Annotated in this window: 205 protein-coding genes, 1 other RNA gene, 1 pseudogene and 1 riboswitch (2 of these 208 only partly in view); of the genes and pseudogenes, 71 read left to right on the top strand and 136 right to left on the bottom strand. The window is 68.0% G+C overall.

The window, feature by feature from the left end:
- The 5 genes from VF651_11665 to VF651_11685 all read right to left on the bottom strand — a co-directional run.
- On the bottom strand, positions 1–801 hold the 5' portion of the coding sequence (locus VF651_11665) for a GGDEF domain-containing protein (GenBank protein HEX7966358.1). 354 nt of this gene lie to the left of the window's left edge; only the first 801 of its 1155 coding nucleotides appear in the window; its start codon is at positions 799–801; its stop codon lies beyond the left edge, outside the window.
- Between the two features lie 86 nt (positions 802–887).
- Entirely contained in the window at positions 888–1481 is a 594-nt protein-coding gene (locus VF651_11670) for a YdeI/OmpD-associated family protein (GenBank protein HEX7966359.1), read from the bottom strand.
- 3 nt (positions 1482–1484) lie between these two features.
- On the bottom strand, positions 1485–1871 hold the full coding sequence (locus tag VF651_11675; protein ID HEX7966360.1) for a cupin domain-containing protein: 387 nt from the start codon (positions 1869–1871) through the stop codon (positions 1485–1487).
- A gap of 145 nt (positions 1872–2016) precedes the next feature.
- The gene (locus VF651_11680; protein HEX7966361.1) at positions 2017–2406 is read right to left on the bottom strand and encodes a hypothetical protein; all 390 of its coding nucleotides are present in this window, start codon (positions 2404–2406) and stop codon (positions 2017–2019) included.
- A gap of 55 nt (positions 2407–2461) precedes the next feature.
- Positions 2462–3406: a YafY family protein gene (locus VF651_11685; GenBank protein ID HEX7966362.1), complete on the bottom strand. Its 945-nt coding sequence runs from the start codon at positions 3404–3406 to the stop codon at positions 2462–2464.
- Positions 3407–3522: 116 nt separating this feature from the next.
- Here VF651_11685 and VF651_11690 point away from each other — a divergent pair, with 116 nt between their 5' ends.
- The 3 genes from VF651_11690 to VF651_11700 are packed head-to-tail and all read left to right on the top strand — an operon-like array spanning position 3523 to position 5451.
- Positions 3523–4119, top strand: a complete 597-nt coding sequence (locus VF651_11690) for a hypothetical protein (GenBank protein ID HEX7966363.1) — start codon at positions 3523–3525, stop codon at positions 4117–4119.
- Between the two features lie 48 nt (positions 4120–4167).
- Positions 4168–4803: a LysE family translocator gene (locus VF651_11695; GenBank protein ID HEX7966364.1), complete on the top strand. Its 636-nt coding sequence runs from the start codon at positions 4168–4170 to the stop codon at positions 4801–4803.
- A gap of 12 nt (positions 4804–4815) precedes the next feature.
- Complete coding sequence (locus VF651_11700; GenBank protein ID HEX7966365.1) at positions 4816–5451, top strand: LysE family translocator; 636 nt, start codon at positions 4816–4818, stop codon at positions 5449–5451.
- A 33-nt stretch (positions 5452–5484) separates the two neighbouring features.
- Here the strand turns inward: VF651_11700 and clpB are convergent, their stop codons facing one another.
- Complete coding sequence (clpB, locus tag VF651_11705; GenBank protein HEX7966366.1) at positions 5485–8091, bottom strand: ATP-dependent chaperone ClpB; 2607 nt, start codon at positions 8089–8091, stop codon at positions 5485–5487.
- Positions 8092–8177: 86 nt separating this feature from the next.
- Positions 8178–8960, bottom strand: coding sequence for a ZIP family metal transporter (locus VF651_11710; protein ID HEX7966367.1), 783 nt, complete (start codon positions 8958–8960; stop codon positions 8178–8180).
- Between the two features lie 92 nt (positions 8961–9052).
- On the opposite strand from VF651_11710, the gene VF651_11715 reads away from it, so the two are divergent.
- A complete protein-coding gene (locus tag VF651_11715) occupies positions 9053–10969 on the top strand; it encodes an ATP-binding cassette domain-containing protein (GenBank protein HEX7966368.1) in 1917 nt (638 codons plus the stop codon).
- Here VF651_11715 and pgeF read toward each other — a convergent pair whose 3' ends face one another.
- Together pgeF and rluD are read right to left on the bottom strand one after the other, a co-directional pair.
- The gene (gene pgeF / locus VF651_11720; GenBank protein ID HEX7966369.1) at positions 10970–11707 is read right to left on the bottom strand and encodes a peptidoglycan editing factor PgeF; all 738 of its coding nucleotides are present in this window, start codon (positions 11705–11707) and stop codon (positions 10970–10972) included. It lies immediately after the preceding gene.
- Positions 11697–12680, bottom strand: a complete 984-nt coding sequence (rluD, locus tag VF651_11725; protein HEX7966370.1) for a 23S rRNA pseudouridine(1911/1915/1917) synthase RluD — start codon at positions 12678–12680, stop codon at positions 11697–11699. The genes pgeF and rluD overlap by 11 nt, the downstream gene beginning before the upstream one ends.
- Before the next feature lie 213 nt (positions 12681–12893).
- On the opposite strand from rluD, the gene VF651_11730 reads away from it, so the two are divergent.
- On the top strand, positions 12894–13664 hold the full coding sequence (locus tag VF651_11730) for an outer membrane protein assembly factor BamD (GenBank protein HEX7966371.1): 771 nt from the start codon (positions 12894–12896) through the stop codon (positions 13662–13664).
- 27 nt (positions 13665–13691) lie between these two features.
- Here the strand turns inward: VF651_11730 and VF651_11735 are convergent, their stop codons facing one another.
- From VF651_11735 to sucC, 3 genes are read right to left on the bottom strand one after another with little or no spacing between them, the layout of a single operon-like run.
- Positions 13692–15314 carry an NAD+ synthase gene (locus tag VF651_11735; protein HEX7966372.1) on the bottom strand — a complete coding sequence of 541 codons (1623 nt, stop codon included), beginning with the start codon at positions 15312–15314 and terminating at the stop codon, positions 13692–13694.
- Positions 15315–15343: 29 nt separating this feature from the next.
- On the bottom strand, positions 15344–16312 hold the full coding sequence (gene sucD, locus VF651_11740) for a succinate--CoA ligase subunit alpha (protein ID HEX7966373.1): 969 nt from the start codon (positions 16310–16312) through the stop codon (positions 15344–15346).
- Positions 16313–16317: 5 nt separating this feature from the next.
- A complete protein-coding gene (sucC, locus tag VF651_11745) occupies positions 16318–17487 on the bottom strand; it encodes an ADP-forming succinate--CoA ligase subunit beta (protein HEX7966374.1) in 1170 nt (389 codons plus the stop codon).
- A gap of 85 nt (positions 17488–17572) precedes the next feature.
- Here sucC and VF651_11750 point away from each other — a divergent pair, with 85 nt between their 5' ends.
- From VF651_11750 to VF651_11780, 7 genes are all read left to right on the top strand, one after another.
- Entirely contained in the window at positions 17573–19207 is a 1635-nt protein-coding gene (locus VF651_11750) for a HAMP domain-containing sensor histidine kinase (GenBank protein ID HEX7966375.1), read from the top strand.
- A 1-nt stretch (position 19208) separates the two neighbouring features.
- Entirely contained in the window at positions 19209–20552 is a 1344-nt protein-coding gene (locus tag VF651_11755) for a sigma-54 dependent transcriptional regulator (protein HEX7966376.1), read from the top strand.
- Between the two features lie 190 nt (positions 20553–20742).
- On the top strand, positions 20743–21249 hold the full coding sequence (locus VF651_11760) for a pilin (GenBank protein HEX7966377.1): 507 nt from the start codon (positions 20743–20745) through the stop codon (positions 21247–21249).
- An 88-nt stretch (positions 21250–21337) separates the two neighbouring features.
- Positions 21338–23287 carry a hypothetical protein gene (locus VF651_11765; GenBank protein HEX7966378.1) on the top strand — a complete coding sequence of 650 codons (1950 nt, stop codon included), beginning with the start codon at positions 21338–21340 and terminating at the stop codon, positions 23285–23287.
- Positions 23288–23349: 62 nt separating this feature from the next.
- Positions 23350–25305 (top strand): hypothetical protein, encoded by a 1956-nt coding sequence (locus VF651_11770; protein ID HEX7966379.1) that lies wholly within the window; start codon positions 23350–23352, stop codon positions 25303–25305.
- Between the two features lie 46 nt (positions 25306–25351).
- Positions 25352–26221 (top strand): glycosyltransferase family 2 protein, encoded by an 870-nt coding sequence (locus VF651_11775; GenBank protein ID HEX7966380.1) that lies wholly within the window; start codon positions 25352–25354, stop codon positions 26219–26221.
- Between the two features lies 1 nt (position 26222).
- On the top strand, positions 26223–27440 hold the full coding sequence (locus tag VF651_11780; GenBank protein ID HEX7966381.1) for a glycosyltransferase: 1218 nt from the start codon (positions 26223–26225) through the stop codon (positions 27438–27440).
- Here the strand turns inward: VF651_11780 and VF651_11785 are convergent.
- Entirely contained in the window at positions 27433–28401 is a 969-nt protein-coding gene (locus VF651_11785; GenBank protein ID HEX7966382.1) for a glycosyltransferase family 9 protein, read from the bottom strand. The two genes, VF651_11780 and VF651_11785, sit on opposite strands and share 8 nt — an antisense overlap.
- On the bottom strand, positions 28398–29657 hold the full coding sequence (locus VF651_11790; protein ID HEX7966383.1) for an oligosaccharide flippase family protein: 1260 nt from the start codon (positions 29655–29657) through the stop codon (positions 28398–28400). Before VF651_11790 ends, VF651_11785 begins: the two co-directional genes overlap by 4 nt.
- A 222-nt stretch (positions 29658–29879) precedes the next feature.
- On the opposite strand from VF651_11790, the gene pilB reads away from it, so the two are divergent.
- The 6 genes from pilB to yacG are packed head-to-tail and all read left to right on the top strand — an operon-like array spanning position 29880 to position 35389.
- On the top strand, positions 29880–31601 hold the full coding sequence (gene pilB / locus VF651_11795) for a type IV-A pilus assembly ATPase PilB (protein ID HEX7966384.1): 1722 nt from the start codon (positions 29880–29882) through the stop codon (positions 31599–31601).
- Positions 31602–31619: 18 nt separating this feature from the next.
- A complete protein-coding gene (locus VF651_11800; GenBank protein ID HEX7966385.1) occupies positions 31620–32834 on the top strand; it encodes a type II secretion system F family protein in 1215 nt (404 codons plus the stop codon).
- A 54-nt stretch (positions 32835–32888) separates the two neighbouring features.
- Entirely contained in the window at positions 32889–33743 is an 855-nt protein-coding gene (locus tag VF651_11805) for an A24 family peptidase (protein HEX7966386.1), read from the top strand.
- Between the two features lie 3 nt (positions 33744–33746).
- Positions 33747–34379, top strand: a complete 633-nt coding sequence (gene coaE, locus VF651_11810) for a dephospho-CoA kinase (protein HEX7966387.1) — start codon at positions 33747–33749, stop codon at positions 34377–34379.
- 22 nt (positions 34380–34401) lie between these two features.
- On the top strand, positions 34402–35199 hold the full coding sequence (zapD, locus tag VF651_11815; GenBank protein ID HEX7966388.1) for a cell division protein ZapD: 798 nt from the start codon (positions 34402–34404) through the stop codon (positions 35197–35199).
- A 4-nt stretch (positions 35200–35203) separates the two neighbouring features.
- Entirely contained in the window at positions 35204–35389 is a 186-nt protein-coding gene (gene yacG, locus VF651_11820; protein ID HEX7966389.1) for a DNA gyrase inhibitor YacG, read from the top strand.
- On the opposite strand, the gene VF651_11825 is transcribed toward yacG, so the two are convergent.
- From VF651_11825 to VF651_11835, 3 genes are all read right to left on the bottom strand, one after another.
- On the bottom strand, positions 35368–36333 hold the full coding sequence (locus tag VF651_11825) for a Nudix family hydrolase (GenBank protein ID HEX7966390.1): 966 nt from the start codon (positions 36331–36333) through the stop codon (positions 35368–35370). The two genes, yacG and VF651_11825, sit on opposite strands and share 22 nt — an antisense overlap.
- A 135-nt stretch (positions 36334–36468) precedes the next feature.
- Positions 36469–39222 carry a preprotein translocase subunit SecA gene (gene secA, locus VF651_11830; GenBank protein HEX7966391.1) on the bottom strand — a complete coding sequence of 918 codons (2754 nt, stop codon included), beginning with the start codon at positions 39220–39222 and terminating at the stop codon, positions 36469–36471.
- 149 nt (positions 39223–39371) lie between these two features.
- Positions 39372–40328: a M23 family metallopeptidase gene (locus VF651_11835; protein HEX7966392.1), complete on the bottom strand. Its 957-nt coding sequence runs from the start codon at positions 40326–40328 to the stop codon at positions 39372–39374.
- Between the two features lie 52 nt (positions 40329–40380).
- On the opposite strand from VF651_11835, the gene VF651_11840 reads away from it, so the two are divergent.
- Positions 40381–40833: a DciA family protein gene (locus VF651_11840; protein HEX7966393.1), complete on the top strand. Its 453-nt coding sequence runs from the start codon at positions 40381–40383 to the stop codon at positions 40831–40833.
- 36 nt (positions 40834–40869) lie between these two features.
- On the opposite strand, the gene lpxC is transcribed toward VF651_11840, so the two are convergent.
- The 17 genes from lpxC to rsmI form a co-directional block, all read right to left on the bottom strand.
- Positions 40870–41781, bottom strand: coding sequence for a UDP-3-O-acyl-N-acetylglucosamine deacetylase (lpxC, locus tag VF651_11845; protein HEX7966394.1), 912 nt, complete (start codon positions 41779–41781; stop codon positions 40870–40872).
- Between the two features lie 151 nt (positions 41782–41932).
- Positions 41933–43147, bottom strand: a complete 1215-nt coding sequence (gene ftsZ / locus VF651_11850; GenBank protein HEX7966395.1) for a cell division protein FtsZ — start codon at positions 43145–43147, stop codon at positions 41933–41935.
- A 206-nt stretch (positions 43148–43353) separates the two neighbouring features.
- Positions 43354–44589 carry a cell division protein FtsA gene (gene ftsA, locus VF651_11855; GenBank protein ID HEX7966396.1) on the bottom strand — a complete coding sequence of 412 codons (1236 nt, stop codon included), beginning with the start codon at positions 44587–44589 and terminating at the stop codon, positions 43354–43356.
- Between the two features lie 5 nt (positions 44590–44594).
- Positions 44595–45347, bottom strand: a complete 753-nt coding sequence (locus VF651_11860) for a cell division protein FtsQ/DivIB (GenBank protein HEX7966397.1) — start codon at positions 45345–45347, stop codon at positions 44595–44597.
- On the bottom strand, positions 45344–46765 hold the full coding sequence (gene murC, locus VF651_11865; GenBank protein ID HEX7966398.1) for a UDP-N-acetylmuramate--L-alanine ligase: 1422 nt from the start codon (positions 46763–46765) through the stop codon (positions 45344–45346). Before murC ends, VF651_11860 begins: the two co-directional genes overlap by 4 nt.
- On the bottom strand, positions 46762–47850 hold the full coding sequence (gene murG, locus VF651_11870) for an undecaprenyldiphospho-muramoylpentapeptide beta-N-acetylglucosaminyltransferase (protein HEX7966399.1): 1089 nt from the start codon (positions 47848–47850) through the stop codon (positions 46762–46764). Before murG ends, murC begins: the two co-directional genes overlap by 4 nt.
- Positions 47847–48974: a putative lipid II flippase FtsW gene (gene ftsW / locus VF651_11875; protein HEX7966400.1), complete on the bottom strand. Its 1128-nt coding sequence runs from the start codon at positions 48972–48974 to the stop codon at positions 47847–47849. Before ftsW ends, murG begins: the two co-directional genes overlap by 4 nt.
- 37 nt (positions 48975–49011) lie before the next feature.
- On the bottom strand, positions 49012–50361 hold the full coding sequence (gene murD / locus VF651_11880) for a UDP-N-acetylmuramoyl-L-alanine--D-glutamate ligase (GenBank protein HEX7966401.1): 1350 nt from the start codon (positions 50359–50361) through the stop codon (positions 49012–49014).
- On the bottom strand, positions 50362–51444 hold the full coding sequence (mraY, locus tag VF651_11885) for a phospho-N-acetylmuramoyl-pentapeptide-transferase (GenBank protein HEX7966402.1): 1083 nt from the start codon (positions 51442–51444) through the stop codon (positions 50362–50364). It lies immediately after the preceding gene.
- A gap of 1 nt (position 51445) precedes the next feature.
- Complete coding sequence (gene murF / locus VF651_11890) at positions 51446–52825, bottom strand: UDP-N-acetylmuramoyl-tripeptide--D-alanyl-D-alanine ligase (protein HEX7966403.1); 1380 nt, start codon at positions 52823–52825, stop codon at positions 51446–51448.
- Positions 52822–54321, bottom strand: a complete 1500-nt coding sequence (locus VF651_11895; GenBank protein ID HEX7966404.1) for a UDP-N-acetylmuramoyl-L-alanyl-D-glutamate--2,6-diaminopimelate ligase — start codon at positions 54319–54321, stop codon at positions 52822–52824. The genes murF and VF651_11895 overlap by 4 nt, the downstream gene beginning before the upstream one ends.
- A complete protein-coding gene (locus tag VF651_11900; protein HEX7966405.1) occupies positions 54318–56051 on the bottom strand; it encodes a penicillin-binding transpeptidase domain-containing protein in 1734 nt (577 codons plus the stop codon). Before VF651_11900 ends, VF651_11895 begins: the two co-directional genes overlap by 4 nt.
- Complete coding sequence (gene ftsL, locus VF651_11905; protein HEX7966406.1) at positions 56048–56323, bottom strand: cell division protein FtsL; 276 nt, start codon at positions 56321–56323, stop codon at positions 56048–56050. Before ftsL ends, VF651_11900 begins: the two co-directional genes overlap by 4 nt.
- Positions 56320–57255, bottom strand: a complete 936-nt coding sequence (gene rsmH, locus VF651_11910) for a 16S rRNA (cytosine(1402)-N(4))-methyltransferase RsmH (GenBank protein HEX7966407.1) — start codon at positions 57253–57255, stop codon at positions 56320–56322. The genes ftsL and rsmH overlap by 4 nt, the downstream gene beginning before the upstream one ends.
- Positions 57252–57707: a division/cell wall cluster transcriptional repressor MraZ gene (gene mraZ / locus VF651_11915; protein ID HEX7966408.1), complete on the bottom strand. Its 456-nt coding sequence runs from the start codon at positions 57705–57707 to the stop codon at positions 57252–57254. Before mraZ ends, rsmH begins: the two co-directional genes overlap by 4 nt.
- 316 nt (positions 57708–58023) lie before the next feature.
- An RNA gene (gene rnpB, locus VF651_11920) (RNase P RNA component class A) lies at positions 58024–58385 on the bottom strand.
- A gap of 26 nt (positions 58386–58411) precedes the next feature.
- A complete protein-coding gene (rsmI, locus tag VF651_11925) occupies positions 58412–59257 on the bottom strand; it encodes a 16S rRNA (cytidine(1402)-2'-O)-methyltransferase (protein HEX7966409.1) in 846 nt (281 codons plus the stop codon).
- Positions 59258–59353: 96 nt separating this feature from the next.
- Between rsmI and VF651_11930 the strand changes: the two genes are divergently transcribed.
- The 4 genes from VF651_11930 to VF651_11945 are packed head-to-tail and all read left to right on the top strand — an operon-like array spanning position 59354 to position 63626.
- Entirely contained in the window at positions 59354–61261 is a 1908-nt protein-coding gene (locus tag VF651_11930; GenBank protein HEX7966410.1) for a penicillin-binding protein activator, read from the top strand.
- The gene (locus VF651_11935) at positions 61258–61632 is read left to right on the top strand and encodes a YraN family protein (protein ID HEX7966411.1); all 375 of its coding nucleotides are present in this window, start codon (positions 61258–61260) and stop codon (positions 61630–61632) included. Before VF651_11930 ends, VF651_11935 begins: the two co-directional genes overlap by 4 nt.
- A 7-nt stretch (positions 61633–61639) precedes the next feature.
- Entirely contained in the window at positions 61640–62230 is a 591-nt protein-coding gene (locus tag VF651_11940) for a phosphoheptose isomerase (protein HEX7966412.1), read from the top strand.
- A 4-nt stretch (positions 62231–62234) separates the two neighbouring features.
- Entirely contained in the window at positions 62235–63626 is a 1392-nt protein-coding gene (locus VF651_11945) for an FAD-linked oxidase C-terminal domain-containing protein (GenBank protein ID HEX7966413.1), read from the top strand.
- On the opposite strand, the gene VF651_11950 is transcribed toward VF651_11945, so the two are convergent.
- The 10 genes from VF651_11950 to petA form a co-directional block, all read right to left on the bottom strand.
- Positions 63598–64206, bottom strand: a complete 609-nt coding sequence (locus VF651_11950) for a hemerythrin domain-containing protein (GenBank protein ID HEX7966414.1) — start codon at positions 64204–64206, stop codon at positions 63598–63600. The genes VF651_11945 and VF651_11950 overlap by 29 nt on opposite strands.
- Before the next feature lie 195 nt (positions 64207–64401).
- Entirely contained in the window at positions 64402–64971 is a 570-nt protein-coding gene (locus VF651_11955; protein ID HEX7966415.1) for a hemerythrin domain-containing protein, read from the bottom strand.
- A gap of 161 nt (positions 64972–65132) precedes the next feature.
- On the bottom strand, positions 65133–65858 hold the full coding sequence (locus tag VF651_11960; GenBank protein ID HEX7966416.1) for a cyclic nucleotide-binding domain-containing protein: 726 nt from the start codon (positions 65856–65858) through the stop codon (positions 65133–65135).
- Between the two features lie 103 nt (positions 65859–65961).
- Complete coding sequence (locus VF651_11965) at positions 65962–66453, bottom strand: O-acetyl-ADP-ribose deacetylase (GenBank protein ID HEX7966417.1); 492 nt, start codon at positions 66451–66453, stop codon at positions 65962–65964.
- Positions 66450–66941, bottom strand: coding sequence for a DUF4442 domain-containing protein (locus VF651_11970; protein HEX7966418.1), 492 nt, complete (start codon positions 66939–66941; stop codon positions 66450–66452). The genes VF651_11965 and VF651_11970 overlap by 4 nt, the downstream gene beginning before the upstream one ends.
- A 40-nt stretch (positions 66942–66981) precedes the next feature.
- Positions 66982–67389 (bottom strand): ClpXP protease specificity-enhancing factor, encoded by a 408-nt coding sequence (locus VF651_11975; protein ID HEX7966419.1) that lies wholly within the window; start codon positions 67387–67389, stop codon positions 66982–66984.
- Positions 67390–67447: 58 nt separating this feature from the next.
- A complete protein-coding gene (locus tag VF651_11980; GenBank protein ID HEX7966420.1) occupies positions 67448–68050 on the bottom strand; it encodes a glutathione S-transferase N-terminal domain-containing protein in 603 nt (200 codons plus the stop codon).
- A gap of 55 nt (positions 68051–68105) precedes the next feature.
- A complete protein-coding gene (locus VF651_11985) occupies positions 68106–68831 on the bottom strand; it encodes a cytochrome c1 (GenBank protein ID HEX7966421.1) in 726 nt (241 codons plus the stop codon).
- Positions 68831–70174 (bottom strand): cytochrome b N-terminal domain-containing protein, encoded by a 1344-nt coding sequence (locus VF651_11990; GenBank protein ID HEX7966422.1) that lies wholly within the window; start codon positions 70172–70174, stop codon positions 68831–68833. The genes VF651_11985 and VF651_11990 overlap by 1 nt, the downstream gene beginning before the upstream one ends.
- 98 nt (positions 70175–70272) lie before the next feature.
- The gene (gene petA / locus VF651_11995) at positions 70273–70863 is read right to left on the bottom strand and encodes a ubiquinol-cytochrome c reductase iron-sulfur subunit (protein ID HEX7966423.1); all 591 of its coding nucleotides are present in this window, start codon (positions 70861–70863) and stop codon (positions 70273–70275) included.
- Positions 70864–71031: 168 nt separating this feature from the next.
- On the opposite strand from petA, the gene VF651_12000 reads away from it, so the two are divergent.
- A complete protein-coding gene (locus tag VF651_12000; GenBank protein HEX7966424.1) occupies positions 71032–72141 on the top strand; it encodes a trypsin-like peptidase domain-containing protein in 1110 nt (369 codons plus the stop codon).
- Positions 72142–72285: 144 nt separating this feature from the next.
- On the opposite strand, the gene murA is transcribed toward VF651_12000, so the two are convergent.
- The gene (gene murA / locus VF651_12005) at positions 72286–73545 is read right to left on the bottom strand and encodes a UDP-N-acetylglucosamine 1-carboxyvinyltransferase (protein HEX7966425.1); all 1260 of its coding nucleotides are present in this window, start codon (positions 73543–73545) and stop codon (positions 72286–72288) included.
- Positions 73546–73568: 23 nt separating this feature from the next.
- A complete protein-coding gene (locus tag VF651_12010; protein HEX7966426.1) occupies positions 73569–73775 on the bottom strand; it encodes a BolA/IbaG family iron-sulfur metabolism protein in 207 nt (68 codons plus the stop codon).
- A 185-nt stretch (positions 73776–73960) separates the two neighbouring features.
- On the opposite strand from VF651_12010, the gene VF651_12015 reads away from it, so the two are divergent.
- The 8 genes from VF651_12015 to rapZ all read left to right on the top strand — a co-directional run bounded on the left by VF651_12015 (position 73961) and on the right by rapZ (position 80186).
- On the top strand, positions 73961–74938 hold the full coding sequence (locus VF651_12015) for a KpsF/GutQ family sugar-phosphate isomerase (protein ID HEX7966427.1): 978 nt from the start codon (positions 73961–73963) through the stop codon (positions 74936–74938).
- A complete protein-coding gene (locus tag VF651_12020) occupies positions 74939–75433 on the top strand; it encodes an HAD hydrolase family protein (GenBank protein HEX7966428.1) in 495 nt (164 codons plus the stop codon).
- On the top strand, positions 75430–75999 hold the full coding sequence (gene lptC / locus VF651_12025) for an LPS export ABC transporter periplasmic protein LptC (protein ID HEX7966429.1): 570 nt from the start codon (positions 75430–75432) through the stop codon (positions 75997–75999). The genes VF651_12020 and lptC overlap by 4 nt, the downstream gene beginning before the upstream one ends.
- Positions 75980–76633 (top strand): lipopolysaccharide transport periplasmic protein LptA, encoded by a 654-nt coding sequence (lptA, locus tag VF651_12030; protein HEX7966430.1) that lies wholly within the window; start codon positions 75980–75982, stop codon positions 76631–76633. The genes lptC and lptA overlap by 20 nt, the downstream gene beginning before the upstream one ends.
- A complete protein-coding gene (gene lptB / locus VF651_12035; GenBank protein HEX7966431.1) occupies positions 76630–77355 on the top strand; it encodes an LPS export ABC transporter ATP-binding protein in 726 nt (241 codons plus the stop codon). The genes lptA and lptB overlap by 4 nt, the downstream gene beginning before the upstream one ends.
- 132 nt (positions 77356–77487) lie before the next feature.
- Positions 77488–78867 (top strand): RNA polymerase factor sigma-54, encoded by a 1380-nt coding sequence (locus tag VF651_12040; GenBank protein HEX7966432.1) that lies wholly within the window; start codon positions 77488–77490, stop codon positions 78865–78867.
- A gap of 30 nt (positions 78868–78897) precedes the next feature.
- On the top strand, positions 78898–79221 hold the full coding sequence (raiA, locus tag VF651_12045; GenBank protein ID HEX7966433.1) for a ribosome-associated translation inhibitor RaiA: 324 nt from the start codon (positions 78898–78900) through the stop codon (positions 79219–79221).
- Between the two features lie 107 nt (positions 79222–79328).
- Positions 79329–80186 carry an RNase adapter RapZ gene (gene rapZ / locus VF651_12050; GenBank protein HEX7966434.1) on the top strand — a complete coding sequence of 286 codons (858 nt, stop codon included), beginning with the start codon at positions 79329–79331 and terminating at the stop codon, positions 80184–80186.
- 27 nt (positions 80187–80213) lie between these two features.
- Here the strand turns inward: rapZ and VF651_12055 are convergent, their stop codons facing one another.
- The gene (locus VF651_12055; GenBank protein HEX7966435.1) at positions 80214–81419 is read right to left on the bottom strand and encodes a patatin-like phospholipase family protein; all 1206 of its coding nucleotides are present in this window, start codon (positions 81417–81419) and stop codon (positions 80214–80216) included.
- Positions 81420–81657: 238 nt separating this feature from the next.
- Here VF651_12055 and VF651_12060 point away from each other — a divergent pair, with 238 nt between their 5' ends.
- Positions 81658–82437: a ParA family protein gene (locus VF651_12060; GenBank protein HEX7966436.1), complete on the top strand. Its 780-nt coding sequence runs from the start codon at positions 81658–81660 to the stop codon at positions 82435–82437.
- Here VF651_12060 and VF651_12065 read toward each other — a convergent pair whose 3' ends face one another.
- Positions 82438–84828, bottom strand: a complete 2391-nt coding sequence (locus tag VF651_12065; protein ID HEX7966437.1) for a penicillin acylase family protein — start codon at positions 84826–84828, stop codon at positions 82438–82440.
- 179 nt (positions 84829–85007) lie between these two features.
- Between VF651_12065 and VF651_12070 the strand changes: the two genes are divergently transcribed.
- Complete coding sequence (locus tag VF651_12070) at positions 85008–86213, top strand: sensor histidine kinase (GenBank protein ID HEX7966438.1); 1206 nt, start codon at positions 85008–85010, stop codon at positions 86211–86213.
- A complete protein-coding gene (locus VF651_12075) occupies positions 86210–86812 on the top strand; it encodes a response regulator transcription factor (GenBank protein HEX7966439.1) in 603 nt (200 codons plus the stop codon). The genes VF651_12070 and VF651_12075 overlap by 4 nt, the downstream gene beginning before the upstream one ends.
- A 26-nt stretch (positions 86813–86838) precedes the next feature.
- Here VF651_12075 and VF651_12080 read toward each other — a convergent pair whose 3' ends face one another.
- The 5 genes from VF651_12080 to tkt form a co-directional block, all read right to left on the bottom strand.
- A complete protein-coding gene (locus VF651_12080; GenBank protein HEX7966440.1) occupies positions 86839–89664 on the bottom strand; it encodes a S8 family serine peptidase in 2826 nt (941 codons plus the stop codon).
- A gap of 389 nt (positions 89665–90053) precedes the next feature.
- On the bottom strand, positions 90054–91481 hold the full coding sequence (gene pyk, locus VF651_12085) for a pyruvate kinase (GenBank protein ID HEX7966441.1): 1428 nt from the start codon (positions 91479–91481) through the stop codon (positions 90054–90056).
- A 38-nt stretch (positions 91482–91519) separates the two neighbouring features.
- Positions 91520–92713: a phosphoglycerate kinase gene (locus VF651_12090; GenBank protein HEX7966442.1), complete on the bottom strand. Its 1194-nt coding sequence runs from the start codon at positions 92711–92713 to the stop codon at positions 91520–91522.
- A gap of 159 nt (positions 92714–92872) precedes the next feature.
- Entirely contained in the window at positions 92873–93880 is a 1008-nt protein-coding gene (gene gap / locus VF651_12095; protein HEX7966443.1) for a type I glyceraldehyde-3-phosphate dehydrogenase, read from the bottom strand.
- A gap of 33 nt (positions 93881–93913) precedes the next feature.
- Entirely contained in the window at positions 93914–95911 is a 1998-nt protein-coding gene (tkt, locus tag VF651_12100) for a transketolase (protein HEX7966444.1), read from the bottom strand.
- 127 nt (positions 95912–96038) lie between these two features.
- Here tkt and VF651_12105 point away from each other — a divergent pair, with 127 nt between their 5' ends.
- Positions 96039–96494 (top strand): acyl-CoA thioesterase, encoded by a 456-nt coding sequence (locus VF651_12105; GenBank protein ID HEX7966445.1) that lies wholly within the window; start codon positions 96039–96041, stop codon positions 96492–96494.
- On the opposite strand, the gene dapB is transcribed toward VF651_12105, so the two are convergent.
- Positions 96491–97261, bottom strand: coding sequence for a 4-hydroxy-tetrahydrodipicolinate reductase (gene dapB / locus VF651_12110; GenBank protein HEX7966446.1), 771 nt, complete (start codon positions 97259–97261; stop codon positions 96491–96493). The genes VF651_12105 and dapB overlap by 4 nt on opposite strands.
- A gap of 158 nt (positions 97262–97419) precedes the next feature.
- Here dapB and VF651_12115 point away from each other — a divergent pair, with 158 nt between their 5' ends.
- The gene (locus VF651_12115; GenBank protein HEX7966447.1) at positions 97420–98310 is read left to right on the top strand and encodes a DUF4382 domain-containing protein; all 891 of its coding nucleotides are present in this window, start codon (positions 97420–97422) and stop codon (positions 98308–98310) included.
- A 59-nt stretch (positions 98311–98369) separates the two neighbouring features.
- Here VF651_12115 and VF651_12120 read toward each other — a convergent pair whose 3' ends face one another.
- Genes VF651_12120 through VF651_12140 form a run of 5 tightly spaced genes read right to left on the bottom strand, consistent with a single transcriptional unit; the run spans position 98370 to position 101537 of the window.
- Positions 98370–99044: a hemolysin III family protein gene (locus tag VF651_12120; GenBank protein ID HEX7966448.1), complete on the bottom strand. Its 675-nt coding sequence runs from the start codon at positions 99042–99044 to the stop codon at positions 98370–98372.
- A 56-nt stretch (positions 99045–99100) separates the two neighbouring features.
- Positions 99101–99742, bottom strand: coding sequence for a 2-hydroxychromene-2-carboxylate isomerase (locus VF651_12125; GenBank protein HEX7966449.1), 642 nt, complete (start codon positions 99740–99742; stop codon positions 99101–99103).
- A 23-nt stretch (positions 99743–99765) separates the two neighbouring features.
- On the bottom strand, positions 99766–100404 hold the full coding sequence (locus VF651_12130; GenBank protein ID HEX7966450.1) for an energy transducer TonB: 639 nt from the start codon (positions 100402–100404) through the stop codon (positions 99766–99768).
- Positions 100397–100828, bottom strand: coding sequence for a biopolymer transporter ExbD (locus VF651_12135; GenBank protein HEX7966451.1), 432 nt, complete (start codon positions 100826–100828; stop codon positions 100397–100399). Before VF651_12135 ends, VF651_12130 begins: the two co-directional genes overlap by 8 nt.
- Positions 100829–100835: 7 nt before the next feature.
- Positions 100836–101537 carry a MotA/TolQ/ExbB proton channel family protein gene (locus tag VF651_12140; protein HEX7966452.1) on the bottom strand — a complete coding sequence of 234 codons (702 nt, stop codon included), beginning with the start codon at positions 101535–101537 and terminating at the stop codon, positions 100836–100838.
- Between the two features lie 315 nt (positions 101538–101852).
- On the opposite strand from VF651_12140, the gene metK reads away from it, so the two are divergent.
- The 4 genes from metK (at position 101853) to cysK (ending at position 106670) form a co-directional block, all read left to right on the top strand.
- Positions 101853–103061, top strand: coding sequence for a methionine adenosyltransferase (gene metK, locus VF651_12145; GenBank protein ID HEX7966453.1), 1209 nt, complete (start codon positions 101853–101855; stop codon positions 103059–103061).
- Between the two features lie 12 nt (positions 103062–103073).
- Positions 103074–103152, top strand: a riboswitch (S-adenosyl-L-homocysteine riboswitch).
- Between the two features lie 14 nt (positions 103153–103166).
- Positions 103167–104582, top strand: coding sequence for an adenosylhomocysteinase (ahcY, locus tag VF651_12150; GenBank protein HEX7966454.1), 1416 nt, complete (start codon positions 103167–103169; stop codon positions 104580–104582).
- A 60-nt stretch (positions 104583–104642) separates the two neighbouring features.
- On the top strand, positions 104643–105566 hold the full coding sequence (locus tag VF651_12155; GenBank protein ID HEX7966455.1) for a branched-chain amino acid transaminase: 924 nt from the start codon (positions 104643–104645) through the stop codon (positions 105564–105566).
- A gap of 150 nt (positions 105567–105716) precedes the next feature.
- The gene (cysK, locus tag VF651_12160; GenBank protein ID HEX7966456.1) at positions 105717–106670 is read left to right on the top strand and encodes a cysteine synthase A; all 954 of its coding nucleotides are present in this window, start codon (positions 105717–105719) and stop codon (positions 106668–106670) included.
- Here cysK and VF651_12165 read toward each other — a convergent pair whose 3' ends face one another.
- A complete protein-coding gene (locus tag VF651_12165) occupies positions 106671–107333 on the bottom strand; it encodes a class I SAM-dependent methyltransferase (protein ID HEX7966457.1) in 663 nt (220 codons plus the stop codon).
- A 24-nt stretch (positions 107334–107357) separates the two neighbouring features.
- Here VF651_12165 and VF651_12170 point away from each other — a divergent pair, with 24 nt between their 5' ends.
- Positions 107358–108266 (top strand): TraB/GumN family protein, encoded by a 909-nt coding sequence (locus tag VF651_12170; protein HEX7966458.1) that lies wholly within the window; start codon positions 107358–107360, stop codon positions 108264–108266.
- Between the two features lie 18 nt (positions 108267–108284).
- On the opposite strand, the gene VF651_12175 is transcribed toward VF651_12170, so the two are convergent.
- Positions 108285–108449 (bottom strand): rubredoxin, encoded by a 165-nt coding sequence (locus VF651_12175; protein HEX7966459.1) that lies wholly within the window; start codon positions 108447–108449, stop codon positions 108285–108287.
- Between the two features lie 136 nt (positions 108450–108585).
- On the opposite strand from VF651_12175, the gene VF651_12180 reads away from it, so the two are divergent.
- Both VF651_12180 and thiE read left to right on the top strand, forming a co-directional pair.
- Positions 108586–109374 (top strand): hydroxymethylpyrimidine/phosphomethylpyrimidine kinase, encoded by a 789-nt coding sequence (locus VF651_12180; GenBank protein ID HEX7966460.1) that lies wholly within the window; start codon positions 108586–108588, stop codon positions 109372–109374.
- A complete protein-coding gene (gene thiE / locus VF651_12185) occupies positions 109371–109982 on the top strand; it encodes a thiamine phosphate synthase (GenBank protein ID HEX7966461.1) in 612 nt (203 codons plus the stop codon). Before VF651_12180 ends, thiE begins: the two co-directional genes overlap by 4 nt.
- A 236-nt stretch (positions 109983–110218) precedes the next feature.
- Here thiE and VF651_12190 read toward each other — a convergent pair whose 3' ends face one another.
- Together VF651_12190 and VF651_12195 are read right to left on the bottom strand one after the other, a co-directional pair.
- Positions 110219–111025, bottom strand: a complete 807-nt coding sequence (locus tag VF651_12190) for a protein phosphatase 2C domain-containing protein (GenBank protein HEX7966462.1) — start codon at positions 111023–111025, stop codon at positions 110219–110221.
- Positions 111022–113067 carry a TonB family protein gene (locus VF651_12195; GenBank protein HEX7966463.1) on the bottom strand — a complete coding sequence of 682 codons (2046 nt, stop codon included), beginning with the start codon at positions 113065–113067 and terminating at the stop codon, positions 111022–111024. Before VF651_12195 ends, VF651_12190 begins: the two co-directional genes overlap by 4 nt.
- 179 nt (positions 113068–113246) lie before the next feature.
- Between VF651_12195 and hemL the strand changes: the two genes are divergently transcribed.
- Both hemL and VF651_12205 read left to right on the top strand, forming a co-directional pair.
- Positions 113247–114530 carry a glutamate-1-semialdehyde 2,1-aminomutase gene (gene hemL, locus VF651_12200; protein HEX7966464.1) on the top strand — a complete coding sequence of 428 codons (1284 nt, stop codon included), beginning with the start codon at positions 113247–113249 and terminating at the stop codon, positions 114528–114530.
- Positions 114531–114610: 80 nt separating this feature from the next.
- Positions 114611–115057 (top strand): cyclic nucleotide-binding domain-containing protein, encoded by a 447-nt coding sequence (locus VF651_12205; GenBank protein HEX7966465.1) that lies wholly within the window; start codon positions 114611–114613, stop codon positions 115055–115057.
- Between the two features lie 163 nt (positions 115058–115220).
- Here the strand turns inward: VF651_12205 and VF651_12210 are convergent, their stop codons facing one another.
- Both VF651_12210 and mpl read right to left on the bottom strand, forming a co-directional pair.
- Positions 115221–115793 carry an LON peptidase substrate-binding domain-containing protein gene (locus tag VF651_12210; protein HEX7966466.1) on the bottom strand — a complete coding sequence of 191 codons (573 nt, stop codon included), beginning with the start codon at positions 115791–115793 and terminating at the stop codon, positions 115221–115223.
- Position 115794: 1 nt separating this feature from the next.
- Positions 115795–117168 carry a UDP-N-acetylmuramate:L-alanyl-gamma-D-glutamyl-meso-diaminopimelate ligase gene (gene mpl / locus VF651_12215; GenBank protein HEX7966467.1) on the bottom strand — a complete coding sequence of 458 codons (1374 nt, stop codon included), beginning with the start codon at positions 117166–117168 and terminating at the stop codon, positions 115795–115797.
- A 59-nt stretch (positions 117169–117227) separates the two neighbouring features.
- Here mpl and rnd point away from each other — a divergent pair, with 59 nt between their 5' ends.
- Positions 117228–118373 (top strand): ribonuclease D, encoded by a 1146-nt coding sequence (rnd, locus tag VF651_12220; GenBank protein ID HEX7966468.1) that lies wholly within the window; start codon positions 117228–117230, stop codon positions 118371–118373.
- A gap of 300 nt (positions 118374–118673) precedes the next feature.
- On the opposite strand, the pseudogene VF651_12225 reads toward rnd, so the two are convergent.
- The 4 genes and pseudogenes from VF651_12225 to VF651_12240 form a co-directional block, all read right to left on the bottom strand.
- Positions 118674–119312, bottom strand: a pseudogene (locus VF651_12225) (adenylate kinase).
- Between the two features lie 203 nt (positions 119313–119515).
- Positions 119516–120223 (bottom strand): FecR domain-containing protein, encoded by a 708-nt coding sequence (locus tag VF651_12230; GenBank protein HEX7966469.1) that lies wholly within the window; start codon positions 120221–120223, stop codon positions 119516–119518.
- 8 nt (positions 120224–120231) lie between these two features.
- Positions 120232–125043 carry a filamentous hemagglutinin N-terminal domain-containing protein gene (locus VF651_12235; protein ID HEX7966470.1) on the bottom strand — a complete coding sequence of 1604 codons (4812 nt, stop codon included), beginning with the start codon at positions 125041–125043 and terminating at the stop codon, positions 120232–120234.
- A gap of 39 nt (positions 125044–125082) precedes the next feature.
- Complete coding sequence (locus tag VF651_12240) at positions 125083–126777, bottom strand: ShlB/FhaC/HecB family hemolysin secretion/activation protein (GenBank protein ID HEX7966471.1); 1695 nt, start codon at positions 126775–126777, stop codon at positions 125083–125085.
- Positions 126778–127054: 277 nt separating this feature from the next.
- Between VF651_12240 and VF651_12245 the strand changes: the two genes are divergently transcribed.
- Complete coding sequence (locus VF651_12245) at positions 127055–128320, top strand: 6-phosphofructokinase (protein ID HEX7966472.1); 1266 nt, start codon at positions 127055–127057, stop codon at positions 128318–128320.
- 40 nt (positions 128321–128360) lie between these two features.
- Entirely contained in the window at positions 128361–130394 is a 2034-nt protein-coding gene (locus VF651_12250) for a sodium-translocating pyrophosphatase (GenBank protein ID HEX7966473.1), read from the top strand.
- Between the two features lie 210 nt (positions 130395–130604).
- On the opposite strand, the gene VF651_12255 is transcribed toward VF651_12250, so the two are convergent.
- The 5 genes from VF651_12255 to VF651_12275 form a co-directional block, all read right to left on the bottom strand.
- Complete coding sequence (locus VF651_12255; protein HEX7966474.1) at positions 130605–131882, bottom strand: FAD-dependent oxidoreductase; 1278 nt, start codon at positions 131880–131882, stop codon at positions 130605–130607.
- Between the two features lie 65 nt (positions 131883–131947).
- Positions 131948–135274: an efflux RND transporter permease subunit gene (locus VF651_12260; GenBank protein HEX7966475.1), complete on the bottom strand. Its 3327-nt coding sequence runs from the start codon at positions 135272–135274 to the stop codon at positions 131948–131950.
- Positions 135271–136284 (bottom strand): efflux RND transporter periplasmic adaptor subunit, encoded by a 1014-nt coding sequence (locus VF651_12265; protein ID HEX7966476.1) that lies wholly within the window; start codon positions 136282–136284, stop codon positions 135271–135273. The genes VF651_12260 and VF651_12265 overlap by 4 nt, the downstream gene beginning before the upstream one ends.
- Before the next feature lie 58 nt (positions 136285–136342).
- On the bottom strand, positions 136343–136549 hold the full coding sequence (locus VF651_12270) for a DUF2892 domain-containing protein (protein HEX7966477.1): 207 nt from the start codon (positions 136547–136549) through the stop codon (positions 136343–136345).
- 99 nt (positions 136550–136648) lie between these two features.
- Positions 136649–137536, bottom strand: coding sequence for an MBL fold metallo-hydrolase (locus VF651_12275; protein HEX7966478.1), 888 nt, complete (start codon positions 137534–137536; stop codon positions 136649–136651).
- Between the two features lie 13 nt (positions 137537–137549).
- Here VF651_12275 and VF651_12280 point away from each other — a divergent pair, with 13 nt between their 5' ends.
- On the top strand, positions 137550–138455 hold the full coding sequence (locus tag VF651_12280; GenBank protein HEX7966479.1) for a cation diffusion facilitator family transporter: 906 nt from the start codon (positions 137550–137552) through the stop codon (positions 138453–138455).
- Here VF651_12280 and VF651_12285 read toward each other — a convergent pair.
- From VF651_12285 to VF651_12295, 3 genes are all read right to left on the bottom strand, one after another.
- Positions 138452–138844, bottom strand: a complete 393-nt coding sequence (locus tag VF651_12285) for a hypothetical protein (protein ID HEX7966480.1) — start codon at positions 138842–138844, stop codon at positions 138452–138454. The two genes, VF651_12280 and VF651_12285, sit on opposite strands and share 4 nt — an antisense overlap.
- A 25-nt stretch (positions 138845–138869) precedes the next feature.
- Entirely contained in the window at positions 138870–139289 is a 420-nt protein-coding gene (locus VF651_12290; protein HEX7966481.1) for an MAPEG family protein, read from the bottom strand.
- A gap of 118 nt (positions 139290–139407) precedes the next feature.
- Positions 139408–140043 carry an outer membrane beta-barrel protein gene (locus VF651_12295; GenBank protein HEX7966482.1) on the bottom strand — a complete coding sequence of 212 codons (636 nt, stop codon included), beginning with the start codon at positions 140041–140043 and terminating at the stop codon, positions 139408–139410.
- 271 nt (positions 140044–140314) lie between these two features.
- Here VF651_12295 and VF651_12300 point away from each other — a divergent pair, with 271 nt between their 5' ends.
- Positions 140315–140671 carry a DUF6763 family protein gene (locus VF651_12300; protein ID HEX7966483.1) on the top strand — a complete coding sequence of 119 codons (357 nt, stop codon included), beginning with the start codon at positions 140315–140317 and terminating at the stop codon, positions 140669–140671.
- On the opposite strand, the gene VF651_12305 is transcribed toward VF651_12300, so the two are convergent.
- From VF651_12305 to thiC, 3 genes are all read right to left on the bottom strand, one after another.
- Positions 140672–141049, bottom strand: coding sequence for a RidA family protein (locus VF651_12305; protein HEX7966484.1), 378 nt, complete (start codon positions 141047–141049; stop codon positions 140672–140674). It lies immediately after the preceding gene.
- 11 nt (positions 141050–141060) lie between these two features.
- Positions 141061–141705 carry a cyclase family protein gene (locus VF651_12310; protein HEX7966485.1) on the bottom strand — a complete coding sequence of 215 codons (645 nt, stop codon included), beginning with the start codon at positions 141703–141705 and terminating at the stop codon, positions 141061–141063.
- A gap of 102 nt (positions 141706–141807) precedes the next feature.
- Entirely contained in the window at positions 141808–143652 is a 1845-nt protein-coding gene (gene thiC / locus VF651_12315) for a phosphomethylpyrimidine synthase ThiC (GenBank protein HEX7966486.1), read from the bottom strand.
- 341 nt (positions 143653–143993) lie between these two features.
- Between thiC and VF651_12320 the strand changes: the two genes are divergently transcribed.
- The 3 genes from VF651_12320 to VF651_12330 all read left to right on the top strand — a co-directional run bounded on the left by VF651_12320 (position 143994) and on the right by VF651_12330 (position 146593).
- Entirely contained in the window at positions 143994–144647 is a 654-nt protein-coding gene (locus tag VF651_12320; protein ID HEX7966487.1) for a protein-L-isoaspartate O-methyltransferase, read from the top strand.
- A complete protein-coding gene (locus VF651_12325; protein HEX7966488.1) occupies positions 144648–144971 on the top strand; it encodes a rhodanese-like domain-containing protein in 324 nt (107 codons plus the stop codon).
- Between the two features lie 110 nt (positions 144972–145081).
- Entirely contained in the window at positions 145082–146593 is a 1512-nt protein-coding gene (locus VF651_12330) for a TolC family outer membrane protein (GenBank protein HEX7966489.1), read from the top strand.
- A gap of 58 nt (positions 146594–146651) precedes the next feature.
- Here VF651_12330 and VF651_12335 read toward each other — a convergent pair whose 3' ends face one another.
- Positions 146652–147926: a 3-deoxy-D-manno-octulosonic acid transferase gene (locus VF651_12335; GenBank protein HEX7966490.1), complete on the bottom strand. Its 1275-nt coding sequence runs from the start codon at positions 147924–147926 to the stop codon at positions 146652–146654.
- Positions 147927–147934: 8 nt separating this feature from the next.
- Positions 147935–149353, bottom strand: a complete 1419-nt coding sequence (gene hldE, locus VF651_12340) for a bifunctional D-glycero-beta-D-manno-heptose-7-phosphate kinase/D-glycero-beta-D-manno-heptose 1-phosphate adenylyltransferase HldE (protein ID HEX7966491.1) — start codon at positions 149351–149353, stop codon at positions 147935–147937.
- A 68-nt stretch (positions 149354–149421) separates the two neighbouring features.
- Between hldE and lpxL the strand changes: the two genes are divergently transcribed.
- The gene (lpxL, locus tag VF651_12345; protein ID HEX7966492.1) at positions 149422–150306 is read left to right on the top strand and encodes an LpxL/LpxP family Kdo(2)-lipid IV(A) lauroyl/palmitoleoyl acyltransferase; all 885 of its coding nucleotides are present in this window, start codon (positions 149422–149424) and stop codon (positions 150304–150306) included.
- A gap of 187 nt (positions 150307–150493) precedes the next feature.
- A complete protein-coding gene (locus VF651_12350; protein ID HEX7966493.1) occupies positions 150494–151693 on the top strand; it encodes a nucleotide disphospho-sugar-binding domain-containing protein in 1200 nt (399 codons plus the stop codon).
- A gap of 1 nt (position 151694) precedes the next feature.
- Here VF651_12350 and VF651_12355 read toward each other — a convergent pair whose 3' ends face one another.
- Positions 151695–152378 (bottom strand): 3-deoxy-D-manno-octulosonic acid kinase, encoded by a 684-nt coding sequence (locus tag VF651_12355; GenBank protein ID HEX7966494.1) that lies wholly within the window; start codon positions 152376–152378, stop codon positions 151695–151697.
- 21 nt (positions 152379–152399) lie between these two features.
- Here VF651_12355 and VF651_12360 point away from each other — a divergent pair, with 21 nt between their 5' ends.
- The gene (locus VF651_12360) at positions 152400–153470 is read left to right on the top strand and encodes a glycosyltransferase family 9 protein (protein HEX7966495.1); all 1071 of its coding nucleotides are present in this window, start codon (positions 152400–152402) and stop codon (positions 153468–153470) included.
- 99 nt (positions 153471–153569) lie between these two features.
- On the opposite strand, the gene VF651_12365 is transcribed toward VF651_12360, so the two are convergent.
- Both VF651_12365 and VF651_12370 read right to left on the bottom strand, forming a co-directional pair.
- Positions 153570–154925 carry an ATP-binding protein gene (locus VF651_12365; protein HEX7966496.1) on the bottom strand — a complete coding sequence of 452 codons (1356 nt, stop codon included), beginning with the start codon at positions 154923–154925 and terminating at the stop codon, positions 153570–153572.
- Positions 154922–155647: a response regulator gene (locus VF651_12370; protein HEX7966497.1), complete on the bottom strand. Its 726-nt coding sequence runs from the start codon at positions 155645–155647 to the stop codon at positions 154922–154924. Before VF651_12370 ends, VF651_12365 begins: the two co-directional genes overlap by 4 nt.
- Positions 155648–155904: 257 nt before the next feature.
- Here VF651_12370 and VF651_12375 point away from each other — a divergent pair, with 257 nt between their 5' ends.
- From VF651_12375 to VF651_12385, 3 genes are read left to right on the top strand one after another with little or no spacing between them, the layout of a single operon-like run.
- The gene (locus VF651_12375) at positions 155905–157035 is read left to right on the top strand and encodes an efflux RND transporter periplasmic adaptor subunit (GenBank protein HEX7966498.1); all 1131 of its coding nucleotides are present in this window, start codon (positions 155905–155907) and stop codon (positions 157033–157035) included.
- Positions 157032–160160, top strand: coding sequence for an efflux RND transporter permease subunit (locus VF651_12380; protein ID HEX7966499.1), 3129 nt, complete (start codon positions 157032–157034; stop codon positions 160158–160160). Before VF651_12375 ends, VF651_12380 begins: the two co-directional genes overlap by 4 nt.
- Complete coding sequence (locus VF651_12385; GenBank protein ID HEX7966500.1) at positions 160160–160879, top strand: dienelactone hydrolase family protein; 720 nt, start codon at positions 160160–160162, stop codon at positions 160877–160879. Before VF651_12380 ends, VF651_12385 begins: the two co-directional genes overlap by 1 nt.
- Positions 160880–160892: 13 nt before the next feature.
- Here VF651_12385 and VF651_12390 read toward each other — a convergent pair whose 3' ends face one another.
- From VF651_12390 to pmbA, 5 genes are all read right to left on the bottom strand, one after another.
- Complete coding sequence (locus VF651_12390; protein HEX7966501.1) at positions 160893–161765, bottom strand: hypothetical protein; 873 nt, start codon at positions 161763–161765, stop codon at positions 160893–160895.
- A 165-nt stretch (positions 161766–161930) separates the two neighbouring features.
- A complete protein-coding gene (locus tag VF651_12395) occupies positions 161931–162350 on the bottom strand; it encodes a DUF1761 domain-containing protein (protein HEX7966502.1) in 420 nt (139 codons plus the stop codon).
- A gap of 36 nt (positions 162351–162386) precedes the next feature.
- On the bottom strand, positions 162387–163424 hold the full coding sequence (locus VF651_12400; protein ID HEX7966503.1) for an isoaspartyl peptidase/L-asparaginase: 1038 nt from the start codon (positions 163422–163424) through the stop codon (positions 162387–162389).
- A gap of 10 nt (positions 163425–163434) precedes the next feature.
- The gene (locus tag VF651_12405; protein ID HEX7966504.1) at positions 163435–163839 is read right to left on the bottom strand and encodes a hypothetical protein; all 405 of its coding nucleotides are present in this window, start codon (positions 163837–163839) and stop codon (positions 163435–163437) included.
- Positions 163839–165188, bottom strand: a complete 1350-nt coding sequence (gene pmbA, locus VF651_12410; GenBank protein HEX7966505.1) for a metalloprotease PmbA — start codon at positions 165186–165188, stop codon at positions 163839–163841. Before pmbA ends, VF651_12405 begins: the two co-directional genes overlap by 1 nt.
- Positions 165189–165233: 45 nt before the next feature.
- On the opposite strand from pmbA, the gene yjgA reads away from it, so the two are divergent.
- The 3 genes from yjgA to VF651_12425 all read left to right on the top strand — a co-directional run bounded on the left by yjgA (position 165234) and on the right by VF651_12425 (position 167409).
- Entirely contained in the window at positions 165234–165743 is a 510-nt protein-coding gene (gene yjgA / locus VF651_12415) for a ribosome biogenesis factor YjgA (GenBank protein ID HEX7966506.1), read from the top strand.
- A gap of 70 nt (positions 165744–165813) precedes the next feature.
- Positions 165814–166305, top strand: coding sequence for a 5-(carboxyamino)imidazole ribonucleotide mutase (gene purE, locus VF651_12420; protein HEX7966507.1), 492 nt, complete (start codon positions 165814–165816; stop codon positions 166303–166305).
- 6 nt (positions 166306–166311) lie between these two features.
- Entirely contained in the window at positions 166312–167409 is a 1098-nt protein-coding gene (locus tag VF651_12425) for a 5-(carboxyamino)imidazole ribonucleotide synthase (protein HEX7966508.1), read from the top strand.
- On the opposite strand, the gene tldD is transcribed toward VF651_12425, so the two are convergent.
- The 43 genes from tldD to ssb all read right to left on the bottom strand — a co-directional run bounded on the left by tldD (position 167410) and on the right by ssb (position 218758).
- Complete coding sequence (gene tldD / locus VF651_12430) at positions 167410–168849, bottom strand: metalloprotease TldD (GenBank protein ID HEX7966509.1); 1440 nt, start codon at positions 168847–168849, stop codon at positions 167410–167412. It abuts the gene before it with no gap.
- Between the two features lie 59 nt (positions 168850–168908).
- Positions 168909–169715: a carbon-nitrogen hydrolase family protein gene (locus VF651_12435; protein HEX7966510.1), complete on the bottom strand. Its 807-nt coding sequence runs from the start codon at positions 169713–169715 to the stop codon at positions 168909–168911.
- On the bottom strand, positions 169715–170047 hold the full coding sequence (locus VF651_12440) for a hypothetical protein (protein ID HEX7966511.1): 333 nt from the start codon (positions 170045–170047) through the stop codon (positions 169715–169717). The genes VF651_12435 and VF651_12440 overlap by 1 nt, the downstream gene beginning before the upstream one ends.
- Positions 170044–173943, bottom strand: coding sequence for a YhdP family protein (locus tag VF651_12445; GenBank protein ID HEX7966512.1), 3900 nt, complete (start codon positions 173941–173943; stop codon positions 170044–170046). The genes VF651_12440 and VF651_12445 overlap by 4 nt, the downstream gene beginning before the upstream one ends.
- The gene (rng, locus tag VF651_12450) at positions 173943–175415 is read right to left on the bottom strand and encodes a ribonuclease G (protein ID HEX7966513.1); all 1473 of its coding nucleotides are present in this window, start codon (positions 175413–175415) and stop codon (positions 173943–173945) included. Before rng ends, VF651_12445 begins: the two co-directional genes overlap by 1 nt.
- Positions 175416–175481: 66 nt before the next feature.
- The gene (locus VF651_12455) at positions 175482–176063 is read right to left on the bottom strand and encodes a Maf family protein (GenBank protein ID HEX7966514.1); all 582 of its coding nucleotides are present in this window, start codon (positions 176061–176063) and stop codon (positions 175482–175484) included.
- The gene (gene rlmH / locus VF651_12460) at positions 176060–176530 is read right to left on the bottom strand and encodes a 23S rRNA (pseudouridine(1915)-N(3))-methyltransferase RlmH (GenBank protein ID HEX7966515.1); all 471 of its coding nucleotides are present in this window, start codon (positions 176528–176530) and stop codon (positions 176060–176062) included. Before rlmH ends, VF651_12455 begins: the two co-directional genes overlap by 4 nt.
- A gap of 4 nt (positions 176531–176534) precedes the next feature.
- Positions 176535–176879, bottom strand: a complete 345-nt coding sequence (gene rsfS / locus VF651_12465; GenBank protein ID HEX7966516.1) for a ribosome silencing factor — start codon at positions 176877–176879, stop codon at positions 176535–176537.
- A gap of 9 nt (positions 176880–176888) precedes the next feature.
- Positions 176889–177509: a nicotinate-nucleotide adenylyltransferase gene (gene nadD, locus VF651_12470; protein ID HEX7966517.1), complete on the bottom strand. Its 621-nt coding sequence runs from the start codon at positions 177507–177509 to the stop codon at positions 176889–176891.
- Positions 177510–177547: 38 nt separating this feature from the next.
- Positions 177548–178546 (bottom strand): DNA polymerase III subunit delta, encoded by a 999-nt coding sequence (holA, locus tag VF651_12475; protein HEX7966518.1) that lies wholly within the window; start codon positions 178544–178546, stop codon positions 177548–177550.
- Positions 178530–179306, bottom strand: a complete 777-nt coding sequence (locus VF651_12480) for a metal ABC transporter permease (GenBank protein HEX7966519.1) — start codon at positions 179304–179306, stop codon at positions 178530–178532. Before VF651_12480 ends, holA begins: the two co-directional genes overlap by 17 nt.
- A complete protein-coding gene (locus VF651_12485) occupies positions 179303–180211 on the bottom strand; it encodes a zinc ABC transporter substrate-binding protein (GenBank protein HEX7966520.1) in 909 nt (302 codons plus the stop codon). The genes VF651_12480 and VF651_12485 overlap by 4 nt, the downstream gene beginning before the upstream one ends.
- 17 nt (positions 180212–180228) lie before the next feature.
- On the bottom strand, positions 180229–181464 hold the full coding sequence (locus tag VF651_12490; protein HEX7966521.1) for a hypothetical protein: 1236 nt from the start codon (positions 181462–181464) through the stop codon (positions 180229–180231).
- A gap of 80 nt (positions 181465–181544) precedes the next feature.
- The gene (locus tag VF651_12495) at positions 181545–181853 is read right to left on the bottom strand and encodes a hypothetical protein (protein ID HEX7966522.1); all 309 of its coding nucleotides are present in this window, start codon (positions 181851–181853) and stop codon (positions 181545–181547) included.
- A 10-nt stretch (positions 181854–181863) separates the two neighbouring features.
- The gene (gene lptE, locus VF651_12500; protein ID HEX7966523.1) at positions 181864–182457 is read right to left on the bottom strand and encodes an LPS assembly lipoprotein LptE; all 594 of its coding nucleotides are present in this window, start codon (positions 182455–182457) and stop codon (positions 181864–181866) included.
- A complete protein-coding gene (gene leuS / locus VF651_12505) occupies positions 182454–185036 on the bottom strand; it encodes a leucine--tRNA ligase (GenBank protein ID HEX7966524.1) in 2583 nt (860 codons plus the stop codon). Before leuS ends, lptE begins: the two co-directional genes overlap by 4 nt.
- Before the next feature lie 8 nt (positions 185037–185044).
- Positions 185045–186820, bottom strand: a complete 1776-nt coding sequence (locus VF651_12510; GenBank protein ID HEX7966525.1) for an O-antigen ligase family protein — start codon at positions 186818–186820, stop codon at positions 185045–185047.
- Complete coding sequence (gene lnt / locus VF651_12515) at positions 186817–188358, bottom strand: apolipoprotein N-acyltransferase (protein HEX7966526.1); 1542 nt, start codon at positions 188356–188358, stop codon at positions 186817–186819. Before lnt ends, VF651_12510 begins: the two co-directional genes overlap by 4 nt.
- Positions 188355–189224 (bottom strand): transporter associated domain-containing protein, encoded by an 870-nt coding sequence (locus VF651_12520; GenBank protein HEX7966527.1) that lies wholly within the window; start codon positions 189222–189224, stop codon positions 188355–188357. Before VF651_12520 ends, lnt begins: the two co-directional genes overlap by 4 nt.
- Positions 189225–189287: 63 nt before the next feature.
- Positions 189288–189752 carry an rRNA maturation RNase YbeY gene (ybeY, locus tag VF651_12525; protein ID HEX7966528.1) on the bottom strand — a complete coding sequence of 155 codons (465 nt, stop codon included), beginning with the start codon at positions 189750–189752 and terminating at the stop codon, positions 189288–189290.
- Complete coding sequence (locus tag VF651_12530; protein HEX7966529.1) at positions 189749–190729, bottom strand: PhoH family protein; 981 nt, start codon at positions 190727–190729, stop codon at positions 189749–189751. The genes ybeY and VF651_12530 overlap by 4 nt, the downstream gene beginning before the upstream one ends.
- Position 190730: 1 nt before the next feature.
- Complete coding sequence (gene miaB, locus VF651_12535; protein ID HEX7966530.1) at positions 190731–192092, bottom strand: tRNA (N6-isopentenyl adenosine(37)-C2)-methylthiotransferase MiaB; 1362 nt, start codon at positions 192090–192092, stop codon at positions 190731–190733.
- A gap of 1 nt (position 192093) precedes the next feature.
- Positions 192094–193527 carry a mannose-1-phosphate guanylyltransferase/mannose-6-phosphate isomerase gene (locus VF651_12540; protein HEX7966531.1) on the bottom strand — a complete coding sequence of 478 codons (1434 nt, stop codon included), beginning with the start codon at positions 193525–193527 and terminating at the stop codon, positions 192094–192096.
- Positions 193524–194927 (bottom strand): phosphomannomutase, encoded by a 1404-nt coding sequence (locus tag VF651_12545; GenBank protein ID HEX7966532.1) that lies wholly within the window; start codon positions 194925–194927, stop codon positions 193524–193526. Before VF651_12545 ends, VF651_12540 begins: the two co-directional genes overlap by 4 nt.
- Before the next feature lie 80 nt (positions 194928–195007).
- Positions 195008–196852, bottom strand: coding sequence for a nucleoside-diphosphate sugar epimerase/dehydratase (locus tag VF651_12550; GenBank protein ID HEX7966533.1), 1845 nt, complete (start codon positions 196850–196852; stop codon positions 195008–195010).
- 64 nt (positions 196853–196916) lie between these two features.
- Positions 196917–197939 (bottom strand): glycosyltransferase family 4 protein, encoded by a 1023-nt coding sequence (locus VF651_12555; GenBank protein ID HEX7966534.1) that lies wholly within the window; start codon positions 197937–197939, stop codon positions 196917–196919.
- A complete protein-coding gene (locus tag VF651_12560) occupies positions 197939–198778 on the bottom strand; it encodes an NAD-dependent epimerase/dehydratase family protein (GenBank protein HEX7966535.1) in 840 nt (279 codons plus the stop codon). Before VF651_12560 ends, VF651_12555 begins: the two co-directional genes overlap by 1 nt.
- Positions 198779–198782: 4 nt before the next feature.
- Positions 198783–199652, bottom strand: a complete 870-nt coding sequence (locus VF651_12565; protein ID HEX7966536.1) for a glycosyltransferase family 2 protein — start codon at positions 199650–199652, stop codon at positions 198783–198785.
- A 1-nt stretch (position 199653) separates the two neighbouring features.
- On the bottom strand, positions 199654–200715 hold the full coding sequence (locus tag VF651_12570; protein ID HEX7966537.1) for a GSCFA domain-containing protein: 1062 nt from the start codon (positions 200713–200715) through the stop codon (positions 199654–199656).
- Between the two features lie 25 nt (positions 200716–200740).
- Positions 200741–203983, bottom strand: a complete 3243-nt coding sequence (locus VF651_12575; GenBank protein ID HEX7966538.1) for a glycosyltransferase — start codon at positions 203981–203983, stop codon at positions 200741–200743.
- A complete protein-coding gene (locus tag VF651_12580) occupies positions 203980–204927 on the bottom strand; it encodes a sulfotransferase (GenBank protein ID HEX7966539.1) in 948 nt (315 codons plus the stop codon). The genes VF651_12575 and VF651_12580 overlap by 4 nt, the downstream gene beginning before the upstream one ends.
- A gap of 89 nt (positions 204928–205016) precedes the next feature.
- Positions 205017–206177 carry a sulfotransferase domain-containing protein gene (locus tag VF651_12585; GenBank protein HEX7966540.1) on the bottom strand — a complete coding sequence of 387 codons (1161 nt, stop codon included), beginning with the start codon at positions 206175–206177 and terminating at the stop codon, positions 205017–205019.
- Positions 206174–206887 (bottom strand): ABC transporter ATP-binding protein, encoded by a 714-nt coding sequence (locus VF651_12590; GenBank protein HEX7966541.1) that lies wholly within the window; start codon positions 206885–206887, stop codon positions 206174–206176. Before VF651_12590 ends, VF651_12585 begins: the two co-directional genes overlap by 4 nt.
- 7 nt (positions 206888–206894) lie before the next feature.
- Positions 206895–207659 (bottom strand): ABC transporter permease, encoded by a 765-nt coding sequence (locus tag VF651_12595; GenBank protein ID HEX7966542.1) that lies wholly within the window; start codon positions 207657–207659, stop codon positions 206895–206897.
- Positions 207660–207713: 54 nt separating this feature from the next.
- Positions 207714–209888, bottom strand: a complete 2175-nt coding sequence (locus VF651_12600) for an LTA synthase family protein (GenBank protein HEX7966543.1) — start codon at positions 209886–209888, stop codon at positions 207714–207716.
- A complete protein-coding gene (locus VF651_12605) occupies positions 209872–212016 on the bottom strand; it encodes an LTA synthase family protein (GenBank protein HEX7966544.1) in 2145 nt (714 codons plus the stop codon). Before VF651_12605 ends, VF651_12600 begins: the two co-directional genes overlap by 17 nt.
- Entirely contained in the window at positions 212013–213074 is a 1062-nt protein-coding gene (gene rfbB / locus VF651_12610) for a dTDP-glucose 4,6-dehydratase (GenBank protein ID HEX7966545.1), read from the bottom strand. The genes VF651_12605 and rfbB overlap by 4 nt, the downstream gene beginning before the upstream one ends.
- Positions 213067–213933, bottom strand: a complete 867-nt coding sequence (rfbD, locus tag VF651_12615) for a dTDP-4-dehydrorhamnose reductase (GenBank protein ID HEX7966546.1) — start codon at positions 213931–213933, stop codon at positions 213067–213069. The genes rfbB and rfbD overlap by 8 nt, the downstream gene beginning before the upstream one ends.
- Positions 213930–214472: a dTDP-4-dehydrorhamnose 3,5-epimerase gene (gene rfbC, locus VF651_12620; protein HEX7966547.1), complete on the bottom strand. Its 543-nt coding sequence runs from the start codon at positions 214470–214472 to the stop codon at positions 213930–213932. The genes rfbD and rfbC overlap by 4 nt, the downstream gene beginning before the upstream one ends.
- Positions 214472–215353, bottom strand: coding sequence for a glucose-1-phosphate thymidylyltransferase RfbA (gene rfbA, locus VF651_12625; GenBank protein HEX7966548.1), 882 nt, complete (start codon positions 215351–215353; stop codon positions 214472–214474). Before rfbA ends, rfbC begins: the two co-directional genes overlap by 1 nt.
- A gap of 32 nt (positions 215354–215385) precedes the next feature.
- Positions 215386–217308: a sulfate adenylyltransferase subunit CysN gene (cysN, locus tag VF651_12630; protein ID HEX7966549.1), complete on the bottom strand. Its 1923-nt coding sequence runs from the start codon at positions 217306–217308 to the stop codon at positions 215386–215388.
- On the bottom strand, positions 217308–218216 hold the full coding sequence (gene cysD / locus VF651_12635) for a sulfate adenylyltransferase subunit CysD (protein ID HEX7966550.1): 909 nt from the start codon (positions 218214–218216) through the stop codon (positions 217308–217310). Before cysD ends, cysN begins: the two co-directional genes overlap by 1 nt.
- A gap of 83 nt (positions 218217–218299) precedes the next feature.
- Complete coding sequence (gene ssb / locus VF651_12640) at positions 218300–218758, bottom strand: single-stranded DNA-binding protein (GenBank protein HEX7966551.1); 459 nt, start codon at positions 218756–218758, stop codon at positions 218300–218302.
- A 254-nt stretch (positions 218759–219012) separates the two neighbouring features.
- Here ssb and uvrA point away from each other — a divergent pair, with 254 nt between their 5' ends.
- From uvrA to VF651_12675, 7 genes are all read left to right on the top strand, one after another.
- The gene (gene uvrA / locus VF651_12645) at positions 219013–221883 is read left to right on the top strand and encodes an excinuclease ABC subunit UvrA (protein HEX7966552.1); all 2871 of its coding nucleotides are present in this window, start codon (positions 219013–219015) and stop codon (positions 221881–221883) included.
- A complete protein-coding gene (locus VF651_12650) occupies positions 221883–222614 on the top strand; it encodes a sulfotransferase (protein HEX7966553.1) in 732 nt (243 codons plus the stop codon). Before uvrA ends, VF651_12650 begins: the two co-directional genes overlap by 1 nt.
- Positions 222615–222619: 5 nt before the next feature.
- Positions 222620–223369: a sulfotransferase domain-containing protein gene (locus VF651_12655; protein HEX7966554.1), complete on the top strand. Its 750-nt coding sequence runs from the start codon at positions 222620–222622 to the stop codon at positions 223367–223369.
- A gap of 177 nt (positions 223370–223546) precedes the next feature.
- The gene (locus VF651_12660) at positions 223547–224053 is read left to right on the top strand and encodes an acyltransferase (protein ID HEX7966555.1); all 507 of its coding nucleotides are present in this window, start codon (positions 223547–223549) and stop codon (positions 224051–224053) included.
- A 51-nt stretch (positions 224054–224104) separates the two neighbouring features.
- The gene (locus tag VF651_12665; GenBank protein ID HEX7966556.1) at positions 224105–224857 is read left to right on the top strand and encodes a glycosyltransferase family A protein; all 753 of its coding nucleotides are present in this window, start codon (positions 224105–224107) and stop codon (positions 224855–224857) included.
- The gene (locus tag VF651_12670; GenBank protein HEX7966557.1) at positions 224844–225947 is read left to right on the top strand and encodes a DegT/DnrJ/EryC1/StrS family aminotransferase; all 1104 of its coding nucleotides are present in this window, start codon (positions 224844–224846) and stop codon (positions 225945–225947) included. Before VF651_12665 ends, VF651_12670 begins: the two co-directional genes overlap by 14 nt.
- A 1-nt stretch (position 225948) precedes the next feature.
- Complete coding sequence (locus VF651_12675) at positions 225949–226860, top strand: sulfotransferase domain-containing protein (GenBank protein HEX7966558.1); 912 nt, start codon at positions 225949–225951, stop codon at positions 226858–226860.
- Here VF651_12675 and VF651_12680 read toward each other — a convergent pair.
- Positions 226857–227528, bottom strand: coding sequence for a hypothetical protein (locus VF651_12680; GenBank protein HEX7966559.1), 672 nt, complete (start codon positions 227526–227528; stop codon positions 226857–226859). The genes VF651_12675 and VF651_12680 overlap by 4 nt on opposite strands.
- Positions 227529–227633: 105 nt before the next feature.
- Between VF651_12680 and VF651_12685 the strand changes: the two genes are divergently transcribed.
- A complete protein-coding gene (locus VF651_12685) occupies positions 227634–228356 on the top strand; it encodes a hypothetical protein (GenBank protein ID HEX7966560.1) in 723 nt (240 codons plus the stop codon).
- Here VF651_12685 and VF651_12690 read toward each other — a convergent pair.
- Both VF651_12690 and VF651_12695 read right to left on the bottom strand, forming a co-directional pair.
- On the bottom strand, positions 228353–229657 hold the full coding sequence (locus VF651_12690) for a nucleotide sugar dehydrogenase (GenBank protein ID HEX7966561.1): 1305 nt from the start codon (positions 229655–229657) through the stop codon (positions 228353–228355). The genes VF651_12685 and VF651_12690 overlap by 4 nt on opposite strands.
- A gap of 61 nt (positions 229658–229718) precedes the next feature.
- Positions 229719–230686: the 3' portion of a sulfotransferase domain-containing protein gene (locus tag VF651_12695; protein HEX7966562.1), read on the bottom strand. It continues 121 nt past the right edge of the window; 968 of the gene's 1089 nt are visible here — the last part of the coding sequence; its start codon lies beyond the right edge, outside the window; its stop codon occupies positions 229719–229721.

Genomic DNA, 230686 nt, shown 5'->3' on the forward strand with positions numbered 1-230686 from the left:
GATCTGCTTGAAGAGGTCGATGTCGAACAGCACCAGGCCGAAGCTCTGCCGCTGGCGGCGGCAGCGGGCCACCTCCTCGTCGAAGCGCTCATGCATGGCGCGCCGGTTCGGCAGCCCGGTGAGCAGGTCGGTGTAGGCCGAGCGCCGGAGATCGTGCTCCATCAGCCGCACCTCCACCCACATGAGGCCGAGGGTGGAGGACACCACCAGCAAGAGCTGGAACGCGGAGAACGCCGCCTGCAGGGTGTCCACCCGCGCGAGGTCGGAGCTGCCGCCGATGGCGATCCAGATGAGTGCCAGGCGCGCGTTCCACACCATCAGCGTCAGCAGGATGGTCCCTACCAGGAAGTTGGCCGCGGCGCGCGCGGCGGCCGGCGGATGATGCAGGAGCTGCCAGGACACCACCACGTACTGCAGGCTGGCGTAGAAGGTCGGCGCGGCGAAGTAGACGATGAGCGGGCCGTGCAGGAAGTAGTTGAGGACCAGTATCCCCACCACCACCGCGAAGCCGCTGCCGGTGAGCACCAGCGCAGGCCGCAGCGGCACGTGCATGAACACGGCGCGGGCGGTGAGTAGGGCCGAGAGGGAGATCAGGCTGTCGCCCAGCATCCGCCCCAGGTCGCCGGCCATGCTGCCCGTGGCGAAGATCACCAGCATGCCCAGGGCGTAGGCGATGAGGCCCCAGCCCCACAGGCGCAACGCCAGGGACTTGCGCTCGCCGCGCGCCACCACCAGCACCAGCACGCCCATGAGCATGCTCATCATGAGCAGGCACAGCAGCAGCACAGCCGAGAGCTTCACGCCGGCGATCTCCCCCTAAACCATCCGCCCGGCCCCGGAGGACCGGGGTCTTGCGTCCGGTATTCTACCTTCGGGGCAGCGGCAGTTCAGGCGCGCCGCTCGTACTTCCAGTTGTAGTTCTTCCCCTCGCTGAGCCACTTCAGCGCGGTGGCGAGGCGGCGGGCGCGGGTCGCTTCCTGCTTCGCACCGGTGATCCATTCCACGTATTCGTTACGGTGGCTGGCGCTCAGGGCCTTGAAGGTGGCGGCGGCTTTGGGCTGGCCCTTGAGCGCCCGGGCGAAGTCCGCCGGCACCCGCAGCGGCGCGGCCTTGCGCCGGGCGCGCCCCGGCACCTTCACGTCCTCGAGGTTGAGCCGTACCGCCTTCTTTATATAGGCGGCGAGCTTGCGGTCGGAAGGCAGGTCCTTGAGGCTCGTGACCCGGCCGAAGCTGCCCATGGCGCCATCCTTCCCGTCCAGCACCAGCTTGCTCTTCCAGAAGCCGAAGGCGCAGTGCCGCTTGAACGCCGCCATGTTGCAGACGATGCCGGCGTGGACGAAGCTCGGCATGCCCCACTTGAGCGTCTCCTCGATGTCCGGATCCGCCTGGTGCATCAGCTTGCGGAGGTGCCTGAGGATGGGCTTGGCGAAGTCCGCGGACTTCGCGATGTAGGCATCCACGCGTGGGTCTTTCTTACCCATGGCTCAGTCTCCGGTGGGTATGATCCCGGCGTTCTCGATCATCAATATGATAGAGCGTTCCGGCGCGCGGGTGCGGTGCACCACCCCCTTGGGCACCGTGAAGCCCTGGCGCGGCCTGAGCTCGACAACGCGATCCTCGAGGTCCACGCAGAACAGGCCCTCGATGCAATAGAAGAACTCGTCGTCCTCCTCGTGCTTGTGCCAGTGGTACTCGCCCTGCATCACGCCGAGGCGCACCACCGAGCCGTTCACCTTGGCCAGGGTCTGGTTGAACCAGGGGTGGGTGACGGCGTCGATGACGGGCTGCAGGTCCACCTTCTCCAGCGGCTTGAACAGCACGTCGAGGCGCGTGTCGTAGGGGAAGTCGGCGGGATCAGTCTTGTTGGCCATGGCCGGGGCCTCGCGTGAGCGGGACGCAGGCCAAGGATGCTAAATCAATCCAGGCGGGAAAGCTGTTGTAATTTCACGGATTCATTGTTGTAAATCCACGGCAAGCCGCGGCCGGAAGGCGCCGGAGCGCCTCCCGGCCTGGACATCACGGGTTGGGCAAGCTCGAGCACTTGTAGTAAGCGACCTCGGCGTCCTTGAAGGCATTGACGTTGAAGCCGCCGATGCTGGTCTCGCTGGGGATGATCACGAAGGCGTAGTTCGCGCCCTTGGAAGGCGCCTTGTCCACCGCGCCCTGGGTGATGCGCTCGATCGCAGCGGCCTTGTCCATGTTGCCGGAGAGGCCGAAGTCCTCCTTCTCGCGCACCACCTGGGTGCAGCCGTAGTCGGACTTGGGTTCCGCCTGGCCGGCCATGACCCGCTGGCCGGTCTTGGCGGTGTAGTTCTTCACCGTCAGGCCGCCCATCATGTTCGAGATGGACGAGCAGCCGGTCACGGCCGCCAGTGCGAGGATGAATACGGGAAGCTGCTTGGACATGGTCATCTCCTTCTTATGAATGGGATAGCCAACCCTGGCACAAGTATCGCACAGGCTAGGCCAAGGCCTTAAGCCCGGCGGCGTGGTGCTGCAACGCCTCGCGCAAGGACATGGGCGCGCGGATCTCGAACCGGAACGACAGCCGCGCGAGCTGCCGCGCCATCCACTCGATGCCATCGGTGCGGGTCTTGAACAGTAGGCCGCCTCGCTGCGGCTCGAACAGTCCGATGTTCTCCCCCAGCTCGAGCATGGCGGTCTCGAGGTCGGTCTCGAGCCACACCTCCACCGATATCGCGCGCGGCAGCGTGGCGATGCTGAAGTCCAGGTGCGCGCCCGCGTCGAAGTCCTCCGGACGCGTGAACCTGGTCTCGAGCATCTGCACTTCCTCCACCCGGTCGAGGCGGAAGGAGCGCAGCCCCTGGCGCAGATGGCAATGGCCCCCCACGTACCAGCAGCCCTTGCGGTAGAGCAGGCCGTAGGCGTCGAAGTCCCGCTCGCTGCCCTCGCCCTTGGAGGAGCGGTAGCGCATGTGCACGCGCCGCCCCTGCTGCGCCGCCGCGCTCAACACCGCCAGCGCCTGGTTGTCGCCGGGCGGAGGCGCGGAGCTCAAGTCGAGGCTCACGGTCTCGTCCACCGCGCGCACCCGCTGCTTGAGGTTCGCCGGCATCACCCGCTCGAGCTTGGCCTGGGCGCTGGCGACGGCGGAGTTCGCCTCCGCGAGTCCCAGGCTGCGCGCCGCCAGGAGGCCCACCGACAGCGCCAGCGCTTCGTCCTCGTTGAACATCATGGGCGGCAGCTTGAAGCCGGCCACCAGGAGGTAGGCGCCGTGGCGGCCGCGCTCGCTGGTGATGGGTATCCCGAGGTCCTCCAGCGCGGCGATGTAGCGGCGCAACGTGCGCCCGTCCACCTCCAGGCGGCGCGCGAGCTCGGCCCCGCTCATGCGCCCATGGGTCTGCAGGAGCTCGAGGACAGCCAGTACGCGGGTGGTGGGACGGGACATGATCCACAGTTTAACTTCAATTAGGACTTAAAACGCCCTAATTACCCCCTACCGTGCGTCCCGAACCCCATCGGCCCCTTGGGCCGCTGGGTCCCCCAACCGAAGGAGGAACGGACATGCACAAGACTTACCACCCCTATGGCCTCATCGCCGCCGCCATGGTGCTCACTGCCTTCGGCGGTGTCGCCTATGCCGAGACCCCTGCCGCCACCGCCGGCCCGGCGGTGCGGGACGGCTCCCACGACTTCGACTTCGAGATGGGCAAGTGGAATATGCACAATCGCAGGCTGGTCAAGAAGTTCGTGGATTCCCATGACTGGGCGGAGTTCGAATCACACAGCGAGGGGAGCTTGCTTCCCGGCGGCATGGGCAACCAGGATGTGTACCGCACGGACTTCTTCAAGCCGGGCTTCGTGGGCCTCACCTACCGTCTCTACGATCCGCGCACCGGACTGTGGAGCATCTACTGGATCGACAACCTGAGCATGCAGGGCACCTTCCTGCCGCCGGTGGTGGGCAAGTTCACCGGCAACGTGGGAGTGTTCGAGGGACCCGATACCTACGACGGCAAGCCCATCGTGGTGCGCTACACCTGGACGGTGAACCCCAAGGGCTCGCCCATCACCGCGCACTTCGAGCAGGCCTTCTCCGCGGACGGCGGCAAGACCTGGGAGACCAACTTCGTGAACGACATCACGCCGGCAGGCCGCTGACTCCCGGCTTGTGAGAGACTGCCCGCCGGGCGCCGACGAGGGGAACCCATGACTGACTACGGCCATCTCTGGCTCTTCTTCGTGTTCGTGCTCGGCATCATGCTGCTGCCGGGCCTGGACATGGCCTACATCCTCGGCAGCGCCCTGGCGGGCGGCCGCAAGTCCGGCGTCATGGCGCTCCTGGGCGTGGCGGCCGGCGGCACCTGCCACGTGGTCGCGGGCGTGCTGGGCATCAGCGTGCTCCTGAAGCTCTATCCCGCCGCGTTCCAGTTCATGCTGCTGGCGGGCGCGCTCTACATCGCCTGGATCGGCTTCAGCATCCTCAGGAGCGCCTCCGCGTTCCACCTGCACCCGGACGGCCGCAAGCGCACGCCGGCCGCCACCTTCCGCCAGGGTATGGTGACCTGCCTGCTCAATCCCAAGGCCTATCTCTTCATGCTGGCGGTGTTCCCGCAGTTCCTGCGACCGGAGTACGGCGCGCTATGGCTGCAGGGCGTGGTGATGTGGCTCATCATCCTCACCGGCATGGCGGGGGTGTACGGGCCACTCGCCTACGCAGCCGGCAGCGTGCGCACCTGGCTGGAGGGCAATCCCGCCTCCGCCGTGACCGTGAGCCGGGTGGTGGGCGCGATGCTGATGGCAGTGGCGGTGTTCACTGCGGTGGACGGCTGGCGCGGGGTCTGACCACAATAGGGCATGACCCACACCGCCCAGCTTTGGCTCTACTTCCTTCTGGTCTTCGGCGTCATCCTGCTGCCGGGGATGGACATGGCCTACGTGCTCGCCAGCGCCCTCACCGGCGGAAGGCGCGGAGGCCTGGCCGCGGTGGCCGGCATCGTATCCGGCGCAGTGTTCCACATGGCGGCGGCGGTGCTGGGCGTGAGCGTGCTGCTCAAGCTCTACCCCGCCGCGTTCCAGGCGCTGCTGCTGGCGGGTGCTTTCTACCTGGCCTGGGTCGGCTATTCCATCCTGCGGCGCGCCTCGGTGATACGGCTGCACCCGGACAGCGTGGTGCGCTCACCGAAGACAGCGTTCCGCCAGGGCATGGTGAACAACCTGCTCAACGCCAACGCCTACGTGTTCACGCTGGCGGTGATCCCGCAGTTCCTGCGCCCGGAATACGGCCCGTTGTGGCTGCAGGGCACGGTGCTGTGGGGCATCGGCGCGGTATGCCAGGTGGTGGTGTACGGTTCGGTGGCGCTGCTCGCGGCCAAGATGCGCAGCTGGCTCGAGCGCGATCCCGCCGCCGCGGCCCGGGTCGCGCGGGTGGTGGGCGTGATGCTGGTCCTGATGGCGGCGCTCACCGCCGTGAACGGCTGGCGCGGCGTGTAGCAAAGAAAAAGCCCGCCGAAGCGGGCTTTTCCATCAGCCATTGGCGGCCTTGGGCTTGGGTGGCTTGGCCTTGCTGAAGCCGAAGCCGATGTCCCGCGCGTCCACGGTGATGGTGTCGCCGGGGCCGAACTCGCCCGCCAGGAGCTTCTGAGCCAACGGGTTCTCCAGCTGCTGCTGGATGGCACGCTTCAGGGGCCGCGCGCCGTATACCGGGTCGAAGCCGGCCTTGCCGAGCTTGTCCAGCGCCGCGTCCGTGACCTCGAGACCCATGTCCCGGTCCGCGAGGCGCTTGAGCAGGTGCGCGATCTGGATGCGCGCGATGGAGCGGATCTGGGCCTGGCCCAGCGGGTGGAACACCACCGTCTCGTCCACACGGTTGATGAACTCGGGGCGGAAGTGGCCGCCCACGATCTCCATCACCTTGTCCTTCATCTTCTCGTAGTTCTCCTCGCCGCTCATGTCCTGGATCACCTGGGAGCCCAGGTTCGAGGTCATGACCACCACGGTGTTCTTGAAGTTCACGGTGCGGCCCTGGCCGTCCGTGAGGCGGCCGTCGTCCAGCACCTGCAGCAGCACGCCGAACACGTCGGGGTGCGCCTTCTCGACTTCATCGAGCAGGATCACGGAGTATGGTTTGCGGCGCACGGCTTCGGTCAGGTAGCCGCCTTCTTCGTAACCCACATAGCCCGGCGGCGCGCCGATGAGCCGGGCCACGGAGTGCTTCTCCATGAACTCGCTCATGTCGATGCGCACCATGGCCTCGTCGGTGTCGAACAGGAACCAGGCGAGCGCCTTGGTGAGCTCGGTCTTGCCGACGCCCGTGGGCCCCAGGAACAGGAACGAGCCCAGCGGCCGGTTCGGGTCGGCGAGGCCGGCGCGGGAACGGCGGATGGCGTTCGCCACCGCGCGCACCGCCTCGTCCTGCCCGACCACGCGGGCCTTGAGGGCGTCCTCCATGCGCAGCAGCTTCTCCTTCTCCCCCTCCAGCATCTTGGACACGGGGATGCCGGTCCAGCGGGACACTACCTCGGCGATCTCCTCGGCGGTGACCTTGTTGCGCAGGAGTTGGGTGGGCTGGTTCTCGGTAGCGCTGGCCTGGGCCAGCTTCTTCTCCAGTTCGGGGATGCGGCCGTACTGGATCTCGGACATGCGCGAGAGGTCGCCGGCGCGGCGCGCCGTCTCCAGTTCCGCCTTGGCCTTCTCCAGCGCCTCCTTGATCTGGGTCGCGCCCTGCACCTGGGCCTTCTCGGCCTTCCACACCTCCTCGAAGTCGGAGTACTCCCGCTCGAGCTTCTTGATCTCCTCCTCCAGGGTATCGAGGCGGCGCTTGGAGGCCTCGTCCTTCTCCTTCTTGAGGGCCTCGCGCTCGATCTTGAGCTGGATCAGGCGGCGGTCCAGCTTGTCCATGGCCTCGGGCTTGGAGTCGAGCTCCATGCGGATGCGGCTGGCGGCCTCGTCGATGAGGTCGATGGCCTTGTCGGGCAGCTGCCGGTCCGTGATGTAGCGCTGGGAGAGCGTCGCCGCCGCCACGATGGCGGGATCGGTGATCTCGACGCCGTGGTGCACCTCGTAGCGCTCGTTGAGGCCGCGCAGGATGGCGATGGTGTCCTCGAGGGTGGGCTCGTCCACCAGCACCTTCTGGAAGCGCCGCTCCAGGGCCGCGTCCTTCTCGACGTACTTTCTGTACTCGTCCAGCGTGGTGGCGCCCACGCAGTGCAGTTCGCCGCGCGCCAGGGCGGGCTTGAGCATGTTGCCGGCATCCATGGAGCCCTCGGCTTTGCCGGCGCCGACCATGGTGTGTATCTCGTCGATGAAAAGGATCACCCGTCCCTCGTTCTTGGCGATGTCGTTCAGCACGCCCTTGAGGCGTTCCTCGAACTCGCCGCGGAACTTGGTGCCGGCCAGCAGCGCGCCCATGTCGAGCGTGAGCACGCGCTTGTCCTTGAGCCCCTCCGGCACCTCGCCGTTGACGATGCGCTGGGCGAGGCCCTCCACGATGGCGGTCTTGCCCACGCCCGGCTCGCCGATGAGCACCGGGTTGTTCTTGGTGCGGCGCTGCAGCACCTGCACGGTACGGCGGATCTCGTCATCGCGGCCGATGACGGGGTCCAGCTTGCCGGACTCGGCGCGGGCGGTGAGGTCGATGGTGTACTTCTCCAGCGCCTGGCGCTGGTCCTCGGCGGAGGCGTCGTTCACCTGCTGGCCGCCGCGCAGCTCGTCCACCGCGGACTCGAGGGCCGCCTTGGTGGCGCCGGCCTCCTTGAGCGCATCGCCCAGCGGGCCTTTCGCGTCCAGGGCCGCGAGCACGAAGAGCTCGGAGGAGATGAATTGGTCCTGGCGCTTCTGCGCCAGCTTGTCCGTGAGGTTGAGCAGACGGTTGAGGTCCTGGGACACCTGCACGTCGCCGCTGTGGCCCTGCACCGTGGGCAGCCGGTCGAGCTGGGTGTCGAGGGCGTTGCGCAGCAGGTTGAGGTTCGCCCCCACCTTGGCCAGCAGCGGACGGGTGCTGCCGCCTTCCTGGTCCAGGAGCGCGAGCATGAGGTGGACCGGCTCTATATAGGCATGGTCCTGCCCCACGGCCAGCGACTGGGCGTCGGCCAGGGCCATCTGGAACTTGCTGGTGAGTTTGTCGATTCGCATGGCTTTATTGCTCTTCGGATGAGTGTAAGCCCCTGAAAAGGCGGGGCAAACCGAATGAACAATAAATGGGGCTCAGGACGGGGTTTTCAACCGCCCAACAGGGCCTGGGTGAGGTAGATGAGACCGATGCCGGCCGCGATGAGCAGCACTGTCAGGGCCGAGAACTGGGCCCCTTCGTGGCGGTGCAGGCCGGGGATGAGGTCCGCCACCGCCACATAGATGAGGCTGGCGGCGGCGATGGCGAGCACGTAGGGCAGATAACCCTCCACCGTGCCCAGCAGGAAGAAGGCGGCGACGCCGCCCACCACCATGGTGGCCGCGGACAGGGCCGAGAGCATGAAGGCGCGGCCGCGGGCCACACCGGACGAGAGCAGCACCGAGATGTCGCCCACCTGCTGCGGGATCTGGTGCGCGATGACGGCGATGGCGAGCACCACGCCCATGTGCACGCTGCTGAGGAAGGTGGCGCCCAACAGCACCCCGTCCAGGAGGTTATGCAGGCCGGTGCCCACCAGGATCATGGTGCCCGCCGCCTGCTGGCGCAGCTCATCGTGGTCCGCGTGGCCCTCGTGCTCGTGGCCATGGTGCCAGAACGCGAGCTTCTCAAGGAGGAAGAACCCCAGCACCCCCAGCGCGATGGCGAGACCCACGCCCTGCACCCGCGCGGGACCCGCGCCCCGCAGCGCCTCCGGCAAGAGGTCCAGGAACGCCGCGCCCAGGAGCGCGCCGATGGCGAAGCTCACGAGGGAGGGCACCAGCAGTTTGCGGGTGCGGGCGCCGAACAGGAGCAGCACCGAGGCCAGGAGCGCGCTCAGCACCGCGCCCACCAGCGTCGCCGGGATGATCCAGAGCAGGAGTGAGGGTTGCATGGATGCGACGGATTTTACCCTGCTCCAGGCATCTCTGGAACGGCGCCTCCGGTACAATGCGCGCCCGGCCCGCCATCCCTACAGTTATTCCCGTGATCCGCATCGAGTCCCTCACCCTGCAGCGCGGCACCAAGCCGCTGTTCGAGAACGCCAGCGCCGTGGTGCACCCCGGCGAGAAGGCGGGCTTGGTGGGTGCGAACGGCTCCGGCAAGTCCACCTTGTTCTCGCTGCTGCGCGGCAAGCTGCACGCCGACGCGGGCGAACTCTACATCCCGTCTTCCTGGCGCGTGGCCCACGTGGCCCAGGAGACGCCGCCCTCCGAGAAGACCGCCCTCGACTACGCCCTGGACGGCGACACGCGCCTCAGGGAGATCGAGGCCAAGCTCGCGAAGGCCCAGGCCGCCCACGACGGCCATGCCGAGGCGGAGGCCCACATCGCCTACGCGGACGCGGACGGCTACACGGCCGCTTCCCGTGCCAGCGCCCTGCTCATGGGACTGGGCTTCACGTTGGCGGAGATCGAGCAGCCGGTGGCGAGCTTCTCCGGCGGCTGGCGCATGCGCCTCAACCTCGCCCAGGCGCTGATGTGCCCGTCCGACCTTCTGCTGTTGGACGAGCCCACCAACCACCTGGACCTCGATGCCATCGTCTGGCTCGAGGACTGGCTCAAGCGCTACGCCGGCACGCTGTTCATCATCTCCCACGACCGGGAGTTCCTGGACGGCATCTGCGACGTGACGCTGCACCTCGAGAACAAGCAGATCAAGCGCTACACCGGCAACTACAGCGCCTTCGAGACGCGCCGTGCCGAGCAACTGGTGCTGCAGCAGGCCTCCTACGAGCGCCAGCAGCGGGAAGTGGCGCACCTGCAGAGCTTCGTGGACCGCTTCCGCTACAAGGCCAGCAAGGCGCGCCAGGCCCAGAGCCGCATCAAGATGCTGGAGAAGATGGAGAAGCTCGCGCCGGTGCACGTCACCTCGCCTTTCAGCTTCGAGTTCCGCGAACCCCTGGCCTCGCCGAGCCCCATGCTCACGCTGGAGCACGTGGATTGCGGCTACAAGACGGAGCACGGCGACAAGAAGGTGGTGGGCGGCCTCGACTTCTCGCTGTTGAACGGCCAGCGCATCGGACTGTTAGGCGCAAACGGACAAGGTAAATCCACCCTGGTGAAGACCCTGGCCGGCACCCTCGAGCCGCTCAAGGGCCGGGTCGGCCAGGGCAAGGGGCTCGCCATCGGCTACTTCGCCCAGCACCAGTTGGAGACGCTGCGCGAGGACCGTTCGCCCCTGCAGCAGCTCGCGGCCATCGCACCCGGCGTGCGCGACCAGGACCTGCGCGACTTCCTCGGCTCCTTCAACTTCCGCGGTGAGATGGCGCTCGCGCCGGTGGGCCCCTTCTCGGGCGGGGAGAAGGCGCGGCTCGCACTCGCGCTCATCATCTGGAAGCGGCCGAACCTGCTGCTGCTGGACGAGCCCACCAACCACCTGGACCTGGACATGCGCGAGGCCCTGACCGTGGCGCTGGCGCAGTTCGAGGGCACGCTGATCCTGGTATCCCACGACCGGCACCTGCTGCGGGCCTGCGCCGACGAGTTCATGCTGGTGGGCAACGGCAGGCTCACGCCCTTCGACGGCGACCTGGACGAATACCGCACCTGGCTCTTGCAGAACGCGGCGGCGCGCCGCGCCGGCCTCACGGGCCAGCCGGCGAAAGAATCCGGCGGCGACCGCAAGGAGCAGCGCCGCGTGGAGGCTCAGGAACGCCAGCGCTTGGCGGAACTGCGCAAACCGCTGCAGAAGGAGATCGCAGCGCTGGAGAAGCGCATGGAGAAGCTGAACGCGGAGAAGCGCCGGCTGGATGCGCTCCTTGCCGCCGAGGACACCTATAAGGAGAGCAGCAAGACCTTGCTCACGGACAGCCTGCGCCAGCAGACCGAAGTGAAGAAGGAACTGGAGAAGGTCGAGGCGGAGTGGCTGGAGAAGCAATCTGCCCTGGAAGCCGTGGGCTGATCACTCCATATAGATGAGCGTCGCCATCCGGCCTGTCTGTGCCGCGTCGCGCCGGAACGAGAAGAACCGGTCCGCGTCCCCCGCGGTGCTCAAGCCGCCGCCATGGATCGCCGTCACGCCCGCTGCCTGCAGACGCTGGCGCGCCAGCAGGTAGAGATCACACCACCACTTGCCCGATGCCCTGCCTGGCTTGAATGCCTGGGCCGCCTGCGGCGCGTGGGCGACGAAAGCCTGGCGCACCTCGTCGCCGACCTCATAGTCGTCCGCGCCGATGGCAGGCCCCATCCAGGCCATCAGGTCCTCGGGTACCACGCCCATGGCCTGCACCGTCGCTTCCAACACGCCCCCACAGAGGCCGCGCCAGCCGGCATGGGCCGCGCCCACCCGCGTGCCCTCCCGGTCGCAGAAGATCACCGGCAGGCAGTCGGCGGTCATGATGAGGCAGGCTTCGCCTGCCCGCTGGGTGACGGCGGCATCGGCCGGCTCAACCACAGTCGTGCCTTCGAGTCTCGCCACGCGCGTGCCGTGTACCTGCTTCAGCCAACGCGGCTTCGCGGCGCCGATCTCCTGTTGCAGGCGGCGGCGGTTCTCGGCCACTGCCTCAGGCTGGTCGCCCACATGCTCGCCCAGGTTCAGGGAGGCGAAGCCGCCGCCGCTCACGCCGCCCTGACGCGTGGTGCTCAGGGCGTGCACGCGTGCCGGCGCGGGCCAGTCGGGCGTGATCCAGTCAGCGCGCATGGACGAGGTCGTCCTCCAGCGCCGTCAGGAGTCCCTGGAAGTCCGCCGGCGGCGGCACTTCCCAGTTCAGCGCTTCGCCAGTCACCGGATGTATGAGTCCGAGCTTCGCCGCGTGCAGGGCCTGGCGATGGAAAGCGCGCAGGGTCTCCTGCAGCCTGGGGCTGGCATTGCGCGGCGGGCCGAGACGCCGGCCATAGACCTGGTCGCCCACCAGCGGGTACTTGATGTGGGCCAGGTGCACGCGGATCTGATGGGTGCGGCCCGTCTCCAGCTCGACGCTTATATAGGTATGGGCACGGAAGCGCTTCAGCACGCGGTAGTGGGTCACGGATTCGCGGCCGCCTTCCCGCACGCTCATGCGCAGCCGGTCCGTGGGGTGGCGCTTGATGGGCGCATCCACCGTGCCGCCGCCTGTCATCACGCCCAGCGTCACCGCGAGATAACCCCGCTCGAACTCCCGCGCCTGCAGCGCCGCCACCAGCGTGGTGTGTGCCTCCAGGGTGCGCGCCACCACCAGGAGGCCCGAGGTGTCCTTGTCGATGCGGTGCACCAGCCCCGCGCGCGGTACCTGGGCCAGCTCCGGCGCATGGTGCAGGAGCGCGTTCTGCAAGGTACCGCTGTGGTTGCCGGCGCCCGGGTGCACCACCAGGCCCGCGGGCTTGTTCACCACGATGAGCGCCTCGTCCTCGTAGACGATCTCCAGGGGCAGCGCTTCCGGCGCCATGTCCGAGAGCGGCTCCTCGGGGACCCGCAGCCGCACCTTCTGGCCCCCCATCACCGCATCGCGCGGGCGCGCGGCGCGCCCGTCCAGGAGCACGCGGCCGTCCTTCACCCACTGGCTGAGACGGCTGCGGGAATACTCAGGGAAGAGCTGGGCCAGGGCCTGGTCGAAGCGTTGCCCCGAAAGCGCCGGGGAGATCTCGGCCTCTTGCACGTGTTCGGCGGGTTTTTCGGCTGCGGGACGGGGCGTCATTTCCACAGTTTATCAGTTGAAGCTGGGGCGGCCTTCCATGGCCTTCCCCAGCTCGCCAAGCAAAAGCACGGCTTTTGCTTGGCTCCATTTTCCAGGCGCAAGACGCCTGGAAAAATGCGCGCCCTTCCTTGGGCGCCCACAGGACGCTGAAAGGCCTTTCAGCGTCCTGTATACTGGCCGCCGCTGCCGCCCCACCCAGACCGATATCCCCGCATGAAAAGCCAAATCCGCCTGATCGCGACCCTGTCCCTGTGCGTGATGCTGCTCGCCGGCTGTGCCTCGGAGAAAGCCAAGGACGAGACGCTGGCGGCAGCGGACCTTTATACCCAGATCCAGGCCAACCTGCAGGCGGGCAACTACAAGACCGCGGTGGAGCGCCTCAACACCCTGCAGGCGCGCTTCCCCTTCGACAACTTCGGCACCCAGGCGCAGCTCGACATCATCTACGCCGACTACATGAACCGCGACTACGACCTCGCGGTGGACGCCGCCGACCGCTTCATCCGCGAGCATCCGCGCCACGCGAACGTGGACTACGCCTACTACATGAAGGGCGTGGCGGCCTTCGATGCCGAGGTGGACTTCCTGCAGCGCTGGTTCGGCCACGACAACTACCAGCGCGACCCGACCAGCTCGCAGAAGTCCTTCGAGGCCTTCACCCTGCTGATCGAGAAGTACCCGGACAGCCGCTATGTGGGCGACGCGCGCCAGCGCATGGTGTTCCTGCGCGAGCGCCTGGCGGACTTCGACTGGGTGGTGGCGGACTGGTACATGCGCCGCGGCGCCTGGGTCTCGGCCCTGCAGCGCTCCTACAGCATCGTTCAGCACTACCCGCAGACGCCGCGGGCGCAGGACGCGCTGCAGATCATGTATAGCTGCTACAGGAAGCTGGGGCTCGACGACCTCGCGGCCGACACGCAGAAGGTGCTGGAGACGAACTTCCCGGGAGCGCCGCTCGAGTACACGCCTCGCGGACCCGTATGAACCGCGGCGCCTGTGCGCCGCTTCAATTCAATCCCGCTTGAAACCCGACGTGATCGGGTAGCGCCGGTCGTTGCCGAAGGAATGCCGGCTGACCCGCACGCCCGGTGCCGCCTGGCGCCGCTTGTACTCCGCCGCCTGCACCGCCGCCGCCACGCGCCGCACCGTCGCCGCGTCGAAGCCTTTCGCGACTACCGCCTCGATGGATCTCTCCTCCAGCAGCAGCGTGAGGATGGGATCCAGCACGCCGTAGGGCGGGAGGGTGTCGGAGTCCTTCTGTCCCGGCGCGAGCTCCGCCGTCGGCTCCCGTCCGATCACCGCCTCCGGGATCACTGCGCTCAAGGAGTTGCGGTAGCGGCTCAAGGCATACACCTGGGTCTTCAGCACGTCGGAGAGAGGCGCGAAACCGCCGGCCATGTCGCCATAGAGCGTCGCGTAACCCATCGCCGCCTCGCTCTTGTTGGAGGTGCAGAGAAGGAGCTTGCCGGTGCGGTTGGAGATGGCCATGAGCATCACGCCGCGGGCACGGGCCTGCAGGTTCTGGAGGGTGATGTCGGCCACGTCCGGCAGCACGCCCTGCAAAGAGGCCTGCAGCGTCTCCACCGAAGCCTCGATGGGGATCATGTGGTAGGCCACGCCGAGCTTGCGCGCCTGTTCCGCCGCACCCTCGAGGCTGAGATCCGAGGTGTAGCGCGACGGCAGCATCACCGCCATGACGTTCTGGGCGCCCAGCGCGTCCACCGCGATGGCGAGCGTCAGCGCCGAGTCGATGCCGCCGGACAGGCCGAGTAGCGCGCCCTTGAAGCGGTTCTTGCGGGCATAGTCCTTGAGGCCCAGCACCAGCGCCTTGTAGATGCACTCCTCGTCGCAGCTGTCCACGTGCACCTGGGCCTGCAGCGCCCGCGCCTTGCCGCCGTCCAGGATGAAATCCACCGGATACAGGCCGGTCTCGAAGTTCGGGGCCCGCGCCGCCACCTTGCCGTCGGCGTTCATCACCAGCGAGCCGCCGTCGAACACCAGGTCGTCCTGGCCGCAGGCGTGGTTCACGTAGACGATCGGCACGCCGGCCTCCGCCACGCGGCGGCGCAGTTCCTCCTCGCGCTCCAGCTGCTTGCCGGCGTTGAAGGGTGAGGCATTGGGCACCATCAGCAGCTTCGCGCCCGCCTGGGCGGCGCGGCGCGCCGGTTCCGCGTGCCACACGTCCTCGCAGACGTTGAGGCCCACGGCGAAGCCCGCCACGTCCACCACCGCGGTGGCGTCGCCGGCGCTGAAGTAGCGCTTCTCGTCGAAGACCTCGTAGTTGGGGAGTTCGCTCTTGCGGTAGACCGCCTTGACCTTGCCCTCCCCCAGCATCGCGCCCACGTTGTAGATGCGGCTGTCCGCATGGAGCGGGTAGCCCACCAGCGCGTGGATGCCCTGGATGCCGGCGGCGAGCCGTGCGACGCCCTCCTCCACCTGGCGGCGGAAGTCGGCGTTGAACAGGAGGTCTTCCGGCGGATAGCCGGTGACGGCGAGTTCGGGGAAGACCATGAGCCGGGCCTTGAGCCGGTCGCGGCCCTCGGCACAGGCGTCCAGGATGCGCTGCACGTTGCCCGCCACGTCTCCCACCGGGAGATCGAGCTGGGCCATGACGATGCGCAGCGACGCGCTCATGGTGTGATCAGCCGCCCGGGGTCAGGAGATCAGCGGCGCCCACGGCCCTTCTTCTTGGCGGGTCTCTTGGCCTTGGCGGCCTTCTTCTTGGGAGCTTTCTTGGCGGAGGCTCTCTTGCTCTTGCCGCCCTTGCCCATGAGCTTGGCCATGGTGGTGCCGAGCTCCGCCGGCGAGCGGGTGGTCTTCACGCCGGCCTTCTCCAGGGCCTTGAACTTGGCCTGGGCGGTGCCGGCGCCGCCGGAGACGATGGCGCCCGCGTGGCCCATGCGCTTGCCCGGGGGCGCGGTGACGCCGGCGATGTAGGCAACCACCGGCTTGGTGACGTGCTTCTTGATGTACTCGGCGGCGGCCTCCTCGTCGGTGCCGCCGATCTCGCCCACCATGATGATGCCTTCGGTCTGCGGATCCTGCTCGAAGAGCTTGATCACGTCGATGAAGTTCATGCCGTGCACCGGGTCGCCGCCGATGCCCACGCAGGTGGACTGGCCGAGCTTGAGGTTGGTGGTCTGGAACACGGCCTCGTAGGTCAGCGTGCCCGAGCGGGACACGATGCCGATCTTGCCCTTGCGGTGGATGTGGCCGGGCATGATGCCGATCTTGCACTCGCCCGGCGTGATGATGCCCGGGCAGTTGGGACCGATGAGCACGCAGTCCTTGTCCTTGATCGCGGCCCTGACCTTGATCATGTCGGTGACCGGGATGCCCTCGGTGATGCACACGATCACCTTGATGCCGGCATCCGCCGCCTCCAGGATCGCGTCGGCGGCGAAGGCCGCCGGCACGTAGATCATGCTGGCTTCGGCGCCGGTGGCCTTGACCGCGTCGTGCACGGTGTTGAACACCGGCAGGCCCAGGTGCTTCTCGCCGCCGCGGCCCGGGGTGACGCCGCCCACCAGCCTGGTGCCGTAGGCCAGCGCCTGCTCGGAATGGAAGGTTCCCTGCTTGCCAGTGAAACCCTGGCAGATGACGCGCGTCTTCTTGTTGACGAGGATGCTCATGATGCTTACTTCTTCTTGATCGAGGCGACCACTTTCTTGGCCGCGTCGGTGAGGTCGTTGGCGGGGATGATGGCGAGGCCGCTCTTGGCGAGCAGCGCCTTGCCCTGCTCCACGTTGGTGCCTTCCAGGCGCACCACCACCGGCACCTGCACGCCCACGCCCTTGACCGCGTTGATGATGCCTTCCGCGATGAGGTCGCAGCGCACGATGCCGCCGAAGATGTTGACCAGGATGGCCTTCACCGCCTTGTTGGACAGGATCAGGTTGAAGGCCGCGGTCACGCGCTCGGTGGTGGCGCCGCCGCCCACGTCCAGGAAGTTCGCCGGCGTGCCGCCGTGCAGCTTGATGATGTCCATGGTGGCCATGGCCAGGCCCGCGCCGTTCACCATGCAGGCGATGTCGCCGTCCAGCGACACGTAGTTGAGGTCGTGCTGGCGGGCCTGGGCCTCGCGCTCGTCCTCCTGGCTGGCGTCGCGCATGGCCGCGAGCTGCGGCTGGCGGTAGAGCGCGTTGTCGTCCAGGTTGAGCTTGGCGTCCAGCGCCACCACGCGGCCGTCCTTGGTGACGATCAGCGGGTTGATCTCGACGAGACTCGCATCGCGCTCCATGAAGATGCGGTACAGGCCCTCGGCGATCTTGCCGAAGGCGGCCATGTGCTCCTTGCTGCTGAGGCCGAGGCCGAACGCCAGCTCGCGCACCTGGTTGGGCTGCACGCCCGCGGCGGGATGCACCCACACGCGGAAGATCTTCTCGGGCGTCTTGGCCGCCACCTCCTCGATGTCCATGCCGCCCGCGGCGGAAGCCATGAACACCAGCTGCTCGCGGGCGCGGTCCACCAGCACCGAGAGGTACAGCTCGCGCTCGATGTCGGAGCCGGCCTCCACGATCACGGAGTTGATGGGCAGGCCCTCGGGGCCGGTCTGGTGGGTATGCAGGCGCTTGCCCAGCATGCCCTCGGCCGCGGCGCGCACTTCATCCGTGCTGCGGCACAGCTTCACGCCGCCCGCCTTGCCGCGCCCGCCGGCGTGCACCTGGGCCTTCACCACCCACAGGCTGCCGCCCAGGGACTGGGCCGCGCTGGCCGCCTCGGCGCCGCTCTTGGCGGGCATTCCGCGCGGCACCGGGATGCCGTATTCTGCAAACAGTTGTTTTGCCTGATATTCGTGCAGGTTCATGGGGCTCGGGGAGTATCGGGATGGTGGGGAGGCGGTATTTTGAAGCAAAGCCCCCGCATACGCAAAGGCGCACCGTGAAGGCGGCATGAACACCCAAAACATGGTCTTCCAGGCGGACGACGCGGTGGCGCCGGGCGAAGCGCTCGCTTGGCGCCTGCTCAACATCGTCAACCTGTTCCGCATGGTGGTCGGCGGGCTCGTGGTGGCGCTGTTCTTCAGCGACAGCAACCCGCGTCTCCTGGGCGACGTCTATCCCGGCCTGTTCCTGTGGACCGGGATCATGTACTTCAGCTTCGGCGGCCTCGCCACGTTCACGGTGCGCTCGCGCCGGCCCGGACTGGAACTGCAGACGTACGCCCAGCTCGCCGCCGACATCATGGCGGTCACGCTGCTGATGCACTCCAGCGGCGGCGGCGCCGCCAGCGGCCTCGGCAGCCTCATGTTCATCACCGTATCCATCAACAGCGTGCTGTTGTCGGCGCGCATGAGCATCGCTTTCGCCGCGCTTGCCACCATCGCCATCCTGGGCGAGCAGGGCCTCGCCATCCTGTACGGCACCGGCGACGCTGGCGGCTATACCCAGGCCGGCATCATCGGCATCATCATGTTCGCCGCCTCGTGGGGCGGCCAGTTCGTGGGCCACCGCCTGCGCGAGAGCGAGGCGCTCGCGGAGCGGCGCGGCCTCGACCTGGCCGACCTCTCGGAGATCAACGAGTACGTGCTGCAGCACATGCGCACCGGGGTACTGGTGGTGGATGAGCAGGACCGCATCCGCATGCTCAACAGCGCCGCCGCCGAGAGCCTGCGCACGCCCCCCGACAGCCGCGACGCGCTGCAGGACGCGGCGCCGCGCCTGCAGGGGGAACTGCAGGCCTGGCGGCGCGGCGACCTCACCCGCCCCGCCACGGTGGTGAGCCCACAGGGCCGGCCGCTGATCCCGCACTTCGCCAGCATCGGCCGCAACCGCGCCGGCGGCGTGCTCATATTCCTGGAGGACGCGAGCGCGGTGGCCGAGCAGGTGCGGCAGATGAAGCTCGCGACCCTGGGCCGCCTCACCGCCAGCATCGCCCACGAGATCCGCAATCCCCTGGCGGCGGTGAGCCACGCCAACCAGCTCCTGGCCGAGTCGCCGCAGATCAAGGGCGAGGACCAGCGGCTCATCGAGATCATCGAGGAGCACTCGGAGCGCATGGAGCGCATCGTCGAGAACATCCTGCAGCTCTCGCGCCGCGAGAACACCCGCGCCGAGGAGCTGGACGTGACCGCTTGGCTCAAGGATTTCATCGTCGAGTTCCGCGACCGCCACGGACTGCCGCCGGAGGCGGTGCTGCTGGACGCGGAATACCGGCAACTGCCCCGCATGCGCGTGGATCCGACCCACCTGCACCAGATCGTGTGGAACCTATCGGAGAACGCGCTCCACCACGGCCGCCGCGGCCACGACGGCGGCGCCCGCGTCGAGTTCCGCATCGGCCCGCTGCCCGCGCCCGCCTCCGGGTTCCTGGAGGTGCTGGACCGGGGCCCCGGCGTGCCGGCCGACATCGCCGAGCACATCTTCGAACCCTTCTACACCTCCGACCCGCGGGGCACCGGCCTGGGGCTTTTCATAGCCCGCGAACTCTGCGAATGTAACCGCGCCCGCCTGTCCTACGCGCCGCGTCCCCAGGGGGGTAGCTGTTTCCGCATCGAGTTCGGCGCCTCCGAAGGCTGGTTGACCTGACATGCGCAGACCCCTGGCACTGGTGGTTGACGACGAACCCGCCATCCGCGAACTCCTGGAGCTCACGCTCACGCGCATGGACGTGGACTGCGTGCTGGCCGGAGACCTCAAGGAGGCGCGCGCGCAGATCCAGTCCCAGGCCGTGGACCTCTGCCTCACCGACATGAAGCTCCCGGACGGCGACGGCCTCGAGCTCGTGAGCTACATCCAGGCCCACGCCGCCCAGGTGCCGGTGGCGGTGATCACCGCCCACGGCAACGTCGAGTCCGCGGTGCAGGCGCTCAAGAACGGAGCCTTCGACTTCGTCTCCAAGCCCGTGGACCTCTCCGCACTGCGCAGCCTGGTCAGCACCGCGCTCAGGCTGCGCGAGCGGCGCCTCAGCGGCGAGGGACGCGGCGCGACCCGCCTGCTCGGCGCATCGCCCGCCATCGAGCAGGTGCGGGCCATGATCGCGAAGGTGTCCCGCAGCCAGGCGCCGGTGCATATCAGCGGCGAGTCCGGCACCGGCAAGGAACTGGTGGCGCGGCTCATCCACGAGAACGGCGCCCGCGCCGATGCGCCCTTCGTCGCAGTGAACTGCGGCGCCATCCCCAGCGAGCTCATGGAGAGCGAGTTCTTCGGCTACAAGAAAGGCAGCTTCACCGGCGCCATCGCCGACAAGGACGGCCTGTTCCAGGCGGCGCAGGGCGGCACCCTGTTCCTGGACGAGGTGGCGGAGCTGCCGCTGCCGATGCAGGTGAAGCTCCTGCGCGTGATCCAGGAGAAGGCGATCCGCGCGGTGGGCGCGCCACGCGAGACGCCGATCGACGTGCGCATCCTCTCCGCCACCCACCGCCACCTGGGCGAGCTGGTGCGGACCGGCCGCTTCCGCGAGGACCTCTTCTACCGCATCAACGTGATCGAACTCAGGGTCCCACCGCTGCGCGAGCGCGTCGAGGACATACCGCTGCTCGCCCAGCACATCCTGGCGCGGCTCGCCTCCGACCTCGGCCGTAAATCCGTGAGGCTCGCGCCCGATGCCGTGGAACTGCTGGCGGGCTATCCCTTCCCCGGCAACGTGCGGGAGCTCGAGAACATCCTGGAGCGGGCCATGACCCTGGCCGAGGGCGCGGTCATCCACGCCGCCGACATCCAGCTGCACGCGCCGACGGCGGAACCGGTGTCCGAAGGCGAAACCGCGGGTGGAGGCGCCCAGCCCCTTGGCAAGCACTTGGGGGACGTCGAGAAGGAAGCCATCCGCAAGGCGCTGGAGCAGACCCGTTACAACAAGACCGCCGCCGCCAAGCTCCTGGGCATGAGCTTCCGCCAGCTACGCTATCGTATTAAGAAACTTGGACTCGAATGATTCCGGACCAGAACTGACAAAGTTTGTCAGTTCCTGACAAATTTGTCTCGCGAAAGCCTCCCCTCGACCTGCAATCTCCCATATCTACCGCGCCAAACAAGTTGGCACGCAAGTTGCATACTCTTCATACAGGAGTGTACATTCGTCGCTCCAGACCTAGGGTTCCTCCACACCTCGAGGAGTGAAGACAATGAAGACGTTGCAGAAGGGCTTTACCCTGATCGAATTGATGATCGTGATCGCGATCATCGGCATCCTGGCGGCCATCGCCATCCCGGCGTACCAGGACTACATCGCGCGTTCGCAGATGTCGGAAGGCATCCAGCTCGCGGGCGGCGGCGAAGTCGGCATGTCCGAGTTCTACCAGAACAACAGCCGCTGGCCGACCGGCGCGGGTGCCACCGCGGGCCTCGAGTCCGTGTATAGCACCGCCAGCGACACGCCGACCATCGGTGCCGGCCGTTACGTGACCACCCTGATGGCGACCGGCATCTCCGGAGCCACGGTGGGCATCCTCGCCACCATGAAGGGCACCGGCGTGAACGCCCATATCGCCAACACCAGCGTGGAGATCTGGACGACCGACGGCGGCAACACCTGGCACTGCGGTCCTTCGAACACCACCGACGCCGGCAGCGGCGGCCCGGTGGACCAGAAGTACCTGCCGGCTTCCTGCCGCGACTCCGGCGCGCCCTGATAGCAGGTCCGCGTTTTCCCAAGTTTGGGAACCTATGCCCCGCGCGAGCGGGGCATAGTTTTATGCGGAACCGGAAAGCCCCGCCTACATGCTGAAACTCCTGCGCAGATACGCTTTCCCGCTGGCCTGCCTGGCCGCGCTCGCGCTCGCCCTGCTGATATACCTGCCTGGCTTGCCCGGAAGTTTCGTGTTCGACGACGTGGGCAGCATCGTCCGGAACCCCGCGATACGCATCCGCGACCTGGGTTTCGAGAGCCTGCTGCAAGCCGCACTCTCCTCCCCCGGGGGCGGACTGATGCGGCCGCTCAGCATGTTGAGCTTCGCTCTCGACGCCTACTTCTTCGGCCTCTCGCCCTTCGCCTTCAAGCTCACCAACATACTCATCCACATCGCGAACGGCCTGCTGCTGGGGCTGGTGGCGCGCGAGCTGCTGCGCACGGTGCAGGAACGCTTCGCACTGTCGCGCCGGGAGATCGAGTGGCTGAGCCTGGGGATCGCGTTGCTCTGGTGCGTGCATCCGTTGGACCTCACCGCCGTGCTATACGCGGTGCAACGCGAGACCGCGCTGGCGGCCTTCTTCAGCGCCCTCGCGCTGCTCTCCTACACCGTGGCGCGGCGGCACCAACGCAGCCGCGGGACCGGCCGGTGGCTGCTGTGGCTGTGCACCCCGCTGGCGGTGGGGGCCGCCGTGTTCAGCAAGGAGAACGCGGCGATCGTGCCGCTCCTGTTCCTGGTCATCGAGTTCACGCTTCTTCGGTTCCGCGGCCGTGACGGTGCCCCCAGCCGCGAGCTATGGCTGTTCCACGGGCTGTTCCTGCTGCTGCCGGGCCTGGGCCTCGCGGCGCTGATCCTGCTGCATCCCGCCACCCTGTTCGCGAGCTACGTGGGCCGCGACTACACCATGTGGGAGCGGCTCCTCAGCGAATCGCGGATCCTGCTGGACTACCTGCGCTGGGCCCTGCTCCCCGACTTGAAGCAGCTCGCGCTGTTCCACGACGACATCGCGCCCTCGCGCGGACTCTTACAGCCGGCTACCACGCTGCCGAGCTGCCTCGCGGTGATCGTCCTGCTGGCCGCGGCGTTCGGCTTGCGCCGGCGTGCGCCGCTGCTGAGCTTCGGGCTGCTGTGGTTCTTCGCAGGCCACCTGATCGAGTCCACGGTGCTGCCGCTGGAACTCGCCTTCGAGCACCGCAACTACCTGCCGCTGTTCGGGCTCATGCTTGGCACCCTGGGCAGCCTCTACCTGTTCGCCCGGTCCCGGGGTGAGGCGCGCCTGGTGGCGGCGCTGTTCGTCATCGGCGTCAGCGCGATGGCGGCCGCCACCGCGGTGCGGGCCTCCGAGTGGGGCAACGAGCTGGACTTCGCCCTGTCCGAGTCGAAGCACCATCCGGGCTCGCCGCGGGCGCTATCCGAGCTGGAGTGGGCCTACCTCAACTACATCGTGGTCACCCATGACGCCACCCTGGTGCCCCTCGCCGAGGACGCAGCCCGGCGCTCCAAGGCGGCCGATCCCTACAGCATCAATCAGGACGTAAGCCTGGCCTACATGTACTCCAAGCTGCAGGACGTTCCCAACGCGCGCCGGCACCTGGCCGCCGCCGCCAAAGGCGCCGACACCGCCCATATCAGCGCCACCCTCCAGTTCAGCCTGCAGACCCTTCTGGACATGGCGGTACCCGAGAACCAGGCGCTTTTCCCGGACATGCGCGCCGTGTTCGATCGTGCGCTGGCGAGCCCCCAGCTCACCACCGATGCCTGCTATACGGCGAACCTGATGAACAGCTACGCCCTGTTCCTGGACCGTATCCAGGACATCCCGGCGGCAGTGACGTCACTGCACAAGTCGGTGATGCTGTGCCCCTCGAACGGCCAGCTGCGCGCCAACTTCGCACGGCTCCTCCTGCGCTACGGTGATCTCAAGGATGCCCGGACCGAGCTGGATGCCCTGCGTGCACTGGGTGATCCGCGCCGGAGCAGCGAGCTCGCCGAGCTGGAAGCCGACTACAAGGCACAGCAGCGTCTCAAACACGGAGGTTGAGCCTGCCCGGACGCCCGCTTCCGTATAGAATCACGCACCTCCAAATCCCGCTGCAGGCGACCATGCGGCCCAAGCTCGACGACAACCTCATGCGCCTGCTGTTCGTCTTCGCAGCCGGCCTGCTCGCGGTGCTGGCCTACTGGCCCGGTCTCTCCGGCGGTTTCGCGCTGGATGACTACACCAACGTGGTCCTGAACCCGGCCATCGCGATCCGCGACCTCTCCTGGGATTCCCTGAGCCACGCTGCCTTCTCCTTCCAGGCCGGACCCGCCATGCGCCCCCTGAGCATGGTGAGCTTCGCCCTCAATGCCTATTTCACCGGCCCGAACGGCGCCATGGCCTTCAAGGCCACCAACCTCGCCATCCACCTGCTGAATGGGCTGTTGGTGTGGTCGCTGCTGAAGCGGATGCTGGCCGCCTGGGGGGCGCGCGAGGACGGCGTCACCGGGAAGTCCGCCGGCTGGCTGGCCGCCGTGACCGCCGCATTCTGGCTGCTGCATCCCTTGAACGCCATGCCTGTGCTCTACGTGGTGCAGCGCGAGACCGCCCTCTCCAGCCTGTTCGTGCTGCTCGGCCTGTACCTATATGTGGAAGCCCGTACGCGCCGCGATCGCGCCGGTACCTTCATGGTCTGGCTCGGGATACCCGTGCTCACCCTGCTCGCGGTGCTGTGCAAGGAATCCGGCGCACTGCTGCCGGTGTATGCCCTCGCCGTGGAACTCTTCATCTTCCATTTCCGCCGCAGCGGCGGCGGTTTCGATCGCGGCCTGGCGCTGCTCTACGGCCTGTTCCTGCTGTTGCCCGCCGGCCTCGGTCTCGGTTGGGCGCTCTTCTCGCACGGTGGCGGCGTGCTCAACTACGCAGGGCGCGACTTCGGCTTGCGGGAGCGGCTGCTGTCCGAGACGCGGGTGCTGTGGGACTACATCCGCTGGACCTTGCTGCCCTGGCCCGCTTCGCTGGGCCTCTACCACGACGACATCGCCGTCTCACGCAGCCTACTGCAGCCCGTCACCACCTTGTTCGCGCTGTTCGGCCTCCTGGGCCTCGCCGTTGCCAGCCTGCTGCTGCGCCGCCGCTGGCCGCTGGTGGCGCTTGGCATCGCCTGGTTCCTGGGCGGGCAGCTCATGGAATCCAGCATCTTCCCGCTGGAGCTGGCCTACGAGCACCGCTGCTACCTGCCGGACCTGGGGCTCATTCTGGCGGTGGTCTCGCTGCTCTACCCTCTGACCGCCGCGTCCCGCTGGCCGCAGGCGCGGCTCGTCCTGCTGGCGGCACTGCTCGTGGCCTGCACTGCCGTCACTGCGAGCCGCGCCTATGACTGGCGTGACAACCTGTCCTTCGCCGCGGCCGAAGCACGCCATCATCCCGAGTCGCCCTACGCCACCTACATGCTGGGCCAGACTTACGCCAATCTCGCGCTGATGACCGACCGGACCCAGTACGAGAACGCGGTCACGTCACTGCGTGCCGCCTCGGCGGTGAAGAACTCCACCATCATCCCCGATGTCTCGCTGGTGCTGGTGCAGGCACAGATCCGCCACCGGGTGGACCCGGATGTGCTGCCGCGCATCGCCGCCAAGATGGGCGAGCGCAAGATCGCCGCTTCCGACATCCAGGGGCTGGCGGCGCTGGGCGAGTGCGTGGACAAGCGCAACTGCGTGGTGCCCGCCCGCGACATGCAGGCGGTGTTCGACTCGGCGCTGGCGAACCCGCACCTCGCCGAGCTCAGGGACACTCATGCCAACATCCTGGTGATCTACGGCAACTACACCGCCATCACCGGCGCCGACCCGCGCAAGGCGCGCGAGCTCATGGGGCAGGCGGCTGAGCTGGTGCCGGCGGAGCCCCAGTACCGCGAGAACATGGTGACCATGGACATCAGCCTCGGGGACCGGGAGCGGGCGCTCGCGGACCTCGAGGGCCTGCGCAGCCTGAACTACCTCGGCCACCTGGATCCCGTGATCGCCGAGTTGCAGCGGCAGATCGACGACCTGCCGGCGGGCCGGGCGCGCCCCTGAGGATGATATATTGGCGGCCCGACAGGCCCCGCCCGCCGCGAGCCCCATGAGCGAAACCCAGCCGCCCCTCTCCATCGTCATCCCCGCCAAGGACGAGGCCGCGAGCCTGCCCGGCGTGCTGCAGGAGCTGAAGCGCCTGCACCCTGACGCCGAGCTCATCGTGGTGGACGACGGCTCCTCCGACGGCACCGGCGAGGCAGCCCGCGCCGCCGGCGCACGGGTGATACGCAACCCCTATTCCCTCGGCAACGGCGCCGCGGTCAAGGCCGGCGCGCGCGCCGCGCGCGGTCGCCTGCTGGTGTGCATGGACGCGGACGGCCAGCACGCGCCGGCTGACGTGGCGCGGCTCCTGGCGATGCAGGCCGAGGGCTACGACATGGTGGTGGGTGCGCGCAGCGGCGGCCGCTCCCAGGCTTCCCCCTGGCGCCATCTCGCCAACACCATCTACAACCTGCTGGCGACCTGGATGGTGGGACACCGCATCCTGGACCTCACCTCGGGCTTCCGGGTGTCGGAGACGGCGCGCTTCCGCGAGTTCCTGCACCTCCTGCCGAACGGCTTCTCCTATCCCACCACCAGCACCATGGCGTTCTTCCGCGCCGGCTACCGGGTGGGCTACCTGCCCATCGAAGCCGCCCGGCGCCAGGGCAAGAGCCACATCAAGCCGCTGCGCGACGGCGTGCGCTTCCTGCTCATCATCTTCAAGATCGCGACGCTATACTCTCCGCTCAAGATATTCCTGCCCATCAGCGCACTGTTCTTCTTCACCGGCACGGGCTATTACCTCTACAGCTTCGCCGTCTACCACCGCTTCACCAACATGACGGCGCTGCTCATCATCACCTCGGTGCTGGTGTTCCTGATCGGGCTCGTCTCCGAGCAGATCACCACCCTGATGTTCAGCCGCCATTCCTGACATGGCGGCCGCGGCGGGACAGCCGGCGACGCGCATCCTGGTGCTCGCCTCCACCTACCCGCGCTGGCCGGACGACACCCTGCCCCCCTTCGTGCACGAGCTGGCGCGCCGCCTGACGGATGGACGCGAGGTGCACGTGCTCGCGCCCCATGCGCGAGGCTGCAAGACGCATGAGGTGATGGACGGCGTCCACGTGCACCGCTTCCGCTACCTGCCGGAACGCTTCGAGACGCTCGCCTACGCCAGCGGCATGCTGCCGGGCCTGCGCCGCCGCCCCTGGCGGCTCCTGGCGCTGCCGTTCTTCCTGGGCGCCGAGTGGCTGGCGGCGCTGCGCCTGCTGCGCGCGCAGCGCTTCCACGCCATCCACGCCCACTGGCTGCTGCCCCACGGGCTGACTGCGCTGCTGGCGCGCGCGTTCTGCGGCTACCGGCCCGCGGTGCTCTGCACCTCCCACGGCGCCGACCTCTACGGCCTCAAGGGCGCCCTCGCGCGCGCCCTCAAGCGCTACACGGTGCGGCACTCGGAGCACGTGACGGTGGTGAGCCAGGCCATGCTGGAGACGCTGCAGGAGGAAGCCGGCGATGGTGGCCACTGCAGCGTGCTGCCCATGGGCGTGGACACCCAGGGGCGCTTCACGCCCTCCGCCTCGCCCATCAGCCGCGGCAGCCTGCTGTTCGTGGGACGCCTCGCCGACAAGAAGGGCGTGGACGTGCTGCTGGACGCGCTGGCGCGCCTCAAGGACATGCCGGACCTGAGCCTACACATCATCGGCAGCGGCCCGGAGGAAGCACGGCTGAAACAACGGGCCGGCGCGCTCAGGCTCGGCAAGATCGTGGACTTCGTGGGCCCGGTGCCGAACCGCGACCTGCCGCTCTGGTACCAGCGCTGCTCGGTGCTGGTGTTCCCTTCGGTGGTCACGGCCTACGGCGACCAGGAGGGCCTGGGGCTGGTGCCGGTGGAGGCGCTGGCCTGCGGCTGCGCGGTGGTGGCGAGCGACCTGCCGGCCATCCGCGACGTGATCCGCGACCGGGAGACCGGCCTCCTGGTGCCGGCCGGCGACCCCAAGCAGTTGGCGGAAGCATTGCACGTGCTGCTCTGGGACAAGTCCCTGAGCGAAGCGCTGGCGGCGCGGGGCCGCGCCTACGTGCGGGAACACTTCGACTGGAGCCGCATCGCCGCATCCTACGGCGCGCTGCTGGACCGGCTGGCGTCTAGCTGAGCAGGCGCGCTCGCGCCGCCTCCAGCACCGTCTCCACTTCCAGCTCACGGATGCAGCGGGCCCGGTAGAACGGCACCGGGCAGCGGTATTGGTCGCAGGCGAGGCCGCAGCGACCCGAATCCAGGTTCAGCACGTGTGCATAGGGTGGCCGCCACCGATGGGGCGAGGAGCCCGTCAGCACCAGCGTCGGCTTGCCGAGCATCGCCGCCAGGTGCATGACGCCGGAGTTGTGGCAGATGACGCCGCGGCTGCCTTCGATGCTGGCCGCGAGGCCTGCCAGGGAAAGATCGGTGCGGACCTCCACGCGACCGGCATCCATCCCCTCCGCCAACCTGTTCAAGGTGTCTGCCTCGGAGGGCGTGCCCACCAGCACGAGCCGCAGACCTGGTGTCTCCAATAACCTGTCCATGAGCCCGCGCCACTTCTCACCCGGCCACTGCTTCGTCTCCCAGCGTCCCTTGGCGCCGGCATGCAGCACGAGATAGCCACCCTTTTCGGGTCTCGCGCCGGTGTCCCAACGGCCACCGTAGGGCAGCAGGGCCTCGCCCGGCTCGGCGAGCCCCAGCATGCGGATGTCGGCGAGCACCTGCTCACCCAGGAACGCCGGCACCCCGGCATGCTGCACGCTCCAGATGCGCTCGGCACCCACCACCGTGGCCAGGAGGCAGGTCTTGAGGCGCGGCTGGGGGCCCAGGTAGATCCAGTCGAAGCGCACGCCGAGCTCGCGGAACACCCGCAAGGCTTCGCGCGGCGAGGAAGGCAGGCGCCGCAGGTCCACCCTGAGGTCCAGCGCCTCGAACACGCCTTCCAGGTGGCTCGCGGTGGTGAAGAAATACGGCGGATGTTCGAGCCGGCGTGCGAGTGCCGTGAGCAGCGGCCGGGCCACCAGGATGTCCCCGAGGCCGCCGCCCCAGAAGACGGCGAACCGGTCGCCTGGCTGGACCACGGCTTGCGCGTTCATGCCCGTGCGTCCCCTGCCCGGTCACCTTGGGCGGAGCGGACGATGCCCCACAGCGCCAATCCCAGCGCCACGATCAGCAGCACTTCCGTGGCGAGGGTGACCCAGGCGGTGCCCCGCCAGGACCAGTACGGCACCAGTGCGAGGTTGAGCGCCACGTTGAGGGCCGCGGCGCCGAACTCGATGTGGGTGCGCCGCGCCTGCCAGCCGGCGCCGGTGAGGGAGTCGGCGGCGAAGCGGTGCAGCGTCATGAGCACCGGCACCGCAGCGAGCCAGCGCACCGCGCCCACCGATTCAGCGAACTCGTCACCGAGCAGCCACGGCAGCAGCGGCGCGGCGAGGTAGAGGCCTATGCCGGCGCAGGCGGAGTAAGCGAGCGCATAGGGCAGCAGCCGGCGGGAGAGCGCGAGGGTGCCGCGCACGCCCTGTTGGCCCGAGGTGAAGAAGCGTGCATAGGCCGCCGCCAGCAGCGAGTACACCGGGATGAACGCCACCTCGACGATGCGCGCGCCGGCGGTGTAGATGCCGGCCGCCTCCAGGGAACCCAGGCGCGTCAAGAGCGCCTTGTCGCTGTCCATGTAGATGCGCTGGGCGCTGAAGCTGGAGGCGAAGTAGAAGCCCTCGCCGAACTCGCGCCGCCAGCCCGCCATGTCCCAGCGCGGCAGGCCGAGCTCCAGCGACACCCAGGCGCAGCCGATCACCGCCGCCAGCGCGCTGCCGGCGAGGTAGAGCAGTGCCCAGGTCATGAGCCGGTCGCCGCCGTCCAGCCACAGCAACAGCAGCGCGCCGGCGAGCTTCACCAGCGAGAACAGCACGCTGAGGAGCGCGGTCTTGAGGAGCTTGTGCACCGCCTGGAAGGCCAGCGCGGCGGTGTCCAGCAGGCGCGTGAAGAGCAGATCCGAGACCGCCACCCACAATACCAACATGAGCGGTACCGGCAGGATCAGCCAGGCCAGCGCCAGCGCCAGCAGCGTCAGCAGGCCCGCGCTCAGGATGGTGACCGTGAGCGCGCGGCCCCAGTAGCGCGGGAAGCTTGAGGGGTCGCGTGCGACGTTCTTCACCAGCAGGTTGCCGCTGCCCCAGCCGGCGAAGGGCGAAAGCACCGCCACCAGCGCCACTGCGCCTGAGAACGCGCCGTAGCCCTCCCGGTGCAGGAGGCGGGCGATGAGCACGAAGTAGGCGAACTGCACCAGGAGGCGCACGCCCTGCCCCAGGATCATCCACAAGGTGTTGCGGGCCAGGGCCCCGAAGCTGAACAAATCCGCTCCTGTCGCGACGTGTCGTGAGGGGCCGGGCCGCCCCCACCGGGCCGGGCCGTGGGTTCCCCAGGCAAGGGCCGTTGCTCGGAGATTTTAGCCGCCAAAGGCCTCCTAGGCCCCTGTCCTAATTGGACAATTTAACCCCGTCCGCACTACTATCTTAGGCCTGGGGACCGCTCCATCTCGGGCGTCCGGACCACATCTTCTTTAAGGGTAGGGGACATGGCCACGACCACCGTCAAGACGAACTTGACCGGCCTGCCACGGCGGTTGGTGGCGGCCGGCCTGCTGTCGGAGGCCGACGCCGCCGACGCCCAGCGCGACGCCGCCGCCGAGAAGCTGCTGCTCGTCAGCCACCTGGTCCGCAACAAGAAGCTGAACGCCCGCCTGGTCGCCGGCGCCGCCTCCGAGGAGTTCGGGGTGCCGATCGTGGACCTGGACTCGGTGGACCTCTCCCAGGCGCCGCTCAAGGAAGTGGAAGCCCAGCTCATCGAGAAGCACCACGCGCTGCCGCTGTTCAAGCGCGGCCGCAAGCTGTTCGTGGCGGTCTCCGACCCCACCAACCTGCAGGCGCTGGACGAGATCAAGTTCAAGACCGGCATGACCGTGGACGCGGTCATCGCCGAGGAAGACAAGCTCGCCAAGGCCATCGAGAAAGCCATCCAGTCCATGGATACCTCGATGAAGGACCTGGCGGACGGCGACGTCGGCGACCTCGAGATCTCCGCGGGCGAGGACGACGTGGCGCAGGCCGACGAGGGCAGCGCCGACATCGACGACGCGCCGGTAGTGAAGTTCATCAACAAGGTGCTGCTGGACGCCATCAACAAGGGCGCCTCGGACATCCACTGGGAACCCTACGAGAAGGAATACCGGGTCCGGTTCCGCCAGGACGGCATGCTGCGCGAGGTGGTGAAGCCGCCCATGGTGCTCGGCCCCAAGATCGCCGCGCGCCTCAAGGTCATGGCCAAGCTCGACATCTCCGAGCGCCGCATACCCCAGGACGGCCGCATCAAGCTCAAGCTCTCGGCCACCCGCGCCATCGACTTCCGCGTCGCCACCTGCCCCACGCTCTTCGGCGAGAAGATCGTGATGCGTATCCTGGACCCTTCCAGCGCCAAGCTCGGCATCGACGCGCTCGGCTACGAGGACTTCCAGAAGAAGATCTACCTCGACAACCTGGACAAGCCCTATGGCATGATCCTGATCACGGGGCCCACGGGCTCCGGCAAGACCGTGTCGCTCTACACCGGCATCAACATCCTCAACACCGAGGACCGCAACATCTGCACCGCCGAGGACCCGGCGGAAATCCAGCTGCCCGGCGTGAACCAGGTGAACGTGAACCCCAAGGTGGGCCTCACCTTCGGTGCGGCGCTCAAGTCCTTCCTGCGACTCGACCCGGACATCATCCTGGTGGGCGAGATCCGCGACCTGGAGACCGCCGAGATCGCCATCAAGGCGGCCCAGACCGGCCACATGGTGCTGGCGACCCTGCACACCAACGACGCGCCCAAGACCCTGACCCGTCTCGCAGACATCGGCGTGGCGCCCTACTCCATCGCCACCGCGGTGAACCTCATCATCGCGCAACGCCTGGCCCGCAAGCTGTGCAAGAACTGCAAGCGCCCGGTGGACGTCCCGCGCGAGGCCCTGCTCAAGGAGGGCTTCACCGACGCCGAGATCGACGCCGGCCTCACCATCTACGAGCCGGTCGGCTGCGACCAGTGCAACGAGGGCTACAAGGGCCGTACCGGCGTGTACCAGGTGATGCCGGTCTCGGAGGAGATGGGCAAGATCATCATGGCCCAGGGCAACGCCATCCAGATCGCCGCCCAGGCCGAGAAGGAGGGCGTGCCTGACCTGCGCCGCTCGGCGCTCACCAAGGTCAAGCGCGGCGACTTCGGCCTGGCCGAACTCAACCGCGTCACCGTCGCCGACTAACCGGATACCGAGTACCTCATGGCCGAAGCAGCCGCAGCAGCAAAGAACCTGAACTTCGTCTGGGAAGGCACGGACAAGAAGGGCAACCGCGTCAAGGGCAAGACCATGGCGCCCAACGAGGCCGCGGTCAAAGCCGACCTGCGCCGCCAGGGCATCGCCCCCGTCAAGATCAGCAAGGCGCGCCGCAAGTCCGGCAAGAAGATCGAGACCTCCGACATCGCCTTCTTCAGCCGCCAGATGGCCACCATGATGAGCTCGGGCGTGCCGCTGGTGCAGTCCATGGACATCATCGGCAAGGGCCATGCCAACCCGAACATGCAGGACATGGTGATGAGCATCAAGGCCGACGTGGAGGCCGGCAACAACCTGGCCGACGCGCTGGCCAAGCACCCGCTCTACTTCGACGACCTGTTCGTGAGCCTGGTGCGGGCCGGCGAGCAGGCCGGCGCGCTCGAGACCCTGCTGGACAAGATCGCGACCTACAAGGAGAAGACCGAGCGCATCAAGAAGAAGATCAAGAAGGCGCTCTCCTACCCCATCGCGGTGCTGGTGGTGGCGTTCGTGGTGACCGGCATCCTGCTGGTGTTCGTGATCCCGCAGTTCGAGGAGCTGTTCAAGGGCTTCGGCGCGGACCTGCCGGCCTTCACCCAGTTCGTGGTGAACATGTCGCGGTCGGTGCGCAGCTCGGGTTACATCTACGTGATCATCATCGGCGGCGCCTTCGCCGCGTTCACCTTCTTCAAGAAGCGTTCGCGCAAGTTCCGGGAGAACCTGGACCGCATCTCGCTCAAGATCCCGGTGGTGGGCGACATCCTCACCAAGTCGTCCCTGGCCCGCTTCGCACGCACCCTCTCCACCATGTTCGCGGCCGGCGTGAACCTGGTGGACGCGCTGACTTCCGTGTCCGGCGCCACCGGCAACATCATCTACGAACAGGCCACCATCAAGATCCGCGACCAGGTGTCCACCGGCCAGCAGCTCAACCTGTGCATGATGCAGACAGGCCTGTTCCCGCACGTGATGATCCAGATGATCGCCATCGGCGAAGAGGCGGGCTCCATCGACGCCATGGCCGCCAAGGTCGCCGACTTCTACGAGGAAGAGGTGGACAACGCGGTGGACAACCTTACCAGCCTCATGGAGCCCCTGATCATGGCGATCCTGGGCGTGCTGGTGGGCGGCCTGGTGGTCGCCATGTACCTGCCGATCTTCAAGCTCGGTTCCGTCGTCTAGGACCAACGCATCAGGCGGGCCTCCTCGGAGGCCCGCTGCCTTTTCGGGGTACGCATGTCCATCACGCTCTTGCTGGAGCAAAGCCCGCTCGCCTTCACCTTCCTCTGCGTGCTGCTCGGCCTCCTGGTAGGCAGCTTCCTCAACGTGGTGATCCACCGCCTGCCGATCATGCTGGAGCGCGAGTGGCGCGCCGAGTTCGCGCCCGAGACCGCGCCCCAGGAGCGCTTCGATCTCGTGATGCCCCGCTCCCGCTGCCCGCACTGCGGGCACGGCATCACCGCTCTCGAGAACGTACCCATCATCAGCTATGTGATGCTGCGCGGCCGCTGCAGCGCCTGCCGGTCGCCCATCTCGCCGCGCTACGCGGTGGTGGAGGCGTTCACCGGCATCGCCTCGGGCTGGTTAGCCTGGCACTTCGGCTTCGGCGCCGCGGCCTTCGGCGCGCTGTTCTTCACCTGGGGGCTGATCGCGCTCTCCGGCATCGACCTCGAGACCCAACTCCTGCCCGACCGCATCACTCTGCCGCTGCTCTGGCTCGGGCTCCTGTTCAACACCCGCGGCATATACACCGACCTGCGCTCCGCCGTGATCGGTGCCGCTGCCGGCTATCTCACGCTGTGGAGCATCTATCACCTGTTCCGGCTCGTCACCGGCAAAGAAGGCATGGGCTACGGCGACTTCAAGCTGCTGGCGGCGATCGGCGCCTGGCTGGGCTGGCAGGTGCTGCCCATCGTGGTGTTCCTCTCCGCCGCCGTGGGTGCCGTCGTCGGCATCGCCCTGCTCAGCTTCAAGCGCCTGCGGCGCGACATGCCCATGCCCTATGGGCCCTACCTCGCCGCCGCCGGCTGGATCGCCTTCCTCTGGGGCGCGCCCATCACCGCCGCCTACCTCGGCCTCGGCCCCCACTGAACCATGCTCAAGGTGGGCCTCACCGGCGGCATCGCCAGCGGCAAGTCCCTGGCCGCCGCCGGTTTCGCGCGCCTGGGTGCGCCGGTGCTGGACGCGGATGAGCTCAGCCACGCCCTGACCGCCCGCGGCCAGCCGGGCCTCGCGGCCCTCACCGGGGAGCTCGGCAGCGGCATCCTGACACCCCGGGGCGAGCTGGACCGGCGTGCCCTGCGGGGGCGCATATTCGCCGACTCAGGCCTGCGCCGCCGGGTGGAGGCCCTGCTGCACCCCCTGGTGCTGGCGGCCCTCGAGGCCCGTCTCGCGGTCCTCACGGCCCCTTATGCCGTGGTGGTCATCCCGCTCCTCACGGAGACGCCTGCGGCCCGAGCCCTGGTGGACCGCGTGCTGGTGGTGGATTGCCCCGAGGAACTGCAGTTGTCCCGTCTTATGTCACGCGACGGGGAGACTCAGGCCTCCGCGCGTGCCATCCTCGACGCCCAGGCGCCCCGCGCCGCGCGGCTCGCCGCCGCGGATGATATTCTGTTGAACGCTAGCGACACGGCAGCCCTCGAAGGCGCCGTGGGACGACTGCATGGGTTCTACCTCGAACTGGCCGCGTGCGGCGACTACGGACGCCGGGGAATCACGCTCCCATGACCCGGGGATCCGGATGCTGAACGTGGAACAACACGCCGAAGACCAGGCGTCGGCCGAGTGGCTCATCTACGAGCAGCCACTCAGCGAGCGCGTGCGCACCTTCCTCAGGCTCGAGTTCCTGCTGGAGCAGGCTTCCCATCACAGCGCCCTCTCCTCCATGTGGGACAGCCGCGCCGCCGTCGGCTCCATCCTCGAGATCGTCTCGCTGCTCACGCGCGGCGACGTGCGCACCGAGGTACTGAAGGAACTGGAGCGCTGCGGCATGCTGTTGCAGCGCCTCAAGGGCAGTCCCGAGGTGGACAACGCGCGCCTGCAGACGGTGCTCGCGGACCTGGAGCGCCTGCGGGTCGAGATGGACGGCGACGGCCGCCCGCTCGGCGCCTGCCTGCGCGAGAGCGAGTTCCTGAACTCCATCAAGAACCGGCTCGCCATCCCCGGCGGCACCTGCCAGTTCGACCTGCCCTCCTACCATGCCTGGCTCACCCATCCCTATCCGCGCCGCGCCCGCGACCTGCAGGGCTGGCTGGCGGAGCTCAAGCCGCTCAAGGACACCATCGCGCTGCTCATGGCGCTCACCCGGGAGAGCGCGCTGCCGACCCGGGAGGTGGCCGAGCAGGGCGTGTTCCAGCGCAACCTCGCCACCAACGTGCTCGCTCCCATGGTACGGGTGATGGTGCCTGCCCCCGCCGGCGTGTTCCCGGAGATCAGCGCCGGCAAGCACCGCATGACCATCCGCTTCCTGGAGCGGCACGACGCCAACGCCCGTCCCCAGCAGACCAAGCGAGACATCGGTTTCAAACTGGTCTGCTGCCAACTGTAGCCCCATGAGCGAAGTACAGATTGTCGAATGCCCGCACTGCGGCAAGCCGGTGCCGTGGACGGAAGCCTCGAAGTGGAAGCCGTTCTGCAGCGAGCGCTGCCGGCTGATCGACCTTGGGGATTGGCTCTCGGAGAAGAACGCCATCCCGACCCAAGAGTCACCCGCGGATCAGGACGATCCGGACAAGTGATCCAGGTCCCATAAGCCGCGGATAGCGGCGACGCCGTGGGCGCCGTGGTCGCGCGCCGTCTGCAGGTCCCTTTGACCCAGGCCGCCGATGGCGTACACCGGCACGGGGCTTGAGGATGCGAGTTCCGCGAAGGCCTGCCAGCCCAGCGGCGGCTTGCCCGGGTGGGTGGCGCTCGCCTGCACGGGACCTATGCAGAGATAGTCCGGCGAGTGCTCCAGCGCGGCCTGTATCTCCGCGGCGGTATGGCAGGAGATGCCGAGCCTGAGGCTCCCGTCCCAGGCCCTGGGGTCCAGGCGGCGCGACATGGCCTGGCTCAGGTGCAGGCCGTCCGCATGCAGCATGCGGGCCTGCTCGGGCGTGGTGTTGAGGAACACCCGCGCGCCATGGCCGCGGCACAGTTCCAGCACCGCCAGGGCCAGGTTGTCGAAGCGCTCCGCCTCCATGCCGGGTGCCCTGAGCTGCACCAGGTCCACTCCCGCCTTGAGCGAGCGTTGCAGCTTCTCCAGGAAGGCAGGCTCACGGCCGGGATCCGGCGTCACCAGCATCAGCAAGGGCAGCTTGAGCGCGGCCACGATGGGCTCATCGGCGGGCAGCAGCTGCCAGTCCTTCAGTTCCTCCGGCAGCACCCAGGCCATGTTCTGGCCCTCGTGGGCGGCGGGCTTCCCGTCCCAGGCGGTGACGCGCCACACGTCCAGCTCCACTTCCTTGTCGGGATAGCGGTGCGAGAAGCGCAGCAGACGGTACGCGCTCTTCACCCGGATGCCGAGCTCCTCGCGGAGCTCGCGCTTGAGCGCGGCCTGGGGTTCCTCGCTTGCTTCCAGCTTGCCGCCGGGGAACTCCCACCAGCCCGCCATGGGCTTGCCGGCGGGCCGGTCGGCGATGAGCACGCGGCCCTGCCGGTCACGCAGCACCGCGGCGACGACTTGGATGCGGGGATGGGACAGAGTGACGCCCTCTCTGTTAGGACCGCATCACGGTGCATGGGTTCGTCGCACAGCGACGAAAGGGCAGGCAGGAGCCTGCCCTGGACTTTGCAGCGGAGCCGGACGCGTAGCTGCAAAGCACCGTGCGAGATCAACTCAACTTAGCTTGCCGTGGCACTGCTTGTACTTGAGGCCCGAGCCGCAGGGACAGGGATCGTTGCGCCCGACCTTGGGTGTCTCGCGCACGAACGGCGCGGCCGCCGCAGCGGCGGCGGGTGCCGCCGGACGCGCCGGAGCCGCGGGGGAAGCGGCCTGGGCCGCCGCCGGCGCCATCTGCGCGGTGGCATCCGGCGCCTCGGCGTGCTGGAACTGCATGGCGCGCACCCGGCGCCGCTCTTCCTCCATGGCCGCCACGTCCTGCTCGGTGCGCACCTGCACCTTGGCCAGGATCCCGGCCACGTCGAACTTCAGGCGGTCGAGCATGCGCGAGAACATCTCGAAGGCGTCGCGCTTGTACTCGCGGCGCGGGTCCACCTGGGCATAGCCGCGCAGGTGGATGCCCTGGCGCAGGTAGTCCATGTTGGCGAGGTGCTCGCGCCAGAGGTTGTCGAGGGTGCGCAGCATCACTTCCTTCTCGAAGTGGCGCATCACCTCGGGACCCACCTGCTGGGCCTTGGCCTCGTAGCCGTCCAGCAGCGCCTTCTGGATGCGCTCGCGCAGCGGTTCCTCGTGCAGCTCAGGCTCCTTCTCCAGCCAGCCCTTCACGTCGAGGCGCAGCAGGAACTCGCGCTCGAGGGCCGCCATCAGGCCCGGGATGTTCCACTGCTCCTCCACGCTCTGGGGCGGGATGTACTCGTCGATCAGGCCGTTGAGCACGTCCGCCATCACCGCCCGCACGGTGTCATGGATGTCGGAGGCCTGCAGGAGCTCGTTGCGCTGCTCGTAGATGACCTTGCGCTGGTCGTTGGCGACGTCGTCGTACTCCAGCAGCGACTTGCGGATGTCGAAGTTGTGGGCCTCGACCTTGCGCTGGGCGTTCTCCACGCCCTTGCTGACCCAGGGATGCTCGATCGGCTCGTCTTCCTGCATGCCGAAGCGCTGCATCATGCCCTTGATCTTGTCGCCGGCGAAGATGCGCATCAGGTTGTCTTCCAGCGACAGGTAGAACCGGCTGGAGCCCGGGTCGCCCTGGCGGCCGGAACGGCCGCGCAACTGGTTGTCGATGCGGCGGGACTCGTGCCGCTCGCTGCCGACGATGTGCAGGCCGCCGGCGGCCAGCACCTGGTCGTGGCGCGCCTGCCAGTCGGCCCGGACCCGCGCCTTGTCGGCCTCGTCGGCCTCCGGCGGCAGGCTGCGCAGCTCGACCTCCAGGCTGCCACCGAGCACGATGTCGGTGCCGCGGCCGGCCATGTTGGTGGCGATGGTGACGGTGCCGGGGCGGCCGGCCTGGGCGATGATCTGCGCCTCCTGGGCGTGCTGCTTGGCGTTCAGCACCTGGTGCGCGATGCCCTCCTTCTTCAGCAGCCCCGAGAGGTGCTCGGAGGCCTCGATGGAGGCGGTGCCCACCAGCACCGGCTGGCCGCGCTGCATGCAGTCCTTGATGTCGGTGATCACCGCCCGGAACTTGCCCCTGGGCGAGAGGTACACGAGGTCGCCGCTGTCCTGGCGGATCATGGGCCGGTTGGTGGGGATCACCACCACCTCGAGGGCGTAGATCTCGTGGAACTCGCGCGCCTCGGTGTCGGCGGTGCCGGTCATGCCGGACAGCTTCTTGTAGATGCGGAAGTAGTTCTGGAAGGTGATGGAGGCCAGCGTCTGGTTCTCGGCCTGGATCTTGACGCCCTCCTTGGCCTCGATGGCCTGGTGCAGGCCGTCGGACCAGCGCCGGCCCGGCATGGTGCGGCCGGTGAACTCATCGACGATCACCACCTCGCCGTCCTTGATGATGTAGTCCACCTCGCGCTTGAACAGCGCGTGGGCACGCAGGCCGGCGTTGATGTGGTGCATCAGGCCGATGTTGGCGGAGTCATAGAGCGAGCCGCCCTCGGCGATCAGGCCCTCGCGCGCCAGCATGTCCTCGACGTGCTGGTGGCCATCCTCGGTGAGGTACACCTGCTTGGCCTTCTCGTCGACGCTGTAGTCGCCCGGGCCGTCCTCCTCCTTCTGGCGGGTGAGGCGCGGGATGATGGCGTCGATCTTCCTGTACAGCTCGGTGGTGTCGTCCACCGAGCCCGAGATGATGAGCGGCGTGCGCGCCTCGTCGATGAGGATCGAATCCACCTCGTCCACGATGGCGTAGAACAGGGTGCGCTGTACCTTGCCTTCCCAGCGGAAGGCCATGTTGTCGCGCAGGTAGTCGAAGCCGAACTCGTTGTTGGTCCCGTAGGTGATGTCGGCGGCATAGGCGGCGCGCTTGGTCTCTGGCTCCTGGCCCGCCAGGATCACGCCCACCGTCATGTCCAGTGCCTCGAACACCGGGCGCATCCAGTTCGCGTCGCGCTGCGCCAGGTAGTCGTTCACGGTGATGACGTGCACGCCCTGGCCGGGGATGGCGTTCAGGTAGGCCGCCAGCGTCGCCACCAGGGTCTTGCCCTCGCCGGTGCGCATCTCGGCGATCTTGCCGCGGTGCAGCACCATGCCGCCGATCAGCTGCACGTCGAAATGGCGCATGCCGAGCCGGCGGCGCGCCGCCTCGCGCACGCAGGCGAAGGCCTCCGGCAGCAGCCGGTCCAGGCTCTCGCCGTCCTGGTAGCGCTTGCGGAACTCGCCGGTCTTGGCCTTGAGCGCCTCGTCGCTGAGCGACTGCACCGCGGGCTCCAGCGCGTTGACCTTATGCGCCTCGCGACGCATGCCGCGCACCAGCCGGTCGTTGCGGCTGCCGAAGATCGCCTTGAGGATGTTGAGTTCCATATGCCTTTTTCTTCGTGGGCGCCCGCAGGCGCGCGACATCTTATATACGCATGCGGCGGGCTCGAGAGCCCGCCGCTGCCGAATGGGGTCTTCCGGGGAGTCGCCCGGCCCGGCGCCTGGCCGGTGCGCGGGCAGGAGACGGAGGGGAGCTAGTCCTGGCCTTGGGACGACAGCACGGCCACCTGCGGCCCCCCGAGGCTCTTCACGAAGCGCGCCGGGTTCACCGCCACGCCATTGTAAAGGACTTCGAAATGCACGTGGGGACCGGTGGATCGTCCGGTGGAACCCATCAGCGAGATCTGCTCTCCTTTCTTCACGATCTGGCCCACATGCACCAGGATCGTCTCGTTATGTCCGTAACGGGTGGCGTAACCGTTGCCGTGGTCTATCTCCACCAGGTTGCCGTAGCCGGAGCGCTCCCCGGCCCAGGTCACCACCCCGGCGGCCACCGCCTCCACCGCCTCGCCCTCGGTGCCGGCGAAGTCCATGCCGCTGTGCATCGAGAGCTCCCCGTCGAAGGGGTCGATGCGCATGCCGAACAGGGACGACACGTAGCCGTCGGCCACCGGCGGGCCGTTGGGCTGGGCCGCCAGTTGTACGTTGCGGCTGAGCAGCAGGTTTTCAAGGACCCCGAGCTTCTGCTCCCGGTCCTGGACGTGGGTAGCCAGCTTGTCGAGCTGGTCCATGAACGCCTGGGGGGTCGTGTGCAGCACCGGACCGGCGCTCTCGGGACCGCCCTCGGCCGGGGCCTTGCTGAAGTCGAACTCGCCGCGCTTCAGGCCCGCGAGGCTGGTGAGCTGGGCACCCATGGCGTCCAGGCGCATCACCCGCGCCTGCAATTCCGCCACCTTGCCGGAGAGCGCATCCAGGTTCGCCTGGGCGTCGCGCTTGGTGCGCGCGATCTCGTCGGCCTGGGCCTTGAGCTCGACCCGCACCGGGTCGGAGGCCTCGCGCGCCAGGGCGGCGCGATCAGCGGTGTAGTAGCCCAGCGAGAAGATGCCCGCACACAGCGCCAGGACGGTGAGTGCAAGGGTGCCTCCCACCAAGGGATGGGCCAGGTTCAGGTGCCGCGACGCGCCGTACCGGTTGAATACGATCAATTTCATCTGGGCTGATCCCCGCTCAAGAAACCCCGTGCCATCTGGCTTAAGATGCCTCATGGCTCCCAAGAAACCCGCTTCCCTGTCGGGCCTCCTCACCGCGCCGGGGGCTCATCTGCAGGCCCTCACCGCGGAAGCGCAGAAGCTCGAAGCCCTGCGCCAGTGCGTCCTGCGGGTCTTGAGCCCGGAAGCCGCACCTCACTGCCTGGGCGCCGACCTCAAGGACGGCGTCCTGACCTTGTTCCTCGACAGCGGTGCCTGGACCACCGCCCTGCGCTACCAGCACCAGCCGCTGCTGGCGGTGGTGCAGGCGGAAGCGAGGCAGCCCTGCCACACGCTGCGCCTCAAAGTACTGCCTGATCCCAAGCCCGGCGTGCCACCGAAGCCCGCACCGCGCAGCCTCTCCGCCGAGACCCGGCAGCTGCTCGAGAGCACCGCCGGCGGCGTGGACGACCCGGCCCTCGCCGGATCGCTGAAACGTCTTGCCCGCGGCCACAAGCCGCGTCCTTAAAAACCGAAGGCCTAGAACGGTATTTTTCTTAAGAAGTCAGAACGCGTGCGCCGGCGCCAGATAGGAGATGGGCGCCGTCGCCGGATCGTCGTAGGTCACCTCTTCCCAGGTCGCCGGCTGCGCCAGGAGCGCGCGCAGCAGCGCGTTGTTGAGGCCGTGGCCCGACTTGTAGGCGCTGAACGCGCCGATCAGGCTGTGGCCGAGCAGGTACAGGTCGCCGATGGAATCGAGAATCTTGTGCTTGACGAACTCGTCCTCGTAGCGCAATCCGTCCTCGTTGAGGATGCGGTAGTCGTCCAGCGCGATCGCGTTGTCCAGCGAGGCGCCGAGCGTCAGGTGCTTCTGGCGCAGCATCTCGATGTCGCGCATGAAACCGAAGGTGCGCGCGCGGCTCACTTCCTTCACGAAGGAGGTGGCGGAGAAGTCCACCGTAGCGGTCTGGGTGTGCTTCTTGAAGACGGGGTGGTCGAAGTCGATCTCGAAGGTGATCTTGAACCCGTCGAAGGGCTCGAAGCGCGCCCACTTGTCGCCGTCGCGGACCTCCACGGGGCTCTTGATGCGGATGAAGCGCTTGTGCGCGTTCTGCTCCTCGATACCCGCCGACTGCAGCAGGAACACGAAGGGGCCGGCGCTGCCGTCCATGATCGGCACCTCGGGCGCCGACAGGTCCACGTAGGCGTTGTCGATGCCGAGGCCGGCGAACGCGGACAGGAGATGCTCGATGGTGGCGACGCGCACGTCGCCGTTCATGATGGTGGTGCCGAGCATGGTCTCGCCGACGTTGAGCGCCTGGGCGCGCACCTCGGTGGGCTGCTCGAGATCGACGCGGCGGAAGATGATGCCGGTGTTGGGCACCGCCGGACGCAGGGTCATGTAGACCTTCTCGCCCGTATGCAGGCCGACGCCGGTGGCGCGGATGCTGTTCTTGAGCGTCCGTTGTTTGAGCATGGGTTCCCGGCCTGCGTGAAGAGGTCCGCAGGTCCCTGCGGCCAAAGGCTTTTTCAGCCAAAGGCCGCCCCTGCGGCGACTGGCTAAATTATAACACCCCCCTGCGCCCGAACAAGGTTCGGGCGCCGACCTGATGCCTGTCCCACGCCGCTCAGTCCGCCTGGCGCCGCAGGAACGCCGGGATGTCCAGATAGTCCTGGTCCGACAGGTCCGGGCCCTCGTCGCGCTGGCGCCGCTCGTAGGTCGGGCGCTCCAGGCGCTTCCAGTCCGGGTGTCCGCCGTCCGTGCCGGTGGCCTTCACCACCTGGATCATGGGGGCTTGCTGCACTTCGGGCTGCGGAGGCTGCACCGCCTGGGGCGGCTGGGGCGCCGCGGCCTTCGGCCGCTGCACCGGCTGCAGGGTCTGGGCCGCACGGCCGAGACCCGTGGCCACCACCGTGACCCGCACCTCGCCGCTCATGGAGGGATCGAGCACCGTGCCCACCACCACCGTGGCGTTGTCGTCGGCGAAGGACTCCACCGCCGCGCCCACTTCCTCGAGCTCGCCGATGGTGAGGTCCATGCCGGCGGTGATGTTCACCAGCACGCCCTTGGCGCCGGCGAAGTTCACGTCCTCCAGCAAGGGGCTCGAGAGCGCCGCCTCGGCCGCGCGCCGCGCGCGGTTCTCGCCCACCGCCACGCCGGTGCCCATCATCGCCATGCCCATCTCCGACATGACCGTGCGCACGTCGGCGAAGTCCACGTTGATGAGGCCGGGACGGGTGATGATGTCTGCGATGCCCTGCACCGCGCCCAGCAGCACCTCGTTGGCGGACTGGAAGGCGTTGAGCAGGGTGATCTCGCGGCCCAGCACCGAGGCCAGCTTGTCGTTCGGGATCACGATCAGCGAGTCCACGTACTGGCTGAGCTCGGCGATGCCCTTCTCCGCCGCCAGCATGCGCTTGTTGCGCTCGAAGCCGAAAGGCTTGGTGACCACCGCCACCACCAGGATGTCCAGTTCCTTGGCCACCTGCGCCACCACCGGCGAGGCGCCGGTGCCGGTGCCGCCGCCCATGCCGGCGGTGATGAACACCATGTCGGCGCCCTTCAGCACCTCCTCGATGCGGTCGCGATCCTCGAGCGCCGCCTGGCGGCCCACGTCCGGGTTGGCGCCGGCGCCCAGGCCCTTGGTGAAGCTGCCGCCGATCTGCAGCGTGGTCTTGGCGTTGGCCTTGCGCAGCACCTGGGCATCGGTGTTGATGGCGACGAAGTCGACGCCTTCGATGCCGCGGGACACCATGTACTGGATGGCATTGCCGCCACCGCCGCCGACGCCGACCACCTTGATCACCGCGTTCTGGCTCATGTCGTCCATTAGTTCGAACATAACCGGTCTCCTCTATATAAGTCCTGAAGCCTTAAACCCTCTTGCCGCCGCCGCCCTCCCGGAGCGGCGCTTGGCCCTTAAACACCGGCACATGGACGTGCCGCAATCCGATAAAACTCAACCTTCCTTGAGCGCCGGCGAGTCCGGACAGGTGCCGGACTCGCCGGGTTCGCAGCCGTCCATGGATGGAGGGCTGCGAACGTCATCTAAAAGGAACCTTGGAACCATTGCTTCATCCGTTCCCACATGTCCTGCACGCCGCCCGGCGCGCGCTGCGAGCCGCCGCCCGCGGGCAGGCTCTGGGCGCCGAACAGCAAGAGGCCCACGCCGGTGGAGTGGATCGGGTTGCGCACCACGTCCACGAGCCCCGAGACGTGCTGCGGCGCGCCCAGGCGCACCGGCGCGTGGAACACCTCTTCCGCCAGGTCCACCGCGCCCTCCATCTTCGAGCTGCCGCCGGTGAGCACGATGCCCGCCGGGATCTGGTCCTCGAAGCCGCTGCGGCGCAGCTCCGCCTGGATCAGGCTGAACAGCTCCTCGTAGCGCGGTTCCACCACCTCGGCCAGCGTCTGGCGCGCCAGTCGCCGCGAGGGGCGCTCGCCCACGCTCGGCACCTCGATGGTCTCGTCGGCGCTGGCGAGCTGCGGCAGCGCGCAGGCGTACTTGATCTTGATCTCTTCGGCGTGGTGCGTAGGGGTGCGCAGCGCCACCGCGATGTCGTTGGTCACCTGGTCGCCGGCGATGGGGATCACCGCGGTGTGGCGGATCGCGCCGTCGGTGAACACCGCGATGTCGGTGGTGCCGCCGCCGATGTCGACGAGGCACACGCCCAGGTCCTTCTCGTCCTCGTTCAGCACCGCGTAGCTGGAGGCGAGCTGCTCCAGGATCACGTCGTCCACCTTGAGGCCGCAGCGCTCCACGCAACGCACGATGTTCTGGGCCGCGCTGGCGGCGCCGGTGACGATATGCACGCGCGCCTCCAGGCGCACGCCGGACATGCCGATGGGCTCGCGGATGCCGTCCTGGCCGTCGATGATGAAGTCCTGGGGCAGCACGTGCAGGATCTTCTGGTCGGCCGGGATGCTGACCGCGCGGGCCGCGTCGATGACGCGCTCCACGTCTCCCGCGGTGCATTCCTTGTCGCGGATCGCCACCACGCCGTGCGAGTTGAGGCTCCGCACGTGGCTGCCGGCGATGCCGGTGAACACCGAGTGGATCTGGCAGCCAGCCATGAGCTCGGCCTCCGCCACCGCGCGCTGGATGCTCTGCACCGTGGACTCGATGTTCACCACCACGCCCTTCTTCAGGCCGCGCGAGGGGTGCGAGCCGATGCCGACGATCTCCACGCCGCCCTCCGGCAGGATCTCGCCGACGATGGCCACCACCTTGGAGGTGCCCACGTCGAGGCCCACGATCAGGTGCTTGTCGGGTCGTTTCGCCATCAGCATCAGGCCCCCTGCTTGGTCGATGCGGCCGGGCCCTTCCAGCCCACCGCGAAACCGTTGGTGTAACGCATGTCCACGTAAGCCACCGCCGCGAGCTTGGCAGCCAGCGTCGGCAGCGCCAGCGCGCCGAAGCGCGCGAGCCGCGCCGCCGTATCCTCGCGGCCGAGCCGCACCTCGATGCCGTCATCCAGCACCACGGTGGCCGCGCCGCGCGCGTCCACGTCGAGCGCGCTGATGGCGAGCCCGCGCGGCGTGAGCATGCCGGCGAGCGTGTCGTACTGGGCCAGCACGTCCTGCTCGGCGCCGTCGCGTCCTGAGAGCGCGGGCAGCGAGGCATAAGCCGGATCGCCGGAGCGCGCGAACACCTTGCCGCGCGCGTCCATCAGCCCATCGCCGTTCCAGCGCGCCACCGGTACCTCCTCCACCACGTCCACGTGCAGGGTGTGGGGCCACTCGCGCCGCACGCTCGCTTCCGCCACCCAGGGCAGCGCCTCCACCGCGCTGCCGATGTCGTCCACGCGGGTATCGAAGAAGCCGTCGCCGAGCTCCGGCAGCACGGCGCGCTGCACCGCCGCCGGATCCACGTGCTGCAGGCGCCCGCTCACGGTCAGGGAGGTGAGCCTCGGGCCCGCCAGCAGCGGCGCCGCGAGCCAAGCCAGCACGCCCACGCCGGCCGCGAGCACCAGGAGTGTCGCGCCGCCCAGCACCACCACGCGCCTGCGCCAGAATTTCACCGGTTGGTCCCGACCGCTCATGGCTTGTCTCCCCGCTGGCTTTGGGTGAGGCGGTTCGGCAGCTCCGCCGCCACCGCGCCGATGTCGCCGGCTCCCAGGGTCAGCACCAGGTCGCCGTCCTTGAGCACGTCCAGGAGCGCCTCCGGCAGCTCCTGGGCCTTCTGCACGAACACCGGCTCCACGCGGCCGCGGTTGCGGATGGCACGCGCCAGGGCGCGGCCGTCGGCGCCGGCGATGGGCGCCTCGCCCGCGGCATAGACCTCGGTGAGCAGCAGCACGTCCGCCTGGGAGAGCACTTCGGCGAAGTCCTCGAACAGGTCGCGGGTGCGGCTGTAGCGGTGCGGCTGGAACGCCACCACCAGGCGCCGCTGCGGCCAGCCCTCGCGGGCCGCCTGCAAGGTCGCCATGAGCTCGCGCGGGTGGTGGCCGTAGTCGTCCACCAGCAGCACGCGCCCCTGGCGGGTCTCTACCTCGCCGTGGATCTGGAAGCGGCGGCCCACGCCCTGGAACTCCGCCAGGGCCTTGAGGATCGCCTCGTCCGACACACCCAGGTCATGGGCGATGGCGAGGGCCGCGAGCGAGTTCAGCACGTTGTGGCGGCCGGCCAGGTTCAGGCGCACGTCCAGCGGCTTGGCACGCTTGGGCAGCCAGGCCTGGTAGTGGGTGACGTGGCCCTCGCGCCGCACGTCGCTGGCGCGGAAGTCCGCGTCCTCCGAGAGGCCGTAGGTGACCACCGGCCGGCCGATGTCCGGCAGGAGGCGCCTGAGTTCCGCGTCGTCCACGCACAGCACTGCCAGGCCGTAGAACGGCAGGTGCTGCAGGAACTCCACGAAGGTGGCGGAGAGGCGCGCGAAGTCGCCGCCGTAGGTGCCGAGGTGGTCGGCATCGATGTTCGTCACCACCGCGATGAGCGGCTGCAGGTGCAGGAACGAGGCGTCGCTCTCGTCCGCCTCCGCCACGAGGTAGCTGCCCTGTCCCAGGCGCGCGTGGGTGCCGGAACTCACCAGCTTGCCGCCGATGACGAAGGTGGGATCGAGCCCGCCTTCCGTGAGCACGCTCGCCACCAGGCTGGTGGTGGTGGTCTTGCCGTGGGTGCCGGCGACCGCGATGCCGAAGCGGAAGCGCATGAGCTCGGCCAGCATCTCGGCGCGGCGCACCACCGGGATACGGCGCGCGCGGGCCTCCACCACTTCGGGGTTATCCGCCGACACGGCGCTGGAGATCACCACCACGTCCGCGTCCGCCACGTGGCCGGGCTCGTGGCCGAACACCACCCGCGCACCCAGGCCCTGCAGGCGCTGGGTCACGGCGTTGGCCTTGAGATCGGAGCCGCGCACCTGGTAGCCAAGGTTGATGAGCACCTCGGCGATGCCGCCCATGCCGGCGCCGCCGATGCCGACGAAGTGGATGTTGCGGATGCGGCGCATGAGGTTGCTCATGCGAGGCCTCCCGCACGCAGGCAGCGTTCCGCCACGCGCTCCGCGGAATCGGTACGGGCCGCGGCCCGCGCCTGCTTCGCCATCTCCAGCAGCCGCTTGCGGTCGCGGGTGAGGTCGTCGAGCTGCGCCGCCAGCGCCGCCGGCGTGGCGCTGGCCTGCGGCACCAACCGCGCCGCGCCACTGCCCACGAGGTAGGCTGCGTTCTTGGTCTGGTGGTCGTCCACCGCCGCGGCGAACGGCACTAGCACCGCGCCCAGGCCCGCGGCGGCGAGCTCCGCCACCGTGAGCGCGCCGGAGCGGCACACCGCGAGGTCGGCCCAGGCGTAGGCCGCCGCCATGTCCTCGATGAAGGGCGCGACCCGCGCCTCCACGCCCAATTCCTGGTAGCGCGCCATCACCGCCTGGGCATCCTTCGCGCCGGTCTGGTGCAGCACCTCGGGGCGGCGGCGCTTGTCGATCTGCGCGATGGCCGCCGGCAGGTTCTCGTTGAGCGGGCGCGCGCCCTGACTGCCGCCGATCACCAGCACGCGCACCGGGCCGCTGCGCCGGGCGAAGCGCTGCTCCGGCGGCGGCAGCGCGGCGATGGCCGCGCGCACCGGATTGCCCACCATCTCGGCGCGGCGCCCCGGCGCGAAACTGTGGGGGAAACCCTCCAGCACGTCGCGCGTGAAGTGGCTCAGCACCCGGTTGGTGAAGCCCGGCACCGCGTTCTGCTCATGCAATATCAACGGGCATCCCGTCAGTCGCGCCGCGATGCCGCCCGGGCCGCTGGCGAAGCCGCCCATGCCGAGCGCGGCGGCGGGCCTGAGGCTGCGGAAGATGGCAAGGGACTGCAGCAGCGCGCCGCCCAGCACGAACGGCGACTTGAGCAGCGTGCCGAGGCCCTTGCCCCGCACGCCGCCCACGTCCACCCACTCCATGGGGAAACCGGCGGCAGGAACCACCCGCGCCTCCAAGCCTTGACGCGTACCGATCCAGGTCACGGCGTGACCCTTGGAACGCAAGACATCTGCGACTGCCAAGGCGGGGAATACATGTCCGCCAGTTCCACCCGCCATGATCACGATACCGGGCCCGCGGGTCATGCTTCTGCCTCCGCGGCCTCGGACTTCCACCTGCCGCTCTCGCGGGCTTCCCGGTCCACGCGCATCAGCAGGCCGATGGCCGCGCAGCTCACGATCAGGCTGCTGCCGCCGTAGCTCATGAGCGGCAGGGTCAGGCCCTTGGTGGGCAGCACGCCCATGTTCACGCCCACGTTGATGAAGGCCTGCATGCCGATCCAGATGCCGATGCCGAAGGCCAGGTAGGCGCCGAACAGCTGCTCGCGCTTGGCGGCGCGGCGCGCCAGCAGCACCGCGCGCCAGGTGAGCGCCAGGTACAGGCCGATCACCAGCAGCGAACCGAACAGGCCGAACTCCTCGGCGGTGACGGCGAACACGAAGTCGGTGTGGGCCTCCGGCAGGTAGAACAGCTTCTGCACGCTCTCCCCCAGCCCCACACCGAAGAACTGGCCGCGGCCGATGGCGATGAGGGATTGGGTGAGCTGGAAGCCGCTGTCGAAAGGATCCTGCCAGGGATTGAGGAAGCCGGTGAGCCGCGCCAGGCGGTAGGGCGAAGTGAACACCAGCAGCACGAACGCCAGCGCGCCGATGCCGGCGAACAGCGCGAAGTCCTTGAGGCGCGCACCGCCCAGGAACAGCATGGCCATGGCGGTGGTGGTGAGCACCAGGGTGGCGCCGAAGTCAGGCTCCAGCAGCAACAGCAGCCCGGCGGCGCCGATGAGCAGCATGGGCTTCACGAAACCCTTGAGCCCGGAACTCAACTCCTCGCCGCGGCGCACGATGTAGCCCGCCAGGTAGACGAAGATCAGGAGGCGAGCCACCTCGGATACCTGCAGGTGGAAGGAGCCCAGCGCCACCCAGCGGATGCTGCCGTTGATGCGCCTGCCGATGCCCGGGACCAGCACCATCACCAGCAGGGCGAACGCCAGCATCAGCAGGAGGTAGCCGGAGCGCTGCCACCAGGACAGCGGCAGGAGGTACATGGTCACGCCGGCGGCGGTGCCCAGCGCGAAGAACATCAGCTGCCGCGTGAGGTAGTAGAACGGGTTGCCGGTGACCTTGTCCGCCAGCGAGATCGACGCGGACGCGACCATGACCAGGCCGATCGCCAGGATCAGGCCCGCGATGACCAACAGCGCGGTGTCCATGCCACGCACGTCCTGGTCGCCGGCGATGCGCTTCGCGTCACTCACCGGCGAGCCTCCGCACCGCCGCCGCGAAGACGCGGCCGCGATGCTCGAAGTTGTCGAACATGTCCAGGCTCGAGCAGGCAGGCGACAGCAGCACCAGGTCGCCCGGCTGCGCGAGCCCGGCGGCGGCCTGCACCGCCGCGTCCATGTCCTTCACGCGCCGCGACGGCACGCGTCCGGCCAGCGCCTTCTCGATCTCGTCCGCGTCCTTGCCCAGCAGCACCACCGCGCGGGCCTTGTCCGCGAGCGCGGCCGCGAGCGGCGCGAAGTCCTGGCCTTTGCCGTCGCCGCCCGCGACGAGCACCAGCGGCTGGGTCACGCCTTGCACCGCCGCCAGCGTGGCGCCCACGTTGGTGCCCTTGGAATCATCGTAGTAGCTCACGCCCTGCACCGCGGCCACGAACGCCATGCGGTGCGGCAGGCCGTGGAAACCTTCCAGCGCCGTGAGCATGGCCGGCAGCGGCAGGCCTGCAGCCTCGCCGAGCGCCAGTGCCGCCAGCGCGTTCGCAAGGTTGTGGCGGCCCTGGATGCGCAGCACCGAGGCCGGGATCAGCTTCTCCGCGCCGCGGGCCAGCCACTCGTCGGCGCCCGCCCCATGCACCCCGTAGTCGCCCGGCTGCGGCGCGTCGAGGCCGAAGCTCACGCGGCGCTTCACGTCGCCGGCCATCACCCGCACCAGCGGGTCCTCGCGGTTCAGCACCGCGGTGCGGCAGTGGCGGAAGATGCGCGCCTTGGCAGCGGCGTACTCGGCCATGCCGGCGTATCTATCCATGTGATCTGCGGAAAGGTTCAGCACCGTCGCCGCCACGCAGGGCAAGGAGTCCGTGATCTCGAGCTGGAAGCTCGAGAGCTCCAGCACGTAGAGGTCCGGCTCGTCACTGGCCAGGAGGTCCAGCGCCGGCGTGCCGAGGTTGCCACCCACCCTCACCTTCTTACCGGCCTGCTCCGCCATCACGCCGAGCAGCGTGGTCACGGTGCTCTTGCCGTTGGCGCCGGTGATGCCGACGATGGGCGCCCGCGCGTAGTGGGCGAAGAGCTCGATGTCCCCCAGCACCGGCAGGCCGAGGCTCCTGGCCTTGGCGATGAACGGCGAGCCGGCGGCGACCCCCGGCGAGAGCACGATGCGGTCGGCGCGCCTCAGCGCGTCCTCGGAGAATCCGCCCAGGAACACCGCAGCGTCCGGCAGCAGCGCACGCAGCTCGGCGAGCCCCGGCGGGCGCTCGCGGCTGTCGGTGATGGCGATCTCCTCGCCGTGGGCCGCGAGGAAGCGCGCGCAGGACAGCCCGGTCTTGCCGAGCCCGACGATCAGCGTCCTGGTCCTGCGTTGTTTCGCGGCCAGACCCATCTATCTCACCTTCAGGGTGGAGAGGCCCACCAGCACCAGGATCACGGTGATGATCCAGAACCGCACGATCACGCGCGGCTCCGGCCAGCCCTTGAGCTCGAAATGGTGGTGCAGCGGCGCCATGCGGAAGATGCGCTTGCCGGTGAGCTTGAACGAGGCCACCTGCAGGATCACCGACACCGTCTCCATCACGAACACGCCGCCCATGATGAAGAGCACGATCTCCTGGCGCACGATCACCGCCAGCGTGCCGAGCGCCGCGCCGAGCGCCAGCGCGCCCACGTCGCCCATGAACACCTGCGCCGGGTAGGCGTTGAACCAGAGGAAGCCGAGGCCCGCGCCGAACAGTGCGCCGCAGTACACCACCACCTCGCCGGCCCCCGGCAGGTAGGGGATCGCGAGGTAGTGGGCGAAGTTGAAGTTGCCCGAGGCGTAGCCGAACACGCCGAGCGCGCCGCCCACCAGCACCGCCGGCATGATGGCGAGGCCGTCCAGGCCGTCGGTGAGGTTGACGGCGTTGCTGGCGCCGACGACCACGAAGTAGGTGACCACCACGTACAGCGCGCCCAAGGGCAGCGCCACCTGCTTGAAGAACGGCAGGATGTAGTCGATCTCGGCCGGGTCGCGGTGGGTGAGATAGAGCGCCAGCGCGGCGCCCAGCGCGCACACCGACTGCCAGAAGTACTTGTGGCGCGCCGCCAGGCCCTTGGAGTTCTTCAGCACCAGCTTGAGGTAATCGTCGGCGAAGCCGATCAGGCCGAAGCTCACGGTCACGCCCACCAGCACCCACACGTAGCGGTTGTGCAGGTCGCTCCACAAGAGCACCGAGATCAGGATCGCCGCCAGGATCAACGTGCCGCCCATGGTCGGCGTACCGGCCTTGGACAGGTGCGTCTGCGGCCCATCCGTGCGCACGCTCTGCCCCACCTTCACCACCGTGAGCCAGCGGATCATGGCCGGTCCCGACAGGAACGAGAAGACCAGCGCCGTCAGCACGCCCAGGATCGCCCGCAGCGTGAGATAGGAGAACACGTGGAACGTGGAGTGGTAGCGGCTCAGGTAGTCGGCGAGCAGCAGCAGCATCTCAGTGGGCTCCGTTGGCGGCCTTGTGAGCCGTTGGGTTGCGTAGCGCTTCCACCACCCGCTCCATGCGCATGGAACGGGAACCCTTCACCAGCAGGGTCACGCCCGCTGCCGCCTCGGCGCGCAGCGTGCGGATGAGCGTCTCGACATCCTCGAACCAGCGTGCCCCGCTGCCGAAGGCGTCGGCGGCGTGGCGACTCATGGGTCCGAGCGCGTAGAGCCGCTCGATACCGAGCCCGCGCAGCCGCGTGCCGCTCTCGGCATGCAGCCGCTCGGCGGAGGGGCCGAGCTCACCCATGTCGCCGAGCGCGAGCCAGACGCGCCCGCCCAGGCTCACGGCGAACTCTGCGGCAGCGGTGAGCGAGAGCGGGTTCGCGTTGTAGGTATCGTCGATGAGGCGGGCGCCGTTCCAGCCCTCGCCCACGATGAGCCGGCCGGCGGTGACGGGCGCCGCGGCGAGGCCAGCCTGAACGTCCGTGAGCGTGGCGCCGGCGCTGACGGCGGTGGCCGCCGCCGCGAGCGCGTTGCTGACGTTATGCCGGCCCGGCAGCGAGACCTTGACGCCTATCTCCCCTGCCGGCGAGTCCAGGTGGAAGCGCCAGCTGCCGGAGGCGTCCTGCTGCAGCGAGCCCGGCTCCGGATGGAAGTCCGCGCCGGGGTCGAAGCCGAAGCTCACGATGCGCCTGCCGCCCGCCATCTCGCGCCACAGCGGCGCATAGGCATCGTCGGCGTTGATCACGGCGGTGCCGTCTGCGGCGAGGTGCGCGTAGATCGCGCCCTTCTCTTTCGCCACGCCAGCGATGTCCTTGAGGAACTCCAGGTGCGCCGGGCCGGCATTGGTGATGACGGAGACGCTGGGCGCCGCGAGTTCCGCGAGGTAGCCGATCTCGCCCGGATGGTTGGTGCCCATCTCGATGACCGCATACCGGCAGGACGCGTCCAGCTCCAGGAGCGTCAGCGGCATGCCGATGTCGTTGTTGAGGTTGCCCTGGGTCGCGAGGGTGGCGCCGCGCTGCTTGAGGATGCTCGCGAGCATCTCCTTGAGCGTGGTCTTGCCGCTGGAGCCGGTGACGCCGACCAGCGGCAGCGTGAAGCTGCGGCGCCAGGCGGCGGCATAGGCGCCGAGGGCCTTGCGGGTATCCGCCACCAGCACCTGCGGCAGCGCCGAGCGCACCTGCTTCTGCACCAGCGCGCCGGCAGCGCCCGCCTTGTCCGCCTGGGTCACGAACTCATGGCCGTCGAAGTGCTCGCCCTGGATCGCCACGAATAGCTGGCCGGCGCCGAGCTTGCGGCTGTCCTGGGTCACGCGGCCGAACTCCCGGTCTTCGCCCAGGAGCCTGCCGCCGGTGGCGGCGGCGACGTCGGAGAGGCGCCGCGTCATGGCGTGGCCTCCCGCGTCAGCCGCGCGGCGGTGTCGCGGTCACTGTAGTGCAGCTTGTGCCTGCCGATGACCTGCTCCGTCTCATGGCCCTTGCCTGCCACCAGTACCACGTCGCCGGGCTGCGCTGCGCGCACCGCGCGCTCGATCGCGCTGCCGCGTTCGCGCTCCACGCTCACGCGGGACCGGCCCTGCATGCCGGCCAGGATCTCCGCCACGATGGCGTCGCCGTCCTCGCCACGCGGGTTGTCGTCGGTCACCACGATGCGGTCCGCCAGGCGCTCGGCGATGGCGCCCATCTGCGGGCGCTTGCCGCGGTCGCGCTCGCCGCCGCAGCCGAACACGCACCAGAGCGTGCCGCGGCAATGGGCGCGGGCCGCCACCAGGGATTTCTCCAGGGCATCGGGGGTGTGGGCGTAGTCCACCACCACCAGCGGCAGCCCGCGGCCGCCGCCGAAGCATTCCATCCGCCCCGGGACCGTGCGGGCCCGATCCAGCGCGCGCAACGAGTCCTCGAAGCTGAAGCCCAGCGCCAGCAGCGCGCCCTGCACCGCCATGAGGTTCTCGGCGTTGAAGCGGCCGAGCAGGCGCGTGTCGGCGCGCCCGCAGCCTAGTTCGCTCTCCACGTCGAAACTCAAGCCTCCACTGCCGAGCTGCAGGTTCAAGCCCTTGAGGGTGGTGCCGCGCGGGCTCTCACGCCCTTCCAGCGTGTAGCCGATACAGGCCACGGCGGACGGCAGCGAGGCCGCGAGCTCGCGGCCGAAGGCGTCGTCCAGGTTGATGACGCCGCACTTCAGACCCGGGTGTTCGAACAGGCGGCGCTTGGCGGCGCCGTAACCCTGCATGTCGCCGTGGTAATCCAGATGGTCGCGGGTCAGGTTCGTGAACACCGCCACCTCGACGTGCGCGCCGTCGATGCGGCCCTGGTGCAACGCATGACTGGAAGCCTCCATGCTCACGTGCCCGAGGCCCTGGTCCCGGAAGCGCGCGAACCAGGCCTGGGTGGTGACGGCGTCCGGTGTGGTGTGGGTGGGCGTCTCGAGGCTGCCGTAGGCGCCGAAGCCCACGGTGCCGAGCACGCCGCAGGGCCGGCCCGCTTCGCTCAGGGACTGGGCGGTGATGAGGCTCACGGAAGTCTTGCCGTTGGTGCCGGTCACCGCCATCACGTGCTGGTGCGCGGTGGGGTCGCCATAGAAGCGTGCCGCGATGCCCGAAGCCTTGTGTCCCAGGTCCGCGACTGCAATCGCCGGCAAGCCTGCCGGCAATGGCATATAAGGCGTGGCACCGTCCGGGTCATAGGCGAGAGCCACCGCGCCCCGGGCACGCGCATCCGCAAGGTGCGCGAGCCCGTGGTGGTCATGGCCCCTGCAGGCCAGGAACAGGTAACCCGGCCCGATGGAACGGCTGTCGAGCGCGAGACCCTTGATGGGCACGTCGCCGCCCGACCCCAGGAGGTCCGCGAGGCGCATGCCGGAGAGGTCGCGGGCTTCGGCCATCATGGCGCCGCTCCCACGTTCAGCGCGTAGGCGCTGGCCGGAAGGCTCTGCATGTCGTCCGGCGCCACGTTGAGCAGGCGCAGGGCGCCGCGCATCACCTGTGCGAACACCGGCGCCGAGACCTTGCCGCCGAAGTAGTTGCCCTTGGTGGGCTGGTTGATCACCACCACGGCGACGAGGCGCGGGTCGCTGGCCGGCACCATGCCGGCGAACACCGAGATGTACTTGTCCGGCGAGTAGCCGCCGTTCATGGCGACGTGGGCGGTGCCGGTCTTGCCCGCCACGTGATAGCCGGCGATGTCGGCGAGCTTGCCGGTACCCTCGTCCGAGACCACCGTCTCCAGCATCCCGCGCAGCGTGCCTGAGATGTCCTGCGGGATCACCGGCACCGGTGCCGGCGCGTCCGTCAGGCGCGTCAGGCTCGGCGGCAGGTGGCGGCCCTGGTTGGCGAGGGTGCCGTAGGCCTCTGCGAGCTGCAGCGCGGTGATGGAGAGGCCGTAGCCGTAGGAGATGGTGGCCTGGCGCGCCGGGTTCCAGATGCGGTAGTCCGGCAGGTTGCCGGGCACCTCGCCCGGGAAGCCGCTGTTGGTGCTGCGGCCGAAGCCGAAGGCATCCAGCGTGCGCCACATGAGCTGGGGCGGGAGCGACAGCGCGATCTTGCTCGCCCCGACGTTGGAGGATTTCTCGATGATCGTGGTGAGGTCGATGCGGCCGAAGTCTTCCTCGTCGTGGATCGTGTATCCGGCGAGCTTCAGGGTGCCCGGCGAGGTGTCGACGATGGACGATGGCTGGTACTTGCCCGAGAGCAGCGCCGCCACCATGGTGAAGGGCTTCATGCTCGAGCCCGGCTCGAACATGTCGGTGACGGCGCGGTTGCGGAAGTCGTCGCCGTCGGCGCCGCTGCGGTTGTTCGGGTTGAAGGAAGGCTGGTTCGCCATGGCCAGCACCTCGCCGGTCTTGGCGTCCATCACCACGATGGAACCGGACTTGGCGCCCTGGGCCTGCACCGCCTGCTTCAGGGCGCGGTAGGCCAGGTACTGGATGCGCAGGTCGATGCTCGAGGTCACGTCCTCGCCGGCGCGGGGCGCGCGCAGGTTCTCCACGTCCTGCACCGAGCGGCCGTAGCGGTCCACGATCACCCGCTCGGCGCCGGGCACGCCCTTCAACCACTCGTTGTAGGCGAGTTCCATGCCTTCCTGGCCCTGGTCGTCCACGTTGGTGAAGCCGAGCACGTGGGCGGCGACCTCGCCGGCCGGATAGTAGCGGCGGTACTCGCGCTGGGTGTACACGCCCGGGATGCCGAGCGCCTTCACCTGCTGCGCCGCATAGGGATCCATGCCGCGGGCCAGGTAGACGAACTCCTTGCCGGCGCTGTTCTTGAGCAGGTGCCCGAGGTCCGCGGGCTTCGCGCCCAGGGCGCGCGCCAGGAGGGGCACCGAGGCGGCGGGCAGCTCCTGCGGGTTCATCCACAGCGAGTCCACCGGCGTGCTCACCGCCAGGGGCTCGCCGTTGCGATCCAGGATCATGCCGCGGTGCGCCGGCATCTGCAGCGTGCGCAGGTGCCGCTCGGCGCCCTGGTCCAGCAGGAACTGCTTGTCCAGCACCTGCAGATAGACCGCCCGCCCGATCAGGCCCATGGCCGCCAGCGCGAAGCAGCCCAGCACCGCGACGCTGCGCCAGCCCAGGGCGCTGGCGCCGGGCTTCTGCTCGACGGGGGCGGCGCCGCGCCTCATGGCTTCACCACCAGTACCTGCGGGTTCGCGGGGATGCCCATGTCCAGCTTCTGGGTGGCGGACTGCTCTATATAGGCATGAGTGCTCCAGGTGCTCTGCTCCAGGAGCAGCCGGCCCCAGTCGATGTTGAGCTGGTCGCGCTGCTGGCGCGCCTGCTGCAACTGCTCGAACAGCACCCGGTTCTGGTGGCGCGAGTCGATGAGCGCGAGGGCCGACAGGAACACCGCCACCCCCAGCAGGGTCACCACCGCGCGGCTCAGGGAGAGGTTCATGCGAGCCGCTCCGCCACGCGCAGCACGGCGCTGCGGGCCCGCGGGTTCTCCCGCACTTCCTGTTCCGACGGCTGGATGACCTTGCCGACGGCCCGCAATTCGGGCTTGCCCTGCGGTTCCAGCCAGGGCGCGCGCGGATCCGGCGCCGGCAGCCGCGAATGGTCGCGGATGAAGCGCTTCACGATGCGGTCTTCCAGCGAATGGAAGCTGATCACCGCGAGCCGGCCCGCCGGCGCCAGCACCCTGAGGCACTGCTCCAGGCAGATGGTGAGCTCCTCGAGCTCGCGGTTGATGAAGATGCGGATGGCCTGGAAGCTGCGCGTAGCCGGATGCTTGTGGCGCTCGGTGCGCGGCGCGGCGCGGCTCACGAGTTCGGCGAGCTGCAGCGTGTCGGTGATGGGGTGTGCCGCGCGCTCGGTCGCGATCGCCCTGGCGATGCGGCGCGCGTGGCGCTCCTCGCCCAGGGTGAACAGCACCTCGGCGATGTCGCGCTCGGCGGCGCGGTTCAGCCAGTCAGCCGCGCTCTCGCCGCCCGCGGGGTCCATGCGCATGTCGAGGGGGCCCGCCTGGGTGAAACTGAAGCCGCGGCCCGGGTCGTCCAGCTGCGCCGACGACACACCGATGTCCAGCAACACTCCGTCCACCCGACCCGACACACCCGCCTCCGTCGCGATGCGCTCCAGCATGGAGAACGCAGCGCGGTAGATCGTGAACCTCGTCTCGTTTTCCGCCAGTGCCCGGCCCGCGGCATAGGCCTCGGGATCACGGTCCAGCGCGAGCAACCTGCCCTTCACGCCCAGCCGCGCCAGGATCGCCCGGCTGTGGCCGCCGCGGCCGAAGGTGCCGTCCACGTATACGCCGTCGGCCCGCACCGCGAGCCCTTCCACCGCCTCCTGCAACAGCACCGGGCGGTGGAGCTCGGCGCCGCTCAAAGCACCAGCCTGGCGAGCTCGTCCGGCAGTCCGCCGCCCGCGCCCTCGTCGCCGCTCAGGCTCGCCTCGCGGCGCGCATCCCAGTTCGCCTGCTGCCACAGCTCGAACTTGCGGCCGAGGCCAAGAAGCACCACGTCCCGTTCCAGGCCCGCGAAAGCACGCAGCTCCGGCGGCAGCAGGAGCCGGCTGTGGCCGTCCAATTCCACTTCGGTGGCGTGGCCGAGCAGGAGGCGCTGCAGCTCGCGCGCCTGCTTGTTGAGGCTCGGCAGGCGCACCAGCCGCTCCTCCAGGGATTCCCATTCGGGCAGGGGGTAGATGAGCAGGCAGTGGTCGCGGTCGATGGTGACCACGAGCTGGCCACGGCAGGCCTCCTGGATGCGCTCGCGATAACGCGCAGGGACGGCGAGCCGCCCCTTCGCATCGAGGGTGAGGTTGTTGATGCCCCGAAACATGCCTGCTCGTCCCGCCTCTCCCGTGGGGGCCAGTCGGCCCATTTCATTCCACTTTTTCCCACCTGGCCCACACTATAGGAAGCCAGGAGAGGTACGTCAAGGGAAAAATAGGAAAATTTGCTTGTGGGACAGGGACTTAGGTGCATTTTCAGGCAAAAAAATCGTCGCAACAAAGCATTATCAATCAAACAGTTATAAATATGACCTTATGCAGGACATTAACAAAATTGGCGATTTTTTGCCCAAAACCCTCGCGAGATTAAGGGCTTGGGCAAGAAATGCCCATCCAAGACTGACTTGGGGTCAGAGAAGTAGAGAAAGGAGTCGGCCGGTAAGCCGGGTTCTGTCGTGGACAGCCATTCATCTGGGACGCGGATCACTCCGACGCCTCTAGCAGCCTACCCGGGAGCCGTGCGGACCGCACGTGCGGATCGCTCCGCCTGCTCCCCTATTTGGCCTTGCTCCGGGTGGGGTTTTCCGTGCCGCGGACGGTTACCCGCCGCGCGGTGCGCTCTTACCGCACCTTTTCACCCTTGCCGGCGCCCGAAGGCGCTTAGGCGGTATGTTTTCTGTGGCACTTTCCATGGGCTCGCGCCCCCCAGGCGTTACCTGGCACCCTGTCCTGTGGAGCCCGGACTTTCCTCAATGCTTGCGCACTGCGACTGCCTGGCCGACTCCGGGGGACATTATACGTCCGGGGTGAGCTACTTCTTCTTGCCGCTGAGCTCGAGCGCCTTCTGGTAGAGGGCATTCTTCTTGAGGCCGGTGATCTCGGCCGCCAGGGCGGCCGCCTGTTTCACCGGCAGCTCCGCCAGCAGGGTCTTCAGCACCCGTTCCGCATCCAGCCCGGCATCCGCCGCCGCCGCCGCGGCGCCTGCCACCATCAGCACCACCTCGCCCTTGCCCGCCGCCGGGTCCCGGGCAGCCCAGTCCGCGAGTTCCCGGAGCGGCGCCTCCCGCACCCCTTCGTGCAGCTTGGTGAGCTCCCGCGCCAGCACCGCCCTCCGTTCCTGTCCGAAGGCCGCGGCCATGTCCTGCAGGGATTCCTGCAGCCGGTGCACGGACTCGTAGAACACCAGGGTGCGCACTTCGCCCGCCAGCGCCGTGAGCCGCTCGCGCCGGGCCGCGGGCTTGGCCGGCAGGAAGCCCTCGAACACGAAGCGGTCCGTGGGCAGGCCGCTCACGGACAGCGCCGCCACCAGCGCCGAGGCGCCCGGCACCGGCGAGACGCTGATGCCGGCGGCGCGCGCCGCCCGCACCAGGTCGAAACCCGGATCGCTGATGAGCGGCGTGCCGGCGTCGGAGATGAGCGCCACCGACTCGCCCGCCTGGAGGCGCGGGATGAGCTGGGCCGCCCGCTCCGCCTCGTTGTGGTCGTGCAGGGAGATGAGCCGCGTCTTGATGCCGAAGTGCGCCAGCAGGTTGCCGCTATGGCGGGTGTCCTCGGCGGCCACCAGGTCCACCTCCGCCAGCACCTTGCGCGCGCGAGGCGAGATGTCCTCGAGGTTGCCGATGGGGGTCGCCACCACGTAGAGCACGCCGGAAGCCACGGGTATTCCTCGGTGGATGCCCGCCTGCGGGGCCAGGGCGGAAGGGGAAGGGTTATTATAAGTGTCCGCCCCATCCTGCAACGGAAAGCTGCATCCATGCAAGGCATCTTCAGGCTCACTGCCCGCCCGCTCACTGCGCTCATCCTGCTCATGCTCGCCGCCTGCGGCACCGCGCCCAGCCACGCGCCCACCGCCGGCGAGGCTTCGCAGTTCGAGCAGTCAGGGCGCTATGCCGAGGCGGCCGCGCTGGATGAGAAGCTGGCGGCCACGGCGCAGCCCGCGCAGCGCACCGAACTCCTGGTGAGCGCCGCCGAGAACTGGCTGCTGGCGGGCAACGCCGCGCGCAGCGCCGCGCTGGTGGCACAGATGCGCGAGAAGAGCCCCTACCCCGCGTTGGCCGCGCGCATCGAGCTGCTCAAAGCCGGCCTCGCGCTCGCCGATCACCAGCCCCAGGCCGCGCTGCCGCACCTCAAGTTCGCGCTGACGCCGCTGCCGCCGGAGCTGAAGGCACGCGCCCTGCTGCTGCGCGGCCAGGCGCACCTCGCGCTCGGCGACCTGCCGGCGACGGTGCAGGACTGGAGCGAGCGCGAGACCTACCTCGCGCCCGGCAGTACCGACGTGGCCGCCAACCGCAAGCTCATCTGGGACACCCTCACCGAGACCCACACGCCGGTGGACATGGCGAGGCTCCCCGCCACGCTCTCGCCCGTGACACGCGGCTGGCTCGAGCTCGCCGCCATCGCGCGGGTGAGCTGGCAGCAGCCGGACAAGTTCATGGACCAGATCCGGCAGTGGCAGGCGCGCTATCCGCAGCATCCGGCCCAGCAGCAGCTGGTGCCGGACCTCATCGCCAAGCAGGAGGCGCTCACCGCGTTCCCGCCGCGGGTCGCGGTGCTCTTGCCACTGTCCGGCAACTACCAGTCCGCCGCCGCCGCGGTGCGCGACGGCCTGTTCGCCGCCTACTACCAGCTCGGCGGCGCGCGTGCCCCCGCCATCACGCTCTACGACTCCGGCACCAGCGCCGCCAGCGCCGAGGACGCTTACCGCAAGGCGGTGGCGGACGGCACCGACATGGTGATCGGTCCGCTCACCAAGGACGCGGTGGCCGGCCTCGCGGCCCAGGGCTCGCTGCCGGTACCGGTGTTGGCGCTGAACTACCTCGACAACAACCGCGCCGGGCCTTCCGGCTTCTACCAGTTCGGCCTCCTGCCCGAAGGCGAGGCGGCCCAGGCGGCGGAACGCGCGGTGGCGGAAGGCCACACCCAGGCGCTGGCGCTCGCCTCCAGCGACGATTTCGGCGCGCGCATGTTCAACGCGTTCGCGGCCCGCTTCAGCGAGCTCGGCGGCACCCTGCTCGGCATGCAGACCTACGCCCCCGGCAGCAAGCCCGATGCCATCGGCGACCTCCTGTCCCAGAGCTTCGACCTGGACGCGAGCGTGGCGCGGGAGCAGCGGCTCGCCGCCACCTTGGGGACACGCCTGGAGTTCGAGCCGCGCCGGCGCCCGGACATCCAGTTCATGTTCCTCGCCGCCAGCGCCGATGACGCCCGCACCATCCAGCCGCAGATCGCCTACAACCACGGCGAGGACCTGCCGGTGTACTCCACCTCCAAGGTGTACGAGCTGGATGACAGCGTGGACAACACCCTGTTGAACGGCGTCACCTTCGACGACATGCCCTGGACCCTGGAGGAGACAGGCTCGGTGGCGGAGATGCGCGACACGCTGGCCAAATACTGGCCCGGTAACTTCGGCAACAACAGCCGCCTGTATGCGCTGGGTTTCGACGCCTACCGGCTGGTGCCCCTGCTCTATAACACCCGTACCATCGGCCAACCGCTGCAGGGCGTCACCGGCCTCTTGAGCCTCGACCCTGACGGCCGCGTGCACCGGCGCCTGGATTGGGCGCACTTCGACGACGGCGAGGTGGAACTCCTGGCACCCGTGGACCTGCCGGCCGTGGCGCCGGTGAGCCAGGTCCAGGCCCCGCCGCCGGCTCCGTGACCGGTCCACAGCATCTCGAGACGGGCCGCCAGGCGGAGCAGCGGGCCCTGGAGCTGCTGGAAGCCGAGGGCTTGAAACTCCACACCCGGAACTACCGCTGTCCCCAGGGCGAGCTGGACCTGGTGATGCAGGCGCCGGACGGCGCCTTGGTGGTGGTCGAAGTCCGCTACCGGCATGACGGCAGCCGCGGCACCGCCGCCGAGACCGTGGGCCACGGCAAGCGCCGCAAGCTCATCCTCGCTGCCCAGCACCTGCTCCAGAGCCGTCCGGAACTCAGGCGCCGGCCGCTGCGCTTCGACGTGGTGGCGGTGTCGGGAGCAGACGGGGCCGACGCGGTAGAATGGATACAGGACGCATTCCAGGCCGGTTGAGGGGACCATGAGCAAGCTCGAAGAACGCATAACGAGACAGTTCAATGACAGCATCGCCACCAAGCAGGCGGCGCTCCAGGTGCTGGTGCCCCACATCCTCGCGGCCGGCAAGCTCATGGCCGAGTCCCTGAAGCACGAAGGCAAGGTCATGGCCTGCGGCAACGGCGGGTCGGCGGCAGACTCCCAGCACTTCTCGGCGGAACTCCTCAACCGCTTCGAGCGCGAGCGTCCCGGCATCGCCGGCATCGCCCTCACCACCGACACCTCGACGCTGACCTCCATCTCCAACGACTACGAGTACAACGAGATCTTCTCCAAGCAGGTGCGCGCGCTCGGCCGCAAGGGGGACGTGCTGCTGGCGATCTCCACCAGCGGCAACTCGCCGAACGTGATGCGCGCCATAGACGCCGCCCACGAGAAGGGCGTGAAGGTGGTGGCCCTCACCGGCAAGGATGGCGGCAAGATGGCGGCCCAGCTCAAGGACGGCGACGTGGAGATCCGCGTGCCGGCCAAGGTCACGGCGCGCATCCAGGAGGTGCACCTCCTGGCGTTGCACTGCCTGTGCGACCTCATCGACGAACAGCTCTTCCCTTCCTGATCACGTGAAGCAGAACACGCTGCCCGCGGCCTTCCTCGAGCGGCTGGCCACGGCCGTCGGCGCCGACGACCTCTACACCGATCCCGCCGACCGCTGGCCCTACGGCTACGACAACAGCCGCCGCCACGCGCTGCCGGACGCGGTGGCCTTCCCCGCCTCCCATGCCGAGGTCCTGGCGGCGGTACGCCTGTGCAACGAGTTCAAGGTGCCGCTCACCACCCGGGGGCTCGGCAGCAGCACCACCGGATCGGCGGTGCCTGTGGCCAAGGGACTGGTGCTGGCGCTGGAGCGCATGAACCGCATCATCGAGGTGGACGGCGCCAACCGCGCGCTGGTGGTGGAGACCGGCGCCACCAACACGGCGGTGCAGGAAGCGGCGGCGGGCCACGGCTTCTTCTGGCCTCCGGACCCCACCTCCGCCGGCTACTCCACCGTGGGGGGCAACCTGGCCTGCGGCGCCGGCGGTCCTCATGCGGTGAAGTACGGCACGGTGCGCGAGAACGTATTGGGCCTGCGTGCGGTGCTGGGCTCAGGCCAGGAACTCACCGCCGGCGTCTACACCACCAAGGGCGCCATGGGTTACGACTTCACCCGCCTGCTCATCGGTTCCGAGGGCACGCTGGCGGTCATCACCGAAGCCACTCTCAAGCTCACTCCCAAGCCGCAAGCGGTACGAACCCTGCGCGCGGTGTACGCGGACATGACCGCGGCGGCAGCGGCGGTCTCGCGCATCATGGCCCAGCCCGTCACTCCCTGCGTGCTGGAGTTCATCGACGGCCCCTCCATCGGCATGATCCGGGGCTATGCGGGCAACGACCTGCCGGCGGAGGCCGGCGCCATGCTGCTGATCGAGGTGGACGGGCGCCCGGAGGAGCTGGACCAGGCGGCCGCGGCGGTAGGCGCCGCTGCCCAGGGCGAGGGCTGCATGGAGTTCCGCGCCGCGCGGGACGCGCAGGAATCGGCCGCGCTCTGGACCTCGCGCAAGGCGCTGTCGCCGGCGCTGCGCAAGATCGCCCCCAAGAAGATCAACGAGGACGTGGTGGTGCCGGTCTCACGCATGGCGGACTTCATCGCCCGCCTGGCAGAGCTCTCGAGGCAGTACGGCGTGCCCATCGTGAACTTCGGACACGCCGGCAACGGCAACATCCACGTGAACCTGCTTGTGGACCCGGAAGATGCAGCCCAGATGAAGAACGCCGGGCCCTGCCTGGAACAGGTGTTCCGCACCGTGCTGGACATGCGCGGCACCCTCTCGGGCGAGCACGGAGTGGGCCTGGAGAAGCGGCCGTTCATGGGGGTGGAGTTCGACGCCGCTACCCTGGAGCTGATGCGGCGCATCAAGCAGGACTTCGACCCCAACGGGATCCTCAATCCCGGGAAACTGCTTCCAGGCTGACCTGCGGTACCTCGGTGGTCTCGCCTTCCTCTGACATGAGGCGGTCGTAGAGGTTGTCGTAGCGCTTCAGTTCGCGGCTCTCCGTGTCCGGATCGATGGTCGCCCGGGAATGCCGCGCCACCTCCTGCCAGTCGTTCTTGGTCAACCAGCGGGCCGCGCCGGGCAGGATATCCACCTCCTCGCTGCGGATGTGGCTGGAATGTTCCGCGCAGTACGCGATCCCCAGGTCCTTGACGTGGCGGCGGGCCATCTCATCGCCGAGGCGGGCCCTGCGGACGTGGTGCAGCAGGCCGTCCTCCCGTTCGCCGAAGCCGCGGTGCTGGCCGGTCAACTGCGAGCACAGCAAGCGGTGCTCCGGGACATAATCCACCAGCTTGCCGAAGATCATCTCCTCGACGGGATGGTGGTTCACGCCGGGATAATCACGCATGTAGATGAAGGCATTGCGCAACAGCTTGAGGTTCGCCGCGTCCTGGATGTCTTCCTGGATGGCATCGAGCTGGAAGCGTATGAGTGTGAGCACCCGCTCCATGTTGCGGTGCCCGTCGGTGAGGCGGCGGCTGATTTCCTGATGCGGCATCTCGCGTCTCCTTGTCAACAGTGACCTGTGACGGAGAACGCGCGTTGCTACGGCGGATTGAGCGTCATGTCCGCACGCATGTCGGACACCTACACCCTACTCTCATTTGGGCAAGAGTGCCGTTTTTACCCTTTATGTCTAATAGAGACCTGGATTCAAGAAGTTACGTGCCCACCTTCCCCTGCAGCATGCGACTCAATGCACGTTGAAGTTCTTCGCCGCCGTCATGAGGTAGTCGTACAGGTTGTCGAACTGCCTCAGGTCGTTCCGTTCCAGGATGGGATCGATCATGACCCGGGACTGGTCCCCTATCTCTTCCCAGTCGTCCATGCTGAGGTAGCGAACCGCCTGGGGGAACACCTCCACTTCCTCGCTGCGGATGTGGTTGGCGTGCTCGGTGCAATAGGCGGTGCCGAGCTTCTTCACCTGGCGGCAGGCCTCGGCATCACCCCCTTGGGCGCTGAGGATGCGCCGCAACAGGGTCGCCTCGCGGCGGCGGAAGGACTGGTGCTGCTCGTGCAGGCGCGCACACACGGTGCGGGCAGCCGGGGCATGGGCCACCAGCTTGCCGAAGATGAGGTCCTCCACCGGGTGGTGGATGACGCCGGGATAGTTACGCATGTAACCGACCGCATTGGTCAGCAACTGGTAGGCCTCGGGGTCCTGTCCCTCGCGCAGCGTGTCCACCTGCAGGCGTATCAGGGTCAGCACCCGCTCCATGTTGCGGTGCGCATCGGTGAGCTCTTGGGCAATGTGCTTGTACATAAACGTGTCAGGTACTCTTTGCCCGGAGCCAAGGCCCAGGCACAGGCGCGGCGTGCTTGGCCGCACCTGATTCATTTCAATTCTTGTTCTCGTCCATGTACCCCAGGATACCCATCCGCGGCGGTCCAAATTGGGAACCGCTTCTCAAGACCGGAGATTCCCTATTTATGTCTGATGATCGTGTTCAGCCCGGACATGTCCAATACCTTGACGCCGGTCGCGGACAACTCGATCAACCCCTGTGCCTCGAGATAGGTGAGCACGCCCGTCACTGTCTCAGCCGGCACCCTAAGGTAATTACCCATGTCCTCGCGCGACATGGGCAGTTCGATCTGCGACGCGGAACGGTTGTTGATGCGGTTGCGATTGGAGAGGTTCATGAGCATGCCCACCACCCGCTCCTCCGCGGTGCTGTGGGCCGAGAAGGCCGCGCTGTAGACGCCGTCCTTGCTCACCAGGCGGAAGATCTGGCGGCGCAACCCTTCGCTGCGCTCCATGAGCCCGGTGAGGCTGGTGTAGGGCAGCGAGCAGACCGTGGAATCCGTGAGCGCGACCGCATGGAACTCGTGGCGGCGCGGATAGATGCCGTCGATCCCCACCAGCTCGCCCGCGAACAGGAAGCCGAGCACGCGCTCGCGGCCGGAACTGTCCACCCGGTAATTCTTGAAAGCGCCTGAGCGCACCACGTACAGCGACTGCAGCGCCTCGCCGAAGCGGAACAGGTGTCCCCCGGCGGGCACGGACGCCGAGCGCTCCACGATGCGCTCGAGGCTGCGCAGGTCCTCGGGTTCCAGGTTCCAGGGTTGGCAGGCCGGATGCAGGCTGCACACCGAGCAGGTCGGCAGGACAGGCGAAGATGTGTCAGAACCGGTCTTCTTGCGCTGCATCCTAGTCCTTCAGGCTATGCGGAGCGGCCCCGGGGCGCCGCCGTGCCGCAGTATAGCAGCGCGGTCCTTTGGTACCTCCCGGGTTTGACAGATTCCCGAGACTTCAGGCCGCCGATACATCCCGATACAGGCGTGCGTCCTCTGCGCTGAAACAGCAGGCCACGATGCGCTCGAAGCGGGCCTCGTGCTCACGCATCAGCGCAAGGGCGATGCGGGCCGCCTGTGGCTTGGGATAGCCGTAGACGCCGGTGCTGATGCAAGGGAAAGCGACGCTGCGTGCCTCCTGGGCCAGCGCCGCGCGGAAGGCGTTGCGGTAGCAGTCCTCCAGGAGGCCGGGCTCGCCGAGCGCCCCGCCCCGCCAAACCGGTCCCGGCGTGTGCACGATCCAGCGCGCCTTGAGGCGGAAACCCGGCGTGATGCGGGCCTCGCCGGTGGGGCAGCCGCCGAGCCTGCGGCAGGCAGCCAGGAGTTCCGGCCCCGCAGCCCGGTGGATGGCGCCGTCCACGCCGCCGCCGCCCAGGAGGCTCTCGTTGGCGGCGTTGACGATCACGTCCACGTCGAGCTGCGTGATATCGCCGTGGATGATCTCGATCATCTCTTCTTCGGCCGCCAGGCCCAGACAAACTCGCATTCGACGGTCGCTTCACCGGTCTCATCGGTGATCTTCACCGGCACGGCGATGTCGCCCTTCTCATCCCGGACGATACCGGCCCGCTGCTCGGGGCTGAGCCAGGCCTCGGCACGCAAAGCGCCCTTGGACTTCTTGATGTAACTGACACGCATGCTCTTCAGGATGGGCAGCTTGTCGTCAGGCACGCTCATGCCGAACACCGCGCCGGTAGCCGTCTCGCCCAACAGCGCCACCGCGGCCGCATGCACGGTGCCGATATGGTTCTGCACTCGCCGCCGGTTCGCGAGCCTGAGTACCGCGCGCGCCTCCTCCAGCAGCTCGAACTTTAGGCCCGCGGTGCGCACGAAGTGCACGGTTCCCCCGAAAGCCCAGGTGATGAGGGCGTAGCGCAGGCCCGGCGGCAAGGGATCGAAGCGGTGCACCAGGCGTGCGAGGCGATTGCGGTCTTGCATGTGAAATCCCCAAAAGGAAGCGGCCCGATGGGCCGCTGTTTCACTTGATTATCTTGAGGGTAGGCTTCTTACCGGCGCCCGGTTTCGGGCCCTCGTCGCCTCCCGGACGCGTGTCGCCGGCGGCGCCCATCTCGGGCTCTCCTTCCGCGTCGAACAGCATGCCTTGGCCGCTCTCGTGGGCGTACACCGCCAGGATCGCCCCCATCGGCACCCGCACGTGACGCGAGACGCCGCCGAAACGCGCGTCGAAGCTCACGAACTCGGGCCCCAGGTCCAGCGCGCTGGTGGCCTCATAGCTGATGTTGAGCACCAGCTTGCCGTCCTGGGCGTAGCCCGGCGGGATCTCCACGCCAGCCACGTTCACGTCCACCACCATGTAGGGCGTGGAACCTGAGTCCACGATCCACTGGTGCATGGCCCGGAGGAAATAAGGTTTGCGGGGAAGCATCTGCTAAAGGATAGCGCAGTCCGTCAGGAACGGGCTTTTTGACATAGCCCGTGCGGACTCAGGTAGGCCCGCGCATCTCGCGCTCGACGTCCGTCAAGCTCAGCTTGAACGCGGGCCGGTTGAACAGGCGCTCGGCGTACTTGTGGATGGACTTGGCTCCAGCCGGCAGGTCGATCTCGTAGCGCTGAAGGCGCCACAGGATCGGCGCGATGGAGCAGTCCACCAGCGAGAACTCGTCGCTGAGGAAGTAGGGTTTCACCGAGAACGCATCGGAGGCGGCCAGCAGGCTCTCGCGCAGCATCTTCTTGGCGCGGGCATGGGGCTTGCTAGGCGACTGCTCGATCTCGTCCACCAGCGAGTACCAGTCCTTCTCCACCCGGAACAGGGCCAGGCGGAAACGCGCGCGCGTCACCGGGTCCACCGGCATCAGCGGCGGGTGCGGGAAGCGCTCCTCCAGGTACTCCATGATGATGCGCGGGTCGTACAGCACGAGCTCACGGTCCACCAGCGTGGGCACGCTGTTGTAGGGATTGAGGTCGAGCAGGTCTTCCGGGAGCTTGCTGCCCTCGATGTTCACCACGTCCATGGCGATGCCCTTCTCCGCGAGCACCAGGCGCACGCGGTGGGAATGGGGGCAAGCGGGGCGGGAATAGAGGGTCATGGCGGGCCTTCGGAGTTGACGGACGCCGGGCGGTGGCCGCCCGGCGTCCTGGGGATCAGTGCACGTCCTTCCATATCTCGCGCTTCAGCATCACCGCGAACAGGAGGAACACGATCAGGAAACCAATGACCTTGAGGCCGAGGTCGCGGCGCTCGAGCTGCACCGGCTCTGCGACGTAGCTCAGGAAATTGGTGATGTCCATCGCCACCTGGTCGAACTGCTCGGGGCTGAGCTTGCCCTGGCTGAGCTGCTCGAAGTGGTCGAACGCCTGGGGACCGCCCTCGCCCTCGGACTTGAACACCGGCTTCTGCAGGCCCTGCAGCTCCCACAGCACGTTCGGCATGGCGGCGTTCGGCAGAACCAGGTTGTTGGCGCCGGTGGCGGAACGCGGGTCCACGTAGAAGGACTTGAGATAGCTGTAGATCCAGTCGGTGCCGCGGCTGCGGGCCGCAAGCGAGAGGTCCGGCGGCGTGCGGCCGAACCACTTCTCGGAGTCCTCGGCCGGCATGGCGCTCTGCATGGTGTCGGAGGGCTTGGCGCCCGCCGGCATCAGGTAGGTCTCCAACTGCGCGTCGTTGAGGCCGAGATCCTGCCCCAGGCGGTTGTAGCGCACGTACTGGGCCGAGTGGCAGCCCATGCAGTAGTTGGCGAAGTACTTGGCGCCGCGCTGCAGCGAGGCGGTGTTGTTGAGGTTCACGTCGGCCTTGAGCATGCCGGCCCCCTCGGCGGACGCGAGGGCCGGGGACAGCGCGAGGACCGCGATGCAGATCAGCTTCTTCATTAGTGGGTCACCCTTTCCGGCACCGCTTCCGGCTGGTTGAGCTTCTCGAAGAACGCCGGCAGCAGGATGAAGATCGTGCAGTAGGCCGCCGGGATCAGCCAGGAATACAGCTTGAGCCGCACCTCGTTCGGGTCCCAGCCGATCGCGTCGAACAGCGAGATCACGACCATGACGGCGGCGAACACCGCCAGCATGAAGCCGCGGGTGCGCGGCCGCGAGTACAGCCACGACACCACGAAGAACAGGAAGTACAGCTCGGCCATGCGCTGGCCGACCTGGGCCCAGAACGGCGTGGCGAGCTGCATGCCGATGTAGCCCAGCACCGCGAAGGTGATGCCGAACACGATCACCAGGCGCCGGTACAGGAGGCCGCGGTAGCGTAGCGACTTGACCGGGTTGCGGTCGATCCACGGCAGCAGGAACAGCATGAAGATCGCCGCGCCCATGGTGACGACGCCGGTCAGCTTGTCCGGGATCGAGCGCAGGATCGCGTAGAACGGCCCGAAGTACCACAAGGGGTGGATGTCGTCCGGGGTCTTGAGCGCGTTGGCCGGCTCGAAGTTCGCCGGCTCCAGGAACAGGCCGTTCATGGCCGGCGCGAAGAACACGATCGCGGCGAACACGGCGGCGAACACCGTCACGCCGACGATGTCCTTGACCGTGTAGTACGGATGGAAGGCGATGCCGTCCAGCGGGATGCCGTTCTTGTCCTTGTTCTTCTTGATCTCGATGCCGTCCGGGTTGTTGGAGCCGACCTCGTGCAGCGCGATGAGGTGGAACATCACCAGCCCGATCAGCACCAGCGGCACCGCCACCACGTGCAGAGCGAAGAAGCGGTTGAGCGTAATGTCGGAGATGTTGAAGTCGCCGCGGATCCACTGAGCGAGGCCCTCGCCGATGCCCGGGATGGCGCCGAACAGCGAGATGATCACCTGCGCGCCCCAGTAGGACATCTGGCCCCAGGGCAGCAGGTAGCCCATGAAGGCCTCGGCCATCAGGGTCACGTAGATGAGCACGCCGAAGATCCACAGCAGCTCGCGCGGCTTCTTGTAGGAGCCGTACATGACGCCGCGGAACATGTGCAGGTACACCACCAGGAAGAACATGGAGGCGCCGACGGAGTGCAGGTAGCGGATCAGCCAGCCCCAGTTCACGTCGCGCATGATGTACTCGACGGAGGCGAAGGCCTGGGCCGCATCCGGCTTGTAGTTCATGGCCAGGAAGATGCCGGTGATGACCTGGTTGGCCAGCATCAGCAGGGCGATGGAGCCGAAGAAGTACCAGAAGTTGAAGTTCTTCGGGGCGTAGTACTGGGAGACGTGCTTCTCCCAGAACTCGCTCATGGGGAAGCGCTCGTCGATCCAGTCGCGCAGGCCGTACAGCCAGCCGCCGGTGACGTCGATCAGATCGCGGTCGTTGTCTTCGCTGGTGATCTTGGCCATCACGCGGCTCCCTGGTCTTCACCCACGCGGATCACCGCGTCGGACATGAACTTGTAAGGCGGCACCTGCAGGTTGAGCGGCGCCGGGACGCCCTTGAACACGCGGCCCGCGAGGTCGTACTTGGAGCCGTGGCAGGGGCAGAAGAAGCCGCCCGGCCAATCCAGGCCCACTTCCGGGTCGTGGGGCTCGGGCTTGTACAGCGGCGAGCAGCCGAGGTGGGTGCAGATGCCCACCACCACGAACAGCTCAGGCTTGATGGAGCGGTGCTCGTTCTGGCAGTACTTGGGCTGCTGGTCTTCCTTGGACGCGGGGTCGCGCAGGCTGGGGTCGACCTTGGCGAGGCCGGCGATGGCCTCGGGGCCGCGCTGCACCACCCAGGTGGGCTTGCCGCGCCACTTGGCCTTCACCTGGCCGCCCGGCTCGATCTTGCTGACGTCGATGTCCACGGGACCGCCCAGGGCCTTGGCCCGGGCGCTCGGCTCCATGGAAGATACGAACGGCACGGCCGCCATCACGGCACCCACGGCACCAGCCACCACGGTGGCCACCGTCAGGAAGTGACGCCGGCTCTGGTCGATCTCGTCGCTCATTTACCCCGTCTCCTGATGTCTGGTCGTATAGCCGCCCGCCGTCTGGGGGACCTTTGCGGTCCTCGGATGGGGGATGCGGGCGGAAGGCCTTGAAAAGACGCCGCATTATACACAGCGGCTTCGCGGACCCGCCAGCCGCAAGGGGGTCCTGCGTGCTAGCGTATGCGCATGAAAGCCCTTGTCCGGCTGACGATTTTCCTGCTCCAGGCGGTTGTGGTGGGCCTGGCGGCGGCGTTCGTGGTGGTCTGGCTGAAGCCAGGCCTGCTCACGACCCGCGGCATCGCCCTGGGGGACGCGCCGAGCTCCTATTCGGAGGCGGTGGCGGCGAGCTCGCCGGCGGTGGTGAACGTGCACAGCGCAAGGCACGTGCGCGACAGCCGCAGCGCCAAGCCGGTACCCCGCTCCGGGCCGCCCGACCCCTATGCCCCCACCGGCCAGCTGGAGAACAGCCTGGGCTCCGGCGTCATCGTCAGCGCCGATGGCTACATACTGACCAACCTCCACGTCATCAACGGCGCCGACGCCATCCAGGTGGGCCTGCAGGACGGGCGCACCGCCGCGGCGCGGGTGGTGGGCGCCGATCCGGACACGGACCTCGCGCTGCTCAAGGTGGACGTGACCGGCCTCGAGCCGATCGAGCTCGGGCGTTCCGACGACCTCAAGGTCGGCGACGTGGTGCTGGCCATCGGCGACCCCTACGGCGTGGGCCAGACCGTGACCCAGGGCATCGTCAGCGCCACCGGCCGCAGCAAGCTCGGCCTCTCGACGTTCGAGAACTTCATCCAGACCGATGCCGCCATCAACCCAGGCAACTCCGGCGGCGCGCTGGTGAACGCGCGCGGCGAGCTGGTGGGCATCAACACCGCGCTGTTCTCCCCGAGCGGCGGGTCCAACGGCATCGGCTTCGCAATCCCGGTGAACCTCGCCAACGGCGTGATGCACCAGCTCATCGCCTATGGGCGGGTGCTGCGCGGCTGGCTCGGCGTCGAACCCCAGGACATCACCCCGGAGCTGGCACAGGCCTTCCGCCTGAAAGACACCCAGGGCTTCCTCATCACCGGCGTCTCACCCATGAGCCCGGCCTCGGCGGCCGGACTGATGCCGGGCGACGTGATCAACTCCATCGACGGGAACGAGGTGGACAACAGCAGCGAGGCACTGAACCGCATCGCCGCCAAGCCGCCGGGCACTGCGATCCGGGTGGGCGGCATCCACAACGGCAAGAAGTTCGACCTGAAGGTGACCGTGGCCGAGCGGCCCGGACAAAATGCCAGCTAAAAACCAGATATCAGACTCACGCTGATTGAAGCGAGAGATTTTGGTTTCTGGCTAGGCAAAAACGACCGAGCGCCCGGAGCGTACATTGAGTACGTGAGGAGCGCGAGGGAGTTTTTAACGACGCCAGAGACCAAAAGATCCGCTTCAATCGGGCACGCGGCGGATCTTGGCGCCTAGCTGACCGAGTTTCTCCTCGATCGTCTCGTAGCCTCTATCGATGTGATAGATGCGTTCCACCGTGGTCTCGCCCTGGGCCACCAGGCCCGCCAGCACCAGGCCCGCCGAAGCGCGTAGGTCCGTGGCCATCACCGGTGCCCCTGTGAGCTTGTCCACGCCCTCGCTGATGGTGGTGTTGCCCTCGAGCCTCAAGTTCGCGCCCATGCGCTGCATCTCCTGCACGTGCATGAAGCGGTTCTCGAACACCGTCTCGGTGATGGTGCCGGTGCCCTCTGCGGTGACGTTGAGTGCGGTGAACTGGGCCTGCATGTCGGTGGGGAAGGCGGGATAGGGCGCGGTCTTGATGGAGACGGCCTTGAGGCGCTTGCCGCGCATGTCCGCCTCGATCCAGCCGGGGCCCCGGGTGATGACGGCGCCGCTCTCCTCCAGCTTCACCAGCACCGCGTCCAGCAGGGTGGGGTCGGTGTCGCGCAGGCGCACGCGCCCGCCGGTCATGACGCCGGCGCAGAGGTAGGTGCCGGTCTCGATGCGGTCCGGCATCACGTCGTAGTCGGTGCCGTGCAGCTTCTTCACGCCCTGCACCGTGATGGTGTCGGTGCCCATGCCCTGGATCTTCGCGCCCATCTGGTTGAGGAACAGCGCCAGGTCCACCACCTCGGGCTCGCGGGCGGCGTTCTCGATCACGCTCTCGCCCTCGGCCAGCGCCGCAGCCATGATGAGGTTCTCGGTGCCGGTCACGGACACGGTATCCATGAACATGCGCGCGCCCTTGAGGCGGCCGGCCTTGGCGCGGATGTAGCCGTTCTCGACCTTGATCTCGGCGCCCATGGCCTCGAGGCCGGCGATGTGAAGGTTCACCGGGCGCGTGCCGATGGCGCAACCGCCCGGCAGCGAGACCTCGGCTTCGCCGAAGCGCGCCACCAAGGGCCCCAGCACCAGGATGGAGGCGCGCATGGTCTTCACCAGCTCGTAGGGCGCGCTGTAGTGCTTGATGGTGGAGGCATCCACCTCGACGCGCATGCGATCGTTGATGGTGACGCCGACGCCCATGCGGCCCAAGAGCTCGATCATGGTGGTGACGTCGTGCAGGTGCGGCACGTTGCCGATGTGGCTGGGCGTGTCCGCCAGCAGCGTGGCGGCGATGATGGGCAGGGTGGCGTTCTTGGCGCCGGAGATGCGGATCTCGCCCTCGAGCCTGCGGCCGCCGCTGATGAGCAACTTGTCCAAGACGTCCCCTTATATAAGGTGGGTCAACCCGCCCCGCCCTGCCGGCGTTCTTCCGGCGTGAGGGTGCGCAGGCTAAGGGCATGGATCTCGCGGCCCATGCGGGCCCCCAAGGTGGCATACACCATCTGGTGGCGCGCCACGGAGCGCTTGCCCTCGAACTCGGCCGAGACCACCAGCGCCTCGAAATGGGTGTGGTCCTCGCCGCTGACCTCGACTTGCGCCGAGGGCATGCCTTGCTGGATGAGGTCTTTGACTTCGGCGGGGCTCAAGAGCGTCTCGGGAGCGGCCCGACGGTGCGTCGGGAACGCAGATGATACGCGAAGCCCCTGACCGCCGGAATGGCGGTCCGGCAGGCCCGCGCGTCCAGCGTGTATCATGACCACCACCTTCCATCTATGAGGCCCTGAAGCCAGCCATGATCCCGGACCCCGCCGCCCTCACCCGCATCGCGCGGGAGGTCCTGGAGACCGAAGCCAGCGCGGTCAGCGCGCTCACGGCGCGCCTGGACGGCTCCTTCACCGAGGCCTGCCGCCTCATGCTCGCCTGCCGCGGCCGCGTGGTGGTGACCGGCATGGGCAAGAGCGGGCACGTGGCCGGCAAGATCGCGGCCACCCTCGCCTCCACCGGCACGCCGGCCTTCTTCGTGCATCCGGGCGAGGCCAGCCACGGCGACCTCGGCATGATCACCGGCGAGGACCTGGTGCTGGCGCTCTCCAACTCCGGCGAGACCAGCGAGCTCGTCACCATCCTGCCGCTCATCAAGCGCCTCGGCGTGAAGCTGATCGCGCTCACCGGCAAGCCCGGCTCCAGCCTCGCCAAGACCGCCGACGTGCACCTGGATGTGAGCGTGGCGCGCGAGGCGGACCCCCTCAACCTCGCGCCCACGGCCAGCACCACCGCGGCGCTGGCCATGGGCGACGCGCTGGCCATGGCGGTGCTCTCGGCCCGCGGCTTCACCCACGAGGACTTCGCCCGCTCCCATCCCGGCGGCAGCCTGGGGAGGCGCCTCCTGCTCCGGGTCGAGGACATCATGCACAAGGGCGAGCGCGTCCCCTCCGTGCCCCTCGGCACTTCCCTGAGCCAGGCGCTGGTCGAGATGACCCGCAAGGGCCTGGGGATGACGGCGATCGTGGACGCAGGCGGCAAGGTCGCCGGCATCTACACCGACGGCGACCTGCGCCGCACCCTGGACAAGCAGGTGGACGTACACAAGGCCAAGGTCGACGAGGTGATGACCCGCGACTGCACCACCGCAGCCCCCGACATGCTGGCGGGCGAGGCGCTGCATATATTGGAGAGCCGCAAGTTCAACGGCCTGCTGGTGGTGGACAAGGGCGGGAAACTGCTGGGCGCGCTGAACATGCATGATCTCCTGAGAGCAGGCATCGTCTAGATGGACCTGAGAGAGAGAGCAGCCCGTATCAAGCTGGTGGTGTTCGACGTGGATGGCGTGTTCACTGACGGCAGCCTGTACTACGGTCCCGGCGGCGAGGAGCTCAAGGTCTTCAACGTGCAGGACGGCCAGGGCGTGAAGCGCCTGCTGGCCGCGGGCATCGGTGCGGCGGTGATCTCCGGGCGCGACTCGGCCGCGGTGACGCGCCGCATGCGCGACCTCGGCATCACCCACGTGTTCCAGGGCGACGAGGACAAGCTGCCGGTGCTGGAACGCCTGCTCAAGAAGCTCGGTCTCACTCTGGAGCAGGCCGCCCACGTGGGCGATGACCTGCCGGACCTGCCGCTGTTCCAGCGGGTCGGCCTGGCCGTGGCGACGGCGAATGCCATGCCGGCCCTCAAGGCTGCCGCCCACCACGTCACCGCCGCCGGCGGCGGGCGCGGGGCGGTGCGCGAGGTCTGCGATCTCCTGCTCACCGCCCAAGGGCACGCATGAACCTGCGCCTGACCACCCTGGTGCTGTTCCTGGTGGCGGTGGCGGTCGGCACCGTGTGGCTGCTGCGGGAGACCGAGCTGCAGGGCCTGCAGGGCGAGCGCCCCAAGACCCACAAGCCCGACTACTACTTCACCGACGCCATCGTGACGAGCCTGGACCTCAAGGGCAAACCGGCTTCCGAGCTGAAGGCGCCGCGCATCATCCACCATCCGGACGACGACAGCGTGGAGGTGTTCCTGCCGCGCATGCGCTACTTCACCAAGCAGGGCGAGCCCTGGTATGCCGAGGCCGACCACGGGCTGGAGCCGAGCGGCGGCAACCTCGTATACCTGGACGGACACGTGAAGATGACCCACCATGACGAGCATGGCGGGCCGCCACTCGTGATAGACACCGACCACCTCACGGTGGACCTGCAGACCAACGTCGCCACCACCGACGACCCGGTAGCCATGGTCAAAGGCGTGAGCCACATGACCGGCACCGGCATGGACGGCTACATGCAGGACAATCGCATGGTGCTGCGCACCAACGTCAAGGCTTTCTATGTACCCAGCAAACCGTAAGCCGCTGCTGCTCGCCGTCTTCGCCGTGGGCCTCTTGGCCGCCGGCGGCGCCTGGGCGCTCAAGACCGACAAGAACCAGCCCATCAACGTGCAGTCGGACCACGGCGACTTCCGCAGCGACCCCAAGGACAACAGCCGCGGCACCGGCATCTACACCGGCCACGTGATCATCACCCAGGGCAGCATCGTGCTGACCGCCGACCGGGCGGTGCTGCATATCGTCAACAACGAACTGAACAGCGCGGACGTGACCGGCGAGCCCGCCACCTTCGTGCAGCAGCCGGACCAGGGCGCGCCCATGAACGGGGAGGCGCGCGAGATCACCTACGACGCCGGCAAGAACGAGATTGTGCTCATCGACAACGCGCGCCTGAGCCAGGCGGTGGGGGATGCCGCCGGAGCCGGCAAGCATGGCGAAGCCAAACCCGATGACATGCCTGGCGAGCGGCTCATGACCGCCGACCGCATCCGCTACAACACCGACACCCAGCGCGTGATCGCCAGGGCCGGCGACGACGAGCAGCGGGTGCACATCAGCTTCCCGCCCAAGACCGCCGCGCCGGCCCCCTCCACCGCGGCCAGACCCGTGAAGCCCGTCCCGGCCGCCGCCACCCATGCAGGAACCCCGCCGTGAGCACCCTGAAGGCCGAGAACCTGGTCAAGCGCTACCGCCGCCGCGAGGTGGTGCGTGGAGTGTCGCTGGGGCTCGAACGCGGCGAGGTAGTGGGCCTGCTCGGCCCCAATGGCGCCGGCAAGACCACCCTGTTCTACATGATCGTGGGGCTGGTGCCGGCGGACGGCGGCAGCATCACCCTGGATGGGGAGGACCTGACGAAGCTGCCGGTGCACGCGCGCGCGCGCCTGGGGCTGGGCTATCTGCCGCAGGAAGCCTCGGTGTTCCGCAAGCTCACGGTGGAGGACAACATCCTCGCCATCCTCGAGACCCGCTCGGACCTCGGCCGCAAGGACCGCAAGCAGCGGCTGGAGGAGCTCCTGGAGGAACTGCACATCAGCCACATCCGCGACGGTCTCGGCATCTCGCTGTCGGGCGGCGAGCGGCGGCGCGTGGAGATCGCGCGCGCGCTGGCGGCGGACCCGGCGTTCATGCTGCTGGATGAGCCCTTCGCCGGCGTGGACCCGATCTCGGTGATCGACATCCAGCGCATCATCGACCACCTGAAGGCACGCAACATCGGCGTGCTGGTCACGGACCATAACGTGCGGGAGACGCTCGGGATATGCGGCCGGGCATATATCATCAACGCCGGCCAGGTGATCGCGGAAGGTACTCCCGACAGCATCCTCGCCAACCAGGAAGTCCGTCAAGTCTACCTAGGCGAGAATTTTCGGCTATAACTTAAGCATGGTCCTCGGATTGCTTATCACCCCCCCAAGCATGGGGCGGGTGCGGTCTTCTCCCCCCTCCAGAACCGGGGGGGTCTGCCCGGACAAAGTCCAGGGTCATGCGGCACAAGGGGGTCGTGTCGCGTGAAGCCGACCCTCGTCCTGCGACAGACCCAGAGACTGAGTCTCACTCCCGAACTGCGCCAGGCCCTGGGATTGCTGCAGCTCTCCGCCATGGAGCTCTCCGCGAAGGTGCGGGAGGCCCTGGAGGGCAATGTGCTGCTGGAGCGCGAGGACACGGCCACGCCGGAGCCTGAGGCCGGTTCGGCCGCGGAGACCGAGCCTCAGGTGGACTGGGACAGCGCCGCCGGCAGCCGTGAGAGCGCCGGCACCTGGGACGATGAGACCGACGACTTCGAGTCAGCCGAGCGCGGCGGCCAGAGCCTCAAGGAATACCTCCTGTGGCAGCTCGAGCTCGCACGCATGAGCGCGCGGGACGCCGCCATCGGCGCCGCCATCATCGACTCGCTAAACGACGACGGCTACCTCACCGAGCCCCTCGAGGACATCCGCCAGTCCCTGGCGGACAGCGACGAGGCGCCGGAAGCGGACGAGATGTACGCGGTGCTGCACCGGGTGCAAGCCTTCGACCCTCCCGGCATCGCGGCCCGCGACCTCAAGGAATGCCTGCTGCTGCAGCTGCGCCAGGGCGACAAGACCGACCCGGTGCGCGCCCTCGCCACCGCACTCGTCACCAGCCACCTGGAGAGCATCGCCGCCCGTGAGCACGTGCGCCTGTGCCGCCTGCTGGGCGTGGAACGCACCGCGCTGGACACGGCCATGGAGCTGATCCGCGAGCTCAACCCGCGCCCTGGCGCCGCCATCGCCGGCAGTCCGGTGGACTATGTGGTGCCGGACGTGCTGGTGAGCCGGCGCGGCAGCGGCTGGTTCGTGGAACTCAACCCCGAGGCGGTGCCGCGCATCCGCGTCAACGCCGCCTACGCAGCGGCGCTCCACCGCGGGGGCGACGGCGGGGACCTGGCCCAGCAGCTGCAGGAGGCGCGCTGGCTGGTGCGCAGCATCCGCATGCGCAACGAGACGCTGCTGCGCGTGGCGCAGAGCATCGTGCGCAAGCAAGGCGGATTCCTGGCGAACGGCGACGAAGCCATGCAGCCGCTGCTGATGAAGGACCTGGCGCAGGAACTGGAGCTGCACGAGTCCACCGTCTCGCGCGTGGTCGCGAACAAGCACATGGCGACGCCGCGCGGCAGCGTGGCGTTCCGGCACTTCTTCTCCGGCGAGCTGCCGGCGGACGATGGCGGCGCGTTCTCCGCCACCGCCATCAGGGCGATGATCAAGAAGCTGGTGGCGCAGGAGGATCCGCGCCGCCCGATGAGCGACAACCACATCACCAAGGCCCTCCTGGACCGCGGGGTTCACGTGGCCCGGCGCACGGTGGCGAAATACCGTGAGGCCCTGACCATCCCCCCGGCCCACGAGCGCAGACGCCTCGATCAGGGGTAACAGACAGACGACGACCAAGAGGAGATGCACATGAAGATAGACGTTACGGGACACCACGTGGAGATCACCGATGCGCTCCGCACCTACGTGCAGAACAAGTTCGAGCGGCTGGAGCGCCATTTCGACCACGTCACCGGCATCCATGTGGTGCTGACCGTGTCCAAGCTGGAACACCGGGCCGAGGCCACGCTCAACGTGAGCCGTGCCAAGCTCTTCGCCGATGCCGTGGAGGCGGACATGTACGCCGCCATAGACAGCCTGGTGGACAAGCTCGACCGGCAGGTGAAGAAGCACAAGGAGAAGCTCTCCGGCCACAGCGACCGGGCCTCGGTGCGAAACGCCGTCCCCGGCTAGATATCCCTTAACCCCGAGTGGAGCAAGCGGCGTGGTGATCCCACGCCGCCCTTCTTTGTGCCGGCCGCAGGCGCCACGCCCGTGCCGAAAATGTATAGAATCTGCCCATGCGTCTCGTCATCCTCAGCGGCCTCTCCGGTTCCGGCAAGTCTGTGGCGATCCACATGCTGGAGGACCTGGGCTACTACTGCGTGGACAACATCCCGGCCGGGCACCTGCAGAGCTTCGTGCGCGAGACCCTGCTCACCGGCGACCCCGCCTACCAGCGCATGGCGGTGGGCGTGGATGCCCGCAACCGGACCGAGGACATCCGCGCGGTGCCCCAGACAGTCAAGAAGCTCAGGTCCGACGGCATCGAGTGCGAGATCGTGTTCCTGCACGCAGACGACACGGTGCTGCTGAAGCGCTACGGTGAGAGCCATCGCCCCCATCCGTTGGCCGGCGAGGGCCGCTCCCTCAAGGACGCGATCCGTGCCGAGCGTGAACTCCTGGGCCCGCTGGCCGACGAAGCGGACATGGTGCTGGACAGCTCCCGCACCTCGGTGCACGAGCTGCGCGAGCTGGTGCGGGCCCGCATCCACCGCGAGAGCCGCCAGGCATTGTCGCTCCTGTTCCAGTCCTTCGGCTTCCGCCACGGCATCCCGGGGGACTCGGACTTCGTGTTCGATGCCCGCGGCCTGCCCAACCCCTACTGGGAACCCACCCTCAAGATGCTGTCCGGCCGCGACCTGGCGGTGGCGAAGTACTTGGACAGCCACGAGCCGGTGCGCAAGTTCGTCGCGGACATCGAGGGCTTCCTGGAATACTGGATCCCCAAGTTCGAGTCCTCCAACCGCCAGTACCTGACGGTCTCCATCGGCTGCACCGGCGGCTACCATCGTTCCGTATATGTGGTGGAGAAGCTGGCGGAGCACTTCCGCGCACAAGGCCGCGAGGTCCTCACCAAGCACAACGAGTTGAAGTGACCGGCGCCAGATCGGCGCCACCAAGACCTATTCTTTACGCCGCTGTATTCCTGTCAGCTCATCCGCCGGCGTGGCGGGATTCTGCTCCACAGGGCGCCCCTCGATGAAGGCCAAGAGCTTGTCCGCCTGGGCCTGGGCGTCGCGTACGCCGAGGTCGATGAGGTCGCGGCAGTACTTGCCCTCGAACAGGAGGTAGCTCAGCAGCTGGCTGCCGCTGCGGTTCAGGCCGCCGATGCCGCGCAGCAGGAAGCGCACGCTGCGCGGGAATTCGCGCTTGTGGCGCTGGGCGATGTCGCGGATGTCCTCGCTAGGGGTGATCACCAGGGTATCGATGACCTTCAGCGGTTGCTGCTCTCCGTCCTTGAGGCGGGTGATGGTGTTGTTGATGCGCTGCAGCCGCTCCAGGTCGCCGTAGATGCTGTCCATGAACAGCGTGTCCAGCAGGTAGCCCGCGATCTGGCCGAGGGAGGGATAGGCCACCTGCTCCTGCTCCAGCGGCAGGCGGTTGGGCTGCTCGTTGCGCAGCGCGATCACCAGCACCCGCTCGGCACCCAGGTGCACCACCGGACTCAATGGCGCGGACTGGCGCATGGAACCGTCACCGAAGTACTCGCGCCCGATACGCACCGCGGGGAAGATCACCGGCAGCGCCACCGAGGCCATGACGTGGTCGAGAGTGATTTCCACCGGCTCGCCAAGGCGGCGCGCCCGGTGCCAGGGTTGCAGGTCCTTGCGCCCCTGGAAGAACGAGATGGACCGCGCCGAGGTGTAGCCGGAGACGGTGATGGCGAGCGCGTCCAGGGCAGCCCCGTCGATGGCCTCCTCCAGGCGCGCGAAGTCGATGTGCTCCGCGAGCATCTCGCGCAACGGCGCGTTGTCCAGGATCGAGATGGGGTTGTGCCGGTCCATGCCGCCCGAGAGCAACGTGAAGATCCAGCGGGCGCTGGTCCTGAGCGCCGTCAGCGCGCCGGTCTTGAACACCTTCTCGCTCTTGATCTCGCGCCACACGTGGTCGAGGTAGGCGACGCCATGGCGGAAGTTCTGGGCATGGCAGGCGATGAGCGCGGCGTTGATGGCACCGGCGGAGGTGCCGGAGATCACCGGGAAGGGCAGCGCCGCGTCCTGGGGCAGGAGCTCCGCCAGGCCCTTGAGCACCCCCACCTGGTAGGCGGCGCGGGCGCCACCGCCGGGCAGCACCAGCCCCACTTTCGGTCGCAGGCCGGAGGTATTCAAGCGCGCACGTCCCGCCCGGCCGGACCCTTGGATCCACGCGGGTCGCGGGCTCGCGCCCCGGTGCCTTGGGCAATATGCATGTCTCCTCCCCTAGCCAATAGGTTAAATGGGCTGGACCTTGTCGTACAGGGTACTAAAATCAATGTCATTCAAGGCTCTAGCCTGGGATATTCAAGCATAGACTTGGGAAGCTGCCGGGGGCAGCCGTTTTCAGGACTGAGGGATAGGGACCCGACACATGCTCAACCTCAACCTGTGGCACCAGAGGGCCGCGGATTCGGCCGGAAGCGCCGAAGCCGAAGCCTCCCCCCGTACCCGCCGCCCATTGCTCAAGGTGGCGGTGCTGAACACCAAGGGTGGCTGCGGCAAGACTACGCTCTCGACGTCCCTGGCCGCCTACTACGCCCAGCGCGGGTACAACACGGCGCTGCTTGATATGGACGTCCAGGGCTCCAGCCTCCGGTGGCTGGCCAACCGCGGCGACCACAAGCCCGCCATCACCGGTCTCAGCGGGACCGACAAGTCCGGCCGCGTGACCAAGAGCTTCCTGATGCGGGTGCCGGCGGAGGTGGAACGGCTGGTGGTGGATACGCCGGCGGCCATCGACAGCCTCAGGCTGCAGGATGCGATCCGCGGCGCCCACGCCGTCATCATCCCGGTGCTGCCCTCGGACATCGACATCCATGCCGCCTCGCGCTGCGTGGCGGAGCTCCTGCTGACCGGACGCATCGAGAACCGCCAGGAGCGGGTCGCGGTGGTGGCCAACCGGGTCAAGAAGCAGGCCAAGATGTATGACACCCTGAAACGTTTCCTGGACAGCCTCGAGATCCCCTTCGTCGCCACCTTCCGTGACACCCAGAACTACGTGCATGCCACCGAGCAGGGACTGGGTGTGCACGAGCTCAAGGACAAGAACGTGAAGGAAGAGATGCGGGAATGGACGCCGCTCATCGAGTGGCTGGAGAGCCGCCCGCTCACCAACCTGCAGCCCGGCGCGCTGACGCCGCCGGCGGCCTAGCTACTTACCAGGCTCGAACACCAAGGTGTGTTGTGCCGCGCCGGGTAGGAAGGGCGTCGGCTTACCCTGCTCCCAATCAGGTTCGCTATTCCTGTAGTAAGGGGACAGCGGCCAGCCGCTCTGTCCCGTGGGCATCTCCAGGATGCCTTCCGTCTCGTGTCCAGGCGACACCACCATGCGCTCGGACGCGCCGAAGTCCTCTCCCTGTACCCGCGGCATGTTGCTGTCTCCCGGCAGCTGCACCGGCGCCATGTCCAGGAACCGCGACAGGAACGGCACCGCCCCGCTCAGGGGATGGGTGAGATGCACGGTGTTGTGCGCGCCCCAGGTGTAGGCACCGATGCCTGGCTCCGCGGCGGCCCGTGCCGCCACCTGGTCCACTGCGGCGAGCAGCAGCGCGTCCCAGCTCTTGTAGGCGGGGTCCAGGAGATTCGCCGGCTGCTGGCTGATGAGCGCCCACACCGGGCCCTCGAGCTGCGAGAGCCCGTGGTAGTCGCAATGGGGGGCTGCCTTGGTGCAGTCGGCGAACAGCGGCGCCACCGCCGCCGCGGTCACTGCGCTGCGGAACTCCCGCACCAGCCGGTAGCCCACCGAGTCCACCGCCGCGCGGCCGCCCCATTCCTCCACCGCCTGGCGGAACGCGGCACGCTCGGGGTGGTCCGCCACCCGCTGCGGGTTGAGCACCCGCAGCAGCAGTGAGCGCCAGCGTGCCAGGAACAGCGCGCGGTCGTCGAGCTGGATCGCCAACATGTCGGCGGACGTGAAGCGGTCCTTCGCGCGCAGGTCGTCCCGGATCTGCCCGGCGCGGGCGCCGAGGTCGTAGCCGCCGTCACCGATCAGCGCCAGCATCGGCCCTTCCACCACCCGCGCGTTCGCACTCCAGAGGCGGCCGTCCGCTGGGTCCACCACCCGCGGGTACTTCGCGGGGTCCAGCCAACCGACCCAACCGGTGCCGGGCTTGTCCCAATAGGAAGGCACCGCCGGATCGAACCCCGCCCGCACCGGGATGCGGCCGGCGATGGTCCATGCGACATGTCCTTGGGCGTCGGCAGCCACGAAGTTCTGCTCCGGCATGCCGGCACGGTTCGCCACCGCCATGGCCTCGCGCACGTCCTGCGCGTCCTCCATGTGCTCCAGCTCCAGGTTGGTGCCGGCCGGGTCGGCCGCCATCCAGTGGACGGCGCGGATGACGCCGGCGTGGTCCTGATCCAGCACCGGGCCCCAGACGGTGTCCTTGATGTCGAAGCTCACATCCTTGCCGCCCTTCACGTGGATGATCTCGGCGTGATGCGTGAAGCGCTGCCATCCTTCGGCAGTCTGGTAACGGTCCGGATCGGCAGGATCGAGGTGCAGCAGCACCAGGTCCGACCAGTCTCCGTAGCTGTTGGTGTAGCCCCAGGCCACGTGGCCGTTGCTGCCCACCACCATGGCAGGCACGCCCGGCAGCGTGACGCCGGTGAGGGCGACGGGACCGGCCTTGCCGGGATACGTCCACTGGGCGCGGTACCAGGTGTTGGGGACGCGTATCCCCAGGTGCATGTCGTTGGCGAGCAGCGCCGCGCCGGTGCTGCTGTGCTCGGCGGATACCGCCCAGTTATTGCTGCCGATCATTCCGGCGGGATATTCCCGGTCCGCTCCTGCATCGTCCCGCGAATCCAAGAACCCGAGCTTGGTGGGCGCGCGTTTGCGCAGGTCCGCCACGTCCGCTCCGGGGATGGGTGGCGTCTCGATGGGCTTGCCCTGCACCGGCGCGTCCCACTGGGTACCGGGCGCCGTGAGGAAGCGGAACATGGCCGGCGGCATGAGGTCGCGCATCAGCGCGAGCTGGGATTCGTGGCGATCCTCGGGACTCTGCAGCTGGAAGTACATGGCATGCACCACCAGGATGCTGTCCTCCGGTTGCCAGGGCCTGGGACGCGTCATGAGCAGGCCGTACTCGAAGGGCCAGGTGCCCAAGGCCTTGAGGCCGGCGTTCACGCCCTCGCTGTAGGCGGCGAGGCCGGCGCGCTGCTCGGGCGTGGCATGGGCCAGCACGTCCCGGGCGACGGCGCGCAGCCGGAACAGGCGGTGACGCTTGTCGAAGTCCACCGCCGCGCCGCCCACGAGCTCGGAGAGCTCGCCGGCCGCGAGGCGGCGCATGAGGTCCATCTGGAAGAAGCGGTCCTGGGCGTGCAGGAAGCCCAGGGCACGGATCGCATCCAGGCGCTGCTGCGCTGCGATGCTGGGCACACCCAGCGCGTCGCGCGTGACCCGCACCTCGGCGGCGAGGCCCTTGAGGCGCAACTCGCCATCCAGCCGCGGCGCGCCGCCGCGCAGGAAGCCATACACGAGGAGCAGCAACACCATCACCAGGGCGGCGAGATAGCCTCCCCAGCGCAACGCCCGTCTCATTTTCCCCATCTCCCCAGACGGATTCAGGCGCCGACCAGCCTATAGGCTGGCGCCCCTTGTGTCACGGCTGCACTGTGACAAACGTCACGGTTAGGGACTGACGGGCGGGACTTCCGTGGCCTGCGGGCCGGCGGCATCATGGCCGCGCCACCCCGGACCCCGGTGATACCCTAGCCCCCATGCAGACCGCCGCCCCCTCCCTCGCTTCCCGCCTGGCCCGGCCGCTCCTGGCCGTGCACCGGCGGCTGTTGCCGAACGCGGACTGGGCGGGCTGGACGCCTTACCTTTGGTTGCTCTACCTCGGCTTCTTCTTCGTCCCCTGGCCGGGGATGGAGCCTTGGGACACCCCAAAGTGGGTGTTCTCCATCGCCGCCGCGCTGATCTTCATAGTGATGTATTTCCGCAGCTTCAGCTGCCAGCGGCGGGAGCTGCACCGCATCCTCGCCGGCATCGCGACGCTGGGCTACATCTTCGTCGCCTACACCGGCAACGGCCACACCTTCATCATCTATGCCTGCGCCCTGAGCTCGCACTACGGCAACCTGCGCCGCAGCCTCACCGCCCTGGGGCTGATCCTGATCGGCTTCAGCCTGGAAGCCACCGGCCTGGCCTTCCTCCCCGGCTTCGGGTACTCCCATACGATCTGGTTCTGGCTGCCCACCTTCATGATCGGCGGCATCATCGGCGCCGCCAACGCCTGGTTCGCGGACGACGAGGCCAAGCGCCGGGTGATCAGCCAGTCGCAGGAGGAGATCCGCCGGCTCGCCGCCACCGCCGAGCGCGAGCGCATCGCCCGCGACCTGCACGACCTCCTGGGCCATACCCTCACCCTCATCACCGTCAAGGCCGAGCTCGCGGCGCGCCTGGCCGAACGCAATGTGGCGGATGCGGCGCCGGAGGTGCGCGAGCTGGAGCGCATCTCCCGCGACGCGCTACGCCAGGTGCGCGAGGCGGTAGGCGGCTACCGTAACGGCGGCCTGAACGGCGAGCTGGTCAACGCGCGGGTGGCGCTGGACGCCGCGCGGGTCGAGCTCGCCGCCGACGTGGATGCCCGCGGCTGCCCGGCGACCCACGACAACCTGTTCGCGCTGGTGCTGCGCGAGGCCGTCACCAACATCGTGCGCCACTCGGGCGCGCGCCGCTGCAGCGTGGAACTGCTGCGCCACGGGATGGCCCTGCGGCTCAACATCCGCGACGATGGCCGGGGCGGCAACCTGCGGGAAGGCAACGGCCTGCGCGGCATGCGCGAGCGCCTAGCGGCCTTGGACGGCTCCCTGTACATCGAATCGGACCGCAAAGGCACGCTGCTGACAGCGGTGCTGCCGCTGCCACAGCTCGAGGATGCCCCCGAGGCTTCCACCCGTCCCCTGAGGAAGTCCGCATGATCAGGGTGCTCATCGCCGAGGACCAATCCCTGATCCTGGGCGCGCTGGCGGCGCTGCTCGACATGGAAGAGGACATCGAGATCGTGGCCCGCGCCGCCAACGGCCGGGATGCCCTCAAGCTCGCATTGGAGACGCGCCCGGAGGTGGTGGTGACCGACATCGAGATGCCGGGCATGACCGGCCTCGAGTTCGCCTCCGCCCTCAAGGAGCAGCAACACCCGGCCCGCATCATCATCGTCACCACTTTCGCCCGCCCCGGCTACCTGCGCCGCGCGCTCTCGGCCGGCGTGCGGGGCTACCTGCTCAAGGACGCGCCCGCCGAGCAGCTGGCGGAGGCGATCCGCACCGTGCAGCGCGGCGGCAAGGCCATCGCCCCCGAACTCGCGGCGGAGGCCTGGGACAGCGAGGATCCGCTCAACGACCGGGAGCGCCAGGTGTTGCGCCTTGCAGGCGAGGGCCTCTCCAGCGGCGACATCGCCAGGCAGCTCTTCCTCTCGGAAGGCACTGTGCGCAACTACCTCTCGGAAGCCATCGGCAAGCTGGGTGCCGCGAACCGCATCGAGGCGGCACGCATAGCACGCCAGAAAGGCTGGTTATGAAGAAGGGGCCTCGCGGCCCCTTCTTTTTAGTCTCTCTGCATCTGTCGCTTCAGTACCAGCGCCAGGGCCGCGAGGCTGAGCAAGCCGAAGCCGCCTCCTCCTCCACCACCGGAAGCCGCCTTCACCTGGGCCGATACCGGCAGCACGATCTGAGGGTTGTCCGAGGCATCGCTGTTCACACAGACCTCGCCGTCGTAGTGGCCCGTAGCGAGGTTCCCAGCCTCGAAAGTCACGCTCACATCCTCGCTAGCATTCGGCAGCACGCTGCCGGTACGGAAGCCCAGGCTCAGGCCCGGCATCCCGATGTCCTTGCAGTCCAATGCGACGCCCGTGGGACCGCCCTGTAGGGCCACGCTCCAATGCAGGGTCTTCCGGCCATCGTTTTTGATGGTGAAGCTGTGGGTCTCGGCGGCCTGGCCGCCCGTCACCGTGTAGCTGAGTTCGTCGTGGCGGATGCTCATGTGGGGCGCGGGCACCGTCGCGCGCGCCGCCAGGGCCAGATGCATGTCCGGCACCATCGTGCCCGCGTCGCCGGTGTCGCTGGTGGTGATGTCCACCTGGGCGAAGGCCCACTTGTCCTTGGGCAGGGCGCCGGTATCGGCAGTTACGCTTAGGCTGACGGTGTCGCCCGGTACCAGGGTGAAGTGCGCAGGCGAGACGCGCACCTGCAGGCCCGGACTCAAGTGGCTCACGCTCACGCTGTAGTTGACCGTCGCGCTGCTGAAAGCGCTGCTCAAGACGCGCGACCAGACGCAGGTAGGCGCACAGGTGTCGTTGCCCAGGCTCGGCAGGTTGAGCACCGTGAGATCGCCGTCCTCGAAGTCGCCCACATCCATGACGATGCCGGTACGTTGGGCCGCCTCCACGTCGATGCGGCCGGCTCCGCGCACCTGGGGTGAGGGCAGCGAACTGCCTGCCACGCAGTTCTCACCGGAATCCAGGCTCTTGCACTGATCGGTGAGGCCGGTGGTAACGGCAGTGAGCATTAGCGCCGACTTAACTTCCGGCGGCGTCCAGTGCGGATGCGCCTGCATGAGCAGCGCGGCCGCGCCGCTGTCGTGGGGCGTCGCCATGGAGGTGCCCTGGTAGAAATCGTAGCTCTCCGGCTTGCTGGCACAGCCGCCGCAGCCGTCGGTATGGGCGGGGTTAGAGACCGCCGCCAGCACGTCCACGCCGGGCGCCGTCAGGTCCGGCTTCACCAGAGCGTCGAAGCGGGTGCCGGTGGGGCCGCGGGAGCTGAAACCCGCAAGCTCATCCGCGTGGGACGGATCAGTGGTCAGCGTGGAGCCCGATATTTGGGCAGTCAGCGTGCTACCCGTGCTAGCTGCGATCCAGTTGCCCAACTCATTGCCTTCGGTGAGTGCAAGGAGCGTAGCCGGGATGAGATAGGTTTCGACCGGAAGGTCTTGGCTGCTGCCACTGGTGGTCTTGATCACCAGGCCGCCCGCACCGCCCTGTTTTACGTTATAAGCCTTGTCTACCAGCGCTATGGTGCCGCGGTCACAGACCACGATGTCAGTGCTGGCGAAAGTGTGTGCCGAAAAAGGGTACAGGCACTGCCTGGCATCGTCGCTGACGCCCAGACTGGCTGGATATTGCTCGCCCGAAGTGGGCATTGTGCCGCCCTTCACCGGGTCATCTCCATCGAAGTCGCCGCTGCCTGCGTAGACCAGCCGATTGGGGCCGAAACCCGCCGTGAAGCCGGCGCCCTGCAGCGGGCCCGCAGGCGGACTGACGCCCCCGGAGAGATTCTCAAGATTGTTGCTGGTGAAGCTGCCGTCATGGGTCGAGGCGGCATTGGTCGCCACCCAGGGCCCGACGTGCTCCACCGGGTACGTGGGGGAGTCCGGATCATGCAGCACCACATTGCTGGGACCGCCGTTGCCGCCGGCGGCAGACACGTAGATGCCCGCCTGCACAGCCGACAGGAAGGCCTGCTCCACCGGATCGTCGAACGCGTCGCCGCCGCCGATGGAGAAGTTCAGCACCATGCCCTTGAAGTGCGAACCCCAGGCCGCCTTGAGTGCCTGCTGGTCCTGGATCGCCTGCTCCACCGCCGCCACGCTGGCATCGGTGGAGCACAGGTCCGTCGGGTCGCAGACGTCGTAGACGATAAGGCTGGCATGGGGCGCCACACCCGAGATGTGGGTGGTGGCGCCGTTCATGGTCACGTTCACGAAGTTGCCCACCGCGGTGCTGGCGGTGTGGGAGCCGTGACCTTCGGAGTCCTCCGGCGAGCCGGGGTCATTGCTGGTGTCCTGGGTATAGGTGTAGCCGCCCAGCAGCTTGTCGTTGCACTGGAAGAACGAGGGCTTCAGCGGACTCTGGCCGGCGTTGCCGCTGTCGCAGACACCGAAGCGCAGTCCACCAGGGTCCGCGGCCACGTAGTTGTCGCGGGGGCCGGTGGCATGGAACGAGGCATTGGCCGAGTTGATGCCGGTGTCGAGGTCCGCGAGCACCACACCCTCACCCTCGTTGTCGGTGCCGTTGGTGGGCAGCTGCCACACCGCCGGCGCGCCGATCCAGTCGCGGCTCGCGTTGGTATCGGTGCCCGCGGCGGGCGTGCCGATGGCCAATGGAGGGAAGTTGTGGACCGTGAGGGTGACCGAGGGCGCGTACCGGCGCACCGGCTTCACTGACAAGACCTGCGGCAATCCCGCGATGCGCTCCGCCTCGACGGGGGTGAGCCGCACCGACATGCCGTTCAGCGCGTAGCGGTACTGGAAGCGCGGCAGCAGCGCGCGGCCCAGCGCCTGGCGCATCGCCGTGAGCGTGCCCTCCTGGCGTTCGCCGAGGTAAGCCGCATAGCTCGCGACGGCCTTGAGATCGAGCGCGCCGCGTGCGATATCCATGTGCCGCGCGGCTGACGCCTCCCGGAAGCGCACGATGTAGCTCGCCAAGCCATCACTGGGCGCGGCGTGCGTGGGGACACGATGGATCCACGAGCGATGGTCGGGGTGCAGGCGATGAGATGCATCCTCGCGGGAGGCTTGGGCAAGACCCACGCCGACGGAAAAGGACAGGACGGCGAAGACGCCCAACGACACACCACGCATGGAAACCCCTCTAGAGACGACACATCCGGCGGGCAGGAGCCGCCGCAAGGTGATTAGACACGCTGACCCATAGCTGGTCAAGAAATGAGCAAAACCCTGCTAAAACACCCGGCGCGAGCAAAACGCCGCGAGCGGAGACAGAACGAGGCATACGAGGCGAGCAAGCGCAGCAGGTCTTACGGGAACTAATCGCCCACCCGGACAATTTTGAGACTGTTCGTCCCGCCGGTGATGCCGGAGAACTCGCCCTTGGTGCAGATCACGTAGTCGCCGTTGATCACGATGCGCTGGCGCTTCAGCTCGTCGGCGGCGTCCTTGAGCACGTGGTCCGGGTCGGTATGCATCACGTCGAAGGCCACCGGATACACGCCGCGGCACAGGGTCACGCGGCGGCGCGTGCTCTCGTGGCGGGTCATGGCGTAGATGGGGATGCCGGAACTGATGCGCGACATCCACAGCGCGGTGGAACCGGACTCGGTGAGCGCGATGATGGCCTTCACGTCCATGTGGTTCGCGGTGTACATCACCGCCATGGCGATGGCCTCGTCCACGCTCTTGAACTTCTGGTCCATGCGGTGGCGCGAACGCTGCGTGTTGCGGTGCTTCTCCGCGCCCAGGCACACCCGCGCCATGGCCTCCACCGTCTTGACAGGGTACTTGCCGGTGGCGGTCTCGCCGGAGAGCATCACCGCGTCGGTGCCGTCCATGACCGCGTTCGCCACGTCCAGCACCTCGGCGCGGGTCGGCACCGGGCTGTTGATCATGGACTCCATCATCTGGGTGGCGGTGATGACGGTGCGGTTGAGGTCGCGGGCCCGGTGGATGATGTGCTTCTGCACGCCCGGCAGCTCGGCGTCGCCGATCTCCACCGCCAGGTCGCCGCGGGCGATCATCACCGCGTCGGAGGCGCTGATGATGTCGTCCAGGTTCTTGATGGCCTCGGAGCGCTCGATCTTCGCGATGATGCCGGCGCGGCTTCCGGCGGCGTTCAATAGTATGCGCGCCTGCTCGATGTCGGAGGCGTCGCGGGGGAACGAGACCGCGAGGTAGTCCACGCCCAGCTGCGCCGCCAGGCGGATGTCCGCGTAGTCCTTCTCGGTGAGCGCGCCGGCCGAGAGGCCGCCGCCCTGGCGGTTGATGCCCTTGTGGTTGGACACGTCGCCGCCGTTGATGACGATGCAGATGATGCGCGGGCCGATGACCTCGACCACGCTCATGGAGACCTCGCCGTCCCCCAGCACCAGCACGTCGCCGGTCTTCACGTCCTTGGGGAGGTCCTTGTAGGTGAGGCCCACCTGGGTCTCGTCGCCGTCGTCGTCGCCGAGCTCGGCGTCGAAGACGAAGCGCTGGCCGTCTTTGAGGGTGACCTTCCTGGCCTTGAAGTTCTCGATGCGGATCTTGGGGCCCTGCAGGTCGCCAAGCACGCCCACGTCCTTGCCCACCGCCGCGGCGGCGCGGCGCACCAGGTCCAGGCGGCGCTGGTGTTCGGCGGGCTCACCGTGGGAGAAGTTCAGCCGCACCACGTCCACCCCGGCGCGGACGATGTTCTCCATCACTTCCAGGGTATCGGTGGCGGGCCCGAGGGTGGCGACTATTTTTGTTCTGCGGGGCATATATCCATTATGCGCCAGCGGACCGGGTCAGTGCGAGTTCAGGCGCGCTTGCGTGCCGCAGTGGCCCTTTCCTCCAACATCGCGACGGCCGGGAGCGTCTTGCCCTCCAGGAACTCCAGGAACGCGCCGCCGCCCGTCGAGACGTAAGAGATGCGGTCCGCCACGCCGTACTTGTCCAGCGCCGCCAGGGTGTCGCCGCCGCCGGCAATGGAGAAAGCCTTGCTGGAGGCGATCGCCTCCGCCAGCACGCGGGTACCCTCCCCGAACTGGTCGAACTCGAACACGCCCACCGGGCCGTTCCAGACGATGGTGCCGGCCTGCTTGAGCAGCGCCGCGTAGTGCGCGGCGGTGTCGGGACCGATGTCGAGGATCATCTCGTCGGCGCCCACCGCGTCCACCTTGCGCACGTCAGCCTCGGCGTTGGCATCGAACGCCGCCGCCACCACCACATCGGTGGGCACCGGGATGTCGGCGCCGCGCGCCTTGGCGGCCTGGGTCAGGCGCTTGGCCTCGGGCACCAGGTCCGCCTCGTACAGGGACTTGCCCACCTTGTGGCCCTCGGCCGCGATGAAGGTGTTGGCGATGCCGCCGCCCACGATGAGCTGGTCCACCACCTTGGTGAGGGACTCCAGCACCGTGAGCTTGGTGGAGACCTTGGAGCCGGCGACGATGGCCACCAGCGGCCGCGCCGGGTTCGCCAGCGCCCTTCCCAAGGCCTCCAGCTCACCCGCCAGCAGCGGGCCAGCGCAGGACACCGGGGCATACTTGCCCACGCCGTGGGTGGAGGCCTCGGCGCGATGGGCGGTGCCGAAGGCATCCATCACATAGATGTCGCAGAGCGCGGCCATCTTGCGGGCCAGCGCCTCGTCATCCTTCTTCTCGCCTTTCAGGAAGCGCACGTTCTCGCAGAGCACCGCGGTGCCGGGCGCCACGTCCATGCCATCGATCCAGTCCTTCGCCAGCGGCACCTTCACGCCCAGCAGCTCGGTCAGGCGCTCGGCCACCGGGGCGAGGGACAGCGCGGGGTCATACTCCCCTTCCTTGGGACGGCCCAGGTGCGAGACCAGCATCACGCGGGCGCCGGCCTTGAGGGCGAGCTGCACGGTGGGCAGCGCGGCGCGGATGCGCGCGTCGCTGGTCACCTTGCCGTCCGCCACCGGCACGTTCAGGTCCTCGCGGACCAGCACGCGCTTGCCCTTGAGGTCCAGGTCCGTCATCTTGAGTATGTTCACGCCGTGCATCCTCGCTGGAAGCTATTGCAGAAGTGTGAAAGCCGCGAATTTTGGCCGAGGACGAGGCGCGGTGCTTTCCGAGGGGCGGAGTTTACTTTCCAGTAAATGAGCACCCGAGGAAAGCGCCGCAACGAAGTCATTCGGCCAAAAGGGGCGCTTTCACTTGGCGTTCCAGAAGGCAACGGTGGTATCGAGCATGCGGTTCGAGAAGCCCCACTCGTTGTCGTACCAGCCGAACACCTTCACCAGGCGGCCGATGACCTTGGTCAGGGTCGCGTCGTAGGTGCAGGAGGCCGGGTCGTGGTTGAAGTCCACCGACACCAGCTGCTCCTTGGTGTAGTTGAGGATGCCCTTGAGCGGGCCCTGGGACGCCTTCTTCATCAGCTCATGGATCTCATCCACGCTGGTGTCGCGGCCGGCGATGAAGGACAGGTCCACCAGCGAGACGTTGATGGTGGGCACGCGGATGGAATAGCCATCCAGCTTGCCGACGAGTTCCGGGATCACCAGGCCCATGGCGATGGCGGCGCCGGTCTTGGTGGGGATCATGGAGTGGGTCGCGGAACGGGCGCGGCGGATGTCCTTGTGGAACACGTCCGTCAGCACCTGGTCGTTGGTGTAGGAATGGATGGTGGTCATCTGGCCGCCGACGATACCCATGCTCTCGTGCAGCACCTTGGCGAGCGGCGCCAGGCAGTTGGTGGTGCAGCTGGCGTTGGAGATCACGGTATGGGAACCCTTCAGGGTCTTGTCGTTCACGCCGTACACGATCGTGGCGTCCACGTCCTTGTCGCCGGGGGCGGAGATCACCACCTTCTTGGCGCCGCCCTGGATGTGGGCAGAGGCCTTGGCCTTGCTGGTGAAGAGGCCAGTGCACTCAAGCACCACGTCGGCGCCCACCGAGGCCCAGCCGATCTTGGCCGGATCGCGCTCGGCGAACACGCGGATCTTGTCGCCGTTCACCACCATGCTGTCGCCGTCCACCGAGACCTCGCCCGGGAACTTGCCGTGGGCGGTGTCGTACTTGGTGAGGTGCGCGTTGGTGGCGGCGTCGCCCAGGTCGTTGACCGCGACGATCTTGATGTCGCTGCGCTTGGACTCGTACAGCGCCCGCAGGATGTTCCGGCCGATGCGCCCGTAACCGTTGATGCCTACCTTGATGGTCATCGCTCTCTCCTCACTCGGAATCTGTTGTTGAACTCAGCGGCCCAAAGCCGCCTCGACCTGCTTCACCACGTTGTCGACGGTGAAGCCGAAATACTCGAATACGTCCTTCGCCGGGGCGGACTCGCCATAGCGGTCCAGTCCCATCACGCGGCCCTGCGGTCCCACGTAGCGGTGCCAGAGCGCGGTCACGCCCGCCTCCACGGCCACCCGCGCCGTCACCTTGGCCGGCAGCACGCTCTCGCGGTAGGCGGCATCCTGCCCGTCGAACAGGCTGGTGCAGGGCATGGAGACCACCCGCGCCTTGATGCCCTTCTCGGCCAGCTTCTTGGCGGCGTTCGCCGCCAGTGCCACCTCGGAGCCGGTGGCGATGAGGATCGCATCCGGCGTGCCGGCGCAGTCCACCAGCGTGTAGCCTCCGCGGCGGATGGCCGCGAGCTGCTCCGCGCTGCGCGGGAAGTGCGGCAGGTTCTGGCGCGAGAGCGCGAGGCAAGTCGGGCCGTCGCGCCGTTCCACGGCGCGTACCCAGGCCACGGCGGTCTCGGTGTCGTCCGCCGGACGCCACACTTCCATCTTCGGCATGAGGCGCAGCGAGGCCACATGTTCCACCGACTGGTGGGTGGGGCCGTCCTCGCCGAGGCCGATGGAATCGTGCGTATATATATAGATGCTGCCCACGCCGATGAGCGCCGCCATGCGCAGCGCGTTGCGGGCGTAGTCGGAGAAGGTCAGGAAGGTGCCGCCATAGGGGATGAAGCCGCCGTGCAGGGCAAGGCCGTTCATGACCGCGGACATGCCGAACTCGCGCACGCCGTAGAAGAGGTAGTTGCCGCCGAAATCCTGGCGGGTGACGGCGCGGGAACCCTTCCACCAGGTCTGGTTGGACCCGGTGAGGTCCGCGGATCCGCCGATGAGCTCGGGCAGCAGGGGCGCGAGACCGTTGAGCGAGTTCTCGGAAGCCTTGCGGGTGGCCACTTCGGTGCCGGCGCCCGAGACCTGCTCGATGAATGCCTGGGACTTGGACTGCCACCCGGCAGGCAGCTCACCCTGCATGCGACGCTCGAATTCCGCGGCGAGCTCCGGATAGGAAGCCCGGTAGCTCTTCAGCACGCCTTCCCAGTTTTCGCGGAAGGCCTTGCCGCGGCCGCGCGCGTCCCAACCCTTGTAAATGTCCTGCGGGATCTCGAAGGGCGCGTGGTTCCAGCCGAGTTGCTTGCGGGCCAGCGCCACCTCGTCGTCGCCCAGGGCGGCGCCATGGCAGGCTTCCTTGCCCTGCTTGTTGGGGGAACCGTAGCCGATGATGGTCTTGCAGCAGATGAGGCTCGGCTTGTCGGCCTTGCGGGCTTCCTCGATGGCGCGCTTCACCGCCTCGGGGTCGTGGCCGTCCACGCCCGGCACCACGTGCCAGCCGTAGGCCTCGAAACGCTTGGGCGTGTCGTCGGTGAACCAGCCGTGCACCTCGCCGTCGATGGAGATGCCGTTGTCGTCATAGAAGGCGATGAGCTTGCCGAGGCCCAGCGTGCCGGCGAGGGAGCAGGCCTCGTGGGAGATGCCCTCCATTAGGCAGCCGTCACCCAGGAACACGTAGGTGTAGTGGTCCACCAGCTTGAACCCGGGACGGTTGAAGCGCGCGGCCAGCGCCTTCTCGGCGATGGCCATGCCCACGGCATTGCTGAGGCCCTGGCCCAGGGGACCGGTGGTGGTCTCCACGCCGGGCGTGATGCCGTACTCGGGGTGGCCCGGGGTCTTGGAGTGGAGCTGGCGGAAGCGCTTCAGCTCATCCATCGGCAGGTCGTAGCCCGCGAGGTGCAGCAGCGCGTAGAGCAGCATGGAGCCATGGCCGTTGGAGAGCACGAAGCGGTCACGGTCCGGCCACTTCGGGTCGGCAGGATCGTGCTTCAGATAGTCGTTCCAAAGGACCTCGGCGATGTCCGCCATGCCCATGGGCATGCCCGGGTGGCCTGACTTGGCTTTCTGTACCGCGTCCATGGCGAGCGCGCGGATGGCGTTGGCGAGTTCGCGGCGGGAGGGCATGGTGGCTCCGGGGAAAAGGCGCGTATTTTCGCCGATACGGCCGCCAGGGACAACCGGCCAGACCGGAATAAGCGCCTGTACCAGCGGGTTAGAATGTGCGCCGCACCCGGGAAACCGCAGGAAAACCATGAACGAGCGCTACGTCAGGACCTTCCAGGTGATCTGGGCCGACCTCGATCCCAACGCCCACATGCGCCACAGCGCCTATGCCGACTACGGCGCCCAGGCGCGCATCGGCTTCCTCACGGAGCATGGCTTCGGACTCCGGGAGTTCCACCAGCTCAAGCTCGGACCGATCCTGTTCCGGGAAGATCTGCGCTACATGCGGGAGATCCGCGCCAACGAGAAGATCAGCGTCACCTGCGAGGCGGTGGGTATCTCTCCCAACCGCAAGCACTGGCGCATCCGCCACCGCATCGTGCGGGAGGACGGCGAGCTCGCCTGCACCATCGACTGCCAGGGCGCCTGGTTCGATCTCGTCAACCGCAAGGTGATAGCTGCCCCGCCGGCACTCGCCGCGGTGATGGAACAGATGCCGAAGTCGGAGGATTACGCAGAGTTCGAACCGAAGAAAGAAGGCTAGAGCCCGAGAAGGACGCTCATGCCACGCTTGAGCCCCTTCCAGCCGCTGACCTTCCTCGCCGCGAGCAACGTGCCCGCTACATAAGGCGCATAGCTCGTGGATTCATGGCGCAACTCGATGCGCTCGCCCGTTTCCCCGAACACCGCCTCCACCGCCGAGTAGTAACCCGGTACGCGGATGGAATGCATCTGCGAGCCGTTGAGCTCGGCACCCCGTGCTTCCCTCAGGCCCTTGGTCTCTCCCACCGGCACGGCCCACGTCGGCTTGGTGACTTGGGCCAATTGATAAGCCAGTTCCCGCGCGGTGCCGCTCGGCGCGTCCGGCTTGGTATCACCCGCGTAGTCCAGGATCTCCCAATGGGACATGGCCCGCGCCGCCTGCAGGGCGAAATGCTGCAGGAGCGCCGCCGTGAGGGAGAAGTTACCGGCGGCGAACAGTCCCACGCCGCGCGCCCGGGCGGCCTGGTCCAATTCGACGTAATCCGCATCACTCAGGCCCGAGGTGCCGATCACCACATGACAACCCGCCGCCACCGCCTCAAGCACGTGCCCCTTCACGGCGTCGGGATGGGTGTAGTCGATGACCACGTCCACCGGGCCGCGGGCGAGCGCCGCCGTGAGGCTGCCGTCCACCGACACGCCGCCGAGCTCCGTGCCAGCGCCGCGACGCCCCACGGCGGCGACCAACGTAAAGTCGCCGGTGTCGCTGACAGCTTTGACAAGTTCGCGGCCCACGTGGCCCGTGGCACCGGCGAGACAGAGTTTCATGGAGCAGCTCCGCGTTAAGTCACATACAGTAGCGCAAGCTGCTTTTATGTCCAACCAAGCACCTTCGTTTTGCAAATACGTGAACTTTCTCACTCTTCCCGGGAGGCGCATCGGGCACTCTCGGGGCGCCTCACATATGTGAGGAGGAGACCCCCCCCATGAACACTCCCACGACCCGACTCGCGCTCATCCTCGCCGCAGCCGCCCTGCTGGCCGCCGGCTGCAACAGTTCCAGCGACAACGCCGGCACCCTCAACCTGTCCGTCAGCGATACCCCCGTGGATGGGGCCGAACACGTCACGGTTGCCTTCACCGGCGTCGAGATCCAGCCCGCCGACAACATGGGTTCGGACCGCCTGGAGTTCGACTTCCAGGCCCCCAAGGTCGTGGACCTCCTGGACCAGCAAGGCGGACGCAGCGCGGCGCTGCTGGACGGCGTCAGCCTGCCGGCCGGCTCCTATGCCTGGATCAGGCTCAAGGTCGATGAGAGCCAATCCAGCATCACCCTGAGCGACGGCTCGGTGCATCCGCTCACCATCCCGAGCGGCAGCCAGACCGGCCTCAAGCTGGTACGGGGCTTCGGCGTGGCTGCGGGCAGCGTGACCGACTTCACGGTGGACTTCGACCTGCGCAAGTCGGTGGTGCTCGATGCAAAGGGGTACAAGCTCAAGCCGGCGCTGCGGATCATCGACACCCTGGCGGTGGGCAGCATCGCAGGCTCAGCCGATAACACCCTCACTCTCGGCGGCCTCGCGATCTCCGCTCCTGCCTGCATGCCGGCAGCCTACATCTATGCCGGCGGCAGCGTGACTCCGGTGGACATCAATACGAGCGGACAGATGCAGCCGGTGGCGACCGCGACGCTGGCGCTCAACACCACCACGGGCAAGTACGACTACTCGGCCGATTTCCTGGCGGCGGGCACCTACACGGTGGCTCTCACCTGCGCGGGCCTGGATGATCCGGCACTGACGGATGCGCTGCAGTTCAGCACGGCGAAGGACGCGGCGGTCACTGCCGGCAGCACCACCACGGTGGATTTCCCGTAACACGCCGAGCGGAGCGAGACGGAAGGCCCCTCATGAGAGGGGCCTTCTTTTTTGCGGAATCAGCCCTTGAACGGCAGACCGAGCAGGAAGAACACCGCCACGAACTGGGTGATGCTCCCGGCGAGGCAGAACACATGCCAGATGGCATGGTTGTAAGGCAGCTTGTCCCAGCTATAGAACGCCGCCCCGAGGGTGTAAGAGACGCCACCCACCAGCACCAGCACGAACGAGGGCAACGGCAGAGCGTGATAGAGGGGTACGATCACGAACAGCCCTGCCCAGCCCTTCACTATATATAGGAGCGTGGAGAGGAACTCATAGCGGTACGCCACCTTGAGCTTGAACAGCGTGCCGAGCAGGGCCAGCGTCCACAGCGTGAGGCACATGCCCCAGCCCAGCGTCCCGCCCAGGGCCACCAGGCAGAACGGCGTGTAGGTGCCGGCGATGAGGTAGTAGATGGTGATATGGTCCGCGCGGCGCAGCTTGCGCTTCAGCGGACCCGGCTTCACGTAGTGGTATAGGGTCGAGACGAGATAGAGCGCCGCCAGCGTGACACCGTAGAGGCTGAAGGTCGCCACCTGCAGGGTGGTGCCATGCTCCGCCGCCAGGGTGAGCAGCACCGGCAGCGCGCCCAGCACGAGCACCAGCCCGATGAGGTGCAGCAGCGTGTTCCAGAACTCTTCGCCGGGATGGAACGCGAAGTCCGTCTCTTGCGGGATCACGGTGCTATTCATGGGATGACTCTAGCAAGGGCCGCCCGTGCCAGGAAGTGTCGTACATCGCAAAAAGTTTAAGAACCCTTCACTTCCTTGCGCGTCGCTCCCTGGGGCAGCGTGCGCACGCGCTGCATCTCGGGAGTATCGAACAACCCCGGGTCCTTCAGACAATCGAGCATCATCTCCAGGGAATCCTGACCCCAAAACAGGTGTTCACCCAGGAGGAAGCTCGGCACGCCGAACACGCCCCGGGCTATCGCCCCGTCGGTATCCGCCTTGAGCCGCGCTTTCACGGCCTCGTCCGCCAGCGCGGCCTGCATGTCCTTTATATGCAGCCTTCCGGCCAGTTCCGCGAGCACGCCCGGGTCCTGGAGGTCACGCCCCTCCCCCCAGGCCAGGTCGAAGGCGGCTTCCACGTTCTGCCGGGTGGGCCCGGCGGCGATGATGAGGCGCAGAGCATGCAGGGAATTGAAGGGATGGGCCGGCGGCATCCGAAAAGGCAGATCCAGGTGTGCGCCCAGCCAAGTCACGTGCTGGTAGGTATAGATGCGCTTGCTGGGGATCTCCGCGGGGCCCTTGTGGCCGTGATGCTTCAGCATCCCGGCGAACAGCACCGGCACGTATTCGATCTCGAGGGACGCCGGCAGCTTCCCGAACTGCTTCAGGTGCAGGTAGGCATAAGGCGAGATGAGGTCGAAGTACCAGCGGGCCAGCATCACCCGAGCTTAGCATGGGGTTCTCAGGGCCCCACGTTCCCTTTGAGCGTGAACTGGATGGTCACGTTCAGCGTCATGCGCGGTTGCGTGTAGTTCGTCGGGAACGGCGGGAAGCGCACCGCGTGGATGAGCCGCCGCACCTCCGCGTCCAGCTCATCGTGGCCCGAGGGTTTCTCGATGGTGTAGCTCAGCACCGTGCCCTGGCTGTTGAGGACGAAGGTGATCTCCACCGTGCCCTCGGTGCCGCTCAGCAGCGCCTGGCGCGGGTAGCGCTTGTTCCGCTCGAGGATCGCCATGGCGATCTGCTCGTAATCCGGGTTCACCTGCTCCTGCGTCTGCTCCTGTTGGGGCATGGTGGGCGGCGGCGGGTTCTGCAGCGGCGGCGAGGTCTGCTGCAGCTGCTGGGTCGCCTCGGTGGCGATGGCGGGCTGCAGCGGCTTGGGCTTGGGCGTCTCGGGCGGCGTCACCTTGGGCTTGGGCTGCGGCTTGGGTGGGTGCTCGATGCTCACGGCGATGGCGTGCTCGAACGGGTCATTCACCGGCGGCAGCGCCATGGCGTTTGGGTGGAAATGCAGGATCGCGTAGATGATCGCGACCACCACCACATGCAGGACGACGGAGATCTCCAGGCCCAGCGGGAAGCCGCGCAGCGCCTTAACCACCGGGCTGCTCGCTCATGAGTGAGATCTTGTAGAAGCCGGACTTGCCCACGGTGCCGAGCAGGTCCATCACCTGCCCATAGGGGATGCCCTTGTCGGCGCGCACGTACACGATCTGGTCCGGATTGTCCTGGGCGAGCTGCTGCAGCTTGCCCGGCAGGTCGGCGGCGCTCACCTTGTCGCTGCCCACGTAGAAGCTGCCCTCGGCGTCGAGACCCACCACCAGGGGCTCGGGCGGCTTGCCCAGGTCCTCGTTGCTGACCTTGGGCAGCTCGATGGGCAGCTGCGCCATCATGAGGGGGGCCGTCACCATGAAGATGATCAGCAGCACCAGCATCACGTCCACCATGGGCGTGACGTTGATCTCGGCCATGGGCCTGTAGCCGGAGGACTCGTCTCCCGGCGGGCCTCCCTGGGGTGCGCTCATGCCCATGTCAGGCCCTCCCCGTGCGCGCCTGCTTCACCAGCTGGCCGCCCACGGTGCTGATCAGCGTCTGCATGCGCCCGGTGTAGCGGCCGATCTCGGTGGCGAACTTGTTGTAGGCCATCACCGCCGGGATGGCGGCCGCCAGTCCGAAGGCGGTGCCGATGAGCGCCTGGGCGATGCCGGGCGCCACCACAGCGAGGCTGGTGTCGTGGGACTGGGCGATGGCGGTGAAGCTGTTCATGATGCCCCATACCGTGCCGAACAGGCCGATGAAGGGCGCGGCGGAGCCGACGGTAGCGAGGAACGGGAGCCGCTTCTCCATGCGCCGCACCTCGTAAGCCAGCTCGTTACGCATGCTGCGCTCGACGCGGTCGCGCTCCTCGTGCAGGGACTCCTGCACCTGAGGCGGTGCGTTCCATTCCTTCAGGCCCGCACGCACCACGTCGGCGCAGGGATGCTTGTCGTTCGCCGCGATGGTCTCGGGAGCGCTGCCTTCGCGCACCTCGGCTTCGAGCTTGCGCACCGCCCGTCGCGCCCGCGTGACCTCGATCCACTTGTCGACCATGATGCCCCAGCTCCAGATCGAGAGGATCACGAGCAGGGCGAGAGCGATCTGCACCACCGGATCGGCGTGCAGCACCAGTTGGCCCAGGGTTAGGTCGGGCGGGTTGAGGATGTTGTTGATGTCGGGATTCTGGGGCGCTGGCATGGGCCCTCCTTTATTCTTGCTTATGCGTGCGGCAGGTGGGTGGTGTGCGACGCCTCGGGGTAAAAACGTCACGACCCGAGTATAGGTGCACCTGGAGTACACAGTTTGTGCAGGGGTTCACAATGCCCCGGCATGCGCGCATACGCCGTGCCACAAGGGGGTAAAATGGAGCCTTCCCGCCGTCTCTGGAATAACCCATGCGGCGTGCCGGTCTGGTGCGTGCCTTTTCCATAAGTCGAAAAAGCCGGATCAAATCGGTAAACTATCGCCCCCCGAACGCGCCCTTTGCCGCGCCGCAGCAGGAACCTCACGCTCATGCCCCTCAGCCATCTGTTCACCTCGGAATCCGTCTCGGAAGGCCACCCCGACAAGGTCGCGGACCAGATCTCCGACGCGGTGCTGGATGCGATCCTCGCCCAGGACAAACGCGCGCGCGTCGCCTGCGAGACCCTGGTGAAGACCGGTGTCGCGGTGGTCGCGGGCGAGGTCACCACCAATGCCTGGGTGGACCTCGAGGAGCTGGTGCGCCGGGTGATCTGCGACATCGGCTACACCTCCTCCGACGTGGGCTTCGACGGCAAGACCTGCGGCATCCTCAACGTCATCGGCAAGCAGTCGCCTGACATCAACCAGGGCGTGGACCGCGGCGATCCCGAGGACCAGGGCGCCGGCGACCAGGGCCTGATGTTCGGCTACGCCACCAACGAGACGCGCGAGTACATGCCCGCGGCCATCCACTACGCACACCGCCTGGTGGAGGAGCAGTCCAAGGTCCGTAAGAGCAAGAAGAACCCCCTGCCGTGGCTCAGGCCCGACGCCAAGAGCCAGGTGACGCTGCGCTACGAGGACGACAAGGCCGTCGCCATCGACGCGGTGGTGCTCTCCACGCAGCACGATCCCTCCGTGAAGCTCGCCACCCTCAAGGAAGGCGTGATGGAGGAGATCATCAAGCCGGTGCTGCCGGCCAAGCTGCTGCACAAGGGCACCAAGTTCCACATCAACCCCACCGGCAAGTTCGTCATCGGCGGCCCGGTGGGCGACTGCGGCCTCACCGGCCGCAAAATCATCGTCGACACCTACGGCGGCTGGGCCCGCCACGGCGGCGGCGCGTTCTCCGGCAAGGACCCCTCCAAGGTGGACCGCTCGGCGGCCTACGCAGCGCGCTACGTGGCCAAGAACATCGTGGCCGCCGGCATCGCCGAGCGTTGCGAGATCCAGGTGAGCTACGCCATCGGCGTGGCTCAGCCCACCTCCATCTCCGTCACCACCTTCGGCACCGGCAAGATCGGCGACGACAAGATCGAGAAGCTGATCCGCAAGCACTTCGACCTGCGCCCCTACGGCATCATCAAGATGCTGGACCTGGTGCACCCGATGTACCGCGCCACCGCCTCCTACGGTCACTTCGGCCGCACGCCCTACAAGATGAAGGGACCGGACGGCAAGACCTTCACGGCCTTCAGCTGGGAGCAGACCGACAGGGCGGAACTCCTGCGCGACGCCGCGGGGCTCAAGGGCCGGTAAGTTTTCAAACCCGGAACCGAGGAGCGCTGCAACCAGGGTGACCTGGCCAGGCTCGGGGATGGGAACGTACAGCCAACGGCGCTCGTTCACTCTGGAGCAACCAAGATGAACGCAGTCGCAGACAAGAAGCAGCAAGACTATTTCGTGAAGGACATCGGCCTCGCCGACTGGGGCCGCAAGGAACTCAACATCGCCGAGACCGAGATGCCCGGCCTCATGGCGGTGCGCGAGGAGTACAGGAAGTCCCAGCCGCTGAAGGGCGCCCGCATCGCCGGCTCCCTGCACATGACCATCCAGACAGCCATGCTCATCGAGTCCCTCAAGGCGCTCGGTGCCGACATCCGCTGGGCCTCCTGCAACATCTATTCCACCCAGGACCATGCCGCCGCGGCCATCGCCGCCGCCGGCACGCCCGTGTTCGCCTACAAGGGCGAGAGCCTGGAGGAGTACTGGGAGTTCACCCACCGCATCATGGAATGGTCCGACGGCGGCACCCCTAACATGATCCTGGACGATGGCGGCGACGCCACCATCCTGGTGGTGCTGGGCGCCAAGGCCGAGAAGGACCGCTCTGTCATCGCCAAGCCCTCCAACGAGGAGGAGACGGTGCTGTTCAAGTCCATCGCCAAGCGCCTGGACAGCAAGCCCGGTTTCTACTCCAACATCCTCAAGAACATCAAGGGCGTGACCGAGGAGACTACCACCGGCGTGCACCGGCTCTATGAGATGCAGAAAGCCGGCGCCCTGCCCTTCCCGGCCATCAACGTCAACGACTCGGTCACCAAGTCCAAGTTCGACAACCTTTACGGCTGCCGCGAGTCGCTGGTGGACGGGATCAAGCGCGCCACCGACGTGATGATCGCCGGCAAGATCGCCCTGATCGCCGGCTACGGCGACGTGGGCAAGGGCTGCGCCCAGTCCCTGCGTGGCCTCGGTGCCACCGTGTGGATCACCGAGATCGACCCCATCTGCGCGCTGCAGGCGGCGATGGAAGGCTACCGCGTAGTGACCATGGACGAGGCCGCCGACAAGGCCGACATCTTCGTCACCGCCACCGGCAACCTGGATGTGATCACCCACGACCACATGAAACGCATGAAGCACAACGCCATCGTGTGCAACATCGGCCACTTCGACTCCGAGATCGAGATCGCCGCGCTTCGCCAGTACAAATGGGAGAACATCAAGCCCCAGGTAGACCACGTGATCTTCCCTGACGGCAAGCGCATCATCGTGCTGGCCGAGGGGCGCCTGGTGAACCTGGGCTGCGCCACCGGCCACCCCTCGTTCGTGATGTCCAACTCCTTCACCAACCAGGTGCTGGCGCAGATCGAGCTCTATGCCCACGGCGCCAAGTACGAGAAGAAGGTCTACGTGCTGCCCAAGCACCTGGATGAGAAGGTGGCGCGGCTGCACCTGGAACGCATCGGCGTGCACCTGACCAAGCTCACGACCAAGCAGGCGCAGTACCTCAGCGTGGCCCAGGACGGCCCCTTCAAGCCCGACCACTACCGCTATTGACCGAGTGGGCCGGGGCGTGAGCCCCGGCCCTTCCTTATCCGATTCCGAGGGGAGCGAACCATGGCCGTGAACTATCCCGCCCATATCTGGCACAACGGCAAGATCAAGCCCTGGGCGGAGGCCACCACCCACGTGATGGCGCACGGGCTGCACTACGGCTCCTCCATCTTCGAGGGCATCCGCAGCTACGAGACCCCCAAGGGGCAGATGATCTTCCGCCTCACGGACCACCTGAAGCGCTTCTACAATTCCGCCAAGGTGTACGACATCAAGATGCCGTACTCCCTGGACGAGCTCGCGGCCGCCTGCCGCGAGGTCATAAAAGTGAATACGCTGCCCAAGTCCTACATCCGCCCGGTGGCGTTCCGCGGCGCCGGCGGCCCCTTGAGCCTCTCCGCCGATGCGCCCACCGAGATCGCCATCGGCGCCTGGGAGATGGGCGCCTACCTCGGCGCCGGCGTACTGGAGCAGGGCATCGACGCCGGCGTCTCCAGCTGGCAGCGTTTCGCCCCCAACACCATCCCGGCCGGCGCCAAGGCCGGCGGCAACTACCTCTCGGGCCAGCTCATCGCGCGCGAGGCGCGCCGGCTCGGCTACGGCGAGGGCATCGCGCTCGCCTCCACGGGCCTCCTCTCCGAAGGTGCCGGCGAGAACCTGTTCCTAGTGTTCGACGGCGTGCTGCACACCACCCCGGCGAGCGCCGCCATCCTGCACGGCATCACCCGCCACACCGTCATGACCCTGGCCAGGGAAGCGGGCATCGAGGTGGTGGAGCGGGACATGCCGCGCGAGTACCTCTATTTCGCCGATGAGATCTTCATGTGCGGCACCGCCGCCGAGATCACGCCGCTGCGCTCGGTGGATGCCAAGCCTGTGGGTGCGGGCAAGCCCGGCCCCCTCACCCGCCGCATCCAGGAGCTGTTCTTCGGCCTGTTCAAGGGCACCACGCCCGACAAGCATGGCTGGCTCGAGCCGGTGGGCTGAGAGTCCCGCGCCGCGCGGGCGTTCCCTGAAAATAGGGAGAACGCCCCATCCCCCAGGGTTCGGGGTCGCCTATGCTTTCCAGGCCGGAATACTCCGGCCCGATCCCGGGTCTTTCATCTAAGCGGCGACGCACATGCAACGAGGCACGCCATGATCCATGACAGCATCCTAGGCACCGTCGGCCGCACCCCGGTGGTGCGCCTCAACCGCATCCCGCCCAAGCACGTGGATATCTACGTGAAGCTGGAGATGTTCAACCCGGCCTCGTCCGTGAAGGACCGCCTGGCACTCGGCATCATCCTGGACGCGGAGCAGCGCGGCACCCTGAAGCCTGGCCAGACCGTGATCGAGGCCACCTCCGGCAACACCGGCATCGCGCTCGCCATGGTGTGCGCGGCCAAGGGCTACCCGTTCGTGGCGGTGATGGCGGACAGCTTCTCCATCGAACGGCGCAAGCTCATGCGCGCGTTCGGCGCCAAGGTCATCCTCACCCCCGCCGCCGAGCGCGGCAGCGGCATGGTGAAGAAAGCCGAGGAATTGGCGAAGAAGCACGGCTGGTTCCTGACGCGCCAGTTCGACAACGAGGCGAACCCCGCCTACCACCGCAGCACCACGGGCCCCGAGATCCTGCAGGACTTCGCCGGCCGCCGGCTCGACTACTTCGTGACCGGCTGGGGCACCGGCGGCACCCTCACCGGCGTGGGCGAGGTGCTGAAGCTCGCGCGCCCCGGCATCAAGGTGGTCGCGGGTGAGCCCGCGGTGGCCTCGCTCCTGGCCGGCAAGCCCTGGGCCTCCCACAAGATCCAGGGCTGGACCCCGGACTTCGTGCCGGCGGTGCTGAACAGCAAGGTGGTGGACGAGATCGTCCCCATCGACGACGCCACCGCCCGCGACACCGCGCAGCGGCTGATGAAGGAGGAAGGCATGCTGGTCGGCATCTCCGCGGGCGCCACCCTGGCGGCAGCCCTCAAGACAGCGGAGTCCGCGCCCAAGGGCTCGGTCATGCTCGCCATGCTGCCGGATACGGCAGAACGTTATCTCTCCACGATCCTGTTCGAGGGGATCAACGAGGGTTCCGACGACGAATGGCTGGCTAAACAGTAATTAGCGCTTGCGCGCTAGTGTCAGGCCGTCTCCGATCGGAACCATGGAGAGTTCGACGCGCTCGTCCCGGTGCAGCGCGTCGTTGAAGCGGCGGATCGCGGTAGTGTCCTCGGTCATGTCCTCCGGCTCCAGCACCCGGCCGTTCCAGAGCACATTGTCCACCGCCACCAGGCCCCCGGGCCTCAGCAGCTGCAGGATACGCTCGTAGTAGTCGGCGTAGCCGGTCTTGTCCGCGTCGATGAAGGCGAAGTCATAGCTGCCCGCTTCGCCGGCAGCGATGCGCGCGTCCAGGGTCTGGGCCGCCGGGGCCAGTTTGAGCTCGATCTTGCCGGCCACCTTGGCTTCCTTCCAGTACCGCTGAGCCACCGCGGTATATTCCTCGCTCACGTCGCAGGCCAGCACCCGGCCGTCCTCAGGCAGCGCCAGCGCCACCGCCAGGCTGCTGTAGCCCGTGAACACACCCACCTCCAGGTAGCGGCGCGCGCCCATGAGCCGGGCCAGCATCTGCATGAATTGCCCCTGCTCCGGCGAGATCTGCATGTTCGCGTTGGACATGCGGGCGGTCTCGTCCCGCAGGCGCTTCAGCACCGGCGCTTCCCGCAGCGACACACCGAGCAGGTAGTCGTAGAGGCGGTCGGTCATGGAGATGGTACGATTGGACATATCCGCTACTTCCGCTGCATCCGAATGAAGCCGCATTCTACTCCCCGCCCGGAGCACTCCCTGCCGCGCCTCATCACACTCCTGCTGTTGCTGTTGCTGCTCTGCGCCGCGGGCGCAGCGCATGCCGACGGCAAGCACAGCCTGTGGCGCGTCAGCAAGGGCAGCCAGGTGATGTATCTCGCGGGCTCGATCCATGTGTTGAGGCCCCAGGACTACCCGCTGCCGGAACCGATGGAAACCCTGTTCCGTTCCTGCGCGGGCCTGGTGGAGGAAGTGGACCTCACCCACTATGACGCCGAGGCGGCTCAGCTGCAGGTGATCCGCATCGGCGGCTACCCGCCGGGGAAGAGCCTCAAGACCGAGCTGCCGCCGGACATCTATCGCCGGGTATCGGAGCTGGCCGCACGCCAGCACGTGGACATGGCGGACGTGGAGTCCATGCGGCCCTGGCTCGCCAGCATCACCCTGCTGGAGCGCCAGCTCACCCAGGAAGGTTTCGATCCCACCAGCGGCGTGGACATCCACTTCGCCGACGCAGCGGAAGCGCACCACAAACCGGTGATCGGCCTGGAGAAGCCGGAGTACCAGCTCGACCTGTTGGCGAAGCTGCCGGAGAAGGCGCAGCAGGACATGCTGCTGCAGACCCTCGACGACACGGCCGACCTCAAGTCCGACATGGGCGCGCTGATGGCCGCCTGGCGCAGCGGCGACACGGCAGCCATGGAGAAGGAGCTCAAGGAGGAGTTCGCGCCCTATCCGGACGTCTACAAGACCGTGCTGGTGGAGCGCAACCGGGCCTGGGTTCCCAAGCTCGAATCACTGGCGATGAGCGGCAAGCAATACTTCGTGGTGGTGGGTGCGCTGCACCTGGTGGGACCCGATGGTCTCCTGGCGCGCTTCCAAAAAGACGGATTTAAGGTCGAGCAGCTCTGAAAGACAGCTGGGCTGAGCTCAGATTTCGATCATCTCAAAGTCTTCCTTCCCGGCCCCGCAATCGGGACAACGCCAGGCAAGCGGGACATCTTCCCATTTCGTGCCGGGAGCCACGCCGCTCTCGGGATGGCCCTTGGCCTCCTCGTAGACGAATCCGCAGATGACGCACATGTAGGCTTTCATTGTAGGTTCCGCCCGCCGGGCCGGCGGTCTGTGCTGGTAAGCTCGAGAGAGCGGCGGTCAAGGCGGACCGCCAAGGTGCGCATTTTCGCACGGCTGCGCCGGAAGCGAAACCGGCCCCCCAGGGTAAAATTTAAGCATGCGTAAAACCGACGTGCCCCCGGTGGTCCTGCTCATCGCCGGCAACGATCCTTCCGGAGGCGCCGGCCTCGCCGCCGACATCCAGGCAGTGAGCGCAGCGGGCGCGCATCCGGCACCGGTGGTGGCGGCGCTCACGGTGCAGGACAGCCGCGACGTCTCGCGCGTGCAGGCGGTGGACGCGGCGCTGGTGGCGGAACAGGCGCGGGTGGTGCTGGCGGACATGCCGGTGGCGGCGGTGAAGCTCGGCTTGCTCGCCGACGCCGCGGTGGGCCGCACCGTGGCGGCGCTGCTCGCGCAGCATCCCAAGATACCGCTGGTAGTGGACCCGGTGCTGGCTGCTTCCGGCGGCGGACAGCTCGCGGAGGACGCGCTTACCGACGTCTACCTGCGGCAGCTCTTCCCCCTCGCCCACCTCATCACGCCCAACGCATCCGAGAGCCGCCGCTTCGCGCCGGATGCGGCGGACGTGCCGGCCCGGGCGCGGACGCTGCTGGCCACCGGCGCGCAGCACGCGCTCATCAAGGGCGCCGACGAGGACAGTGCCGAGGTGCACAACCACCTGTTCGGTCCCGCCGGCCTGCACGAGGAGCTAGTGTGGCCGCGCCTCCCCGGCCGCTACCACGGTTCCGGCTGCACCCTCGCCTCCGCCATCGCGGCGCGCCTCGCGCTCGGTGTGGACATGGCCGAAGCGGTGCGCGACGGCCAGCGTTACACCTGGGAAGCCCTCAAGCGGGGCTGGCAGCCGGGGCGCGGCCAGCACATCCCGCGCCGGATTGCGCCGGCATGAGTCTCAGGGGCCTCTACGCCATCACCGACGGCGCGCCGCTGCCTGAGCTGCGCACGGCCGTGGAAGCAGCCTTGCGTGGCGGGGCGCGGCTGGTGCAGTACCGCGAGAAATCCGCCGATGCGGCGCGCCACGAGCGCGAAGCTCGCGCGCTCGTGGAGCTCTGCCGCGGCCATGGTGTGCCGCTCATCATCAACGACGACGCGGAGCTCGCCGCCGCCATCGGCGCCGACGGCGTGCACCTGGGCAAGGATGACGGCGAAGTGAGTGCGGCGCGGGTGCGCTTAGGCCCCCGGGCCCTCATCGGCGTCTCCTGCTACGACTCGCTGGAGCGGGCGCTCATGGCGGCGCGGGACGGTGCCGACTACGTGGCCTTCGGCAGCTTCTTCGCCTCCGGCAGCAAGCCTGCGGCGGTGCGCGCACCTCTCCCGCTGCTGCAAGAGGCCCGCGGCCAGCTCGGCATCCCGCTCTGCGCCATCGGCGGCATCACGCCGGAGAACGGCGCGGCGCTGGTGGCGGCAGGGGCGGACATGCTGGCGGTGATACAGGGCTTGTTCGGCGCGGCCGATGTCGCTACGGCCGCCAAAAACTATTCAAAACTCTTCACATAGTCGCAAGAATACCCAATAGCGTCGCGAGCGAGTCCGCGGCATGCCGCGGACGCCTGTGCAGGAAAGCACAGGCTAGGCCTGCCCGCTGCACATGAATGTGCAGCGGGGAAGGTGACGCAGTCACCCAGTTGCTGCTTCCAGTTCTGCGAGTCCTCGCGCCGCCGCTCCCGCACATCCCTGTGCTCCGCGGCACGTACGCATCCCTGCTACAGACAACGCCCTGCCGAGCGCAGCAGCTATTGGGTTACGTAGACGGCCACCGCAGTGTAATTGTCCTGGCTGGGATGCATCGCCTCGGCTACCTGCGCGCTGAGGTGCGTGAGCAGCGCCTGCGGATCGGCGCTGCGGGCCACCGTGGCCTCCATCTGCCATCCCGCGAAATGCTCCCACAGGCCATCGCTGCATAGGAGCAGCACGTCCCCCACCCGGGGGGGCACGCCGGCGGCGCGCGTGCCGATCAGCAGCGCATTGTCGCCACCCAGGCAGCTGATGAGGCGCGAGCGCTCCGGGTGGCTGGTCACGTCGGCTTCGGCGATCTCCCCGGCGGAGACCAGGAGCTGCACCACGCTGTGGTCGCGGGTGTGCCAGAGGAGCTTGCCGTCGCGGAAGTGATAGAGCCGCGAGTCCCCGCAGTGGGCCCAGGCCATGCCGTCGTCGACGATGCCGAGCAGCACCAAGGTGCTGCGCATGGTGGCATGCTCCGGCTCCGCCTTCTGCCGGGCCTTGAGCTGGGCGTGAGCGTCGCTAACCGCCTGCTTCAGCTTGTCTTCCAGGCGCGGCGCGGCACTGTGCTCCAGGGACGCGAGCCCCGCCTCCACCGCCACCTCCGCCGCGCGCGCGCCACCGCGGTGGCCACCGAGGCCGTCCGCCAATGCGTAGTAGCCTATGCCGCTGCCGGCGATACCGAGCCGGTCCTCGTTGTAGCTGCGCATGCCACGGGCGCTGAAAGCCGCGCTCAGGAGCTTGAGGCCGTTGCCCAGGATGACGTCGGGCAGGGGCGTCGCACTGCCCTCGGCGAGGGCTTGCGGCGCGGCCACGTTCACGGCTTGAAATCCACACGCATGCGGATGCGCTTGCGCTGGCGCACGCCGTCCTTGGTATAGGGCGAGAACACCCAGCCGTGCACCGCGTGCATGGCCGCATCGTCGAAGACATCCTTGGGGGAGGCATCCACCACCTCGATGCTGGAGGTGCTGCCGTCGACATTGACGTTGAACTCGAGCTCCACCCAGCCGGCGACCTTGTCCTTCACGCTGGAGGGATACCTGGGGACAGGATTGCTTAGGAGCTTGGGCATCACCTCATCGGCGGCCGGTGCGGGCGCGGTCCTACCCAGGCCGGTGGCCGCCACGGCGGAACTGCTCTTGGACTGCGTCTTGGCGACGCGCTTGGGCAGCGCTTCCTTCTTCACGGGCTTCTTGGGCACCGCTGCGGGCGCTGGCCGGGCCGCCTTCAGGGCCTCTGCCAGGGCGCTGCGGGCTTGCGCTATATAAGGATCGTCCGGCGCCTGGGTCTCCAAGTCATGCAGTGCCCCGCTGGCATTGGGCTGGGCCGGCGCAGAGAGCTGCTTCTTCGCCAGGAGGTCCTTGAAACGGGCTTCGAGCTCGGCGGTGGCGGCCGCCTTCCGCAGCTTCGCCAGCGCGGCCTCGGCCTCGACGCGATGGATGCAATCGCCGCAGGCCTGCAGATAATCCTGATAGGCATCGATCCTATCGGCCGCCACAGCGGCCTGGAAACGCGCCTCCTCCCCGCCGCCGCCGGTGCGGCGCGCGTATACCAGGATCGACACGGCGAGCACCAGCATCACCAGCGCCGTGAGCACGATCCGCACGCCGCGCGGCTCCTTGAGCTGGCGTGCCATACGCCCGGTAAGGGTATTGGGTTCCTGCGCCACGGAGTCCAGCGCCGTCTCCCAGCGCAGGCGCAAGCCCGCGAGCCAGGCCTTGAGGTACTGCTTCAGCGGCGTGCGCTGGACCAGCACCTCGGTGGCATTGGGGCGGCGGGTGCCCTCGATGAGCGGCCCCAGGCTGTCCTGCTTCTCGGTCGGGAACGAGACCACGGTGGCCTCGGAGGCGGAGACGCCATGCCGCGTGCCGCGGCTCTCCGCCGGCAGCGTCGGCACCGACATCACCCCGTGCTGCAGCTCCGGCACCTCCTGCAGGCTCTCCGGCACCTCGATCACGTGCGGCGGCACAGGTGAGCCGCGCATGCGCTCCCGGAATTCATGGGCGCTCTGCGGGCGATCGCGCACCCGGAACTGCAGGGCCCAATCCACGCATTCCAGGAGCTGGCGCGAGTACTGCTCGGCGCCGCGCACGTTGGCGACCGCGTAGGGATCCTCGGCGCCGTCGCTGATGGCGGCGCTGCGGCGCGCCGCGTCTGCCGGCGCATGCCCGAACATGCAGTAGTAGAGACTGGCGCCCACCGCGTACAGGTCGCTCCAGGCGCCCTGGCGGCCGTCGCTCGAATACTGCTCGATGGGCGCGTAACCCGGCGTCACCAGCGAGGTGAGGCTGCGGCTCTGGGCGCCGATGGCCTGGCGTACCGCCCCGAAATCGATGAGCATGGGTCCGCCGTAGGCCCGCACGTAGATGTTGCTGGGCTTGATGTCGCGGTGCACCAGCTGCAGGCGGTGCAGCGCCTCCAGGCCGTCCAGCACCGGCAGGAAGATCCCGAGCAGCCGGCCTTCGTCCAAGGTGGGCCCATAGCGCTTGAGGTACTGGCTGAGGGTCATGCCCGGCTCGAAGTCCATCACCATATAGGCGGTGCCGTTCGCCTCGAGCAGGCGCGACACGCGCACGATGTTCGGATGCTTGAAGCGCGCCAGCGCGCGCGCCTCCTCCTTGAAGCGCTCCAGCCCCCAGCTGTAGGAGTCGGCGTCGAACTCGGACTTGGGCACCACGCTGTTGTCGGCGTTGCGTACCGCGAACTCCTGCGGCAGGAATTCCTTGATGGCGACCAGCGAGTTGAGGTTGGTGTCCTGGGCGAGATAAGTCAGGCCGAAGCCGCCGTGTCCGAGCAGCCGACCGATGATGTATTCCTGGAGCCTGTGGCCAATCGCGAGGGCGCTGGCATGTGTCGGCACTTGATGGACCCCTGCGAGGAAATGCGCCTTCAACCGCATTCTGCCCGTCCCGGGATGGGTTTGCGAGTTGCGTCGGCCCGATGTGTATTATGTCATTAAACGCGGTACCGCTCGACGGACCCGCACACAGGCCTCCTGTAACATACGCAGCCACGGTCTTGTTCTTCGAGGTCCCCTTCTTGTCCGATACCCTGTTCCAGGACGCCCAGCGCTACATCCCCGGCGGCGTGAACTCGCCGGTGCGCGCCTTCAAGGGCGTGGGCGGCGATCCCCTCTTCATCCGGCGCGCCGAGGGCGCGTATCTCTTCGACGAAGACGGCCGCCGTTACATCGACTACGTGGGCTCCTGGGGTCCGATGCTCGCCGGCCACGCCAACGCCAAGGTGGTCGAGGCGGTGCGCCGCGCCGCCGGCGACGGCCTCTCCTTCGGTGCGCCCACCGAGCTTGAGACGCGCCTCGCCGAGCGCATCTGCCGCCTGGTGCCCTCCATCGAGATGGTGCGCATGGTCAGCTCCGGCACCGAGGCCACCATGAGCGCGATCCGCCTCGCGCGCGGCCACACGGGCCGCGACAAGATCGTGAAGTTCGAGGGCTGCTACCACGGACACGCCGACTCGCTGCTGGTGAAAGCGGGATCGGGCGCTCTCACCCTGGGTGTGCCGAGTTCCGCCGGCGTGCCGGCGGCGCTCGCGACCCTCACCCTCACCCTGCCCTACAACGACGCCAGCGCAGTGGAAGCGCTGTTCCGCGAGCAGGGTGACGGCATCGCCTGCGTGATCGTGGAACCGGTGGCCGGCAACATGAACTGCGTACTGCCGGCACCCGGCTTCCTGGAGACGCTGCGCGCGGCCTGCACCAAGCACGGCGCCCTGCTGATCTTCGACGAGGTGATGACGGGCTTCCGCGTCGCGAAGGGCGGCGCCCAGTCGCTCTACAAGATCACCCCCGACCTCACCACCCTCGGCAAGGTCATCGGCGGCGGCATGCCGGTGGGCGCATTCGGCGGGCGGCGCGAGGTGATGCAGAAGATCGCGCCGCTCGGCCCGGTTTACCAGGCCGGCACGCTCTCCGGAAACCCGGTGGCCATGGCGGCGGGCCTCGCCATGCTCGACATCGTGGAGAAGCCCGGCTTCCACGCCGCCCTGGACAAGAAGACGCAGAAGCTCGCCAAGGGTCTGGCCGTGGCCGCCAAGGAGAGCAGCCTGCCTTTCGTGTGCAACGCAGTCTGCGGCATGTTCGGCCTGTACTTCACCCGCGAGCCGGCCGTCGCCAACTACGCCCAGGTCATGGCCTCGGACGTGGCGGCCTTCAGGCGCTTCTTCCACGGGATGCTGGCAGAAGGGGTCTACCTGGCCCCTTCGGCCTTCGAGGCGGGGTTCATGTCCGCCGCCCACAGCGACTCGGACATCGCCGCCACCCTCGCGGCCGCCCGTCGGGTGATGGCCGGCATGGCCGCCGGATGACATACCCCGCGATTTGCGGCACTATTTAGCCAGGGTCAAAGTGCCAGAAGAATAAAGCCACGAGGAATACCGAGATGGCGTTGGCAAAGATATTCCGGTTCCTCCGGGACGAGGAGCATCAGCAGCTCCTGCAGAGCTCCGAGCGCAAGGCGTTCAAGCCGGGCGAGATGCTCATTCAGGAGGGCTCGCGCCAGACTTCCCTGTACGTGATCGTGAAGGGCGACGTCAAGGTGCAGCGCGACCATGACGGCTTCGCGATCGAACTCTCGCGGCATGGACCCGGCGAGATCTTCGGCGACATGTCCTTCATCGAGGGCCAGGCCGCCAGCGCCACCGTGATCGCCGGCGACGAGGAAGTGCTGGTGTTCATCATCACCCATGCCCACATCAGCACCCTCATGAGCCAGAACCCCGCCTTCGCGGCGCGCTTCTACCAGTCGCTTGCCGAGATACTCTCGCGGCGTCTCAGGGAGACAACCAACCTTGTGCAGAAGGATGCGGCTGCGGTGTGGGGTAACCCGGAATAGTTCCCAGCCATCCCTGGCGCGCGACTTCAGTTCTAATTACCCACTGGGCGGACTCCTGTCTGCCCGTTCGCCGCATGCGGCGAACCTGGGGTAACCCGGAATAGGACCTGTGAACTTCCGGATATAGAAAGCGCGACTTTGGTCGCGCTTTCCATTTTTGGGGTCAACTGACGGTGAGAGATTGGACCAGCGTCTGGAGGATCTCCAGGCGCTTCAGGGGATCGTCCACTTCCAGCAGGTACTGGCGCTGAAGCAGGTTGATGGGCAGCACTTCCGCGAGGCGGTTGCCCACCCAGCCAGCGTCGGCGTAGTCGAGTTCCGCCTCCTCCGCCTCCAGTTGCTGCAGCACCTGCTTCAGCAACTCCGCCAGCATGCCCCGGGTTTCCGGCACCGCCACCCGGGATTCATCCGGCAGGAACTCCACCTCGCCCAGGTTGAGGCCGTCCGCCTGGGTGCGCAGCGTGCCCACCCGGAAACGGCGCGTGCCCCGCGCCAGGATGTGCAACAGGCCATCCTCGCCGCGGCTCCAGTCATCGATCTCGGCCAGCGTCCCCACCGCTTGCACCTTGGCCTTGCCGGTCTCGGCCCCCTCCTTGATGAGGCAGACGCCGAAGCCGTGGCCCTCCTTCATGCACCGGCTCACCATGTCGATGTAGCGGGTCTCGAAGATGCGCAACGGCAGCGCGCCGCCCGGGAACAGCACGGTGTTGAGAGGGAAGATGGGGATCTCGGCCACGTCAGCAGCGCGGTGCGGCGTTTCGCTCTAGCCTGTCAATCAGTTTCTCGTGGAAGCCGCCGAAGCCGCCATTGCTCATGATGAGGACGTGGTCGCCCCGCTGCACCTCGGCCATCACCGCGTCCGTGAGCGCGCCGATGTCCTGGATCACGCTGGCGCGGGTGCCGAGGGGGGCGAAGGTCCCGGCCACGTCCCACTTCACGTTGGGCGCCTGGTAGACGAACACCCGGTCCGCATCCTTGAGCGAGCCCGCCAATGTGTCCCGGTGCACTCCCATCTTCATGGTGGCGGAACGCGGCTCCATCACCGCGAGGATGCGCTCCTTGCCGACCCGGGCCCTGAGGCCCGCGAGGGTAGTGGCGACGGCGGTGGGGTGGTGGGCGAAATCGTCATACACCGTCACGCCATCCACCTTCCCGCGCACCTCGAGGCGGCGCTTCACGCCCTGGAACGTGGCCAGGGCCGCCGCGGCCCGCTCCGGCGTGACGCCGGCGTGCTGCGCCGCCGCCATGGCGGCGAGCGCGTTGTTCACGTTGTGGGTGCCGAGCAGCTTCCATTCCAGCCGAGCCACTTTCTTCCCCATATATAGGACATCGAAGGCACTGCCGTCGGCCCGTGCGCCGGCCGCCTGCCAGTCCGCCTCCGGCGCCCCGAAGCTCTGCCGGGGCGTCCAGCAGCCGCGCGCGATCACCCGCGCCAGCGCCGCGTCGGCGCCGTTCACCGCGATCAGGCCGTTGCCGGGTACCGAGCGCAGGAGGTAATGGAACTGGGTCTCGATGGCGGCCAGGTCCGGGAAGATGTCGGCGTGGTCGTATTCGAGGTTGTTCAACACCAGCGTGCGGGGCCGGTAATGCAGGAACTTCGAGCCCTTGTCGAAGAACGCCGTGTCGTACTCATCGGCCTCCACCACGAAGTGACGTCCCTCGCCGAGCCGCGCCGAGACGCCGAAGTCCGGCGCCACGCCGCCGATGAGGAAGCCGGGCTTCAGGCCCGCCTGCTCCAGGATCCAGGCGGTCATGGAGGTGGTGGTGGTCTTGCCGTGGGTGCCGGCGATCGCGATCACGTGGCGGTTGCGCAGGAGCTGCTCGTACAGCCACTGCGGGCCGGACTGGTAGGCGATTCCCTCCGCCAGTACGTGCTCCAGCGCCGGGTTGCCGCGCGAGAGCGCGTTGCCCACCACCACCACGTCCGGCGCGGGCTTGAGGTGCTCCGGCTTGTAGCCCTGGAACAGCCGGATACCCAGCGCCTCGAGCTGCGTGCTCATGGGCGGATACACGTCCGCGTCGGAGCCCTCCACCTCGTGGCCGAGCGCCTTCGCGAGGGCCGCGATGCCCCCCATGAACGTGCCGCAGATGCCGAGGATATGTATGCGCATGCGAACCCTTGGACTCGCTGCATGATAACCTGACACCCCCGCATTTGCCGCTGCCGTGCATGTCAGACGCCTACCAGTACATCGACTCCCCCGCCGCCCTGGACGCGCTGTGCCGCCACCTCAAGGGCCAGCCCTGGATCGCAGTGGACACGGAGTTCATGCGCGAGCGTACCTACTATCCCGAGCTCTGCCTGGTGCAGGTGGCCACCGACGAACAGGTGGCCTGCATCGACACCCTGGCACTGCCTTCGCTGCAGCCGCTCCTGGACGTACTGCTGGACCCCGCCACCCTGAAAGTGCTGCATGCGGCGCGCCAGGACCTGGAGATCTTCTACCACCTGGCCGGCAAGGTGCCGGCGCCGGTGTTCGACACCCAGGTGACGGCGCGCTTCCTGGGCCTGCCGGACCAGGCGGGCTACGGCGCGGTGGTGCAGTCCTTGCTCGGCATCACGCTCGACAAGAGCCACGCCCGCACCGACTGGGCGCGCCGGCCGCTGCCGGCGGCAGCGCTGGAGTACGCCGCCGACGACGTGCGCCACCTGCGCGACATCTACAAGAAGATGCAGACCGAGCTCGCCGCGCGCGGACGTGCCGCCTGGGCCGAGCCGGAGCTCAAGACCCTGAGCGACGAGAAGCTCTACAAGCCGGACCCGGAAGGCGCCTGGAACAGGGTGCGGGGCGTGCAGCGCCTCAAGCCCAAGTCCGCGGCGCTGGTGAAGTCGCTGGCGGCCTGGCGCGAGCGCACCGCCATGGCAGAGAACCGGCCGCGCCAGTGGATCCTGAAGGACGAGGCGCTGCTCGACCTCGCCAAGCAGCAGCCCGGTGACCTCGCGAGCCTCGCCGCGGTGCGCGGCGTGGGGGATGGCCTCGCCAAGCGCCACGGCGCGGAACTATTGAACATGCTCGGCCAGGACGGCACGCCGCCGCCCCTGGACCGCGAGCGGCATGCGGCGCTCAGCGTGCGCCAGGAGGCGCTGGTGGATGCGCTCTACGCGGTGCTGCGGCTCAAGGCCGCGGCGGGCGACGTGAGCCCGGCGAGCCTCGCTAACCGCGCGGAGCTCGAGCGGCTGGTGCGCGGCGAGCGGGAGCTGGAGATATTGAAGGGTTGGCGCCTCGCCATGGCGGGCCAGGCGCTCTTGGACTTCCTGCACGGCAAGCAGGCGCTCGCCGCCGGAGACGGAGGGCTGGATATAGCGCCCCGCTGAGGCGGGTTACTTCTTCTTGCCCTTCTTCTTGTCTTTCTTGTGCTTCTTCTTCGTCTTCTCTTTCTTCTTCTTCACTTTCTTCTTCTCGGCCTTCTTGGGCGCGGCCTTCTTCGCCGGCTTGGGCTTCGCGGCAGGCTTGGCCTGGGCCTTGGCGACCGGTTTCGCCGCGGCCTTGGCCGCGACCTTGGGCTCCGCCTTGGCGGTGGAGGCCGCCTTCGCGGCAGCCGCCGCCTTCGCAGCCTTCGCCGGCGGCAACGGCTTCACAGGCACCACCACCTTGCGCAGTCCCTTGGAGATCGGGTCCAGCACCGTCACCATCCGCTTCATGATGTCTTTCACGTCACCCACCGCATCCACGGTCTCGATACGACCCTGGTCCCTGTAGTAGCCGATGAGCGGCTTGGTCTGCCCTTCATACACGCGCAGACGGTTGCCGATGGTCTCCTCGTTGTCGTCAGCCCGGTGGTGCAGCGGGCCGCCGCAGCGGTCGCACTGGTCCTCCAGGCGCGGAGGATTGGTATAGACGTTGTAGGCGGCGCCGCAGTTCTCGCAGGTGCGGCGGCCGGTGAGGCGCTGCATCAGGATGTCGAAGTCCACCTCCATCAGGATGGCGGCATCGAGCGGCTGGCCGATGGTGCGCAGCATGCCGTCCAGGGCATGGGCCTGGGGGATGTTGCGGGGGAAACCGTCGAGGATGAAACCCTTCTTGGCGTCCGGGTTGCGCAAGCGCTCGCGGATGATGGCGAGCACCAGGTCATCCGAGACCAGCTGGCCGGCGTCCATGGCGGCCTTGGCCTGCAGCCCCAGGGGGGTGCCGGCGGCCAGGTTGGCCCGCAGCAGGTCCCCGGTGGATACGTGGGGGATGCGGTATTTCTCGGCGAGCAGCTTGGCTTGGGTACCCTTGCCGGACCCGGGCGCTCCGAGCAGCACGATTCTCATGGCTTGTCCCGTCTGGAATTCGCGTTATAGAGCCGCCTTGGGACCCTGGAGCCCGCGAGGCAGGCGTAAAGTACCGGTTGTACCCCACTCCGTCAACGCGAGCCCAGCCGCCCACAAGCCGGCTGGAACCCGCCTGTTCGGCGCAGTTCGCCACCGGTACTAATAAAAAGGGGCCTTTCGGCCCCTTATCGAAGTCGGTAGGCCTAGTTACAGGTCTTCGGATCAGGCAACTGCTGCAGCGCGGGAGGCCTCAGGGCCAAGGGGATGCCCACGCCGGCCGCCCCGGCGATGAACACATATTGTCCAGCCGTGGTCTTGGTCTCGCCCCCCTGGTTGCTGAGGGCGATGGCCCCGGACTGCACGCCCGCGTACAGCCCGTCCTTCGGCGCCGGGGTAATGTCAGTGCAGTCGGCCGCGCAGAGCCGCACCTCATAGTCGGTGCCGCGGATGCCGATGGTCGCCACCGGCGTCTGCACCGCGTAGTCCTCGCGCCGGGTGTGGCCGATGAGTCCGCTCACGGCGCGGAACCCGCCCTTGAGCAGCCGGAAGAACGCGCTCTCCTGCCGTGCAGGCTGGGCCGGCGCGTTAGGGGCGGCAGCGGCCGGGCGGGCCCCGGCGTACTGGTAACGCTCGATCTGGAACCGGGACTCCGGCCGCAGCAGCACCCGGCCGCCGTCGGTGAACTCGATGTTCACGTAGCTCGAGCTCGCGGTGATGATCACCTCGCCCTCGTACACCGGCGCCCCCTTCAGGAGGTCGCGGATCTCGCCCGAGGGGGCCGCCACGCTCACGTGACCCGTCACCAGGGTGGCGCTCCCCACCGCGGCGGCGGGGTTGGTATCGGCATAGGCGCTCAGGGCCCCGAGCAGCAGGGCGCAGGCGGCGAGGGAGACGAGGTTGGGTAGGCGCATAACTGTCCTCAATGGCAGACCTGGGCGCTGCCGCTGTCCTGGGTGATTAGCTCGACCGGATTGCCGTCCGCATCCAGGACGATGACCGGGTCGCCATCCTTGTCCTTGCCGTCATCGGTGGTGTCGTTGCCGGTGGAGCTGGGGTCGATCTCGCCGGAGGTGGGTGGAGTCACGGGCGGTCCCAGCACCGACTGCAGCGAGACCACGAGGCCCGTGCTGGTGACGTTCTCCAGGCCGGTGACGAGGCCGAAGGTATCGATGACGAGGTTGTTGTCGCCGATGTCGAAGGCGCCATCGGCACCGAGGGTCACGGCCCCCGTCTGGGCTCCGTTGCCGATGGCGATGGTCACGCCCGAGAACATGCTCAGGAAGTCCAGGTTGCTGAGGTTGAAGGCGCTCCCGGTCCCCGGCTGGTCCTCGACGCCGATGCTGGCGGTGGGATCGATGGGCGACACCTGCACCAGCGTGCCCTTGGGTACCGAGACGGCGCCCAGGATGCTGACGTTGGCGGCCTGCAGGTAGAGGTAACTGCCGGTCAGGGTGAGGTTGCCCAGAGTCAGGTCCCCGCCGGCGATGAACGCGCCGTTGGGATTGCTGGCGCCGGGCGCGATGCCGAGCTGTCCCAGCCCCAGGAGCAGGGTCAGGTCGCCATTGATGCCGGGCACGGTGCCATTGCCGATGGTGATGTCGGTGCTGGACATGTCGATGTCCTTGCCCGCCACCAGCGCCAGGGCGCCGGCGGTGATGGTGCCGGGACCGCCGCCGTTGTGGATGGTGCCGCTCGCGGTCGCGGACAGCACGCCCGCGGTGAGGTCGATGCCGCTCAGGATGATGTCCCGGTCCGCCACCAGCTCCATCTCCCCGCTCACGTGCATGGTCGCGCCGGTCAGGTCGATGTCGCCGCCGGCGACCATGGTCACGTCCGTCGCGCCCAGCACGCTGAAGGCCGGCAGGCCGCTGGAGCCGAAGCCGGAACTGCTGGAACTGGGGCGGCCGATGACGTTCTTGATCGCGTCGAAACGCTTGCCGACGGTGGAGATGTCGCTGGTGATGTCGCCCCCGGCGGTGATGCTCACGTTCCCGCCGCCCATATCCACTACCGTAGGCACATAGACCCCGCCGGCCGCCTTCAGTGTGAGGTCACCGCCGAGGGTGACTGCGCCCGGGGTGCCGCCCGCGCCCACGGCGGCCAGGGCCACCAGCAGGCTGCCGCCGGTGAAGACGGCGGGGGTGCTGGAGACGCGGGTGTCGAGGATGCTGTAGTTCCCCGCGGAAGCCGAAGCGGAGAGCCCGCCCAGCTTCACGCTGCCGCCGACGATCTGCACGCCCACGATGCCCACGCCCTTGACGCTGACGCTGCCCTTCACCTCGATGGCGCCGGCGCTGCCGCTGTTGCCGATGTTGAACCCGGTGAGCTCGCCCGGGCCTGTGAAGTGGGTGTGATAGAGCGCGGCACCGCCGTAGGAGGTGACGTGGGTGTCCAGGTCCATGGAGCCGCCGCTGCCGGTGATGCTGACGTTGCCGCTGACGGTCACGTCGTGCCCACGCAGGCCGCCGCCGCCGGTGGGACCCTTGACGGTCACGTTGCCGGCCACGTTGATGGAGGTGCTGCTGCCGGAACCGGTCTCGATGTTGATGCCGGCCTCGCCGCCGTTGATGTCGAAGCTCTGCGCGAAGTCGCTGCCCGAGAACGACCCACCGACATGGAAGGAGCCGCTACCCACCGCCACGCCTTTCGTGGCAGTGGCGCCCAGGCTCTTGGTGTGGACCTGCCGGCCTTCGATGTCGATGTTGGCCCGGCCCACGCCGGTGACCGTCACCGCGCCCAGGGTCACCTGGTCCGCCGGGGGCGGCAGGCTGCCGCCGGAATTGCGGTCCAGTCCCACCTGCACGCCGGCCAGGCCCACGGTCTGGTGTCCGTTCATGAGCCGGCCATCGGCCAGGCCGCGGAAGAACAGGGTGGAACCCACGTGGCTGCTGCCGCTGAAGCTGCCGTGAGGCGTGGAGACGGTGCCGGTGGCCGCGGTGGCCGTCGCGGTGACGTTACCGGCCACCACGTCCGAGGCGAAAAGGTTCACCAGCGCCAGGCCCTTGCCGGACACGGTGACGGTGCCTGCATTGAGCATGGAGGTGGCGCCGTGGACGCTGGAAGCGCCGCTCCAGCCGCCAAGGTCCACCACCGCCGCGCCGGCGGTGTTGTGGGAGGCATAGATGATGTTGGTGGGCACCGAGCCCGTGTCCTTGGTGTGGATGTCGTGGCCCTTGCCGGTGGCGGTCACGCCGTGCACCTTGATGTCGGCGCCGCGCACCATCACCAGGGCGTCGGTGCCGGTGACGGCGATGTTGCCGCCCACGCTGGCGCTGCCGAGGCTACCCTGGGCGATCACCTGGAAGAGCCCGGCACCCGCCTGGCCGCTGCCCGTGAAGTGGCGGATCGGCCCCACCTCGTTGGGGCTGCTGTGGCTGAACGCGCCGGCGTTCGCCGTGACGTTGACGTTGCCGCTGATCTTCACGTCATGGGCCGCGCCGTTGGGGCCGAACGCACTGATCGTGACCCCGGCCGCCACGGGCGCAGCCAGGCCCGGCATCGGGATGCTGAAGGACGAGCCGCTCAGCTTGCCGGTGGCGGTGATGGCGCCGTTGACGTGCACGAAGTTGCCGCCGGTCTGGGATTGGGCGCTCACGTAGATGTGGGCCTTGCCGGTGGCCGAGACCGCGGTGAGGGGGCCGGTGATGACGTCACCGTTGCCGAACAGGCTTACGTTGATGCTGGGCGCGCTGATGGCGCCGACAGTGATGTCTGCGCTCTGGTTGCTGCGGAATATCGAGATGTTCACGCCGCCGGAACCGTGGCCGTTGGCGCTGACGTTGCCGGCGGTTATGTTGGCCGAGCCGCCACCCGTGCCGCTGCCGCTGGCATGCAAGTTGACACCACCCGCAACGCCCGCGCCGGTGGCGGTGACGTTGCCTACTGAGATCAAGGGATGGGTGCCGGTGGCAGTGATGCTCACCTTCTTGCCGGTAACGTTGGCGAGCTGGATGCTGCCACCGCCGGAGCTGGTGCCACCAATGTAGTGCGCCTGGATGTTCACAGGGCCGCCGGCGGTGATATTTCCGGTGACGTGGATGTTCGCTCCACTAGAGTCGCCGCCACCCTTGCCGAAGAGCGCAACCGAGCCGTTATCGGCCGTTATGGTGCCCGAGACGTCGATGTTGCCGTCTCCGAACGCGGCGGAGTTATGGGAGGCAGTCAGGACGACTCCCCCGCCAACCGCCGGACCCGTGGCATGCAGGTTGCCGGTGGTGATGTTCGCGGCATCGATACTGATCGACCTGGCGGCGACGTCCGCCACGGTCACATTACCCCCACCGCTGCGGCCGGCGCTGGCCTGGAAGTCGCCGGCGATGTGGATGGTGAGTCCCGTGAGGTTGATGGTCCCGCCGCTGCCGATGGACACGCTGGGCGTGCCGGTGCCGACGCAGACGCCGCCGATGCCGCAGCTCACACCGCCGACGGTGCCGATGGCGATCCTGAGGTCGCCGGCGCCGGTGGCGTTGATGCTGGTGCCCGTGGTCCTGGAGATGGAGTTGGACGCGACGATGGTGACGTTGCTGCCGGCGTTGAGCTTGCTGACGATGAAACCGGTGCCGATGGTGCCGGTACCCACCGACACGGAACTCCGGGTGCCGGTGTTGGTGATGTGGATGACCGAAGGATCGATCAGCAGGCTCCCGCCCTTGCCTGCGGTGACGTCGCCGGCGATGCGCAGGGTATGCCCCGACAGCTCGATGAAGCCGCCGTCGGCACCATTGCCCGCGGCGTCGATCACGGAGGTGGGCGCGAGCTCGGTATGGCCGTCGCCTCTTATGATGATGGTGCCGCCGTCGGTATGAGGAGCCCAGGCCGCAGCGCTGGCATCCAGGGTGCCGCTGTTCTCGATGTCGCCGCCCTGGGCCGAGAGCACGATCACCCCGCCGTCGGACTGCAGTGAGCGCGCGGCGATGAAGCCGGAGTTGTTCACCGCGGTCGCGGTCAGGGCGTTCGCCACGTCGGCGGTCATCACCACCGCGCCGCCGTTGGCGGTGATCTCGCCGGTGTTGTTGACGCCCGCGAGGCGCGAGAGCGTGGCCCCGTCCACCACGTAGCTCACCAGTTGGTTGTGGTCCAGGGTCAGGGTCGCGCTGTTGCCGGCAGCGAGCTCGACCCGCCCGCCCTGGGCGTCGATCCGCCCGCCGTTCTCCACATAGTCGCCCGCCAGGACGATGTAGCCGCCGCGGTCGGCGCTCAGGGTGCCCTGGTTCACCACGCTCGCGTCCGGCGCGCCCGTGCCCTTCTGGAACACGTAGCGGCCCTGCATGAAGTCGCCGTCCTTGATGTCGAGCGTGCTCGCCACCAGGCCCTGCACGTCCAGGCTCGCGCCCGGCGCGAAGTAGATGCCGTTGGTGTTCACCAGGAACACCTGGCCGTTCGCCAGGATGTCGCCGAAGATGCTGGAGGGGTTGTTGCCCACTACCCGGTTCAGCACCACCGCCGAGCTGTTCGGCTGCACGAACTGCACGTACTGGCCGCTGCCGACGTTGAACTGCTGCCAGTTGATCACCGCCCGCTGCGAGCCCTGGTTCACCACCATTCCGTTCGCGGAAGGCGTGCTGATGGTGGCGCTGCCCGCCACCACCTGACCGCCGGTGGGGTTCGCGAGTGCCAGCATCGGCACGCCGGCGCCCAAGGCGCCGGCGCCGAGGCGCGCCAGGGTTCGCCCGTGCAGCGCTTCCTTGAGGATGGCCTTGAGACCCCGTTCGGCGATGTTGTGCTTGGACATGGCGGTATCTCTCTATAGAGGGGCCTTGAAGCCCCGTGCTCAGAAACTCTTGCCCAGGGTGAACCAGATATGGGGGCCGCGGTCCGCCGGCTTCGCGCCGAGGGCCACCGCCGCCGTGGATACGTCGTCGCTGGGGCGGTAGCCGCCCACGGCCCAGGCAAACTGCAGGCGCGCGTTCCAGCCGGTGAGCGAGGGCTGCAGCTGCAGCTCGGTGCCCAGGCTCGCGATGCCGGTCGAGTCGCGCACCCCGTAGTTGGTGCTCTGCGGGTCGGAGGACTTGCTCCACACCTTGCCCGCGTCCCAGAACAGGCCCCAGGCCAGCGGGAACGAGGGGCTGGTGGTGAGGCTGCGCAGCACCTCGACCGAACCGAACACCCCGCTGTCGCCGCGGATCTCGGCGGACTGGAAGCCGCGCACGTTGCCGGGGCCGCCCAGGGAGTACTTGTCGGCGTCCACCAGCGGGTCGACCGAATAGGTCAGCGTGCCCTGGGCGGTGAGCTGCCAGCGCTCACCCATGGGGGTGAAGTAGTTGCCGTCCAGCTCCACCCGCAGCCGCTCGGCGCTGTTGGAGCTGCCGTCGTTGTGCCTGCCGTTGGTCCAGAGGCTACCGCTCAGGGTGTAGTAGCTCTGGTCCTCGCGCTGGCGGTTGTAGAGCATCGTCAGCTGCAGCAGCGTGATGTTGGTGGTCACCTGCGTGTTGCCGCTGACCTCGTTCTTGCTGGTGTTATGGTTCACGCCCACGCCCCAGTTCAGGGTCTCCTCGCGGGTGCGCTCCACGTCGTCCTGCCAGTTGACGTTGCCGTTCTGGGTGCTGCCGCTGATGCCGAGCGCCGCGAACGGGCCCTGCCCCACCCGGTAATGGGCGCGGTTGTAGCCGAACGAGAGTTCGCTGCTGTCGCCGGTCGGGAGCTGGTAGTTGAGGCGCCCATAGTTGAGCAAGTTGCCCTCGGCGTGGGTGACGCTGGCGAGCAGCTGGTCGCCGCTGCCGGTCAGGCCGTTGATGAAAACGTTGCCGTTCACGCGCCAGCGGCCGATGGCGGCGCGGCCGTAGTCGTCCACCGAGACGTCGGCGGCGTAGGGGTGCTCATCCACGTTGAACAGCACGTTGGAGGTGCCGAAGTCGCTGCCGGGGCTCAGCACCGCGCGGGCGGTGACGCCCGGCAGCGCGTCCATCTGCAGCACCGCGCGCTCGGCGTCGGCGTTGGTGTAGACCTCGCCGGGCCGAAGGGATCCGGCGCGCCGCTCCAGCACGCGGGTGCGGGTGCGGGTGTTGCCCTGCACGCTCACCGTGCCGATCTTGCCCTCGATCACCTGCAGGCGGACGGTGCCGCCCTTGAGGGTCTGGGCAGGCAAGGACACGTAGGCAAGGCCGTAGCCCTGGGCGCGGTAGTAACGGGTGAGCACGTCGGCGACGTCGTAGAGCTGGGCCAGCGTGAGGCTCTGGCCCACATAGCCGGCGACCTGGGCCTGCAGCACGTCGCTGGGGATGACGCTGTTGCCCTCGATGCTGAAGCCGGCCACCTTCACGGCTGCCCCGCCTGGGGCGACGCCGGATGGCGTGACCGGTGCATTGCTGATGGCCGGAGGGGGAGCCTTCTTGGGCTGGACCGGCTGCTTGGGCAGGGTGCTCTGCACCTGGCCCGGTGTCGGGGCGCCGGGCGCCGCCGATACCGCGGTGGAAAACAACAAGACCGTCACGAACGCGACGGTGGAACGCGGAGCGCCTCCCTTCACGACCCCTCCCAAAATTGTGTTGCTGGACAGTGCCCTGCAGGTCCCGGAACCCCAGATGTGCCGGTGCCGGGCCCTTCAATGCCGCGGCGCGCAGGTCATGGGTACTCTATCTGGAAACCTCTATCCCAGGACATGTTTTAACAATATTGCCGGTCCCGGCCTGTGAAGTACGTCACACCCCTGCCCTGGCTTATGTCGGGACCCGCCCCCGGGTAGAATCCGCATTCCCCGGGCCGGGCCGTAAGCCCCGCCCTACAGAAAAAGAGCATAGGAAACAATGGCTTCTAGACGCAACGCCTTCTACGCCCAGTCCGGCGGCGTGACCGCCGTCATCAACGCCTCAGCCTGCGGCGTCATCGAGACCGCCCGCAAGCACAGGAACCGCATCGGCAAGGTCTACGCGGGCCGCAACGGCATCATCGGCGCCCTCACCGAGGACCTCATCGACACCAGCCGCGAGAGCGTCACCGCCATCAAGGCGCTGCGCCATACCCCGGGCGGGGCGTTCGGCTCCTGCCGCTACAAGCTCAAGGGGCTGGAAGAGAACCGCGCCCAGTACGAGCGCCTCATCGAGGTGTTCAAGGCCCACGACATCGGCTACTTCTTCTATAACGGCGGCGGAGACTCCGCCGACACCTGCCTCAAGGTCTCGCAGCTCTCCGAGAAGCTGGGTTACCCGCTGCAGGCGATCCACGTGCCCAAGACCGTGGACAACGACCTTGCGGTGACCGACTGCTGCCCGGGCTTCGGCTCGGTGGCGAAATACGTGGCCGTCTCCACCAAGGAGTGCGCGCTGGACGTCGCCTCCATGGCCAAGACCTCCACCAAGGTGTTCATCCTCGAGGTGATGGGCCGCCACGCGGGCTGGATCGCCGCGGCCGGCGCGCTCGCCGCCGAGAAAGCCGGTGACGCGCCCCACATCATCCTGTTCCCCGAGATCAAGTTCGACGCGAAGGCCTTCCTCGCCCGCGTGAAGCAGTGCGTGGAGCAGTACGGCTACTGCGTGGTGGTGGCCTCCGAGGGCGTGCGCAACCCGGACGGCACGTTCCTCGCCGAAGCCGGCACCCGCGACGCCTTCGGCCATGCCCAGCTCGGCGGCGTGGCGCCGACCCTCGCCAACATGGTGAAGTCGGAGCTCAAGCTCAAGTACCACTGGGCGCTCGCCGACTACCTGCAGCGCGCCGCCCGCCACGTGGCGAGCAAGGTGGACGTGGAACAGTCCTATGCGGTGGGCAAGGCCGCGGTGGAGCTGGCCCTGAAGGGCCACAACGCCATCATGCCCACCATCGTGCGCAAGTCGAACAAACCCTACAAATGGGCCATCGGCATGGCGAAGCTGGCGGACGTGGCGAACCACGAGAAGTTCATGCCGCGCGAGTACATCACCGAGGACGGCTTCGGCGTGACCGCCGCCGGCCGCCGCTACCTCGCCCCCCTCATCCGGGGCGAGGACTACCCGCCCTACAAGGACGGCGTGCCGCAGTACGCCCGCCTCAAGAACCTGGGCGTGCGCCGGAAGCTCAACACCGATTTCAAGGTCTGATCGTTCCCATAAAACCGTACCCACTAGGGGAGTGAGTGAGATGTTCCAGAACTACATGTTGTTCGCGCTGGGCTGTGCGGTCCTCGCGATCGTCTACGGCGCCGTCTCGGTGCGCTGGATCCTGGCCCAGCCGGCCGGGAACGAGCGCATGCAGGAGATCGCCGCCGCGGTGCAGGAAGGCGCCCGCGCCTACCTCAACCGCCAGTACACCACCATCGGCATCGTCGGGGCGGTGCTGTTCCTGGTGATCGGCTTCTTCCTCAACTGGTACACCGCCATCGGCTTCGCCGTGGGCGCGGCGCTGTCCGGCGCCACCGGTTACATCGGCATGAACATCTCGGTGCGCGCCAACGTCCGCACCGCCGAGGCCGCCCGCAAGGGCATGAACGCCGCGCTCGCGGTGGCGTTCCGCGGCGGCGCCATCACCGGCATGCTGGTGGTGGGCCTGGGCCTGCTGGGCGTGGCGGGTTATTACCTCATCGCCAGCCACTACGCCGACACCGAGACCGCGCTGCACGCGCTGGTGGGCCTGGCCTTCGGCGGCTCGCTGATCTCGATCTTCGCGCGCCTGGGCGGCGGCATCTTCACCAAGGGCGCCGACGTGGGCGCGGACCTGGTGGGCAAGGTCGAGGCCGGCATCCCCGAGGACGACCCGCGCAACCCCGCCGTGATCGCCGACAACGTGGGCGACAACGTGGGTGACTGCGCCGGCATGGCCGCGGATCTGTTCGAGACCTACGCGGTGACCGTGGTCGCCACCATGGTGCTGGGCGGCCTGCTGGCCGCCGACTTCGGCGAGTACGCGGTGCTCTATCCGCTGGCCCTGGGCGGCGCCTCCATCATCGCCTCCATCATCGGCACCTTCTTCGTGAAGGCGCGCGAGGGCGGCAAGATCATGAACGCGCTGTACATGGGCGTGGCCGTGGCCGCCATCCTGGCCGCGATCGCGTTCTACCCGATCACCAAGCAGCTCATGGCCGGCGCCAGCGTCGGGGTCATGAACCTGTACTTCTGCGCGCTGATCGGCCTGGCGTTGACCGGCGTGATCGTGTGGATCACGGAGTACTACACCGGCACCCAGTTCAAGCCGGTGCACCACGTGGCCGCGGCCTCGCAGACCGGCCATGCCACCAACATCATCGCCGGCCTCGGCATCTCCATGAAGGCGACCGCGCTGCCGGTGCTGGCGGTGTGCGCCAGCATCTGGGGCGCCTACCACTTCGCCGGCCTGTACGGCATCGCGGTGGCCGCTACCTCGATGCTGTCCATGACCGGCGTGGTGGTCGCGCTCGACGCCTACGGCCCCATCACCGACAACGCCGGCGGCATCGCCGAGATGGCGGGCCTGCCGAAGGAAGTGCGCGCCATCACCGACCCGCTGGACGCGGTGGGCAACACCACCAAGGCCGTGACCAAGGGCTACGCCATCGGCTCCGCCGGCCTCGCCGCGCTGGTGCTGTTCGCGGACTACACCCACAGCCTGAGCGCCCACAACGAGGGCGTGGTCACGACCTTCGACCTCTCCGACCACATGATCATCATCGGCCTGTTCATCGGCGGCATGGTGCCGTACCTGTTCGGCGCCATGGCGATGGAGGCGGTGGGCCGCGCCGCGGGCTCGGTGGTGAACGAGGTGCGCCGGCAGTTCAAGGAGATCCCGGGCATCATGACCGGCAAGGCCAAGCCGGACTACTCCCGCGCGGTGGACATGCTCACGCGTGCTGCCATCAAGGAGATGGTCATCCCCTCGCTGCTGCCGATCCTGGTGCCCGTGATCGTGGGCGTGGTCCTCGGCCCCAAGGCCCTGGGCGGCGTGCTGATCGGCACCATCGTCACCGGCCTGTTCGTCGCGATCTCGATGACCACGGGCGGCGGCGCCTGGGACAACGCCAAGAAGTACATCGAGGACGGCAACTTCGGCGGCAAGGGTTCCGACGCCCACAAGGCGGCGGTGACCGGCGACACCGTGGGTGACCCGTACAAGGACACCGCGGGCCCCGCGATCAACCCGCTCATCAAGATCATCAACATCGTCGCGTTGCTGATCATCCCTTTACTGGCTCACGGCGGTTAATCGATTGCTGCGGGTTTAACCCAAAGGCGCCACCGAAAGGTGGCGCCTTTTCTTTTACCAGCCACAACCATCCCTGGTGCATCGTTCCCTGGGCGACCATCCAGGTCGCCCGTCTCGGGCCTTCGGCCCGAGACCCGCTGCTGGCTCATGGCGGCTGAGATCGATGATCGACTAGAAGTTGAGAGGCCGCCGAAAGGCGGCCTCTTTCTTTCAGGAAGCCCGCTTGAGCTGGGTGATGCCGAGCGCCTTAAGCACGTAGCGCTCGTACACGGGCTCGGTGCCGCCGCTCTTCACCTTGTGCAGGAAGTACTTCTCGAAGGCCAGCTTGGCATAGTGCACCCACTTGCCGGTCTTGGCCCAGGTGACGTTGCGCGGCGGGATCTGGGGCAGCGCCACGAACGCGATGCCGGTGTCGCCCATGTCGGCCAGGCAGATCGCGTTCCAGGTGGCTTCCGCCGCGGGCGCGCGGCCCGCGATCTCATCGGCGATGTTGTGCGCCACCGCGCTCACCATGGATTCGATCATGTAGCCCGTCTTCGGCACGCCGGTGGGTACCGGGGTCGCCTCGGGTGGCGCGATCGCCACGCACACCCCCGCCGAGTATATGTTGGGATACTTCGGGTTGCGCTGGTGCTTGTCCGCCAGCACGAAGCCGCGGGGGTTGCACATCTCCTTGACCGAAGCGACGGCGTGCACGCCCTTGAAGGCGGGGATGAACATGGTGAACTTGCTGGGCAGCTTGTGCTCCCGCAGTACGGCGCCCCGGTCATCGTGTTCAGCCACGCTGACTTCCCCGGCGGTCACATCCAGCACCTTGGCGTTGGTGATCCACTTGATGTGGCGCTGGCGCATCTCCGCCTCCAGCATGCCCTTGGAGTCGCCGACTCCGCCCAGACCCAGATGTCCCACGTAGGGCTCGCTGGTGACGAAGGTCATGGGCACCTTGTCGCGCAGCTTGCGCCTGCGCAGGTCGGCATCCAGGATCATGGCGAACTCGTAGGCCGGACCGAAGCAGCTTGCCCCCTGTACCGCGCCGATGACCACCGGACCCGGTGCTTCCAGGAACTTCTCGTAGGCCGCCCAGGCCTTCTCCGCGTGATCCACCGTGCAGATGGACTGGGTGTGGCCCTCGGGCCCCAGGCCCGGCACCTCGTCGAAGGCCAGCTGCGGACCCGTGGTGATCACCAGATAGTCGTAGCTCAGGCTCCGCCCGGACTCCAACCCGAGCATCCGCAGGTCGGGATCGATGACGAGCACGCCGTCGGAGATGAACTCGATGTGCTTGCGCGCCAGGTAGCGCGCGAGCGGCACGGTGACCTGCCTGCGCTTGCGCCAGCCCACCGCCACCCAGGGGTTGGAGGGGACGAACTGGAAGTAGTCGGTCGGGTTCACCACCGTGACCGAATGCTCCTTGCCCAACAGGCTGCGCAGCGAATAGGCGGCGGACACGCCGCCGATGCCCGCACCCATGACGATGACTTTTGCCATGACGTACACCTCTCTGTCGATGTGATCAGCTTCCGCCGGACCAGGCCGGCGCGCCTTGATCCAGGTCAACCAGCCGCATCGGCCTCGGGAGCCGCCGCCCGGGGCGCTGGGGCCGCGCGCCGCTGCTGATAGCGGGCCCACTTGTAGTAGACCAACGGGATCACGAACAGGGTCAGCACGGTGGAAGCGAGGGTGCCGAAGATCAGCGAGATCGCGAGGCCGCCGAACACCGGGTCGCCCACCATCACCAGCGAGGCCGAGATGATCGCCAGCGCCGTCAGCAGGATCGGCCGGAACCGCACCGCGCCCGCCTCCACCACGGCGTGCGCCAGGGGCTGGCCCTGGCGCAGGTAGTCCAGCATGAAGTCCATGAGCAGCAGGGAGTTGCGCACCACGATGCCGGCCAGGGCGATCACGCCGATCATGGAGGTGGCGGTAAACGGCTGCCCCAGCAGCCAGTGGCCGGGAAACACGCCGACCAGCGTGAGCGGGATCGCACCCATCACGATCAGCGGCATGAAGAAGGACTGGTAGTAGGCCGCCAGCAGCAGGTAGATGAAGATCAGCGCCGCCATGAACGCCGAGCCCAGATCCCGGAACACATCCAGGGTGAGGCGCATCTCGCCGTCCCAGCTAAGCTGGTAGCGGGACACGTCGTCCGGCGTGCCGGCCACGAAGCTGAGGTTGCCGGCGTGCAGCCGGCTGCCGTCGGGCAGCGCGGCGCCGTCCAGCCTCCCTTGCAGCGCCAGCACCGCGTTCACCGGGCTGCCCGCCAGGGTCTCGCCGGTGACATAGACCACCGGGTGCTGGTCCTTGCTGTAGAACGGCTTCTGCAGCACGCGCTGTTCCACGCTCACCACGCTGCCCAGCGGCACGGTGCGGCCGTTGGCGGCGGTGATCCGCAGGTCCATCACCTGGCGGATGAACCCGCGTTCGCCCTGCGGGATGCGCACCCGCACCGCGATGGGCTCACGCGCCTCCTCGACATGCAGCATGCCGAGCTTGAAGCCCGCCAGGTAGTCGTGGAGCGTGCGTGCCACCGCAGACGCCTGCACGCCGGCCAGCGCCGCACGGGCCGGATCAACCACGATGCGATATTCCTCCGCATCCTGGGTCACCGAGTCGTCCACGTTGATCATGCCGTAGGTGCCCGCGAATGCCTCGCGCACCTGGGCGGCGCCGTCGCGCAGGACGCCATAGTCGGGTCCGTAGAGCTCCGCCAGCACCTGGGAACGGACCGGCGGCCCGGGCGGCGTCTCATAGAGCTTGATGCGCGAGCCGGGATATTGGGCCGCCACCTCAGCAAGTCCCGGAGCCAACCCCTGCGCGATGGCGTGGGAAGCCGGACGTTGCGGTTTCGGCACCAGGTTCACGCGCAGCTGGGCGAAGTTGTGCCCTCCGCGGATCGGGTCGCCGCGCACCAGCGCCGCGAAGTCCGGCGGCGCGGGCCGCCCGACGAAAGCCTGGAAGTCCTGCACGTAGCGCGTGCCCGCCAGCACCGCGGCAATCCGCCGCGTGACCTCGTCGGTGGTGGTGAGCGGAGTGCCGGCCGCGGTGTCCACCTCCACGAGGAAGGTGGAGGTATCGTCGTCCGGCAGCATCTTCAGGGTGACGCCGGCGAAGCTGCGCGGGCCGTCGATGCCCCGCGGCCGCAGGAACTGCCACATCGGCTGCAGCAGCGCGAGCAGCAGGAGCGCCACGACCCCGGCCACGAACAGCCGGCGGCGGCGCGAGGAAGCCATGAGGGGAGCCATCACCTTCAGGTACGACGCCCGCAACCGGTCCTTCGGCGCATGCCCCTGTTCCTCCAGGGTCGGCGCGCGCAGTGCGCGCAGGATGCCCGCCGCCTTGCCGCGCAGCCAGCGCCAGGCCACCCAGGGCACCACGATGTAGGCGGTGGCCAGCGACACCAGCATCGCCACCGGCGCGTTGATGGGGATGGGCCGCATGAACGGGCCCATCATGCCGCCGACGAAGGCCATGGGGATGAAGGCCAGGATCACCGCCAGCGTGGCGATGTTGGTGGGCTTGCCGATCTCGTTGGTGGCGAGCACCAGCCGGTCACGGAACCGCATGCGCCCGCGCTGGTGCAGACGCCGGTGGATGTTCTCGATCACCACGATGGCGTCGTCCACTAGGAGGCCCAGCGACAGGATCAGCGCGAACAGCGTGATGCGGTTGATGGTCTGGCCGATGAGCCAGCCCACGCCCAGCACCACACCCAGCACCAGGGGCACCGTGAGGGTGACGATGGCTGCCTCGCGCCAGCCCAGGAACAAGAGCAGGATCAGCGCCACCGAGACCACCGCGATCCCGAGGTGCTCGATGAGCGTATTCACGGCCTCATCGGCCTTGGCGCCGTCGTTCCGCGTCACGGTCACGTCCACACCCTGCGGCAGGGCGCGCAGCTTGAGTTCTTCGAGCTTGCCCAGCACCGCGTCCGCCACGTCCACGGCGTTCGCGCCGGCGCGCTTGTCGATGGCGAGCGTCACCGCCGGATCCAGCGGTCCCGCGGCGCCGGTCTTGCCCGTGCCCGGCCCGCGGCCCAAGTACGAGTACTGCTCCGGCTCCTCCGGACCATCCTCGATGCGCGCCACGTCCTTGAGATACACGGGCTTGCCGTTGGGCGTGCCGATGATGACGTTGCCCACCTCCTCGGCGTCCCCCAGCACGCCCGAGACCCGCACCATGCTCTCCCGGCCGCCGCTCACGAGTTCGCTGCCGGGCAGCGCCACGTTCGCGGCGCCGAGCTCCGCTTCCACCCGGTCCAGCGCGAGGCCGGTGGAGGCCAGGCGCGCGGGGTCCACGTAGGCGGTGATCGTGCGCGGCGTACCGCCGACGATCTGGGTGTCGCCCACGTCCGGCAACGCCCGCAGCGGTTCCATCACCCGCAGGGCCACGTCGCGCAGCTCAGTCTGGGACAGGCTCGCGGAACTCAGGGTAATGGTGACGATGGGCGCGTCGTTGATGCCGATGGACTTGATGAGCGGCTGGCTGACGCCCGGCGGCATCCGGTCCAGGTTGCGGTTGATCTGGTTGTAGAGCTTGACGAGGCTCTTCTCCTCGTCCTCGCCCACGTCGAACTGCACGGTCACCACGCCCAGGTCGTCCGCGGCGTAGCCGTAGGTGTGGTCCACGCCCGGCAGCGCACCCATGAGCGCCTCCAGCGGCTTCACCACCTGCTGTTGCACCTCGGCGGCCGAGGCGCCCGGGAAGCTCACCAGCACGTTGGCGGCCGGCACCGCGATCTCGGGGTTGTACATGCGCGGCGTGAAAGCCACCGCCATGGCACCGAATATCGCCGCGGCCAACATCAGCAAGGCGGTGATCTTGGAGCGGAGGAACAGCCGCGTGACGCGGCCGACGGCGTTGAGCCGTTCCGGGACGCTCATGGCATCGCGCCGACTGCCGCGATGCGGGTACCGTTGTCCACCTGGTCGCCGGGCGCGAGCACCACGTGCTCGCCCGCCGCCAGCCCCGACTGGATCTCCACGCGGCCATCCCGACTGGGGCCGGTCCGCACCAGGCGGAAATGGGCCTGGCCGTCCGCGTCCACCACGAACACGCCGAGGATGCCGGCGCGTTCCGCCAGGACACTCGCCGGCACGCGTATCACCGGGATGCTGCCGGTCGGGATGCTGACCCGCACGTAGCGGCCGCTCATGAGGCCGGCCCCCGCCGACACCTCGATGCGAATCAGGTGAGTGTGGGTCTGGGCGTCGGCGGCCTGCACCTTGGACTGCAGGCGTCCCTGATAGCTGCCGCTCTCGGTGGCATAGGGAATCTCTTCGCCTACCCTAAGGGCGGCGTACAACTCGTCCGGGACGTAGCTCTGCACTTCCAGGGCATGCTCATCTTCAAGCACCAGCAGTGGCTTGCCGGGGGTCGCGAGGTCGCCCGGGTCCGCGAGCTTCTCCACCACCACGCCTGCGAACGGCGCGCGCACGTCCGCGTAGCCGACCGCCGCCTGCGCGATCTGCAGCGCCGCCTTCGCGGTGCTGTACTGGCGCGTGGCGTCATCCATCTGCACCCGGGTCGCCACGCCCTTCGAATACAGGTTGGAGGCCCGCTGGTAATTCAGGTCCGCCTCGTCGAACACCGCCTGGGCCTGCTGGAGCTGGCCGGTGACCTCGCTGGAATCGATGGCCAGCAGCGGCTGACCGGCCGCCACCCGGTCGCCCGCCTGCACTCTCACGCTCTGCACGTAGCCCGTGAGCCGCGAGGCGATCTCGGCGTGGCGCTTGGAGACGACGGTGCCGGGCACCGTCGCGTATGCGGTCGCGGATTCCGCCGCGACGGTGATGACCTCGGCGGTCACTGCGGGCGCAGCCGCTTCTTCCTCGCTGCGATCCGCGTGGCAGCCGGCCACCAGCACGGCGCCGGCACACAGGCCCACAGCCATGACCTTCGCTAAAACCGCGACCCTCATAGCGCGCCTCATGCCCTGCCGCGCGCCGTGCTCAGCCGCCGAAGGCGGCGCCGGGCCGGACGTGCAGCTTGGCCAGCAGCTTCGCCATCGGGCAGAAGCCCGTGAACGAGGACTGCAGCATGTTCGCGCCCACGAAGGCGGTGAGCAGGAACCACCAGGGGCTGAGCCACCAGCCCAGGGCGAGGCTGCCCAGGATCATGAGCCCGGCGAAGCGGAATACCAGCTTGTCTATGTTCATGACCTGTCTCCTGCAGGCCACCGGATGCGGCAGCCCTCGGGGACAGTATGGAAAGGGCGGCGGCGGGACGCCCTGATCTGGGTCAATCGCCCGGCAGGGCTAGAACCGGTCCAGGGGGATCTTGAGGTATCGAACGCCGTTCGCCTCCGGCTCCGGCAGGTGCCCGGCCCGGATGTTGACCTGCAGGGCCGGCAGCAGCAGGGCCGGCACCGGCAGCGTGGCATCCCGTCCCTGCCGGAGCTTCACGAACTCCTCCCGCGAGGTGCCGTCCTTCACGTGGATGTTGGCGCGGCGCTCCTCCACCACGGTGGTCTGGTGGCGGTGCTCGCGCCCGCCCGGCGCGTAGTCGTGGCACATGAAGAGCCGCGTCTCCTCCGGCAAGGACAGCAGCCGGTGCAGGGAGTCGTAGAGCATGCCGGCATCGCCGCCGGGGAAATCGCAGCGGGCGGTGCCGGAGTCCGGCATGAACAGCGTGTCTCCCGTGAATGCGGCGTCCTCCATGAGGTAAGCCACGCTGTCGCTGGTGTGGCCCGGCGTCGCCATGACCCGCACCGGGATGCCGCCGAGCGCGAAGCTCTCGCCATCCCCGAGCAGCCTGTCGAACTGGCTGCCGTCCGCCTTGAACTCGGGCCCGAGGTTGAAGAGGCCCTTGAAGTGGGCCTGCACCGCACGGATGCCCTCGCCGATGGCGACCTTCCCGTGGCCTTGCGAAGCTTGCTTGATGAACTGCGCGGCGGAGAGGTGGTCCGCGTGGGCATGGGTCTCGAGGATCCAGTCCAGCGCGTAGCCGCGCGCGCGGATGTGCTCGACGATGGCCTGGGCGGACTGGGTGCCAGTGCGCCCGGAGGCGGCGTCGTAGTCCAGCGCCGGATCGATGACAGCGGCACGCTTGGCCGCGGTGTCCGCCACCACGTAACTGAAGGTGGATGAGGACTTATGGAAGAACGGGACGATTTCCACGCCTTTCCCCCGGCTGTGTATGGGCATAGTCTATCGCTACATGCACGGTCACGCCCCCGATCACGACCATTCTCACCGCCATAGTCAGGCACATTTCTGGCTGGCCTTCGCGGTCACGCTGGGCTTCGCGGGTGTCGAAGCCCTGGCGGGATACTTCGCACACTCGCTGGCGCTCCTCGGCGACGCCGGCCACATGGCCACCGATAGCGCCGCACTGCTGCTCGCCGGCCTCGCGGGCCTGATGGCGGCGCGGCCCGCTTCCCACCGCCATTCCTACGGTTTCGGCCGGGTGGAGGTGATTGCGGCCCTCGTCAACACCCTGCTCATGCTCGGCATCATGGCCGGCATCGTCATCGAGGCCGTCGCCAGGCTACACCATCCGGAACCGGTGCAAGCGCCGCTGGTGATCGGCGTCGGGCTCGCGGGGCTGCTGGTCAACTACATCATCTACCGCGTCGTGGAGCGGGGCCACGAGAACCTGAACGTCCGCGCCACGCTCTTGCACGTGCTGAGCGACATGCTGGGTTCCGGCGCCGCGCTGGCAGCCGGCGTGGTGATCCAGCTCACCGGCTGGCTGCCCATCGACCCCCTGTTGTCGCTGTTCATCGCGCTGCTGATCCTCATCTCCAGCCTGCGCCTGCTGCGGGACGCGGGCCAGGTGCTGCTGGAAGGCGTGCCGCCGGGCATGGACCTGGGGGACATCGGCCGCAGCATGGCCGGCGTGGAAGGCGTGGGCTCCATCCACGACCTGCACGTGTGGTGCGTGTCTTCCGAGGAAGTGGCGCTCTCGGCCCACGTGGTGATCGAGGACATGGGGCAATGGGAAGCGGTGTACCAGGGGCTGCGCAGCCACCTGCATGACGGCTATGGCATCGAACACATCACGCTGCAGCCGGAACCGCGCGTCAAGGCGCGGATCGCAGTCGGAGATATAAAGCGGCGTTAGATAAAGATAGCGACTACGACGACGACAATGACCGCCAGGATGATCAGCGGCCACTGGTAACGCTTGAAGAACGACGGACCCTCGTCCATCTCCTGGACGGGCGGCGCATTGACCTTGGCAGCCCGCGGGGTGGTGGCATCCACGCTGAAGTCCCGGTAGGTCTCCATCGCCACCTGCTGGGTCTGATACAGCTTGCGCACGTCCGGCGGCATGCTCTCCAGCCCCTCGTACTCCTTGCCGTTGAACACCAGCTTCACCGGCCCGGCGGTGGCGGCGTCCTCCTGGGAAGCGCGCGCCAGATCGTAGACGCGGCGGACCTCGGCGGGCATGTCCTCCACGCTCTCATAGCGCTTGCCGGCGACGACGATGGGTCTTTTCTCGGAACTCACGGCACCCCCTCGGTACGCCCTAAGTCTAGCCGAACACGGCCGCGACGAACCACAGCCAGAGGGCCAGCAGGACCAGGCAGCTCGAGGCGTACGCCGCGAACCGGTACAGGATGCGGTTGTAGGCGATGTGGATGAACGTATGCACCACCCGCAGGCCCACGAACAGCCAGGCCAGGTAAAGTGTGACCATGGTCACATGCCCCGTGGCATAGCTGGCCAGGGCCGCCACGTAGAACAGCACCGGTACCTCCAGCAGATTCATGAGGTTACGGTTCGCCACCGTCACGTCGGGCGGCACGTTCGCGGTCTCCCCGTAGCGGAAGTCGCTGCCCTTCACACGTCCTGCGAAACCGGCGCTGAAGCGCTTGTAGCCGGTATATAAGATCACTAGGAGCGTGTGGAACACGAGCACCGCCACCGGCGCGAAGATGGATTCAGGACGCATGGTTTCAAGACTCCCCTGTCAACATGACCCTGGGTGAGTCTAGCCCGCCGGAGACCCCTACGACAAAGGGCCCGGATCGCTCCGGGCCCTTCGTGCATCGCCTTGGTACTAATGATGGTCAGAAGCGGAACAGCACGCCGAGACTCGTGAAGTTCACGTTGTTCTCGCCCACGTTGCTCGAGTTGCCGAGCTGGTGGTACTGGTCCCAGCCCAGGCGCAGGCTCAGGTGGTCCGCCACGCGCCAGTCGAGGCCGACGCCGTAGGTGGCGCGCCAGTCATCGCTGCTGGTGCTGCTGGAAGGCACGGTGATGGTGCCGACCGAGGTGTCGTTCTCCTGCACGTGCCCGTCGATGGTGCCGAGGCGCAGGAAGCCCGAGAACGTGTCGGTGAACGGCATCATGGCGGTGCCATCGATCACGAAACCGCGCGCCTTGCGCTCGCTCGTGAACGAGCCGCCGGGCCCGGTCGCGGTGAGCCGGGTGGTCCCCAGGTTCACGTAACCCAGCTCAAGGGCCCACACGCGGTTGAACTGGTAGCCGAGGTTCATCCGCCAGCCGGTGTCATTGTCGCTGACGTCGTTGGTGAAGCCCGGGATGGTGGTGGCACGGGAACCACCGTGGTTGGCCCGGCCGACGTCCACGCCGATGAAGCTTTGCTGCCAGAAGTTGCTCCAGCCGTCATCGGCCTGGGCAGCGAACGGCAGGCCCAGCGCGGCGGCCACGGCGGTGATGGTCAACAATCCTTTGATCTTCATATCGCTCTCCTAACTGTGGAACGCAGTGTGGTCGCATCTCCAAGGCCACTCTACGCAGCCCGCTGCAAGCAAGACTTGAACTGAATCACGCATCCGAACATGCGATGGCGGATACGGTTAACTGAAAATACGCCTGCGCATCTTCCGTGGCGTGCGTGGGGTCATCACCTGAACACGTGTCGCGCGCGGCAGCGCGGCATGAAGCGCGTCACCGTCCGCCGCACGCATGGCGAGTAGAGTCGAAAGAAATCACGCGACGGAGGAAAGAAGTATGGAGAGGAGCGAACAACAGCTGCGCCCCCGCGTGGGCGAGTGGTATCTCGATCTCGCTACCGAGGAGGAGTTCCGCGTCATCGCGGTGGACGATGAGGAACGCAACGTGGAAGTGCAGTACCTGGACGGCGACCTCACGGCCTTCGACTTCGACGACTGGAAGGGCCGCGACCTGGAGCACACCGAGGAGCCGGAGGACTGGACCGGCGCGCTGGAGCCCATCGAGGACGGCGATGCCGGGTACGACCCGGAGTCGTTCAAGTCCGTGTCCGGAGAAGAACTGCCGCCGGGCCTGCGGCAGGACGAGGTCGCCGCCTCCGAGCAGCCGGAGGCGGAGGACGACGAGGAGGAATGATCAGGCCTGGGCGATCACCGCGATCGAGACCTTCATGCCCTTGGGGCGCACCGGCAGTTTCGCGCCCTGGCGTGCCGGCGGGTCCTTCGGGAACCAGCGGCCCCATTCCTCGTTCATGCCGGCGAAGTCATCCTCCTCCGCCAGGATGAAGGTGGCGCTCACCACCATGTCCAGCGAGCTGCCCGCGGCCTTCAGGATCGCCTCCACGTTCTTGAGGCACTGGCGCGTCTGCTCCTGGATGGTCTCGCCCACCACGTTGCCCGCGGTGTCGAAGGGGCCCTGCCCCGAGACGAACACCAAGCCGCCGGATTTCACTGCCTGGCTGTAGCCGGCGAAGGACTTCATGGCCTGGTCGGTCTGGATGATCTGCTTGCGCACGTCGCTCTCCCTCATGTGATGGCGTAGGCCCGCACCGGGAAGGTGCCGAAGCCTTTTACTTTCACCGGCGCCGCGTGGAAGCGGAAGCCGGAGTCCGGGAGCTGCTCCAGGTTGCACAGGTGCTCGCAGATGGGGATGTCGGCGCCCAGCAGCGCCGTGTGCACCGGCCGCGCGCCGGTCTGGGTGCCGTCGATGTTCAAGGAGTCTATCCCCACGAAGCGCGCGCCCTGGTCCTTGAGCCAGAGACCCGCCGCTTCCGTGAGATAAGGATGCCCCTCGAAGTACTGGTCCGTGCGCCAGTGCCGGGCCCAGCCCGTATGCACCAGCACCGCCTTGCCCCGCACCTCTGCATTCCCGAATAGCTCCGGACCGAGCGCCTTGCGGTCGCCGGCCCTGAACACCAAACCATCCAGGTCCACGAGGTATTCCAGGGGCAGTTCCGAGAGGTCCTTGCCGTGCTCGTACCGGTGGAACGGCGCGTCCACGTAGGTGCCGGTGTTGGAGATCATCTCGATCTTGCCCATGTGGAAGGTGGTGCCTTCCGCGTATTTCTTCTTGGAGGCTTCCCGGGAGAGGTAGTCGCAGACGATGGGCGCCGGCAGGCCCTTGTAGGTGATCATGCCGTGCTCGACGGTGTGGCTGAGGTCGATGCGCATGGAGGCCTCGGCTCGAGATGGGGTCGTATTATCCCTGCAGCACCGGACCCATGACAGGACCAAAATTGCGAAAACTACTAGGCCAGAATGCCAAGCCTCAGGCTACTCGCGCTCGTACAATTCACCACCCCGCTCCCGGAACTCCTTCGACTTCTCCGCCATCCCCTTCTCCGCGTACTCGCGCACGTCTTGCGTGATCTTCATGGAGCAGAAATGCGGCCCGCACATGGAGCAGAAGTGCGCCAGTTTGGCGGCTTCCTTGGGCAGCGTCTCGTCGTGGAACGCCTTCGCCTTATCCGGATCGAGACCCAGGTTGAACTGGTCTTCCCAGCGGAACTCGAAGCGGGCCTTGGAAAGCGCGTTATCGCGTGCCTGCGCCGAGGGGTGGCCCTTGGCGAGGTCCGCCGCGTGGGCCGCGATCTTGTAGCTGATGATGCCGTCCCGCACGTCCTGCCGGTCCGGGAGCCCCAGGTGCTCCTTGGGCGTCACGTAGCAGAGCATGGCGGTGCCGAACCAGCCGATCATGGCGGCGCCGATGGCGCTGGTGATGTGGTCGTAGCCCGGCGCGATGTCGGTGGTGAGCGGACCCAGGGTATAGAACGGCGCCTCGTGGCAGACCTTGAGCTGGCGGTCCATGTTCTCCTTGATGAGCTGCATGGGCACGTGGCCCGGCCCCTCGATCATGGTCTGCACGTCATGCTTCCAGGCGATCTGCGTCAGCTCTCCCAGGGTGTCCAGCTCCGCGAACTGGGCCTCGTCGTTGGCATCCGCGATGGAACCGGGGCGCAGGCCGTCGCCCAGGGAGAAGGCCACGTCGTAGGCGCGCATGATCTCGCAGATCTCCTCGAAGTGGGTATAGAGGAAGTTCTCCTCATGGTGCGCCAGGCACCACTTGGCGAGGATGGAGCCGCCGCGGGAGACGATGCCGGTGACGCGCTTCGCCGTGAGCGGCACGTAAGCCAGGCGCACGCCGGCGTGGATGGTGAAGTAATCCACGCCCTGCTCCGCCTGCTCGATGAGCGTGTCCCGGAAGATGTCCCAGGTGAGCTCCTCGGCCTTGCCGTCCACCTTCTCCAGGGCCTGGTAGATGGGCACCGTGCCGATGGGGATGGGGGCGTTGCGGATGATCCACTCGCGGGTCTCGTGGATGTGCTTGCCGGTGGAGAGGTCCATGAGCGTGTCCGCGCCCCAGCGCGTGGCCCACACCAGCTTCTCCACCTCCTCCGCGATGCCGGAGGTCACGGCGGAGTTGCCGATGTTGGCATTGATCTTCACCAGGAAGTTGCGGCCGATGACCATCGGCTCGCTCTCGGGGTGGTTGATGTTGTTGGGGATGATGGCGCGGCCGCGCGCCACCTCGTCCCGCACGAACTCCGGCGTGATGAGCTTCGGGAGATGGGCGCCGAAGCCCTCGCCGGGGTGGCGCTTCAACAGGCCCGCGTCCTTGAGCGTCTCCACCCGCTGGTTTTCCCTGATCGCAATGAACTCCATCTCCGGCGTGACGATGCCCTGCTTCGCGTAGTGCATCTGGCTCACGTTCGCGCCGGCTTTCGCGCGGCGCACCGGGCGCAGGCGCTCGAAACGCATGTGGGCGAGTGCGGGATCCTTCTCCCGGCGGCGCATGAACTCGGAGCTGGGCTGGGCCAGCGTCTCGCTGTCGCCCCGCTCCTCTATCCACCCGGCCCGCAGCGCCGGCAGGCCCTTGAGCAGGTCGATGCGCGCCTCGGGGTCGGTGTAGGGGCCGGAGGTATCGTAGACCGTGAACGCGCCGTTCTTCTCGGCGCCGAACATCGCCGGCGTGTCGCTCAAGCCCACCTCGCGCATGGGCACGCGGACGTCGGCGCGGCTGCCGGTCACGTAGACCTTGCGGGAACGGGCGAAGGGCCGGGTGGCCTCCTCGGCCAGGGCCTCGGTGCGGCGGACGAATTCCTCGGGGACTGCGCTCATGATCCATTCCTCGTCGTGGTGACGAGGGAACGCGCTGCGGGATGACGTCCCGCTGCGAAGCATTCCCTCGCCGTGCTGTCCGCGGTGTCCGGTTTGTGTCCGGCACGGCGGTCATCAGGCCAGGTTCCAAGGGTGTGTTCTCAGCCTCTCGCGAGGCACCCCCAGCTTCCTTGCGTCCCAGGTGCGGGACACGGCGGACATTATACCTCCCGTCCGGACACGCGATTTCGGCGGCCCGCGTGACATCTGTCACCCGCGGCGATGACAGTTTTCCTTGCCAAGCGTCCTCCGAGCGCTTAACCTTTGCGGCCTGTAATCCCAGCTTTTTCCGCAGAAAAACCATGGACATGCAAGAAGCCCGCACCCAGATGGTCCAGCAGCAGATCCGCGCCTGGCACGTTCTCGACCTGCGGGCGCTCGCGGTGTTCGAAGCCCTGCCGCGGGACAAGTTCGTGCCCGAGGCCTACCGCAACGTGGCCTACGCCGACACGCCGATCCCGCTGCCCCACGGCGAGTGCATGCTCTCGCCCACGGTGGAGGGACGCGCGCTGCAGGCGCTGGACCCGCGGCCGCAGGACACGGTGCTCGAGATCGGGACCGGCAGCGGCTACTTCGCCGCCTGCCTTGCCAAGCGCGCCCGCGAGGTGCTCTCGGTGGACATCCACCCGGACTTCGTGGAGCACGCCGGCAAGACCCTGAAGGGCCTGGGCGTGAAGAACGTGCGGCTCGAGACCCGCGACGGCACCAAGCTCGACTGGCTGGAGCAACGCCACGACGTGATCGCGGTCACCGGCTCCCTGCCCGAGTTCCAGCAGGCCTATGCCGAGCGCCTCAACGTGGGCGGCCGCCTGTTCATGGTGGTGGGCCGTTCGCCGGTGATGGAAGCGCTGCTCGTCACCCGCACCGCCGAGGACGCCTGGGTGCGCGCCTCGCTGTTCGAGACCGACCTGCCGGCCCTCAAGAACGCGCCGGCGCCGCGCCGCTTCAAGTTCTAGATGGCGGTAGCCCAGCTTCCGCCTGTCGAGGCCCAGACCCTGCTCAAGGAGCGCGGCCCGGCGGCCGAGTTGCTGGATGTGCGGGAACCCTCCGAGTACGCCCTGGTCCATGTACAGGGCGCCCGGCATATCCCCATGGGACAGATCCCGGGACGCCTGGAGGAACTGGATAGCCAGCGCACCTACGTGGTCATGTGCCATCACGGCGGCCGCAGCCAACGGGTGGCCGAGTTCCTGGCCGCCCAGGGTTATCAAGCGGTGAACCTGGCCGGCGGGATAGACGCCTGGGCCGCGGACCTGGAGCCCAGCCTACCCCGCTATTAGAGGGCAAGGCCAAAAGCCCTTGTATCCAGGGGCTTGCCAGGTGAGAGATATGGTGTTATATTTGACTACAACACTTACCTTTTGATCCTAACATCTTCTGGAAGGGACCTATGCGTAAGACGACCCTCGCCCTCACCATCGGCGCCCTCCTGGCCGCCGCAGCCGCCCCTGCCCAGGCCGACGACCTCTGGGAGGTGTACCAGCAGGCGGTGCAGAACGACCCCACTTTCCTGCAGGCCTACTCCAACTATCAGGCCCAGCAGGAGAACGCGCCCATCGCGCGCGGCGCCTATTTCCCGAACATCACCCTGAGCGGCCGGCGCACCGTCCAGCGTTCCAGTGGCGACCAGCCCCAGTTCACGTCCGGGGGCTTCGTGGACACCACCATCTCGTCCCACGACTACAACACCGTCTACACCGCGCAGTTGACGCAGGCCATCTTCGACTGGACCGCCTGGAGCGGCATCGAACAGGCCAGCGCCCAGGTGGCCCAGGCGGAAGCCAACTTCCAGGCCGCCCAGCAGGACCTGATCCTGCGGGTCGCGACCGCCTACTTCGACGTGCTCAATGCCCGCGATACCCTGGCCGCCGACCACGCCGCCAAGGACGCCCTCTCCAAGCAGCTCGAGCAGGCCAAGGAGAAGTACGAGGTGGGCATGAGCGCCATCACCGACGTGCAGGAGGCCCAGGCAGCCTATGACCAGGCGGTGGCAGACGAGATCACCGCCCAGCAGCAGGTGGTGAACTCCGAGGAGAGCCTGCGCGCCATCACCGGCCGCGAATCGGCGGAGCTCAAGGAGCCCTCGGTGGACATGCCGCTGCGCTCGCCGGAGCCGAACAACGCCCAGCAGTGGGTTGACCAGGCCCTCAAGCAGAACCCGAACCTGCTGGCCGCCCAGTCCGGTGCCGACGCCGCCAGTGCGGCGGTGGGCGTGCAGCGCGGCCAGCACCTGCCGAACCTGAGCCTGGTGCTGTCCCATAACAAGAACGACGACAAGCAGAACGGCACCATCAGCGCTGCCGGCCTCGGCACGCAGCAGTTCAACAACCCGAGCAACTTCAACACCAACACCGCCTACCTGCAGCTGAGCTGGCCCATCTGGAACGGCGGCAGCAGCTGGGCCCGCGTGAACCAGGCCCAGTACCAGTACCAGGCGGCACTCGACCAGGTGAAGATCACCACCCGCCAGACGGAGAAGCAGGCCCGTACCGCCTTCATCGGCGTCCTGTCCGGCATTTCCCAGGTGGAGGCGCTGAAGCAGTCCGTGAAATCCAACGAGACCTCCATGGACGCCACCGAGACCGGCCTGCAGGTGGGCACCCGCACCATCGTGGACGTGCTGACCGCGCGCCAGAACCTGCTCAAGGCCCAGACCGGCTTCGCCAACGCCCGCTACACCTATCTAAAGAACGTGCTCACGCTGAAGCAGGCGGCCGGCATCCTCACCGAGGCCGACGTGAAGCAGATGAACGTGATGCTGCAGGAGTCGGCCCCCGTCTCGCAGCCGGCCATGACCGCTGCCCCCACGGGCGGCACGATGGCGGCGCCCGCCTCCGCCACCTCCCCGGTGCCGGCGGCCATGACGGTGAACCCGCCTGAGGGCACGCCGCCACGCAAGTAAGAGCGAAGAAGGCCTGAAGACGAGAAACCCGGCGCCAGCCGGGTTTTTTTTTGGAGGTCTAGCGGCGCGCGAGCTCGGCGCTGACGAGGCTGAGCGCCCGTTCCAGGGCACCGCGATTCTGCAGCACCTTGCCCCGGGCCAGCTCGCCTATGCTGCCGCGCATGGCGTCGTTGCCGAGCAGCCAGGCCGCGGCGGCGGCCAAGGTGTCGGCGTCGCTCACCGGCGTCAGCACGCCCGCATCCTTGAGCATCTCAGCCACGTCCTGCACGTTCGCCAAATGCGGTCCCGCCAGCACCGGCAGGCCGGCGGCGGCGGGCTCCAGGAGGTTGTGGCCGCCCACCGGGACCAGGGTGCCGCCCACGAAAGCGGCGTCGCCGGCGGCGTAGAACTTCATGAGCTGGCCCAGGACATCTATCAACAACACTTCACCCGCCTTGATCGGCGTCTCGCCCGCGCTCAGGCGCCGGAAGCCGAAGCCGGCGGCGCTGATGGCGGCGGCCACGGCGTTGGCCCGCTCCGGGTGGCGCGGCGCCAGCACCAGGATGCTGTCAGGCCTGGCCGCGAGCAGCTTGCGGAACGCCTCCAGCAGGATGGGCTCCTCGCCTTCGCGGGTGCTCCCCGCCACCAGCACCCCGGCCTTGCCGAAGAGCTTGTGGCGCAATGCCTTGCCCGTCTCCATGAGGTCCGCGCCCGCCTGCACGTCGAACTTGAGATTACCCATCACCGAGAGCCGGTCCTCGGGCGCACCGAGAGCCCTGAAGCGGGCCGCGTCCGCCTCGGTCTGGGCCGCCACCCGTTTCGCGCGGCGCAGCGCGCCGCGGATGAGGCCGCGGAACGTCCACTCCGAATACCTGTTGAAGGCCCGCTCCGACATGCGCGCGCTGACCAGGAGCAGCGGGATCTTGCGCTTGTCGCAGCCGGCATAGAGGTTCGGCCATACCTCCGTCTCCATGATCACGCCCACCGCGGGCCGCGTGCCCTGCAGGAAACGGCTCACGAAGAACGGCAAGTCGTAGGGCATGAGCGAGACCACCACCCGGTCGCCGAAGAGCTGGCGCGCCTGGCGCCGGCCGGTGGCGGTGAAGGTGGTGACCAGCAGCGGCCGGTCCGGATACTTGCGGTGCAGTGACTGGACCAGCGGCGCGGCGGCGCGGATCTCGCCCACCGAGGCGCCGTGCACCCAGATGGCGACACCGGGCGGAAGGTAAGGCGAGCTGCCGAGCCGCTCTCCCAGCTTGTCGCCGCTGCCGGTCTGGCGGAAACTCCGCCAGGCGAACCAGGCGAAGGCGAAGGGCGCGAGAAGCAAGAGGGCCAGCGTATAGAAGAAACGCATGGCGCCGCTCAGCCCTTCTTCAGGGCTTCGATGGTTCTGGTTGTGGATAATCCATTCACGAACGGCAGTATCTTCACTTCTCCGCCGTTCTTCGTGACACAGCCATAGCCCGCCACGTCCTGCGCCTTGTAGTCGCCACCCTTCACCAGCACGTCCGGCAGGAGCTTGCAGATGAGCCGCTCCGGCGTGTCTTCCGAGAAGGGAACCACCCAGTCCACGCAGGAGAGCGCGCCCAGCACGCGCATGCGGTTCTCGAGGGAGTTCACCGGCCGCGCGGGGCCCTTGAGGCGCTTCACGGAGGCGTCGTCGTTCACCGCCACCACCAGCCGATCCCCTAAGCGGCGCGCCGCCTCAAGGTAGGTGACGTGGCCGGCGTGCAGGATGTCGAACACGCCGTTGGTCATGATGATGCGCTCGCCCTGGCTGCGGGCATGGGCCACCGCGTCCGCCGCCGCGGCCTCGTCCATGGCGCCGCTGCCGCTACGGCTGTGGGCCGCGAGGCGCAGCTCCGCCGGACTCACGGTGGCGGCACCGAGCTTGGCCACCACGATGCCGGCCGCAAGGTTGGAGAGCCGGGCTGCGTCCGGATAGTCCAAGCCCGCGCCCAGCCCCGCCGCCAGGATCGCGATCACCGTGTCGCCGGCGCCGGTCACGTCCGAGACCTCCTGGGCCTGGGTGGGCAGGTGCAGGGGCGGCTTGCCCTTCTGCAGCAGCGTCATGCCATGCTCGCTGCGGGTGACGAGCAGGGCCTCCAGGCCCAGCTCGTCGCGCAGCTTCTCGCCCTTGGCGACGATGGTCGTCTCGTCCGCGCATTCCCCCACCACCGCCTCCAGCTCGCCGAGGTTGGGGGTGATGAGGCTCGCGCCCTTGTACTTGCCGAAGTCGCGCCCTTTGGGGTCCACCAGCACACGCTTGCCGGCAGCGCGGGCCGCGGCGATCAGGTCCTGCACCGAGGCGAGGCTGCCCTTGCCGTAATCCGAGAGGATCACCACGTCGGTGTCGGCGAGCGCGGGCTTGAACAGCGGCAGGAGCGGCGCGCCGCTGAAGCTGCCGAAGCTCTCCTCGAAGTCGAGGCGGATGAGCTGCTGGTGGCGCGACAGCACCCGGAGCTTGGTGATGGTGGCCGCGTCCCTGATCCGGTTGAACTTGCACTGCACGCCGCGCTTCTGCATGGCGGCGGCCAGGCTGTCGGCGATGGCGTCGTCGCCGGTGATGCCGAGCACCATGCAGCGCACGCCCAGGCTCGCCAGGTTCACCGCCACGTTGCCGGCGCCGCCGGGGCGCTCCTCGGTGTCGCGCACGTGCACCACCGGCACCGGTGCCTCCGGGGAGATGCGCTGGGTGGGACCGAACCAGTAACGGTCCAGCATCACATCCCCGGCCACCAGCACGCGCACCTGGTCGAACTGCGGAACGCTGACCTGCATGCAAGCCCCTGAAAAGCAATCGAAAAACAGCGGGCATGATAGCACGCAGGGCTTTATACTCGGCCGGCATGAAGCGCGCCCTCTTCAACCCCCACTACTGGCCCATCTGGTTCCTGCTGGGGTTCGTCCGGCTGGCGGTGTACCTGCCCTATTCCTTGCAGCTGTCCCTGGGCCGGGGCCTGGGCACGCTGCTCAGGCTCACGGCGCGGCGCCGCTGGCGCATCACCCTCGTCAACCTGGAACGCTGCTTCCCGGAGCTGGATGCTCCGGCCCGCGAACGCCTGGCCCGCCGCCACTTCGACTCCCTCGGCATGGCCTTCATCGAGATCGGCATGTGCTGGTGGGCGAGCGCCGGGCGCCTCAAGGGGCTGGCCCACATCGAGGGCGTGGAGAACCTGAACGCGGCGCGGGCCGAAGGCCGCGGCGTGATCCTGCTCAGCGCCCACTTCACCACGCTCGAGATAGGCGGGCGCCTCTTGGGCCTGTGCACGGACTTCCACCTCATGTACCGGCCGAACCAGAACGCGCTGATCGAAGAGGTGATGCGCCGCAGCCGCGAGCGCCACTTCGACCGGGCCATCCCACGCAACGACGTGCGCCTGATGTTGCGCAGCTTGAAGGAGGGCAAGCCCGTCTGGTACGCCCCGGACCAGGGCTATCGCGGCAAGAACAGCGAGATGGTGCCGTTCTTCGGCATCCCCGCCCCCACCAACACCGCCACATCGCGCCTGGCCCGTACCACCGGCGCGCCGGTGGTACCGTTCTTCGTGGAGCGCCTGCCGGGCACCGAGGGCTACGCCCTGGTGCTGGAGCCCGCGCTGGAGGGCTTCCCCACGGACGATCCGGCGGCGGACGCACTGCGCATCAACAAGCTCCTGGAGGAACGCATCCGGCGGGTGCCGGAGCAGTACCTCTGGAGCCACGACCGTTTCAAGGTCGTGCCGCGCGATTGAGGCGCATTCGCGCCTCAATCTGCGCTTCCACAACATAGGCCTGAACGGCGCCATCCTGGGCCGTTCAGGCTCGGCGGTCCGGTACACGCCCGGACCGCCTCCGTCACGCGAGCGCAGGAACACTCGCGTGACGCGCGATGCATCCTGCATCGCGTATCAGATGTTCCAAAGCTAATGGAGATTGGAGATGGCACGCGTACTCTTATGCTGGGAACTGGGCAACGGCCTCGCCTACGCCGAAGGCCTCACTGCCGGCGGCAAGATCATCTCCAAGGCCGGGCACGAGGTGCAGGCCGCCCTGCGTGACCTCACCCATGCCGAGCGCCTGCTGGGCGACCGCTTCAAGTACTACCAGGCCCCGACCCAGGTGATCCCGGTGAGCACGCCGCTGCCCTCGCCCATGACCTTCGCCGACGTGCTCATCAACCTGGGCTATGGCAACCCCGGCGCGGTCACCGCAAGGGTGCGCGCCTGGCGACACCTGCTGGAGCAGGTGAAACCGGACATCGTGCGCTGCGCCCACGCCCCCTCCGCCATGCTGGCGGCCCGCGGCACCGGCATCCGCACCCTGGTGGTGGGCATCGGTTTCCTGGTGCCGCCAGCCCAATCGCCGCTGCCCTTGCTGCGTACCTGGGCCAAGAACGCGGATCCGGAGCGCATGGCCGCCCGCGAGCAGATGGTGCTCTCGAGCATGAACCAGGGCCTGGACGCCATCGGCGCGCCGCGCGTGGCCAGCATCGGCGCGCTGTACGGCGAAGCGGACATCCGCGAGCTCTATACCTATCCGGAACTGGATGACTACGGCCCGCGCCGGGACGTGAAGTACCTGGGCAACTTCCAGCCGGGCATGGGCGAGGCGCCCGCCTGGCCGGAGGCGCCGGGCAAGAAGATCTTCGCCTACCTGGAGCCCTTCAAGCCCATCGCCGATGTGCTGCGCGCGCTCGCCGCCACCGGCCAGCCGGTGCTGGTGTACATGCCCCATGCGCCGGAGGAACTCACCCGCCGGTACGCCGCCGGCAACCTGCGCATCACCCAGCGACCGCTGGACCTCGCCCGCACCGCCCAGGAGTGCGACCTCGGCGTGACCCACGGCGGCCACAACATCGTCGGCACCCTGCTCTACGCCGGCAAGCCGCAGATCGCCATCCCCACCGTGTTCCCGGAACGCATCACCGCCGAGAAGGTCGCGGGCCTGGGCGCGGGGACCACGGCGCGCATGGAGGCGGCGGACCTCACGGCGCAGCTCGGCAAGGTGCTGCAGGATGCTGCATTCACGGAGAAAGCGCGCACCGTGGCCAAGCGCATCGAAGGCCTGGGAATGGCGTTCGCGCTCAAGGAGGCCGTGGTTTCGGTGAACGCGCTGGCCCAGGCCGGCCCGCGCAAGTGAATCAGGCGGCGCGATAGCCTTCCAGCAACGCCGCCCAGTCGCCGGCGTCGGATGCCCTGCCCAGCAGTCTGTCCAGGGAACGCCTGAGGCGCGCGAGGTTCTCCTGCTTCCAGTCGCCGCTGCGGCGGCGCGCTCCCCGGTCGAAGTCGATGAGATAGACCTTGGCCTCCTCGTCCAGGAGCAGGTTGTGGGCGTTCAGGTCCGCGTGGCACACGCCCGCGTCGTGGAAGCGGCGGATGCAGGCGCCGATGGCGCCCCAAGGGATGCGCCTGGCATCGCCCTGCAGCCTTTCCGCCAGTGAACGTGCCTCGCCGATGCGGCGGGTGATGAGGTCGGCCCTGTAGAAGAGCCCATGGCGCGTGACCCGCACCGCCACCGGCTGGGGCACCGGCAGATCCTCCTTATATAGGGAATCCAGCAGCCGCCACTCGCGCCACGCGCGGGTACCTTCGAGACCGGTCCAGAGATAGAGGTCGGCGGAGAGCTTCGCGGCGAATCCGCCGCGCCGGTAGTGGCGCAGCACCCACTGCTCGCCGCCGCGGTCGAGGATCCAGGCGCTGCCGCGTCCGCCCACTGCGTTCACCGCCCCCGTGGGCGGCATGAACAGCGCGGTGTCCGCGTGGTCAAGTAGGGCGTCATCGTATAGGATGGCCACGTCGCCTGATCGCTGCATCTTGGCTGCCATCACGGTCCTCGAAGCATGTCCATGGCCGCTCCCGAATCCTTGTGCCTGATCCGCCTCTCGGCGGTGGGCGACGTGTGCCACACGCTCCCGGTGGTACGCACGCTGCAGGCCGCGTGGCCTGATACGCGCATCACCTGGATCATCGGGAAGCTGGAAGCGAGCCTGGTGGGGGACATCCCCGGCATCGAGTTTATCATCTTCGACAAATCCCAGAACCCGTACCTGCAGACGCGCCGCGCGCTGAAGGGCCGCCGCTTCGGCCTGTTCCTGCACATGCAGATGTCGCTGCGCGCCAGTATCGCGAGCCTGGCGGTGCGCGCGCCCGTCCGCCTTGGATTCGACAGGCAGCGTGCGCACGACCTCCAGTGGCTGTTCACCAACCGCCGCATCCCGCACCGGGACCGCCAGCACGTGATGGACAGCCTGTTCGGCTTCACCGAAGCGCTCGGCATCCGGGAGCGCGTGCTGCGCTGGGACATCCCGGTGCCCGGGGCGGCCGAGGCTTACGCCCGGGAGCGTATCCCCGAGACCAAGCCCACCCTCATCATCAGCCCCTGCGCGAACCCGCGCTTCCGCAACTGGCGCAGCTGGCAACCGGAGCATTACGCGGCGCTGGCGGACCACGCAGTGGCGCGGCACGGCATGCAGGTGCTGGTGACGGGCGGGCGCAGCGAGATCGAGCGGGCCTACGGCGAGCGCATCACCGCCCTGGCCAAGGGCGGTGTCACGGACCTCGTGGGCAAGACCTCACTCAAGGAACTCCTGGCGCTGCTCGGCCGCGCCACGGTGCTGGTTTCGCCGGACTCGGGGCCCGTGCACATGGCCACGGCCGCCGGCACCCCGGTGATCGGCCTCTACGCCACCACCAACCCGGACCGGGCCGGCCCTTACTTCAGCCAGCGTTGGCGCGTGGACCGTTATCCTGACGCGCTCAAGCAGTTCGACGGCCTCACACCCGAGGCCGCCCCGTGGGGCATGCGGGTGCGCGACCCCAAGGCCATGGACTGCATCGAGGTGGCGGACGTGACAGGAAAACTCGATGCACTGATGGCCGCGCGGGCACGCGGCGAGAAGCTAATCGGAATTCCCTGAAAGAAGGACCATTGAACCGTCGCGAGCGAAGGCAGGGCTAGGCGTGCATGACCGACTGCGAGTCCGAAGCCCAACAACGCCCTGCCGAGCGCAGCAGGTTTAACGGATAGGCAGCGTTAAGATCGCTTCGAGTCCACCTGCCGGATGGTTCTGAAGGGCCAGGGTCCCACCGTGCAGTTCCGCGATGTTGCGGGCGATGCTGAGACCCAGACCCACGCCGCCGCTCTCCTGGCTGCGGGCTGCGTCCAGGCGGTAATAAGGTTCGAACACCTTCTCCAGTTCGTCCGGCTGGATGCCGGGCCCCGCGTCCCGCACCCGGATCGCGGCCTCACGCCCCAGGTCTTCAACCGTGATGATGGCGCGTTTGCCGTAGCGGATCGCATTGGTCACGAGGTTGTCCAGGAGACGCCGGAGCGCATGCGGCCTCAGCGATACCGGCCGGGTGATCCTGCCCTGAAGCGTCACGTCGTAGCCCATGTCCCGCGAGTCCGTCTCCAGGCTCTCCAACAGCGCCATCAGGTCCACGCTCTGCAGCGGCTCCCGGTCCTCGAAGCCGCGCAGGAACGAGAGGGTGGCGCTGGTCATGTTCTCCATCTCCTGGAGGTCCCGCACCAGCTTTGCCTTGAGCTCCTCGTCGCCGAGCAGCTCGGCACGCAGGCGCAGGCGCGTGATGGGGGTGCGCAGGTCGTGGGAGACGGCGGTGAGGATGCGGGTGCGCTCGTAGATATAGTCGCGCAGGCGCGCCTGCATGGTGTTGAACGCCGCGGCGGCGGCCCGCACCTCCAGCGAGCCCTGCTCCGGCAACGGCGGGCGGTGGATGTCGCGGCCCAGCTCGTCCGCGGCGCGCGCCAGCGTCGAGAGCGGCCGGGTCAGCCAGTGCACAGCCAGGAACGAGAGCAGCAGCACCGAGAGCAGCAGCACCGTGAGGCTCAGCACCAGCCGAGCCGGGCTGCTGGTGAGCACCCAGGGGCGCGGATGGTCGAAGTTCACCCAGCTGCCGTCCTTGAGCTGCACCTCCGTGACCAGGTGGGAACTGCGTTCTATGTTCGGGGCATCCACCGGCACCGGCACGCCGGCGATGGCCTCCTTCGGCGTGCTCTCGGTCACCACCACACGCACGTCGCGCCCGCCCATGAGCTCCTGCAGCGCACCCTGGTAATCCGCGAGCTGCGGATCCGGCACGCCGCTGGCGCGGGGCTGCTGGCTCAGGCTCACCAGCATGCGCGGGGTGGTGATGATGCCGGCGATGCGCTGGCGCTCACCCACATCCAGGGAATCCATCAGCTTCACCGCCTGGGCGATGCGCTGCGCCCACTGGGCATCGCTGAAGTGGAACAGGGCTTGGTCCCGCTCATACAGGCTGATGTAGGCGCTGATGAGCTGCGCCACCAACAGTCCCGAGAGCAGCACCAGCGCGAGGCGTCCGTAAAGGGACTGGGGCCAGAGCCGGCTCACGCCTCCACCTCCACCGGCATGGCGAACACGTAGCCTTCGCCGCGCACCGTGCGGATGAAGGCGGGCACCCGGCCGTCGTCGCCCAGGCGCTGGCGCAGGCGGCTCACCTGCACGTCGATGCTGCGATCGAAGGGCATGTGGCTGCCGCGGCCGCGGATCATCTCGGTGAGCTGGTCGCGGCTCAGCACCTGCCCGGCGTGGTGCAGGAACACGCTGAGCAGCCGGTACTCGGCGCCGGACAGGGGCGTCACCACCGCGGCCGGCGACACCAGCTGGCGGGTCAGGGTGTCCAGCTTCCAGCCGGAGAATGTGAAATGGCGCGCCTGCTCGGCAGGCGCTTTCTCCGGCAGGGTGCGGAAACGGCGCAGCACGCTCTGGATCCGGGCCAGGAGCTCGCGCGGGTTGAAGGGCTTGGCCAGGTAATCGTCGGCGCCCGTCTCGAGGCCGGTGATGCGGTCCGCCTCCTCGCTGCGGGCGGTGAGCATGATCACGGGAAGGATCGAGCGGCTGCGCAGGCGCCGGCAGAGGCTGATGCCGTCCTCGCCGGGCAGCATCAGGTCCAACACCACGAGGTCGAAGCGCCGGTCCTCCAGCGCCTCGTCCATGCTCCGGCCGTCCGGCACCGCAGTCACCTGGAATCCCTCCCGCGTCAGGTACTCCGACAGCAGGTCGCGGATCTCGGCGTCGTCGTCCACCAGCAGGATGTGATCGCGTTGCGCCATGCGGTTCTGTCTGGGATGGGCGTCGCGGCGGCCGCCGCGAGCGGTATGAGATTCTATCCGCCGCATATCCACGCCGTGCGTTGCCGTGCCGGCGATTTGTATCAAAGTGTATCAGTCGGGAGCCAGTAACGGCGTGGTGCGAGAATAGCGGCCCGCGCAGTCAGCACCGCATATCACGCGCGTAACGCTCCTGCCGCACCGCATCCGGACATCGCCATGCTCCATTTCTCCAATCCGTCCCAAGTCAGGCCGCGGCCGTGATCGCCAGGCGCAAGGCGTTCTGGATCATCGGCGGCATCGCCGCACTGCTGCTGGTGCTGGTGTCGCTGCGCGTATGGGCCAACTACCGCGCCAGCCGGCACCATGAGGCACCCGGGAACCTGGTGGTGGACGCCGCCGTGGTGAAGGTGCAGCCCATGCCCGTCACGCTGCAGGCCATCGGCCAGGTGCTGCCGGAGCACACGGTGCAGATCAGGCCTCAAGTCACCGGCATGCTGAAGCAGGTGTACTTCACGGAAGGCCAGACCGTGAAGGCCGGCCAGAAGCTCTTCCTCATCGATCCCGCGCCGTTCCAGGCGGCGCTCGCCTCAGCCAAGGCCGCCGCCGACAGCACCCTGGCCAACGCGGACCGCATGCAGCCCCTGGTGAAGCGCGGCTTCGTCACCCCCCAGGACTACGCCAACGCCCGCGCCGCCGCGGACCAGGCCCAGGCCGCCTATCAGCAGGCAGAGATCAACCTCTCCTACACTGACATCCGTGCGCCCATCTCCGGCCGCACCGGCAGCCTGGCGGTGAAGTCCGGCAACGTGGTCGGCCCGGGCGATGCCAGTCCGCTGGTGGTGCTGAACCAGATGCAACCCATCCAGGTGCAGTTCAACCTGGCTCAGCAGTTCCTGCCCCGCATCCGGGAGTCCGACGGCCAGCATCCGGTGAAGGTCACCGTGACCCATGAGGACGGCAACGGCGTGCTGGACGAGGGCAGGCTCGTGTTCATCGACAACGCGGTCAACACCGGCACCGGCACCGTGATGTTCAAGGCAGGCCTGCCCAACCGGCAGGAGCAGCTCTGGCCCGGCCAATACGTGGGCGTGACACTGCAGCTCACCGTGCAGCCGCAGGCGGTGGTGGTGCCCCAGAGCGGCGTGCTGACGGGCCAGGAAGGCAACTACGTGTACGTGGTGGAGGCCGGCAAGGCCGAGCGCCGCGCCATCAAGGTGGACCGCCAGATGGGCGAGGTCGCGGTGGTGGCGGCCGGCCTCAAGGGCGGCGAGACCGTGGTGGCCCACGTGCCGCGCAACCTCAAGGCCGGCATGACGGTGAGCGCCGCCCCCGCGGCCGGCACCGCCCAGCAGGCCGAGGTCACCATGCCCGGCTCGCAGCCGCCATGAACCTGTCGGCGCCGTTCATCCACCGCCCGGTCATGACCACGGTGGTGATGGCGGGCTTGCTGGTGTTCGGCCTGTTCGCCTACGACGCGCTGCCGGTGAGCGAGCTACCGAGCGTGGACTTCCCCACCATCAACGTCTCGGCGAACCTGCCGGGAGCGAACCCGGAGAGCATGGCGGCCTCGGTGGCGACGCCCTTGGAGCGGCAGTTCAGCGCCATCTCGGGCGTGACCGCCATGAGCTCCAGCAACTCGACCGGCAACACCAACATCACGCTGCAGTTCGACCTGTCGCGCAACATCGACGCCGCGGCCCAGGACGTGCAGACCGCGATCTCCCAGAGCATCCGCCAGCTGCCGCTCAACATGCCCTCGCCGCCCACGCTCCGCAAGGTAAACCCTGCGGACTACGGCATCATCTACCTCGCCATCACCGCCGACAGCGTGCCGCTCACCCAGCTCGACGAGTATGCGGAGACTCGGGTGGCGGCACAGCTCTCGCAGATCCAGGGCGTGGCGCAGGTGATCGTGTTCGGCTCCTACCAGTACGCCACGCGCATCTACGTGAATCCCTACGCGCTCTCGGCGCGCGGGATGTCGCTCGACATGCTGAGCGATGCCATCAAGAGCAACAACACCAACCTGCCCTCCGGCACGCTGTACGGGAGCACCCACACCTACACCGTGCAGAGCAACGGCCAGTTGACGGACGCGGCCGCCTACAACCGCATGATCGTGGCCTACCAGGACGGCGCGCCTGTGCACCTCTCCGACGTGGCCGCCGCGGTGGACGGCGTGCAGCAGGACAAGCAGCTGACCACGTTCTCGGATGCGGACGACGAACACGGGAAACTCAAGCCTGCGATAGTGCTCGCGGTCAAGCGCCAGCCGGGCGCCAACACCGTGACGGTGTCCCAGGCGGTGCAGAAGCTGCTGCCGGAGATCACCCGCCAGGCGCCGGGTGACGCCAAGATGCACCTGCTCTACGACCGCGCCGGCTTCATCAAGGGCTCCATCGGCGATGTGCGTACCACCCTGCTCCTGGCCATCGCGCTGGTGGTGGGCGTGATCTTCCTGTTCCTGCGCAACCTGCGCGCCACCCTCATCAGCGCGCTGGCGCTGCCCACCTCGGTGGTCGGCACCTTCGCGGTGATGCAGCTGGCCGGTTTCAGCCTGGACAACCTGTCGCTGATGGCCCTGACGCTGGCGGTGGGTTTCGTGGTGGACGACGCGATCGTGGTGCTGGAGAACATCGTGCGCTTCCGCGAGAAGGGCGAGCCCAGCATGCGGGCGGCGCTGCTCGGCAGCCAGGAGATCGGCTTCACGGTGGTGTCCATGACGCTGTCATTGGTGGCGGTGTTCATCCCCATCCTGTTCATGGGTGGGATCGTCGGACGCCTGTTCAGCGAGTTCGCCATGACCGTGGGCATCGCGATCCTGATCTCGGGCTGCGTCTCGCTCACCCTTACGCCCATGCTCGCCAGCCGCTTCATCCGGGACAGCGAGCGCCACGGCCGGCTCTACAACACCCTGGAGTCCGGCTTCGACCGCATGCGCGAGTGGTACCGGCTGTCCTTGACCTGGGCCGTGGACCATTGGCCCGCCATGCTGGGCGTGGGCGGCGTGGTGCTATTGCTCACCTTCGTGCTGTTCGCCCTGGTACCCAAGGGCTTCATCCCCAGCGAGGACACGGGGCAGGTGCTGGCCAACACCCAGGCGCCGGAGGGCATCACCTTCGAGCAGCTCAATGCCATGCAGCAGCAGATCGCCAGGATCACGCAGCAGAACCCGGGCGTGCAGGCGCTCATGTCCAGCGCCGGCCAAGGCTTCGGCGGCACCTCCTCCAGCAACATCGGCCGCATGTTCATTGGCCTGAAGCCAATGCGCGACCGGAAGAAGGCTGACGACATCCTGCAGGAGCTGCGCAAGGCGGTGGCACCGGTGCGGGACATGCAGGTGTTCTTCCAGAATCCGCCGGCCATCAACGTCGGCTCGATCGGCAGCAACGCGCAGTTCCAGTACGTGCTGCAGGGGCCGGACATCGATTCCCTCTATGCCGCCGCGCCGAAGTTCGAGCAGCAGCTGGACGCGCTCCCCGGCATCCGGGACGTGAGCTCGGACCTGCAGCTCGACAACCCGCAGATCGACGTGCAGATCAACCGTGAGGCCGCTTCCAGCCTCGGCGTGAGCGCCGAGCAGGTGCAGTCCATCCTCTACAGCGCCTACGGCGGCCAGCAGGTGAGCACCATCTACGGCCCCACCAACGAGTACTGGGTGATGATGCAGCTCGCGCCCCAGTACCAGTCCGACATCGGCGCCTTGGATGCATTGTACGTGCGTGGCGCCGCCGACCGGCTGGTTCCGCTGCGGGCGGTGGCGGACATCAGCCCCGGCGTCGGGCCGCTGCAGGTCAACCACTACGCCCAGCTGCCGGCGGTGACCCTGTCCTTCGACCTGGACCCGGGCCTCTCGCTGGGCGACGTGACCTCGCGCATCGAGACCCTCGCCGACAGCAGCCTGCCCTCCGACATCAGCGGCAGCTTCGCCGGCAATGCCCGCACCTTCCAGCAGTCCATGGTGGACCTGCCGATCCTGCTCCTGGTCACCATCCTGGTGATCTACATGGTGCTGGCCATCCTGTACGAGCACTTCATCCACCCACTCACCATCCTCACGGCGCTGCCGCTGGCGATGGTGGGGGCGCTGCTGTCGCTGCTGCTGTTCGGGCAGGAGCTCAACATCTTCAGCTTCGTCGGGCTCATCATGCTGGTGGGGCTGGTGAAGAAGAACGGCATCATCATGGTGGACTTCGCGCTGCAGATCCGCCGCGAGAAGGGCCTCTCGGCGCGCGACGCGATCATCGAGGCCTGCCTGGTGCGGTTCCGTCCGATCATGATGACCACCATGGCGGCGATCCTCGGCACCCTGCCCATCGCGCTCGGCTTCGGCATGGGCGCGGAGGCGCGCCGGCCGCTCGGCATCGCCACGGTCGGAGGCCTGATCTTCTCGCAGATGCTGACGCTGTTCCTGACCCCGGCCTTCTACGTGGCCATGGAGCACCTCTCGGCGCGCTTCAAGCGTGAGCCGGAGGTGGCGGCCGCACCCGAGCCCACCGGCGGAGGCGAGTGATGCACAAGCAGGACAACCTGCAGGTAGCCGAGGACCTGGAGGGGTTCCTGGCGAAGCCGATCGGTAAAGGACCTTTCCCGGGCGTGCTGGTGATCATGGAAGCATATGGCCTCACCGGCCACATCCAGGGGGTGTGCAGACGCCTGGCGGAGGCGGGGTTCGTGGCCCTGGCGCCGGACCATTTCCATGGCGAACTCATCGCCTATGCTGATTCGGCGGTGGCCATGGCCAAGATCCCCACCCTGAAAGACGAGCAGCTCCTTAAGGAGATGGGCAAGGCGCTGGACTGGCTGGACGCACAACCGGACGTACGGCAAGACGCCCACGGCATCATCGGCTTCTGCATGGGCGGCCGGCTCGCGTTCCTGGCTAACTGCCGCTTTCCGCAGCGGCTGCAGGCGGCGGTGGGATTCTACGCCGGCTCCGTCGCGCCAGAGACCTCACCGGACCGTTTCGGCCGCACTCCACCCATCAGCGAGGCGGAGAAGATGCGCGCACCGCTGTACTTGGGTTATGGCGCCGAGGACGCGGGCATCACGCCCGCGGAGCACGCGCGGGTGGCGGCGGCCCTCTCCGCCGCCAAGAAGCGCTATACATTGGCGGTTTACCCAGGCGCTGGCCACGGCTTCCTCTGCGAGGAACGATCCGCCTACGCACCCGCGGTGGCGCCCGCCGCATGGCGCGATGCGATGGGCTTCCTGAAAGTTAACTTGGGCTGAGCCGCGCGGCGGCTTACAAGGCGTCGTCGAGGCAGATCTTCGCCAGGTGCTCGTGCAGGAGGCCGGTGTCCGCCTCCATGAGGTAGTCCGCCGGCTTGCTTGAGCGCAAGAGCAGTACTGCGGTCTTCTCGTTGACCAGGAAGGTCTCCCCTGCCTGGCCCTGGGCCGGCGCGATCTCCCATCCCGGCACCGCCACCACCGGCAGCACGTGCAACCGGTGGCTCAAACCCTTCACCTGCACGTCCGCGAGGGCGCGGGCGCTGCGCTCCGCCAGCGCGATGGTATCCAGCAGCGCGAAGCCGTCCTGGAACTCGATGGAACGGCCGTTGATGCGCGCCACATGGGAATCGCCCTTGCGAGGGCGCCTTGCCACCACCCGGATCGCGAACACGCCGCGGCTGCCCATCACCACGTGGTCCAGGGTGATGTCGCCCGCCGGCACGTCATGGAACACCCGGTGCCCTTGCACGGCGAGGCGCGCCAGGGTGCCGCCCAGGGCTGCATGGGCCCGCGCCGCGTAGCGGCACTCCCGCCAGGCCAGGGACTTGCGCACCAGGAACACCCACCAGGCGACGAATAGCGCGCAGGCGAGGCTGAACAGCACCCACATCCACACGCCCTCGAGGCGCGGCGTTCCGTAGAACCACAGCAACGCGCCGCCGGCGAGCGCGGCCACGGCTCCGGCGCCAAGGATCAAGAGGTCCTGCTCCACCGCCCGCAACTCGCGGCGCGATGCGGCGCCGGAGATGCTCTGCACCAAGTCGGGGAACGCTCCCTTGAATCGCAGCTTGGGCGCGGCGCGGCCGAGCAGCCACAGCAGGCCCCAGGCCATGGCGCCGGCGAACAGGGCAGCGGTGATGATGTTGATCAGGAGGACGAGTGGCATCGGCGCGGCGTTCCCCAAGGCAGCGTGGGCGCCGATTATGCCAGCGCGGTTACATGTCCACCGCGCGGCGACCAGAAAGGTCAAACCGATTTATAGGCCAGAAATCTTATGTCCAAAAGAGGAAGGCGTCCCTGCAGGGCGCCTTCCATGAGATCGCCGGCGGTTTCAGCGCCAGGCCGTGAGTATCAGGCCCATCACCACCAGGTACACGAGTTGGTACCCCGAATCCAGGAGGTAGGCCTTGAGCGGCTTGTCGGAGTACAGGTTGGCCGTGAGACCCACGGTGGCGACGAAGCCGAGCCACAGGAGCCCGCCCAGCTTGATGCCGGCCGGGATCGCGCTGATGTGGGTGATGCGCAGCAGCACCGCGAACATGAGGGCCATCACCAGGTAACAGGCGAAGGACACGGCATACGCCTTGCCGCCCCGCTTGCGCATGGCCTCGATCTGGTCGGCGCTGTAGCCGTTGAAGGCCACCCACTGCTTGCCGAACAGGAACGGCGAGTACCACAAGGCCCCGAGGCCGAAGGTGGCGACCGCGGCGAGCACGACGGCGAAGAAATTGACGTTCAGGTACTCCATCATCTCCCCTTCTCCCGGTTGACCGCTGACGCGCGGCGCTTATTCGTCCTTATAGATTGCCACAAATTCCTTTCCGGCGGTGTCGATATATGCCCGGTACATGCCCTCGGTGTTGAACGGCATGCGGATGTTGCCGTCCTTGTCCATGGCGATGGCGCCACCGCTGTCCGCGCCGCCCAGCTCGACCAGGTCGTGCAGCACCAGCTGGTCCGCCGCCGCCTGCACGCTCATGCCCTTGAAGCGCATCAGGTCCGAGATGCCCTTGGCGAGGCCGAGCCGGATGAAATACTCGCCGGTGCCGGTGCCGGAGACGCCGCAGCTCCTGCCGTCGGCGTAGGTGCCGGCCCCGATGATGGGCGAGTCCCCCACCCGGCCGTAGTATTTGTTGTTGAGCCCGCCGGTGGAGGTGCCGGCGGCGAGCTCACCGCGCCGGTCCAGCGCCACCGCGCCCACGGTGCCGAAGCCGCGGGCCGTGGTGCCCGGATACTGTTCGAGAGAGGCGCGGCGGTCGTCCGTCTCGGCCTTGAGGGCTCGCTGCAGCTCATCCCAGCGGCGCTGGGTGAAGAAGTAGCTGGCCGGCACCAGCGCCATGCCCTGGCTCCTGGCGAATTCCTCGGCGCCCTCGCCCATCAGCATCACGTGGGGCGTCTTCTCCATCACCAGGCGGGCCAGGTCGATGGGGTTCTTGATGTGCTCGACGCCCGCCACCGCGCCGGCCTTGAGGGTGCTGCCGTCCATCAGGGCGGCATCCAGCTCGTTCTTGCCGTTGTGGGCGAACACTGCGCCCTTGCCGGCGTTGAAGAGCGGCGAGTCCTCCATCACCCGGATCGCGGCCTGCACCGCATCCAGGCTCCGGCCGCCCTGCTTCAGCACGGCATAGCCCGCCTCCAGCGCCTTCTTGAGTGCGGCGCGGTACTCGGCGTCCATCTCCGGCGTCATGTCCTTGCGGGTGATGGTGCCGGCACCGCCGTGGATCACGATCGCGATGGGGTGGTCCGGCACGGCAGGCTCAGCGGCCACGCTCAGGGCCGGTTGCAGGAGCAGGACGGCAAGCAGGATACGCAGGATGTGCGGCATGGTCGGTCCCTCATGGCTTGATGTCGGCGGCGGCCCGCTCGCGGGCCAGCGGATCCACCGCCCAGACGATGAACAGCAGCAGCAATTCCAGCGGCACCATCCACAGCAGGATGCTGCCGAGGGAGGGCGCAGTGCCGCCCCCGGCCATCATGTCGCTGGCGTTGAAGGGGTTGATGTAGCCGATCGGCAGGCCGATCGTCACCATCAGGAGCAGCAGCGCGGCTGCGCGCCGCGCGAACAGGTTGCCCAGCAGCAGGCCCACGCCCAGCCCCGCTTCGATCAGCGCCTTGATGAACAGCAACACGGACCACCCGTGGCCGAGCAGCATCGGCAGGAGATCCACCAGCGCGAGCACCATGAACAACACCCCGCAGGCCTGGGTGATGCGGCGGCGCAGCACGGGCAGCGTGGGCATCATTCCCCGGCGATGGTCATTTCCGCCACCAGGATGGAGCCGGTGCGGATGCCGCCGCGCAGGTCCACGTCCTTGCCGATGGCGGCGATGCCCAGGAAGATGTCCTTGAGGTTGCCGGCGATGGTGACTTCCTCCACCGGGTGGACGGGCACGCCCCCCTCCACCCAGAAGCCGGAAGCGCCGCGGGAGTAGTCGCCGGTCACGCCGTTCACGCCCTGGCCTAGGAGTTCGGTGACCACCAGGCCCGTGCCCATCTCCTTCAAGAGGCCCGCGTAGTCCAGCGGGCCCGGCGCCACGATGAGGTTGCGTACGCCGCCGGCGTGGCCGGTGGTGGCGCGCTTGAGCTTGCGGGCCGCATAGCTGTCCAGGAGGTAGGTGGTGGCCAGCCCCGAGTCCACGATCTCCTTGTCGGTGGTGGCGACACCTTCCGAGTCGAACGCTGCGCTGGCGAGCGCGCCCTTGATGCGCGGCCGCTCCGAGAGCTGCACGAACGCGGGGAACACCTGGGTGCCCTCCCGGTCCAGCAGGAACGAGGAGCGTCGGTACTGTGCGCCACCGCGCATGGAGGCGAGGAAGTGGCCGACGAGGCCCCGCGCCAGCTCCGGCACGTACAGCACCGGCGCCTTGCGGGTGCTGATGCGGCGCGCGCCGAGCCGCGCCACGGTGCGCTCCGCCGCGCGGCGGCCCACCGCCTCGGCGGACTCAAGGTCCTTCACGTCACGCGCCATGGTGTACCAGTAGTCGCGCTGCATGCTGTCGCCAGCCTTGCCGATCACCGAGCAGGTGAGGCTGTGGCTGGTACTGGGATAGCCGCCGCTGAAGCCGTGGCTGTTGGCATACACGCGCAGGCCGCGGTGGCTGGTGACGGTGGCGCCCTCGGAGTTCTCGATGCGCGGGTCGTGGGCGCGAGCCGCCTGCTCGCAGCGGGTCGCCATGTCGATGACCGCCTCCGGCGCCGGGTCCCAGGGATGGTCGAGGTCCAGGTCCGGCAGGTCCCGCGCCATGAGCGCGGCGTCGGCGAGGCCGGCGCAGTCATCCTCGGCGGTGTAGCGGGCGATGCTGCAGGCGGCGCGCACGGTCTCGCGCAGCGCCTCGGGGCCGAGGTCACCGGTGCTGGCCGAGCCCTTGCGGGTGCCGAAGTAGACGGTGAGTCCCAAGCCGCGGTCGCGCTGGTGCTCCACGGTCTCCACCTCGCCGAGGCGTACCGTGAGGTTCAGCCCCGACTCCACGCTCACACCCGCCTCCACCTGGCTGGCGCCCTGGGTGCGGGCCTCCCGTAGCACGTCCTCCAGCATCTGCTGCAGGCCGGCCTGGTTCAGCTCCGGTGTATCATTGGCATCCGCCCGCACCGCCACTCCTCAAACGATCCGGACCACCCGGACGGCCATTCTACTATGCAAGACCACGACGACAGCGACGAATACCTGGTCGAACGCCCCAACAAGTCGCAGCTCAAGCGCGAGATGCACGAGCTGCAGGACCTGGGCGTGGAATTGGTCAAATTGCCCGCCGAGAAGCTCGCGGAGCTGGACCTGCCGGAGAAGCTCGTGGACGCCATCGAGCTCGCGCGCCGCATCACCAGCCATGGCGCCCAGAAGCGCCAGCGCCAATACATCGGCGGCCTCCTGGCCAAGCTGGACGACGTACAGCCCATCCGCGACCTGCTGGAGAGGCAGCAGGGCGCGGACAAGGTGTCCAAGGCCCGCTTCCAGGAGAACGAGCGCTGGCGCGAGCGGCTCGTCAACGAGGGTGACAGGGCCCTGGCGGAGTTCCTGGAGCGCCATCCGGAGGTGGACCGCCAGCACCTGCGCCGGCTGGTGCGCGAGGCGGCCCAGGAGGCCGCTGCCGGCCGGCCGCCGCGCCATGCGCGGGAGCTATTCCGCTACCTGCAGAGCCTCGCCTGAGGTCCGCCGGCGGGTTTATGCCGCGGCGGCATGCGGGTAAAATACGTAGATGGGGACATCCAAAAAAGCCGTGAAGCCACTGGTCGGCGTGATCATGGGGTCGAAGTCCGACTGGGACACCCTGGAGCACGCGGCCAACTGCCTGGACCTGCTCGGGATCCCCTTCGAGACCCGGGTGGTCTCGGCGCACCGCACCCCTGACCTGCTCTTCAAGTACGCCGCCTCCGCCGAGCGGCGCGGCATCAAGGTCATCATCGCCGGTGCCGGCGGTGCCGCGCACCTGCCGGGCATGACCGCCGCCAAGACCTCGCTGCCGGTGCTGGGCGTGCCGGTGGAGAGCAAGACGCTGCAGGGCATCGACTCCCTGCTCTCCATCGCGCAGATGCCCGCGGGCATCCCGGTGGGGGCGCTGGCCATCGGCAAGGCCGGTGCCAGCAACGCAGCGCTGCTCGCCGCCGCGATCCTCGCCACCCATTCCGCACCCATCAAGAAGCGCCTGGAGAAGTTCCGCCGCGAGCAGACCCGCAAGGTGCTCGCGCACCCGGATCCCTCCCGCAAGTAATCCGCCATGGCCACCGGCATCAAAACTATCGGCGTGGTAGGCGCAGGCCAATTGGGACGCATGCTGGCCCTCGCGGGTTACCGGCTCGGCCTGAAGTTCCTGTTCCTGGACAAGAGCGCAGACGCGCCCGGCGGCCAGATCGGCGACATCATCCTGGGCGAGTTCAGCGATCCGGCCAAGGTGGCGGAACTCGCCTCCCGGGTGGACCTCCTCACCTACGACGTGGAGAACGTGCCGGTTGAAGCGCTGGCGCGCATCCCCGCCGGAAAGTCCTTCCTGCCGCCCAAGGCGGCGCTCGCCGCGGGCCAGGACCGCCTGAGCGAGAAGACGCTCTTCAACGAGCTCAAGATCCCCACCACGAAGTTCCGCGCGGTGGAGACCATGGCGGACATGGAGGAGGCGATCCACGCCATCGGCTACCCGGCGGTGCTCAAGACCCGCAAGCTCGGCTATGACGGCCGCGGCCAGCGGGTCATCCGCAGCCCCGCAGAGCTCGGCTCCGCGTTCAACGCCCTGTGCGGCGTGCCGCTGATCCTGGAGGAGTTCATCCCCTTCGAGCGGGAAGTGTCCCTGATCGGCGTGCGCAACACCAAGGGTGAGACCGCCTTCTATCCTCTGGCGGAGAACACCCACCGCGAAGGCATCCTGCGCCTCTCGGTCGCGCCCTACCCTGACAGGAAGCTGCAGGCCCAGGCCCAGAAGCACATGAAGAAGCTGCTGGAGAAGTTCGACTACGCCGGCGTGCTCACCATCGAGTTCTTCGTGAGGAAGGGCAAGCTCATCGCCAACGAGACCGCGCCCAGGGTGCACAACTCCGGCCACTGGACCATCGAGGGGGCCGTCACCGGCCAGTTCGAGAACCACATGCGGGCGATCCTGGGCCTGCCGCTGGGCGAGACCTGGGCCATCGGCTATTCGGCCATGATCAACTTCATCGGCAGCATGCCGACCCGCGAGGACGTGCTGGCCATCCCCGGCGCCCACTATCACGACTACGGCAAGGAACCGCGTCCGGGCCGCAAGCTCGGCCACGCCACATTGGTGTGCAAGACGCGGAAAGAATTGATGAATCGGCTGAAGAAGTTCCCGGGACTGGGCCGCTGATCAACCGGTCCCGCCGACCGTAATCCCATCTATACGCAACGTCGGCTGGCCTACGCCCACCGGCACGCTCTGCCCTTCCTTGCCGCAAGTGCCCACACCTTCGTCCAGCTTCAGGTCGTTGCCCACCATGCTGACGCGGGTGAGCGCGTCCGCGCCGTTGCCTATCAACGTCGCGCCGCGCACCGGACGGCCGACCTTGCCGTCCTCGATGAGGTAGGCCTCGCTCATGGAGAACACGAACTTGCCGCTGGTGATGTCCACTTGGCCGCCGCCGAAGTTCACCGCGTAGATGCCCTTCTTGACTGACCTGATGATCTCCTGCGGGTCATGGGGCCCCGGCAGCATGTAGGTGTTGGTCATGCGCGGCATGGGCAGGTGGGCGAAGGACTCGCGCCGACCGTTGCCCGTGGGAGCGACGCCCATGAGCCTGGCGTTCAGCTTGTCCTGCATGTACCCCTTCAATACGCCCTTCTCTATCAGCGTGGTGCACTGGGTCGGCGTGCCCTCGTCATCCACATTGAGGGAGCCGCGCCGGTCCTCGAGGGTGCCGTCGTCCACCACCGTGCAGAGCTCGTTCGCCACCTTCTGGCCGAGCTTGCCGGAGAACGCGGAGGTGCCCTTGCGGTTGAAGTCGCCCTCGAGGCCGTGGCCGATGGCCTCGTGCAGCAGGATGCCGGGCCAGCCGGGACCCAGCACCACGGTCATGGTGCCGGCGGGGGCCGGCGCCGCCTCCAGGTTCACGAGCGCCTGGCGCACCGCCTCCTTGGCGAGATGGCTGGCGAAATCCCCTTCCAGGAAGCGGCCATAGTCGAAGCGCCCACCGCCGCCGGCATAACCCTGCTCGCGGCGACCGTCCTGCTCGACGATCACGCTCACGTTGAAACGCACCAGGGGACGTACGTCCGCAGCCAGGGTGCCGTCGCTCGCCGCCACCAGTACGGTGTCGTGCACGCCGGCGAGGCTCACCATCACCTGCTTCACGCGAGGATCCTGGCGCCGCGCTTCGGCGTCGATGCGCTCCAGGAGCTTCACCTTGTCCGCGTCCGCCAGGGTCGGGATGGGGTCCAGGGGCTTGTACAGGCGCTGCGGCGCGTTAGGCACCCAGGCCTTGAGGCCGTTCTGCCCGCCCTGGCGCGCGATGGCGCGGGCCATGTCGGAGGCGCGGGTCAGCGCGGGCAGCAGGATCTCGTCGGAGTAGGCGAAGCCGGTCTTCTCGCCGGAGAGCGCGCGCACGCCCACGCCCTGCTCGATGCTGTGGCTGCCCTCCTTCACGATGCCGTCCTCCAGGGACCAGGACTCGTGGCGCGAGAGCTGGAAGTAGAGGTCCGCGCTGTCCACCTTGTGGGCCAGGAGCCGGTCCAGCACCTTCGCCACCTTGCCCTCGTCGAGGCCGGTGGGTTCGAGGAGGCTGCGTTCGGCGATTTTCAGCGCGTTTTCCATGAGGGGCTTACCGGTGAATGTGCTGGGCGTGACATGAATCTGGGGTCGAAGCGTCCATCTTACAACCTGCGGTGGGCCAGGGCAGGGAAGCGGGCACGCAGCCGCTGCTGCTGTGCCGGGTCGAACGCGGCGGTGACGATGCCGGGCTCCGCGTCGCGCCGCTCCGCCAGCACCTCGCCCCAGGCATCCACCACCATGCTGCGGCCCCAGGTGTCGCGCCCGTTGGCGTGGTGCCCGCCCTGGGCGGCGGCCACCAGGCAGCTCAGGTTCTCCACCGCGCGTGCCCGCGCCAGCATCTCCCAGTGGCGCTCGCCGGTGGTGCGGGTGAAGGCCGAGGGCACGGCGAACAGGTCCGCGCCCTGGGCCGCCAGTGCGCGGAACAGTTCCGGGAAGCGCAGGTCGTAGCACACCGCGAGGCCGAGCCGGCCGAAGGGCGTGAGCACGGTGACGGGCTTCCCGCCCGCCTCGGTGCGGGCCGACTCGTGGTAGCTCTCGGTGCCGCCCACTTGCACGTCGAACATGTGGATCTTGTCGTAGTGCGCCACGCGCCGGCCGGCGGCGTTGTACACCGGGCAGCGGGCGAACACCTTCTCGCGGGAGGCCAGCACCGGCACGGTGCCGCCCACGATCCACACCTTGAGGGTCTGGGCTTTCTCAGCCAGGAAGTCCTGGATGCGGCCGCTGCCATCCACCTCGCCGGCCGCCACGCGCTCCGCGTCGTCCCGCGCCATGAGCGCGAAGTTCTCCGGCAGCACGATGAGGCCGGCGCCCTGGGCGGCGGCCTTGGCCATGAGCTTGCCCGCCTCCCGGAGGTTCACGGTCACGTCGGTGCCGGAGGTCATCTGCACCGCGGCGAGCTTGTGCATCAGTGCTCCACCTTGAGCGCCACCGCGTCGTCCGGCTGGTCGGCGCTGGCGCGCTTGCCGATGTGATCCGCCGGCACGCCCAAGGCCACCAGCCAGTCCTGTAGCTCGTCGGCCCACAGGTTGCCGGTGTCGCTGGCGGCGTGCTGGATCACGATGCGCGCATCCTTGTCGCCGAGCCAATCCGCCACCGCCTCGCGCACCGGTTCCAGGCGCACCAGCGCGGCACCGCTGCGCTGCAGGGCCCACTGGTCGGCGCTGACGGTGAATACATCCACATCGGCGTGGACCGCATCCGCGGCGAGGCAAAGGATGAAAGCGAGGAGGTATCTCATGGCTTGCGGGTACTGGCGGCAGGCGCCGTGTCCGGGACCTTGGTGAGGTCGGGATTATCCCATGTCCCGGTGAGGTGGTAACGCACCTGCCCGGCCTTGGCCAGCGGCTTCTTGAAGATCTCCGTGAGCAGGAACACCACCGCGCCTACGCCCACGCCGCCGGCGAGCGCGCCCACCACCGGCAGGCTCGAGCCGACGCTGGCATCCACGATCAGCGCCTCGTCGAAGTCGTGCTTGGCGAGGCCGGTGCGTCCCACGAGATGGATGCTCGCAGCCGGCCCCTTCATCACCAGGTTCTGGGTGTAGGCATCGCCGTCCTGCAGCATGAAGTCCCCCTCCACGCTGTCGAACCCGAAGCCTTTGGCGAACACGTCGCTGAAATTGAGCAGGAGCCGCCGCGGCAGCGCGTTGAGGCTGAGCAGGCCGAACACCCGGCCCGCGCCCGGCTGCACCTCCTTTAGCTGGCCGTCCACCAGCTTGGCGTGGATGCTGCCCGCGAGGGTCCGGGTCACGTCCCCGAAGGGGCTGTCCTGCCAGTTGAGGGCGGCCACCAGACTGCCGTAGTCAGCGGCGATGCCGGCGTCGTAGCCCAAGCCCCGCAGGGTCTGCTCCACGTCGCTGCTTTCCACGTCGGCATTCAGCGTCGTGTGCTGCTGTCCTGAGGGCATGACGATCCAGCTGCCGTCGCCGGCGACGGTGAAGCTCGGCGCCGCAGCCTTGAAATCCTGCAACGCTGTGCCATTGGGCAGCGGCACCAGCGCGAGGCTGGCGCTGTCCAGCACCAGGTCGCCGTACTGGAAGCGCTTGCTGGTGAAGCGCAACGCCGGCAACTTGCGCGGATCGTAGCTGGGTTCGGGCGAGGCGGGCCTCGCGGCATCCTTGGCAGTGGGCAGCTTGGCCAGGCTCACGCGATCCATGTCGAGCTGGATGGGATGGGCCTTGTCCACCTGCATCGGGACGCGGAAGACGCCCGCCACCGCCGCGCTTTCCACCCGCCCCTGCCAGCCCTCGTCGCCTCGGCTCATGACGAGGCGCACCTCGTCCAGCATCTGGCCGAAGGCCTTGATGCGTCCCACCTTGAGATCCGTCCCCAGGAGCAAGGCCGGCACCACCTGCCCCTGCAGCGAGGGTGCCGCGTCCTCGCGGCCTTTCTCCGGCTCGGGAAGCCAGGGTTTCCATTCATCCCAGTCGAAACTCGGCAGGTAGCCCGTGACCTTGAGGCCCGCTGCCGCAGGCTTGGCCGGGTTGCCGGCGCCCAGGTGCAGGTCACCCCGGTCGAACGCGAGAGCGCCGTGACTGGGCGCGTAATCCAGGCGCAGTCCCATGATGCCGCCGTAGTTTCCGCTGAAGGCGAGGTCGTCCGGGTTGTCGAACTTCATCAGCACGCGCAACGGTGCAGCGGCATCAGGCGCCTTGCTGAAAGGTGCGGGCAGCTTCACCGTCAGGCCACGCAAGTCCGAGCGCAGGGTGAGGCTGAGTTTGCCCGCGCCAAGGCCGGACTGCAGCGGCAGCCGCCCGTCCAGCTGCCAGTCGGCCTGGCCCTCAAGCCAGCGTTCCGAGGCATAGCCCATGAGTGCCGCCAGGGCCGGCGCGACGGCGGTGCCGTGGGCACTCAGCGGGCTCAGACCCTTCCCGCGCGGCCGCCGGATGTCCATCGTCAGCGGGCCGCCCAGGAGCGTGCCGTGCACGCCCTGCATCGAGAAGCCGTAGTTGCCGAAATCCACCGTGCCTTCCAGGTGCTCGGCGGTGAGCGCAGGCGTGTTCGTGAGGCCCGCGCTCGCCTGGTGCAGCCCGACCTTGCCCTGCAGGCGGTAGTGCTCCAGCTCGGTCAGCGGGAGGTAAATGTGCACCGACGCGTCGATGTCGCCCTTGGCCGACAGGCCATCCAGGTAACCCTCCAGCGTGTCCTTGAGCGGTCCCGTGCGCAGGAAGTCGAGACCTTGGGAGGCGTCGCCGCGGGCAGCGCCGTCTACCTCCAGCACGCCGCTCGCCAGTTCCTTGAACTGGGCGGTGCCGCCGGTGATGCTGAGGCCGTTGTAGCTGCCGCGCGTGACCTTGGCGGTGAGGCCCTGGTCCAGGAAGCGCACGTCCGCATCGAAATCCTTCACCGCAGGCCAGCCGGGCTGGTAGTCCAACTCGCCGTGCTCCAGGTGGAACTGGATGTCGAAGGTGCCGCCCTTGCCGTCGCGGTAGGGGAAGTCGGAGGTCTTGCCGTGGATCGCCACGGTGCCGGAGGTGACCTTGCCTGCCTTGATGGAGTCGTCGAGCCACTGCACCACCGGCTTGGGCATGATGCCCACCGGGAAGTACGTGGACTTGTTGCGGGCATCGCCCCGCTCCACGGTGGCATCGATATCCAGCGTGGGCGCCGAGCCGTCCGCCGGGAAGCCCATGGCGGCGCGCCCGTGAGCGGCACCATCCAGGTTCTCCACGTGGAAGGTATCCGCCGCCACGCGCCAGCCGGACGGATCGTGGATCACCTTGGCGATCAGGTCAGCCGATCCGGCGTGCAGTGGCGTGCGGAACAACGGCCGGAAATCCACGTCCGCGTCGCGCGCCGCGAGGTATGCATCACCGCCCCTGTCGGAGAGGTCGAGCTTCCCATCCATCCCGGCGAAGCCCGGCCAGCCTTCCGCGGCATGCAGGCCGAGATCCTGGAAGCCCGCCTTCACGGACCACTCAGGGAATTTAGTGCCATCCTTGTGCAGCTTGAAGCTCAAGGCAGTGACCTCGCCCGAGGGCGCGAAGGCATGCAGGCGGCGGTGGTATTCGTCTGCCTGGGAACCCGACGGCGCCTCGAGCCAGTCCGCCAGCGCCACGATGTCCTGCAGGCGCAGGAAATCCGCGTCGCCGGCCCAGCGCTCGCCATCGGCGCCCTGCGTGTATTCCAGGTCCAGGTTGCCGCGGGGCCAGGCGGCGCCCACGTCATCCTGCAGCTCGAGGTGGCGGCCCTCCAGGCACCAACCCGCGTCCTTGCGCTGCCACTCGATGCGGCCCTGCAGCAGCTTCAGTTTGCCTGCGGCGGAACGTCCGGGTGCGGGCACGAGGTCGTGGGCATCGAGTTCCGCCATGAAACGCTGCATCACGCCCTGCTTGGCGGCGGCGCTCAGGTCCAGGTCCATGCTGCCGGAAGTGAAGAGATCATGGTGCGCGGGCAGGTAACTCAGCCAGCGCGGCAACTGCAGCTTGCTGGCCGTGAGCTGTGCTTCCCAATCCCAACCCGCCGGCTCGATACCGGGGCCGCGGATGCGCAGCTCGAACTCGAGCTTATGACCGAAGTCCGCGGGCAGCGCCAGGTCGCCCTGCAAGCGGTGATCCTCGGGACTGCTGTCCACCTTCAGGTTGATGTGCTGGAACAACGCCGGCATCGGGTGGCGCGCGTCGAACAGCGTGACCTGGCCGTTCTTCACCGCCACGTCGGCGCTCTGGGCGAAGATCTCGTCGAGGATGCGGCGCCAGTCCACCTGCTGGTTGCGGGTGCTGCCCTCCAATCCGCGCACCTGGTAGCTGCCGTCGGTCGCCCGCTCCACCTCCACCCGCGGCGCCACCAGCACCACCCGGTCGGGACGCGGCAGCCGGCCGTGCACCAGACTGCGTAGGTTGAGACCGAGCCTCACCTCTTCGGCCGCGGTCACCACCTGCTTGCGGTCGCGGCTCAGGATGCGCACGCCCTCCAGCGTCACCTCCGGGCCGTGCCAGCCCCACTCGGCGCCCATGGAGTGGATCTCCACGGGACGCTGCAGCACGCTGCTGGCCCACTGTTCCACCTGCAGGCGGTAGCCCGGCACCAGCGGCGTGAGCAGCCGGAACAGGCCGGTCACGGTGGCGAGCAGGATCACCAGGACCGCGAAGGTCCCGGCGAGCCACTTCCACAGCCGGCGCTTCCAGTTCGCCATCAGAGAGGCACCACGTCGAACTGTTCCTGTGTATATAAGGCTTCGACTTGAAGGCGCACGGGTTTACCGGCCTGTGCGGTGATCTCCGCGAAGGCGGCGGACTCCTGGTCCAGCAGCAGATCCACCACCTCCTGCGCCGCGAGCACCCGGAGTTCCTGGGACTCGCCCTGACGGGTGGCGCGCAGCACCTCCCGGAACACGTCGTAGCACACCGTCTCGGCGGTCCTCACCGAACCGCGTCCCTGGCAGGTGGGACAGGGTTCGCAGAGCACGTGCTCAAGGCTCTCGCGCGTGCGCTTGCGGGTCATCTCCACGAGGCCGAGCGCCGACACCGCGGTCACTTGGGTCTTGGCATGGTCCCCGGCCAGCGCCTGACGCAGCGCGTCCAGCACCGCCTGCTTGTGGGACTCGTCGCTCATGTCGATGAAGTCGATGATGATGATGCCGCCGAGGTTGCGCAGGCGCAGCTGGCGGGCGATGGCCTGGCTCGCCTCCAGGTTGGTCTTGAGGATTGTGTCCTCGAGCGTGCTCTTGCCCACGTAGGCACCGGTGTTCACGTCGATGGTGGTCATGGCCTCGGTCTGGTCGATGACGAGGTGGCCGCCGGACTTGAGCGGCACCTTGCGCTCCAGTGCGCGCTGGATCTCCTCCTCCACGCCATGCTGCTCGAAGATGGGTTTGGCCGCCTCGTGCACCTCGATGCGCGCAGCCATGCCGGGGATGAACATGTCGGTGAACTGGCGCATGCGCTGGGCGATCTCGGCGGAATCCACCCGCACCGTGCGCACCGGATCGCCGTGCAGGTCGCGCAGGATGCGCACCGCCAACGGCAAGTCCTCGTGCACCAGCGTGCCGGGCTTGGCGCGGGCGCCGGCCTCCCGCACGCTCTCCCACAGCTTGTTGAGGAACAGCATGTCGGCGCGCAGGGCCTCAGGCCCGGCGCCCTCGGCCGCGGTGCGGGTGATGTAGCCGCCGGGCGCGAGCCCCGGCGCGAAGGCCTCCACGTGCTGCTTGAGCCGCGCGCGCTCCGCCTCGTCCTCGATGCGGGCCGAGAGGCCCACGCCGTGGCCGCCGGGCATGTACACCAGGTAGCGGGAGGGGATGCTGATGCGGGTGGTGAGGCGTGCGCCCTTGCTGCCGAGCGGGTCCTTGAGCACCTGCACCAATACGTCCTGGCCCTCGTGCAGGAGCTCGCGGATGTCCGGGGGCGGCGCATGTACCTCGGGGTCGGCCTCCGGCACCTGAGGCCGCGCGATGTCGGCGGCGTGCAGGAACGCGGTTCGGGCGAGGCCGAGCTCGATGAACGCCGCCTGCATGCCGGGCAGCACGCGGGTCACGGTTCCCTTGTAGATGTTGCCCACCAGGCCGCGGCGCCGCGTGCGCTCGACGTAGATCTCCTGCAACACGCCGCCGTCCATCAGCGCCACCCGGGTCTCCCGCGGGGTGACGTTGATCAGGATCTCTTCGCTCATGGCGTCACTCTGAAGTTAAGGGTTGAGGCATGCGGATTCAGTGAAACCGCATGCCTAAACCCTTATTCAGAGCACGCTCACCCCCGCCTCGCGCAGCAGAGCGGCGGTCTCGAAGAGCGGCAGACCCATGACGCCGCTGTAGCTGCCTTCCAGGTGTTCGACAAAGAGCCCGCCCAATCCCTGGATGCCATAGGCGCCGGCCTTGTCCCTAGGCTCGCCGGTGTCCCAATAGGCCAGGGCCTCCTGAGGGCTCACGGCCCGGAACCGTACCTGACTCTCGTTCACGACGGCGGTCAGCATGCCAGGCTGCCAGAGGGCTATAGCCGATAATACTTGATGGGAGCGCGCCGAGAGGCGCGCCAGCATGGAAAGCGCGTCATCCCGGTCCCGGGGCTTGCCGAGGATGGCGCCGTCCAGCACCACCGCCGTGTCCGCCGCCAGTACGGGCAGCGTGGGGTACCCCATCCGCTTCGCCGCGGTCTCCGCCTTGAGGCGGGCGAGCCGCAGGACATAATCCCGCGCCGGTTCGCCGGCGTGGGGCGTCTCGTCCACGTCCGCCGCCGCCATCTCGAAACGCAGCCCCAGTTGCTCCAGGAGCTGCCGGCGGCGTGGCGAGGCGGAGGCCAGGTAGAACTGGGGCGCGGTCATGCGCGATGGTAGGGGTGGTTCTTGAGGATGGACCAGGCTCTATAGAGCTGCTCAGCCACCACCACCCGCACCAGGCCATGGGGCAGGGTCAGGGGCGAAAGAGACCACTTGAAGCCGGCCCGGGCGATGCATTCCGGCGCGAGTCCGTCGGGACCGCCCACCAACAATGCCTGATCACGGCCCTCCTGCAGCCAGCCGTTGAGCAGCTTCGCCAGGGCCTCCGTATCCAGCGGCTTGCCCTTCACCTCCAGGGTCGTGACACCGGCACCCGCCGGCAGCGCCGCCAGCATGCGCTCGCCTTCCTCCTGCATGGCCTTGCGCGCATCGCCGCCGCTGCGGGCCGCGCCCAGCGGGATCTCCTTCAGGACGAGCTTGCACTCCGGCGGCAGGCGCCCGGCGTAGTCGGCATAACCCTCCGCCACCCAGGACGGCATCTTGGTGCCGGCGGCGATGAGGTGGATGCGCAAGCGCTCAGCGGCCCGCGGCCTGGTTGAGATCCGGCAGCCAGAGCTTCTCCAGGTTGTAGAAGTCGCGCACCTGCGGGCGCATCACGTGCAGCAGCACGTCACCGAGGTCCACGAGCACCCACTCGCCGCCCTGCTCCCCCTCCATGCCCAGCGGCTTCACGCCGTGCTCGCGCACCTTGTCCACGGCGTTGCGCGCCAGCGACTTCACGTGCCGGTCCGAGGTACCGCTCACGATGACCATGAAGTCGGTGATGGCGGTCATGCCGCGCACGTCCAGCACGCGCAGGTCGACGCCCTTCATGTCCTCCAGGGCTTCCACCACCAGGTCCTTGAGCTGTTCAGGTTTCATCGGGCTTCCTCATGCATAGCATTTCGAATCTCGTATGTAGGCGCGCACCGCGTCCGGCACCAGCCAGCGCAGCTCGCCGCCCTTGGCCGCGAGCTCCCGCACCCGGCTGGAGGAGATCTCGAACTGGGTGACCGCTTGCAGCAGCACCTGACCGGCGATGCCTTGCAGGACATCGGTCCGGCGCTCCTCCAGCACCGCGGCGATCCCGCCTTCCGTCTCCAACGCCCAGCCCGGACGGTGCATCACCGCCACGTGTGCGAGGCCGAATATCTCCCGCCAGCGGTGCCAGCCGGGAAATCCCAGGAACGCGTCCATGCCCACCACCAGCACCAGCGCATCGGCGGGGTGCTGCCTGCGCAGCTCCGTGAGCGTGTCCACGGTGTAGGACGGCGAGGCACGCTTGAGTTCCCGCTCGTCCACCCGGAAACGCGGCTCCTCGTCGAGGGCGGCGCGCAGCATGGCGAGCCGGTGCTGCGGCGAAGCCAGCGGCGCGCCCCGGTGCGGAGGGTGGCCGCTGGGGATGAAGAGCATGCTGTCCAGGGAAAGCGCGTCGAGTATCTCGAGCGCGGGCCGCAGGTGGCCTAAGTGGATAGGGTCGAAGCTGCCCCCGAAGATGCCGATCTTTCTCATCCGCGCGCGTGGCGCTCCTCAGGCTTATATATAGGGGGTCAGCGGCCGACGCCTGCCATGCCTGTGGATAATTCTAACAGTTCGTCCCAGGGGCGGCCCCGGGCGCGCCCTTTGAGCACCGCATCGGCCCGCGATGCCTTCTTGAGGAGCCGCTGCCAGCCCGTGGCCTTGCGGCGTTTCAGGGCCGCCTGGACCAGGGGACGGCGCCGTTCCCAGACACCCGCCGTGACCCGCTGCATCGGGGCGCCCGCTTCGATCTCCAGGGCGAAGGAAGCCAGCTCCTTGAGCTGGCGCAAGAGCGCGCCCAGCACCATCACCGGCTCCTCGCCTTCCGCCTGCAGACCTTCCAGCACGCGCACCGTCCGCGGCAGGTCGCCGGCGAGCGCCGCGTCCACCAGCTTGAATGCGTCATAGCGCGCGCTGTCCGCCACCGCTTCCGCCACGGCCTCGGCGTCCAGCACACCGGGCTGGCGCAGCAGCGCGAGCTTCTCCACCTCCTGTGCGGCGGCCAGGAGATTACCTTCCACCCGGCCGCTGATGAGCGTCACCGCATCGGGCGTGGCGTCGAATCCCTTGGCCTTGAGGCGCTGGCGCACCCAGGCCGGCACCTCGGCCGGCGCGACGGGCCACACTTGCACGAACAGCCCGGCGCGCTCCAGGGCCTGGGCCCAGACCGGATTGCCCTCCAGCTTGTCCTCCGCGATGACCAGGAGCAGCGTGTCCGGCGCCGGGTCCTTGGCGTAGGCCGACAGCACCTCGGCGCCCTTGGTGCCGGGCTTGGCGGTGGGCAGGCGCAGCTCCAGGATGCGGCGCGACGCGAACAGAGAGAGGCTGGCGCCGGCGGTGAGCAGCGCCTCCCATTCGAAGCCGCGCTCCGCCACGAACACCTCGCGGTCGGTGTAGCCCTGCTCGCGGGCCGCCTTGCGGATGAGATCGGCGCTCTCCTCCCGCTGCAGGGGCTCGTCGCCGGCGATGAGCGCCACCGGCGGCAGGCCGCCCTTGAGCTGGGAAGCGAGTCTGTCAGGCCCTAGCTTCACGCGTTGCACCCGTCAGCTTGCGCAGGATGGCCATGATGATAGCGCAGGCTGCCAGGCACCAGACGATGAGCGCCCCGCTCGGCAGGTCGTAGAGCGTGGATAGCACCAGTCCCGCGGCATAGGCCACTGCCCCGAGCACGAAGGCCGCAGCGGTCCCCGGCTTGTAGCGCATGCCGCGCACGCCCAGGGCCGGCATGATGAGACTGGCGAACACCAGGTACACGCCCACCAGCTGCACCGAGGCGGTGACGGCGAGGGCGAACAACACGTAGAAGCCGATGCGCCCGAGGCGTTGGCCGAAGCCGAACCATACCCCCAGGATCAGGGCGTACAACAGCGCCACGGGGATGAGGCTCTTGTAGCTCACCCACAGGATCTGACCGACCAGCAGGTCCTTGAGGTGTTCTCCCCCTTCCGGGTTGTTGGACAGCAGCAGGATGCTGCCGGTGGCGGCCAGCGCGAACAGGCCGCCGATGAGCGCCTCCTGCACTTCCGGGAAACGCCGCTCGGTCCAGGTGAGCAGGAGCGCGCCCAGCAGCGCCGATACGCCGGCGGCGAACTGCACGCCCCAGCCGCTCTCGCCGCCCCAGTGCAGCATGCCGGCAGCGATCACGCCCAAGCCCGCCACCTGTGCGATGGCGAGATCGATGAAGATGATGCCCTTGTTCAGCACCTCGCGGCCCATGGGCACGTGGGTGGCGAGCACCAGGAGGCCCGCCACCAGCGCGGGACCGATGATGGAGAGATCGACGAGGTTCACTTCCCGCCTCCCTGCAGCTTGAGCAGCCGATCCACCATGAGGCCATAGAACTGGAACAGGTCCTTGTCGTCGTCGGCGCCCACGGTGTCGGGGATCTGTGCCACCGGGATGCCGCCGCGCTCGCTCAGCCACTCCGGCGCCTGCTCGTCCTCATAGGGCGTATAGATGATGCCCTTCACGCCCTCGCTCTTGATCTTGCCGAGCAACTCCGACAGGTGGCCGGGACTGGGCGGGATGCCGGGCTTGGGCTCCAGGAAACCCACCGCCTCGATGCCGAGCCAGTTCTGCATGTACACCCACCCGTCGTGGTAGGCGATGAGCTTCATGCCCTTCAATGGCGCCGCCTGCTGCTGCCACTTGGCGACGGCCGCATCCCAGCGCGCCTTGAAATCGGCGTAGCGCTTCTGGTAGTCGGCGGCGTTGGACGGGTCGAGCTGCGCCAGGTGCTTCGCGAGCTCCGCGGCCACCAGGCCGATGTTGCGCGGATCGGTCTGGAAGTGCGGGTTGCCGTAGGGATGGATGTCGCCCTGGGCCCGGTCCACGCTCGCCGGGACTTGCAGCATCTGCACCGACTGCGAGGCGTCCAGGAAGCCGGGCTGTCCCGGCTGCACCGAGGCGCGGGCGCCCTGCTGCATCAGCACCGGCAGCCAGCCCACCTCCAGGTCCGCGCCGTTGCAGACCACGAGGTCGGCCTTGCGCACGGCGGAGATCAGGCTGGGGCGCGCCTGGATGAAGTGCGGGTCGTTGAAGGCGCCGCTGGCGGTGGTCACGTTCACGTGGCCGCCGCCCACTTCGGCCAGCAGCGAGGCCCAGTGGGGCTCGCAGGCGAAGGCGTTGATGTCAGCGAAGGCCGGTGTGCAGGTCGCCAAGGCCAATGCCAGAGAAAGGTATTTGAAGAGTTTCATGGTCGATCCTCGCCGAATCAGAATGTATGCGCCGGATGGGCGCCCATGGCCACGATGTACTGCAGCATCACCTCGTTCGCGGCCCGGGGGCCCGACGCGTCGCGGTTGAACTGCAGGCGGATGCGGCTGAACTCGGAGTTGGAGAAATCCAGCATCGCGCTCTCCCGGTGCGGCGCGAAGCCATTGCCGAGGAGCTGTGCCGGCTGATAGAGGCCGGTGACGGCGTTGTCGCTGCTCAAGCGGTCGTAGCGCAGGCCGAAGCGCCAGCGCGGCATCCACTGGTACACGCCCTGCACGTACCAGCCGCTCGCGGAGCCAGCATACAGGCTGCCGCCGCTGCAGGCGGTGGCCACCGGACAAGGCAACGGCGCGACGCTGCCGGACTCGCGCCGGTGAAGGTACTCGGCCTGCAGCACCAGGTTCTTCTGGGCGAAGTTGCCGTGGGGCGACCACTTCCACACGAAGTCCGCGCCCACGATGTCACTGTGGCCGGAGAATACCGGTCCATCCGGTTCGCTCGCGTCAGTGAACTCGGCGCTGGGGCTGCCGAGGGAGGGCCGATCCGCGGCACGGGCGGTCAGCCAGGACAAGCCCGCGAACCAGGTGCTGCTGTCCCCCACGTCGCGGCTCAGCTTCACGAACAGGGAGTGAGCGCCGTTGCCGCCGTGACTTGCGCCGCCCGCCGGGAAGCGGTCGCCGCTGAAGGCCTCGGCGCCGACCAAGAGGTAAGTGTCGGTGGGCGCGAGCCAGGTCACCTGCAGGCCGGGGTCGCTGTACTGTCCGCCCAGCATGGCCTCGTACACCAACGGCTGGTCCACGAAGTCCCAGGCGTGGGCATGGCGCGCGTTCTGGTAGCCGAAGGCGGAGAAGAACTTGCCGGCGGTCACCTGCAGGCCGTAGGGCATCGCCAGGGTCTGCAGGTAGGCCAGCTCCACTTCCGCGCGGTCCTCGCCATGGCTCTCGCTGAAGGAGAGCGCGGCGAAGCCTGTGAACTGGTCGTCGATATTGGAGAACAGGTCCAGTTCGGATTCACCGAGGCCGAAGCCCTGCTGCGGCAGGCCCGCGTCCTCGCCCAGCATGAAGCCCGGCATCTGCCGGTGGCCGGCGCTGTCAGGATAGGCGGCATAAGTGCCGTTCAGCACCAGGGCCACGCCGGGGTTGAAGGCGTTACCGCTCTGGGGCGCTGCGAAGGCCGCGCCGCTGCATGCGGCGATGCCGCAAGCCAAGGCGGCGGCCAGATATCTCTTGTCCATGGAAGACGCTCCTCGTGTACGTGTCTACGCGGCCGCGCCGCCCTGAGGCGGACGCGACCATGCCAAGTGGATCCGGGGGATCAGGCGTGGACGACGGGAGGTGCGCGGCTGGTCTGGTTGCGGAGGAGGCCCTGGGCGGCGGGGCTGATGAGGACGGCACACGGCGCTGCTTCGCGCACCGGCAGGGCCAGCTGCGGGAGCGCTGTGCCGGACACGGCAGGCGAATGGCCTCCGAGCATGCAGTAGTGGCAGGTAAGATCGGACTGGCCGATGGGATGGCTCGCCTGGTGCGCCGGCAATGCCGACTGCACCGCCAGGAACAGCAGACCGAGCACGAGCCAGAGGCGGCGCGCGGCGCGGTGCAGGCGAAGGTCGGTCAGGCGGAGCATGGCGAAAATACTACACTACCGGCGGCAGTGCGCTGGCGGCAGCAGGCACGGCCTGAGTGGCCGGAGCCGGGGTGGTGACGGCGGCAGGCGCGGCATAGGCGCCCTTCAGGTTCTTGGCGGCCGCCACTACGCGGAAGATAACGAACTGGGCGATGTCCTTGGCCATGGAGCGGCGTAGCGCGGCCTCCTGCTCCTCGTTGCTGATGGCATTGGAGACACGGTAGGAATAGTTGCGGTTCATCACCACCACCTGCGGTTCGATCACCGTCACTCCGTCCACCACCATCGAGAACTCCACGCGCGTGGTCACTTGGTACTCCAGTGGCACGCCACGCCGGTTGAGGGAGAGGGGCCGGCTGTCGCGGCTCACGCTGGCGATGCTGAGGATGGTGGTGGCCCCGGTGGGGTCCTCCAGCACTTCCGTGTCGTCAGACTCGAGGCCCCGGCGCAGCTCCCGCAGCAGGTCGCCGTTGCCGCCCGGCACCGCCACGTAGATGCGCTGCATCGAGACCGGAAGGTCAGGGGCCTGGCGCAGATGGAAGCCGCAGCCCGCCAGCAGTGCCGGCAGCAACATCCCGGCCACCAGTGCGGCCGCGGCTCTCACGCCGCCACCACGTTGACGAGCTTACCCGGCACCACCACGATCTTCTTCACGTCCTTGCCTTGGACGAACGGCTGCACGGAAGGTTCCGCGAGGGCGGCCTTTTCGATGGCCTCGCGGGGAGCATCCACCGCCACCTGGATCTTGCCGCGCAGCTTGCCGTTCACCTGCACCACGAGCTCGAGGGTGGAGCGCTTCAAGGCCGCCGGGTCCGCCGCCGGCCAGCGCTGGGCCATGACCGAGCCCGAGCCGCCCAGTCCCTGCCACAGGCTCTCGGCCGCATGCGGCACGATGGGCGCCAGCATCAGCACGATCCCCTCCAGGCATTCCTGGCGGACCGCCCGGTCCTGGGCTGCCGTGCCCGCGGCGCGGGTCACGGCGTTGAGCAGCTCCATCACCGCGGCGATGGCGGTATTGAAGGTATAGCGCCGCCCTATGTCGTCGCCGACCTTGGCGAGGGTCTCGTGCAGCTGGCGCCGCAGGGCTCGCTGCGCCTCGTCCAGCGCCGCCGGGTCCAGCGCCGGGGCCTTGCCCGCCGCCGTGTGCTCATACGCGGCCTTCCACAGGCGCTTCAAGAAGCGCTGGGCACCCTCCACGCCGCTCTCGGACCACTCCAGGGTCAGCTCCGGCGGCGCCGCGAACATCATGAATAGGCGCACCGTGTCGGCACCGTATTTCTCCACCAGCATTTGCGGGTCCACGCCGTTGTTCTTGGACTTCGACATGGTGCCCATGCCGTCGTACTGCACCGGCTTGCCGTCGGCCTTGAGCACCGCACCCGTCACGCGGCCCTCGGCATCGTGGGTGAACTCCACTTCGTCCGGGCTGTAATAGGTGAGGCTGCCGGCGGTGCCTTTGCGCAGGAAGATGTGGTTCAGCACCATCCCCTGGGTCAGGAGCCGCGTGAAGGGCTCGTCGAACTTGAGCAGCCCCATGTCGCGCATGACCTTGGTCCAGAAGCGCGAGTACAGGAGGTGCAGGATCGCGTGCTCGATGCCGCCGATGTACTGGTCCACCGGCAGCCACTCATCCACGCGCCCGTCCACCATGGCCGCGTCGTTGTCGCGGCAGGCGTAGCGCATGAAGTACCAGGACGAGTCCACGAAGGTGTCCATGGTGTCGGTCTCGCGGCGCGCCGGCTTGCCGCACTTGGGGCAGGCGCACTCCACGAAGGGCTTGTACTTGTTGAGCGGGTTGCCGCTGCCATCCGGCGCCAAGTCCTCCGGCAGTACTACCGGCAGGTCCTTGTCGGGGACAGGCACGTCGCCGCAGGCCTCGCAGTGGATGAGCGGGATGGGGCAGCCCCAGTAGCGCTGGCGCGAGATGCCCCAGTCCCGCAGGCGGTACTGTACCCGCTTCGATCCCAAGCCCTTGGCGGCCAGGTCGGCGGCGATCGCCTCCACGCCCGCCTCGAAGTCCAGGCCATCGTATTTTCCGGAGTTGCAGAGTACCCCGTCCTTGGTGACGAAGGGCTCCGCCGTCTCCCCTGCGGCCGCCTCCTTGGCCCGCACCACGGTCTTGATGGGCAGGCCGTACTTGGTCGCGAACTCATGGTCGCGCTCGTCATGGGCCGGCACCGCCATCACCGCGCCCTCGCCGTAGGCCATGAGCACGTAGTTCGCGACCCATACCGGCAGCTCGGCGCCCGTGAGCGGGTGCTTCATCGTGAGCGCGGTGGTCACGCCCTTCTTTTCCTGGGTGGCGAGCTCCGCTTCGGTGACGCCGCCCTTGCGGCATTCATCGATGAAGGCCGCCACGTTGGGGTCGGATTCAGCGGCCTTGAGGGCCAAGGGATGTTCCGCCGCCACCGCCACGTAGGTGGCGCCCATCAGGGTGTCGGCGCGGGTGGTGAACACCTTGAGCACGCCGCTCGCATGCGGGAAACCGATCTCCACGCCCACGCTCTTGCCGATCCAGTTCTCCTGCATGGTCTTGACCCGCTCGGGCCAGCCCGGCAGTTCCTGCAGCGCCTCCAGGAGCTCATCCGCGTAGGCGGTGATCTTGAGGTAGTACATGGGGATCTCGCGCTTCTCCACCAGCGCGCCGGTGCGCCAGCCGCGCCCGTCGATCACCTGCTCGTTGGCGAGCACGGTCTGGTCCACCGGGTCCCAGTTCACGGTGCCGGTGGTCTTGTAGGCGATGCCTTTCTCCAGCATGCGCAGGAACAGCCACTGGTTCCACTTGTAATACCTGGGGTGGCAGGTGGCCACCTCGCGCTCCCAATCGATGGCTAGCCCTAAGGACTTCAGCTGCATGCGCATGTAGTCGATGTTGTCGTAGGTCCACTTGGCGGGCGGCACCCTGTTCTTGATGGCGGCGTTCTCGGCCGGCAGACCGAACGCATCCCAGCCCATGGGCTGCAGCACGTTGCGTCCGTTCATGCGCTGGTAGCGCGTAATGAGGTCGCCGATGGTGTAGTTGCGCACGTGGCCCATGTGCAGGCGGCCGGAGGGATACGGCAGCATGCACAGGCAGTAGTACTTCTCGCCGGGCGCGTCCTCGCGGGCCCGGTCCGCCCCCAGGCTCTCCCACAGCTTGCGGGCCGAGGCTTCCACCTCGGCCGGTTGATAGGTGTCCTGCATCGTCCCGCTCACCGCGCTTCGTCCTCCGCTCGCATCGTCACCAGGAATACGGCGGTCATGATGACATACCAGACCATGGCCACCGAATGGATGAATATCGTCTCGGTGAGGCCGAACAGGGCGAAGCCCGCGGTCACCAGCACGCCGGCGAGCGCCGCACCCACCCGTTCCGGATCCGGACTCCGCAGGCCCCGGATGAACAGCCACGCCGGCACGCCCAGCAGCGCCAGCAAGCTCAGGAACCCGATCAGGCCGCGGCCCGCCAATGCGTCCAGGTACTCGTTGTGGGGGTGGTCGTACTCGGCGGCCAGCGGCGGCGCCTTGCCCTGCGCCACCCGCTCCTGCACCGTCGCCATGTAGCCTCCCAGGCCGACACCCAGCACCGGGTGCACGCGGAACAGCTGCCAGGCTTCACCCCACATGGTGAGCCTCTCGCTGATGGAGGAATGGCTCAGGGCCGCGTAGCGGTATTCACCGAACGTCGTCTCCACCGGCACCACCTTGAAGGTGGCATGCGGAGGCAGGGTGACGGTGATGCTGCCGCCATATTGATGGTTCGCGAACATGTCCACCGGCCGGTAGGAACGTACATGCTTCACAGGGTGGACGCTGCCGCCGCCGTGGCCGAACTTGAGGATGGCGCTGCCGGACACGAGCCAGCGCGTGTGCACGCGCCCGATCCCGGGCGCCTGGGCCCGCAGCAGCTTCAGCCGGATGCGGTGGTCGCCGGGATTCTCGAACCGCAGCACGCCGAAGCGGCCTTGGCAACCCAGTTTCACCAACCAGCGCCGCCGCATGCCGTCCTCATAAGCCACCTTCCAACCCGCAGTCTCCCGGCTCAGGGGCAGCGCGCTTCCGGCCCAGGCCCTCAGCAACGTCGGCTCACCCATGCACACCGGCGGGTCGCCCATGGACTCCATGCCTTGCTGCACCTGCGAGTAGGTCCGGAACTGGGATACCGCGTTCTCGAGGCGCTCGCGGACGCGGGTCTGCGGCACGAGATACAAGGCGACGAAGAGTCCCGCCACCGACACCGCTCCGATGAGCACGCTGCGGGGATGCAGGAGGTGACGCCCGGCCAGGAACAGCATCAGCAACACCGGCAGCGCCAGCCAGGCGCCGCGGGTGCCGGACAGGAAGCAGGCGAGCAGCCCCGCCAGCACGCACAGCATCGCCAGCTTCGAGCCGAGGCGCGGCAGGCGCGCGCCCATATGCACGTAGCCGGCGGCGAAGGCGAAGGTGGTGACGGTGGCGAGGTCGCCGAACACATTGGCGAGATTCGCATCGCCATTCGGACGCAGGAAGCCAACGACGGAAGTGCGCTCCCACACCGCATCCACGCCCAGCGCCAACGCGCCCAGCCCGAGGCCCGCCCACACCAGGAGCCCCGGCGGCCGGTAGCGGCGCAGCGCGAGGTAGGCTGGCAGCACCAATGTGAGGCGCAGGTAGCGCCCGAGCATGTGGAAGCCGGAGTCGGTCTGGCGGCCGAGCTCGAAGGCCAGCACGCAGACCAGGAAGAAGAACACGAAGGACGCGAGGTAGAGCCACTCGCGGCGCGAGCAGCCGGCACGCAGGCGGTTGCGCGCCCACACCCCGAGGCCGATCACGGTGAGCAGCAGCAGGCCGACGCTGTCGCTGCGGTCCAGGAGCAGGCAGGTGGCCGGGAACAGCAGCACCACCGCCGCCACCACGAGGCGCTGCGCCCAGTCGGCGCGGCCCTCGCCTGCCGCGCGCGCGGTCCAGGCGGCGGCGGAAGCCTTGAGCCCCTGCAGCTCCCGCATCATGCGGCGGCCCTCCGGCGCGCGCGCCAGCCCAGGGCCAGCAACGCGAGCAGCGTGAGGCCGGCGGCAAGCCCATTGCCCCAGCGGCTCACCGGCGTGGCGCCGGCCAGGGGCTGGATCTCGCCCTGCAGCACGTACACCTGCCCGGTGGGCGCAGCGGCGCGCACCTGGCCCGCATCGTCCACGATGGCGGTGATGCCGGTGTTGGTGGCGCGCAGCAGCCAGCGGCCGGTCTCGATGGCGCGCATGCGCGCGATCTCGAGGTGCTGCGGCAGGGCGATGGAATCGCCGAACCAGCCGTCGTTGCTCACGTTCACGAGGAAGGCCGCCTCCGGGAGGGCCCGCATTATCTCATCGCCGTAGGCGTCCTCGTAGCAGATGGACGTGCCGACCGGGTAGCCCGCCGCCACCAGCAGCTTCTGCCGCGCGGCGCCGGGACTGAAGCTCGAGTACGGCAGGTCCATGTCCCGCAACAGCGACTTCACCCAGCGCGGCAGGAACTCGAAGTCCTCGCCGAAGGGCACCAGGTGGCGCTTGTTATAGGTGCCGTCGCTCTGCCCCAGGCTGATTACGCTGTTGTAATAGTTCTCGCCGTCGTAGGTCGGCACGCCCAGCAGGATGTCGGTGCCGTGCCCGCGTGCGTCGGCTTCCAGCGGGTCCAGGAAGTCGAACTGCACCTCGTCCTGATAGGCCGGTACCGCCGCCTCCGGCCAGACGATGAGGCCACGGCCCCAGTTCGCGTCGGTGAGGTGGCGGTAGAGCTTCAGGGTAGGGATGAATGCCGCCGGCTCCCACTTCTGGTCCTGGGGCACGTCGCCCTGGATGAGGCTCACGCTCAAGGGCGGCCCGGCGGGATGGGTCCAGCGCAGCTGGCCCAGGCCCCAACCGGCGGACCACAGCGCCAGCAATGCGGCGACGGGCGGTGCGGAGCGGCGCCAGTTGCCCGCCCCGATGGCCGTGAGCAGCAGCCCCGCGCTCAGCACCACCGCGAAGCTCACGCCGAAGCCGCCGAGATAGGGTGCATAGCCGGCCAGCGGCGAGTCCACCTGGCTGTATCCCAGGGTGAGCCAAGGGAAGCCCGAGAGGAACCAGCCGCGCAGCCATTCCAGGAAGGTCCACGCCGCCGGCAACAACAGCCACAGGCGCAGCGGGCCGGCAGGCGCCCAGGCCGCGGCGAGCGCGCAGGCGCCGGCGGAGTACAGCGCCATGATCGCCACCAGCGCCAGCAGCATGAACCCGGCGGCCAGGGGCGGCACCCCGCCCATGCCGTGCAGGCTGATGTAGAGCCAGTACACGCCGGATAGGAACTCGCCGGCACCGAACAGGAAGCCGCGCCAGGCGGCGCGGCGCCAGCCCAGCGGCGCGATGAGCCAGGCCAGGCCTGCGAGCGCGAGCACCGCGAGCGGATAGCAGCCGAAGGGAGCGAAAGCGAACACCGCGAGCAAGCCCAGCAACGCGGCGGCGGCGTCCCCTGCCCTTCCGGCACGCCACTCCAGCGCCCGCGTGGAGATGCGGTGCAGGATGGCGGCCACCGGACTCACGCCTCGCTTTCGGCGGCCGGGGGCCTGCGCAAGGCTTCCAGGAGGTGCAGGCGCCGGCTGTCGGCGCGCAGCACCTTGAAGCGGAACCCGCCGAGCTCGATGCGCTCGCCGCGCTTCGGCAGGTGGCCGAAGGCATGGGTGACGAGGCCACCGACGGTCTCGAACTCGTCGTCGCTGAGCGTGGTGCCGAAGTACTCGTTGAAGTCCTCCACCGGCGTCACCGCCTTGACGGTATAGCGGGTGTCGGTGTGCTTGAGGATGCGCTGCTCGTCGTCCACGTCGTACTCGTCGTCGATGTCACCGACGATCTGCTCCAGCACGTCCTCGATGGTGACGAGGCCGGCCACGCCGCCGTACTCATCCGCCACGATGGCCATGTGGTTGCGGCTGGCGCGGAACTTCTTGAGCAGGATGTTGAGGCGCATGCTCTCCGGCACGAACGGCGCCGGACGCAGGTACTCGCGGATGTTGAACGGGGCGTCGTCGCCCTCGACGAAGTGGTTGAGCAGGTCCTTGGCCAGCACGATGCCGGTGACCTGGTCCCGGTCCTCGCCCACCACCGGGAAGCGCGAGTGGCCGGACTCGCTCAGCACCGCCAGCGCCTGGCTGAGGTCCATGTCCTTCTCCAGGGCCACCATCTGGGCGCGCGGAATCATCACGTCGCGCACCTGCATGTCCGCCACCTGCAGCACGCCCTCCAGCATGGTCTGGGCGTCGGCGTCGAACAGGTTGCGTTCGCGGGCGTCGTTGAGGAGTTCCAGCAGCTCTTCGCGGTCGCGGGGCTCGCCCGTGAGGGCTTGTCCCAGGCGCTGGAACCAGGCGCGCAGGCCGGGACTGGCGCTACGCTGCGGGTCTTCGTCGGTCATCAATGGGCCGTCAGGAGCGGGTCGGAAGCGGATTTTACCAGCAAAATCGCGGGGTTCGGTGCCTCAGCGGGGTGCGTAAGGGTCAGGGTACCCGAGACCGGCCAGGATGGCCGTCTCCAGGGGCTCCATCTCGGCCGCCTGGCGCTCATCCACGTGGTCATAGCCCAAAAGGTGCAGGCAGCCGTGCACCACCATGTGGGCCCAGTGGGCCTCCGCCGCCTTGCCCTGGGCCGCCGCCTCCCGCGCCACCACCGGCGCGCAGATGACCAGATCCCCGAGCGCCGCCACCGGCACGCCGGGCGGCAACTCCGCCGGGAACGACAGCACGTTGGTGGGGCCGGCCTTGTGGCGGTACCTGCCGTTGAACTCAGCGCTCTCCGCCTCACCCACGACACGGATGGAGAGCTGCGCCTCGGTGCGCCGCCCCATGAGAGCCGCCTCTACCCAGCGCGCGAGGGCCGCCGCATCGGGTACGCCGTCCGCACCACTCACGTCCTCCACGTCCAGCTGGATACCGCCGCCGCTCATTCCTTGTCGCGCTGCTCGTAGGCAGTGACGATGCGCTGCACCAGCGGGTGGCGCACCACGTCGGCAGCGGTGAAGAATGTGAAGCTCACGCCGGGCATGTCGCGCAAGAGCTCCACCGCGTCGCGCAGGCCCGAGCGCTGGACCCGCGGCAGGTCCACTTGGGTGATGTCGCCCGTCACCACCGTGCGCGAGCCGAAACCGATGCGCGTGAGGAACATCTTCATCTGCTCGATGGTGGTGTTCTGGGCCTCATCCAGGATGATGAAGGCCTCGTTGAGGGTGCGGCCGCGCATGAACGCGAGAGGCGCCACCTCGATGACGCTGCGTTCCATGAGGCGCGTGACCCGCTCGAAACCCAGCATCTCGTAGAGCGCGTCGTAGATGGGGCGAAGGTAGGGATCCACCTTCTGGGTGAGGTCGCCGGGAAGGAAGCCCAGCCTTTCGCCCGCCTCCACCGCGGGGCGCACCAGCACCAGGCGCCGCACTTCGTCCCGGTTCAGGGCCGCCACCGCGCTCGCCACCGCAAGGTAGGTCTTGCCGGTGCCGGCCGGGCCGATGCCGAAGTTGAGGTCGTGGCTCGCGATGTTGTGCAGATAGCGGCGCTGGTTCGCGCCGCGGCCGCGGATACGGCCCTGCTTGGTATCGAGGGCGGGCTCGTCGCCGTCCGGCTCCGCGGGCACGGCCCGTCGATCCGCCAGGGCCGCTTGGCTCAGGCTCATGTGTACGGTCTCGCGGCTGATGCGTTCCTTGGCGGTGGCTGCATACAGTTCCTTCAGCACCCGCTCCGCCGCCTGCACCATGCCCGCCGGGCCGATGACCCGGAACTGGGCGCCGCGGTTGTTGATCTCGATGCCGAGACGCTGCTCAAGGTGGCGCAGGTGCTCGTCGAACTGGCCGCAGAGGTTCGCGAGGCGCGCGTTGTCGGCGGGCTCCAGGATGAAGTCGGTGGTGGCGGGAGTGTCTTCTGCCGCAGCCATATCAACCGGCGACACGGCGCGCCGCCATGGGTGCCACGGCCCCGGTGTCAGCCAAGCGGCCACGGTAGGAGTTCTGCATGGCCTGTGTGATGTCCACCTCCGCGAAGTGGCCGATGAGGTCCGCGTCGCCCGGGAAGTTCACCCAGCGGTTGCACTCGGTCTTGCCGGCCACCTCCCGCGGGTCGCGCTCGGCATGCTTCTCGACCAGCACCCGCTGGCGGGTGCCGACCCGGGCCTGCATGTAGTCCTGGCCGAAGGCGTGCACCCGCGCCTGCAGGAGCTCCAGGCGCCGCACCTTCTCGTCGTGGAGCACGTCGTCCTCGTAGCCGGCGGCCGGCGTGCCGGGGCGGCGGCTGTAGATGAAGCTGAAGGCCTGGTCGAAGCGCACGTCCTCGATCAGCTTCATGGTGTCATGGAAGTCACGCTCGCTCTCGCCGGGGAAGCCGACGATGAAGTCGGAGGACAGGCTGATGTCCGGGCGCGCCTCCCGCAGCCTGCGGATCTTGGCCCTGTACTCGAGGGTGGTGTGGCCGCGCTTCATGGCGGCGAGGATGCGGTCCGAACCGCTCTGCACCGGCAGGTGCAGGTAGCCCGCGAGCTTGGGTATGTCCGCGTAGGCACGGATCAGCCGCTCGGAGAACTCCAGCGGATGGGAGGTGGTGAAGCGGATGCGCTCCACCGCGTCCAGCGCGGCGACGTACTCCACGAGCAGCGCGAGGTCCGCCGTGCCGCCGCCGTGCATGGCGCCGCGGTAGCCGTTCACGTTCTGGCCGAGGAGCGTGATCTCCTTCACGCCCTGGTCCGCGAGCTCGGAGACCTCTACCAGCACATCATCAAATGGCCGGCTCACTTCCTCGCCTCGGGTATAGGGCACCACGCAGAAGGTGCAGTATTTGCTGCAGCCCTCCATGATGGAGACGAAGGCGGTGGCACCCTCGGCGCGGGGCGGCGGGAGCCGGTCAAACTTCTCGATCTCGGGGAAGGACACGTCCACCACCGGCCGCTGCGTGCGGCGCGTCTCCTCCAACATCGCCGGCAGGCGGTGCAGGGTCTGGGGACCGAACACCAGGTCCACGAACGGCGCGCGCTTCACGATGCCGCCGCCCTCCTGGCTCGCCACGCAGCCGCCCACGCCGATGACCACGCCGGGCCTGGCCTTGTGGTGCTTCCACAGCCCGAGCTGGGTGAACACCCTCTCCTGGGCCTTCTCGCGCACCGAGCAGGTGTTGAGCAGGAGCACGTCCGCCTCGGCCGGATCCTCGGTGAGGCTGTAGCCCTCCGCCGCCGCCAGCACCTCGAGCATCTTGCCCGAGTCGTACTCGTTCATCTGGCAGCCGAAGGTCTTGATGTGGACACGGACCATGTCAGCGGCCGTAGATGTCGTCGAAACGCACGATGTCGTCCTCACCCAGGTACGAGCCCGTCTGCACCTCGATGATGGCGAGGTCGGTGTCGCCGGGGTTGCTGAGACGGTGCTTGTGCCCGGCCGGGATGTAGGTGGACTGGTCGTGCTCGAGCCTGAAGGTCTTGTCGCCGTTCACGATCTCCGCCACGCCCTCGATCACCACCCAGTGCTCGCTGCGGTGCTCGTGCATCTGCAGCGACAATGAGGCGCGCGGCTTCACCACGATGCGCTTCATCTTGTAGTGCGGCCCCTCCTCCAGCACCGTGTAGGTGCCCCAGGGCCGGTGCACGGTGCGGTGCAGCCTGGCGGACTCGTGGCCGTCCGACTTGAGCTTGTCCACCACCTGCTTCACATCCTGGGTCCGGTCCCGGTGCGCGATGAGCAGGGCATCGGGGGTGTCCACCACGATGAGCCCTTCCACGCCCACCGCGGCGACCAGCCGGTCGCCGCCCTGTACGTAGTTGTCGCGGGAATCCACCAGGATGGCCTGGCCCGCCACCCGGTTGCCCTGGGCGTCGGGTGCGGTGAGCTCGCTGACGGAGCGCCAGGAGCCGATGTCGCTCCAGCCGATGGCGCTCGGCACCACCTTCACGTTGTCGGCCTTCTCCATCACCGCGTAGTCGATGGAAATGGCCGGCGCCTGCGGGAACAGCTCGGATTCGATCTGCACCGCACGCGGGTCCTTGGCGGCCGCGGCGCTACGCTTCCAGGATTCCTGCGTCTTGGTGTAGATGTCCGGCGCGTAGCGCTGGATGGCCGCGAGGATGGCGTCCGCCCGGAAGCAGAACATGCCGGAGTTCCAGAGGTAATCGCCGGAGGCCAGGAAGGACTGGGCCCGCTCCAGGTCCGGCTTCTCCACGAAGCGCTTCACCGCGCCCGCCGCGCCCTGCTTCCAGGCGCCGGCGGACTGGATGTAGCCGTAGCCTGTCTCGGGCGCCGTGGGCACGATGCCGAAGGTGACGAAGCTGCCCTTCTCCGCTTCAGGTGCAGCGACCGCGACGGCTTTCAGGAAGGCGTCGCGGTCTTCGACGAGATGGTCCGCCGGCAGCACCAAGAGCAGTGTGCCGCCGCCGTGGCGTTCCGCCGCCATGAACGCCGCCATGGCGATGGCGGCGGTGGTGTTGCGGCCGACCGGCTCCAGCAGGAACGAGACCTTGGCACCGTTGAGCACCCCCTGCAGGCCCTCGAGCTGCTCCTGGCTCTGGAAATGGTGGTCGCGGTTCGTGACCACCGCGATCTCTTTCACGCCCGGCAGCGCAGCAGAGCGCGCCAGGGTGTTCTGCAGCAGCGTCATGCCGCCCTGTACTTGCATGAAGGGCTTGGGACGCGCCTCGCGCGATACCGGCCAGAGCCTCGTACCGGCGCCGCCGGAGATGATGACAGGCAGGATCATGCGTGAGCCCTGGCCGCGGGAGCGCCCATCTTATCAATGAACGCCAGGAGCTCATCGGTGCGGGCCTGCATCAGTGCCGCGTCGCCACGGGACTCCACGTTGAGCCGCAGGACCGGTTCGGTGTTGGACTTGCGCAAGTTGAAGCGCCAGTCCTTGTATTCCAGGCTGAGACCGTCCACCTGGTCCATGTGGGTCGCGGCGGGCTGGTACTTGGCTTCCACCGCCGCGATCACCCGGTCCGGGTCCGCCACCACCCGGTTGATCTCGCCGCTCACCGGGAACGCAGCCTGCTGCGACTCGACGAGCTGCTTCAGGCTCTGGCCGGTGCGGCTCACGAGCTCCGCCACCAGCAGCCAGGGGATCATGCCGCTGTCGCAGTAGCGGAAGTCGCGGAAGTAGTGGTGGGCGCTCATCTCGCCGCCGTAGAGCGCATCCTCGCGGCGCATGCGCTCCTTGATGAAGGCGTGGCCGGTCTTGCTCAGCACCGGCAGCCCCCCGGCGGCCTTCACCGTCTCGAGGGTGGACCACGTCAGGCGCGGGTCATGCACGATCTTCGCGCCCGGGTGGCTCGCCAGCAGCGTGCGCGCCAGGAGCCCCACCAGGTAGTAGCCTTCCACGAAGCCGCCGTCGCCGTCGAAGAAGAAGCAGCGGTCGAAGTCCCCATCCCAGGCGATCCCCATGTCGGCCTTGTGTGTGCGCACCGCTTCGGCGGTGACGGCGCGGTTCTCCGGCAACAGGGGGTTGGGGATGCCGTTGGGGAAATTCCCGTCGGGTTCATGCTGCAGCTTCACGAACTTGAACGGCAGCTCGGGCTCCAGCACGTCGATGACGGGACCCGCGCAGCCGTTGCCCGCATTGGTGACGATAGTGAGGGGCTTGAGCGCCCCCACGTCCAAGTATCCCAGCAGGTGGCGCACATAGTCGCGCTTGAGATCCAGAGTCTCGCAGCGGCCGCGCTTATGGGGTGTCTTCCATTCGGGCTGCGCCGCCACCCGCGCCTTGATCTCGAACAGGCCGCTGTCTCCGCTCACCGGGCGCGAGTCCTCGCGCACCAGTTTCATGCCGTTGTACCCCTGCGGGTTGTGGCTGGCGGTGACCATGATGCCGCCGCCGAGGTTGCGGCTGAAGGTGGCGTGATATACCTGCTCGGTCCCGCACAAGCCGATGTCGAGCACATCGGCACCGGCGTCCTGCACGCCGCGCGCCACGGCGGCGGCGAGTTCGGGGCTGGAGAGGCGCACGTCACGGCCCACCGCCACGCGCTTTGGGCCCGTGAGCTCGACGAAGGCGCGGCCGATGGCATAGGCGATGTCCGCGTCCAGTTCTTCGGGGACGCGGCCGCGGATGTCGTAGGCCTTGAAGGCGGCGCCCAGGCGGGCGGCCAGGTCGGTGGCTGTCATATATAGAGGGGCCGGGCCCGCGACAGGACCGGCGGCGGCGTTGCTATGGAAGGCGGATTATAGACCGTGGGCCGCGGGGCTCACGACTTTACCAGGCGCAAGGCGACTCGGCCCGTGCCCTGTTCCCCGCTCTCGGCCTGGGGCGTGAACTCCGGCACCAGGGCGCGCAGCTGCACCTTGGCCCGCTCCGGGTCCGCCGCCACCGCCTGCAGGCTGTCGATGCCCGCATTCAGCGCGTCGAGCTGGGCCGGCACCGCGTTGGCCAGCAGCAGCTTGGGATGGGTGGTGCCCTTGAGCTCCTCGCGGGTGTAGAAGAGCTCCTCATGCATCTTCTCGCCGGGCCTAAGGCCCGTGTACACGATCTGGATGTCCTGGTGGGGCCGCAGGCCCGAGAGCTGGATCAGCTTCTCAGCCAGGTCACGGATGCGTACCGGCTCACCCATGTCCAGCACGAAGATCTCGCCGCCGCGGCCGATGGCGCCCGCCTGCATGATGAGGCTGGCGGCCTCGTGGATGGTCATGAAGTAGCGGGTGATGTCCGGGTCGGTGACGGTGACCGGACCGCCGGCGGCGATCTGCCGCTCGAACAGCGGCACCACCGAGCCGTTGGAAGCCAGCACGTTGCCGAACCGGGTGGTGACGAAATGGGTGCCGGCGTCGCGGTTGAGGGCCTGGCAATAGAGCTCGGCCACGCGCTTGGTGGTGCCCATCACGTTGGTGGGGTTCACCGTCTTGTCGGTGGAGATCAGCACGAACTTGTCCACGCCGTGGCGCAGCGCCGCATCGGCGATGACGCGGGTGCCGAAGATGTTGTTGCGGATGCCCTCCGCGACGTTCTCCTCCACGATCGGCACATGCTTGTAGGCGGCGGCGTGGAAGATGATCTCGGGCTTGACCTGGGCGAACAGCGTCTCTACCGCGGTCTCGTCCTGGATGTTGCCGAGCGCGCTGGTGAACACCAGCGAGGGCGCGGTGGCGGCCAGCTCCTGGTCGATGCTGTAGAGGTTGTATTCGCTGTTGTCCATCACCACCAGCAGCGCCGGATCGTGGCGGCTGATCTGGCGGCACAGCTCGGCGCCGATGGAGCCGCCGCCGCCCGTCACCAGCACGCGCTTGCCGCGCAGGAAGTCGGAGATGGCGCGCGAGTCCAGCACCACCGGGTCGCGGCCGAGCAGGTCCTCCACCGTGACGGGGCGCAGGCGCGAGACCTCGACCCGGCCGTCGGCGAGTTCCGTGAGCGAGGGCAGCGTGCGGCAGGGCACATGCACCTCGTTGCACATCTGCACCACCCGGTCCATGGTCTTGCGCGAGGCCGAGGGCATGGCGATGAGCACGATGTTCGCGTCATAGGCGCGCACCAGGCGCGCGATGTCGTCGAGGCGGCCGCGCACCCGCACGCCCTGCACCTCGTGGCCCTGCTTCTCGGCGGCGTCGTCCACCAGCGCCACCGGCAGGAACGGCCCATGGCGGCGCAGGTCGCGGATCAGGAGCTCGCCGGCGCGGCCGGCACCGACGATGATGGCGCGCGCGGTGCTCTCGTCGCCGAAGGTCATCCAGCGGTCCTTGAGCACGCGGTACAGCATGCGGCTGCTGCCGAGGCCGATCGCGAGCAGGATCGGGTACAGCAACAGCACCGAGCGCGGTACGCCCTGCAGGCGGCCGAACAGGAACGCCGCCAGCACGGTGGCGAGGGCGCCCAGCACCGTGGCCTTGACGATGCGCATCAGGTCGGGGATCGAGGCGTAGCGCCAGATGCCGCGGTAGCAGCCGAACATCCACAGCGTGAGTGCGTGCGCCGGCAGTGCCATGCAGGTGATGAGCAGCATGCCGCCGAAATAGATGTGCGGGATCGGAGTGAGGTTGAAGCGCACCCAGTAGGCGAGCAGCACCGCGACCGGGATCCACAGCAGATCGTGGAGGAACACGGTCCACCGGCTGCGCAACAGCAACCACCCGTCTCGTCTGGAGCCCATCTGGATCGATTCCTCTTTAAGTCGGCACGCGTCGGCACTCAAGCGTATTAACGTACGCGATGAGCGCCAGGTAGACCGCCGCCGCCCACCCCAACAGGAGTCCCTGAACTCCTGGTTCAGTGAAGCAAAAGCCGGCTACGGCTAGCAAGCTACATTTTAACATAAGGACGTATTCCCAGAGTACCGCCCGGCGGTGGCTCCAGCCCAGTCCGACCAGACGCTGATAGAAGTGCTCCCGGTGGGCTTGCCAGGGCCGTTGGCCATGCACGGCACGACGTATCACCGTCCAAGTGGCATCCACCACGAAGGGCGAGAACACCAATAGCCCCAGCCAGAGGGGGAACAGGTCTTGGCGCTCCGCCCAAAGAAGAAACAGAGCCACCAGCAGGCCGAGGCTTCCCGAGCCCACGTCCCCCATGAAGAGGCGTGCCGGGGGGAAGTTGAAGGGCAGGAAGCCCCCCGCTGCTGCTGCTGCCAACAACGCCACGCCGGCGAACACAGGCGCATGGGCCAAGCAGCCCAACAGCGCAAAGGTGCCGAAGCCGATGACGGCCATTCCCCCGGCAAAGCCGTCCATCCCGTCCATGAAGTTATATAAGTTGATCAACCAGACGGTCAGCAGCAGGCTGAATGCCATGAGCACTCCATGGGGCGCATGCCACTCCCATCCCGGCAGGAGATGCAGGGATCCGAGCGCATACCCGCCCCAGTCCACCAATCCCAGAGCCGCAAGCACATGCACCAGGAGACGTAGCCAGGCCGGCAGCCGCCAGACATCATCTGCGAAGGAGACGGCAGCCACCATCAACAGCGGCACCGCCACCCAGCCCAGGCCGGGCACATGCCACCCGGTGGTGAGCAGACCCACGCCGAGACCCGCCAGGATCGCGAGGCCGCCGGAGCGCGGCGTCGCGCCGGAATGGAGCGAACGTGCGTTGGGCAAGTCCAGGAGCGCGAAGCGGCCGCGGTAGCGGCTCAGGAAACCTGCGAGTGCCGCGCTCATCGCAGACGCGGCGAGGACCGCAAAGAGCAGGCGCATCACGGTGCCGGCCCCGGCGTGAACGGCCGCGGCCGGATGCCGAGCGCGTGCTCCGCGGCGGCGCAATCGAACACCATGTCCCGGTTCATGCGCTCCGCCACCTCCGGCGTGAGAGCGCGGTAACGCGGCAAGAGGCGCGCGGCGGCGATGGCCGCGCGGTAAAGGAAGACCGGCACCGGCAGGATGCGCGGCTCGCGTCCCAATGCCCGGAAGATGCGTTCCAGCATGGCGCGGTAGCTCAGGGTCTCGCCGCCGGCGATCTCGTAGGCCGCCGACTGCGGCAGCGTGAGCGCCGCCACGCAGGCGGCGGCGAGATCGTCCGCGTGCAGCGGCTGGCGCATGCCTCGCCCCGGCCAGGCCAGCGGGAAGAAGCCGATGCGGCGGATGAGCGCGGCGATGCGCGCCACGTTCTTGTCGCGCCGGCCGTCGTAGACGAGCGTGGGCCGCAGCAGCGTGTAGACCACGCCGCGGGTGCTGCACGAATCGATCATCCCCTGCTCCGCTTCCCGCTGGTGGCGCACCAGCTCGCGTTCTCGGTGCGAGGCCGAATCCACCTTGGTGTAGACGCTGGTGGTGCCGATGGCCACCACCCGGCGCAGGCTCGCGGGCGCGCCTCGCAGCAACCGCGGCAGGAGCGGCAGGGGCGCCAGGTGGATGAGTGCCTGGGTGTCGGCGAGCGCCGCGCTCCATGCTTCATCTCTGGCCACGTCCACCTGTCGCCATGCGCTGTCAGGATGGGAACGGCGGCTCAGCACCATGACCTCGTGGCCGGCGCGGGCGAGGCGCGGCAGGAGGTAATCTCCCACCACGCTGCTGCCGCCGGTCACCAGCACGCGCATGGACTCAACGCCGCCGCAGCCGGACGATGGGCGCGAGCAGCAGGAAGCGTGACCAGATGCCCGCCCACACCAGCACCGTGAGCCAGGCTGGGCTCGCGGCACGCTGGAACTTGGAGAAGTAGCGCCACATGCCCCGGTGCTTGTGCCAGAGCACGAACACCGGCCGGCCGCGGCTGGAGGCGCCCTGCACGTGGCTCACGCTCACGGCCGGCACGAACAGCACGCCTGCCCCGGCCTGCTGCACGCGCTTGCACAGGTCGAGGTCCTCGCAGTGCAGGAAATAGCCCTCGTCCCAGCCGCCCAGCCGTTCGAAGAGGTCACGGCGTATCAGGAGGCAGGCGCCGGAGATGGCTTCCACCGGCGCGGGGCCATCAGGCAGCGGCGTGCCCGTGAGGTCGAAGCCGCTCACCTTGCCGTCGGTGCCCGGGCCATCGAGTTTGAGCACCCGCATCAGCGCGCGGCGCGTGTCCGGCAGGTGGCGGCGGCAGCCGCGCTGCTCGCTGCCATCACTGTTTAGCACCAGCGGGCCCAGCATGCCCGCCTGGGGACGCGCCTCAAGCACCGCCACCAGGCGCTCGAGCGCTCCCGCCGGCATGCGGCAGTCGGGGTTGATGAACAGGAGGTAGCGGCCGGTGGCGGAAGCGGCGCCCTGGTTGCAGGCGGCGCCGAAGCCGCGGTTCACGGGATTGCGCGCCAGCACCACGCCGGGGTGCGCGCCGGATTCCAGGAACGCGAGGCTGCCGTCCTCGGAGGCGTTGTCCACCACCACGGTGCGGACCAGGCCCTGCTGGCCGGCGAGGGATTCCACCAGCCCGCGCAGCAGCGGGCCGGCGTTGTAGTTGACGGTGACCGCCGTGACCGCCGCGGCGGACACCTCAGCCCTCGACGAAGTTGCGCATGAACAGGTCCATCACGTGCTGGGTCATGCCGCCCTGCACATGGCGCAGGTCGTCCTCCCAGGCCATGCCCCGCTCCGAATTCATGACGATCTCGTAGCTCGGGAAGTACTGCACGTTGTCGTGGGCCGAGGCGAAGTCCTGGGCCACCGCGCGGAGCGTCGACTTGGAGTAGGTGTTCGCCACCACGATGTCCTGGCCGCTGAAGGTCGCCTGCAGCGGGACCGGCGAGGTGGTCACCACCATCTGCAGCTCCGGATGGCCGTGGCGGCTGAGCAGCGCGTGCAGCTGCTCCATGTTGTCCATGTTCTGCAGGTAGTTGGAGACCATGAACTCGTAGCGGCCGGGGTTCAGCTGCAGCATCTCCTTGTTGGGCGTGGTGTTGAGGTACACCTCCGCCTGCTTGTCGTACCAGACCTCCACCAGGCCCAAGGTCATGAACACCACGCGGCAGTCGCGGATGCGGGCGTTGACCTCCTGGATCAGGCGCCGCCGCTCCAGGGTGCCGGCCCGGTCCACCACCTCGAGGGTGGGGTTGATGTGCGGGTCGATGCAGCGCTTAGCGTCCAGGTCCACGAGGCTCGTCTCGGGGAACTTCACCGCCGGGTCCAGCGCCCAGCTGAGCTCGTTCAGCATCGAATAGGTGGTGTACTTGTTGGTGAAGCCGAGCGCCGTGACCTTGCTGTGGCCGGTGCTGGTGCTGAAGCGGTCGAAGTCGGTGGCGGCGCTAACCACCTGGAAGCCGCGCCCCTTGAGCGCGTTCTCGATGCCGCGCGCGAAGCAGGAGCCGATGGCGAACAGCTTGTCCTGCCTGTCTATCTTGAACTCCGGCTGCACCATCGCCGAGAAGCGCGGCTGGCGCAGGCGCTGGCAAGCGTAGGGCCCGGCGGCATCCTTGAAGTCGATGCCGGCCTTGGACCAGCGCGAGTGCTCCTTGCCGGAGGACTGGGTGGCTTGGGGCCCCGGGCGGTGGCCGCCCAGGCGGGCGAACATCGCGCGCAGGCGCGGGTGGCTGTCGAGGGTCTTGTCGAGGAATCCCATGGCTGTGCTCCGTGCGCGGCGCGGCCTAGCCCGCCGCCTTCAGTTCCTGCTGCCGGTCGATGGAGGTGATCACCTCCGCGAGGCGCCCGCGGATCACCTCCGGTGAATAGCGTTCCCGCACCACCCGCCGGCCGGCCTGCGACATGCGCTGCCACAGCTCAGGATCGGTGTAAGCGCGCACTACCGCGTCGGCGAAGCTCTGCGGGTCGTCGCCGATCAGCACCTCGCGCCCGTCCTCCACATACATGCCCTCGGCGGCGATGGAGGTGGCCACCACCGGCAGGCCGTAGCTGAAACTGGTGCCGAGCTTGCCCTTGATGCCGGCACCGAAGCGCAACGGCGCCACCATCAGGCGGCAGGAATTGAAGTAAGGGGTGATGTCCTTCTGGAACCCCAGCACCTGGATGTGGTCGCAGGCGAGGTCGCGTATCTCCGCCGGCGGCCGCGAGCCCAGGATCAGGAACCTGAGGTCCGGGATGCGGCTCCTCAGCGCGGGCAGCACCTCGCGGCAGAAGTACAGCACCGCCTCCACGTTGGGGTTGTGCTGGTAGCCGCCGATGAACAGGATGTCGCGGCGCGCCTCGAAGCCGGGGCCCTGAGGCTCCTCCGGGATCACCAGCTGCACCACGTGCACGTTCGCGCGCGGCGCCTCCTGGGCCAGGAGCTCCTTCTCCACCGGGCTCACCACGATGCTGGCGTCGGACTCGCGGATGAGCTTGAGCTCGTCGGCGCGGGTGCGCTCGGCGCGGTCGGCGATGAGCGGGTTGTTCTCCACCGCCGCCTGGCGCCGCTCACGCAGGTAGTGCAGGTCCACAGTGTCGTAGATGACGCGCAGGCCCGGCGCGGCCTTCTTGAGGTGGTCGAGGTGGCGGATCGCCACGTAGGGCCGGCACAGCATGGCGAGCTGGAACTCGCCGGCGCGGGCCTTGATGAACTGATCCACCGACACGCAGTGCGGCTCGTACACGCATTCGATGCCGAGCCGCTGCAGGTCGCGGGTGTATTCGCCGTCGTGCAGCAGGTTGTCCGGCACGAAGGTGACCTTGTAGCCCAGTGACTGCAGCAGCTTCAGGTGGTAGAACTTGAGCAGCGAGCCCGCATCGTGGTCCGGGCGCGGCGTGTTGGCGTCGATCACCAGCAGGCGCTTGGTGACGCTGCGGTCCTTCTCCAGCAGCGGCAGCATGCCGTTAGGACGGTGCGAGGCCAGCACGTCCTTCCAGCGCTCGTGCAGCTTCTTGAGGTTCACCACCTGGTACTTCTTCACGCCGGAGCCGAGGTCGGTGCCGGAGCTCACGCCCTCGTAGTGAACGATGGTGGAGAGCGGCTGGTACAGGACCCTGAGGCCGCGCTTGCGCACCTGGAAAGCGAGGTCGGTGTCCTCGCAATAAGCGGGCGCGTAGTGGCTGTCGAAGCCGCCGAGTTCGCGGAACAGCGCGAGGGGCACCATGATGCTGGCGCCGGAGCAATAGTCCACGTCCCGCAGGTAGTTGTACTCGGGACGGTCCGGGTCGTCGAAGCGTCCGTAGTTCCAGGCAGAGCCATCGCGCCAGACGATGCCGCCGGCCTCCTGCAGGCGCCCGTCCGGATACACGAGCTTGGAGCCGACGAGACCCGCCTCGGACACCTGGTCGAAGGTCGCGCGCAGCTCGTCCAGCCAACCCGGCAGCACCTGCACGTCGTTGTTCAGGAAGTACACATAGCGGCCGCGCGAGGCAGTGGCGCCGGCGTTGCAGGCGCCGATGAAGCCGAGGTTCTGCTCGTTCTTGACCACCCGCACGCCCTTGCAGCGGGCCAGCACCGCCGGGGTCTCGTCCTTCGAGCAGTCGTCCACCACGATCACCTCGAAGGGCGTCTTGGCGCCGACCGCGGCGATGGAGTTCAGGCAGTGCAGCGTGTGCGCCACGTTGTTGTAGACGGGGATCACCACCGAGACCTCAGGTGTCTCCGAGGTGGCGAGCACCGGACCCTCGCCCGCCAGCACCGCGGCCGGGCCCTTAGGGTCCACCTTCTCGCCACGCACCGCGCGGGTCTTGTAGTCGGCGCTGCCCGGGGCGCCGGCGCCGAAGAGCCGGCCCAGGCTGCGGCGCAGGACCATGCGCAGGCGCATAGGCATGGGGATGCGGTAGTACACGTCGCGGGCCACCAGCCTCAACACCCCTGCGTTCATGAAGCGCAGCTTGGGGATGGAGCGCAACATCACCATCAGGCCGCGCAGCGGCGCGGTAACACGCCAGGAGGTCGAGTGATAGAGCGCCTGCAACTCGCGCTTGAGATGGCCCATCTCCCTGAGTTCGCCCCGCTGCCATTCCAGCTCTTGGGCCCGGGCCACGGCGAGGCCGGCGTGATGGCCGCGTTCCTCGGCGATGTGCTTGATCTCCTGGTCGCGGGCCTGGATCAGACGGTCCTTGTCGGCGAGCGCCGCATCGCGCGCGTGCAACTCGGCGTAGAGCGAACCGAGGATGTGGTCGAAGCCGGCGCTCAGGCCCGCCAGCTCCTTGCCGAGCCGGTCGAGCTGGGCCGGGTCGGTGCCGCCGGTCAAGGTCTTGTAGGTATCGCGGGTGAGCCGCCCGAGCTCGCCGCCCGGCATCAGCTCCGGTTTCTGGTGGTGGCGCAGTTCCTTGTGCACGAAGGCGGACATGCCCTGCTCAAGCGTGCGCTCGTCCGCCGGCCATGCGAGGCCCAGCTTCTCCCAGGCGGGCTTGAGCGCGCCGCGCCAGTCGGCCAGCACCGAGGCATAGTCCACCACCGCCCGCGGGCCGCCGCGGCTCGCCGCCTCCGCGTCCATGAGGTAGCGCAAGGTCAGCAGCGCCGACTTCTCCGGCGCGAAGTCGTTGCGGCTCTTGAGGGAAGCGATGATCTCAGCGGGGTCGCGGGTCGCGATCAGGTAGCAGGGCTGCCAGCCGAGCTCACGCAGGAGGTCCTGCCATAGGGGCAGCATGCGGCACAGGCGCGGGTCCTTGACGCAGGCGAGTTCCGCCGTACCGAAGTCGCGCTTGAGCACCGCCTTCAAGGCATCGCGTTCCGGGCGGATGGTCTCGTAGTTCCACCATTTGTCCGGCAGTGCGCGTACGTCGTCCCAGGCGTAACCGAGCTTGTCGAGGACGGCATCGTGGATGCGCACGATCTCGTCGTGCTCCCAGAAACCCATCACGTTGTCCTGGCCCGCCGCCATCATCCGGTCGCCGAGCTCGGCACCCAGCAGGCGGCAGCTGCCTGCCAGCACCGAGGTGCCGCTGCGGTGCATGCCAAGGATCATCAGCATCTTCATACGGAACGCCCCCACAGCGCGGACAGGCGCGCCCCCAGGCCCCGGCGGATGCGCGCCACCGGCGGCTCTTGCAAGCGGCGGCAGTGCTCCTCGAACAGGCGCTGCATCTCGGTGCGGGCGCCGGCGTCGCCCTGTTCCAGGCTCTCGGGTGCCGCCAGCATGTCGCGGTAGAGCTGCTCGGCCTCGCGGGCGGCGGTCGTGCTGGTGTCCACCGGCACCGAGTCCTTTTCCACCTCGGAGCTGTTGATCTTGTTGTCGAGCGGCTTCAGGCAATCGGCGGAGTAAGTCTCACCCAGGAACGCCAGTACCCGGCGGAACGCCTGCTCCGGCTGGCCGGTGAAGTCTTCGTAGCGCACGCGCAGCATGCGCGCACGGCCGAGCGCGCGCTCGCCCAGCCAGGCGGCGCGGGTGAGCCTCAACCAGGCCTGGTAGGCCTCGTCGTGACCATAGTCGCGCGCGCCGGTGCGGGAGAACTTCATGAGCGAGCGCGCCACGTCGTGCGGGTTGCGCAGGAGGTGGACGAAGCGCGCACCGGGGAACAGGCGCGATAGCGGGTATATATAGTGCGAGTTCTCGGGGGTCGCGTCGGCCCAGCGGCGCTTGGGGTCGTCCGGCGAGCGGCGCCGGTGCATCTCACCCTTCACCTTGCGCTCGGTGTGCTCGATGAGCCGCTGGTTGGCGGCACCCATGAGGTGCTGCAGGCCCTCGCCGAACAGGCGGTAGAACTCGTCCTCGTCCATGCCGATCTGGCCGAGGTGCGAGAAGCCGCCGTTCACGGTGGCGAGGCGATAGAGGTTGTCCAGGTCCACACCCAGGCGTGCCAGCCAGTTGGTCTCCGGCAGGTTCACGATGTTGGGGTGCTGGCCCAGGCACCAGCAGAAGATGCTGGTACCGGAGCGGTAGGAACCCACCACGAACACCGGGCTGTGGCTATGGTCCGACATCAGGAAGGGTCCTTGGGGAGACGCTGGAGCCGGCGGCGGCAAGACCCTGAATTTTATCTTAAATCTACCCTGCCAGTCCCATTGAGGCCTCAGCCTGGCGGCGAAAATGCCCCGGGCTCCGCGTCCCGGGTGTAGCCCATGGCGGCGAGCTCGGTGCCGGCGATTCGCCACACCAGCGCCCGGTCGCGGGCGGTGAGGCTCTCGCGCCATTCCCCCGCCACGCCCTTGCGCATCACATCCTGCCCGGCCACGCCCCGTGGCCGCCCGCTCTGGGCCTCGAAGGAGCTCGCCCTGGCCACCGCTGCTACGGTTGTTGGGGAGGCGTCGGCGCCGAGCGTCTGCAGGAGGCGCCGGAACTCGCCGTCGAAGTCCGCCAGGAGGTCTTCGTAGCGCAGCACCGTGAGTTCGCCCCGCTCCGCCGCCTTGAGTACCTTCCGCACCCGGTCCGCCCACACCGACAGGGAGCGGCCGAGGCGCCAATCCTCGCCGTAACCGGCCAGGCGGCGCAGTGCCGTGACGCCGCGGATACCCGCCTCGCGGGCCAGCGCCACCGGTTTCATGAAGCTCACGTGGCTGTGCTGCCATGCCATGCGCCGCTCGCGCATGAGCTGGCGATAGTGGAACGCCGATACCGCCGCATCCCGGCCGTCGCGCACGATCGCCACGCGCGGCGCCTGGGGCCGCCATTCCCTAAGCGCGTCCAGGCACAGGATCTGGTCCGCGCCCTTCAGCACCAGCCGCTGGCCCGGCTTGAAGGCCGGCGCCAGTGCCGACAGGAACCCGTCCATGGCCTGAGCCGGCGTCGAGGCCTTGCGCAGCGCCTCGAAGGCGGCGGCCAGCAGCGCCGGCGGGAAGTTGAGGAACCCGACCGGCTTGCCCTGCGAGGCCCGCTCGCCGCCGGCGGTGGAACCTTCCGTCAACATCGCCGTCAACACCCGCACCGCAACCTCGGCCGGCAGGTCGTAAAGAGACGCGACGTCGCGGTAGCTGCCATCGGGGAGATAACGATGGAATGCGCCGGGCGCCAGCTGCTCGACCCTGAGCGCACAGAATGCGCTCCGGCCGAACACGTTGGCCAACCGCTCGCGTGGCGGCAATAGGTGCCGGCCGCTACGCCCGGCCACAGACCGCAGCACGTCCAGCTCGCGCAGGGCCGAGAACTCAGGATGGGCCGCCAGCGCGGAGAGCAGCCAGCTGGTGCCGTTCTTGTAGAGGCCGACGATGAAGACCGGATCGGCTGGCCGGTTCACTTCCGTGGGCCGCTGGACTGCATGTTCTTCAGGTAACGCTCCACCACGGCCTTGGGCTCGCCGATCTCCACGGTGGCACCCTTCTCTACCCACACCACCCGGTCGCACAGCTCCAGCACCGTGTCGGTCTGATGGGTCACGATCACCACGGTCTTATCGGAGGCGATCTTCTGGCGCATGACGGCTGAGGATTTCTCCTTGAAGCTGGCGTCACCGGTGCCCAGCACCTCGTCGATGAGCAGCACGTCCGGGTCGGCGCGGGAGGCCACGGTGAAGCCGAGCCGCGCGCGCATGCCGGAGGAGTAGGTGCGCACCGGCTCGTCGATGAACTGCTGGAGCTCGGCGAAGCGCACGATCTCATCCATGCTCTCCTCCACCTGGCGGCGGGTCATGCCCAGCAGGATACCGGACAGCACTGCGTTCTGGCGGCCGGTGAGGGAGGGGATGAAGCCCGCCTGCAGCGCCAGCAGCGAGACGCGCTCGGTCCTGCGCACGATGCAGCCATTGTCCGGAGCCAGGATGCCGGCCAGCAGGCGCAGCAGCGTGCTCTTGCCGGCGCCGTTGCGGCCTATCACGCCCAGCGTCTCGCCGTGCCGAAGGTCGAAGCTCACGTCGTGCAGGGCCCAGAACGCCGAGGAGCGCAGGAAACCCGCCTTCCGCCGGTAGCGCACGCCCACGTTCTTGAGTTCGATGATGGTGTCGCCGCTCATGCGCCCCTCAGACGATCATGAGTTTTGGATAGGAACGGTCGAAGCGCTTCAGCAGCCATAACGCCAGGGCATAGATCATGCAGGAAGCCAATAACACGGCGGCGAGCGCGCTCCAATCCGGCCAGACCTTGGACACCAGGACGTCGTGGAAACCCGCGATGACCGGCACCATGGGGTTGAGCCGCAGCACCTGCGCCACGCTGGGGGGCAGGCGGCTGATGTCGTTGATGACGCCCGAGATGAACAACATGACGACCAGGCCGTTGCTGATGATGAGGTCCAGGTCGGGGAGCAGCGGCACCAGCGCGGCCGCGAGGGAAGCCAGCGCCAGGGTCAGCATCAGCTCCACCACCACCAGGAACGGCAACGCGAGCCAGGACGTCCCGATGCCGTTGGTATATGCAGCCAGGCACAGCAACAGAGCCAGGATGATGAGAAACTTCATGCCGTTGGTGACCAGCACCATGCTCGGCAGGATGTACTTGGGCAGGTAGACCTGCTGGATCAAGCCGCTGTTGGCCTGGATGATCCCGCCGCCGTTCTGCACCGTGCTGGAGAAGAGCTTCCACGGCACCAGTCCGCTCAGCAGGAACAGCAGCCGGTGCTCGCCGCCCTGGCGCAACCCCAGGCCGAAGGCCAGGTAGAAGGCCATCATGTAGAGCAGCGGCTCCAGCACCCACCACGCGAAACCCACGTAGCCGCGGGCCGCGTCCGCATGCAGGTCGGCCAGTCCCCTGTACCAGATGAGTTCGGCGTAACGCGGCCTGCGCATCCGTTCGGTCTCTCGAGCGTGGAAGGTGGGCGCGGCGGATCCGCGCGGGCGGCATTATAACCCGACGTGGAACCGTCCTACCTCGATACGGCGGGCATCGCCGTTGCAGCTCACGCTCAGGGCGTGGTCGCCCGGCAGGAACAGCGGCAGCCGCCCGGTCATCACGGCGTCGAGCATGTCGTCGCCCTTGTCCTCGATCCTGAGCTCCTCGAAACCGAGCCAGGCGTGCACCCGCCGCGCGCCGCCGCGGTACCTGATGTGGAACACCGGGCTGCCATCCTGCTGGGGGTTGAAGCCGTGGCCCCAGCGCGTGGACCGGGGAGTCCACTCCACCACCTGCATGTCGCAGGGCTGGCTCGGATTGGCTTCCGAGAGGTAGGGAAGACCCAGAGACGGGATCTCCAGCGCCCGCTCCGGGTCACCGTAGAGCATGGCCGTGGTGTAGCCGGCGCCGCCCACGAGGTCGGTGCGGAACACCTGCATGTCCGCGTGCCAGCGGTTCACCTGGCGGCAGGTCTCGCTGCGGGTCTCTGGCGCACAGAACCCCGGGGTACCCCGGTCCGGCACCACCAGCAGCCGGCCGTTGCGCATGCGCGGGTGCAGCCCTGGCGGCGGCGTGAACACGTCCAGCTCCGTGGGTCCCTGCACGTGCAGCAGTCCGAGCAGCAGGCGCGGCAGCTCGTACAGCGAGATATGCCCGAGCTTGAGGGGGCCGTTGCGCCCGTCGATCACCAGCAGCGGCGTGCTCTGGTGCACCTCCAGCATGGCCGGCGTGAACTCCTCCTCCCTGAGGCCCGTGAGCCCCGAGCGGTGGAACGGCGCGAAGCCGTCGCCGAGCACCGGCAGATGATCGCCGAAGGCCACGATCAGCGCGTCCGGGTCGCGCGCCCTCAGGCGCTGGACGTAGGCGGCGAGTTCGGCGGTGTCGTAGTACACGCTGTCGGCATAGCCATCGATGAGCCTGTCCTTCGAACTGCCATGGATCCGGGGCGGACGCTTGCGCGCGTCCAGCTCGAACGGGTAATGGCCGCTCACGGTGGCGATGTAGGTGAAGCCCGGCCCCGGCGCCGGCTGCTTGCTGGCGAGCGTCTCCCATTGCTCGAACAGCGCCTGATCGGCCATGAAGCCGCCGTTGCGGTCGTCCGGGTCGAAGTTATCGCCATCGTAGAATCGCTGGAAGCCCACGTGGCGGAACACATGGCCGCGGTTCCACACGCCGAAGGCGTCGGGCGTCACCGCGTAGGTGTGGTAGCCCGCCTGGGCCAGGATGCGCGGCAGGCACAGGGCCGGCCGGTCGAGGCCAGTGACGAACACGATCGCGTCGTCGAAGGCGGGCATGCCGCACAGCGCCTCGAACTCCGAGTTCGCGGTGCCCCCGCCGAATACCGGCACCAGCGCCTGGCTGTGGCCGGACTGCTCGTACAGCGCCCGGAACGCCGGCGCGAACGGGTCATGGTCGAAATGCTCGGCCTTGAGCAGCGATGCGTCCCACAGCGTCTCCATCATGAACACGTAGACGTCACGCGGCGGTCCCGCCGCCGCGGGCCGTGGCAGCGGCACCTGCAGCGGCACGTCCCGCAACGCGGCCGCCACCTCCTCCTGTCCCGGCACGCGGCCGGCCACGGCGCGGGCGCGGGCATATTCGTTGAGCAGGAACAGGTGCGGGCCGCGCTCGTAGAAGTTGTAGATCTGGCCGAACGGCGTGTAACCGTAGAAGCGGTCCATGCCGCTCGCGATCTCCGCGGGCATCAGCCGCAGGACCCCATACACCAGCAGCAGCCCCCCGAACAGCAGCACCGGCGTGCGCCGGCGCCAGCGCAGCCCCGCGAGCGCCAGCAGCAGCAGGAGCGCGAACGGCATGGCCATGAGCACGAAGCGCCAGCCCGAGACCTGTTCGAACAATACCGGCAACGCCGTCAGGTCCGCGGGCAGCACCGGTGCCGCGAAGTACTGCATCTTGTAGGCGTTGCCGAGGTACAGGAGGCCCAGCGCCAGCACTTGAACGGCCAGGAACAGCCACCAGGGCCGCAGCAGGAGATACAGCCACCAGGCCAGCAGCGTGCAGGCCGCCATCTCGGACAGGTAGCCCGAGGGGTAGAGACTCATCTGATAGAAGTTTGACAGGAGCAGGTTGAAGAACGTCAGCAGCAGCAGCGTGCTGAGAGGAGGCAACCATAGGACGCGCCAGCGGCGCGCTCGGCTGGTCGGGGCCTCAGAAGAGCCTGACATGGAAATCCCCCACCTGCACCGGCTTGTCATCGCCGTTGCATTTCAAGGTGAGGGCACGGGAACCCGGCAGGTACAGCCGCGCGCGGCCAGACAGCGTGGCCGCGATGCGATGGTCGCGGTTGATCACCTCCAACCGGTGCGAGCCCAACCAGGCCTGCACCCGACCGGCCTCACCCGTGTACTCGATCCAAAAGGTGGAACTGCCGCCACGGTGCGGGTTGAAGATGCGTCCCACCCGTCCCTCCCGCGGCCCCCAGGCGGTGATGGTGATGCCGCAGGGATGCACGTCCATGGGGGCGTGGTAGCTCTCACCGGTATCAGGGATCGCCAGCTGGTAGGCATCGCCATACAGCAGCGGCACCAGGTACTCGTCGCCCGAGACCATGTCGGTACGCAGGGTCTGCATGGCCCGGTACCAGGCGTCAGCCTGCTCGCAGCCCTGCTTGGGGGCATCGCTGTCACAGAAGCGCGCCTCACCCGCGTCGTCGGTGACGAGAAAGCGCCCCTCGCCGATGGGGCGCGGATGAGTATGGGCCGGCGGCGTGAACACATCCACGGCAGCAGGCCCGGAAGCGCCCAGCAGCGACAGTACCAGGTGCGGGATCTCGAACAGCGAGAGCCGGCCGAGCTTGAGCGGTCCGCGCCGGCCATCGATGACGATGAGCGGCGTGCTCTGGCGCGCGCGCATCTGCATCGGGGTGAAGCGCTCCACGTTGTGCGGGAACAGCCTGGAAGCGGTGAAATCCCTGAGCTTGTTGCCCAGCGCCGGCAGATGGTCGCCGAACACCACGATCAGCGCGTCCGGGTCCGCAGCGCGCAGCTTGGCCAGGTAGTCGGCGAGATCGCGGGAATTGTAGTACACCGCATTGGCATAGTCGGTGACGGCGTGGTTGGGAGAGCTGGCCTTGACCACCGGTGGGCGTGTCGCCGGGTCCATCTGGAACGGATAGTGGCCGCTGGTGGTGACCGTGTACACGAACCGCGGCGCGGGTTCCTTCGGCACTCGTTCCAGCATCTGGCTGAACAGCGAGGCATCCGCCAGGAAACCACCGTTCAGGTCGTCCAGGAAGAAGCTCTCCTTGGCATAGAACCGGCTGAAGCCCAGGTAACGGTAGACGTTGTTGCGGTTCCAGGTGCCGTATTCGTCCGGCGCCACCGCCACGGTGCGGTAGCCGGCCTGGGCCAGGAGCATCGGCAGGCAGGGCATGGCATGGACCACGCTGGTCACGAAGGCGATGCCGCCCGGCGTCACCGGCGCGCCGCAAAGCTCCTCGAACTCGGAGTTCGCGGTGCCGCCGCCGAACACCGGCACCTGCGCCCAGCCGTGGCCGGCCTCGTCCCACAAGGCGCGCAGCTCCGGCGCCATGGGGTCCTGGCTGAAGTGCACCGAACTCAGCAGCATCGGATCCCAGAACGCTTCCATCAGGATCACGTACACATCGCGCGGCTTCTCGACCTTGAGGAGCGGCAACGGCTTGTCGAAGCCACGGTCCTTGAGCGCCGCGGCCACCTCGGCGCGCGTCGGCAGCTCCCCCTGCAGCATGCGCTGGCGCGCATACTCGTTCAGGAAGTAGACGAGCGGACCGCGCGCCTGGAAGTTATTGACCTCGATGAAGGGCTTGTAGCCGAAGAAGCCGTCGAGGCTCTTGGTGAGGGGTCCTGGCAGGAACAGGAGGGCGAGCCACAGCGGCACCACGCCGACCGCCAATGCGATGGCCGCGTAGCGATCGCGGCGGATGCCCAGCAGGAATACGAGCGCCATCGCCACCAGCGGCGACACGGCCAGCACGAAGCGCCAGCCGAACAGCACGTCCAGCAGCACCGGCAGGGTATTCGCGTCGGACGGCAGGATGGGCGCAGCCAGGAGGTCGATCTTGAGGCCGTTGCCGATGTAGAGCGTCCCCATCAGCACCGTCTGCAGCAGCAGGAACGCCCATAACGGCCGCATCAGCCAGTACAGCCAGTAGCCGAGCGCGAGCTCGGCCAGCGCGTCGGCCGCGAGGCCGGACCAGGTCAGGGTGTAGCCGAAATAACGCCGCACCACGAGGTCGTAGACGCCCATGAGCAGCAGCGTCGAGACCAGCGGGATGAGGTGGCGGAACCGGCGGTCCCGCAGCGGAATCCTCAAGCCTTATCTCCGCCCAGGCCGCGGCGCTCCGCCGCGGTCTTGTGGCCGGCCACCGCCTCACACCAGTCCAGGTGCGTGAGGTACCAGTCCACGGTCTTGGCCAGGCCCGAGGCAAGGTCCTCCGCCGGCTGCCAATCCAGTTCTTTCTTTATATAGCGGATGTCGATGGCATAGCGGCGGTCGTGGCCGGGCCGGTCCTGCACGAACTTGATGAGCTCCTCATGGGGGCGGTGCTGGGAATCCGGGCGGCGCTCATCCAGCAGCTTGCAGATGGTGCGCACGATCTCGATGTTCTTGCGTTCGCCGTTGCCGCCCACGTTGTAGGTCTCACCGAGCTTGCCCTTCAGGATCACCCGCTCGATGGCGGTGCAGTGGTCCGCCACATACAGCCAGTCCCGCACCTGCTGGCCGTCGCCATACACCGGTATGGGCCGGCCGGCCAGGGCGTTCAGGATGATCACCGGGATCAGCTTCTCCGGGAACTGGTAGGGACCATAATTGTTGGAGCAGTTGGTGATGGTCACCGGCAGGCCGAAGGTGCGGTGGTAGGCCCGCACCAGGTGATCAGAGGAGGCTTTGCTGGCTGAATACGGCGAGCTCGGATCATACGGCGTCTTCTCGTGGAACGCCGGATCGTCGGGGCCGAGGGAGCCGAACACCTCGTCGGTGGAGACGTGGTGGAAGCGGAAATCCCCCTGCTTCCCGGCCCATGCGGCCTTGGCGGCCTTCAGCAGCACGTGGGTACCGAGGATGTTGGTCCTGATGAACGCATCCGGGCCGTCGATGGAACGGTCCACGTGGGACTCGGCGGCGAAGTGCGCGACGGTGTCGATGCCCTCCTCCCGCATGAGCTGGTTGACGAGTTGCTCGTCGCAGATGTCACCCTGCACGAAGCGGAAGTTGGACTTGCCTTCCACGTCCTTGAAGTTCAGCGTGCTCCCCGCGTACGTGAGTGCATCCAGCATCACCACCCGATCCTGCGGATGCATCTTCAGCCAGTGGTGCAGGAAGTTCGCGCCGATGAAGCCCGCGCCGCCGGTGATGAGGACCTTACGCATCTTTGAGTTCCTTCAGCATCTTCTTCAGGTTATCGCGCCAAGGCGCGGCGCGCATGTCCAGGGCCGCCTCGGTGGAGCTGCGGTCCAGCATGCTGTAGGCCGGGCGCCGCGCCGGCGTCGGGTATTCCGCGGTGGTGATGGGGAACACCTCCACCGGCGTCCTGAGCAGCTTGAGCTCCCGGGCGTCGGCCGCGATGGCCATCGCGAAATCGTACCAGCTCGCCGTGCCGGCATCGGTCCAGTGGTGCAGGCCGTGGAAACCGGGCGTTGCCGCCGCCTTCCACAGCACCGCTGCGATAGAGCTGGCCCAGGTGGGGCTCCCCTGCTGGTCGCTGACCACCTTCACTGTGCCCCGCTCGCCCATGAGACGCAGCATGGTGCGCACGAAGTTGTGGCCCTGGGCTGCATACACCCAGGCGGTGCGCAGCACCAGCGCCTTTGGGTCCGCCGCGAGCACCGTGCGCTCCCCTTCCAGCTTGCTCTCGCCGTAGGCGCCGAGCGGCGCGGGCCGGGCATCGGGTTTGTAGGGCTCGCTCGCCTTGCCGTCGAACACGAAGTCGGTGGAGATATGCAGGAAACGTGCGCCCTGGGCGCGGGCGGCCTCCGCCAGCCAACCCGGTGCCACGCCGTTGGCGCGGAACGCCAGGTCCCGCTCGCTCTCGGCCTTGTCCACGGCGGTATAGGCGGCGGCGTTGATGACGAGCGCAGGCGCATGCGCAGCCACCGTGCGCATCACCGCCTCGCGGTCGGTGATGTCCAGATCCTGCCGGTTGAGAGATACGAGATCGACGTGGGCGGGCTTGAGCTCAGCGAGCGCCCGCGCCACCTGGCCGCCCGCCCCCGTCACCAGGGTCTTCACGGATAAGTGTCCGCTTCAGCCAGCGGCTTGCCCAGCCTGTCCTTGGGGGACAGCAGCGGCGCGCCGTTGAGGGGCCAGGCGATGCCGAGCTTGGGGTCGTCCCAGCGCAGGGTGCGCTCGTGCTCGGGGGCATAGAAGTCCGAGCACTTATAGAAGAACTCGGCGGTCTCGGACAGCACATAGAACCCATGGGCGAAGCCCGGCGGCACCCAGAGCTGATGCTTGTTGTCGGCGGAGAGCACGGTGCCGACCCACTTGCCGAAGGTCGGGGAACTCTTGCGGATGTCCACCGCCACATCGAACACCTCGCCCTGGGTCACTCGCACCAGCTTCCCCTGGGGCTGCTTGATCTGGTAGTGCAACCCGCGCAGCGTGCCCTTCACGGAGCGGCTGTAGTTGTCCTGCACGAACGGCACGTCGAGGCCGGCGGCAGCGAACTTGCGCGCCTCCCAGCTCTCGAAGAACCAGCCGCGCTCGTCGCCGAACACTTTTGGCTTGACGAGCACCACATCCGGGATGTCGAGGCGCTGGAACTCCATCAGGCCTGGGCCTCTTTGAGGAGCTTCATCAGATACTGGCCGTAGCCGCTCTTCAACAGCGGCTGCGCCAGCTTCTCCATCTGGGCCGCATCGATGAAGCCCTGGTGGAAGGCCACCTCCTCGGGGCAGGCGACCTTGAGGCCCTGGCGGTTCTCGATGGTGGCGATGAAGTTGGAAGCTTCCAGCAGCGACTCGTGGGTGCCGGTGTCGAGCCAAGCCACGCCGCGGCCGATGATCTCCACCTGCAGCGTGCCCTTGTCAAGGTACGCGACGTTCGCGTCGGTGATCTCCAGTTCGCCGCGGGCGGAGGGCTTCAAGGCCTTGGCCACGTCCACGATGCCGTTGTCGTAGAAGTAGAGTCCCGTCACGGCATAGCTGGACTTCGGTGCCTTGGGCTTCTCCTCGATGCCGAGCGCCTTGCCCTGCTTGTCGAAGTGCACCACGCCGTAGCGCTCCGGGTCCTTCACGTAGTAGGCGAACACCGTGGCGCCCTTGTCGCGGGAGGCGGCGCGGCGCAGCTGCTCGGAGAAGCCGTGGCCGTAGAAGATGTTGTCGCCCAGGATAAGGCAGACGGGATCCCTGCCGATGAACTGCTCACCCAGGATGAAGGCCTGCGCCAGCCCCTCCGGGTTCGGCTGCACCACGTAGCTCAAGGAGAGCCCCCATTGGGAGCCGTCGCCCAGCAGGTTCTTGAACATGGGGGCATCGTGGGGCGTGGTGATGACCAGGATCTCGCGGATGCCCGCCAGCATGAGCGTGGTCAGCGGATGGTAGATCATCGGCTTGTCGTAGATCGGCAGCAGCTGCTTGCTGGTGACGCGCGTCACCGGATGCAGGCGCGTGCCCGAGCCGCCGGCCAGGATGATGCCCTTGTACTTCATGTCCGTCCCCGTGGTGCCGGCCGCGGCGCGGCTCAGCCGTGTTTGAGTATCCCCTGGCGGCGCAGGTGCGCCATCACCTGGGCCACGCACTGCTCGACGCTGTCGCGGTCGGAACGCAGCGTGAGCTCTGCGGCCTCGGGCGCCTCGTAGGGCGCATCGATGCCCGTGAAGTTCTTGATCTCGCCGGCGCGCGCCTTGCGGTACAGGCCCTTGGGGTCGCGCTGCTCGCAGACCTCGATGGGCGTGTCCAGGAACACCTCGACGAATTCGCCCTCATCCAGGAGCTCGCGTACCAGGCGCCGGTCGGCGCGGAACGGCGAGATGAAGGCGGTGATCACGATCACGCCCGCATCCACGAACAGCCGCGCCACCTCGCCGATGCGGCGGATGTTCTCGACCCGCGCCTCGTCGGTGAAGCCCAGGTCCTTGTTGAGGCCGTGGCGGATGTTGTCGCCGTCCAGGAGGTACGAGTGGTACCCGCCCAGGAACAGCGCCTGCTCCAGCGCGTTCGCCACCGTGGACTTGCCCGAGCCCGACAGGCCGGTCAGCCACACCACGCAAGGCTTCTGGCCCTTCTGGTTGGCGCGCTGCACCCGGCTCACCTTGTGCTCGTGCCACACCACGTTCTCGGACCTGTCCTGCAGCACCGGCTGCACCGCGCGGGTCACCATGCCGGCGCCGACGGTGCCGTTGCTCAGGCGGTCGATGGCGATGAAGGCCCCGGTGTGGCGCGAGGAAGCGTAGGGATCGAACGCGACCTGCTCGCTGAACACCACGCGGCACTGGGCGATCTGGTTGAGCTTGAGCTCGTCGGCCAGGTCCTTCTGCAGGGTGTTCACGTCCACCACATGGTGGATCTTCTCCACCACGCCGCTCACGGTCTTGGCGTTGAGCTTGAACAGGTACTGCTTGCCCGGCAGCATCGGCGCATCCGACATCCAGATCAGCCAGGCGTCGAGCGTGGTGCCCACGTGGGGTGCGCGCTCGCCGTGCACCAGCATGTCGCCGCGGCTGATGTCGATCTCGTCCGCCAGCGTCAGGGTCACCGCCATGGGCGCGTGGGCCTCGTCCAGCTCGCCCTCCCAGGTGACGATGGAGGTGACCTTGCTGGAGCGGCGCGAGGGCAGCGCCATCACGGTGTCGCCCTTCTTCACCACGCCGGCGGCGAGGGTGCCGCAGAAGCCGCGGAAGTCCAGGTTCGGGCGGTTCACGTACTGCACCGGCAGGCGCAGGTCCTTGAGGTTCACGTCGTCGCCCACGTCCACCGTCTCGAGGATGTCGAGCAGGGTCGGGCCGGCGTACCAGGGCATGTGCTCGCCGCGGTGCACCACGTTCTCTCCCACCAGGGCCGAGACCGGCACGAAGCGGATGTCCGGCAGGTTGAGGGACTTGGCGAGCTCAAGGTAGTCCGCCTTGATGCTCTCGTAGACCTTCTGGTCGTAGCCCATCAGGTCCATCTTGTTGATGGCCACCACGGCGTGCCGGATGCCGAGCAGCGAGACGATGAAGCTGTGGCGGCGGGTCTGGGTCAGCACGCCCTTGCGCGCGTCGATGAGGATCACCGCCAGGTTCGCGGTGGACGCTCCGGTCGCCATGTTGCGGGTGTACTGCTCGTGGCCCGGCGTGTCGGCGATGATGAACTTGCGCTTCTCGGTGGTGAAGTAGCGGTAGGCCACGTCGATGGTGATGCCCTGCTCGCGCTCGGACTGCAGGCCGTCCACTAGCAGCGCCAGGTCCGGCGCCTCACCGGTGGTGCCGTGCTTCTTGCTGTCCTTCTCCAGCGAGGCCAGGTGGTCCTCGAAGATCATGTCGGTGTCGTAGAGCAGGCGGCCGATCAGGGTGCTCTTGCCGTCGTCCACGCTGCCACAGGTGATGAAGCGCAAGAGCTCCTTCTGCTGGTCCTGGCGCAGGTAGCCCTCGATGTCGTCGCGGATGAGCTTCTCTTGGGCGGACATCAGAAGTACCCCTCGCGCTTCTTCTCTTCCATGGAGCCGGCCTGGTCATGGTCGATCATGCGGCCCTGGCGCTCGGAAGTGCGGGTCAGCAGCATCTCCTGGATGATCTGCGGCAGGGTCACCGCCTCGGAACGCACCGCACCCGACAGGGGGTAGCAGCCCAGGGTGCGGAACCGCACCATCTCCATGCGCGGCTTCTCGCCCGGGTTCAGGCGCATGCGCTCATCGTCCACCATGATGAGGGCGCCGTCGCGGTCCACCACGGGCCTCGGCTTGGCGAAGTACAGGGGCACCACCGGGATCTTCTCCAGGTAGATGTACTGCCACACGTCCAGCTCGGTCCAGTTGGAGAGCGGGAACACGCGGATGCTCTCGCCCTTGTTGATGCGGCCGTTGTAGAGGTTCCACAGCTCGGGGCGCTGGTTCTTGGGGTCCCAGCGGTGGTTCTTGTCGCGGAACGAGTACACGCGCTCCTTGGCGCGGGACTTCTCCTCGTCGCGCCGGGCGCCGCCGAAGGCCGCGTCGAACTGGTGCCTGGTGAGCGCCATCTTCAGCGACTCGGTCTTCATCACGTCCGTGTACTTCTTGCTGCCGTGGTCGAACGGGTTCATGCCCGCCTTCACGCCTTCCTGGTTCACGTTCACGATCAGCTCCAGCCCGAGCCGCTTCGCGGTCTCGTCGCGGAAGCGGATCATGTCGCGGAACTTCCAGGTGGTGTCCACATGCAGCAAGGGGAACGGCAGCTTGCCCGGGTGGAAGGCCTTCAAGGCCAGGTGCAGCATCACCGAGCTGTCCTTGCCGATGGAGTACATCATCACCGGCCGCTCGAACTCGGCCGCCACCTCGCGGATGATATGGATGCTCTCGGCTTCGAGTTCCTTGAGATGGTTCAGGCGGTAGTCCTTCATCGCTCCACTCGGGCTAAGCTGTGACGGCACGGGAGGGTCGTCCCTCCCGTGCCTCGGGATGGAATCGGATCAGCAGGGACGGCTCAGAACGGGATGTCGTCGTCCTGGAAGTCGCCGCCGCCGGCGGGTTCGCTGGCCGGTGCGCCGCGGCTCGGCGCCTCGTCGCGCATGCTGCGGTCTGAGCCACCGGATGGTGCGCCTGCGCCGCCGCGGCCGCCCAGCATCTGCATCTCATCCACCATGATCTCGGTGACGTAGTGCTTCTGCCCGTCCTTCTCGTAGTCGCGGGTACGCAGGCGGCCCTCGATGTAGATCTGCTGGCCCTTGCGCACGTACTCGCCGACGATCTCCGCCAGGCGGTTGTAGAAGGTGAGCTTGTGCCACTCGGTGCGTTCCTTCTTCTCGCCGGTCTGCTTGTCCTTCCAGGACTCATTCGTCGCGGCGGAGAGGTTCACCACCGCGCCGCCGGAAGGCATGTACTTCACCTCGGGGTCCCTGCCCACCGTGGCCACCAGGATCACCTTGTTAACGCCGCGTGCCATATGTCGCTCCGGAGTAGGTCCGGCTGAGGACCTGTTTTACCGCAAAAGTCCGCTATTTTACTTGCTGGGGCTGCCCCGGGTCACGCTTTTCCACCTCCGGGAGCCCCATCACCGGGCTGGAAAACCCGCCGCGCCATCCCCATATCAGAGGCTCAATCCGCCGCTTTCCGCCCTGATTTCCGGCCTGCCGCAGCTTTGCGCCGGAATGGGGCCGCGGCGTAAACTTCAATGTTCGCTCGCATTCAAGGCTAGACATGGCTCTCGACACCATCCGCGTCCGCGGCGCCCGTACCCACAACCTCGCCAACGTGGACGTGGACCTGCCCCGCGACAAGCTCATCGTCATCACCGGCTTGTCCGGCTCAGGCAAATCCTCCCTGGCCTTCGACACCATCTACGCCGAGGGGCAGCGCCGCTACGTGGAGTCCCTCTCCGCCTACGCCCGCCAGTTCCTCTCGATGATGGAGAAGCCGGACGTGGACCACATCGAGGGTCTGTCGCCGGCCATCTCCATCGAGCAGAAGTCCACCTCCCACAACCCCCGCTCCACCGTGGGCACGGTGACGGAGATCTACGACTACCTGCGTCTCCTGTTCGCGCGTGCCGGCATCCCTCGTTGTCCGGACCACCACATAGACCTGACCGCCCAGACCGTGAGCCAGATGGTGGACCAGGTGCTGGCGTTGCCGGAAGACACCAAGCTCCTCTTGCTGGCGCCGGTGGTGCATGAGCGCAAGGGCGAGCACCTGGAACTCCTGGCGGAGCTGCGCGCCCAGGGCTTCGTGCGCGCCCGCATCGATGGCACGGTGGTGGAGCTGGATCAGGCCCCCAAGCTGGACCTGCGCCGCAAGCACACCATCGAGGTGGTGGTGGACCGCTTCAAGGTGCGGCCGGACGTGGCCCAGCGCCTGGCAGAGTCCTTCGAGACCGCCCTGCGCCTCGCCGACGGCATCGCCCATATCGCGTTCATGGACGAGCCGAAGAAGCCCGAGCTCACCTTCTCCTCCAAGTTCGCCTGCCCGGTCTGCGGCTACTCCATCGCCGAGCTGGAGCCGCGCCTGTTCTCGTTCAACAACCCGGTAGGCGCCTGTCCCGGCTGCGACGGCCTGGGCGTGCGCCAGTTCTTCGACCCGGCGCGGGTGGTGACCCAGCCGCAGCTGTCGCTCGCCGGCGGCGCGGTGCGCGGCTGGGACCGGCGCAACACTTACTATTTCCAGCTCATCCAGAGCCTGGCACGCCACTACAAGTTCGACATCGAGACCCCCTTCGAGGAGCTGCCGGAGAAGATCCGCCGCGTCATCATGCAGGGCAGCGGCAGCGAGTCCATCCTGTTCAGCTACACCAACGAGCGCGGCAGCCGCAGCAGCCGGCGCCACCCCTTCGAGGGCGTGCTGCCCAACATGGAGCGCCGCTACCGGGAGACCGAGTCCATGATGGTGCGGGAGGAGCTCGCCAAGTACCTGAGCGCCCGTCCTTGCCCGGACTGCGAGGGCACGCGCCTGAAGCGCGAGGCACGCAACGTGTTCGTGGCGGGCGAGAACCTGCCGGCCATCACCGGTCGCTCCGTGGGCGACGCCCTCAGGTTCTTCGACACCCTTCAGCTTTCCGGCAACCGCGGCGAGATTGCGGCCAAGATCGTCAAGGAGATCCGCGCGCGGGTCTCGTTCCTGGTGAACGTGGGCCTGGACTACCTCAGCCTCGACCGCAGCGCCGAGACCCTCTCGGGCGGCGAGGCCCAGCGTATCCGCCTGGCGAGCCAGATAGGCTCGGGCCTGGTGGGCGTCATGTATATCCTGGACGAGCCCTCCATCGGCCTGCACCAGCGCGACAACGAGCGCCTGCTGGCTACCCTCACCCGCCTGCGCGACATCGGCAACACCGTGATCGTGGTGGAGCACGACGAGGATGCGATCCGGCGCGCCGACCACGTGCTGGACATGGGTCCCGGCGCCGGCGTGCACGGCGGAAAGATCGTGGCCCAGGGCACCCCGGAGGAGATCGCGGCGGACTCGGACTCCGTCACCGGCCAATACCTGTCGGGCCGTCGCGGCATCCCGGTGCCGGAGCGGCGCCTGCCGCCGGACAAGAAGCGCATGCTGCGCATCAAGAAGGCCCGCGGCAACAACCTCAAGGCCGTGGACGTGGAGATCCCGCTGGGGCTCATGACCTGCGTCACCGGCGTGTCGGGGTCGGGCAAGTCGACGCTCATCAACGACACCCTCTACCGCTACGCGGCACGACGCCTCAACGACGCCTCCGACGAGGCCGCCCCCAGCGACGGCATCGAGGGCCTGGAGAAGATCGACAAGATCATCGACATCGACCAGTCCCCCATCGGCCGCACCCCGCGCTCGAACCCTGCCACCTACACGGGGCTGTTCACGCCCATCCGCGAGCTCTTCGCCGAGGTCCCGGAAGCCCGCTCCCGCGGCTACAACCCAGGGCGTTTCAGCTTCAACGTGAAGGGCGGGCGCTGCGAGTCCTGCCAGGGCGACGGCGTGATCAAGGTGGAGATGCACTTCCTGCCGGATATCTATGTGGCCTGCGACGTGTGCAAGGGCAAGCGCTACAACCGCGAGACCCTGGACATCCGCTACAAGGGGAAGACCATCCACGAGGTGCTGGAGATGACGGTGGAGGACGCGCTGGAGTTCTTCAGCGCCGTGCCGGTGGTGGCCAACAAGCTGCGCACTCTCACCGCCGTGGGCCTCACCTACGTGCGCCTGGGGCAGAACGCCACGACCCTCTCGGGCGGCGAAGCCCAACGGGTGAAGCTGGCGCGCGAGCTCTCCAAGCGGGACACCGGCAGCACCCTCTATATATTGGACGAGCCCACCACCGGCCTGCATTTCCATGACATCGAGCAGCTCCTGGGCGTGCTCCGGCAGCTGCGGGACGGCGGCAGCACCGTGGTCGTCATCGAGCACAACCTGGACGTGATCAAGACCGCCGACTGGATCGTCGACCTCGGGCCCGAGGGCGGCGCCGGCGGCGGCCGCATCGTGGTCACGGGCACCCCGGAGGAGGTGGCGGCCCACGCCGGCTCCTATACCGGCCAGTTCCTGAAGCCGGTGCTTGCCCCGGCGCGGGAAGTGCGGCCCCGCAAGACCGGCACGCGCCGCTGATGCAGCATCGCCACGTCTTCATCCTCACTCCCCCCTTCTCCGGTTCGACGCTGCTGGTGCGCCTGCTCGCCACGTCGCCGCAAGTCTCCACCTTCTCCACGGAACGCGGCGAGGGCATGAACATCCCGGAACTGCGCGAAGTCATGCAGCCGGACCGCTGGGACCCGGCCAAGCCAATGCCCTGGGATCAGATCCGCCGGGTGTTCGAGAGCCACTGGGACATGACGCGTCCCGTGTTGGTCGAGAAAGGTCCGGCGAACCAGCTCCGTACCCGCGAGATCGAGGCGGCGTTCACGGGCGCGAGCTTCGTCATAATGATGCGTGACCCCTACGCCTGGTGCGAGAGCATGGACCGGCGCGGGCGCCGCCGTGGCGCCGCAGGCCTTGCCATGGGCGAACACGCACGACGCTGGCTCCTTCATGCCCGCATACTCCGCGAGGAAGCCGGCCGGCTCGCGCGCGTGCTTCGCTTCTCCTATGAGGCACTCTGTGACGATACCGCCGAGGTCGTCGGCAAGCTGGTGGAGTTCGTCCCGGAGATCGGGGCGCTCGATCCGGCCCGCGATTTCGACGTGCACTCCACCTTCGGCAAGCGTCATAACCCCATCACCAACGCGAACCTGAGCGCCCTGGCGCGCCTGGATGCCGTGCAGCGGCGCGAGATCAGCAGCGTGCTCGGCGAGGACCCGGCGCTGCTGGAGTACTTCAGCTACGAACTCAGGGCCAGCTGACCGGCATGCACGGCGGGCCCAGCTTCCTCGGCATCGGCGCCCAAAAGGCCGGCACCACTTGGCTGCATGGGATGCTGCAGCTGCATCCCGGCGTGGGCATGCCGGCGGTGAAGGAGGTCCACTACTGGGACGTGAAGCACCCGAAGGGTGTGCCGGTTGAGGAATATGAGGCCTTATTCGCCCCCCTCGATCAGCCAGTACGGGGCGAGATCACGCCGGGCTACGCCATCCTGCCGCCGGAGACTATCGCCGTCATCTACCGGCGTTATCCCTCACTGCGTCTGCTGCTGACCCTGCGCAATCCGCTGGAACGGGCCTGGTCCAACGCCAAGATGTATCTCGTGCTCAAGGGGATCGTGGCGGACGAAAGCCAAGTGGACAGTGTCGGCGACGACTGGTACATCGAGCACTTCCGTTCCGACCTCTCGCTACGCCGGGGCGACTACGAGACCTGCCTGCGCAACTGGCTCGGCTGCTTTCCCCGGGAGCAGCTCCTGCTCTCCTTCTATGACGATCTGCTGGAAGACCCGCGCGGCTTCCTCGCCCGCAGCTGCGGGCACATCGGAGTCGGTGCCTCTCCTTACGCGGACATGGAGGAGGATGTGCTGCGCCGGCGGGTGGGCACCACGGCCCATCCCGCGATACGCCCCTCACTGCTGCAGGAGCTGCGAGGGCTCTACGCGGACAAGATTGCTTCCCTCTCCGACTACCTCGGTCGGGACCTCAGCAGGCTCTGGATGGACGGGGTCGCCTAACGGCTCTCGGCTGATTGCGGTGGGCCGCGCCCGTCCGCGCCGGACGGTACTGAACTTCCCCGGCACCTAAGATAAGATTCCGTCAGGCTTGAGGCATCGGGGAACAGCATGGCCAGCCCAGACTTCCTTTCGGCCGCAGAACTCCGGTCCTGCGGGTTCGCCAGGCTTGGCGACAACGTGCTAATCGATCGTACTGCGCGCATCCTCGGTGCGGAACGGATCAGCCTGGGTTCCAACGTGCGTATCGACGCCTACAGCGTGATGAGCGCCGGCATCGGCGGCATCGCCATCGGCGACTACGTGCATATCGCCGCGCATGCATTCCTGGCCGGCGCCGGACGCATAGAGATGCACGATTTCAGCGGCCTGTCTGGCCGGGTCTCCATATATTCCTCCAACGACGACTATCACGGCGACGCGCTGACCAACCCCACCGTGCCGGAAACGTTCCGCAAGGTGCATAGCGCGCCCGTCACGCTCGAGGCCCATGTCATCGTGGGCGCCGGCAGCGTGATCCTGCCGGGCGTCACGTTGCACAGGGGCGCGGCGGTCGGCGCGCTCTCCCTCGTGCGCAAAGACGTGGCCGAGTTCTGCATCGTATCGGGGACCAGCGGCAGGATCATAGGCCAGCGCAAGCGGGACCTGCTGAAACTGGAGGCGCGCCTGCGCGCCTCTCAGGGCTGACAGGCAGCGCATGATAAAATCCTGCGGCTAACGGCAAGGCGATCCGCTGACGTGACCACCCAGAACCCCATCGTATTCATCTTGTCCTGGGAACGGCCGCTCTACCTGTGGGCATGCCTCGACAGCCTGTATACCTCCACCCAGGTGCCCTGCCGCTTCGTGCTCATGGACAACGCCTCCCAGGACCCGCTGGTGGATCGCGTGATCCGCTCGTTCGAGGCGCGCGGCATGTTCCACAAGGTACATCGCCGCACCGACAACAGCCCCCACGCACTGGCAGAGACCCTGGACGCGCACAAGTCCGAGGTCGGGGATTACTTCGGCTTCGTGGAGAGCGACGTGACGGTCCTGCGCTCACGTCCCTGTTGGCTGGAGGAGTTCCAGCAGCTCACCGCCGCGGACCCGTCCATCGCCATGCTGGGCTCCCTGATCGACCAGGTCGACTTCATCGATCCCGCCTGGGTGGCGCAGCGCTTCCCGGAGCTCGACGAGGACCAGCTCAAGTTCTTCACCAAGAGCAGCAGCAAGGAACGGACCCTCCTGGATGAATACCCGGAGCGCACCACCGACGCCATCACGCCGCCGGGCCGGCTCACCTTCCTGCGGCGCGAGGCCGTGGAGCGCACCGGCATCCTGCCGGACTTCCGGCTGGCCCATACGCTGCGCGACATGGGCTACAAGGCCGTGATCGCCACCCGCGTCCGTCACCGCCACCTGTCACTGGCCAACATATTCGACTATCCCGAGTACGAACGGGATAACCGCAACAAGTTCTTCGCGAGGCTGGTGCGTGAAAAGCGCTGAGCCCGAGTTCATACGCTACATCCGGCCGGAGATCCCGCCGCCGGAAGAGTGGCTGGCGCACCTGCGTGAGTCCTACGCGGTGGGCTACTTCACCAACACCGGCCCGGCAGTGCGGCGCTTCGAGGCCGCGCTGGCTTCCAAGTACTCGCGCGGGCGCGCCGCCGTGAGCGGGCCCAACGCCACCAATGCCCTGGTGGCGGCGCTCGAGGCCCTGGATGTGCGCGGTGGCACGGTGCTGACACCCGCCTACACCTTCCCTGCCACCGCCCATGCCATCCAGATGGCCGGGGCGCGTCCCGAGTTCTGCGACATCGATCCCGCCACCTGGGAACTGGATCCAGAGGCGGTGAGACACAGGCTCGCGCAGGGCGGCATCGGCGCCATCCTGCACGTGCGGGCCTACGGCTTCGGCCACGATTTGGGCTGGCTGGAGACCCTGGCGCGGGAGCACAAGGTACCCCTGCTGATCGATGCTGCCGCGGCCCTGGGCGGCAGCCAATCCCTCGGCGGCTGCGTGGGCCAGCAGGGCGACATGGAAGTGTTCTCCCTGCACGCCACCAAGGTCTTCGCCATCGGCGAAGGCAGCGTCACGTTCATGCACCCGGACCTGGAACAGCGCTACCGCCGCGTCTCCAACTTCGGCATCGACTACCCGGACGTCACAGACGCCGGCCTGAACAGCAAGCTCAGCGACGTCCAGGCCGCCGTGGGGCTCGCGGTGCTGGACCACATCGACAGCCACATCGCCCACCGTCAGCGCGTGGCATCCCTCTACCACGAGGCGCTCGCCGGCCTGCCGCAGCTGCGCCACCTCCAGCCTCCCGCGCTCTCACCCTGGCAGAGCTACCCGGTGCTGCTCGCCCCTGGCGTGGATGTGGGGCGCGTCCTGGAGCGGGCGCTGGCCGCGCGGCTCGAACTCAAGCGCGGCTATTACCGGGCACTGCACCAGACCACCCGCTTCCGGTCCGAGCCGCGCCTGCCGGTGACGGAGGACGTGGCGGCGCAGGTCGTTTGCCTGCCGGTCTATTCCAGCATGTCCGACGAGACCGCCGCGGAGGTGCTGCGGCGCTTCCGTGCGGCGCTGGGTTAGCATGCTGCCCAACTTCCTCTGCATCGGCGCACAGAAGAGCGGTACCACAACCCTGCTTAACCAGCTCGGGCGGCACCCGGACATCTACATGTCCCCGGCGCGCGAGACTCAGTTCTTCGTGCTGGACAACCTCTACTCCCAAGGGGTCCACCGCTACGAGAGCGCATTCTTCCACGGCTGGACCGGGCAGAAGGCAGTGGGCGAGAAGACGCCGGAGTACCTGTATGACCCTTTGGTGCCGGCACGCATCGCAGAGACGCTCGGCACCGGTGTCCGGTTCATCGCCAGCTTCCGCAGCCCCGCACAGCGCGCCTACTCCCACTACCGCCACAACTTCCAGCAGTTCTGGGAGGACATGTCTTTCGAAGCCGCGCTCGACGCCGAGGAACGCCGCTGCTCAGCCGGCCGCTTCCAGCGGCTGCGCTACAGCTACCTGGATCGGGGCCGCTACGCAGCCCAACTGGAACGCTATCTCGAGCGGTTCCCGCGGGAGAACCTGATGCTCCTTGTGCATGAGCGGGACATCGAACACGGACAGATGGAGACCCTCGAGCGCATCTTCGGTTTCCTCGGAGTGGACGCCTCCTGGTCCCCACCCAGCCCGGTCTCGGCGGGCCGCCCCTCGGCCATGGTGCCGCGCTTCATCGAGGTGGAGGAGACTGTAGAGGTGGAAGGCGTCCAGGCCCGGGCGAAGCCAGGCGACCTCCTGCTCACCCGCAACCAGAGATCCACCCTGGTGCGTTCGCCATCGGCTGCGCTCGCCGGCTTCGCCCGGCGGGTCATCGAGAATCTCCCTTCGGAGCAGAGTCTTTCCCGCGCGCAGGAACTCGAGCTCAACCGCCGGCACTTCAGCACCGACATCCGCCTCCTGGAAGGCATGTTGGGGACTGACTTGGGATCCTGGCTGGACTAGGTCGCGAGCTTGCGCTCGAATAGCCGCACCGCCTCGGCGTAGATGCGGGCGTTCTCCCGGTTGGCCTCCTCCAGTTCCGGGAGTAGGTGCCGGTACTCCACCATATGGCTCTCTTGGCCGCTGCGGCGCTCGTGCTGCACTTCCAGTGCGCTGCCCAGCAGCCGGTTGAGGCAGGCCACGCTCTCGGCGTAGCGCTCCGTGATGCCTATCAGCGCGTACTCATCCAGCGGCACGCCGTCCAGGAACCGCTCGTAGAGCCGGCTCATCGCCTCGCTGCGCGCGAACTCCACCAGCCCAACCTCACCTTCCGCGATGAGACCGATGACCGGATTCTTGGCCACGGTAGCGGGATTCTTCGACGCCACATCCCTGAAGTAGTAGTAATGCGAGATGAGCCGGGGCACCGGATCGCGCAGGAAGGTGATGAACCAGGACTCCGGCCGCAAGAACGCGTACTTGCCGGCCTGGAAATGCCCGTGCAACACGTCGTAGTCCCGCCGGATGCGTGATGCTTCCAACCGCACCCGGACATGGGCCATGGCGCGCCCCAGGCGGTGCCGCAGCGCGGCCGAGGTGGGCCGGTCGTCGTAATCGAGCAGGTAACGGCCGAGCTTTCCGCGCTTGATCTCGGCGACGAGGCTGGTGCCCGCCGTCTTGGGGACGTGCACGGAGACCAGTAGCTTTCCTGCTGCGCGCAAATCTCACCCTCGTTTCGGACAGTCCGCGGTCCTATATCATAGCGGTCGGGATACCTCCACGCGCCACGGTACACCATGCGGCACCGCTATCTGTTCATCCTGACCGCGCCCTTCTCCGGCTCCACCCTGCTGGCCTCGCTGCTGGGCAGCTCACCGCAGGTATCCATCCTGAAGACGCCGCAGCATGAAGGGCTGAAGCTGCCCGGCATGCACGCCTTGCTCATCTCCAAAGGGGGCTCGCAGTTCAACCCGCTTCCCTGGGGCTACCTGCATGAGCTCTACCACCGCCATTGGGACCTATCGAAGCCGGTGCTGGTGGAGAAGGGCCAGTACCCCAAGCACGGTGAGTACATACAGCGCTGTTTCCCGGGCGTCAGCTTCATCGTGATGCCGCGCGATCCCTATGCCTGGTGCGAGAGCATCAAGCGGCGGCGTAAGCCGGACAAGCCCGCGAAGCCGATGGAGGAGACGGCCCTGCGCTGGGTGCGCTCCGCCGCGTGGCACATCCACAACATCAAGACCCTTGAACGGGTGACCTACTTCACCTATGAGGACCTCTGCGACCGGACGCCCGATGTGCTGGAGCGGCTGCGGCAGTTCATGCCGGAGCTGGGCGAGATGCGGCCGGAGGGCGAGTTCGAGGTTCATTCCGCGCTCGGCAAGCGCAGGAACCCCATCACCAATACCAACGAGAGTGCCCTGGGCCGGCTCGATTCCACCGAGATCGGCGCCATCTCCAGGACCCTCAACACCTACCCCGACATCACCGCCTACTTCGGCTACAAGGTGCTGGGTTAGGCCTTGACGATGTTGGAAGCCGGCGTACGGTAACGGCCGCGGGTGTCCACCAGCAGCTGGGCATGGCGCCCGATGAGGCCGTAGTCGAAGCCATCGTGGTCCGTGGCCAGCAGCACGCAGTCGAAGCCCTCGAGGGACTTCTCGTCCAACGCCACGCTGGCGAGGTCGAAGCGATGCTCGCGCATCTTCGGGAACTTAGGCACGAAGGGATCCGAATAGGCCACCTCCGCGCCCCGCTCCCGCAACAGCTCCATGATCTCCACCGCCGGTGACTCGCGGGTGTCGTCCACGTTCTTCTTGTAGGCGATGCCCAGCACCAGCACGCGGCTGCCCTTGAGGGCCTTGCTGCGCCCGTTCAGTGCCGCCGCGGTCTTCTCCACCACCCACTCCGGCATGCGACTGTTCACCTCGCCGGCGAGGCGGATGAAGCGCGTGTCCACGCCGTACTCCAGCGCCTTCCAGGTGAGGTAGAACGGGTCGATGGGGATGCAGTGGCCGCCCAGGCCCGGCCCCGGGTAATAAGGCACGAAACCGAAGGGTTTGGTGGCCGCCGCGTCGATGACCTCGTGGATGTCGATGCCCATGCGGTCCGCCACGATCTTCATCTCGTTGACGAGACCGATGTTGATGGCCCGGTGGATGTTCTCCAGGAGCTTGGTCATCTCCGCCGTGCGCAGGCTGGAGACGGGCACCACTTTGTCGATGACACCTGAATACAGCGCGCTGCCGATCTCCCGGCAGGCCGGCGTGAGGCCGGATACCACCTTGGGGATGGTCTGGGTGTGGAAGCTCTTGTTGCCCGGATCTTCGCGCTCCGGCGAATAGATCACGAAGCAGTCCGTACCGGGCTTGAGACCCAGGGATTCCAGCACCGGCACCACCAGTTCCTCGGTGGTGCCGGGATAGGTGGTGCTCTCCAGCGACACTGCCTGGCCCGCGCGCAGATGGGGCTTGAGCTCCGCCATGGTGTTGGCGATGAAGCTCACGTCCGGCTCGCGATGCCTCCCCAGGGGCGTGGGCACACAGATGATGAGGGCGTCGCAGTCCCGCGCGGAGCTGAAGTCGTGATTGGCACTGAACTTGGCCTTGACCGCCTGCGCCACCCGCGTGGCGGGGATCTGGGCGATGTAGCTTGAGCCTTCGTTGAGCGCCTCCACCTTGGCGGCGTCGATGTCGAAGCCGGTGACGGCGAAACCCGCCTCGCTGAAGCGCAGCGCCAGCGGCAGGCCCACGTACCCCAGGCCCACCACTCCGACGCGGGCGCTCTTGTCCTGGAGCTTCTGCAGCAGTGCGTGTGTCATGGCCCGTGGGACTCCCGGATGGACAGGCGCATTCTACCCGAGGCGCAAGGGACGGCAGCCGCTAGAGTGCGCCGGGCAAGGGCAGGCTATCCAGCCCACCCGAGGGCGTGTAGCCCAAGGCCGCGAGTTCCTTGCCCGCTTCGTGCCAGGCGCGTTCCTGGTCTGCGCCGGAGAGGGCCTCACGCCACTCGCCGGTTATGCCGCGCCGGATCACGTGTTCCGCCGCCTCGCCGCGCGCGCGGCCTGTGAGGGTCTCGAAGCGGGTGGCCTCGTACACGTCCCGCAGCAGTGCTGGATCGGTATCCGCCCCGAGCCAGCCGAACAGTTTCCGTGCCACGCGGGGGAAATCCTGCTGCAGGTCCTCATAACGCAGGATCGCGAGCTGACCATCCCCGGCGGCCTGCTGCAGCATGCGGATGCGGCTTGCCCATCCTGCCAGGAGTTCCCAATAGTCGTTCTGTGCGTCCACGTGCGCGCGCTTGATCGAGCGCATCAGGCGGCGAAAATGCACCGCGGAGATGGCCGCGTCACGCCCATCCCGCACGATCACGAGCTTGCGGGCCCGCGGACGCCAGGCCTTGAGGTGGGCGTAGCGGGCGATCATGTCGGCGCCCTTCAGCACCAGGGTCTGTCCCTGCTCCAGCGGGGCCGCCACGGTCTCGATGAAGAGGTCCGCTGCTTGGTAGACGTCGGCGGCGCCGGCGATGCCCGCGTACAGCTGCTCCAGGGCAGGCGCCCCAAGGTCGGCGGCGTTCAGGAGCTCACGCTGGTCCCGGGACTCCCAGTCGGAGCTGCCACGCCGGCGCTTGAGCCCATAGAGCCCGAACAATGCCGCTGCCGCGGTGGGCGGCGGCAGCGCGAACAGGGCTTCCACCGTGTCACCGCCGGTGGCTCGTTTCAACAGCGCGGCGCCCTCGGCGTCACCCTGCAGGTCCTTGGGCAGCGCGCCCCAGGCATTGCGCGCGAAATAGCCCGCCAGCCGCTCAGGGGCGGGCAATAGAGCATCCCCGTCCGCCGCGCGTCCGGCTC

The sequence above is a fragment of the Gammaproteobacteria bacterium genome, assembly GCA_036383255.1.
Taxonomy (GTDB): domain Bacteria; phylum Pseudomonadota; class Gammaproteobacteria; order Natronospirales; family REEB76; genus DASUBN01.

Excerpts from the sequence above, each read along its gene's own strand:
- VF651_11670 (HEX7966359.1), bottom strand. The coding sequence starts at position 1,481 with ATGGGTAAGAAAGACCCACGCGTGGATGCCTACATCGCGAAGTCCGCG.
- VF651_11675 (HEX7966360.1), bottom strand. The coding sequence starts at position 1,871 with ATGGCCAACAAGACTGATCCCGCCGACTTCCCCTACGACACGCGCCTC.
- VF651_11680 (HEX7966361.1), bottom strand. The coding sequence starts at position 2,406 with ATGTCCAAGCAGCTTCCCGTATTCATCCTCGCACTGGCGGCCGTGACC.
- VF651_11685 (HEX7966362.1), bottom strand. The coding sequence starts at position 3,406 with ATGTCCCGTCCCACCACCCGCGTACTGGCTGTCCTCGAGCTCCTGCAG.
- VF651_11690 (HEX7966363.1), top strand. The coding sequence starts at position 3,523 with ATGCACAAGACTTACCACCCCTATGGCCTCATCGCCGCCGCCATGGTG.
- VF651_11695 (HEX7966364.1), top strand. The coding sequence starts at position 4,168 with ATGACTGACTACGGCCATCTCTGGCTCTTCTTCGTGTTCGTGCTCGGC.
- VF651_11700 (HEX7966365.1), top strand. The coding sequence starts at position 4,816 with ATGACCCACACCGCCCAGCTTTGGCTCTACTTCCTTCTGGTCTTCGGC.
- clpB (HEX7966366.1), bottom strand. The coding sequence starts at position 8,091 with ATGCGAATCGACAAACTCACCAGCAAGTTCCAGATGGCCCTGGCCGAC.
- VF651_11710 (HEX7966367.1), bottom strand. The coding sequence starts at position 8,960 with ATGCAACCCTCACTCCTGCTCTGGATCATCCCGGCGACGCTGGTGGGC.
- pgeF (HEX7966369.1), bottom strand. The coding sequence starts at position 11,707 with ATGCGCGCTGACTGGATCACGCCCGACTGGCCCGCGCCGGCACGCGTG.
- rluD (HEX7966370.1), bottom strand. The coding sequence starts at position 12,680 with ATGACGCCCCGTCCCGCAGCCGAAAAACCCGCCGAACACGTGCAAGAG.
- VF651_11730 (HEX7966371.1), top strand. The coding sequence starts at position 12,894 with ATGAAAAGCCAAATCCGCCTGATCGCGACCCTGTCCCTGTGCGTGATG.
- VF651_11735 (HEX7966372.1), bottom strand. The coding sequence starts at position 15,314 with ATGAGCGCGTCGCTGCGCATCGTCATGGCCCAGCTCGATCTCCCGGTG.
- sucD (HEX7966373.1), bottom strand. The coding sequence starts at position 16,312 with ATGAGCATCCTCGTCAACAAGAAGACGCGCGTCATCTGCCAGGGTTTC.
- sucC (HEX7966374.1), bottom strand. The coding sequence starts at position 17,487 with ATGAACCTGCACGAATATCAGGCAAAACAACTGTTTGCAGAATACGGC.
- VF651_11750 (HEX7966375.1), top strand. The coding sequence starts at position 17,573 with ATGAACACCCAAAACATGGTCTTCCAGGCGGACGACGCGGTGGCGCCG.
- VF651_11755 (HEX7966376.1), top strand. The coding sequence starts at position 19,209 with ATGCGCAGACCCCTGGCACTGGTGGTTGACGACGAACCCGCCATCCGC.
- VF651_11760 (HEX7966377.1), top strand. The coding sequence starts at position 20,743 with ATGAAGACGTTGCAGAAGGGCTTTACCCTGATCGAATTGATGATCGTG.
- VF651_11765 (HEX7966378.1), top strand. The coding sequence starts at position 21,338 with ATGCTGAAACTCCTGCGCAGATACGCTTTCCCGCTGGCCTGCCTGGCC.
- VF651_11770 (HEX7966379.1), top strand. The coding sequence starts at position 23,350 with ATGCGGCCCAAGCTCGACGACAACCTCATGCGCCTGCTGTTCGTCTTC.
- VF651_11775 (HEX7966380.1), top strand. The coding sequence starts at position 25,352 with ATGAGCGAAACCCAGCCGCCCCTCTCCATCGTCATCCCCGCCAAGGAC.
- VF651_11780 (HEX7966381.1), top strand. The coding sequence starts at position 26,223 with ATGGCGGCCGCGGCGGGACAGCCGGCGACGCGCATCCTGGTGCTCGCC.
- VF651_11785 (HEX7966382.1), bottom strand. The coding sequence starts at position 28,401 with ATGAACGCGCAAGCCGTGGTCCAGCCAGGCGACCGGTTCGCCGTCTTC.
- pilB (HEX7966384.1), top strand. The coding sequence starts at position 29,880 with ATGGCCACGACCACCGTCAAGACGAACTTGACCGGCCTGCCACGGCGG.
- VF651_11800 (HEX7966385.1), top strand. The coding sequence starts at position 31,620 with ATGGCCGAAGCAGCCGCAGCAGCAAAGAACCTGAACTTCGTCTGGGAA.
- VF651_11805 (HEX7966386.1), top strand. The coding sequence starts at position 32,889 with ATGTCCATCACGCTCTTGCTGGAGCAAAGCCCGCTCGCCTTCACCTTC.
- coaE (HEX7966387.1), top strand. The coding sequence starts at position 33,747 with ATGCTCAAGGTGGGCCTCACCGGCGGCATCGCCAGCGGCAAGTCCCTG.
- yacG (HEX7966389.1), top strand. The coding sequence starts at position 35,204 with ATGAGCGAAGTACAGATTGTCGAATGCCCGCACTGCGGCAAGCCGGTG.
- secA (HEX7966391.1), bottom strand. The coding sequence starts at position 39,222 with ATGGAACTCAACATCCTCAAGGCGATCTTCGGCAGCCGCAACGACCGG.
- VF651_11835 (HEX7966392.1), bottom strand. The coding sequence starts at position 40,328 with ATGAAATTGATCGTATTCAACCGGTACGGCGCGTCGCGGCACCTGAAC.
- VF651_11840 (HEX7966393.1), top strand. The coding sequence starts at position 40,381 with ATGGCTCCCAAGAAACCCGCTTCCCTGTCGGGCCTCCTCACCGCGCCG.
- lpxC (HEX7966394.1), bottom strand. The coding sequence starts at position 41,781 with ATGCTCAAACAACGGACGCTCAAGAACAGCATCCGCGCCACCGGCGTC.
- ftsZ (HEX7966395.1), bottom strand. The coding sequence starts at position 43,147 with ATGTTCGAACTAATGGACGACATGAGCCAGAACGCGGTGATCAAGGTG.
- ftsA (HEX7966396.1), bottom strand. The coding sequence starts at position 44,589 with ATGGCGAAACGACCCGACAAGCACCTGATCGTGGGCCTCGACGTGGGC.
- VF651_11860 (HEX7966397.1), bottom strand. The coding sequence starts at position 45,347 with ATGAGCGGTCGGGACCAACCGGTGAAATTCTGGCGCAGGCGCGTGGTG.
- murC (HEX7966398.1), bottom strand. The coding sequence starts at position 46,765 with ATGAGCAACCTCATGCGCCGCATCCGCAACATCCACTTCGTCGGCATC.
- murG (HEX7966399.1), bottom strand. The coding sequence starts at position 47,850 with ATGACCCGCGGGCCCGGTATCGTGATCATGGCGGGTGGAACTGGCGGA.
- ftsW (HEX7966400.1), bottom strand. The coding sequence starts at position 48,974 with ATGGACACCGCGCTGTTGGTCATCGCGGGCCTGATCCTGGCGATCGGC.
- murD (HEX7966401.1), bottom strand. The coding sequence starts at position 50,361 with ATGGGTCTGGCCGCGAAACAACGCAGGACCAGGACGCTGATCGTCGGG.
- mraY (HEX7966402.1), bottom strand. The coding sequence starts at position 51,444 with ATGCTGCTGCTGCTCGCCGACTACCTGAGCCGCTACCACTCCACGTTC.
- murF (HEX7966403.1), bottom strand. The coding sequence starts at position 52,825 with ATGACGCGGCGCCTCTCCGACGTCGCCGCCGCCACCGGCGGCAGGCTC.
- VF651_11895 (HEX7966404.1), bottom strand. The coding sequence starts at position 54,321 with ATGATGGCCGAAGCCCGCGACCTCTCCGGCATGCGCCTCGCGGACCTC.
- VF651_11900 (HEX7966405.1), bottom strand. The coding sequence starts at position 56,051 with ATGAGGCGCGGCGCCGCCCCCGTCGAGCAGAAGCCCGGCGCCAGCGCC.
- ftsL (HEX7966406.1), bottom strand. The coding sequence starts at position 56,323 with ATGAACCTCTCCCTGAGCCGCGCGGTGGTGACCCTGCTGGGGGTGGCG.
- mraZ (HEX7966408.1), bottom strand. The coding sequence starts at position 57,707 with ATGTTTCGGGGCATCAACAACCTCACCCTCGATGCGAAGGGGCGGCTC.
- VF651_11930 (HEX7966410.1), top strand. The coding sequence starts at position 59,354 with ATGCAAGGCATCTTCAGGCTCACTGCCCGCCCGCTCACTGCGCTCATC.
- VF651_11940 (HEX7966412.1), top strand. The coding sequence starts at position 61,640 with ATGAGCAAGCTCGAAGAACGCATAACGAGACAGTTCAATGACAGCATC.
- VF651_11950 (HEX7966414.1), bottom strand. The coding sequence starts at position 64,206 with ATGCCGCATCAGGAAATCAGCCGCCGCCTCACCGACGGGCACCGCAAC.
- VF651_11955 (HEX7966415.1), bottom strand. The coding sequence starts at position 64,971 with ATGTACAAGCACATTGCCCAAGAGCTCACCGATGCGCACCGCAACATG.
- VF651_11960 (HEX7966416.1), bottom strand. The coding sequence starts at position 65,858 with ATGCAGCGCAAGAAGACCGGTTCTGACACATCTTCGCCTGTCCTGCCG.
- VF651_11965 (HEX7966417.1), bottom strand. The coding sequence starts at position 66,453 with ATGATCGAGATCATCCACGGCGATATCACGCAGCTCGACGTGGACGTG.
- VF651_11970 (HEX7966418.1), bottom strand. The coding sequence starts at position 66,941 with ATGCAAGACCGCAATCGCCTCGCACGCCTGGTGCACCGCTTCGATCCC.
- VF651_11975 (HEX7966419.1), bottom strand. The coding sequence starts at position 67,389 with ATGCTTCCCCGCAAACCTTATTTCCTCCGGGCCATGCACCAGTGGATC.
- VF651_11980 (HEX7966420.1), bottom strand. The coding sequence starts at position 68,050 with ATGACCCTCTATTCCCGCCCCGCTTGCCCCCATTCCCACCGCGTGCGC.
- VF651_11985 (HEX7966421.1), bottom strand. The coding sequence starts at position 68,831 with ATGAAGAAGCTGATCTGCATCGCGGTCCTCGCGCTGTCCCCGGCCCTC.
- VF651_11990 (HEX7966422.1), bottom strand. The coding sequence starts at position 70,174 with ATGAGCGAGTTCTGGGAGAAGCACGTCTCCCAGTACTACGCCCCGAAG.
- petA (HEX7966423.1), bottom strand. The coding sequence starts at position 70,863 with ATGAGCGACGAGATCGACCAGAGCCGGCGTCACTTCCTGACGGTGGCC.
- VF651_12000 (HEX7966424.1), top strand. The coding sequence starts at position 71,032 with ATGAAAGCCCTTGTCCGGCTGACGATTTTCCTGCTCCAGGCGGTTGTG.
- VF651_12010 (HEX7966426.1), bottom strand. The coding sequence starts at position 73,775 with ATGCCCTCGGCGCAAGTCGAGGTCAGCGGCGAGGACCACACCCATTTC.
- VF651_12015 (HEX7966427.1), top strand. The coding sequence starts at position 73,961 with ATGATCCCGGACCCCGCCGCCCTCACCCGCATCGCGCGGGAGGTCCTG.
- VF651_12020 (HEX7966428.1), top strand. The coding sequence starts at position 74,939 with ATGGACCTGAGAGAGAGAGCAGCCCGTATCAAGCTGGTGGTGTTCGAC.
- lptC (HEX7966429.1), top strand. The coding sequence starts at position 75,430 with ATGAACCTGCGCCTGACCACCCTGGTGCTGTTCCTGGTGGCGGTGGCG.
- lptA (HEX7966430.1), top strand. The coding sequence starts at position 75,980 with ATGTACCCAGCAAACCGTAAGCCGCTGCTGCTCGCCGTCTTCGCCGTG.
- raiA (HEX7966433.1), top strand. The coding sequence starts at position 78,898 with ATGAAGATAGACGTTACGGGACACCACGTGGAGATCACCGATGCGCTC.
- rapZ (HEX7966434.1), top strand. The coding sequence starts at position 79,329 with ATGCGTCTCGTCATCCTCAGCGGCCTCTCCGGTTCCGGCAAGTCTGTG.
- VF651_12060 (HEX7966436.1), top strand. The coding sequence starts at position 81,658 with ATGCTCAACCTCAACCTGTGGCACCAGAGGGCCGCGGATTCGGCCGGA.
- VF651_12065 (HEX7966437.1), bottom strand. The coding sequence starts at position 84,828 with ATGAGACGGGCGTTGCGCTGGGGAGGCTATCTCGCCGCCCTGGTGATG.
- VF651_12070 (HEX7966438.1), top strand. The coding sequence starts at position 85,008 with ATGCAGACCGCCGCCCCCTCCCTCGCTTCCCGCCTGGCCCGGCCGCTC.
- VF651_12075 (HEX7966439.1), top strand. The coding sequence starts at position 86,210 with ATGATCAGGGTGCTCATCGCCGAGGACCAATCCCTGATCCTGGGCGCG.
- VF651_12080 (HEX7966440.1), bottom strand. The coding sequence starts at position 89,664 with ATGGATATCGCACGCGGCGCGCTCGATCTCAAGGCCGTCGCGAGCTAT.
- pyk (HEX7966441.1), bottom strand. The coding sequence starts at position 91,481 with ATGCCCCGCAGAACAAAAATAGTCGCCACCCTCGGGCCCGCCACCGAT.
- gap (HEX7966443.1), bottom strand. The coding sequence starts at position 93,880 with ATGACCATCAAGGTAGGCATCAACGGTTACGGGCGCATCGGCCGGAAC.
- tkt (HEX7966444.1), bottom strand. The coding sequence starts at position 95,911 with ATGCCCTCCCGCCGCGAACTCGCCAACGCCATCCGCGCGCTCGCCATG.
- VF651_12105 (HEX7966445.1), top strand. The coding sequence starts at position 96,039 with ATGAACGAGCGCTACGTCAGGACCTTCCAGGTGATCTGGGCCGACCTC.
- dapB (HEX7966446.1), bottom strand. The coding sequence starts at position 97,261 with ATGAAACTCTGTCTCGCCGGTGCCACGGGCCACGTGGGCCGCGAACTT.
- VF651_12115 (HEX7966447.1), top strand. The coding sequence starts at position 97,420 with ATGAACACTCCCACGACCCGACTCGCGCTCATCCTCGCCGCAGCCGCC.
- VF651_12120 (HEX7966448.1), bottom strand. The coding sequence starts at position 99,044 with ATGAATAGCACCGTGATCCCGCAAGAGACGGACTTCGCGTTCCATCCC.
- VF651_12125 (HEX7966449.1), bottom strand. The coding sequence starts at position 99,742 with ATGCTGGCCCGCTGGTACTTCGACCTCATCTCGCCTTATGCCTACCTG.
- VF651_12135 (HEX7966451.1), bottom strand. The coding sequence starts at position 100,828 with ATGAGCGCACCCCAGGGAGGCCCGCCGGGAGACGAGTCCTCCGGCTAC.
- VF651_12140 (HEX7966452.1), bottom strand. The coding sequence starts at position 101,537 with ATGCCAGCGCCCCAGAATCCCGACATCAACAACATCCTCAACCCGCCC.
- metK (HEX7966453.1), top strand. The coding sequence starts at position 101,853 with ATGCCCCTCAGCCATCTGTTCACCTCGGAATCCGTCTCGGAAGGCCAC.
- ahcY (HEX7966454.1), top strand. The coding sequence starts at position 103,167 with ATGAACGCAGTCGCAGACAAGAAGCAGCAAGACTATTTCGTGAAGGAC.
- VF651_12155 (HEX7966455.1), top strand. The coding sequence starts at position 104,643 with ATGGCCGTGAACTATCCCGCCCATATCTGGCACAACGGCAAGATCAAG.
- cysK (HEX7966456.1), top strand. The coding sequence starts at position 105,717 with ATGATCCATGACAGCATCCTAGGCACCGTCGGCCGCACCCCGGTGGTG.
- VF651_12165 (HEX7966457.1), bottom strand. The coding sequence starts at position 107,333 with ATGTCCAATCGTACCATCTCCATGACCGACCGCCTCTACGACTACCTG.
- VF651_12170 (HEX7966458.1), top strand. The coding sequence starts at position 107,358 with ATGAAGCCGCATTCTACTCCCCGCCCGGAGCACTCCCTGCCGCGCCTC.
- VF651_12175 (HEX7966459.1), bottom strand. The coding sequence starts at position 108,449 with ATGAAAGCCTACATGTGCGTCATCTGCGGATTCGTCTACGAGGAGGCC.
- VF651_12180 (HEX7966460.1), top strand. The coding sequence starts at position 108,586 with ATGCGTAAAACCGACGTGCCCCCGGTGGTCCTGCTCATCGCCGGCAAC.
- thiE (HEX7966461.1), top strand. The coding sequence starts at position 109,371 with ATGAGTCTCAGGGGCCTCTACGCCATCACCGACGGCGCGCCGCTGCCT.
- mpl (HEX7966467.1), bottom strand. The coding sequence starts at position 117,168 with ATGCGCATACATATCCTCGGCATCTGCGGCACGTTCATGGGGGGCATC.
- rnd (HEX7966468.1), top strand. The coding sequence starts at position 117,228 with ATGTCAGACGCCTACCAGTACATCGACTCCCCCGCCGCCCTGGACGCG.
- VF651_12230 (HEX7966469.1), bottom strand. The coding sequence starts at position 120,223 with ATGCGCCTACCCAACCTCGTCTCCCTCGCCGCCTGCGCCCTGCTGCTC.
- VF651_12235 (HEX7966470.1), bottom strand. The coding sequence starts at position 125,043 with ATGTCCAAGCACAACATCGCCGAACGGGGTCTCAAGGCCATCCTCAAG.
- VF651_12245 (HEX7966472.1), top strand. The coding sequence starts at position 127,055 with ATGGCTTCTAGACGCAACGCCTTCTACGCCCAGTCCGGCGGCGTGACC.
- VF651_12250 (HEX7966473.1), top strand. The coding sequence starts at position 128,361 with ATGTTCCAGAACTACATGTTGTTCGCGCTGGGCTGTGCGGTCCTCGCG.
- VF651_12255 (HEX7966474.1), bottom strand. The coding sequence starts at position 131,882 with ATGGCAAAAGTCATCGTCATGGGTGCGGGCATCGGCGGCGTGTCCGCC.
- VF651_12260 (HEX7966475.1), bottom strand. The coding sequence starts at position 135,274 with ATGAGCGTCCCGGAACGGCTCAACGCCGTCGGCCGCGTCACGCGGCTG.
- VF651_12265 (HEX7966476.1), bottom strand. The coding sequence starts at position 136,284 with ATGGCTGTGGGCCTGTGTGCCGGCGCCGTGCTGGTGGCCGGCTGCCAC.
- VF651_12270 (HEX7966477.1), bottom strand. The coding sequence starts at position 136,549 with ATGAACATAGACAAGCTGGTATTCCGCTTCGCCGGGCTCATGATCCTG.
- VF651_12275 (HEX7966478.1), bottom strand. The coding sequence starts at position 137,536 with ATGCCCATACACAGCCGGGGGAAAGGCGTGGAAATCGTCCCGTTCTTC.
- VF651_12280 (HEX7966479.1), top strand. The coding sequence starts at position 137,550 with ATGCACGGTCACGCCCCCGATCACGACCATTCTCACCGCCATAGTCAG.
- VF651_12290 (HEX7966481.1), bottom strand. The coding sequence starts at position 139,289 with ATGCGTCCTGAATCCATCTTCGCGCCGGTGGCGGTGCTCGTGTTCCAC.
- VF651_12295 (HEX7966482.1), bottom strand. The coding sequence starts at position 140,043 with ATGAAGATCAAAGGATTGTTGACCATCACCGCCGTGGCCGCCGCGCTG.
- VF651_12300 (HEX7966483.1), top strand. The coding sequence starts at position 140,315 with ATGGAGAGGAGCGAACAACAGCTGCGCCCCCGCGTGGGCGAGTGGTAT.
- VF651_12310 (HEX7966485.1), bottom strand. The coding sequence starts at position 141,705 with ATGCGCATCGACCTCAGCCACACCGTCGAGCACGGCATGATCACCTAC.
- thiC (HEX7966486.1), bottom strand. The coding sequence starts at position 143,652 with ATGAGCGCAGTCCCCGAGGAATTCGTCCGCCGCACCGAGGCCCTGGCC.
- VF651_12320 (HEX7966487.1), top strand. The coding sequence starts at position 143,994 with ATGGACATGCAAGAAGCCCGCACCCAGATGGTCCAGCAGCAGATCCGC.
- VF651_12325 (HEX7966488.1), top strand. The coding sequence starts at position 144,648 with ATGGCGGTAGCCCAGCTTCCGCCTGTCGAGGCCCAGACCCTGCTCAAG.
- VF651_12330 (HEX7966489.1), top strand. The coding sequence starts at position 145,082 with ATGCGTAAGACGACCCTCGCCCTCACCATCGGCGCCCTCCTGGCCGCC.
- VF651_12335 (HEX7966490.1), bottom strand. The coding sequence starts at position 147,926 with ATGCGTTTCTTCTATACGCTGGCCCTCTTGCTTCTCGCGCCCTTCGCC.
- hldE (HEX7966491.1), bottom strand. The coding sequence starts at position 149,353 with ATGCAGGTCAGCGTTCCGCAGTTCGACCAGGTGCGCGTGCTGGTGGCC.
- lpxL (HEX7966492.1), top strand. The coding sequence starts at position 149,422 with ATGAAGCGCGCCCTCTTCAACCCCCACTACTGGCCCATCTGGTTCCTG.
- VF651_12350 (HEX7966493.1), top strand. The coding sequence starts at position 150,494 with ATGGCACGCGTACTCTTATGCTGGGAACTGGGCAACGGCCTCGCCTAC.
- VF651_12355 (HEX7966494.1), bottom strand. The coding sequence starts at position 152,378 with ATGGCAGCCAAGATGCAGCGATCAGGCGACGTGGCCATCCTATACGAT.
- VF651_12360 (HEX7966495.1), top strand. The coding sequence starts at position 152,400 with ATGGCCGCTCCCGAATCCTTGTGCCTGATCCGCCTCTCGGCGGTGGGC.
- VF651_12370 (HEX7966497.1), bottom strand. The coding sequence starts at position 155,647 with ATGGCGCAACGCGATCACATCCTGCTGGTGGACGACGACGCCGAGATC.
- VF651_12380 (HEX7966499.1), top strand. The coding sequence starts at position 157,032 with ATGAACCTGTCGGCGCCGTTCATCCACCGCCCGGTCATGACCACGGTG.
- VF651_12385 (HEX7966500.1), top strand. The coding sequence starts at position 160,160 with ATGCACAAGCAGGACAACCTGCAGGTAGCCGAGGACCTGGAGGGGTTC.
- VF651_12390 (HEX7966501.1), bottom strand. The coding sequence starts at position 161,765 with ATGCCACTCGTCCTCCTGATCAACATCATCACCGCTGCCCTGTTCGCC.
- VF651_12395 (HEX7966502.1), bottom strand. The coding sequence starts at position 162,350 with ATGATGGAGTACCTGAACGTCAATTTCTTCGCCGTCGTGCTCGCCGCG.
- VF651_12400 (HEX7966503.1), bottom strand. The coding sequence starts at position 163,424 with ATGCCGCACATCCTGCGTATCCTGCTTGCCGTCCTGCTCCTGCAACCG.
- VF651_12405 (HEX7966504.1), bottom strand. The coding sequence starts at position 163,839 with ATGCCCACGCTGCCCGTGCTGCGCCGCCGCATCACCCAGGCCTGCGGG.
- yjgA (HEX7966506.1), top strand. The coding sequence starts at position 165,234 with ATGCAAGACCACGACGACAGCGACGAATACCTGGTCGAACGCCCCAAC.
- VF651_12425 (HEX7966508.1), top strand. The coding sequence starts at position 166,312 with ATGGCCACCGGCATCAAAACTATCGGCGTGGTAGGCGCAGGCCAATTG.
- tldD (HEX7966509.1), bottom strand. The coding sequence starts at position 168,849 with ATGGAAAACGCGCTGAAAATCGCCGAACGCAGCCTCCTCGAACCCACC.
- VF651_12435 (HEX7966510.1), bottom strand. The coding sequence starts at position 169,715 with ATGCACAAGCTCGCCGCGGTGCAGATGACCTCCGGCACCGACGTGACC.
- VF651_12440 (HEX7966511.1), bottom strand. The coding sequence starts at position 170,047 with ATGAGATACCTCCTCGCTTTCATCCTTTGCCTCGCCGCGGATGCGGTC.
- VF651_12445 (HEX7966512.1), bottom strand. The coding sequence starts at position 173,943 with ATGGCGAACTGGAAGCGCCGGCTGTGGAAGTGGCTCGCCGGGACCTTC.
- rng (HEX7966513.1), bottom strand. The coding sequence starts at position 175,415 with ATGAGCGAAGAGATCCTGATCAACGTCACCCCGCGGGAGACCCGGGTG.
- VF651_12455 (HEX7966514.1), bottom strand. The coding sequence starts at position 176,063 with ATGACCGCGCCCCAGTTCTACCTGGCCTCCGCCTCGCCACGCCGCCGG.
- rsfS (HEX7966516.1), bottom strand. The coding sequence starts at position 176,879 with ATGAAACCTGAACAGCTCAAGGACCTGGTGGTGGAAGCCCTGGAGGAC.
- nadD (HEX7966517.1), bottom strand. The coding sequence starts at position 177,509 with ATGAGAAAGATCGGCATCTTCGGGGGCAGCTTCGACCCTATCCACTTA.
- VF651_12485 (HEX7966520.1), bottom strand. The coding sequence starts at position 180,211 with ATGAAACTCTTCAAATACCTTTCTCTGGCATTGGCCTTGGCGACCTGC.
- VF651_12490 (HEX7966521.1), bottom strand. The coding sequence starts at position 181,464 with ATGGACAAGAGATATCTGGCCGCCGCCTTGGCTTGCGGCATCGCCGCA.
- VF651_12495 (HEX7966522.1), bottom strand. The coding sequence starts at position 181,853 with ATGCTCCGCCTGACCGACCTTCGCCTGCACCGCGCCGCGCGCCGCCTC.
- leuS (HEX7966524.1), bottom strand. The coding sequence starts at position 185,036 with ATGCAGGACACCTATCAACCGGCCGAGGTGGAAGCCTCGGCCCGCAAG.
- VF651_12510 (HEX7966525.1), bottom strand. The coding sequence starts at position 186,820 with ATGATGCGGGAGCTGCAGGGGCTCAAGGCTTCCGCCGCCGCCTGGACC.
- VF651_12520 (HEX7966527.1), bottom strand. The coding sequence starts at position 189,224 with ATGACCGACGAAGACCCGCAGCGTAGCGCCAGTCCCGGCCTGCGCGCC.
- ybeY (HEX7966528.1), bottom strand. The coding sequence starts at position 189,752 with ATGAGCGGCGGCGGTATCCAGCTGGACGTGGAGGACGTGAGTGGTGCG.
- VF651_12530 (HEX7966529.1), bottom strand. The coding sequence starts at position 190,729 with ATGGCTGCGGCAGAAGACACTCCCGCCACCACCGACTTCATCCTGGAG.
- miaB (HEX7966530.1), bottom strand. The coding sequence starts at position 192,092 with ATGGTCCGTGTCCACATCAAGACCTTCGGCTGCCAGATGAACGAGTAC.
- VF651_12540 (HEX7966531.1), bottom strand. The coding sequence starts at position 193,527 with ATGATCCTGCCTGTCATCATCTCCGGCGGCGCCGGTACGAGGCTCTGG.
- VF651_12545 (HEX7966532.1), bottom strand. The coding sequence starts at position 194,927 with ATGACAGCCACCGACCTGGCCGCCCGCCTGGGCGCCGCCTTCAAGGCC.
- VF651_12555 (HEX7966534.1), bottom strand. The coding sequence starts at position 197,939 with ATGCGCCTGCTCTTTGCGGTCCTCGCCGCGTCTGCGATGAGCGCGGCA.
- VF651_12560 (HEX7966535.1), bottom strand. The coding sequence starts at position 198,778 with ATGCGCGTGCTGGTGACCGGCGGCAGCAGCGTGGTGGGAGATTACCTC.
- VF651_12570 (HEX7966537.1), bottom strand. The coding sequence starts at position 200,715 with ATGGGATTCCTCGACAAGACCCTCGACAGCCACCCGCGCCTGCGCGCG.
- VF651_12575 (HEX7966538.1), bottom strand. The coding sequence starts at position 203,983 with ATGAAGATGCTGATGATCCTTGGCATGCACCGCAGCGGCACCTCGGTG.
- VF651_12580 (HEX7966539.1), bottom strand. The coding sequence starts at position 204,927 with ATGTCGGACCATAGCCACAGCCCGGTGTTCGTGGTGGGTTCCTACCGC.
- VF651_12590 (HEX7966541.1), bottom strand. The coding sequence starts at position 206,887 with ATGAGCGGCGACACCATCATCGAACTCAAGAACGTGGGCGTGCGCTAC.
- VF651_12595 (HEX7966542.1), bottom strand. The coding sequence starts at position 207,659 with ATGCGCAGGCCGCGTTACGCCGAACTCATCTGGTACAGGGGACTGGCC.
- VF651_12600 (HEX7966543.1), bottom strand. The coding sequence starts at position 209,888 with ATGTCAGGCTCTTCTGAGGCCCCGACCAGCCGAGCGCGCCGCTGGCGC.
- rfbB (HEX7966545.1), bottom strand. The coding sequence starts at position 213,074 with ATGCGTAAGGTCCTCATCACCGGCGGCGCGGGCTTCATCGGCGCGAAC.
- rfbC (HEX7966547.1), bottom strand. The coding sequence starts at position 214,472 with ATGGAGTTCCAGCGCCTCGACATCCCGGATGTGGTGCTCGTCAAGCCA.
- rfbA (HEX7966548.1), bottom strand. The coding sequence starts at position 215,353 with ATGAAGTACAAGGGCATCATCCTGGCCGGCGGCTCGGGCACGCGCCTG.
- cysN (HEX7966549.1), bottom strand. The coding sequence starts at position 217,308 with ATGTCCGCCCAAGAGAAGCTCATCCGCGACGACATCGAGGGCTACCTG.
- cysD (HEX7966550.1), bottom strand. The coding sequence starts at position 218,216 with ATGAAGGACTACCGCCTGAACCATCTCAAGGAACTCGAAGCCGAGAGC.
- ssb (HEX7966551.1), bottom strand. The coding sequence starts at position 218,758 with ATGGCACGCGGCGTTAACAAGGTGATCCTGGTGGCCACGGTGGGCAGG.
- uvrA (HEX7966552.1), top strand. The coding sequence starts at position 219,013 with ATGGCTCTCGACACCATCCGCGTCCGCGGCGCCCGTACCCACAACCTC.
- VF651_12650 (HEX7966553.1), top strand. The coding sequence starts at position 221,883 with ATGCAGCATCGCCACGTCTTCATCCTCACTCCCCCCTTCTCCGGTTCG.
- VF651_12655 (HEX7966554.1), top strand. The coding sequence starts at position 222,620 with ATGCACGGCGGGCCCAGCTTCCTCGGCATCGGCGCCCAAAAGGCCGGC.
- VF651_12675 (HEX7966558.1), top strand. The coding sequence starts at position 225,949 with ATGCTGCCCAACTTCCTCTGCATCGGCGCACAGAAGAGCGGTACCACA.
- VF651_12685 (HEX7966560.1), top strand. The coding sequence starts at position 227,634 with ATGCGGCACCGCTATCTGTTCATCCTGACCGCGCCCTTCTCCGGCTCC.
- VF651_12690 (HEX7966561.1), bottom strand. The coding sequence starts at position 229,657 with ATGACACACGCACTGCTGCAGAAGCTCCAGGACAAGAGCGCCCGCGTC.